At 42.9% G+C, this 198,473-nt stretch carries 182 protein-coding genes, 1 pseudogene and 1 riboswitch; of the genes and pseudogenes, 75 read left to right on the top strand and 108 right to left on the bottom strand.

What is annotated here, in order from left to right; translation table 11 throughout:
* Both D1155_RS02815 and D1155_RS02820 read left to right on the top strand, forming a co-directional pair.
* Positions 1-387: pseudogene (locus tag D1155_RS02815) on the top strand (winged-helix domain-containing protein); the annotation flags it as partial.
* A 60-nt stretch (positions 388-447) separates the two neighbouring features.
* Positions 448-1,476: a serine hydrolase gene (locus tag D1155_RS02820; protein ID WP_160200906.1), complete on the top strand. Its 1,029-nt coding sequence runs from the start codon at positions 448-450 to the stop codon at positions 1,474-1,476.
* A gap of 4 nt (positions 1,477-1,480) precedes the next feature.
* Here the strand turns inward: D1155_RS02820 and D1155_RS02825 are convergent, their stop codons facing one another.
* Positions 1,481-1,894: an Rrf2 family transcriptional regulator gene (locus D1155_RS02825; protein WP_160200907.1), complete on the bottom strand. Its 414-nt coding sequence runs from the start codon at positions 1,892-1,894 to the stop codon at positions 1,481-1,483.
* Between the two features lie 514 nt (positions 1,895-2,408).
* Between D1155_RS02825 and cysK (D1155_RS02830) the strand changes: the two genes are divergently transcribed.
* The gene (cysK, locus tag D1155_RS02830) at positions 2,409-3,341 is read left to right on the top strand and encodes a cysteine synthase A (protein WP_160200908.1); all 933 of its coding nucleotides are present in this window, start codon (positions 2,409-2,411) and stop codon (positions 3,339-3,341) included.
* A 100-nt stretch (positions 3,342-3,441) separates the two neighbouring features.
* Here the strand turns inward: cysK (D1155_RS02830) and D1155_RS02835 are convergent, their stop codons facing one another.
* The 4 genes from D1155_RS02835 to D1155_RS02850 all read right to left on the bottom strand — a co-directional run bounded on the left by D1155_RS02835 (position 3,442) and on the right by D1155_RS02850 (position 7,389).
* Positions 3,442-4,713: a HAMP domain-containing sensor histidine kinase gene (locus D1155_RS02835; RefSeq protein ID WP_243151002.1), complete on the bottom strand. Its 1,272-nt coding sequence runs from the start codon at positions 4,711-4,713 to the stop codon at positions 3,442-3,444.
* Positions 4,685-5,392 (bottom strand): response regulator transcription factor, encoded by a 708-nt coding sequence (locus tag D1155_RS02840; RefSeq protein ID WP_160200909.1) that lies wholly within the window; start codon positions 5,390-5,392, stop codon positions 4,685-4,687. Before D1155_RS02840 ends, D1155_RS02835 begins: the two co-directional genes overlap by 29 nt.
* Positions 5,393-5,474: 82 nt before the next feature.
* The gene (locus D1155_RS02845) at positions 5,475-6,848 is read right to left on the bottom strand and encodes an MATE family efflux transporter (RefSeq protein WP_160200910.1); all 1,374 of its coding nucleotides are present in this window, start codon (positions 6,846-6,848) and stop codon (positions 5,475-5,477) included.
* A complete protein-coding gene (locus D1155_RS02850; RefSeq protein WP_160200911.1) occupies positions 6,838-7,389 on the bottom strand; it encodes a DUF2284 domain-containing protein in 552 nt (183 codons plus the stop codon). The genes D1155_RS02845 and D1155_RS02850 overlap by 11 nt, the downstream gene beginning before the upstream one ends.
* Before the next feature lie 67 nt (positions 7,390-7,456).
* Between D1155_RS02850 and D1155_RS02855 the strand changes: the two genes are divergently transcribed.
* Positions 7,457-8,866 (top strand): amidohydrolase family protein, encoded by a 1,410-nt coding sequence (locus D1155_RS02855; RefSeq protein ID WP_160200912.1) that lies wholly within the window; start codon positions 7,457-7,459, stop codon positions 8,864-8,866.
* Positions 8,867-8,935: 69 nt separating this feature from the next.
* Complete coding sequence (locus D1155_RS02860) at positions 8,936-9,361, top strand: DUF4430 domain-containing protein (RefSeq protein WP_160200913.1); 426 nt, start codon at positions 8,936-8,938, stop codon at positions 9,359-9,361.
* A 392-nt stretch (positions 9,362-9,753) separates the two neighbouring features.
* Here the strand turns inward: D1155_RS02860 and D1155_RS02865 are convergent, their stop codons facing one another.
* The 8 genes from D1155_RS02865 to D1155_RS02900 form a co-directional block, all read right to left on the bottom strand.
* The gene (locus D1155_RS02865; RefSeq protein WP_160200914.1) at positions 9,754-9,951 is read right to left on the bottom strand and encodes a hypothetical protein; all 198 of its coding nucleotides are present in this window, start codon (positions 9,949-9,951) and stop codon (positions 9,754-9,756) included.
* A gap of 25 nt (positions 9,952-9,976) precedes the next feature.
* Positions 9,977-10,405 (bottom strand): Lrp/AsnC family transcriptional regulator, encoded by a 429-nt coding sequence (locus D1155_RS02870; RefSeq protein WP_160200915.1) that lies wholly within the window; start codon positions 10,403-10,405, stop codon positions 9,977-9,979.
* 114 nt (positions 10,406-10,519) lie between these two features.
* Entirely contained in the window at positions 10,520-11,758 is a 1,239-nt protein-coding gene (locus D1155_RS02875; protein WP_160200916.1) for an aminotransferase class I/II-fold pyridoxal phosphate-dependent enzyme, read from the bottom strand.
* 49 nt (positions 11,759-11,807) lie between these two features.
* Positions 11,808-13,211, bottom strand: a complete 1,404-nt coding sequence (locus D1155_RS02880; RefSeq protein WP_160200917.1) for an oxaloacetate decarboxylase subunit alpha — start codon at positions 13,209-13,211, stop codon at positions 11,808-11,810.
* Between the two features lie 12 nt (positions 13,212-13,223).
* Positions 13,224-14,348 carry a sodium ion-translocating decarboxylase subunit beta gene (locus D1155_RS02885; protein WP_160200918.1) on the bottom strand — a complete coding sequence of 375 codons (1,125 nt, stop codon included), beginning with the start codon at positions 14,346-14,348 and terminating at the stop codon, positions 13,224-13,226.
* A 15-nt stretch (positions 14,349-14,363) separates the two neighbouring features.
* Entirely contained in the window at positions 14,364-14,726 is a 363-nt protein-coding gene (locus D1155_RS02890; protein ID WP_160200919.1) for a biotin/lipoyl-containing protein, read from the bottom strand.
* 12 nt (positions 14,727-14,738) lie between these two features.
* Positions 14,739-15,074, bottom strand: a complete 336-nt coding sequence (locus D1155_RS02895) for an OadG family protein (protein ID WP_160200920.1) — start codon at positions 15,072-15,074, stop codon at positions 14,739-14,741.
* 11 nt (positions 15,075-15,085) lie between these two features.
* Complete coding sequence (locus D1155_RS02900) at positions 15,086-16,444, bottom strand: carboxyl transferase domain-containing protein (protein WP_160200921.1); 1,359 nt, start codon at positions 16,442-16,444, stop codon at positions 15,086-15,088.
* 332 nt (positions 16,445-16,776) lie between these two features.
* Between D1155_RS02900 and D1155_RS02905 the strand changes: the two genes are divergently transcribed.
* Complete coding sequence (locus D1155_RS02905; RefSeq protein WP_160200922.1) at positions 16,777-18,480, top strand: sigma 54-interacting transcriptional regulator; 1,704 nt, start codon at positions 16,777-16,779, stop codon at positions 18,478-18,480.
* A gap of 740 nt (positions 18,481-19,220) precedes the next feature.
* On the opposite strand, the gene D1155_RS02910 is transcribed toward D1155_RS02905, so the two are convergent.
* From D1155_RS02910 to D1155_RS03005, 20 genes are all read right to left on the bottom strand, one after another.
* On the bottom strand, positions 19,221-20,582 hold the full coding sequence (locus tag D1155_RS02910) for an amidohydrolase family protein (protein WP_160200923.1): 1,362 nt from the start codon (positions 20,580-20,582) through the stop codon (positions 19,221-19,223).
* Between the two features lie 115 nt (positions 20,583-20,697).
* A complete protein-coding gene (locus tag D1155_RS02915; protein WP_160200924.1) occupies positions 20,698-20,943 on the bottom strand; it encodes a hypothetical protein in 246 nt (81 codons plus the stop codon).
* Between the two features lie 2 nt (positions 20,944-20,945).
* Complete coding sequence (locus D1155_RS02920; protein WP_160200925.1) at positions 20,946-22,118, bottom strand: M20 family metallopeptidase; 1,173 nt, start codon at positions 22,116-22,118, stop codon at positions 20,946-20,948.
* Positions 22,119-22,180: 62 nt separating this feature from the next.
* Positions 22,181-23,578, bottom strand: coding sequence for an AbgT family transporter (locus D1155_RS02925; RefSeq protein ID WP_160200926.1), 1,398 nt, complete (start codon positions 23,576-23,578; stop codon positions 22,181-22,183).
* A 158-nt stretch (positions 23,579-23,736) separates the two neighbouring features.
* On the bottom strand, positions 23,737-25,149 hold the full coding sequence (locus tag D1155_RS02930) for a transglutaminase-like domain-containing protein (protein WP_160200927.1): 1,413 nt from the start codon (positions 25,147-25,149) through the stop codon (positions 23,737-23,739).
* A gap of 239 nt (positions 25,150-25,388) precedes the next feature.
* Positions 25,389-27,179, bottom strand: coding sequence for a phosphoenolpyruvate carboxykinase (GTP) (locus D1155_RS02935; RefSeq protein WP_275557657.1), 1,791 nt, complete (start codon positions 27,177-27,179; stop codon positions 25,389-25,391).
* 150 nt (positions 27,180-27,329) lie between these two features.
* The gene (locus D1155_RS02940; protein ID WP_160200929.1) at positions 27,330-27,881 is read right to left on the bottom strand and encodes a thiamine phosphate synthase; all 552 of its coding nucleotides are present in this window, start codon (positions 27,879-27,881) and stop codon (positions 27,330-27,332) included.
* Complete coding sequence (thiH, locus tag D1155_RS02945; RefSeq protein ID WP_160200930.1) at positions 27,874-29,127, bottom strand: 2-iminoacetate synthase ThiH; 1,254 nt, start codon at positions 29,125-29,127, stop codon at positions 27,874-27,876. The genes D1155_RS02940 and thiH overlap by 8 nt, the downstream gene beginning before the upstream one ends.
* A 12-nt stretch (positions 29,128-29,139) precedes the next feature.
* Complete coding sequence (locus D1155_RS02950; protein ID WP_160200931.1) at positions 29,140-29,913, bottom strand: thiazole synthase; 774 nt, start codon at positions 29,911-29,913, stop codon at positions 29,140-29,142.
* Positions 29,914-29,928: 15 nt separating this feature from the next.
* Positions 29,929-30,579, bottom strand: a complete 651-nt coding sequence (gene thiF, locus D1155_RS02955) for a thiamine biosynthesis protein ThiF (protein ID WP_160200932.1) — start codon at positions 30,577-30,579, stop codon at positions 29,929-29,931.
* Positions 30,579-30,773 (bottom strand): sulfur carrier protein ThiS, encoded by a 195-nt coding sequence (thiS, locus tag D1155_RS02960; RefSeq protein WP_160200933.1) that lies wholly within the window; start codon positions 30,771-30,773, stop codon positions 30,579-30,581. The genes thiF and thiS overlap by 1 nt, the downstream gene beginning before the upstream one ends.
* Positions 30,774-31,414: 641 nt before the next feature.
* Complete coding sequence (locus D1155_RS02965) at positions 31,415-31,795, bottom strand: hypothetical protein (protein ID WP_160200934.1); 381 nt, start codon at positions 31,793-31,795, stop codon at positions 31,415-31,417.
* Between the two features lie 69 nt (positions 31,796-31,864).
* Positions 31,865-32,482, bottom strand: coding sequence for a hypothetical protein (locus D1155_RS02970; protein ID WP_160200935.1), 618 nt, complete (start codon positions 32,480-32,482; stop codon positions 31,865-31,867).
* 86 nt (positions 32,483-32,568) lie between these two features.
* A complete protein-coding gene (locus D1155_RS02975; protein WP_160200936.1) occupies positions 32,569-32,913 on the bottom strand; it encodes a hypothetical protein in 345 nt (114 codons plus the stop codon).
* 194 nt (positions 32,914-33,107) lie between these two features.
* The gene (locus tag D1155_RS02980) at positions 33,108-33,302 is read right to left on the bottom strand and encodes a hypothetical protein (RefSeq protein WP_160200937.1); all 195 of its coding nucleotides are present in this window, start codon (positions 33,300-33,302) and stop codon (positions 33,108-33,110) included.
* Complete coding sequence (locus D1155_RS02985; RefSeq protein WP_160200938.1) at positions 33,295-33,624, bottom strand: hypothetical protein; 330 nt, start codon at positions 33,622-33,624, stop codon at positions 33,295-33,297. The genes D1155_RS02980 and D1155_RS02985 overlap by 8 nt, the downstream gene beginning before the upstream one ends.
* Before the next feature lie 131 nt (positions 33,625-33,755).
* Positions 33,756-34,619 (bottom strand): hypothetical protein, encoded by an 864-nt coding sequence (locus D1155_RS02990; protein WP_207709509.1) that lies wholly within the window; start codon positions 34,617-34,619, stop codon positions 33,756-33,758.
* A 261-nt stretch (positions 34,620-34,880) separates the two neighbouring features.
* Complete coding sequence (locus tag D1155_RS02995; protein WP_160200940.1) at positions 34,881-35,570, bottom strand: hypothetical protein; 690 nt, start codon at positions 35,568-35,570, stop codon at positions 34,881-34,883.
* A 234-nt stretch (positions 35,571-35,804) separates the two neighbouring features.
* Entirely contained in the window at positions 35,805-37,106 is a 1,302-nt protein-coding gene (locus D1155_RS03000) for a GHKL domain-containing protein (RefSeq protein ID WP_160200941.1), read from the bottom strand.
* A gap of 18 nt (positions 37,107-37,124) precedes the next feature.
* The gene (locus tag D1155_RS03005; protein ID WP_160200942.1) at positions 37,125-37,820 is read right to left on the bottom strand and encodes a LytTR family DNA-binding domain-containing protein; all 696 of its coding nucleotides are present in this window, start codon (positions 37,818-37,820) and stop codon (positions 37,125-37,127) included.
* Between the two features lie 261 nt (positions 37,821-38,081).
* On the opposite strand from D1155_RS03005, the gene D1155_RS03010 reads away from it, so the two are divergent.
* Positions 38,082-38,309 carry a helix-turn-helix transcriptional regulator gene (locus D1155_RS03010; RefSeq protein ID WP_160200943.1) on the top strand — a complete coding sequence of 76 codons (228 nt, stop codon included), beginning with the start codon at positions 38,082-38,084 and terminating at the stop codon, positions 38,307-38,309.
* A 69-nt stretch (positions 38,310-38,378) separates the two neighbouring features.
* Here D1155_RS03010 and D1155_RS03015 read toward each other — a convergent pair whose 3' ends face one another.
* The 7 genes from D1155_RS03015 to D1155_RS03045 all read right to left on the bottom strand — a co-directional run bounded on the left by D1155_RS03015 (position 38,379) and on the right by D1155_RS03045 (position 46,579).
* Positions 38,379-39,731 (bottom strand): AAA family ATPase, encoded by a 1,353-nt coding sequence (locus tag D1155_RS03015; protein WP_160200944.1) that lies wholly within the window; start codon positions 39,729-39,731, stop codon positions 38,379-38,381.
* 238 nt (positions 39,732-39,969) lie between these two features.
* Positions 39,970-41,121, bottom strand: a complete 1,152-nt coding sequence (locus D1155_RS03020; RefSeq protein ID WP_160200945.1) for an amidohydrolase — start codon at positions 41,119-41,121, stop codon at positions 39,970-39,972.
* On the bottom strand, positions 41,122-42,078 hold the full coding sequence (locus tag D1155_RS03025) for an ABC transporter ATP-binding protein (protein ID WP_160200946.1): 957 nt from the start codon (positions 42,076-42,078) through the stop codon (positions 41,122-41,124).
* 2 nt (positions 42,079-42,080) lie between these two features.
* A complete protein-coding gene (locus tag D1155_RS03030) occupies positions 42,081-43,091 on the bottom strand; it encodes an ABC transporter ATP-binding protein (RefSeq protein ID WP_347560956.1) in 1,011 nt (336 codons plus the stop codon).
* Between the two features lie 12 nt (positions 43,092-43,103).
* On the bottom strand, positions 43,104-44,003 hold the full coding sequence (locus D1155_RS03035; protein ID WP_160200947.1) for an ABC transporter permease: 900 nt from the start codon (positions 44,001-44,003) through the stop codon (positions 43,104-43,106).
* The gene (locus D1155_RS03040; RefSeq protein ID WP_160200948.1) at positions 43,984-44,973 is read right to left on the bottom strand and encodes an ABC transporter permease; all 990 of its coding nucleotides are present in this window, start codon (positions 44,971-44,973) and stop codon (positions 43,984-43,986) included. Before D1155_RS03040 ends, D1155_RS03035 begins: the two co-directional genes overlap by 20 nt.
* Positions 44,974-45,061: 88 nt before the next feature.
* Positions 45,062-46,579, bottom strand: a complete 1,518-nt coding sequence (locus D1155_RS03045; protein WP_160200949.1) for an ABC transporter substrate-binding protein — start codon at positions 46,577-46,579, stop codon at positions 45,062-45,064.
* Between the two features lie 309 nt (positions 46,580-46,888).
* Between D1155_RS03045 and D1155_RS03050 the strand changes: the two genes are divergently transcribed.
* Together D1155_RS03050 and D1155_RS03055 are read left to right on the top strand one after the other, a co-directional pair.
* On the top strand, positions 46,889-47,242 hold the full coding sequence (locus D1155_RS03050; protein ID WP_160200950.1) for a cyclic-di-AMP receptor: 354 nt from the start codon (positions 46,889-46,891) through the stop codon (positions 47,240-47,242).
* A 108-nt stretch (positions 47,243-47,350) separates the two neighbouring features.
* Positions 47,351-48,031 (top strand): vitamin B12 dependent-methionine synthase activation domain-containing protein, encoded by a 681-nt coding sequence (locus D1155_RS03055; RefSeq protein ID WP_160200951.1) that lies wholly within the window; start codon positions 47,351-47,353, stop codon positions 48,029-48,031.
* Positions 48,032-48,072: 41 nt separating this feature from the next.
* Here the strand turns inward: D1155_RS03055 and orr are convergent, their stop codons facing one another.
* The 14 genes from orr to D1155_RS03125 all read right to left on the bottom strand — a co-directional run bounded on the left by orr (position 48,073) and on the right by D1155_RS03125 (position 67,297).
* Positions 48,073-49,161, bottom strand: coding sequence for an ornithine racemase Orr (orr, locus tag D1155_RS03060; protein ID WP_160200952.1), 1,089 nt, complete (start codon positions 49,159-49,161; stop codon positions 48,073-48,075).
* Positions 49,162-49,171: 10 nt separating this feature from the next.
* Positions 49,172-50,917 carry a GlmL-related ornithine degradation protein gene (locus tag D1155_RS03065; protein WP_347560959.1) on the bottom strand — a complete coding sequence of 582 codons (1,746 nt, stop codon included), beginning with the start codon at positions 50,915-50,917 and terminating at the stop codon, positions 49,172-49,174.
* Positions 50,918-50,936: 19 nt separating this feature from the next.
* Complete coding sequence (locus D1155_RS03070) at positions 50,937-51,731, bottom strand: hypothetical protein (RefSeq protein ID WP_160200953.1); 795 nt, start codon at positions 51,729-51,731, stop codon at positions 50,937-50,939.
* 370 nt (positions 51,732-52,101) lie between these two features.
* A complete protein-coding gene (gene oraE / locus D1155_RS03075; protein ID WP_160200954.1) occupies positions 52,102-54,318 on the bottom strand; it encodes a D-ornithine 4,5-aminomutase subunit OraE in 2,217 nt (738 codons plus the stop codon).
* A gap of 2 nt (positions 54,319-54,320) precedes the next feature.
* A complete protein-coding gene (locus D1155_RS03080) occupies positions 54,321-54,683 on the bottom strand; it encodes an ornithine aminomutase subunit alpha (RefSeq protein ID WP_160200955.1) in 363 nt (120 codons plus the stop codon).
* A 27-nt stretch (positions 54,684-54,710) separates the two neighbouring features.
* Positions 54,711-56,126, bottom strand: a complete 1,416-nt coding sequence (ortB, locus tag D1155_RS03085; RefSeq protein WP_160200956.1) for a 2-amino-4-oxopentanoate thiolase subunit OrtB — start codon at positions 56,124-56,126, stop codon at positions 54,711-54,713.
* On the bottom strand, positions 56,126-56,425 hold the full coding sequence (ortA, locus tag D1155_RS03090; RefSeq protein ID WP_160200957.1) for a 2-amino-4-oxopentanoate thiolase subunit OrtA: 300 nt from the start codon (positions 56,423-56,425) through the stop codon (positions 56,126-56,128). Before ortA ends, ortB begins: the two co-directional genes overlap by 1 nt.
* A 199-nt stretch (positions 56,426-56,624) precedes the next feature.
* Positions 56,625-57,686, bottom strand: coding sequence for a 2,4-diaminopentanoate dehydrogenase (ord, locus tag D1155_RS03095; RefSeq protein WP_160200958.1), 1,062 nt, complete (start codon positions 57,684-57,686; stop codon positions 56,625-56,627).
* Between the two features lie 310 nt (positions 57,687-57,996).
* On the bottom strand, positions 57,997-59,388 hold the full coding sequence (locus D1155_RS03100) for a sigma 54-interacting transcriptional regulator (RefSeq protein WP_160200959.1): 1,392 nt from the start codon (positions 59,386-59,388) through the stop codon (positions 57,997-57,999).
* Positions 59,389-59,476: 88 nt separating this feature from the next.
* Positions 59,477-60,826, bottom strand: a complete 1,350-nt coding sequence (locus tag D1155_RS03105; RefSeq protein ID WP_160200960.1) for a sigma-54 dependent transcriptional regulator — start codon at positions 60,824-60,826, stop codon at positions 59,477-59,479.
* Between the two features lie 4 nt (positions 60,827-60,830).
* Positions 60,831-63,101 carry an ATP-binding protein gene (locus tag D1155_RS03110; protein ID WP_160200961.1) on the bottom strand — a complete coding sequence of 757 codons (2,271 nt, stop codon included), beginning with the start codon at positions 63,099-63,101 and terminating at the stop codon, positions 60,831-60,833.
* Positions 63,102-63,247: 146 nt separating this feature from the next.
* Entirely contained in the window at positions 63,248-64,621 is a 1,374-nt protein-coding gene (locus D1155_RS03115; protein WP_160200962.1) for an APC family permease, read from the bottom strand.
* 23 nt (positions 64,622-64,644) lie between these two features.
* Complete coding sequence (locus D1155_RS03120; RefSeq protein WP_160200963.1) at positions 64,645-65,343, bottom strand: isochorismatase family cysteine hydrolase; 699 nt, start codon at positions 65,341-65,343, stop codon at positions 64,645-64,647.
* 265 nt (positions 65,344-65,608) lie between these two features.
* Complete coding sequence (locus tag D1155_RS03125) at positions 65,609-67,297, bottom strand: AAA family ATPase (protein WP_160200964.1); 1,689 nt, start codon at positions 67,295-67,297, stop codon at positions 65,609-65,611.
* 187 nt (positions 67,298-67,484) lie between these two features.
* Between D1155_RS03125 and D1155_RS03130 the strand changes: the two genes are divergently transcribed.
* The 3 genes from D1155_RS03130 to D1155_RS03140 all read left to right on the top strand — a co-directional run bounded on the left by D1155_RS03130 (position 67,485) and on the right by D1155_RS03140 (position 69,914).
* Entirely contained in the window at positions 67,485-67,805 is a 321-nt protein-coding gene (locus tag D1155_RS03130) for a metalloregulator ArsR/SmtB family transcription factor (RefSeq protein WP_160200965.1), read from the top strand.
* Between the two features lie 79 nt (positions 67,806-67,884).
* Positions 67,885-69,216: a potassium transporter TrkG gene (locus D1155_RS03135; protein WP_160200966.1), complete on the top strand. Its 1,332-nt coding sequence runs from the start codon at positions 67,885-67,887 to the stop codon at positions 69,214-69,216.
* Between the two features lie 35 nt (positions 69,217-69,251).
* Positions 69,252-69,914, top strand: a complete 663-nt coding sequence (locus D1155_RS03140; RefSeq protein ID WP_160200967.1) for a TrkA family potassium uptake protein — start codon at positions 69,252-69,254, stop codon at positions 69,912-69,914.
* Here the strand turns inward: D1155_RS03140 and D1155_RS03145 are convergent.
* The 4 genes from D1155_RS03145 to D1155_RS03160 all read right to left on the bottom strand — a co-directional run bounded on the left by D1155_RS03145 (position 69,906) and on the right by D1155_RS03160 (position 75,172).
* Positions 69,906-71,573, bottom strand: a complete 1,668-nt coding sequence (locus D1155_RS03145; protein ID WP_243151003.1) for a M20/M25/M40 family metallo-hydrolase — start codon at positions 71,571-71,573, stop codon at positions 69,906-69,908. The genes D1155_RS03140 and D1155_RS03145 overlap by 9 nt on opposite strands.
* Positions 71,574-71,592: 19 nt before the next feature.
* Entirely contained in the window at positions 71,593-72,468 is an 876-nt protein-coding gene (locus D1155_RS03150; RefSeq protein WP_160200968.1) for an arginine deiminase family protein, read from the bottom strand.
* Between the two features lie 101 nt (positions 72,469-72,569).
* Entirely contained in the window at positions 72,570-73,745 is a 1,176-nt protein-coding gene (locus tag D1155_RS03155) for an amidohydrolase (protein WP_160200969.1), read from the bottom strand.
* Between the two features lie 29 nt (positions 73,746-73,774).
* Positions 73,775-75,172 carry an AbgT family transporter gene (locus tag D1155_RS03160; RefSeq protein WP_160200970.1) on the bottom strand — a complete coding sequence of 466 codons (1,398 nt, stop codon included), beginning with the start codon at positions 75,170-75,172 and terminating at the stop codon, positions 73,775-73,777.
* Positions 75,173-75,419: 247 nt separating this feature from the next.
* Between D1155_RS03160 and D1155_RS03165 the strand changes: the two genes are divergently transcribed.
* Positions 75,420-76,070, top strand: coding sequence for a GntR family transcriptional regulator (locus tag D1155_RS03165; RefSeq protein ID WP_160200971.1), 651 nt, complete (start codon positions 75,420-75,422; stop codon positions 76,068-76,070).
* A 265-nt stretch (positions 76,071-76,335) separates the two neighbouring features.
* Here D1155_RS03165 and rlmH read toward each other — a convergent pair whose 3' ends face one another.
* On the bottom strand, positions 76,336-76,815 hold the full coding sequence (gene rlmH, locus D1155_RS03170; protein WP_160200972.1) for a 23S rRNA (pseudouridine(1915)-N(3))-methyltransferase RlmH: 480 nt from the start codon (positions 76,813-76,815) through the stop codon (positions 76,336-76,338).
* A 3-nt stretch (positions 76,816-76,818) separates the two neighbouring features.
* Complete coding sequence (locus D1155_RS03175) at positions 76,819-77,628, bottom strand: MBL fold metallo-hydrolase (RefSeq protein ID WP_160200973.1); 810 nt, start codon at positions 77,626-77,628, stop codon at positions 76,819-76,821.
* Between the two features lie 485 nt (positions 77,629-78,113).
* On the opposite strand from D1155_RS03175, the gene D1155_RS03180 reads away from it, so the two are divergent.
* Positions 78,114-78,665 (top strand): ribonuclease HI, encoded by a 552-nt coding sequence (locus D1155_RS03180; protein WP_160200974.1) that lies wholly within the window; start codon positions 78,114-78,116, stop codon positions 78,663-78,665.
* Between the two features lies 1 nt (position 78,666).
* Positions 78,667-79,857 (top strand): coenzyme F420-0:L-glutamate ligase, encoded by a 1,191-nt coding sequence (locus D1155_RS03185; RefSeq protein ID WP_160200975.1) that lies wholly within the window; start codon positions 78,667-78,669, stop codon positions 79,855-79,857.
* Between the two features lie 535 nt (positions 79,858-80,392).
* Here D1155_RS03185 and D1155_RS03190 read toward each other — a convergent pair.
* The 5 genes from D1155_RS03190 to D1155_RS03210 form a co-directional block, all read right to left on the bottom strand.
* Positions 80,393-81,832 (bottom strand): monomeric [FeFe] hydrogenase, encoded by a 1,440-nt coding sequence (locus tag D1155_RS03190; protein WP_160200976.1) that lies wholly within the window; start codon positions 81,830-81,832, stop codon positions 80,393-80,395.
* A 14-nt stretch (positions 81,833-81,846) separates the two neighbouring features.
* Positions 81,847-85,299 carry an efflux RND transporter permease subunit gene (locus D1155_RS03195; protein ID WP_160200977.1) on the bottom strand — a complete coding sequence of 1,151 codons (3,453 nt, stop codon included), beginning with the start codon at positions 85,297-85,299 and terminating at the stop codon, positions 81,847-81,849.
* Positions 85,300-85,449: 150 nt separating this feature from the next.
* Complete coding sequence (locus D1155_RS03200; RefSeq protein WP_160200978.1) at positions 85,450-86,589, bottom strand: aminotransferase class V-fold PLP-dependent enzyme; 1,140 nt, start codon at positions 86,587-86,589, stop codon at positions 85,450-85,452.
* Positions 86,590-86,640: 51 nt separating this feature from the next.
* Positions 86,641-87,177, bottom strand: a complete 537-nt coding sequence (locus D1155_RS03205; protein ID WP_160200979.1) for a hypothetical protein — start codon at positions 87,175-87,177, stop codon at positions 86,641-86,643.
* A gap of 4 nt (positions 87,178-87,181) precedes the next feature.
* A complete protein-coding gene (locus D1155_RS03210; RefSeq protein WP_160200980.1) occupies positions 87,182-87,901 on the bottom strand; it encodes an ElyC/SanA/YdcF family protein in 720 nt (239 codons plus the stop codon).
* A gap of 112 nt (positions 87,902-88,013) precedes the next feature.
* Here D1155_RS03210 and aroB point away from each other — a divergent pair, with 112 nt between their 5' ends.
* A complete protein-coding gene (aroB, locus tag D1155_RS03215; RefSeq protein WP_160200981.1) occupies positions 88,014-89,060 on the top strand; it encodes a 3-dehydroquinate synthase in 1,047 nt (348 codons plus the stop codon).
* An 82-nt stretch (positions 89,061-89,142) separates the two neighbouring features.
* Here aroB and D1155_RS03220 read toward each other — a convergent pair whose 3' ends face one another.
* From D1155_RS03220 to rpmH, 25 genes are all read right to left on the bottom strand, one after another.
* On the bottom strand, positions 89,143-89,688 hold the full coding sequence (locus tag D1155_RS03220) for a GNAT family protein (protein WP_160200982.1): 546 nt from the start codon (positions 89,686-89,688) through the stop codon (positions 89,143-89,145).
* 19 nt (positions 89,689-89,707) lie between these two features.
* A complete protein-coding gene (locus tag D1155_RS03225; protein ID WP_160200983.1) occupies positions 89,708-91,690 on the bottom strand; it encodes an LTA synthase family protein in 1,983 nt (660 codons plus the stop codon).
* Positions 91,691-91,706: 16 nt separating this feature from the next.
* Positions 91,707-92,561: a 16S rRNA (adenine(1518)-N(6)/adenine(1519)-N(6))-dimethyltransferase RsmA gene (gene rsmA, locus D1155_RS03230; RefSeq protein WP_160200984.1), complete on the bottom strand. Its 855-nt coding sequence runs from the start codon at positions 92,559-92,561 to the stop codon at positions 91,707-91,709.
* Entirely contained in the window at positions 92,558-93,118 is a 561-nt protein-coding gene (rnmV, locus tag D1155_RS03235) for a ribonuclease M5 (protein ID WP_243153689.1), read from the bottom strand. The genes rsmA and rnmV overlap by 4 nt, the downstream gene beginning before the upstream one ends.
* Positions 93,084-93,509 (bottom strand): septum formation initiator family protein, encoded by a 426-nt coding sequence (locus D1155_RS03240; protein ID WP_160200986.1) that lies wholly within the window; start codon positions 93,507-93,509, stop codon positions 93,084-93,086. Before D1155_RS03240 ends, rnmV begins: the two co-directional genes overlap by 35 nt.
* A 17-nt stretch (positions 93,510-93,526) precedes the next feature.
* The gene (gene yabQ / locus D1155_RS03245; RefSeq protein WP_160200987.1) at positions 93,527-93,817 is read right to left on the bottom strand and encodes a spore cortex biosynthesis protein YabQ; all 291 of its coding nucleotides are present in this window, start codon (positions 93,815-93,817) and stop codon (positions 93,527-93,529) included.
* Positions 93,814-94,068, bottom strand: a complete 255-nt coding sequence (locus D1155_RS03250) for a YabP/YqfC family sporulation protein (protein ID WP_160200988.1) — start codon at positions 94,066-94,068, stop codon at positions 93,814-93,816. The genes yabQ and D1155_RS03250 overlap by 4 nt, the downstream gene beginning before the upstream one ends.
* A gap of 112 nt (positions 94,069-94,180) precedes the next feature.
* A complete protein-coding gene (locus tag D1155_RS03255) occupies positions 94,181-95,755 on the bottom strand; it encodes a M23 family metallopeptidase (RefSeq protein ID WP_160200989.1) in 1,575 nt (524 codons plus the stop codon).
* Positions 95,725-97,002 carry a DnaD domain protein gene (locus D1155_RS03260; RefSeq protein WP_160200990.1) on the bottom strand — a complete coding sequence of 426 codons (1,278 nt, stop codon included), beginning with the start codon at positions 97,000-97,002 and terminating at the stop codon, positions 95,725-95,727. The genes D1155_RS03255 and D1155_RS03260 overlap by 31 nt, the downstream gene beginning before the upstream one ends.
* Before the next feature lie 12 nt (positions 97,003-97,014).
* A complete protein-coding gene (locus D1155_RS03265; RefSeq protein ID WP_160200991.1) occupies positions 97,015-97,206 on the bottom strand; it encodes a DUF1858 domain-containing protein in 192 nt (63 codons plus the stop codon).
* A 34-nt stretch (positions 97,207-97,240) separates the two neighbouring features.
* Positions 97,241-98,557, bottom strand: coding sequence for a replicative DNA helicase (gene dnaB, locus D1155_RS03270; protein ID WP_160200992.1), 1,317 nt, complete (start codon positions 98,555-98,557; stop codon positions 97,241-97,243).
* 34 nt (positions 98,558-98,591) lie between these two features.
* On the bottom strand, positions 98,592-99,035 hold the full coding sequence (gene rplI, locus D1155_RS03275) for a 50S ribosomal protein L9 (protein ID WP_160200993.1): 444 nt from the start codon (positions 99,033-99,035) through the stop codon (positions 98,592-98,594).
* A 14-nt stretch (positions 99,036-99,049) separates the two neighbouring features.
* Positions 99,050-100,798 (bottom strand): DHH family phosphoesterase, encoded by a 1,749-nt coding sequence (locus D1155_RS03280; protein ID WP_160200994.1) that lies wholly within the window; start codon positions 100,796-100,798, stop codon positions 99,050-99,052.
* Between the two features lie 138 nt (positions 100,799-100,936).
* Positions 100,937-101,461: a SprT-like domain-containing protein gene (locus D1155_RS03285; protein ID WP_160200995.1), complete on the bottom strand. Its 525-nt coding sequence runs from the start codon at positions 101,459-101,461 to the stop codon at positions 100,937-100,939.
* Positions 101,462-101,535: 74 nt separating this feature from the next.
* Positions 101,536-102,438 carry a ParB/RepB/Spo0J family partition protein gene (locus tag D1155_RS03290; protein WP_160200996.1) on the bottom strand — a complete coding sequence of 301 codons (903 nt, stop codon included), beginning with the start codon at positions 102,436-102,438 and terminating at the stop codon, positions 101,536-101,538.
* Positions 102,438-103,211, bottom strand: a complete 774-nt coding sequence (locus D1155_RS03295; RefSeq protein WP_160200997.1) for an AAA family ATPase — start codon at positions 103,209-103,211, stop codon at positions 102,438-102,440. Before D1155_RS03295 ends, D1155_RS03290 begins: the two co-directional genes overlap by 1 nt.
* A 103-nt stretch (positions 103,212-103,314) precedes the next feature.
* On the bottom strand, positions 103,315-104,097 hold the full coding sequence (locus tag D1155_RS03300) for a ParB/RepB/Spo0J family partition protein (RefSeq protein WP_160200998.1): 783 nt from the start codon (positions 104,095-104,097) through the stop codon (positions 103,315-103,317).
* 88 nt (positions 104,098-104,185) lie between these two features.
* Positions 104,186-104,890: a 16S rRNA (guanine(527)-N(7))-methyltransferase RsmG gene (rsmG, locus tag D1155_RS03305; RefSeq protein ID WP_160200999.1), complete on the bottom strand. Its 705-nt coding sequence runs from the start codon at positions 104,888-104,890 to the stop codon at positions 104,186-104,188.
* A gap of 1 nt (position 104,891) precedes the next feature.
* The gene (mnmG, locus tag D1155_RS03310) at positions 104,892-106,772 is read right to left on the bottom strand and encodes a tRNA uridine-5-carboxymethylaminomethyl(34) synthesis enzyme MnmG (protein WP_160201000.1); all 1,881 of its coding nucleotides are present in this window, start codon (positions 106,770-106,772) and stop codon (positions 104,892-104,894) included.
* Positions 106,773-106,784: 12 nt separating this feature from the next.
* Positions 106,785-108,155, bottom strand: a complete 1,371-nt coding sequence (mnmE, locus tag D1155_RS03315) for a tRNA uridine-5-carboxymethylaminomethyl(34) synthesis GTPase MnmE (RefSeq protein ID WP_160201001.1) — start codon at positions 108,153-108,155, stop codon at positions 106,785-106,787.
* A gap of 47 nt (positions 108,156-108,202) precedes the next feature.
* Entirely contained in the window at positions 108,203-109,024 is an 822-nt protein-coding gene (gene jag / locus D1155_RS03320) for an RNA-binding cell elongation regulator Jag/EloR (protein WP_160201002.1), read from the bottom strand.
* Between the two features lie 8 nt (positions 109,025-109,032).
* On the bottom strand, positions 109,033-109,737 hold the full coding sequence (locus D1155_RS03325; protein WP_160201003.1) for a YidC/Oxa1 family membrane protein insertase: 705 nt from the start codon (positions 109,735-109,737) through the stop codon (positions 109,033-109,035).
* 13 nt (positions 109,738-109,750) lie between these two features.
* Complete coding sequence (gene yidD / locus D1155_RS03330; RefSeq protein WP_160201004.1) at positions 109,751-109,981, bottom strand: membrane protein insertion efficiency factor YidD; 231 nt, start codon at positions 109,979-109,981, stop codon at positions 109,751-109,753.
* Positions 109,978-110,319, bottom strand: coding sequence for a ribonuclease P protein component (gene rnpA, locus D1155_RS03335; RefSeq protein WP_160201005.1), 342 nt, complete (start codon positions 110,317-110,319; stop codon positions 109,978-109,980). Before rnpA ends, yidD begins: the two co-directional genes overlap by 4 nt.
* Before the next feature lie 7 nt (positions 110,320-110,326).
* A complete protein-coding gene (gene rpmH, locus D1155_RS03340; RefSeq protein ID WP_160201006.1) occupies positions 110,327-110,461 on the bottom strand; it encodes a 50S ribosomal protein L34 in 135 nt (44 codons plus the stop codon).
* A 285-nt stretch (positions 110,462-110,746) separates the two neighbouring features.
* Here rpmH and dnaA point away from each other — a divergent pair, with 285 nt between their 5' ends.
* The 7 genes from dnaA (at position 110,747) to D1155_RS03375 (ending at position 120,620) form a co-directional block, all read left to right on the top strand.
* A complete protein-coding gene (gene dnaA, locus D1155_RS03345; protein ID WP_160201007.1) occupies positions 110,747-112,084 on the top strand; it encodes a chromosomal replication initiator protein DnaA in 1,338 nt (445 codons plus the stop codon).
* A gap of 145 nt (positions 112,085-112,229) precedes the next feature.
* Positions 112,230-113,345 (top strand): DNA polymerase III subunit beta, encoded by a 1,116-nt coding sequence (gene dnaN, locus D1155_RS03350; protein WP_160201008.1) that lies wholly within the window; start codon positions 112,230-112,232, stop codon positions 113,343-113,345.
* 2 nt (positions 113,346-113,347) lie between these two features.
* Positions 113,348-114,445, top strand: coding sequence for a DNA replication/repair protein RecF (gene recF / locus D1155_RS03355; RefSeq protein ID WP_160201009.1), 1,098 nt, complete (start codon positions 113,348-113,350; stop codon positions 114,443-114,445).
* A gap of 205 nt (positions 114,446-114,650) precedes the next feature.
* Complete coding sequence (gene gyrB / locus D1155_RS03360) at positions 114,651-116,582, top strand: DNA topoisomerase (ATP-hydrolyzing) subunit B (protein WP_160201010.1); 1,932 nt, start codon at positions 114,651-114,653, stop codon at positions 116,580-116,582.
* Positions 116,583-116,599: 17 nt separating this feature from the next.
* Positions 116,600-119,107 carry a DNA gyrase subunit A gene (gyrA, locus tag D1155_RS03365; RefSeq protein WP_160201011.1) on the top strand — a complete coding sequence of 836 codons (2,508 nt, stop codon included), beginning with the start codon at positions 116,600-116,602 and terminating at the stop codon, positions 119,105-119,107.
* Positions 119,108-119,490: 383 nt separating this feature from the next.
* The gene (locus D1155_RS03370) at positions 119,491-119,889 is read left to right on the top strand and encodes an ATP-binding protein (RefSeq protein ID WP_160201012.1); all 399 of its coding nucleotides are present in this window, start codon (positions 119,491-119,493) and stop codon (positions 119,887-119,889) included.
* On the top strand, positions 119,886-120,620 hold the full coding sequence (locus tag D1155_RS03375; protein WP_160201013.1) for a sigma-70 family RNA polymerase sigma factor: 735 nt from the start codon (positions 119,886-119,888) through the stop codon (positions 120,618-120,620). Before D1155_RS03370 ends, D1155_RS03375 begins: the two co-directional genes overlap by 4 nt.
* A 41-nt stretch (positions 120,621-120,661) precedes the next feature.
* On the opposite strand, the gene D1155_RS03380 is transcribed toward D1155_RS03375, so the two are convergent.
* Both D1155_RS03380 and D1155_RS03385 read right to left on the bottom strand, forming a co-directional pair.
* On the bottom strand, positions 120,662-121,390 hold the full coding sequence (locus D1155_RS03380; protein ID WP_160201014.1) for an aspartate/glutamate racemase family protein: 729 nt from the start codon (positions 121,388-121,390) through the stop codon (positions 120,662-120,664).
* Between the two features lie 11 nt (positions 121,391-121,401).
* The gene (locus D1155_RS03385; protein ID WP_160201015.1) at positions 121,402-122,490 is read right to left on the bottom strand and encodes a DUF917 family protein; all 1,089 of its coding nucleotides are present in this window, start codon (positions 122,488-122,490) and stop codon (positions 121,402-121,404) included.
* 215 nt (positions 122,491-122,705) lie between these two features.
* On the opposite strand from D1155_RS03385, the gene D1155_RS03390 reads away from it, so the two are divergent.
* Complete coding sequence (locus tag D1155_RS03390) at positions 122,706-124,412, top strand: OPT/YSL family transporter (protein WP_243151005.1); 1,707 nt, start codon at positions 122,706-122,708, stop codon at positions 124,410-124,412.
* Positions 124,413-124,426: 14 nt separating this feature from the next.
* On the opposite strand, the gene D1155_RS03395 is transcribed toward D1155_RS03390, so the two are convergent.
* Entirely contained in the window at positions 124,427-125,590 is a 1,164-nt protein-coding gene (locus D1155_RS03395; RefSeq protein ID WP_160201016.1) for a PucR family transcriptional regulator, read from the bottom strand.
* 264 nt (positions 125,591-125,854) lie between these two features.
* On the opposite strand from D1155_RS03395, the gene D1155_RS03400 reads away from it, so the two are divergent.
* The 3 genes from D1155_RS03400 to D1155_RS03410 are packed head-to-tail and all read left to right on the top strand — an operon-like array spanning position 125,855 to position 128,420.
* A complete protein-coding gene (locus tag D1155_RS03400) occupies positions 125,855-126,793 on the top strand; it encodes a DUF1177 domain-containing protein (RefSeq protein WP_160201017.1) in 939 nt (312 codons plus the stop codon).
* 1 nt (position 126,794) lies between these two features.
* Positions 126,795-127,466, top strand: a complete 672-nt coding sequence (locus tag D1155_RS03405; protein ID WP_160201018.1) for an AroM family protein — start codon at positions 126,795-126,797, stop codon at positions 127,464-127,466.
* 9 nt (positions 127,467-127,475) lie between these two features.
* A complete protein-coding gene (locus D1155_RS03410; RefSeq protein WP_160201019.1) occupies positions 127,476-128,420 on the top strand; it encodes an aminopeptidase in 945 nt (314 codons plus the stop codon).
* A gap of 98 nt (positions 128,421-128,518) precedes the next feature.
* On the opposite strand, the gene D1155_RS03415 is transcribed toward D1155_RS03410, so the two are convergent.
* Genes D1155_RS03415 through D1155_RS03425 form a run of 3 tightly spaced genes read right to left on the bottom strand, consistent with a single transcriptional unit; the run spans position 128,519 to position 129,743 of the window.
* Positions 128,519-128,992: a DUF2083 domain-containing protein gene (locus tag D1155_RS03415; protein WP_160201020.1), complete on the bottom strand. Its 474-nt coding sequence runs from the start codon at positions 128,990-128,992 to the stop codon at positions 128,519-128,521.
* Between the two features lie 15 nt (positions 128,993-129,007).
* The gene (locus D1155_RS03420) at positions 129,008-129,394 is read right to left on the bottom strand and encodes a DUF6120 family protein (protein ID WP_160201021.1); all 387 of its coding nucleotides are present in this window, start codon (positions 129,392-129,394) and stop codon (positions 129,008-129,010) included.
* On the bottom strand, positions 129,381-129,743 hold the full coding sequence (locus D1155_RS03425) for a PadR family transcriptional regulator (RefSeq protein WP_160201022.1): 363 nt from the start codon (positions 129,741-129,743) through the stop codon (positions 129,381-129,383). The genes D1155_RS03420 and D1155_RS03425 overlap by 14 nt, the downstream gene beginning before the upstream one ends.
* A gap of 497 nt (positions 129,744-130,240) precedes the next feature.
* Between D1155_RS03425 and D1155_RS03430 the strand changes: the two genes are divergently transcribed.
* The 12 genes from D1155_RS03430 to D1155_RS03485 all read left to right on the top strand — a co-directional run bounded on the left by D1155_RS03430 (position 130,241) and on the right by D1155_RS03485 (position 139,907).
* Positions 130,241-130,711, top strand: a complete 471-nt coding sequence (locus tag D1155_RS03430; RefSeq protein ID WP_160201023.1) for a hypothetical protein — start codon at positions 130,241-130,243, stop codon at positions 130,709-130,711.
* Between the two features lie 261 nt (positions 130,712-130,972).
* Positions 130,973-132,376 (top strand): hypothetical protein, encoded by a 1,404-nt coding sequence (locus D1155_RS03435; RefSeq protein WP_160201024.1) that lies wholly within the window; start codon positions 130,973-130,975, stop codon positions 132,374-132,376.
* A gap of 9 nt (positions 132,377-132,385) precedes the next feature.
* A complete protein-coding gene (locus tag D1155_RS03440; protein ID WP_160201025.1) occupies positions 132,386-133,252 on the top strand; it encodes an ABC transporter ATP-binding protein in 867 nt (288 codons plus the stop codon).
* A 2-nt stretch (positions 133,253-133,254) separates the two neighbouring features.
* On the top strand, positions 133,255-135,255 hold the full coding sequence (locus D1155_RS03445) for a hypothetical protein (protein ID WP_160201026.1): 2,001 nt from the start codon (positions 133,255-133,257) through the stop codon (positions 135,253-135,255).
* A 349-nt stretch (positions 135,256-135,604) separates the two neighbouring features.
* Positions 135,605-135,817 (top strand): PF20097 family protein, encoded by a 213-nt coding sequence (locus tag D1155_RS03450; protein ID WP_160201027.1) that lies wholly within the window; start codon positions 135,605-135,607, stop codon positions 135,815-135,817.
* A 310-nt stretch (positions 135,818-136,127) separates the two neighbouring features.
* Positions 136,128-136,580 (top strand): hypothetical protein, encoded by a 453-nt coding sequence (locus D1155_RS03455; protein ID WP_160201028.1) that lies wholly within the window; start codon positions 136,128-136,130, stop codon positions 136,578-136,580.
* A 139-nt stretch (positions 136,581-136,719) separates the two neighbouring features.
* Positions 136,720-136,887: a hypothetical protein gene (locus D1155_RS03460; RefSeq protein ID WP_160201029.1), complete on the top strand. Its 168-nt coding sequence runs from the start codon at positions 136,720-136,722 to the stop codon at positions 136,885-136,887.
* A 143-nt stretch (positions 136,888-137,030) separates the two neighbouring features.
* Entirely contained in the window at positions 137,031-137,876 is an 846-nt protein-coding gene (locus D1155_RS03465) for a hypothetical protein (RefSeq protein ID WP_160201030.1), read from the top strand.
* A gap of 92 nt (positions 137,877-137,968) precedes the next feature.
* Complete coding sequence (locus D1155_RS03470) at positions 137,969-138,136, top strand: hypothetical protein (RefSeq protein WP_160201031.1); 168 nt, start codon at positions 137,969-137,971, stop codon at positions 138,134-138,136.
* Between the two features lie 377 nt (positions 138,137-138,513).
* Positions 138,514-139,188: a hypothetical protein gene (locus tag D1155_RS03475; RefSeq protein ID WP_160201032.1), complete on the top strand. Its 675-nt coding sequence runs from the start codon at positions 138,514-138,516 to the stop codon at positions 139,186-139,188.
* Positions 139,189-139,279: 91 nt separating this feature from the next.
* Positions 139,280-139,582: a nucleotidyltransferase domain-containing protein gene (locus D1155_RS03480; protein WP_160201033.1), complete on the top strand. Its 303-nt coding sequence runs from the start codon at positions 139,280-139,282 to the stop codon at positions 139,580-139,582.
* The gene (locus D1155_RS03485; RefSeq protein ID WP_160201034.1) at positions 139,560-139,907 is read left to right on the top strand and encodes a HepT-like ribonuclease domain-containing protein; all 348 of its coding nucleotides are present in this window, start codon (positions 139,560-139,562) and stop codon (positions 139,905-139,907) included. The genes D1155_RS03480 and D1155_RS03485 overlap by 23 nt, the downstream gene beginning before the upstream one ends.
* Before the next feature lie 100 nt (positions 139,908-140,007).
* On the opposite strand, the gene D1155_RS03490 is transcribed toward D1155_RS03485, so the two are convergent.
* Positions 140,008-141,399: a HAMP domain-containing sensor histidine kinase gene (locus D1155_RS03490; RefSeq protein WP_160201035.1), complete on the bottom strand. Its 1,392-nt coding sequence runs from the start codon at positions 141,397-141,399 to the stop codon at positions 140,008-140,010.
* Positions 141,400-142,077, bottom strand: a complete 678-nt coding sequence (locus D1155_RS03495) for a response regulator transcription factor (RefSeq protein WP_160201036.1) — start codon at positions 142,075-142,077, stop codon at positions 141,400-141,402.
* 169 nt (positions 142,078-142,246) lie between these two features.
* Between D1155_RS03495 and D1155_RS03500 the strand changes: the two genes are divergently transcribed.
* The 8 genes from D1155_RS03500 to D1155_RS03535 all read left to right on the top strand — a co-directional run bounded on the left by D1155_RS03500 (position 142,247) and on the right by D1155_RS03535 (position 158,781).
* Entirely contained in the window at positions 142,247-143,509 is a 1,263-nt protein-coding gene (locus D1155_RS03500) for an AAA family ATPase (RefSeq protein ID WP_243151006.1), read from the top strand.
* Between the two features lie 199 nt (positions 143,510-143,708).
* Complete coding sequence (locus D1155_RS03505) at positions 143,709-144,860, top strand: PepSY domain-containing protein (protein ID WP_160201037.1); 1,152 nt, start codon at positions 143,709-143,711, stop codon at positions 144,858-144,860.
* Positions 144,861-145,161: 301 nt separating this feature from the next.
* Positions 145,162-145,244, top strand: a riboswitch (cyclic di-GMP riboswitch).
* 262 nt (positions 145,245-145,506) lie between these two features.
* Positions 145,507-152,073, top strand: coding sequence for an InlB B-repeat-containing protein (locus D1155_RS15930; protein WP_160201038.1), 6,567 nt, complete (start codon positions 145,507-145,509; stop codon positions 152,071-152,073).
* A 210-nt stretch (positions 152,074-152,283) separates the two neighbouring features.
* Complete coding sequence (locus tag D1155_RS03515) at positions 152,284-152,958, top strand: response regulator transcription factor (RefSeq protein WP_160201082.1); 675 nt, start codon at positions 152,284-152,286, stop codon at positions 152,956-152,958.
* On the top strand, positions 152,955-154,235 hold the full coding sequence (locus D1155_RS03520; protein ID WP_160201039.1) for a HAMP domain-containing sensor histidine kinase: 1,281 nt from the start codon (positions 152,955-152,957) through the stop codon (positions 154,233-154,235). Before D1155_RS03515 ends, D1155_RS03520 begins: the two co-directional genes overlap by 4 nt.
* An 81-nt stretch (positions 154,236-154,316) precedes the next feature.
* Positions 154,317-155,696, top strand: a complete 1,380-nt coding sequence (locus tag D1155_RS03525) for a hypothetical protein (protein WP_160201040.1) — start codon at positions 154,317-154,319, stop codon at positions 155,694-155,696.
* A gap of 12 nt (positions 155,697-155,708) precedes the next feature.
* Entirely contained in the window at positions 155,709-156,452 is a 744-nt protein-coding gene (locus tag D1155_RS03530) for an ATP-binding cassette domain-containing protein (RefSeq protein WP_160201041.1), read from the top strand.
* Positions 156,430-158,781 (top strand): hypothetical protein, encoded by a 2,352-nt coding sequence (locus D1155_RS03535; RefSeq protein ID WP_160201042.1) that lies wholly within the window; start codon positions 156,430-156,432, stop codon positions 158,779-158,781. Before D1155_RS03530 ends, D1155_RS03535 begins: the two co-directional genes overlap by 23 nt.
* 178 nt (positions 158,782-158,959) lie before the next feature.
* Here the strand turns inward: D1155_RS03535 and trxA are convergent, their stop codons facing one another.
* Positions 158,960-159,268, bottom strand: coding sequence for a thioredoxin (trxA, locus tag D1155_RS03540; RefSeq protein ID WP_306770889.1), 309 nt, complete (start codon positions 159,266-159,268; stop codon positions 158,960-158,962).
* A gap of 2 nt (positions 159,269-159,270) precedes the next feature.
* Complete coding sequence (locus tag D1155_RS03545) at positions 159,271-160,038, bottom strand: lysophospholipid acyltransferase family protein (protein WP_160201044.1); 768 nt, start codon at positions 160,036-160,038, stop codon at positions 159,271-159,273.
* Between the two features lie 432 nt (positions 160,039-160,470).
* Between D1155_RS03545 and D1155_RS03550 the strand changes: the two genes are divergently transcribed.
* The 10 genes from D1155_RS03550 to D1155_RS03590 all read left to right on the top strand — a co-directional run bounded on the left by D1155_RS03550 (position 160,471) and on the right by D1155_RS03590 (position 167,359).
* Positions 160,471-161,328: a YitT family protein gene (locus D1155_RS03550; RefSeq protein WP_160201045.1), complete on the top strand. Its 858-nt coding sequence runs from the start codon at positions 160,471-160,473 to the stop codon at positions 161,326-161,328.
* A 96-nt stretch (positions 161,329-161,424) separates the two neighbouring features.
* Positions 161,425-161,736, top strand: a complete 312-nt coding sequence (locus D1155_RS03555) for a YbjQ family protein (protein ID WP_160201046.1) — start codon at positions 161,425-161,427, stop codon at positions 161,734-161,736.
* 13 nt (positions 161,737-161,749) lie between these two features.
* Positions 161,750-162,388 (top strand): phosphatase PAP2 family protein, encoded by a 639-nt coding sequence (locus D1155_RS03560; RefSeq protein WP_160201047.1) that lies wholly within the window; start codon positions 161,750-161,752, stop codon positions 162,386-162,388.
* Positions 162,378-163,304 carry a cysteine synthase A gene (gene cysK, locus D1155_RS03565; RefSeq protein ID WP_160201048.1) on the top strand — a complete coding sequence of 309 codons (927 nt, stop codon included), beginning with the start codon at positions 162,378-162,380 and terminating at the stop codon, positions 163,302-163,304. The genes D1155_RS03560 and cysK (D1155_RS03565) overlap by 11 nt, the downstream gene beginning before the upstream one ends.
* Before the next feature lie 27 nt (positions 163,305-163,331).
* Positions 163,332-164,498, top strand: coding sequence for a PucR family transcriptional regulator (locus tag D1155_RS03570; RefSeq protein WP_160201049.1), 1,167 nt, complete (start codon positions 163,332-163,334; stop codon positions 164,496-164,498).
* A 14-nt stretch (positions 164,499-164,512) separates the two neighbouring features.
* On the top strand, positions 164,513-164,677 hold the full coding sequence (rd, locus tag D1155_RS03575) for a rubredoxin (RefSeq protein ID WP_160201050.1): 165 nt from the start codon (positions 164,513-164,515) through the stop codon (positions 164,675-164,677).
* A gap of 17 nt (positions 164,678-164,694) precedes the next feature.
* A complete protein-coding gene (locus D1155_RS03580) occupies positions 164,695-165,297 on the top strand; it encodes a flavin reductase (protein ID WP_347560962.1) in 603 nt (200 codons plus the stop codon).
* A 576-nt stretch (positions 165,298-165,873) separates the two neighbouring features.
* Complete coding sequence (locus D1155_RS15935; RefSeq protein WP_279261423.1) at positions 165,874-166,686, top strand: membrane dipeptidase; 813 nt, start codon at positions 165,874-165,876, stop codon at positions 166,684-166,686.
* Positions 166,673-167,092 carry a membrane dipeptidase gene (locus D1155_RS15940; RefSeq protein ID WP_279261425.1) on the top strand — a complete coding sequence of 140 codons (420 nt, stop codon included), beginning with the start codon at positions 166,673-166,675 and terminating at the stop codon, positions 167,090-167,092. The genes D1155_RS15935 and D1155_RS15940 overlap by 14 nt, the downstream gene beginning before the upstream one ends.
* Before the next feature lie 36 nt (positions 167,093-167,128).
* A complete protein-coding gene (locus D1155_RS03590; protein ID WP_275557416.1) occupies positions 167,129-167,359 on the top strand; it encodes a hypothetical protein in 231 nt (76 codons plus the stop codon).
* Between the two features lie 26 nt (positions 167,360-167,385).
* Here the strand turns inward: D1155_RS03590 and D1155_RS03595 are convergent, their stop codons facing one another.
* The 3 genes from D1155_RS03595 to D1155_RS03605 form a co-directional block, all read right to left on the bottom strand.
* The gene (locus D1155_RS03595) at positions 167,386-167,934 is read right to left on the bottom strand and encodes a DUF2148 domain-containing protein (RefSeq protein ID WP_160201052.1); all 549 of its coding nucleotides are present in this window, start codon (positions 167,932-167,934) and stop codon (positions 167,386-167,388) included.
* 573 nt (positions 167,935-168,507) lie between these two features.
* Positions 168,508-169,743 (bottom strand): hypothetical protein, encoded by a 1,236-nt coding sequence (locus tag D1155_RS03600; RefSeq protein ID WP_160201053.1) that lies wholly within the window; start codon positions 169,741-169,743, stop codon positions 168,508-168,510.
* Between the two features lie 28 nt (positions 169,744-169,771).
* The gene (locus D1155_RS03605; RefSeq protein WP_160201054.1) at positions 169,772-170,944 is read right to left on the bottom strand and encodes a M20 family metallopeptidase; all 1,173 of its coding nucleotides are present in this window, start codon (positions 170,942-170,944) and stop codon (positions 169,772-169,774) included.
* 163 nt (positions 170,945-171,107) lie between these two features.
* Here D1155_RS03605 and D1155_RS03610 point away from each other — a divergent pair, with 163 nt between their 5' ends.
* From D1155_RS03610 to hisD, 6 genes are all read left to right on the top strand, one after another.
* Positions 171,108-172,046, top strand: coding sequence for a LysR family transcriptional regulator (locus D1155_RS03610; RefSeq protein WP_160201055.1), 939 nt, complete (start codon positions 171,108-171,110; stop codon positions 172,044-172,046).
* A gap of 461 nt (positions 172,047-172,507) precedes the next feature.
* The gene (locus D1155_RS03615; RefSeq protein ID WP_160201056.1) at positions 172,508-173,428 is read left to right on the top strand and encodes a sugar phosphate nucleotidyltransferase; all 921 of its coding nucleotides are present in this window, start codon (positions 172,508-172,510) and stop codon (positions 173,426-173,428) included.
* A 118-nt stretch (positions 173,429-173,546) separates the two neighbouring features.
* On the top strand, positions 173,547-173,834 hold the full coding sequence (gene rpsF, locus D1155_RS03620) for a 30S ribosomal protein S6 (RefSeq protein ID WP_160201057.1): 288 nt from the start codon (positions 173,547-173,549) through the stop codon (positions 173,832-173,834).
* Positions 173,835-173,851: 17 nt separating this feature from the next.
* Positions 173,852-174,304 carry a single-stranded DNA-binding protein gene (locus D1155_RS03625; RefSeq protein WP_160201058.1) on the top strand — a complete coding sequence of 151 codons (453 nt, stop codon included), beginning with the start codon at positions 173,852-173,854 and terminating at the stop codon, positions 174,302-174,304.
* Positions 174,305-174,325: 21 nt separating this feature from the next.
* Positions 174,326-174,556 (top strand): 30S ribosomal protein S18, encoded by a 231-nt coding sequence (gene rpsR / locus D1155_RS03630; protein WP_243151009.1) that lies wholly within the window; start codon positions 174,326-174,328, stop codon positions 174,554-174,556.
* 270 nt (positions 174,557-174,826) lie between these two features.
* The gene (hisD, locus tag D1155_RS03635; RefSeq protein WP_160201060.1) at positions 174,827-176,086 is read left to right on the top strand and encodes a histidinol dehydrogenase; all 1,260 of its coding nucleotides are present in this window, start codon (positions 174,827-174,829) and stop codon (positions 176,084-176,086) included.
* A gap of 46 nt (positions 176,087-176,132) precedes the next feature.
* On the opposite strand, the gene D1155_RS03640 is transcribed toward hisD, so the two are convergent.
* Positions 176,133-177,161: a hypothetical protein gene (locus tag D1155_RS03640; protein ID WP_160201061.1), complete on the bottom strand. Its 1,029-nt coding sequence runs from the start codon at positions 177,159-177,161 to the stop codon at positions 176,133-176,135.
* Positions 177,162-177,436: 275 nt separating this feature from the next.
* Between D1155_RS03640 and ppdK the strand changes: the two genes are divergently transcribed.
* Positions 177,437-180,064: a pyruvate, phosphate dikinase gene (gene ppdK / locus D1155_RS03645; protein WP_160201062.1), complete on the top strand. Its 2,628-nt coding sequence runs from the start codon at positions 177,437-177,439 to the stop codon at positions 180,062-180,064.
* A gap of 332 nt (positions 180,065-180,396) precedes the next feature.
* Here the strand turns inward: ppdK and D1155_RS03650 are convergent, their stop codons facing one another.
* Positions 180,397-180,804 carry a VanZ family protein gene (locus D1155_RS03650; protein WP_160201063.1) on the bottom strand — a complete coding sequence of 136 codons (408 nt, stop codon included), beginning with the start codon at positions 180,802-180,804 and terminating at the stop codon, positions 180,397-180,399.
* 274 nt (positions 180,805-181,078) lie between these two features.
* On the bottom strand, positions 181,079-182,602 hold the full coding sequence (locus D1155_RS03655; protein WP_160201064.1) for a L,D-transpeptidase: 1,524 nt from the start codon (positions 182,600-182,602) through the stop codon (positions 181,079-181,081).
* Between the two features lie 423 nt (positions 182,603-183,025).
* Here D1155_RS03655 and hutH point away from each other — a divergent pair, with 423 nt between their 5' ends.
* From hutH to D1155_RS03695, 8 genes are all read left to right on the top strand, one after another.
* Positions 183,026-184,567 (top strand): histidine ammonia-lyase, encoded by a 1,542-nt coding sequence (gene hutH / locus D1155_RS03660; protein ID WP_160201065.1) that lies wholly within the window; start codon positions 183,026-183,028, stop codon positions 184,565-184,567.
* 15 nt (positions 184,568-184,582) lie between these two features.
* The gene (locus tag D1155_RS03665) at positions 184,583-186,607 is read left to right on the top strand and encodes a urocanate hydratase (protein ID WP_160201066.1); all 2,025 of its coding nucleotides are present in this window, start codon (positions 184,583-184,585) and stop codon (positions 186,605-186,607) included.
* 285 nt (positions 186,608-186,892) lie between these two features.
* Positions 186,893-188,140: an imidazolonepropionase gene (hutI, locus tag D1155_RS03670; RefSeq protein ID WP_160201067.1), complete on the top strand. Its 1,248-nt coding sequence runs from the start codon at positions 186,893-186,895 to the stop codon at positions 188,138-188,140.
* Complete coding sequence (locus tag D1155_RS03675; RefSeq protein ID WP_160201068.1) at positions 188,137-188,763, top strand: cyclodeaminase/cyclohydrolase family protein; 627 nt, start codon at positions 188,137-188,139, stop codon at positions 188,761-188,763. The genes hutI and D1155_RS03675 overlap by 4 nt, the downstream gene beginning before the upstream one ends.
* 31 nt (positions 188,764-188,794) lie before the next feature.
* Entirely contained in the window at positions 188,795-189,703 is a 909-nt protein-coding gene (gene ftcD / locus D1155_RS03680; protein WP_160201069.1) for a glutamate formimidoyltransferase, read from the top strand.
* Between the two features lie 47 nt (positions 189,704-189,750).
* Positions 189,751-190,416 carry a GntR family transcriptional regulator gene (locus D1155_RS03685; RefSeq protein ID WP_160201070.1) on the top strand — a complete coding sequence of 222 codons (666 nt, stop codon included), beginning with the start codon at positions 189,751-189,753 and terminating at the stop codon, positions 190,414-190,416.
* A gap of 332 nt (positions 190,417-190,748) precedes the next feature.
* Positions 190,749-191,099, top strand: coding sequence for a type II toxin-antitoxin system RelE/ParE family toxin (locus D1155_RS03690; protein ID WP_160201071.1), 351 nt, complete (start codon positions 190,749-190,751; stop codon positions 191,097-191,099).
* Positions 191,096-191,380, top strand: coding sequence for a helix-turn-helix transcriptional regulator (locus D1155_RS03695; protein ID WP_160201072.1), 285 nt, complete (start codon positions 191,096-191,098; stop codon positions 191,378-191,380). Before D1155_RS03690 ends, D1155_RS03695 begins: the two co-directional genes overlap by 4 nt.
* 77 nt (positions 191,381-191,457) lie before the next feature.
* Here D1155_RS03695 and D1155_RS03700 read toward each other — a convergent pair whose 3' ends face one another.
* Together D1155_RS03700 and D1155_RS03705 are read right to left on the bottom strand one after the other, a co-directional pair.
* Complete coding sequence (locus D1155_RS03700) at positions 191,458-192,600, bottom strand: PucR family transcriptional regulator (protein ID WP_160201073.1); 1,143 nt, start codon at positions 192,598-192,600, stop codon at positions 191,458-191,460.
* Positions 192,601-192,700: 100 nt separating this feature from the next.
* Complete coding sequence (locus tag D1155_RS03705; protein WP_160201074.1) at positions 192,701-193,729, bottom strand: aminopeptidase; 1,029 nt, start codon at positions 193,727-193,729, stop codon at positions 192,701-192,703.
* Between the two features lie 300 nt (positions 193,730-194,029).
* Between D1155_RS03705 and D1155_RS03710 the strand changes: the two genes are divergently transcribed.
* From D1155_RS03710 to D1155_RS03720, 3 genes are all read left to right on the top strand, one after another.
* Positions 194,030-195,307 (top strand): cytosine permease, encoded by a 1,278-nt coding sequence (locus D1155_RS03710; protein ID WP_160201075.1) that lies wholly within the window; start codon positions 194,030-194,032, stop codon positions 195,305-195,307.
* On the top strand, positions 195,291-196,742 hold the full coding sequence (gene pepV, locus D1155_RS03715; RefSeq protein ID WP_160201076.1) for a dipeptidase PepV: 1,452 nt from the start codon (positions 195,291-195,293) through the stop codon (positions 196,740-196,742). The genes D1155_RS03710 and pepV overlap by 17 nt, the downstream gene beginning before the upstream one ends.
* Before the next feature lie 173 nt (positions 196,743-196,915).
* Positions 196,916-198,280 carry a YjiH family protein gene (locus D1155_RS03720; RefSeq protein ID WP_160201077.1) on the top strand — a complete coding sequence of 455 codons (1,365 nt, stop codon included), beginning with the start codon at positions 196,916-196,918 and terminating at the stop codon, positions 198,278-198,280.
* Positions 198,281-198,473 lie beyond the last annotated feature (193 nt).

Raw genomic sequence — 198,473 nt, forward strand, 5'->3', positions numbered from 1 at the left:
CAGCTGCGTCAATTGACTGACTACAACTGGCCCGGTAATATCAGAGAACTTGAAAATATAGCGACCTATTATCAGACTCTTTCTACTTTACCTCCTCAGATTACAGAACAAAACAGCACGACCACTGTCCGACTTTCAAATGCCAGCCTCAATCTCGCTATTTTAAAGGAAATCCGAGACCACACGCAGCTCTCTCACGGCATTGGCAGAGTTGCACTGATTCAAAGTCTGAGCCAGCGAAACATAAAAATCAGCGATTTTAGATTGCGCAGCGAATTGGCTGCACTTCAGGAGAAGGGGTATATCGAAGTCGGAAAAGGTCGTCTTGGTACAAAAATTACCGAAACCGGTCTTGACTTTCTTGCTCATTCCAATGACGCCATGTAGCTTTGTCCACGTATAAATATTTAAATAGAAACCATTAAATTTACGAAAGGGAACTCAACTATGACCAACGTAGAAAAAAAACTTTACGCAGTCCTTTTGATTGCACTCTTTACTGCTTTTGCGCTCCTCTCAGGCAGCCAACACGCCTTTGCTAGCGAAATTACCAACGAAGACGTCATCAAAAATTCCAAAGCGGGCATTTTGTACGAAGCAACGACAGGAACTGTTGTCTGTGAGAAAAATGCAGATATGCAGCTCCCACCCGCCAGCATGACTAAAGTTATGACCGCCATTTTGGTTCTGGAACAAAACCCTAATCTCGAAGGCGAGCTTACAGTAAACAAAAACGCCGTCAGACACTACTACTGCAGTTACATGGAACCGCAGAGGCACCTCCTCGCCGGCGAAGTCATCTCTTACGAGGAGTGCATGAAATACCTGCTGATTCCATCAGGAAACGAAGCCGCTACCGCCTTCGCCTTCGAACTGTGCGATACTTTCTCCGAATTCGTCGACATGATGAACGCAAAAGCAAAAGAAATCGGCTGCAAAAATACCAATTTCAAAGATCCTGTCGGGCTATCTTCCAGCGATCATTACACCACGCCGCGCGACATGGTAAAAATCTGCGAATACGCAATGCAGTTTGATAAATTCCGCGAAATCGTCGCTATGGAAGACGGTGCAGTTCCTGCTTCCAACGTGAGAGAAAAAGGCTTTGACTACTACACTACCAACTACGTAAAGTATCCCGACGACCGTTACGAAAGCCCTTATTCTCAGTACGTAACAGGTATCAAAACTGGCTATACCCCTGCTGCCGGCTGGTGTCTGTCCAGCTGTATGGAAAAAGACGGTCTGGTGTGGTATACCGTTGTCATGGGTGGAGATGAACTGGATAACGGCGATGGACGAATCCTGCAGGGTGACTTCATTGACACAATTGCTCTTTACGAACAGACCGAAGGACTAACTGCCGATGATTTAAAAAAGCCCATCAGTCCGCTTCTCATCGGAGGTATCGCTGTTGCCGCAATCGCCATCATCATTTTAGTATTCTTCGCTATGAAGAAGAAAAAGACCAGCTAAACAGCTAGTCCTTAAAAAAACCTTCGACTAAATCTTGCAAAGTAATATGGAAGAAAAAATCATATACCATATCGTCAAAGCGCTGCCACATCGGCAGCGTTTTGCATTTGCTCCTTTGCGGGCAGCTTTCCGCTCCTTTCTGCAAACACGCTACAGTTGCCAGCGTTCCTTCCGCCAGTTCTAAAATCTCTCCAACGGTGTATTCCTGCGGTCTGCGGGTCAGCTTATAGCCGCCGCCCTTGCCGCGAGCACCGACAAGGAGTTTTTCCTTGACCAACACCTTTAAAATAATTTCAAGGTACTTTTTGGAAATTCCCTGCCGCATGGCAATTTCGTCCAGTGGTATAAATTTATCCGTATTCTGCTCTGCAAGGTCAATCATTACTCGCAGTGCATATCTGCCTTTCGTAGAAATCATAGTGCGCCTCCTTTTGGGTTAAACCTATTATACTACAAGTTTTTAGGTTTTTTCAAGGGAGCCAGTCTGTTTTCTACGGCAAATCCATAAAAAATTTCTAACAAATAGGTGACATAGAGAAACATTGACAAATCCTCGAATTTTTTGTATTTTTGTCAACAAGCACGAAGAAAACAGAGGGTTTTCCGGTCATTTTAAGGCACTAAATTGACAAAATTGACCGATATCTGTTATTTTGTCAATTTAGTCAACATTTCAGTCCCAAAACATTGCCAACATTGACAGAATTCTTGACTTTAGTCAATATTGTCAATGTTATACCAAAATATCGACCTTTCCAATCCAGGATAGCCTGCATTTATTGACAAAAACACGAAGATGAGCATAATTTGTCAATATCGACAGCTGTAAAAGATAACTCGAGCAGACGCCGGATTTTTCCTATTTACCTATTGACAAAATAGGTTTATGGTTGTATGATATTCCCATAAAACAAACAGAAAGGGGTTTTAACATGACAAAGATATACACTTCCGCCGACCAACTCATCGGCGGCACACCGCTTTTAGAGCTTAAGAATATTGAAAGTGCACTGAATTTAAAAGCGAAAGTCCTGGTAAAACTGGAGTATTTCAACCCTGCCGGTTCAGTCAAGGACCGCATTGCCAAAGCCATGATTGATGACGCTGAACGGTCCGGAAAACTGCATCCAAATTCAGTCATTATTGAACCTACCTCTGGCAATACCGGTATCGGGCTTGCAGCTGTTGCTGCCGCAAGAGGTTACCGCATTATCATTGTAATGCCAGAAACTATGTCCATTGAACGCAGGCAGCTCATGCAGGCTTATGGCGCAGAGCTGGTGCTGACAGAAGGCGCAAAAGGCATGAAAGGCGCTATTGCAAAAGCGAAAGAACTTGCAGAAACTATTCCAAATAGTTTCATTGCCGGTCAGTTCGTGAATCCTGCTAATCCAAAGATTCATCATGAAACTACCGGACCCGAAATTTTTGAAGACACCGATGGACAGGTTGATATCTTCGTAGCAGGAGTCGGCACCGGCGGCACCATTACCGGAGCCGGTCAATATTTGAAAGAGCAGAATCCCGCCATCAATGTGGTCGCTGTTGAACCTGCTTCTTCTGCAGTTTTATCCACCGGCGCTGCCGGCTCCCATAAAATTCAAGGAATCGGCGCCGGCTTTGTTCCGGAGGTACTGGACACCCAAGTCTATGATGAAATCATTACCGTATCAGACGATAACGCCTTTCACGCAGGTCGCCTTATCGCAAGCAGAGAAGGAATCCTGGTTGGCATTTCCTCCGGTGCTGCCCTTCATGCTGCTGTAACCCTTGCAAAACGTCCGGAAAACGAGGGAAAGACTATCGTCGCCATTCTTCCAGATACGGGCGACAGGTATCTGTCCACGCCTCTCTTTGCAAAATAATCATGTTAAAGTGCGCAATGTGCATCATTGATTCAAAAAATTCAAATGCACCATTAGCTCATTTTCGCTTAAAATGGTGCATTTTTATCTCGTTTTTTCACTATTCCTCTTCAACAGGAAAGCTCAAAGTCGCTTTGAACTGGTCACAGTCGATGTTAATGTCAAAAGCCCCTCCAAGCGCACCTGCATAGGTGCTGACAATAGCAAGTCCCAGTCCGTTCCCCTCGCTGGAACGAGCTTTATCACCGCGGGCAAACCGCTCCACAATATCCTCCGCATTGAAGTCCATAAAGTAGCCCGCAGTATTGGTAATTTCCAGACAAAGTCTTCTCTCTGTAGCCCTGTCTGCAAAATAGGTTCGTACAAAAACTCTCGTTCCTTTTGCGGAATATTTCAGTGCATTCTCAATCAAATTTTGGCAGATACGGTACATGTGCAAATTGTCCGTCGTCAGGTGTGTGTCTTCCTCAGTCATGGAAGTAACAAAGTACAGCCCGCTCTCCTGAATTTGACTGTCCATATCAGCAAAAATCTGCTTAATTAGCATGTTGATTTCCACCGGCTCTAGGTTAATCTGGATATTGCCACTGCTGGCTTTCGCCAAAGAGAAGAGACTTTCTATCATTTCCTTCAGCTTTTGCGCTTTGTCAGAAATTACGTCCACGTAATCCCTCGCCACATCATCCAGTTCTTCTTTTTTCAAAAGTTCCAAATATCCCACCATAGAAGTCAGCGGCGTTTTTAAATCGTGAGATACATTGGAGATCAGATCTACCTTCAGCTGCTCGCTCTTCGCCTCTTTTTCCAGACTCTTACGCTCCAGTTCGATGGCCTCCAAAAGCCTTGCCTTGTTGATATCAGTTACCTTTTCCATCATCATATCAAGGCGCCCTCGCATAAATTTTTCCACGTGAACCTTACACAGCATATAGAGCAAAATGACCGTCCCAATCAGATAGTAGCTAGTCGCCAGATTCGCGTAATAATAATAGTAATACGATGTCATCTGCTGAAAGCGATAAAACAGCAGCGCAACTATAAGGAGTACAACAAATATGGTCAGAAGAATTTTTTGCTGCTGCCTTTGCTTCTGTTTCCATTCCTGATAAAAGTCACCGTTTTGCGGAATCCAGCTCCGATAAATGCGCGAAAGCGCCTCAGGAATTAACAGCGCCATCGCACCTGCCATGGGAAAATACCCCACAATTCCAATTGTCCAAACCTCCTTAGTTGTCAGACGCCCCAGATAGTGCAGTATGAGCACTGCCGTGAAGATACCGATAATTGCCAGGACGATTCCAAAAAAAAGCTTACGATTTTCTTTCAATACCCCCTTTACTTTTTTAATTGAACTTTTCCATTTTGTATCCAATTCCCCACACCACCTTTATGTATCTTGGATTTTTCGTATCAATTTCAATTTTTTCCCGGATATGTCTGATGTGTACCATGACGGTGTTTTCCACAGCAAAGGTCGCCTCTTCACCCCAAACGTTTTCATAGATTTGTTCGGCAGGAAAAACTCTTCCGGCGTTTTCCATCAGCAGTTTGAGGATTTTGTACTCCGTCGCCGTCAGCTTAACCTCCTCGCCCTCCACGATGACGTTCTTCTGGCGTCTGTCCAAAACCAGCCCGCCGTTGACAACTTTATCCTCGTCAGATTTAGGACTGCCGCCGCCCCACATGTGGTAACGGCGTAGCTGTGCCTTTACACGGGCAATGAGTTCTGCCGCATTATACGGCTTGCTGATATAATCATCTGCTCCCAGAATCAAGCCGGACACCTTATCGCTTTCTTCCGTCTTCGCTGACAAAATGATACAGGGAATCTTATGATTCTCCCTGATTTTCATCAGCGCAGAAAGTCCGTTCAGCCGCGGCATCATGACATCCAGCAGAATCAGATCCACCGGATTTTTTTCAAGGACCTCTAGCGCTTCCATTCCATCATAGGCTGTAAGAATGAAATATCCCTCCAATTTCAAAAGCTTCCCCAGAGAGTCAACAATTTCCCTGTTATCATCTACAATTAAAATGGTCTCTGCATCCATGTCAGTTTAACCTCCTCCATATCCTGTCATTACTTTACAAAATTCCCTTTATAAAAAACATAATGAAATTCTTAAAAAAACCTTAATTCTCCGGATCATCTCGCAGCATACGGCGCATTTCCCGCAAAAATAATGTAACTGTCGCCGCTACGGCGATTGCATCCGCCACCGGTTCTGCCAAAAATACGGCAAAAACTTTGTCCATAAAGAATACCGGCAGCAGGAAAATCAGCGGAATCAATACGATAATCTTTCTAAAAATCGCCAAAAATGCACTAATTTTCGCATTGCCAAAAGCAATAAACGACTGCTGGCAGGAAATCTGCAATCCCATTAAAAGAGAGGTCGCCATATAAATGCGCAGCGCCCATGTTGTAAATTCTACCAGCTGCGGATCATCGGTGAATATTCCCGCAAAGACAGAAGGCACCAGTTCCGCCAAAAGCCAAATTATTGCCGCATATACAAAGCAGCTGACCGTCTGCAGTTTAACCGCCTGCTTCAGTCTGGTCATATTTTTTGCGCCAAAGCTGTAACTGATAATCGGCTGGCCGCCCTGCGTCAACCCCTGCATAGGCAGCATAGAAAACTGCATAACGCTGGATAGAATCGTCATAGAGCCAACGGCTATATCGCCTCCATATTTCAGCAGCGACGTATTGAAACACAAGGTCAGAAGGCTTTCTGTAGACATCATCACAAAAGGCGCAATGCCAAGTGCGACACACGGCAGCAAAATTGATTTTTCCGGCTTCAAATATTCTCTCTTTAGACGCAGCACCGTCTTTCTCCCCCGCAAAAATCGATATGCCCACAGGGCGCTGATAGCCTGGGATATTACCGTTGCAGTTGCTGCGCCCCGCACGCCCATATGCAGTCCGAAGATGAAAATCGGATCCAATACAATATTCGTTACAGCGCCGATGACAACGGTCATCATGCTAATCTTCGCAAAGCCCTGTGCCGAAATAAAGGCATTAAGGCCTAACGTCGCCTGTACAAAGATTGTGCCCATGGCATAAATAGTCATGTACTGCTGGGCGTAGTCTATGGTGTTCTCACTAGCACCAAAAAGAAACAAAAGCGGCTCTTTAAACACCAGCACCACTGCGGTCAGCCCCGCCGCAGTCATCAAAAGGGCAGAAAAGCAGTTTCCCAAAATTTTCTCCGCTGTGGTATTATCCTGTTTTCCCATAAAAATGCTGGCGCGGGGCGCACCGCCCATGCCCATCAAATAGGCAAAAGCCGATATAATCATGATAATCGGAAAACAAATCCCCACACCTGTCAGCGCTGCAGCGCCCTCACCCGGAATATGCCCGATATACATTCTGTCCACCATGTTATAAAGTGCATTAACTACCTGAGATGTAATGGCAGGAACAGCCAGCACAAACAGCAGACGCCCTACAGACGTCTGCCCTAAATCCACTTCATTAGCCTGTTTAAGCCTCATTACCGTTATACTCCCCTTTGCAAAGCAGACCTCCGACCAGCACGAAGTAGTCTGGCACTTTCCCCTCTTCAATCCACTGCAGATTGATTCCCAGCAGCTTGCTTGCAGTCAGTCCTACATTGCCGCCAAGGGATTCCACTGAATAGCGCATTTTTTCCGGAAAGCGACATGGCTGTCCAAGGGGTTTGCTGCAGTTATCCTCACCGCAAATATGACAGCTTCCTGCACTTAGGGATCTGCTGCCCGGCTGCCTTTCTTCTGCTGCGAAAAGTTCTGCTGTTAACGCCTTCTTCACCCCAGTCATCAGATTCTCCCAGTCATCTTTTTCCTCCTCTGCAAGAATCATTTTCTTTCCAACGACATGCAAGGTGTCAAATTGTTTCCAGTAGTCTTCTACCGGGTCAAAGTCATAGGATGGGCAGGACCATTTTCTGTCATAATTTCCGCAGACTTTACAGCATTCTAAAAATTCCTCCACATTGACGTATTCTTCGATATAAGTCGGTACGTCAATTGTCTTTTCAAATGTTTCAATTTTCATAGTTCCAGTTTACCATAAAATGTTTTTGTGGTAAACTGGTTATATACCATTCTTCTGGAGGTTGCACATGGCATTTGGATTATTTAAGAAAAAACATACCGCAGATATTATCTATATGAACGGACACGTCTATACCCAAGACCCCGCGTTTCCGTGGGCTACTGCAGTGGCCTGCAAAGATGGCAAGGTTATCGCCATTGGCGATTTTGAGGGAATGGACGAAATCGTATCTTCTGATACGCAGGTCATCGACCTGAAGGAGCAGTACATGTTCCCAGGGTTTATAGAGGTTCATAATACAGATATTCTCAAGGCTTTTGAGGATATGTATCTGGAAATTGATCCGGTTTGGGATCTGGATACCGTTTTAGAGGAAGTCGCCGCTTATGCTGAAAATACGGATCGCGATATCATCTTTGCATACGGCTACAATGAAAATATTCTGGCAGACTACGAGGAAGCGGAGGACGTGCAGGGACTTTTGGACGAGATTACGCAGGACAAGCCGGTGCTGCTTCTTGGAACCAGTGGTGTGCACTGCTGGTTCAACTCTCTGGCAATGGATATGGTCAGCGAATCTGCGGAGGAAGACGGCATGCAGTACATTTCTGCAGACTATGTGCTAAGCGTGCTGAGTCCTCTCGATTTTGAAGAGGTGGAGGCTGCGGTGATTGCGTCCTCTGGCGCACTCTGCGACAGAGGCATTACTTCAATCTTTCCGCTCAATACCCCAGACTATTTCCAGCACCTTTATCGGGACTGTCTGGTTGCCCTCATCGGTGAGAGTATACCTGTCAAACAGCGGCTGTTTTCCAGTCTCTACATCAACCGCCCTATTGCACCGGAACTGATTTTACACAAGCTGACCGCCGGAAAAACCGCATGCATTGAGCTGGACAACCTGATTACCTATGACTTCCTGAAGCTGGAAGTCTGCGACGACGAAAATCTCGCCTTTTTCTCAGAGGATGCACTGAAGACCATCTGTCAGGCAGCTTGCGACAAAGGCTACAATATTCATCTGGACGCGCTGGATCAGACTTCTATAGAAAAAGCCCGTGCCGCCTTTGTTTTCCTGCGCTCAAAGGGCTGCAAGCATAACACCCTGGTGCTGGCGGCGGACAATGCGGTTTCTAATTCTGAAGTAAATTCTGCAGAGGAAGGATTCCTGACTACCTGGTCTACGGACTGCCTGAATCAGTCTGTTTATTCCCATGTAGGAAGTGTTTCTGAAGCAGTCGACATGCTGACTGTCGGCGCTGCCGAGCTTTTGGGCTGCGGCAAAGAGTACGGCAGTATTGAGCAAGGAAAACGTGCTGACTTCACTGTCTTTTCAGAAAATCCATTTGAAAAAAGTGTGCAGTACTTTTCTTCCATGCATGCTTCTATGACAATTGTCGACAGCCAAGTGGTCTACGATCTGGAAACTGCCTGCGATAACGAAATGTATGACCTTCTAGTCACAATGCGCTTATAAATTTAGGAGTTTTGTGGTAGAATATAGATAATAACACTAAATCCATAGGGCAATCCCAAAGGAGACTTCATGAACAAGAGTAAATTTATCTGTTTGACCCTGTGTCTGACTTTGTTTGCTGCTGTCTTATGCACAACCAGCTGCGAAAATAAAGGCGACACTGCAGAAATTATCCATCCGATTACAATCACCATCAGCATTGACTATCCAAAAAAATCGGAACTCCCTGACATCGAAACCACTGCTTTTAAAATCGAAGAAAATTCCTCTGTGTTGGAGGCAATTCAGATTTACTGCAACGTCAACGACATGTCAGTTAATGTAGAAACTACCGATGGAACAATCGTAGGCATTAATGACCTAAACAATGGGGATTTTCATCCGAACAGAATCTGGCAGTACAAAGTCAACGGACAGCTGTGCGCCGATTCTGCCGGCGACTATGTCCTGCAGGACGGCGATGTGCTGGAATGGGTTTATAAGAAAATAGATTGATGTAGATTAATGCAAATTAATAGCCGGAGCTAAATGCTCCGGCCGTTTCTTTCCTTTCACTCAGTCTCCACGTCTCTCCTACACTGCAAGACTGTAGAATCTGTCTCTATGCATATTTTGAAGAATTATGTCGATAATATGCACAACCGTATGCATATTTTTAAAGAAAATGCCTTTAATATGCATATTTGTCTTATAAAAACCGAAAAAGCTGCCGAAAGAACAGTAAAATTTTCATCCAGCAGCTTATTTGTACATATTTTGAGGATTTTTTCAAAAAATATGTAGAGTATCGTGCATATTTCGGAGATTTTTCTCGAAAATATGCAATTTGTAATTCTTTACTTTATATTGCACAAAGGCTGTTTTATCAGCGCTATTGTAACCTGCTCTCAGTCTCTCAAACACCCAACAGGTACCACATATACACCGTCTTTTCTCTGATATGCAAACTCCCCCCTCGTAAGAACCATCAAAAAAGTTGGTTCTTCAAGTTTACTTCCTTTTCCACTCTGGTTATATCTCTGAACCAGCGCCTTTAACTCCAAGAGATGTGCCGCTAAAATTCTTGTAAGATATTGATTTTTCATGCTTTCGCCTCAATTCAAGTCTGCTCTAATGTCTCTCCAAGGCGGTGGAAAATACCACCTGGGTTTCGGTCTTCCCGAAAACCTGCAGTTTGCCAAGGAACTCGTCCAAAAGGCTGGTGGAGGAAAACACTACCTTCAAAATCATAGAATAGGGACCTGTGATGTGGTTGCATTCCAACACGCTCTTTTCTGACTTGACAAAATCATAGAATTTCGGGCAGTCCTCCGGCTCCACAGTAATCATGATAAACGCCTTGATTCCGTAGCCCAGTTTCTCCAAATCCAAATTGGCGTGATATCCTTTAATATATCCGTCCTTTTCCAATTTATCAATTCGGGCAGAAACCGCCGGCGTTGTCAGATATACCAGAGCTGACAGTTCCTTCATCGGCGTGCGTGCATTTTTTCTAAGCTGATTTAAAATCTTGATATCGATATCGTCTAAGTTTCTCATAAAACCCTGCCTTCGTCAAATTTCAATACTAACTATACCACAACTCCACAAAAAACAGAACCCAAAAGTTAAAAAACTTTTTAGGTTCTGCTTTTTGATTATTAGGAACTATTATTATGCTTTGGTGATTGCTTCTTTAATTTTTGCAGGCATTACTCTGCATTCGTCTTCTGTGTTGGAAGCCACGGAAACACGAATTCCTCTGCCCATTGGAATACAGAAAATATCCATTTCCTGCAGCAGTTCTCCTGCTGCCTCCGGTTTCTCACAAGGAATTGTGATGAAAAATCCACTGTCATACGGGCAGGCAGTCAGACCTGCTTTTTCTGCCTCTTCCATAAAAATGGCGCCGCGTCTTCTGAGAATCTGCAGATAATGTTCTCTTTCTTCAGTCACCTTCGCCATCAACGCTGGGTCTTCCACGATATTTGCCAGCACCTTCATAGCAGCTCTGTTGCCGTTAGACCAGGATGCTCTGCATTCCACGCTCATCACATCCACAAATTCCTTTGCAACTTCAGCAGTCTGCGCCATGCAAAGGAGCGCGCCGCAGCGCATGCCGTACATTGTATAGCCTTTGGAAGCACTGAATGCAATCAGCGGCAGAATGTGCGCAGGAAGACCTGCCAGTTTCTTTAAGAAAAATCTATATTCTACTGCGTCACCGGAGAAATCCAGATATGCGATATCAACAAGGAGTGCAATCTTCTTACCTTTACCTTCATACGTATCAAGCACAGCCAGCACCTGATTCCAGTCTTCCTCCGTGAAAGTATAGCCAGTTGGGTTGTGCGCTGGTGTATTGATGATAATCAGCGTTTCATCCTGCTCTGCTAAAATAGCGGCAAGTTCTGTCTCAAAAGACTTGCTGTCAAATTTCAGTTTTTCATTGAAAAGACGATAAGTAGAAACGCTGCGGCCGATTTCTGATGCTATCAGATTATATGGATTCCAGTGCCAATCACTGACCAAAATTTTATCTCCGAAAGCTGTATATGCGGAAATGGCATTTCTGATGGAACCGGTACCGCCCGGCGTATAACAGCTTTCTACGAATACCCCCTCCGGCATATCGTCTAGGAAAACAGCCTTTTTTACTGCTTCTCTATATTCAGGCAATCCCAGAATCGGTGCGTAAGCTGCATAGTCTTCCGGCTGCAGACTGCGGATACATTCCATAACCGACTCCAGCACAACCAACTTTCCTTCATCGTTAAGCAGTACACCGATGGTGGAATCGATTACGTTCTCTTTTCCTTTTTCTGCAATTCTTGCTTTTGCTTTGGAAGAAACTCCGAAAAGCTTATCTGGCGCTCCGATGGTTTTTCTTCCGTTTTGCTGTGCCATAATCATTTCGCACATACCTCCTAAAAATTTCTATCTTTATTATTTGCTTTCTATGTTATACCGGATAGGCTCTGTTTGTCAAATCATATTTATCCGGATCGATTTTATGCGCCTTTGCGTCTCTGTATTTGAAGTACTCCGTTGCCACCTTCGGAAACAGTGCGTAAGACAGTACATCTTCGTCCTGCGTTTTAAACACGGAAATTTCTTTTTCCAAAGTTTCCAGCTCTGGTTCCAGCAGATCCGCCGGACGGCAGGTAATCGGCTCAGCATCACCAATAGCCTTTTTCTGCACTTCCGGATTAAACGGCTTTACAGTCTTACCATATTCACCACGTAGGATTGCCTTCGTTTCCTGAGACATGATTTTATAGCGCTCGCCGGTCAGCACGTTGAGCACCGCCTGGGTACCCACAATCTGTGAGGACGGCGTTACCAGCGGCGGTTCGCCGAGATCGGCACGCACCCTTGGAATTTCTTCCAGCACTTCATAAAATCTATCTTCTGCCCCCTGTTCCTTCAGCTGAGAAACCAGATTGGACAGCATGCCGCCCGGCACCTGATAAAGCAGCGTCTTTACATCAACTGTCAGCATTTTCGGATCAAGCAGTCCGCTGGCAATGGAACTGTCACGAAGAGGTCTGAAATAGTCTGCAATCTCTGCCAAAAGATTTTGATCAAGTCCTGTGTCGTAAGGTGTTCCTGCAAAAGTTGCCACCATAACCTCGGTTGCCGGCTGACTGGTTCCCATAGAGAATGGGGAAATTGCTGTATCAATCACATCGCAGCCAGCTTCTACACCTTTTACATAAGTAATCGGTGCAACGCCGCTAGTGCAGTGACTGTGCAGAGAGATGGGAACTTTCACCTGGGTTTTCAGTTCTCTTACCAGGCGGTCAGCCATATCCGGGGTTAAAATGCCTGCCATATCCTTGATGCAGATAGAATCTGCACCCAGGCTTTCCATATCTGAGGCGAGTTTTTTCCAATAATCTAGTGTGTACGCACTGCCAGTAGTGTAAGACATTGCAAGCTGCACATTGCCGCCTTCTTTTTTTGCGGCACGCACAGCTGTCTCCACATTGCGCAAGTCGTTAAATGCGTCAAAAATTCGCAAAATATCAATGCCGTTTGCAATGGATTTCTGTACAAAGTATTCCACTACATCATCAGCATAATGTCTATATCCGAGGATATTCTGTCCGCGAAACAGCATCTGCAGTTTACTGTTTTTAAGTCTGCGACGCAGCGTTCTAAGGCGCTGCCACGGATCTTCGTTTAAGAACCGAAGAGAAGCATCGTAAGTCGCACCACCCCAGCATTCAATAGAGTGATATCCAACCTGATCCATCTTTTCCAGAATTGGAATCATATCCTCTGTTTTCATTCTTGTTGCTATGAGAGACTGATGTGCGTCTCTCAAAACGGTCTCGGTTATTTTTAACTTTTTATTATTCATGTTATTACTCCTTTATACGCCGAAGATTGCCATAAATACGCCTGCAGCAACAGCAGTGCCGATTACGCCTGCCACGTTAGGCCCCATAGCGTGCATCAGCAGGAAGTTGGTCGGATCTTCCTCTGCGCCGACTTTCTGGGATACGCGGGCTGCCATCGGCACAGCGGAAACTCCTGCGGAGCCGATGAGCGGGTTGATTTTACCGCCGGAAATCTTACACATCAGTTTTCCAAAGAGTACGCCAGCTGCTGTACCAAAGCAGAAGGCTGCAAGCCCTATGCCCACGATTTTCAGCGTGCTCCAGTTGAGGAAAGCCTCTGCGCTGGTGGTTGCTCCCACGGAAGTTCCAAGCAATATAACGACGATATACATCAGTGCATTGGACGCTGTGTCAGTCAGCTGTCTTACAACGCCGCTTTCTCTAAAGAGATTTCCCAGCATCAGCATACCTACGAGCGGCGTAGTGGACGGCAGAAGGCCGCACACTACGATGGTAACCACAATAGGAAAAAGAATTTTCTCTCTTTTGGAGACCGGACGAAGCTGTTCCATTTTAATGGAACGCTCTTCCTTTGTGGTCAAAGCTCGCATAATAGGAGGCTGGATGATTGGAACCAGTGACATATAGGAATATGCTGCTACGGCAATAGGCCCCATGATGTCAGTCTGGTGCAGTTTCATCGCTAAAAATATAGAAGTCGGGCCGTCGGCTCCGCCAATAATAGCGATTGCCGCTGCCGCCATATCGTTGAATCCGATAAGCATGGCGAGCATGTATGCGCCAAAGATTCCAAATTGTGCCGCCGCACCAAGCAGAAAACTCTTTGGGTTTGCAATCAGCGGCCCGAAGTCTGTCATTGCGCCAACGCCCAGGAAAATGAGTGATGGCAAAATCGTCCACTCATCTAGCAGATAAAAGTAGTGGAGCAGTCCTCCCTCTTCCATGATGGGAGGATAAATATTGACAAGCAGCATGCCGAAGGAAATCGGCAGCAGCAGAAGCGGTTCGTACTGCTTGGCAATCGCTAAGTATAAGAATCCACATGCAACCGCAAGCATTAGCAGATTGCCTATGGTCAAATCGAAAAAGGCAGTCTGATGGATTAAATTTCCTAAAGTTGTGATAATATATTCCATGTTTTTCCCCTAAGTTTATGCAATGGTTGCTACACTCTGTCCGGATTCTACGCTGTCTCCCTCTGCAGCGGTAATGGAGGTGAGCTGACCGTCTTTTGGCGCTACTACTGGAATTTCCATCTTCATCGCTTCCAGAATCAGAATAGTATCACCTTTTTTCAGGTTATCGCCCACTTTTGCAGAGATTTTCCATACCTTTCCTGCAGTTCCTGTAGTAACAGCTTCACCCTCACCTTCGGCAGCGGCTGTCTGCACAGGCGCAGCAGGTGCAGGCGCAGCAGCAGACGCTGCTGGCTGCGCGGCAGGTGCTCCCGCCCCCTTTTTCTCTACTTCTACCTCGTATGTCACTCCATTGACTTTAATGATATATGTTTCCATAGTTTTCCTCTCTTACTTTCCTCTTCTCTTTATAGATCGAACAATATATGCGCCATCGGCTTCATTCTCAAAAGATGCTCCGCCATTTTCTGCGGCTTTTGCTGCTGCAATAGCCGCCGTAATGACTGCAATTAAAGCGCCGTCATCTTTGCCGTCTGCAGCAGTTGCAGGACTGCTTGCTGCATCCGTCTTTGCCGCCTCTTCTTTCTGTTTCTTAGAGGCACCCGGCTGCGGTATGAACTTGAACAGGGAAATAATGCAGCTGATTAAAACCAGCATGACGAATACGGTGCCCATACCAAGCAGCGTATTCATTCCCGCTTTCGATAATATTTCTGTAATTGTCATTGACTGCCTCCCTAATACAAATTAGCAAAGGTCTCAAAAGCGCCAACCAGATATTTTCTGCTGTCCGCCGGGTCAATTACTTTATCGACATAATCATGTCTTGCCAGTGCTCTTGCCCCGCTATGGCTCTTCTCATAGTCAGCAATGCGCTGCTCTATCATCGTGGAATCTGCCTGTGGGTAAAGAATTTCAACGGCCTGTTTTGCATTAATCAGGTTTACTTTTGCGCCGTCCCACATAAATACATAGTCAGCACCCAGTCCTTTACTGTTCATGATACTGTAAGCGCTTCCGTAAATTTCTCCTGTAATCAGATTTACTTTCGGCGCCTTCGCCTTCGTCAGAGCCCTAATCATTCGACCGGCTGCCTTCGGCAGATAGATTTCCTGTTCCTCCGATGTGTCGAAGCCTTCTGTATCGGTTAGGGTCAAAATCGGGAAGGAGAATTTATCGCACAGTTCTATAAAAGTTGCCGCCTTATCAAAGCCTTCAGCACTGATTCTTCTCATACCTGACTTGGATTTCTGGTTTGCAATCGCACCGATTACTATACCGTCCAGCATGATAAATCCGGTTACCATATCCTCGCCGCAGTCTCTTCTGGTTTCAAAGAAAAAGCCGTTATCGGATATCTCCTTCAAAATCGCTCTGCCGTCACCACTCAGCCCAGCCAGATTCGGACAAAGTCTGTTCAAATCGTCGTTGCAAGGCTTCTGCCGCGGCTTTCTTTCTGTATTCGCCGGAATCAGCGTGTGTACCAGCGTCCGAATGGAGTCCTTTATTTCATCAAAGCTCATACTTGCGTCAGTGAAGTCCGCCTGGTCTACAATTTCGTCAAAACTACGGTCGATGGAACTTGCCGAATTTACGAAAAGCTGTCCGTGTTCTTTTTCAACAAAGACGAAGTCCGCCATGTTTGCTGCGATGGACATGCCGCCGCCACACATACCGACTACCGCCATAATCTGAGGAATCAAATCTGAAGCCTGCGCCTGCAAAGCATAAAGTCTCGCAAATTTGTCCAGACTGTCAAGACCTTCTTCAATACGGAACCCATGACAGTCCAAAAGCCCGATAATCGGTGCTTTTGCTTTCATAGCAAGCTGATAGAGCCTGTTGATTTTCTGTCCGTGCATTTCACCATAAGTGCCGCCCAGCACTTCCACATCCTGACTGAATATATAAACCAGCTGTCCGTCGATGGTGCCGTATCCTGTGATAACACCATCAGATGGTTTGTCCTGCGTATCCGGCGTATAAAAATCGGTCAGTCTTGCAGTAACCGCCTCTCCGATTTCCATAAAGCTGCCCGGATCCAAAATCTGACAAATCATTTTCTGTGCACCGGTAAATTCTTTTTTATTGCTCACGATTTTATTTCCCCATCTTTCTTTTGGAATTTTTTCTTTATTCTATATAGCAGGCACCCCAATTGCAATACTTCAAAAAAAGTACTTGATTTTTTAAGAATGCCGCTACTTTCAGTTAATTTTTTTAATTTTTCCAGAAGAATAATTTAAAATCCATATTCACCTCTCCATAGCTATGGTATAATGAACGCATGTAATTGAATCGGCGTTGCCGCAATGTCGCGTTCATTGAATCACGCCTTCCGATTCTACTTTCAGCGGTATCGGCATGGTATAATGAACGCATGTAATTGAATCGGCGTCGCCGCAATCAAAATGCAAAAGGAGTTACTATGGCTTTCAAAACGAATCCCCGTCTGCTATTAGTTGCAGACCACTTCTTCACATTACGCACTTTAGAGGAACAACTTCGGTCTTTTCTTCCAAAAGAAGTTTCTATCACCTTATACAATGTCTCCGCAGGAGATTCTACTGTCCTTAGCGGACAGTACTTTGGTGTTTTTTCCGGCGAAAAAGTTTACCAGCAATTTCTTGACAGTGGGCTTTCGGATTATCTGGAAGAAACTTTAGTCGGCAGCCGTACCATTACCAGCCACAAGCTGGACAAGATTCTTTTCCTGCCTCGCGATCGGGAAATCCTCGTCGTCATGGAATCCCGCACTTCCGCCGAGGAAGTCATCAGCGATTTGCAGAGAAGCGGCTTTAACTTTTATCAGTTCGTACCATACTCACCAGACTGCGATTTTTCCGCAAAAGCAAGGCCTATCGCGATTACTGCCGATGCCATGATTCACGTGCCTGCCGGCGTTGAAAACGTCTACAATATCGGCGCAAAAATTTTCGATTTTTCCACCATCATACAAATTATGGATTCCTATCATTTGCTGGAATCCAACCTGCAATCCTACGCAAAGCAGTATCTGGACGACCTCTTAATCTTTGCAAGACGAATCTCCGATGCTGCCAACGAAGCGGGCAAAACTTCCAAGGCAGTGCGCACCGCTCTTTGCGGACCTAATTGCTATGCAAAATATAAATTCCGAGACATTATTGGGCAAAGTCCTTGCATTTCCAAGGTGAAATCTACCGCCGAAAAAATTGCTGCCACAGATATGTCTGTTCTCATTGAGGGCGACAGCGGGACCGGAAAGTCTATCTTTGCAAGCGCAATTCACCACGCTTCCGCAAGACAAGGTGCACCTTTTGTTTCCATCAACTTTGCTGCGCTGTCTGACGCCCAAATCGAGACAGAACTTTTTGGCTGCGAAGAAGACGGCACAATCGGGCTTTTTCAGCTGGCAGAAGGCGGCAGCATTTTCCTCGATGAAATAGACGAAGCCTCCCTGAAAGTGCAAGCCCAGATTCTTCAAATCATGCAGACTGGCGAAATCATAAAAACCGGCGGCAAGCGTCACTTCCCCGTCGACGTCCGTATCATTGCCGCCACCAATTGCAACTTAGAAGAAATGACTGCAGAAAAAACTTTTCGTAAAGATTTGTTCTACCGCTTAAAAGAAGGCTATCTTTATCTACCGCCCCTTTCTCAGCATAAGGAAGATATTCCCCTTCTCGTTACCCACTGGATGAACACCCTGTTCTGCATCAACAAGGAAATCACGCCTCTTGCCATGGAGGCTCTGATGCAAAGGGAGTGGCAGGGCAATATTCGCGAGCTTTTTGCCACCATTAAATTTACTCTTGCGGTCTGCGAAAGCGATACCATCACGCCCGAGGATTTTCCCTATGATAGTGCCTCCACTGCTGAAAGCGGATTCCACTTTGCTTCTGCTGAAAAAACTGATGATATCTCTAAGCTTATTTTGTCTGCCATTCGGGAAATTAACCAAAGAAGCGAAATTGCCGGCAGAAGCCGAATTTACTGGTTTCTCCATGATGCCGGCTACGGCATATCCGAATACAAAATCCGCAAATATATTTCCATGCTAGCTGAGCAGGGGCTAATTTCTGCAACCCATGGAAAGTACGGCATGTCCCTGACCGACAAGGGGCTGATGATTTTAGAAAGCCGAAAATAGATTTAGTGTTGTCTTGGTGCCCGCTATGCATATTTCTTGAAAAAGCATCAAAAATATGCACACATTCCTGCATATTTTTCTAAAAAACTCAAAATTTACGCACAAAAAACGCTATCAGACAGGTTTCCAACCCGGACTGGCAGCATTGCCTGCCTGCCGTTTAAAATACCTTTCGGATTGCCACAACCAGTCCTGCACGACCATTTCCATCATCGTTTTGATAAATGCTTATTCGTTACGTTGATAATTATCAAGCATGCTGCTGTGAAATACGTTGTAACGATGGCGGGAAACTTCCATTTTTAATTTACCAATACGGGTGGTAATGTATTTTGGGGCGGATTCCGTTTCCATAATCAGTGCGTTCAGTACTTCTCATAGGTGCCGGCTTGTAATTTTTCAGCAGATTCTGCTTGAAGAAACTGGTTAAGTAAACATTCCATAAGTTCTCCAAAAGCTTCTTCTCTACTAAAAAAAAGACCTACAAAAACTCCTGATTTAGTGCAAAATTAAGTTGAGCCATATTGAACCTCCATTTAGTTATTCGTGTTTTGTTTTTTATATTTTAACCGAATGGTGAACACTTGTGGCTCTTTTTTATTTTTCTAATTTACACCAGTTTACAGACTTAATCCCTTTATTCTATCCCTTCTTTCCAAATTTACACAAATAAAAATCCGCCCCTTTCATCGCATATAACGCTAAAAAGGGGCAGATTACATGAATACCCTATATTTTTATCAATGCTTTTGATAGCTGATAAATGTACCTAGTCTGTCGTTTACAACCATTTTATGATCCACTGCTTTCTCTCCATTGATAAATACGTATTCGATGCCTTCCGGCAAAATATTCAAATCAGAAAAAGTAGCGCCGTCTTTGACGGTATCCGGATTAAATATTGTCAAATCTGCATCACAGCCGATTTCGATTCTCCCTTTATTATCCAGATTCAATCGCTTTGCCGGCTCTAAGGTCATCTTTCGAATAGCATCAATCATCGGCAGAACTTTGTCTTCTCTGACATACTTTCCGAGCACTCTCGGAAATGTGCCAGCAGCTCTTGGATGACCATTGCCGTTATTGATAATGCCGTCACTGCCCACCATTCCATTTTTATTGGCGATGGCGCCGGCAATTTCCTCTTCGTTCATGACAAATGCAACCGCAAGCATGTCAGGGTATTCTTCCCGGACTTTTTCAAAGGTCTCTTTATCACAGCGAACATCCTTGTAAGGATCGTCCGTTAGAAGTATGTCACTGTAATCCTTATGCCAGCCTTCAATGCAGCCGTCCTCAAAAACAGCAGATCCCATATGGGTAGAAAAGGCATTATACGGATAAGTATCATAATCCAGCCTCGGGTTCCTCTCCATTGCCTGGTTAATAGCATCCAATGATTCCTGCATCAACCCCATGGCGGAACAACTGGACAAATGAGAGATCTGGAATTTCATCGGAATCGCATCTGCAATTTTAATCATCTCGTAAATCGGTTCGATATCCCGCAGACAATCCTCCCTGTAGTGGGCAGATACCAGCAGGTTCGGATCATCGGTACAACCGATAGCATACAGAACTTCCTCGGTTGTAATGCCGGGATCGTATTCAATACCAAAAGAAATACCGTATGCGCCATGGCTTAGTTCTCTTCTAAGTAAGGTTCTGATCTGCTCTCTCTGCTCCTTTGTCGCAGCCTCATATCTTCCGACATTCAGCTGATAGCGGAAGGTATTATACCCTGCCAGCATAATATAATTAATCGGACACCCGCCCAGTCTATCGATAACTTCTTTAAAGTAGGCCAAGTCCTGCTTCTGCATACCGCAGTTACCGCCTACCGCCGTGGTGACTCCCATATTCAGCATCATCTGTGCAATGACATAGGTTTCCCCTTCTTGCTTAAAATCCTCCTCGTGCATATGAATATCTATAAAACCAGGAGAAACTACACTTCCAGAAGCATCGATAACATTGGCAGCTTCCGGACACGCAGATCCGATATAGGTAATCTTACCGTCAGCAACACCAATATTGCTTTTTCTCATCTCTCCGGTCGCAAAATCCGGATACTGTCCATTCTTTATCAGTAAGTCCAACATGCGCAAGCACCTCCTATGAATTTTTTTAGATTTAAAGTGTACGCCTTTATAACCTTTATACAACTTTTCTATCGTCATGCAATTGGTTTTATTTTCATCCAGTATTTTTTCAAGTTTACTGACCGCTGCGATGCTCCTGAATAGACAACACCAGGCAGATGACGATGTATATGCCTGCGAAGGGTATAGTCAATGTACAAAGAAGACCATACCAAGTCAAACTGTGTATCGCAAACATGTTGATGATCATAGTAATACCGGCAGATACAAAAAATGCCGCCTTGTTAAATCCTCTCTTAATTGCTGCAATAAAAGCGATTAGAGCCAGTGCCGGCGGCAAAAAGAACAATACATAGCCCATATTTACTTCTCCGCAAAATCCGCTTTCATAGCGTTCAGCTTTTCTTCATCACTGAAAATCTTTGCGATCTGCAGTGTGATAATTTTAGCTCCAACTACAAGACCCTGATGGGCTCGCTCACTTTTCATTGCCTCTGCAAATTCTCTGGTATGAATCGGAATATTTTCATCAACAATCTGCAGACAAGGATGGAAACCCGGGCAGGCAAAGCTGACATTTCCAGCATCGGAGGATCCGAAGATTTTATCGTGGTCTCCGTTTACTTCAATTCCCAGCTCATCATAGATTTCAGCCAGAGCCGCTGCGCCGGTAGGATTTGGTTTCATATTATCATAGATGGCTGCCGTAGGATATTTTTCCCAGGTTGTCTGGGTCGCAATAGCCGCCCCTGCAGCACAATCGTCTACCTTATCGATCAGCTTTTTCAGATAATGCTTATCCAGGGCACGAATATAAAATTCTGCTGTAACCTCTTCCGGAACAATATTCGGCGCTTCTCCTCCGTTTCTAATGATGCCGTGAAACTGCGCATCCGGTGTACTATGCTGACGCAGCATATCTACTGCGTGGAACATCAGCTGCGCTGCATTAAACGCATTTTGTCCCTCCCACGGTGCTGCTGAAGCGTGAGCTGCTTTGCCATGGAAACAGTACATGTAAGCTGCCAAGCCCTGTAATTTTGGTGTCAGCAGGCTGGTATTGTACAGATGTACCATAATTGCCATATCGTACCCATCAAAAACACCATCTTCTGCCATCTGACACTTAGCCCCGTCTGTTTCCTCCACAGGTGTGCCAATAATATGAATATCCGTGTCCAGCTCATCTTGCATCTCTTTCGTTGCCAGACCTGCAAGAATGCTAATCGAACCTGACAGGCAGTGTCCGCAGGCGTGTCCTATCTCAGGCAGAGCATCGTATTCAGTCAGAATTGCTACCTTATGCTTATGCTGGTTCTCCCCATAAATTCCCTTAAAAGCGGTATCACGCCCGGCGAAGGGATATTCCACCTGATAACCGTGAGATTGCAATAGTTTGACGATTTTCTTAGAAGTTTCATATTCCTCTCCGGAAATTTCAGGATTGTCAGCGATATTGTCATTCAGTGCGGTCAATTCTTCTCTATATTTTTCAATTTCAGAAAAAATTCTCTCTTTTAATTCACTGTAATTCATTTTATCTCCTCTTAGGAAAAAGGGCATATCATCCAATATGCCCTTTCTTCTGTAAACATTTTTTAAAATGGTCCTAACTGCATTGCCTGTGCAATGACGATAAAAATTGCACCTAACAGATATTCTAATCCAATTAAAGGCAGAATCCACTTAGCCCATTTGCTCCAAGGCACTTTTGCAATAGCCAGTCCAGCCATAAAATAGCCGGAGGTTGGTGTGAAGATATTAGAGATACCATCACCCATCTGGAATGCGAGGCAAGCAGTCTGTCTTGTTACGCCTACCAGATCACCCAAAGGAGCCATAATCGGCATAGAAACAGCAGCCTGTCCGGAACCTGAAGGAACAATGAAGTTGAGTAGGCACTGGAAAATGTACATTCCGACAGCAGATACCATCGAAGGTAGTTTGCTCAGTCCAGAAGCAGCAGCCTGCAGAATCGTATGTAAAATCTGTCCATCATTCATCACGACCAAAATACCTCTTGCAAAGCCTACAACCAGTGCGCCGGAAGCGATGTCAGCCATGCCTTTTCCCAGTACATTTGCATAGTTGTTGAATCCCATTCTTGCAATTGTCGCAACAATGAAAGACATGCACAGGAACAGCGCTGCAATCTCGTCCATATACCAACCATACTGAATGACACAGTAGACTAATATGATAATAGAAGCGACAAAAACAATCAAAATTGCTTTTTCCTTTCCGCCAAATTCCGGTAAGGAATCGAGATCTACAGATTCCTCTCTGGTTTTGTCAAATTCATGCATGTTGGAGAGCTGCGGATTCTTCTTAATCTTCAATGCATATCTCATAACGAATGTGACTGCCAGCAATACGAAGCAGATGTATAGAACTACTCTGAAACCCATAGCTGAAAGCGGCGGCAGGCCTGCGATACCCTGTGCAACCTGAATCGTAAACGGATTCATGAAGGCACCTGCAAATCCTGCACCGGCACCACACAGCACGATAGCCGCACCTGTGATAGAGTCAAATCCCATGGCAATACACAGTGATACGAAGATCGGAATAAACGGGATGGTCTCTTCTGCCATACCGAATACGGATCCGCAGATGGAGAACAGAACCATAATAATCGGGATGATTATAATAGACTTGTCCTTCAGCGCCTTGATCAATCTTCCCATGCCGGCTTCAATCGCTCTGGTTTCTTGTACTACAGCCATAGTTCCACCAACAATAAAGATGAAGAAGATGATCTGTGCAGACTCCTGCATACCGCGGGGTACTGCGGTCAAGAACTGCAAAAAGCTCACTGGTGTCGAATCGACATTGTGAAAAGTCTCTGCATTGACAACTTCTCTTCCGTCTTCCAGTGTCATCATGTCATATGATCCTGCTGGTATAATATACGTAAGGATACTGCATAACAAAATAAGTGCTAGCAGCAGGATGTATACATGAGGCACCGCAAATTTCTTTTTCTTTTGTTCCATTAGTTTACCTCCTTATAAAATTTATATATATTATACCCCCTCCCGACATATTTTTTCAAGTGGTTTTTAAGATATTAGGCATCTTTAATCAAAAGCTAAAACTGCATGAGCGGTAATTTACCGTCCATGCAGTTTTCAAATAATCTATAACAACGTATTTATTTTATCCTATGAATATCAATTTCCTCGTAATCACAGCCCCAGTCGCTTCCGTACAAACCGCGATCTTCGTATTCCAGCTCTCCGCACTGATTGTCGCAAGGATCTTCTCTAGGGAATTTCTTCACTGGCACCATTTCCGCCTGGAAAGAATCATTAATCGGCACTCTGAACGGATCAACATTTCCAAAGAAATAATCCCAGCGCTTCGTCTTGCCTTTTTTGTAGGCACTCCCGCCGTAGGACAGGTCTGCACCCAGCCAGCCTTTGGACGGCAGATAGAACAGCGCCCAGTCATGCTGGCCTAAACTACCCGGTTTCGTGTCAAGCCCGGACTGCCATCTTGCCGGTATGCCGCAAATTCTGCAAAGTGTAATAAACAAAAGCGCCTGAATACCACAGTCACCGCGAAGATTCACTGCGCAGTATTCGCTAAGATTGTCGATTGCCGCATAATCTCTGACAAAGCGGTAGGTCACTTTGGTTGTCACATAATCATAAATGCGTCTTGCCGTTTTCAGCAGATCGCCCGAAGGATCTTTTAAACTCTCTGCCAGGCCTCTCAGATACGGTGTGAACTGAATGTGCGCCAGCTGCTCGCAGAGATACTGGGCTTCCTCTGCTGGAATGTCGCCTTTCTCCTCACCCAGTTTCTCAATGGCTTCCCAGGAAAGGTCTACAAAATGCGTCACATGATCCAAGCTATACTCCACAGAAAATACCTGACCGGCTTTCGCTTTTTCCTCAAAGTATGCAACGGGGTGACCGTCTTCCAGAGAAGGCATTGCCTTCGGCTGCGGTGTTACGCTTATCACTTTCACATTTTTCATCTGCTGTCGTTCCACAGGAAGCGGCACGTGAATGCGCACAGGCTTTCCTTCTTCCAAGGCATCTTCATTAATCCAGACCTTCTGGCGAATATGAATATGCGCTGAAGTTTCCTGTCCATCCACTAAATTCTCAACGAGCTGGTCAACAGCCTCCACTTCCTCGGCTCTCGCCGCCTGCTTTTCATAAGCGTCGCCCTTTTCCCGAGCCTCACGCTCTTCCATTTCAGGATATACCTTAAAAAGCGTACTGCAGAAGCTTCTCAAGTAGCGCACTTCTCCATTCAAATAAATAAAATCCACTTTATTCTCAAGGCGCAGCTCATCAAGTTCCTCCGCAGTAAAAGATGGAATCCTCTCCTGCACCATTGCTAGCGCTTCCGCTTCCGTTCTGTTGTAACACTTTTCCAGATGTTCTAGATTGGTCAGTTCCAACTCCAGCCGGCAGCGCATATCATAAGTCAGTTCTCCCGCCAAACGTCTTGCAATAATTTCTCTCACGCGATCAAAATGACCGCTCCACTTCTCTTTTAAAATATCCTCCGGCAAAGCTACTGCCAGATACTTCAGATCCTCGTGTTTCATTTCGTACTCAAAATGCCTCCTACTTCTTTCATGGGGTAACAAATTAAATACAGTATACCATACTTCTAAAAAATTCCTAGCAAAAGTTTTAAAAACATTCCTTCCCATGAATGCCGGGAAGCTACTGCAAAATGAATTTCGTTGCTTCCGCACCATTTATAGTAAATTAGCCTTAAATGGTGCACATACAAACGAGGCTGCCTCATTTTTCCTTGAGACAGCCTCGTAAATTTTTCTTTTTATGAGATCTGCGCCTTCAGCCTGTCGAGGTTTTCGGTAATTTCCTCAGGCAGCCATTCAAACTGACTGTAAAATTCTTCAATTCCTGCGATTTCCTCTTTCCAGATCTCCTTGTCTACGCGAAGGAGTTTCCCCAGTACTTCTGGCTCAATATCCAGTTCATTGGTATCGATATCTTCTGCCTTTGGTTCATAACCAAGCGGAGTTTCCACCGCGTCAACACTTCCCTCGCAGCGGTTCAGCATCCACAGGATAACCCTCAGGTTATCACCGAACCCAGGCCACATAAACTCATCGTTTTCGTCAGTTCTGAACCAGTTTACATGGAAAATCTGCGGTGGATTGGTCATCTTTTTACCCATGTCAATCCAGTGCTGGAAGTACTCTGCCATGTTGTATCCGCAGAACGGCAGCATTGCCATCGGATCATGACGCACTACGCCAACTTTTCCATTGGCAGCAGCGGTTGTTTCTGATGCCATAGCAGAACCGATAAATACGCCGTGGTTCCAGTCTCTTGCCTGGTAAACAAGCGGCTCAGCCTTTGCTCTTCTTCCACCGAAGATAATTGCGGAAATAGGCACGCCTTCTCCTGTTGCAAATTCATCAGCGATGGTCGGGCAGTTTGCTGCCGGCGCTGTAAATCTGGAATTTGGATGTGCGCCCTTTTCTTCGGAAGTCTTTCCGTTCCAAGGATTGCCCAGCCAATCTTCACCGTTTTCTGGAGGATTCTTGTCGAGTTTTTCCCACCATACGGTATTATCATCTAAGTTTCTCGCCACGTTAGTAAAGATGGTATTTTTATGTGTGGTTCTAAGTGCATTCGGGTTGGACTTTTCGTTAGTCCCCGGCGCAACACCAAAGAAACCGTTTTCTGGATTAACTGCATACAGTCTTCCATCATCACCGATACGCAGCCATGAAATATCATCGCCAACGGTAGAAATCTTGTATCCTTTTTTCTTAAAATAGTCAGGCGGCGTCAACATTGCCAGGTTGGTCTTTCCGCAAGCGCTTGGGAATGCGCCGCAAACATATTTCGCTTCGCCCTCTTTGTTCTCAATCTTCAGAATCAGCATATGTTCTGCCATCCAGCCTTCCTGTTTTCCAAGGTAAGAACCGATGCGCAGCGCCAGGCATTTTTTGCCAAGCAGCACGTTTCCGCCATAAGCTGAGTTGATAGACCAAATTGTATTGTCTTCAGGGAAATGTGCAATGTACTTTTCCTGTTCATTAATCTGTGCTTTGGAGTGCAGACATTTTGTGAAGTCTGCGCCTTCGTTGAGCAAATCAATTACCTTCTGATTTACATGGGTCATAATCGCCATGCTCAGTACTACATAAATAGAATCGGTCAGTTCGATACCGATCTTAGCAAATTCTGTTCCCGGTACGCCCATGGAAAACGGAATGGCATACATAGTTCTGCCTTTCATGCAGCCGTCAAAGAGTTTGCTCATCTTCGCATACATCTCTTCCGGTGCAACCCAGTTGTTAGTAGGGCCAGCATCTTCTTTTCTGCTGGTGCAGATTACCGTTCTCTTTTCATCTCTTGCAACGTCTTTGGGATTAGTGCGGTAGTAGAGGCAGCCAGGCAATTTTTCCTGATTCAGCTCAATCATCTCACCGGTTGCAAGGGATAATTTTCTAATTTCATCAAGCTGTTCCTTGCTCCCGTCAATCCAGACAACCTCATCCGGTTTGGTTAATTCCGCCATTTCTTTTACCCAATCGTTTACCAATTGGTTGGTTACCATAGTCATAAAGTTTTTCTCCTTTTCTCTTTTTATAACTTAGGCCGCTTCGGCGGAAGCAGTCTATTCAATTTAGCGATACACGCTTGAATTTGTGTATACAAATTCATTCTATACCAATTATACTGGTTTGTCACGCACATATTTCTTTTTTCGGCAAAATATTTGCGGTGAATTTTTTCCACTTTACTCCATCTCCATAAATCCGCTCATCATGCAGACACCCGCCGCACCGGCTTCCACGCACAAAGGGGAATTTTCCCCATTCACGCCGCCAATGGCATAAACAGGAATCGATACGCTGGCGCAGATTTCTTTCAGGGCAGCCAGACCCCGCGGCGGCAGACCCGGCTTACAGTCCGTTTCAAAAATATGACCAAAAATGACAAAGCTTGCGCCCAGTGCTTCTGCAGTCTTTGCTTCCTGCAGACTGTGTACTGACACCCCGAATATGCCGGCAGTGCCCACCTCCTTCTCACAGAATGCAGCAAAAGACAGCTGCTGCCCATCCGGGTGCAGCTTTTCTGCAAGAGCTACTCGATTGTTGAAAAAACACGGTACGCCATGTTCTCTGCAAAGAGGCAGCACCTTCTGCGCCAGCTGCATGTATTCTGCGTCTGGCAGGTCCTTTTCTCTAAGAATCAGCGCCGCAGGCTTTGTTTCAAGTACTTTACTGATTTGGGTCAAAAAATCGCCATGTACCAAATGGCGATTTGTGATTACTATTTTTTTACACATAAATATATTCGTTGACTACCGGCTGCAGACCTTCTTTTTCAATGTCCCGATACATCTGCTCAAAACTTCTCTCATCTGCGATTTCAAACTGTTCGTCGCCGGTGTCACCTGCGTCCTTTCCGTCATATTTGCTCTCATGGTCTCCGATCCCGGTGGAAACGCCAGCGGAGACCTTTGTGGCGGCAATCTTTACAATGCCGTTGCGAAAATGTTCTTCCTCTCTCGTGGACACGGTAATTCCCACATAAGGCAGGAAGATCCGATACGCGCACAGTACCTGACAAAGCTGCCGCTCGCCCACGTCAAGCGGGTTGATTTTGTCGTTGTTTACGATAGGGCGGAGCCGCGGACAGGACAGCGAAAATTCCCCATGGGGATACTTTCTCTGCAAATAGTAAACATGTAGCGCCGATGCCAAAGCGTCTTTTCTGAAGTCAGAAAGTCCGAGAAGTGCTGACATGGCAACGCCTCGCACGCCTCCCATCAGCGCTCGCTCCTGCGCTTCAAAACGGTACGGGAACACCCGCTTATGCCCCATCAAATGCAGTGTTTCGTACTTGTCAGCGTTATAGGTCTCTTGAAAAACCGTCACATAGTCTACACCGCACTCATGAAGATAGCGGTACTCAGCCACATTGACAGGATAAATTTCAATTCCGATATTGCGGAAATATTTTCGGGCAATTTTAACCGCCTCGCCGATGTATTCCACACTGCTGACCTTGCGGCTCTCCCCGGTCAAAATCAGGATTTCCTCCATGCCGGAATCTGCGATTATCCGCATCTCCTTTTCAATCTCTTCCGGAGAAAGTTTTTTCCGCCGAATATCGTTATAACAGTTAAAACCGCAGTAAATACAGTAGTTCTCGCAATAGTTGGCGATATAAATCGGCGTAAAAAAGTACACGGTATTGCCGAAGTGTTTACCGGTTTCAATTTTGGCTTTTTCTGCCATCTGTTCCAGATACGGCTGTGCTGCTGGAGAAAGGAGTGCCTTAAAATCCTCCACCGAGCAGGTATTGGCCGCCAGCGCCCGTTTTACGTCAACCTCTGTGTAGCGTTCGTAGTCGTAGGTGTGCATCTGGCTAAGCACCTTCTCCATCACGTCAGAGTCAATCTGCTCCATGCCTTCCATATATTCCATGTGGTTGGTTCTCGCCGACGGATCTTCCTCAATCTGGTGTTTCCGCGCCAGCGCCTTTGGACTCAACTTCTCCGAGTCCACAAAAAACTGATTTTCTTTCATGGGATTTTCCTCCTAATCTCTCAAAAATCCAGTCAATGGGTCGGATGCACTGGCGCCGCGTTCCAACACTCTGCCAAGACCTGACAAATGTGCGCTTCTTCCCGCTTCGATGGCTTTTCGAAAGGCCGACGCCATGGCTGGAATATCGCCTGCCGTCGCAATGGCGGTGTTTGCCATCACTGCCGCCGCTCCCATTTCCATCACTTCGCATGCCTGGGAAGGTTTACCGATTCCCGCGTCCACAATAATCGGCAGGTCAATCTCATCAATGAGAATCTGCAGAAACTCTCTAGTTGCTAAGCCCTTGTTGGAACCGATTGGCGCCGCAAGCGGCATCACGGCAGCCGCACCGGCGCTGACTAAATCTCTTGCCGTATAGAGGTCGGGATACATGTACGGCATTACGATAAACCCTTCTTTTGCCAGAATCTCTGTCGCTTTCACCGTCTCCACATTGTCCGGCAGCAGATATTTGCTGTCCTTCATGATTTCGATTTTTACAAAATCACCGCAGCCCAATTCTCTTCCCATGCGGGCAATTCGCACCGCTTCTTCCGCAGTTCTTGCACCGCTGGTGTTTGGCAGCAGGGTCACATGTTCCGGAATAAAGTCCAGTATATTTTCGCTCTGCTTTGTGTTAGTTCTGCGCACCGCAAGGGTGATAATTTCAGCACCTGCCTGCTCCACTGCCGCATTAATCAACTCCATAGAGTACTTGCCGGAGCCCAAAATAAATCTGGAAGAAAACTCTCTTCCGCCTAAGCTCCACGTGTCTTTCTTTTCCATATTGTTCCTCCTATTCTATACCTCTTCGTCCAGAATCAATCTGATTATCATATTCGCCTGGTGCGCCGCACAGATCATGACTCGCGGCGCCATCAGTCCCCAGCCCTCTCTGATTTCCGAAACGCCGTCACCGCAGAGATAGTAGTGCTCTGTGATTTTTCTCGTTCGAATTGCATTACTGTCGCTGTATCCCGCCATGCCGGAGCCGCCTACCAGATATTTCCCCGGTAATTCTGTCAGTACGCAGTTGGTCAGCATAGCTTTTTGTTCCGCGCTGTCAAAGGCTTCGCAGATATATGTATCTTCTGCCAGCAGCTGTGGAATGTTCTCCTCTGTCAGCTTTATAAAATCGGTAATAAACTTTGCATAAGGAGAAAATCTCCTGATTTCCTCTGCCAGTGCCTCCGGCTTAGGCTGTCCCAGCTGGCTGACCGCATACTGCTGTCTGTTTAAATTTGACAAATCCACCCTATCAAAATCAATGAGATGAAGCTGCCCGATACCGCTTCGCGCCAGCGCAATGGCAATCGCAGAGCCAAGTCCTCCAAGCCCGCAAACAGCAACCTTTGCAGCCGCCAACTTATCCTGCACAGCCTTCGTATGACGAAGTTCCAGACACTTTCTGATTTCTTCTTCTGCCGGTAAAATTCCGCTCCTTTCTGCCATCAGCCACCTCCTACAAAACTTACAATTTCTATCTTATCGCCATCCGTCAGAATGGTTTCTTCATACCTCGCCTTTGGCACAATTTTTCCGTTGCGCTCCACCGCAATGCGCATGCGGGGATAATCATTTTCATCAATGTACGCCGCCAGACTTTTTCCTGCGGCGTTGACATCAATACCGTTGATTCTTACCATATCGGTCTCCTTTCTGATTTTCTTCACTTTGTACTAAGCCGTCTTAACCTAAATTCCAAAAAATCCTTTTTTATGTATAAAAGAAACGTCAAAACTTAACCAAAATTAATAAAATCGCTAAAAAATGTATAACGCACTCCTGCTTTTCATATGATGAAGCTTAAAAATCCTGCAATTTTCATTGAATTACACCGACTACAGCTTTGGTTTCCCTCTTATAGCGACAATTTTGCTAAAATTTTTATACACTTTTTTCAAAAAAGCGCTTTTTAAGTTAAGTTCGCATCTTGCTTCTAAGATAAGCCCCTCCACCTTTTCCAGACGCAACGCTTCGGGTGGGTGCCCGGGTCCTCTGACAATAAAAAACCGCACGAAAGTTCACACCCGCGGTGGTGTGCCCCTTCGTGCGGCTATAGCCAACACTCTAGTTATATTTTACTGTGATTTTTATAGAAAGTCAAGATAGAGATTTGGTGAGCGATTAAATCATTGCTGCTAAATTCATTTACACATATCACAAAATAATCCGCCATGTTTTTTTGAAATTCAGATATTCTTGCACCCCCTCTTAAAAATCTGTATTTATTTTTCTAAACAATCCCTTTTGCGTCAACTATGGCATTGATTCCATTTTCAATCGCCTACCATAAAAGGAAATGCTGTACTTCGATTACATTAGCCTCGGTAATCCGTTTCTCCGCATAGTCAATCACATCATGCCAAAACGCTTCTTCCTCCGGTGCAAACTTTTCCGTTGGATAATCCTTTATTTGCCATTCAAAAGTCCGGTTTCGATTTTTATTATATCTGATAGAAAGAATAATGCTGTGATCCTCTTCATTTGCTATACCGCCGACCAGCTTCTTGTTCGTCCGCAAACTAAAAACTTCGCCTTTTTCGAGTTTTCCCAGTTCTTTTTCTTTTACCGTTTCTTTCCAGAATATGTCATATGCCGCAAAAGCTGACGCGAACAGGGAAACGATGATTAATACAGCAAACATAGATGTGGTGCTTTTGTTCATAGGATTCGTCCTCCTTTACCGAATCTCCGATCTTTTCATATACTTCCTGTCACATGCCTAAAAAACACACTACGAAGTATGAATTTTGTGGGAAAATTTCACCCGGTTGGGCCACTCTTTCAAATGCTCCGGCATGAATACGATATCGCTGTAGCATGCATCTATCCTATTCATTGCCTCTTTATAATTGCTTACACCGGTGACAATCATGTATCCGGTACGCTCCTCTATCCCATCATAGATACCATATCCATTTTCCACATAATCCGGCACCTCTATGCAGATTTTGCGAAGGAATCGTTTGGACAAAAGCCGTCCCGACTCATATGCGCCTAACTCATTGCAGACTTGTGCGAATTCCCACGGATTTTCCTTTTCGTAAAATCGATAGCTCAGGTCTTCTTCATAATCCGCACCAATTGACAGATTGAAAGCGACCTGCTCGTTCTGTGTCATTTTATCATTGGAAAGGCGAAAATATCCCCAGTATTCATCTTCCTTTAGGAAATTAACGTAGTAGCTTCCGTCAAGTTCAATGGAAACCTCTTCACAAAATTCCGAGTCATCCATTTTTATCATAATACCGGTCAGTTCCTTGTGTACCGGCCATGGAACATTTAAAACCAGTAGGATTACCACAATGACAATCCAGGTTACCAGCGTTCCCCTGTTCGTTTTCTTCTTCATCTCTTTGCTTTCCCTATCACACTTTTACAATTTTCTTAAGGATATCGAAAACTCTTAGCGCCTAGCCCGTTCTTCAAGACAACCGGTCAAGCCTCACTCATTTCGTCAAAAGGCTCACATCTCAGCGCATAAGTAACGTGCTCTTCGTCATACCACAATTCAAACAAATATGTATAACCCGGGCTGATGGAAAAATGCTTTGAATCCTTTGTAATACTTTTTTCCTCCGCATTTTCCGGAAAGTCACCGTTTGAAAACCTTTTTACGATGATTCGCTCAGGCTGCTTCGGATAAATTACATTCAACGCAAGGCCAGTCGTTTCTTCTAAAACTATCGTCACCTTGCGATTGCTCGTATCAACTTCTACCGACTTTTCATACCCGTCGAAATCCCAGTCACAACCGCAAAACCGATTGTCCGGAACGTTCATTTCACCATCTACTGTAGTATATATGTATTCTACAGTAGGCCATTTTTATATTCCGGCTGTCTCGGGCTGATGAAAACGAAAAAGATAAATGTGCAAAAGTAGCAGAGACCCGATACAGCGGCAAAGAAATAGACGTTTTTCTTCTTAATCCAGTTTCTCCTTCTATGATTTTCTTATATAAATCTATTTATCTCTCAGCAAAAAAACTCAAGAATTCGCTCCTGCAAGCGCTCCAAATAGCCTCCCAACATGCTGTCATCATAATTTTTCCCCTGAGCACCGTAGCATTCCCACCATTTCAGCAAATCTTCATAAAAGAGCACTTGCTTGATTAAAATGATTACAAGAACCACAAGAATTATTTTTTTCAATGTGCTTCTTTTAATCATCACTGTCTCCCTCCTCAATTAACTCATTCATAAAATAGTTCAAATTCTCAGCCTGTACCATCGCTTTTCTCTCAAAGGCATCAATGGCATCTCTTGTTTTTACAATCTGTCCCTCTATCTTTCCCTGCATTACAAAAATTGCCACAATTGTAATTATAATCAGTGCGCTCCAGATATCGAATTCCAATTCTTTTATCCCTTTACGCAAATTTTCCCTAAAGGAATTTTTTCCGTCAGCAATTTTCTTGGCGGCAAATTCGTCTTTAATACGCTCCCCCTCAACATGGAAAAATTTTTTGTTTTCTGAGTGTTCCAATTTCATGACCGCATCTCCTTGATTTTCGTTTTAAGCAATTCTTTTTAAATATATAGGGGGTTTCATTAAAACCCCCCTGTATGTTTTATTATATGTTATTTAACATCAATCTTTGCTTTTCTTATTTTTGCAATGCTCTAAGAAATAACTTTTGGTGTACTATTTCCTTTTTTAGGACTCAACTTTTCAACTCCCGAGCTGAATTCAATTCCGACATTTATACCTGAACCAGATAATGCAAACGATGGAGATACTGATAGTACCGTATGCCCATAAGCTGCATAATAATAGAAAACTTTCCTTGAAAATACATCTGAAATCAAATTAAGAGAAACTTTTCCATTTTTAGCAAATAAATTTTCTTTCGAAATTCTTAACGGAAATGTATACCCTGCACCTGCTATCCCTCCTGAAGAGGTTGGATCTTTTCTTGTACCAGTAGTGGATTTTTCATAACTACCAGTCGTCATATCATAGTACTTAATTGTACTACTACGGGAAACGATTTCCCAGTCATTCCAACTTGCTGCAACTATATCCGTTGAGGTCGACATCGGAATCCCACTCCATGTCCATTCGTATGAAAAAGTCCCTCTTGAACGTTCTGTTTCCTTGTATCGAAAGTCAGTCTTTACGACATTTAAAGACAGTGTTGCTGAGAGTCCATACAATTCCGCTTCACTTCCTTTAAATGTTCTAATCATTTTTATTTGTTCTTCATCATACCCGAGATTAGTTAGCCCTTGATCCTCCAGTTTATCCAACTTTTCAAGATGCTTGGTATAATTTTCTTTGTAATCCTTGATTTCTACAATCTCAGATTTTGTGTAGCCTAGTTTAACAAGACTAAATTCACTTTCTTTAGCCAGCTCTTTCAGCATTGCATATTCATTACAAGTAGATGTTTCCACTGTATGACCTAATTTGCCCGTTGTGTCATTCGATGTCTCCGCAAACGCTGCCGTTCCCATTCCCAAAACCAAAGACAATGCTAATATCATTCATAAAAATTTTCTGATGCCGTTCTCCTTTCGATTCCTAATCAAAGTCTCTCAAGTCTTGCTTTTTCATCAAATTTATCGTATAATTTTTCCATAGAGTTTTCCTAAATAACTTAAATTGGGCTCCTAATCCATCTTGCTATTTTAGAAAACTCTTTTTCTTTGCAGGTTTTCATCTGCCTATCCGCTTCCCTGAAGATTTCTCAATTTTCCCGCCTACTTTCGCTAGATTTCTCTATTTCCCAATACCCTCATTCTTCCTTATGAGGTCTTCGTCAAATTCCAGGAATGTCCCACCTTGACCTGTTTATCGGTCTTGTTCTGCGCCAGGTATTTAACACTGGTATTCATCTTGTATTTGGCGGTTGTCATACCTGCTTTGCAAGTGAAATTGCAGTACATGCTGACTGAGGAACCTACGCTTCTCGCTGTGCTGGTGGTGACAACCGGCGTTCCTGCATTAACAATATAACCCACTGGTGCATCTTTCACATCCTTGCCAAAGTTCTCATCAATCCCATTTGCAGACAATATATAATGATTTTCTAATCCCAAAGTAACACTAGCTCCTCCAACTGTCACCGTCGCCTTTCCTGTAAAGTAGCGATTTCCATAGTCTTTCCACATCTCATTGCTGCCTGATGTCGCAAGAGGCATGACAGACGGGATTCCCACTGCGAGTTCACTTTGGTCTCTCAATTCTACAGTCAACGTGCAGTCATCGCCCATATCATACGCTTTCACCGCATATAAACTTCCATCGCTCATCGGGCACATCGCCATGTCCAGGTTTTCATCACCAAGCACATTCGCTGCTTCATCCAGCTTTTCAGACAAAAGTTCCTCCGCTTCCTGCTTTGAAATGGAAACACTTCCTGCAGCGTCCTGTTCTCCACTCGTATTACCTACGGGGACGGATACTGCAAATGCCGGCATAATTGCTATTGTCATAATTAATGATAATCCTAATATTGTGCATAATAATTTCTTTTTCATCTTTTGCCTTTCTTTCAATTTTGTTTTTTATTCTGTGTTTCTTTATGTCTCAAGTATAAAATCATGTCAACAAAATTGCAAGAACTTTCGGATAACTGGTCATTTTTTCGGTCAACTGGTCAAATTTTCCAGTTTATGTCAAAATTTTAAGGCAATCAGGTGGTTTTCCCAATTGCCTTTCGTCCTTTTCTATTCTTTCTTTTTTCCTCGAATCAGAATATTTGCCGTAACATATCCCTCTTCCTCTAAATTCCATTCAACCATTCCACCACTTTTCCGCGCGGCGTCTGCCATATTTCTGGTTCCAATCCCATGATTCCTTTTATCGTCCTTAGTCGTTGCAAGTCCGTCTCCCTGCCGCTGCGGTTTCTGCAGCGTGCTGTTGCGAATGGAAATCGTAACAAAGTTTTCTCTATTCTCAACCTTTACAGAGATTTCTCCCTCCTTGCAAAGGCTTGCCGCTTCAAAAGCATTCTGCAGCCCATTGGTAAGAATGACACACAAATCCACCTCAGGGATATGCAGATGCTCCGGGAACTTTCCTTCCACGCTGATTTTCATCTTCTGTTTCCTGCAGGCATCCCCATATCTGTTCAGAATCGCATCACAGACCAAATGATTGGTTAAAAAGAAAGATTCACTCTTTATCTTTTCTCCGGCAATCTGCTCCAGATAAACCCGAACTCTGTCCATATCCGTTCCCTCAGCAATTTGCTGCAGCGTTGTAATCTGTTTGATGTAATCATGCCTGAACTTACGCAGCTCCTCATCCATCAGGCTCTGCCTGCTATACTGCTCCGTCTGCTCGGCGAGGCATTTCTGATTCAGTAAAAGCAGACGCTTCATCTCTCTCCGCTGAGACTGCATGCAGCAGGTGAGAATAAAAATAAAAAGGACTAAGACTCCTAAAAATCCGTCTCTAATTAAATTTTTTCCTTGAACAATTTCAGCAATATTTCCGGTAGTACTTGTGCTAAAAGACCAGCCAGTATTATTTATTCCCCAAATACAAACAAAAAAAGGAACAAACATCCACACATTCAAAAGCTCCATATGCGTGAAAATTCCTTCCTTCTTTCTCCTTAATATCAAGCTCAGCACACAGAGAGCCACCAGACACTCTGCAAGACCCAGATAATAACAAAGAGGTAGCTCAACTTTAATGACATCACCTTTGACTGCTACAATCCAGATTCCCATATTCAGCCTATACATGACCCAAACCATCTGCATCATACAGATTCCCGCTGCCAGATTGATTTTCCACTTGCCATGAAAGAAAAACGGCATCGCCGCTGCCGGAAACAGTATACTGCGCCAGATTAAATAAGTATAATCTTCCGGCAAGATAAACAGCATAGCACAGCGAACAAACAGAATCACCAAACCTACACAAAGAAACCGATTCTCTTCTCTAAACTCATAGCCAAGAACGCCTTTAAACAAAAGTAGTAAAACTAATACTTCCAGTAGCTGTGCAAGTGGTGTCATACCGTTTCCTCCTATTCTTTATGCAAATTTAGAAAACCGCAAGTTATACTGCCGCAATTTCTCAAAGCAGTCCTTTTTTCGCCTTCTGCTGACTTTCAGCTTTTGCCCGTCACGCAGTACAAAGATATCGTCATATGCATCCACAATATGCTTGCAGTTTACCAGATGAGATGTATCCACTCGAACAAAATACAAATCTTCCAGTTCTTTTTCCCATGCAGAAAGACTTTTTGCAGATAAAGGCGTTTTTTCGCCGTCTGCCAGAAGCGCTTTCGTATATCTCTGCTCCGTATAAAACATAATAATCTTCTCGCTATGCTCATACAGCACAGGAGAAAGTTCCAGCATCCTGCCAGCTAAAAGCAGCCGTACAGCCAAATCCATCTTTAGCTCAAAACTTTCCCATACCAAAGGCTTTGCTAAAAATCCAATCACATTAGTTCCAAAAGCATCCACGATGTTTTCCTGATAGCTGGTTGCAAAAATAATCAACGGCCGCTCCCTTCCCATCAACTGATCCTTTACAGCAGTACCTTTCTTCTTTGGCATTTCCACATCTAAAATCAAAAGATCATATTCATGCTTGATGGGGTGTTCTGGATCCTGCGTACATACAATCTCCGCCTGTACATTTCTCTCTGCAAAAAATGTCTGGCAAGCTGCTTTCAGCAACTCAAGTTCTTCTGCTAAATCATCACAAATACATACTTTCATTGTAATTCCCCTTAATCATAATGATTCTTAATGAAATTATACCATAAAAATATGTATATGAATATGTTAATTCACCCTAATTCTAGCATAACGTCAAGCGCCTTACAAACATTTTCGGATAACTGGTCGTTTTTTCGGATAACTGGTCAAAAATGGGATATTATTCCAGCCTCCTGCGTCTTTTCCAAAAATAGGTCAAATTGACCTATTTTTTGTATGGTAATTTGTCATAATATTTCTTAGAAAGGAGGTTAACTTGCAATGAGTCGACTTAAACAGTTAAGAAAAAACAAAGATTTGACACAGTTCCAAGTGCAACTCAAGACCGGTATCGATCAGTCCAATTATTCTAAGATGGAATCAGGTAAACGCAAGCCAACTTCCGACCAGGCAGAGCTCTTATCCCATCTTTTTGAGACCAGTGTCGACTATATTTACGGATTCACCGATGACCCGACCCCATATCCGAAACCAAAGAAAAAGGACTAATGGTTGCGTTGTCACAATCAGAATTAAAAAGTTTAGGCGGTCATATATGACCGCCTCTGTTTTTTGCCCTTATATTAATCCCGCCATATAAATCGGAAGATATGTGATTCCATCCTCATACAGCAAATCCTTTGTGTACAGGATATATTTATCCTGCACTTTTAAGTCATACTTTTTCAGCAAATAATCAAAAGATTTATGTTGCTTATATCCTGATGATTTTACTTCTATGGGAACAATTTTTCTCTTTCTCACTGTCAGGAAATCAATCTCATACTTACTTTCCTTTGCTGCATCTGCCCCTTGATACTTAAACTCATGAAAATACAGCGCACTACCACTTACACGCAACATCTGCGCTACCATATTTTCCATAATCATACCCTGGTTGATTCCCAGCTTATCGAATATCAGCGATTTATACAGGTTCTCATCAGAGGTATCACCTGTCCTCATAATTTGAGTCACCAGCAGCCCAGTATCCCCCATGTAGAGTTTGAAGTTTCCCCTATCTGCATACAGTTCCAACGCAACCTCCGGTGCCGTTACATTAATACATACATTACCCATCATAGACTCCGCAACAAAATCAATTGCGTCCACATAACGCTCATATCTTGCTTTCTTATCTAAAATAGATAACTTGAAATGAGAATTATGATTCGAAAGCTGCTCCGGTATCGTTTTAAAAACAACGGAGGCCCTTTCCTTGTGATTGGTATCATGCTTTTTTAAATCATCTTCATATAAATCCAAGATATTTCTTTTTACAAAATCAATTTCTTCATAAGTTCTGCCATTTACAAACGCGCTTACTGCCTGTGGCATGCCTCCTACCGCCATATAAGTCCTGAATTTCTGCATAACTTGCCTGTGAATATCCCCACCCAAAGCTTTTTTTCTTTCAAAAGCTTCTTTCACAACAGAGAATGTAATTTCATCGCCCGTCGACCATAAAAATTCTTCAAAATCCATCGGATACATTTTCAGTTTATACTCCTCCGATGGAATCAAAATATCTTTTACATTCTCCTTAATCGAAATCAATGACCCCGTTTCAATGTAATCATACCTTCCATCTGCAACCAGGTACTTGATTGCCTGTCTTGCTAATGGAAAAAGCTGCACTTCATCGAAAATGATTACGGATTGCTTCGGTTTCAAAGATTTCCCTTTTAAGAGAAATAGATTTCTAAAAAAAGTATCCAAATCGCCTATATTTTCTTCAAAGTTCCTTAAAATCTCTTTCTTCTCTTTTGCGAAATCGAGTAGAATATAGTCTTCGTATTCACTGCGTGCAAAAGTTTCAGTAATGGTACTCTTTCCAATTCGACGCGCTCCCTCTATTAGAAGTGCACTCTCGCTACCGGACAGTTCTTTCCATTCCATCATTTTCTCGTAAATTTTCCGTTTAAAGACCATCTCATTCCTCCTCTTTTCCTACATAATATCACTTTTGTACGAAAATCGCAAATCTTTTTATCATAAAATGTACGAAAATCAAAAATCTTTTTAAATTCCACCCTGATTTCTCCCTCTCATACCTCTTTCGAAAGCTTAACTACTCCTTCATAATTCACATCATATAGCCCAAACGGAGCTGTCCGCACAGACAACTCCGTTTTATATTCTTACCTTCTATGCACTTTTCAATCAAAATTTACGCCCGGTACATTTCCTTTCCCCTGACGTAAACTCGTTTTGGCTTCGCCTGCAGATCAAGCGGGTGTTTATCCCAAATGACAACATCGCCGTCAAGACCTGCGAGCAAGCGGCCCTTTCTGCCCGCAATCCCAAGAATATCTGCCGGATTGCAGGTGATACAGCGAAGGGCATCTGCCTCAGACAGTCCATTTCTCATATACATGGCGGCAAGCCAGTTGAGAGATTCCTGCGGCGTCACATTGTGATCCGTAGTCACTGCAACCTTAACCCCTGCATTGACTAAAACCGCTGCAGTATCAAAGGACTTGTTTCTAAGCTCATATTTAGATTTGGAACCAAAGGTCGGTCCTACGATGGCAGGATAGCCTGATTTTGCAATATGCTCTGCAATCAGGTGCCCGTCAGTGCAGTGATCTAAAGTCGCACGAACTCCAAACTCCTTGCAGATTCGAATTGCCGTACAGATATCATCAGAGCGGTGGCAGTGAGCTTTGATTGGAATTTCACCATCGATGACCCGAACCATTGCTTCCATGCCCAGGTCAATCTTAAAGTGATCACCCTTTTTCAATGCCTCTTCTTTTTCCGCCTTATAGTCAACAGCGTCCTGCAGACATTCCCGCAGCATAAATGCCACTGAAGCCCTGGTGTTAGGCTGCTTTCCTCTGCGTCCAAAATCTCTCGGATTTTCCCCAAAGGCACACTTCATACCCGCATCGGAAACCAAAACCATGTCATCAACAATCAAAGAACCGTTATTTTCTACGATAACCGCAGTCCCTGCTACAACACCGCCGCTGCCAAAGCCTGTGCACATGGTTGTAACGCCGCCGGTCAAGGCTTCTGCAAAAGCCACATCGCCCGGAAAAAGTGCATCAATAGAACGCATTTCCGGCGTTACCGGTTCGTTTTCGCAGATATCATCGCCTTCCCACTGGATACCTTCTTCATACATACCGATATGGGAGTGGGCTTCGATGAGTCCCGGCGTCACAAAACAGCCGGCGGCGTCGATGATTTCCTCATCGACGCCACCTGTGATATTTGCACCGATTTCAGCGATTTTCTCACCTTCTAATCGAATATCCAGCTGTTCAAAAATGCCAGGTTCATCTAAAAACAATTTAGCATTTTTAATAATCATCATTTACTCCTCATATAGCACGCAGGCAACCTGATGCTCAGATCCTACATTTGTCAGTTCCAGATTTCTGCCCGTACACTTTTCCGTCGCATAAGGACAGCGAGTCGCAAACCGGCAGCCCGGCTTCGGATCAATCGGGCTTGTGATTTCACCCTTAATCAGCTCTCTCGGCTTTCCTCTGTAAGCCAGATCCGGAATCGGAATGGCAGACAGAAGCGCCTTGGTGTACGGATGCTTCGGATCATCAAAGAGTTCCTGCGACGGTGCGTATTCAACAACCTGCCCCAGATACATCACTGCAATATGGGTGGAAATGTGGCGTACGACCGAAAGGTCATGGGTGATGAACATGTAAGTCAGTCCCATGGAATCCTGCAAATCCATCATCAGATTGAGAACCTGTGCCTGAATGGATACATCCAGTGCAGATACCGGCTCATCACAGACGATAAAGCTCGGGTTCAGCGCCAGGGCTCTTGCTACACCAATGCGCTGACGACGGCCGCCGTCCAGCTCATGAGGATAGCTGTTTGCAAGTCTTCTTGCAAGTCCTACTGTATCCATCAGCTCCAGAATTCTCTGATCCTTTGCCGCCTTATCCTTGTAAATATGATTTACCTTCAGCGGTTCCTCGATAATCTGGCTGACTGACATTCTCGGATTCAGGCTGGCATAAGGGTCCTGGAAGATAATCTGCATTTCAGAACGCATTTTCTTCATGTCAGAAGCGCCCAGCTTCTGAATATCTTTTCCTTCGTAAAGGACGCTGCCCGATGTTGCCGGAAGCAGTCTCAATATGGTTCTTCCCAAGGTACTCTTTCCGCAGCCGGATTCTCCTACTACGCCCAGAGTATGCCCCCGCTCAATGCTGATATTGACATCATCTACTGCATGAAGCATGCCGGAACCGGTCTTAAAATATTTCTTTAAATGTTTCGTTTCAATCAGTGGTGTTCCCATGTTTAAATCTCACCTGCCTTTAATTTTTCGTAAAGGTGGCATCTGATAGAATGACTTCCTTCAGTGAACACCTCCGGCGCCTTGCTCTTACAGATTTCCTCGCAATGTTTGCATCTTGGATGGAACTTGCAGCCGCCAGGCAGATCCATCGGGTCTGGCATCAGACCGTCTACCGGTTTTAAGCGGTTTGAGCTTCCCTGCAGACTCGGCAGAGATCCGAAGAGTCCCTTGGTATAAGGGTGGTGCGGTTTTTCAAAATCAAAGATATCATATACGCTGCCGATTTCGATGATTTCTCCTGCATACATGATGGCTACATTGTCGCACATCTGACATACGATGCCCAGATCGTGGGTAATCATAATCATGGAAGTGTTCAACTCTTCCTTCAGGTTACTCATCATATCCAGCACCTGATTCTGTACGGTTACGTCAAGGGCTGTGGTCGGTTCATCTGCAAGGAGCAGCATCGGATCGCACACCAGCGCCATGGCGATGACAACGCGCTGTTTCATACCGCCGGAAAACTGGTGCGGATATTCATATTTTCTGTCTTCTGTGATGCCAACTAGCTTCAATACTTCGTCTACACGGACTTCTACCTGTTCATCGGAAAGCTCCGGGTGATGGGTTTCGATGGCTTCGGCGATCTGGTCACCTACGGTCAGTACCGGATTCAGCGAGGTCATCGGGTCCTGGAAAATCATACTGATATGGCTTCCTCTGATATCACGCATTTCATCTTCTGAATACTGTACCAGGTCTTTTCCTTCAAACTCGATTTTTCCTCTGCTGATGTTGCCTACTTTCTGCGGCAGCAGCTTCAGGATGGAAAGGGCTGTCGTTGTTTTTCCCGCGCCGGTTTCCCCTACCAGTCCAAAGGTTTCCCCTCTCTTAATCTGGAATGAAATTCCATTGACGGCATAGGCGGTTCCATCGCTGGTATCATACTGTACGTGTAAATCCTCAACGTTCAGGAGGATGTCGTTGTTCTTGTTTTCCATGTTTTCCATACTGTCTCCTCCTTAGTCTTTCAGGGTCGGGTCAATCGCATCGCGCAGTGCATCGCCCAAAAGGTTCAATGCCAGTACGGTTACTACAATTGCGATACCCGGGAATATTACCTGATGAGGGAAATAACGAATCTGTGCCTGCGCTTCACTGAGCATTGCGCCCCATTCCGGTGCAGGTGGCATAACACCAAGTCCCAGATAGCTCAGTCCGGAGGCCGCGATGATTACATATCCTACGCCCAGGGTCGCCTGTACAATCAGTGCTGCCAGGGTATTTGGGAAGATGTGCTGTGCCATAATGTGTATGCTGCTTCCACCGACTGCCACAGAGGCTTCTACGAATTCGTTGTCTCTGATGGAAAGTACGGAAGAGCGGATGATTCTCGCATAGCCCGGTATATCTCCAAGGGCGATGGCGATGATCAGGTTTGCGAAGTTCGGTCCCAGTGCGGACACTACTGCGATTGCCATCAGCGTGGACGGAATGGCAATGAATACGTCGGTTAAACGCATGATGATGTTGTCGGTTTTTCCGCCGAAGTATCCTGCGATACAGCCCAGAATACTGCCTACTGAAAGGCTGATAATGGTGGCTGAAAATCCGATAAACAGGGAATATCTGGCTCCGTATACGATACGGTTAAAGATATCTCGTCCCAGGTCATCTGTTCCAAACAGATGCGCCAGGGAAGGTGTCTGCAGTTTGTTTGGGATATCCTGGTTGATGACCTGTGTCTCGTAATCCAGGAAAATCATTCCATAAAGACACATCAGTACGATGATGGCAAGCATCACAAGGCCTATGATGGTCTTGTTGTTTCTGATAAATCTTCTGCCTACGTCCTGCCAGAAGCTGCGGCTTTCCTGCACTTCCAGCGCCAGTTCCAGGTTTTTAGCTTTGCGGTTGAACATTACTAGTCTCCTTTCTTCTGGTCTTCTTTCTCGTCTTATTCTTAAATCCGTACTGCGCTTTGATTCTAGGGTCAATGAACGCATAGGATATGTCTACGATCAAGGTGATGACGCTGAACAGAAGGGACATAAACAGGACGCATCCCATGACCAGCGGCACGTCTTTGGAACGAACGGAAAGCAGGGTCAGTGTTCCGACGCCGCTCATGCCGAATACGGTTTCTGTGATGACTGAGCCGCCCAGTGCCCATCCAAAGTTTACGCCCATTGTCGTTACAACTGGAAGCAGTGCGTTTCTGATTGCGTGTTTCCAGATGATTTTGTTTTCTTTTACGCCTTTTGCTCTTGCGGTTCTCATGTAGTCTGAACGCAGGGTTTCCAGCATGCTGGATCGTGTCATTCTCATGATTTGTGCTACCGATAAAAGCGCTACGGTAAATGCCGGCAGGATAAAGCAGGCGAAGGAATCTGAACCTGTTGCCGGAAGCAAGTTTAGCCCTACCGCAAAGGCAAGCATCAAAAGCATGCCCAGCCAGAAGGACGGCATGGCTGTAAAGATCAGCGCGACTATGGTAAACACGTTATCTGCTATGGAATTTTTCTTGATTGCTATGTATACCCCCAGGGGTATGGATATGACTGATGTCAGAAAAATATCCAGCACTGCAAGCAGCAGTGTGGTTGGGAATCGCTCTGCAATTTCGCTGACTACGCTGCCTCCTGTTCTGTAGGAAGTTCCCATATCGCCCTGTACCAGGTCAATCATATAGTTGACGTATTTTACTGGAAGTGGGTCGTTGTATCCCAGTTCGTCATTGAGCTTGTCTATGGCTTCCTGCGTGGCTCGCTCTCCCAGTATCAGTCTCGCCGGGTTTCCCGGTGTCAGCGAGATGATGGTAAAGATGATGATCGAGATACCTATCAGTACCGGTATCATCATTACCAGTCTCTTTAAGATATATTTATACATAAGTTCACTCCGTAAAATACAAGATGCCGGACCACATCCTGCCGAAGGGTCCGGCGTTTCTTCTTCTAGTTTGATTTACTTGTCTTTTTTATTTCCATGCGTAGTCGTATACGTAGTAGAATCCGCATGGAGGAATATCAACGCCTGTCAGGTTGGAGTTGTGTGCTGCAGCGTCTACTCTCCAGTAAAGCGGAACGTAAGGTGCTGCGGTCTGATAAATTTCTTCCAGTTCTGCGTAGATAGCGGCCCTCTTATCAGGATCGCTTTCTACACGACCGTCTGCCAGAAGCTTATCAGTCTCTGCATCACCGAATCCAGTATAGTTACCAGACATATCGTCTTTCTTATACAGAGAATAGTAACCAACATCTGGGTCCATAACAACGTAGGACCAGCCCATAATCATCATTTCGTAATCCAGATTTTCAAGATCGTCCCAGAACTTACCGGTTTCGATGATATTGATTGTTAAGTCGATACCAATCTGAGCCAGGTCGGATTTGATAATCTGTGCGTGGGTGCTGCGGTTTTCAGGAATACTCATGGAAATCTTGAATCCATTTTCGTATCCTGCTTCCTTCATCAGCCTCTTCGCTTCTTCAACATCGTAAGGCAGCGGATTGAAATCCGGATCATAGCCTAAAACGCCTTCAGCGATGAAAGTGTTGGTCGGAGTTCCGTAACCGTTCAGTGCGCCATCAATCATATTCTGCTTGTTGATACATTTTGCGATAGCCTGACGAACTCTTACGTCGCTCAGTTCTTTTACGTTAGTGTTCATACCGATAAAGTAGAACGCAGTGGACGGTTTCTGCAGTAATGTGATACCGTCTTTTTCTTCCAGTGCCTTAATGTCAGCCTCTGAAACATTGAGAGACAGGTCGATTTCGCCGCTTTCCAGTGCCATTGTTGCAGTGCTGGAGTTCGGGATAATCTTATAAGTTAAATTCTTAATGCTAGGTTCGCCCTTATAGTATCCGTCATATGCTTCGAATTCAATCTTGTCACCCTGTGCCCAGTTCTTGAACTTATAAGGACCGGAACCAATCGGGCTCTTGGACATATCTACTTCGCCGCCTTCTTTATAGAAGTCCTCTTTTACAACCTGAGAATAAGTTGTACAAAGTGCCAGGAACGGTGCATATGCGTACTGCAGTGTAACTTCTACTGTCTTTTCATCCACGACTTTAACGGAATCGATAAAGTTCATGTACGGTCCGGTGTAGGAGGATTCTGCAGCAGCTTCCAGTGAATATTTTACATCTTCTGCTGTAATTGGATCTCCATTGTGGAAAGTTGCGTCCGTTCTGATTGTGAACGTATACACCAATCCATCATCGGAAACTTTCCATTCTTCTGCCAGCGCAGGAACGATTTCACCATCGTTAGTCATACGAACCAGTGGTTCATATACGTTAGACAGAATGGACATTGTCAATGTATCATTGATACGAAGCGGGTCAAGTGCTACAGCGTCCGCATCAATACCGATGGTCAGAGAATCTTTTGCTTCTCCGCCGCCACCATTATCGCCGCCACCGCAGCTTGCTGTCGTGAAGAGAAGTGCTGCAACCATCAGTACAGCAATTAATTTCTTCATTTTCATAATACTGTCTTCCTTTCATTTTTCTTTAGCCATTTAAAGTAATGTGAGACTATTTTAACATTTTTGTGTATTAAAATCAATTCACTACTTCTGCTGACCTCACAAAAGTACTACTTTTCCTATGTATTTTCCCATTTTCCCAAAATATTTTATTCAGTTTTGGTCATATTTTGTGGTATAATAACCTCACGGCGCAAATAAAATCAAAGATTTTGACGCCTGAGAGAACATCGAATCATGGCTTGCGATTCTATGTTTAGAGGCTTCGCCATGGTATAATAAATCAAGATTCAATTGGGAGGTAGACTAATGAAAGAAAAAGAACAGCAAAAGCTAATTATGGCTGTATTAAACGGAGAAGACTATGAGGACACCATTCATGATTTAACACAGAACGGATTTTTCGTCACTGTACTTAACTCTTCCGGTGGTTTTTTTCGCAAAAAGAATGTAACAATTATGATTGGTACTGACGAGTCTAAGTGTGCAGAAGTTTTAGAAATACTCAAGGTTAACGCCGGTGTGCGTGAAAAGACCACCTATCAAAACGTGACTGCGCCAGGCTGTGAACAGATGAGTCTGGTTCCGCCAATTCCTATTAAAAAGCCTGCAGGCGGCATAACCGTATTCATCATGGATTTATGCAGTATTGAGAAATTCTAAATTTCAACATGTATCTTCGATTGATAAGCACACACTTTTAAGAAGTCCGACTTCCCCAACGTGTCCTTTTCAATCGAAAATACCAGTAAATTAAGAGAGGTGATTTCCATGGCACTTTTGCAAAGGCAGACCTTTGATATTCCCATTACCGAGATCGAAGGTCTTGACGACATGTTTTTCAAACTCATCGAGATGAAGAAAGAAAAAGCGCTGAAGCGTTTTTCTGCCCAGTACGAAGAAACCCGGCAGCGGATCTTCGACTCGGTTACTGTAAGGGGCATATGTGAGTCCTTTGCCGTTGATGCGATTTCCGGCGATGAGATTCGCCTCGTTGATGGTACGACTATCCGCAGCGAAATGCTGTCTCATCTTTTTTCCGGTGCAGAGGAAATCGTATTTGCAGCCATCACCGTTCTTAGCTACGATGAACTGGCTGAAAGCGAAAGTGATAATCTGAAACAGCTTTTCTATGACGGCTGGGGTTCTGCCATAGCAGACTGCGGTCACACTTGGCTCCGAAACAAAATAAAGAATCAGCTTTCCGACACCGGCGCAAGCGTTTCGTTTCCGTGGAGTCCAGGGCAGCACGAAGTGGATATCAAACTTCAGCGGGAGCTTTTCGCCCTGCTCAGACCTGAAGATATCGGCATCACCCTGTCACCAAGCCTTATGATGCACCCGCAAAAGTCGGTCAGCAGCTTCATCGGTATTGGACGCGATGTAGAGGAATCACTCCGTGCCTGCGATTTCTGTAGACTACGAGAAACTTGTCCGGCGGCATATGCATAAAATGAAAGAGAAGCCCGTTTCTTTGGCTTCTCTCTTCTATTTTATCTTAGATATTCCTTTTCTACATACGGGCTTGTTGCTGTTTTCAGCATGCCGCCGTACCCCAGTTCAAATTCCACAATGTCTCCGACCTGATAGTCTTTATCGCAGTGGGTCACGTCCAAAATGATGTGGTCGGAACTGCCACCCATGATTTCAATCTGGGTATCAAGGGGCGTCATACTGCCAAGGTCGGTGTCCTGCTTACCGATACCAATGATGGCACGCTTCATAATGCCTCTATCCTCATAGTAAGGTTTTTCTCCAAAAGCATCGACGCCTACTTCCCCGATAGGAAGGGAAGGTTTCTCTTTCAGTTCAATAATCTGTGCCTGCAGAATCAGCCCGTCGCTGACAGTACCCGGCAGTTTGGTCTCATATGCAGTATCATTGCCCAATAGGAAAGATTCGCCAAGTCTCAAGTTGTTAATTCCCTCTGGCAGCTGCCCTTTGTCCACCAGATAGATGGAGCTGGAATTGCCGCCGGAAATCATTTCTAACTTGATACCATACTTTTCTTCCAGTCGCTGACCGATTGCAACCAGTTGGGAAAGGTTTTCGTTCTTCGGAATAATTGCGCCGTAGCAGGTCAAATTTACACCAATGCCATACAGATTGATGTTTTCCATCTTCAAAATCTCTTCGACTGCTTCGTCAATCAGGTCCTCATCCTGGAAGAAAATCCCCTCTCTCAGATCGCCCAAGTCTATCATCAGCAGAATGTCATGAACCTTGCCTGCTTTTTTCGCCTCTTCACTCAGCAGCCTAATGGTTGAAAGCTCTGAATTAAAGGACAAGTCCACATATTTGACGACCTCGGAAACCTCGCAGTGCATCGGAATACGCAGTAGCACAGTCTTTTTTCCGTTTGTACGTGCCATCTGCGAAAAACTGGCAATGTTTTTCACTCTGGAATCAGCGATAAAATCCACATGAGGATTTTCTGCCACCATCTTTACCATCTCTTTGTCTGCGCAAAGTCCTTTGGTAACAATCATCAGTGAGCAGCCACCCCGTTCTTTGGTTATAGCTGCGCAGGCGTTCAGATTGTCTTCCAGTTTCTTTAAATTTATCTGTAATTTTGGATACATCGTTACTCTCCTACTCTACCCGGTTCGGGCAATTTTTTCTTGTACAATGCTTACAATCGTGGGTACAGTCTCCCATGTACTGCCCACCTCCTTCAGTTGTTGCAGCCCATTTGCCTTTGACACCCTGACCGCTTCGCATTTCTGCTTTTTCCTTTTCTTCGCTCTTCGCCAAAGCAGCATCACGGGCAGCTTTCAGTTCCTCTTCGCTGGCTCCGCCGATTTTTTCTTCCTCTTTGAAGGCTGTCATATCATAACCCAGGCTTTCCATTTCTTCAATGTGTTTGCGATATTCTTCGTCCCTCTGCTTTGCTTCTTCTGCTTCTCGGTTCACATCTGCCATAGCTTTGCTTACTGCAGTAAAATCCTGCTCCTTTTTCTCAGGGAACTTGAAGCCAAGGCTCTTTTCCAGCAGACGAATTGCACCTTCTCTATGGTGTTTAGATAAGACGCCCAGAGACGCCATGATATAGTCATTGTCTACCAGAATCTGTGCATGCTCAGTCGGGAACAGCATCATGCCGGTCTCATTATGTTTTGCAATTTCCTGCATAATTTCAACGCGGTGCGGCAGACGGGTCAGAGCGCCACCGGTTCCTATGATATATTTTACCGGAGTTAAGTCCTTGCCTTCAGCTACGGTACTTCTGCCGGACGGTCCGTAGATATAGCGGATAATACCTGCATGGCGTTCTACTGCTTTCAAAACCGCTTCCTTTGTTAAGCGTTCTACTAGCTTAAATTCATCTTCTGTCTTAGGAATGGCAACATAGGTTTCCAGGGTTTTGTCGAGGTCGATTCCCATTTTTTCACATTCCTTACGCAGCTTTTCTTCGCCGATGGACTCGATGACTTTCATTCGGTTTACGTAAACACCTAAATCTCCCTCTACGGTACGTTTCGCCTTTGGCTCCGGAGAAACCATAATGCGAGCGATTTTATCGGATTCTGTTGCTACGGAATGCAGATCTGTGGTTGCGCCACCAACATCCAGCACAATCAGGTCTCCCAAACAGTCGTAGAGCAACTTAGTACATTCCATCACTGCACCCGGGGTCGGAATAATCGGACCGTTTACCATATCCCGCACGTGTTCCATACCAGGCGCATTGGTAATATGCTCTTCAAAAGCATCCTGAATTACCTTTCTGCAAGGTTCTACATTGAGGTCGTCAATTTTAGGATAAACGTTCTCTACGTTATATAACTTTTGCCCGCTTTCCTCGTCAAAAATCAGCTTCATTTCTTCTTGATTTTCGATATTTCCGGCATAAATAATCGGAGTATTCAGTCCTAATGCACGAATTTTCTCCGCATTGTCGATAGCAGTTTCCCGTTCACCGTAATCTACACCGCCTGCAATCAAAATCAGGTTCGGGTTGACTTCTTTAATTTTTGCAAGGTCAGTTCTCCTCAGCTTTCCGGCAGTTACATAATGAATGATGCCGCCTGCGCCGAGCGCTGCTTCCTTTGCCGCTTTTGCAGTCATATCATAGACAAGTCCATGCACTGTCATTTTCAGACCGCCTGCTGCCGAAGAGGTCGCCAGCATTTCATCATACTCCAAACTGTCTATCTTCATTTTTCTGCAAAGATCATCAATAGCTCCCTGCAGTCCGATACGTACATCGCCATCCATGACCGAAGTCGGTGCCTGCCCCTGCGCCCAGAATAATGGATTTTCTGTATCCAAATCTTTAAACGCATTTACTACTGTGGTGGTCGAACCAATTTCGGCTACTAAAACATCTACCTTCACTCGTATACCTCCCCATCTGTTATATTATCAATTTATTTTTAATTTCACTTTCTATAATCGGAATATCAATGGTGCCCTGCTCATTATCATAGGTAACAATGAGGTTTTTCCAAGGGACAATACCTGCTGATTCATATACATCCATTTTCCATTTGTGTTTCTTCATATACGCCGGATTTCCGGTCAGACCACAATGTTCCCAGTAATAAATTTTGCCGCTGGCGGCAAGGAGGGTGAAATCTGGCGCTAACGTATACTTTCCGATTCTCAGAATCTGCTCATAACGAAACGGTACCTTGAATTCATAGTACTTTTCTGCAAGAATCAGTTCTGATTTTGAACGGACCGCAAGACCTTTAGATGTCAAATGAATTTTCTTTTCCGGCATATAATCACTCTGCTCATAGAGTTCATTTTGCCAACGTTCTGCTTCCGTTTGCTCTGTAGTTTGAAAAAATAATGAGTTAGGCAATTCTTTGTATTTTTTCGGAAGCTGTTTCAGAATATGTTCGGGAGTCGTATCAGAAAATCCATCTATGGCTTTTCGCAATGCACTCAAGTTATTTTCCAGTATTTTTGCTTCCATTTCCAAATACTTTTTTCTTGCCAAAAGCGCCACCATCTCCGGATGTTTGTTTAAGCTGAATCTTTGCCTTTTTCCATCTATCCAGACATTATGATAATACACAGTTCTACCCCGTTCTTTAACCTGCAGCAATGTACCCGGTGGACAAGTTCTCAATTCTTTGCTGACAGAATCCTGCTTTTTTTGTATTTCTGTCAGTATTTCTTCTAATTTGATCCCCAAAATCACAGTTTTTTAGCCCCCTTCCTGACAAAACTGACGTATTTCTTTTATTTTGTCATTTTAGTCAGGATTTTGGGTGGAAAAGCTGACAAAACTGACAAAAATCATCTATTTTGTCTGCTTTGTCAGTATTTCAACGCAACTCCTAAAATTTTTTGTGGATCGTTAAGCGTAACTGCAAAAATATAATAATGACAAAGCGGTTCTACTTTCATTGTACAATGTTTGCAGATCGCTTTCAACCATTATTTTCCTTTTTTTAAATTTTTTCCCTGTATCAGTCAGTTCAAGTAGCGCCATGTCCTGCGCTATGACTGCCTAAGCAGCGGCATTTGCAAAACAGGGGCGGGCATTTGCCCGCCCCTTAGGTCTTTCATTACATTTCGCCTCTGCGTCTCTTTGCTTCTTCACATAAGAAAGTTGCAACGTCGATACCGTGAGAGTCTCTGCCGAATCCAGCGTCAATGCCAGTCTTTACAGCGTCATCAGGAATTACCTGTGTACCGCCTGCAGCGATAATCACCTTATCTCTGATTCCTTTTTCAACAGCCAGGTCATTGATTCTCTTCATATTCTTGTAGTGAATATTATCGTGGGAAATGATGGTGGATGCCAGAATTGCATTTGCATTCAATTCTACAGCAGCGTCAACCAGCTTTTCTACCGGAACGGAAGTGCCCAGGTAGTTTACTTTGATTCCCCATTTTTCGATACCGCCGTGCTTGATGTTGATGATTTCACGAAGACCTACAGAGTGTTCGTCTTCACCAACAGTACCGCATACGACAACCATCGGATGATTTTCAAATTCGTTGTACAGAGTTGCATCATCCAGATGATGTGGTTCAGGCGGAATTTCCAGAGCGCTAGGATCAACATCGAAGTTAACCTTACCCTTCATTTCGATTCTAGTGCCTTCTGCCTCCTGCATTACTTCCTTACTGATTACTTCAGGATTTTCAAGGCCAAGCTTCTTGCCGATTTCCAGTGCTGCAGCTTCTGCAGTTCTGGTATTTGCAGGAATCATCATGGTCATCATGACTACGCCGTCTCCGCACCATTCCATTTCAGGCTTGATAGCTTCGCCGTCCAAATACTTAGCAACTTTTTCAAGTCTGCGATCTACGCAGTCTTCTTCATCCAGCTCATCGATGAAGACGATTTTGCTTCTATCTTCAAAAGTACATCCGCCGATGAGTGCTGCTGGATCTGCAGGATCTCCGCCGTACTGTTCCACATTATTGTAACCGAAGTGTGCAGTTACAGGAGCCATGTAATCTTCTTCTCTTTCGAAGATATAACCGTAACCTACGCCGCCTTCTGGATTTCTTGCGATACCATCGCCGTTTCTTTCAGGATATTTTGCAGAGTCAACGAAGAAGCCTTCCTTAACTGCCTGGAAATATCCGCCGACTTCGATGATTTCTTCCATGAACAGGCAAGCTCTTTCTTTCAGGTCACGAGCCATTTCACGGAGCGGACCATCTTTCTTCAGTTCAACCATTTCCATCAGACCGTCCATTGCCAGAAGTGCCTGTTTTGCGTTGTCTACAGCCTCCATGTTGTAAATGTGCCAAGGCACGTTTCTTCCTTCGTCCGGTGTGATAGTGGACTGAATGTCTGCACTGGTCAGCTTGGAAATAACCATGTTCATAACATGGGTTACAGTTGCTTCTCTTGCGGAGGAGCAGATATATTTAGTGTTCTGCTGTGCTCTCATTTTGTATCTGCCGCAGAAGTCACGAAGAGCTACTGCATACGGCAGGTCGTAGTACATACAAGGTGCTGGTGTTGCTGTCGGAGGTACAGTTGACAGCGCAATATTTTCCGGTTTGATGCCTACTTTTTCTGAGAACAGAGAATTGATTGCGTGCTGCACGATCAGCTCAGGCATTACTTTCCACGCTTCTCTTGCGGTTGCGTTTGCATTGTGTGCGCCGTCAATCTGCAGAATGCCAGCCCAAGCTAAAACTTTCTTGGATTCACAAGCGTCTACAAAAGAACGAACGCAGTTGATATCTCTGTAAAGTACGTTGTACTGCGGATCCTGGTGCGCACCGTTGATACCTTCTTCTGCGAACATAACAGCTACATCAGGTCCAGCTACGCCGGAAACGTAGGAATGGTAGTTGATTGGACGACCAACTTCATCTTCGATGATATCCAGTGCTTTTCTCTGTGCTCTCACCTGTTTACGAGTTACAGGAATACCACCAATACCCTGCGGAGTACCTTCCATCAGACCGTCGATATGGGACTGACCCATATGACGAATAACCATGATATGGTCAGCGCCATGCCATGCAGCCATTCTCATTCTTCTGATATCGTCTTCAAATCTTCCGGAAGCGATTTCAGTTGTAATAACCGGCATCGGCTGCGGATCGATATCTTCAAAGTACTTTGCAGGAGGAAGACCTACGCCGTTCTTCAAAGGTTCGGAGCAATCATGATACTCAAAAGGTCCCATTTTAAGACCAGGAGCAGGTTTTCTCCAAGTCCAGCCTTTTCTTCTCGGTTCATACTTATCGAGGTCTTTTAAGATGTTTCTAACATCTAATTTTTCATTGTGTTTTAAAACCATATCTGCCATCTTTATTTACCCTCCTTGAACAGTGCTACTGCATCGTCCCAGTATTCGCCAGCAGCCAGTTTTTCACTAGCCTCTCTGATGGAGATGCCTTTGTCTTTAGAAATTTTGTAAACTACATGACCTGTTCCGTGTCCCATCAGACCTCTGTCCATGCAGCCTTCTACGATTTTCTGCGTATCCAGGGAGGAAACGCCCATTCTCAGTAAAACGGCTCTTTCAACGGAAGGGGTTGTGTTTTTTCTTCCCAGTTCAAGAAGCGGGTCAACAACCTGGGCGGTCAGTTCCCAGAATCTGTTGTAAAGTTCTTCGTCAGAAAGATTTGCGATATGCTTTCTTCTCTGTTCGAAATCGTCTGCTCTTTTCATTCTATTTTCTCCTTTATGCTAAAGATATTAATATCCCAGTTCGGCAAGTGTTGCCATAACAAAATCGGTATCAGTGTTGGTTTCTGCTACTAAGAACTGAATATCCTCGTCAGTCAGTTTCTCTACGCCTGCCTTCTTTACTGCCTTCTTGATTAAAGACTTTCTGAAGTGAGTGATGTCAGCTTCTTTGTGTTTTACAAAGCTTGGATCCTTCGGCAGAATGATGTTCACGCCCGGCTTGTCTTCTTCCTGCGGGTTTCCGAACTTGATTTCGATGCCGTTTTCTCTTGCAAAGTCAAGCTGCGGCTGAATATGTTTACCAGCGCCGGTGTATTCAGTTTCACTGATGACAAGCACTGCATCTTCAGGCAATTCCTGCGCCAGAGAAAATGCTGCCGCAAGGGCTGTATTTCCTGCCGGTCCTCTTTCGATACCCTCAAGATTAGCCAGTGCTTCTGTCATGTACATAACCTCACCCTGTGTTACAGTTACATAACGATCCATGTAACGCAGAGGTCTTGCAGCAGAACGCGGAACATCAGAGTGGTCCGGATCAGTTGCATAAGGTACACCAAATCCAGTATGACCTGTGGTGCAGGATTTCTTATTAAACTGCTCGTCGGAAGCCATGTGCAGTCCGGTCAGGTCGATGGAAGCGGAAACCATTTCTGTATCAACAGCGCCAGCCTTTAATAGACCTCTTGCTGTACCTGTCATCATACCGCCGCCTGCATTGGTGCAGACTACCATATCCGGGTCTTTGCCAACCAGTTCACGACACTGCATTGCAATTTCGTAACCCAGTGTTTCTACGCCGGCAATGCCGAACGGAGAATACAGTGAAGCGTTGAAATATCCGGTGTCTTCCAGAACAGAAAGGAATGTGTAGAACAGTTCAGGTCCTACAGTCAGCTGAATAACTTCAGCGCCGTAAGCTTCGCATTTTCTTGCTTTTTCTACAATTTCAGGCTGTCCAACACCTTTGGAATCGTAACATTCCTGTACGATGATACATTCCATTCCCTGCATTGCTGCCTGGGAAGCAACTGCTGCACCGTAGTTTCCGGAAGTTGCTGCGATAACGCCTTTATAACCTAATTTCTTAGCGTGTGCTACTGCACATGCCGCTCTTCTTGCTTTAAAGGAACCGGAAGCGTTGGCTGCCTCGTCCTTTGCAAAAATTCTTGCGCCATAGCCCGGCTTTGCATATTTTCTTGCCAGCGCGGTCAGGTTGCGCAATTCAATCAGCGGTGTGTTTCCTACTGCAGTTTTTGCCTGAATCTTTGCAACTTCTTCCAGGGTGTAACCGGTGGATTTCATCAGTGCCTCATAGTCAAAAGCTACTGAACCGGATTCAAATTCTGCGTAGTCAAGACCCAGTGCTTTTCTCTGAATCTCATTGGATCTGCCCATAACGGAATCATAATCTTTTGCCAGTGTCATTATTTGTCACCTCCAAACATGATTTCTCTCAGCTGTTTGTCAATCTCGATGATTTCAGGGACAAATTTGCCGTAGCTGTGTGTATAGTACGGGTTTACTTCAATTAAAGTGCCCTTTTCCATACGACCGCATGCAGTTTTTACGGTAACAACATCGCCGATTTCTGCATCTTCCTGCAATGTGCCCTTTGTCCACATCTGCAGGTCACATTTCTGTGTATCTTCAGGAATTTTAGCAGTTCTTTCTTCTGCCTTGAGTACTACAGAGTGAATGCGTACCCATTCTCCTTTTTTTACCATTTTAATCATCTCCTACATTATTTATATAGTATGACGCCGCTTGCGCCAGCTATCTTACGTCTCTCATAGTAACCTAGAAGACGCTGGATTTTTTGTTCACAGCGAGGCAGCAAGTCATCGAAACACGGAGGTACTTGTGTGAATTTAAGTACTGAACGATGAGACTGACAACGCTGTGGACAAATAAGACAAGTCTTAATTATTTAACCAGTTTGCAGTCTTCCTCGATCATATTTCTCATGTCGCCCATGATTGCGTGAGGAACTGGAATGTCGATCATAGTCTTAAGACCAGGTCTTGCGTTGATTACGTGCGGAATGCAGTTCATGATCATAGCCATAGTTCCGATACCGCCTTCGATTTCCGGAGTATTAGCCATGTTTACAGGAGGATTACCCTTAATTTCTACGTAGTCACCTGTGAATACGCCAACCTGCTCAGGTTCGATCTGCTGCGGATGATCCATTTCAATCTTAACTTCGCCGTCAACAGTTCCCCAGCCCTTCATTGCAACGCCTGCAACCTGACCAGCTGCTGCGAAGCCGTAAGGAGATTTTCTGTCTACATCAGTCACGATCGGTTCCATATCCTGTTCAAACTTCTCAAGGTTCCAGCCCAGCGCATCGCAGATCATGCCAACGGATTCTGCGAATCCTACGTGACCTGCCATAGTGCCGTCTGCTTTTCTCTTGTTAAAATCTTCTACTTCTACGCCAATTCCCTGTTCTTCCATTACAGCAGGACCAAACGGAGATAAGCTGTTTACTCTTCTGGAAACGATGTGATCAACGGATTCACAAGCACCAGTCCACAGGATTACGAGAAGGTCCATAATCAGACCAGGGTTGATACCAGTACCCAGTACAGTTACGCCGTTCTTCTTACCGATTTCATCCAGCTTCTTAGCAAGTTCAGGTTCCTGTGCCTGCGGATAAGCCATTTCTTCAGCAGAAGTAATTACGTTCATGCCGTTTTCCATAACCATAACCAGTTTGTCATACACTTTTGCAGTGAAAGAGTCTGTGCAAACTACTACGATGTCTGCTGCACCTGGTTTGATAACTTCTTCTGCTGTGCCAACGATAACATCTTCTCTGTCGCCTCTTTCGATGCCCGGTACTACTTCGTACAGGCTCTTACCTAATTTGTTGCCGATGTCAATTGCGCCGACAATGTCAACACCCTGCTTCTTTACCAGCATTTTACCGATTCCGCCGCCCATAGCGCCGAGTCCCCAAAGGATTACTTTTACATTTTTCATTTGCTTTTCTCTCCTTTTAATAAATCATTACTATAATATGAATTGACTTTGAAACGCGTTTTCGCGTGATATCTATATATAAAGCAACAACCATGCCAAATATTCCCGTGTATACATGATACAATTTCGCCGCAATAATTTCATAAAAATAGTGGTTTTCAGCACTTATTCTGTGCAAAAACCACTAAATAACTCTCGCAGATTGCGGAAATTTTTAAATTTTGAAGTGACCGCATTTCTAATTCAGCGGGCACAATGCAAATTTTTTGGCATTATATATGCAAATATTTTTGCATTCCGGCGCCTTTTCTCAACCTTTAATCCCATATTTTTTCAATTTATGCTGCAAGGTCTGCCGCTTAATATGCAGGGCTTCTGCGGTCTTCGAAATATTTCCACCTTCGGAAATCATTACCTCTCTGATAATTTCCTTCTCCAAATTATCAAGATACTGATCAAGCGGACCTTTCCGATCCCACTTTTCGACATCAGCGCCAATTGCATCTACCTGCATCGGCATCTGCAACAGTTTTTCTGTCAGCACGTGTTCCCTGTCTGCCATAGCGACCGACTGCATAATAATATTTTCCAGTTCACGAACATTGCCCGGATAATTATAATCACAAAGACGCTGCAGCGCATGTTCCGATACCATCCAGACCTCTTTTCCAAAGCGTTCATTGTGCTTTTCCAGCAGTTTTTCTGTCAATACTGGAATATCTTCAAGGCGGCTGCGCAGCGGCGGAATGGAGATATTTACTACATTAAGCCGGTAATAAAGATCCTTTCGAAGTTTGCCTTCTTCTATGAGTTTTTCTGGGGGTTCGTTGACCGTAGCAATAATTCTCACATCAATGGGAATATCTCTGCTTCCACCAACTCTTCTGATATAATCCTCCTGCAGCACGCGCAGCAGCTTGCTCTGTAAATCATACGGCATGGAGTTGATTTCATCCAGCAGCAGAGTGCCGCCATTAGCTTGTTCAAAGAGCCCGGCTCTATCCATCGCCCCGGTAAACCCGCCTTTTGTGGTTCCGAATAAGATGCCCTCAAGCAAGGATTCCGGCAGCGCTGCGCAGTTCTGCGCCAAAAACGGATTTTGCCTGCGAGCACTGGCATAATGGATACTCTGCGCAAGAAGCTCTTTTCCTGTCCCTGTTTCCCCATAGATAAATACCGATGCGTCGTTGCCTGCCGCCCGCTTTGCCCGTTCCAAAACCGCAGTAAACAGCGAACTGTTTCCGATGAGGTCATCAAAAGTATACTTTTTCAGCTTCGGCCTTGCCTCTTTAGGCTTTATCTCTTTTTCCCGCAGCTGCAAAATGGTATCGCTCATGGAACGAATATTGGTTACATCTCTTGCAACTTCAATAGCTGCAATGGTTTTTCCTTCATGGATTACAGGTACAGTGCTGTTAATTGTTGCGATTTCCTTTCCATATAAGCTGGTATATGACTGTTGTTTATTACGGATTTCAACGTTTTTCTTTAAAGCCTGATACATGGTGCTTTCTTCCAGCTTTACACCGGGAAACGCTTTTGCAAAAGGCTTTCCGATGACATCGTCAATGCGAATCTGCTCCATGTCCGCCATAATTTGATTATAGAACATGCCCACGCCGTCTGTGTCTACCACGTAAATCCCCATGTCTACGAGATTGATCAGCGCTTCCAGTATTTTTTTATATTCCTCTGCGGTCAAGTCTCCGTACCTCCTGCTTTATTCTCTTCTATTTTACACGATTTCCTGCACAAGTGCAAATTTTTTTGCAGAAAAGTTCAACTATAATTTATTTATACTTTATCCCGTATTCGTTCAGCTTTTTATACAGATTCTTCTTGGCAATCTGCATTTCACCTGCTGCCTTTGCAACATTGCCCTGATGCTTGTTTATGATTTTTATAATGTATTCTTTTTCAAAGGATTTCGTCTGCCCCCGCAGTGAATCATCCGGCTCGCTTTGCTGAAAAATATCCTTTATCTCTTCCGGAAGTACATTCACATCTAAACTTCCTTCGCCAGAGAGTACAACCATTCTTTCTATCAGATTGCGAAGTTCTCTCACATTGCCGGGCCAGTCATATTTCTGAAGGACTTCCAACACCTCTTCATCTATGACAGGCAGCGGCTTATTCATTTCTCTTGCATAAAGGGACAGGAAGCTGCTACATAAGACCGGAATATCCTCCAATCTTTGCCGCAGAGGTGGAATCTCAATAGGAATAATATTAATTCTGTAGTATAAATCCTTGCGAAAGCTATTCTCTTCAATCTCCTTCTTCAAATCTCTGTTCGTCGCGGCAATTAGCCTGAAGTCACTCCTGATTGTCTCATAGCCGCCTACTCTTTCAAAGGTCTTTTCCTGCAGCACTCTGAGCAGCCGCGTTTGCATATTCGGACTCATCTCTCCGATTTCATCAAAGAAAATTGTTCCGCCGTTAGCAATTTCAAAACGACCCTTTTTCTGTCGCTCTGCTCCTGTGTAAGCGCCTTTTTCACTGCCAAACAATTCGCTTTCTATCAGATTCTCATTCAGCGCCCCGCAATTTACGCATACGAAAGGTTTGTCCGCACGACTGCTGTATCTATGTATCATATTTGCCAGAATTTCTTTTCCCGTGCCGGTCTCTCCGGTAATCAATACCGCAGAATCCGTTTTACCTACAATTTTAGCTTTCTCTCTGAGTGCTTCTGCTGCCGGGGATATACCGATAAATTCACTTCCCATCGAAAAGGAAGCTAACCGGTTTTTTAAGGTCTTATTCTCAGCCTTAATATTGGAAAGCTCTGCTGCCTTTTTTATATTGGAAATCAATTCCTCAATATCTGCCGGTTTTACCAGATAAGAAAAAGCTCCTTCCTTAACAGCCTCCACTGCTCCAGAAATTGATCCTTCAGCAGTAAGCATAATGACCTCTGTGTCCGGCGATTTTAGTTTTATTTGCTTCAAAAGCTCCATACCATTCATCTTCGGCATGATGATATCAGAAACCACCACAGCGATATCCTCTTTACCGATAACCTCTAGCGCAGAATGCCCATTCTCACAAGGCATAACTTCAAATCCATTGAGTTCAAAGATTTTCTCATAAAGTTCCAACAATTTCCTGTCATCATCAACCAGCATAACCCGTGCCATGATATTACGCCTCCTTTCTTTCTACCGGAATTAATACAATAAACTCAGTGCCGCCGTCTTTAGGCTCACGTAGTATAATCTCCCCTTCCAATGTATCGACAAGACGTTTGGTAATCCAAAGTCCGATGCCTGTTCCTTTTTCTTTCGTTGTCAAAAATGGTTCAAAAACCTTTTCCTTTGGTATAACTTTAATACCATCTCCATTATCTTTAATTCTGATAAATGCGTTATCATCCTTCCTACAGCACTCAATCACAATCTCGCCTTCACAATGTACCGCCTGAATCGCATTTATGATGATATTCTGTAGAATAACTTTTATTGCCTCCCTGCCATTTGAGTTTACATAAAACTCCTTATCAATTTCTTTTTTTATAACAATTCCTTTGCCGATAATCTCTTTTTTAGACAACAGCAAAATTTGATTTACCAGAGTTCCAAGATGTATCATCTCGCTGCCGTCTTTGTCCCTCTTTGAAAAATCCAGCAGAGTTGAGATCACATCTTCCGCCTCATCGACCCCTTTTTGAATTGCAAATATTTCCTCCGATTCCTTCGCCTCAGTCAGTTTTAAAATATACGCAGCGCCTTTGATCCTCGCAAGAATATTCTTTAGTTCATGTACAATTGCAGCAGCCAACTGTCCTACTCCTGCCATTTTTTCAATCTGCTGAAGTTCCTTTTCCTGAAGAACTGTTTTCGTAACACACTCTCTGGACACTACGATTTTGATGACCTCTCTATCCTTTAAAATCGGATAATACTGATTCCTATATGCTTCTCCGTCCACTACCTGCTGTTCAGAAAAAGGCTTTCCGGTCGCTACCACTTCTGCAATTCCATTTTTTAAATTATCCCGCGGTATCGTGACAAAATCCTTAGACTGCATGTTGACAGTTCCATCTATGTCTGCAATCATGAGCGTCTCTTCAATGGCGTCCAGAATTACTGTAATTTCACGGTTCTTGTCGATGAGACTTTCTGTATAAGAGACAATATTCTCGTTCATCATCCGCAGCGCCTCATTGAGTTTGCAAATCTCATAATTACCGCAGGCCTCTTCTTTTTGAAACTGAACAGTTGAATAATTTCCTTCGGAAATTTTTTGCGCCTGATTTACAAGTCTTTTCATAGGTCTTGAAAAACTAAAATATAAAATCAACGCAAAAATTACTGCAAGAATCAGATTGATCAGCACTACAACCATAATGCCTTTCAGATTCACAGTATAAAATGAACTAAAATCATCTATGCCGATTTCTGTAAAAATAACGCTGTCTGCACCTTCCACCTGCGAATAGATGAACATGCGCTGCTCGCCGTTTTCCTCAAAGTATTTAATTCCCGAACCACCGCCGAGAACGCCTTCTTTCAGCGCCGCTCGCCGTTCTTCTGACAATACATCTTCAAAAATGTTTTTCTCCAGCGTTTCACCCTGCTCTGCAGTCAAACTGTCATAATCAGTATGGTAATACACCTCTCCGTTATTTGACATCCAACACAATTTTCCGCTCTGTCCTAAAGAAAACTCTGTAAAATACTTCTCTTTCATTTTTTCAATGGAAAGATCCAGACAAATCACGCCAAACAGTTCGCCATTTCGATCATATACCGGCTGGGAACAGGTTATCGTCCATCCTGTTCCCAGATAATCATAATAAGGTCCTGCCCAGATTGCCTGATGATCTGGATTATACTGATTTGTCGCCTGTGTATAAAAGATATCGCTGACCTGACTGTGGTCACTGGTAAAAAAAGCGTTGAGGTCACCATACGGACTACACCGCAAAAGATTCCCCTTTGTTACAATATAGCACCACGAAACCTCTTCATTTTCTATAATCTGCGCAAAATAACGGTCCAACCTTTCCGTCACGTTGATTTCATAAATCAGTTCATCTGACAAGGGCGCAATGTTAGGCACAATAATATTGCTCTGCTGACTGCTGCTCTTTGTGCTGTCCTTTTTTCTAGTCATCGTGCCGGTTTCTGTCATCATATACTGGCTGCTCAGCGCTGCCGAAGTATCCTGCGAAAGCGCCTCCTCCATATATACGCCCATAACTTCTGCTCTATTTTGAATCCGATCGAAAGTAATGGCAAGAAGGTTCCCTTTCTCCTTTGTCATTTCCAGCAGGCTGCTCTGTGCGTATTTCATAGCGCCGTTCTGACTGCTTTTCTGCATATATACAGTAAAAATCATAACAGAAAGGATATTAAAGATTAAAAAAATCAAGATGATGTTCACAGTAAGTGATCGCTTCCTCTTTCTCATGGGGTTCTCCTTACCTCAAGCTGGCAGCAATTTGATGATTTGATTTATTATAACATAAGCCCGAGATATTCCCCGGGCTATGTTATCATTTTGCTTTTCCTATTTTTGGAATATCAACGGTTCAGTCTTAGCCTCCATGCCGCAGCTCAGCGCGTGATTTCATTTGCTTCTTCTTTGGTGACTGTATCTGGACTCAATACAACCGGCGCCCAATCCAGCGGATTTTTCTTTTGCATTGCCTTTGCATAACCCCAAAGCACAACACCGACCGCCGCATACACTGCCAGTACAATCCACTCTGCCGCACCCATTGCAGTGCCATTAGTCCAAAGAATCCATATGCAAAATACGATTCCTATAACGCCAAGCAGCATGCCGGCAGGCGCTTTATATGGTCTTTCCCACTCAGGATGCGTTTTTCTGATTCTCATGAAGGAAAGCGTCACCATCAGATATACTGCACCTGCTGCAACGCCATAAATTACGTATATGTAATTTACCCATGCCTCCGGCGCAAAAATCGTAAAGTAGATGGACAAAATGCCTACAACTAGATTTGCAAACTGCGGCTGTCCATGCTTGTTTAACTTAGCAAATCTTGCAGTAAACTGATGCTGCTTTGCTGCACCATAGAGGATTCTGGAAGCAGAGAGCCAGAAGGAGGATAGCGTAGTAATACAGGTCAAAACGCCCATAACGACGAGAAGAATCCCCAGCCAGTGAAGTCCCAGATGATCTGCCACCATAGGGTCTACAATGCTTACTTCGCTAATCCAGTCAAGGGATACGATACCTCCGATTGCAACGACCGCCAGACCATAAACCAGCACTGTACAACCTAAAGATCCTACAAAAGCTTTCCAAATATCCTTTTTCGGAAAGTTTGCCTCCTCTGAAAGCTGCGGAATCAGGTCAAATCCTACAAACTTCATGATTAAAAGACCGATTCCTGCAGTATACCCAGCGGCTCCGTTTGGAAACCAGTCAAGATTTGCAAAGCTCCACTTTCCACTTGCAATAAAAATAACATCCGCAGCAACGGCAATTACCAGCGTACTCCAAAAGAACACATTCTGCAGTTTGGTAAGCAGCTTCAATTCAAAGTTGGTTAAGAAATACCAGAGCACCAGCAGCACCGCTGCAATGATTTTTATTTGTGTGGTTGTAATTGGGAATAAGTATGCCAGCATAGAGGCAATTCCCATCGACACCGTAGGCATTGCCATGATATAAAGAAGCATAATCATCCAGCAGGATACAAAGCCGGTGTTAAATCCGAAAGCGTTTGTAATCCAGATATTCTGTCCGCCTGCATAGGGCATCATAGAAGTCATTTCAGTATACATAAATGCCAGCGGTAAAATCAGGATTGCGCATGTCAGTAAAGAAAGCGCTGCTCCTGCACCACCGATTTCAAACCAGTACTTGATTTCAACCATCCACGCTGCAATCATGCCGCCGGCAGCCATAGCAATCATGCCGGACAGTCTTATTTCTTTTCTCAGTCCTTGTGTTTCCATTTTTCTCTCCTGTTACCTATGAGCTATAAGTTCTTCTCAATGAGTGCAATTGTTTCGTCCGTGGAAAGTACATCGCAGTAAATAACGCTCATAATTTTCAGTTCTGCATCATGCAGCTCCATGCTGCCTGCTGCACATGCATCTTCTACACAGATTACTTTGTAACCAGCATCTGCAAGTCCTCTTACTGTAGACGCAACACACTGATCCGTTACAATTCCGGTTACAATCACGGTTTCCACGCCCATAAACTGCAGCAGCTGCAGATAGTTGGTCCCCGTAGTCACGCTGTCTGTCGTCTTATTTACGACAATTTCGTTCTCAAGCGGCGCCAGCTCATCAATCATCTGCGCTTCATAGCTATTCACAGGAAGCAGCATACCATTCCAGCCTTCAGACTTCTGTACCGGTGATCTGTCTTCGCCGTCTTCCCGCAGGCAGGCGATTCTTCCATAGGTCACCGTCAAGTTATTCTTTCTGAAAAATTCCAGCAGCTTTTGGTTGTTAGGAATTACAACTTCATCCAGTCTGTCATGGAAAGGAATCCATCGTTCCCATTCCCCTGCCGCCTGAAACTGCAGCGCTTCGCCGCAATCCCGCCGAACAAATTCGTTTTGCAGGTCCACCAGAAGCAGCGCCGTTTTCTTTGGATTGATTTCAGGTTCACATACTTCCCCAATTGTTTCGTAGTAGAAGTTTAGATATTTTTCTTTGACTTTCATTGACTATTCCTCCTTGTCAGAATCTTTTTTCACTTCATCATTGCGATTTTCGTGCCAATGCCTCCTAGAAGAAAAATATTATTGAAATTTCAACGTTATCTTCGATTATTCCTTCTTTTTCCACTCTACTGTCCCAACCGACTTGTCACCTTAACGTAAAAAACTCGCCTCAGGTTTTACCTTTTGGTAATCCAGTTCCGGCGAAATTCACGCAAAAGAAAAAGCGCATATATACAACGTATATACACGCTCAGTAAACTTTTCTCTATTTCTCTGTTTTCACAATGCAGCCCTTCTTGTACAAAGCAATCCCATACTTCAATATAGGTCTATAGCCATCGGCAATCAGCGGTGCTGCATAGCCCTGCGTCTCTATCTGTGCAAGCGCTTCATCGCACTTTGTTTCCATCTCCGCAAAGGTCTTTGCAGCCTTCAATTCTATAATAATTGCTCTGCCCATAAACTTTTTTTCTTTAAGGATCAGGTCAGGTCTGCCATTTCCACTTTCCCGGTTGGATAGAATCGAATAGCGTCCGGTGTTCTTCAGAAGTCCGCTCAAAAATCCATGATAATAGCTCTCCGCATAGTCAAAGTAACTGATAGTGTCCATCAGCTGGCAAGAGATAAAGTCCGCAGCAGCCTCGCAGTCGCCATCTTCTAAGGCTTTAATCAGAGGGCTTCTGTCTATGCGCTCAATCTTTCGGTCGAACCACCCGACAATAGATTGCCTGTAGATAGATCGAATTTCCTTATTTGGAATGGTCATTTCCAAATAAATGGTTTCGCCTTCAATTCTCTGACTTTTCATCTTCAAATATCCTGTAAAGAACAGGAAGTTCCACAGATTGTCTCTGGAACTGTGAATATCTCCATAAGTGATTTCTTCATGAACTGGCTTTTCAATGGTTCCGCCGTCCATGAGAATTTCCAGTTCTTCTCGGGTAATATCGTCAGCGTCTTCAACCAGTTCTTTCACAATGCCATTGCCCGATGTGTTTGACCAGTACGGTCTTGTTGCGATTTGCGCACCCGCCTTTGCATTGCTGGCATAGCTGAGAATACTCCACGGATTATAGATTTCCGTATTTCCAAACAGATAGCCATCGTACCATGCTTTTGCTTCTTCAAACCTGTCTTCCAGATTATAATATGCCAGCATATTCTGCACTTCCGCACCGGTAAAGCCAAAACAGCTGCTGTATTTCGGACTGATAATGGAGTGAATTTCCAGATTATTAAGCCCCGTAAAGATACTTTCTTTACTGATTCTAAGGCAGCCGGTTACCACACCCAGTTTCAGATACGGATTGGTTTTCAGGGCTGACTCAAACAGCGAACGGATAAATCCAATCATCTCATCGTAGAAACCTTGAAAATATGCATTTTCTAACGGCACGTCATATTCATCAATGAGTATGACAGCTTCCCTGCCGTGATAGTGATACAGACACTCTGACAAAAAACGCAGTGCGTCAATATATAGGGCAGGTTCCTTGCTTTCTCCAAGAATTGCCTGATATTTATCTCGTTGGGTGGTATCCATTGTCCCATCAAGGACATACCGGTGCCTCGAAAACTCCGCAACGATTTGCCGTTTCAGCATTGTATATGACAAATCATAATTATCCTGCTTCCCTGACTTGAGTGATAAAGTAATCACCGGATACTGCCCCATGTGTGCAAGGTAGGTTTCTCCTGCTCCCATTATGGCAAGCCCTTCAAAGAGACCGCGATTATCTATCTTCTCACCTTCCGTCGTTCTCTCATCTTCAAAGAAACGGCGTACCATGGAAAGATTCAAAGTTTTTCCAAACCGGCGCGGTCTTGTAAGCAAGGTCACTTTGCTGCCATCCAATAGTTCCTGTATCATCATTGTTTTATCCACAAAATACAGGTTCTCTTCTCTAATCTCTTTAAAATCCTCAAATCCAATAGGGATTCTCTTCTTATCCATTCGCCATCTCCTCCTCGTATCTATAGTATACGTGAAAAATTGTAAATTCACAAGCAGACAATAAAACAAATTCTTTTATCTGCCTTTCATCTGTTTCTACCACCTTTTTTCGACACATTCCTTGCTATTTTGACCGTTTTATTGTATATTGGTATTTGACAATCTAAAACTTTGGAGGACATTCATTATGAGAATTAGAAAAGAACAGGACTTTGACGAAAAAGACATCGAAATGATTGCAGACGTGTCCGATGCACTGGCACATCCCGTTCGCCTGCGTCTGTTCCGCTACATCATGCAGTGCAACAAAACCATGGAAAACGTATGCAACAAAGATCTTGTCGCAAATTTCGACTATGCACAAGCCACCATTTCTCAGCATATGAAGAAACTGGTACAATCCGGTCTAATTGAAGTGAAAAAACAAGATAAATTCTCATATTATTACGCAAATCTGGGCATACTGATGCAATATATCAATGTGACGAAACGGTATTCTGTCATATAGGGGGGTATTCCCTCCCGCCCAGTGCAGATATCCGCCTTACATCCATTGATGAAACATAAGGCAGGAGGATGATGCACCTATGCGAAAACTTTCATCTATACAGCTTTTGTCGGCAGGGTTTGCCGTGATTATTCTGACAGGTGCACTGGTTCTTTGTCTGCCGGTCTGCACAACAAGCGGTGAATCCACGTCCTTTATCGACTGCCTTTTTACTTCAGCCTCGGCGACCTGCGTCACCGGTCTTTCTCCGATGGACATTTATACTCATTGGAATTTTCTGGGTCAACTTATCATTCTGCTTCTGATTCAGATTGGCGGTCTTGGATTTATGGGGCTCTCCATGGCGCTTCTTTATTTTTCAGGACATAAAATCAGCATTTTTCAGCGTACCACATTGATGGAGTCTATGGGCAGTCTAACCATCGGCACTGTTACCAAGGTGCTGCGCACGATGACACTGGGCACCCTCATCTTCGAAGGTGCCGGCGCCATTGCTCTGGCATTTCGTTTTATCCCGCTCTTTGGAGCTGCGCAAGGGCTGTGGTTCAGCATCTTCCACGCAGTCTCCGCGTTCTGCAACGCAGGCTTCGATTTAATGGGTATCTTTACCCCCGGTACATCTTTACAGCATTTTTCAAAAGACCCACTGGTGCTTCTAACCACTACTATACTGATCATCACAGGCGGCATCGGTTTTATCGTCTGGCGTGACTTCATCGACCATCGTTTCCGGTTCCGCACCTACACCCTGCACAGCAAAATTATGCTGACCTGTACCGCAGCTTTGGTTATATCCGGCTGTCTTTTATTTTTGTTCTTAGAAAGCAATACCACACTGCGCTCCCTTTCCCTCGCAGAAAAATGGATGAACGCTCTATTTTTGTCGGTTACCCCGAGAACAGCAGGCTTTGCGATTTCTGACTACAGTGATTTTTCGCCGGCGGGCAGAGTCCTGACCATGTGTCTTATGGTTATCGGCGCCGGTCCTGGCTCCACTGGCGGCGGTATCAAAGTTACCACATTCACTGTTGTTCTGCTCTCTATCGTTTCCCAAATTTTTCGCAGCAGAGATCTATCTTTGTTCCAGAGGCGACTGCCCGAAGAAGTGCAGCAGTGCGCCTTCTCCAGTATTTCATTTTACCTGATTGCAAGTATTTTCTGTACATTTCTGCTGCTTCTTGCGAATCCCCTTCTGGAATCTGAATACGTGCTTTTTGAGGTACTATCTGCCCTTGGTACAGTAGGTCTTTCCATGGGAATTACGGCAGAACTGGGTGTATTTTCGAAGGCGATACTCATTGCGCTGATGTATCTTGGCAGGCTGGGGAGTATTGCTGTCATCATGGTAATCAGCAGTCATAGACCTGCCCACAGGCTGCGGTATCCTAAAGAGCCAATTCTCATCGGATAAGCGGTACAAAAAATTCAAACAAAAGGAGACAACTCATGCGTTCTATTTTAATTATTGGACTGGGCAGATTCGGTCGTCATCTGTCCATGCGTCTTTCTGAACTGGGAAATGAACTTCTGGTAATCGATCAAGACGAGCGGTGTGTCAACGAAATTGCACCCTTTGTCACTGCTGCCCAAATCGGTGACTGCACAGATGAATCAGTGATCAAAAGCCTCGGTGCAAGCGAATTTGATCTTTCCTTCGTCTGCATCAGCAACAATCTGGAAACTTCTTTGATTATCACCATGATGCTGAAAGAACAGGGCGCAAAAAAGGTGATTGCCAAAGTCAATCAGGATCTTCATGCTAAATTTCTTCTTTCCAACGGCGCCGATGCCGTCATCTATCCCGAACGTGACATGGCGCTGCGCACTGCGATGAAATACAGCGCCGCCAGTGCCTTTGACTATCTGGAACTTTCTTCTGATTACGGTATTTTTGAAATTGCGCCGCCAAAGTCCTGGATTGGACACAGTCTTAAAGAACTGGAGATACGAAAAAAATACCGACTCAATGTCATCGCTTATAAAGAAAACGATGTCATCAAGGCGGTAGATTCCCAAGATTTTATTTTTAGGGAAACCATGCACCTGCTCATTGCCGGAGAACGGCAAAACTTTCAGCAGTTTGTGAAAAAACATGCCAGCTTATTTTAGCAGCAGCTTCACTGCATAATCCAAAATGCGCGGCGTGCGCTCATACAAATCCTCTTTGTATACTCTCTCCGTCAGTTTATGAAAATCCTTTCCCCACGGACCGATGTTAATCCCTGCCATGGAAACAGCTTTAATCTGCTCGAAAGGAATATCATAGTACGCACCAAAGAGCGGCATAGCACCTGCCACCGATTCCCGCTGGGCTGTCGGATCGTCAATATTGATGTAGCTCAGATCGCAGATTCCGGTGTAGAAATACTCTTTATCGTAAATTTGTCCATACTCTTCTTGTGTATATGTGGATAACTTTTCGCTCAGCCCCGACGCTTCCTCTGCAATCCCATCAAAATATACATTGGACACGTTTGGATAATACGGCGGAAGTAAACCGTACACAACTCTGGGGGAAATATCCTCAATATAATCGTAGATTTTCTCAATGAGCTGGAAGTTCCCTTCAATCATATTGATACGCCCTTCCGCAAGATCCCGCAAGATCCGCTCTCTTTCCATTTCGTAAGCCTCTTCAAAGACTGTCCCGTGCTGGGCTTTTGCCTCTTCATAAAGTTCTCCAAAACCTACAGTCTTCACCTTCCAAGGCAGCTTCTTTACCGGCTGCCCCGTAGCAGCTAAAAACTTCTCATAATTCTCGTTAAGCCGCTCAATTACTGTCAGAAATCCATCTTCACAGACCCTCTTTACCTTTCCTAAAAGCTCTGCAGGCGTTTGCTTTAAAGTTAGAACGCTAAAACAACCTTGTGCAGACAGCGGCATAGAGACATCATAACGATCTTTACTATCCTTTTGATATAACCAGGTTGGCGGCGGCGCCGCTTCTCCGTCTACTACATCGGCAAAGTCCATGTTAACTTCCGTTTTCGCCACAATTTCCGACAAAACGGATACCGGATTGAGTCCCTCAAAGACTTTCCCTGCATGAGATAAAAATCCTCTCACATAGACAAATGGCATCATTTTTCCCACTGTTCCCTCAGAAAAAACACCTTTGGAAAAATCTTTTCTCTGATGGGGCTCGCTGTTGATCATCATCAGATATTCAAGTCCCTGCTTTTCCTTTAGTTCTGCCAAAAGCCGCACCGCAGCCCGCATGCCGGCAGAAAGGTTTTCCTCATCGGGGACGCCAAGAACGATGACATTTCCCTCAAAATTCGCAAGTTTGCTGTATTCCTCTAAAAGTGCGTACTGGATAGCGCCTCCCGCCTTCATATCACAGCCGCCTCTGCAGAATACAAAGCTGCCAGCTTCCAGATCCACCAGCGCATCTTCCGGCAGCATATCTTTATGATCTGCAAGGGCTGCCGCAAGTTCATCAGGTGAAAAAGCCAGCGGCTTGAGCAATTTATAATCTTCGATATCCACAATGTCGTAATGATGTACCATGGCAACAGTTTTATTCCCTTTTCCCCGTACTATAGCCCAGCAGACATTCCTTTGCAGCGGATCATCTTCTAAGGGGTACAGACCCCAATTCTCGGGGTGCTCTTTGAAATATGGAATCTTTTCAAAATGCCCAGTGAAAAACTCCTCTACTAATCGCTCACCAGAGGTATTAGTAAAACTTTCAATTTTTACATATTCATATAGAATTTCTTTGATCTTATCGCCCAGCAGCGCAAAATCCAAATTGTGATTTTTCATGAATATTACCTCGAAGCTCCTATTTTCTGCATACCGGGCAGGTCAGACAGGTCGGTCCGCCGGTACCACGGTAGGACATTTCTTTTCCTTCGTAAGTGTAAACCGTTACACCTGCGTCTTCGATTTTTTTCTGAATCTCCGGACAGCCTGCGATTAAAACACATTTTCCAGGTTCCAGCGCCAGCAGGTTGGTTCCCAGATAATCGTATTCTTCATCATTGCATTCGATCAGCTGTATGCCCCTTTCGATGAGATATTCTCTAAAGAATACCGGCATGTATTTGGAATAAACAACGGCTTTATCTGTGTCCACAAAACTGATAATGCTCATCAGGTGAAGACACGCCTCTTCGCCGTCACCGTGGGGCATTGGAATCACAATATATTCATCGATAAAATCCTTTGTCAGCTCTTTGAACTGGCGAATGCCTTCATCATTAGTTCTATACCCCCTGCCGATCGCTACAGTCTTTTCATCAATCCAAAGGACATCGCCGCCTTCCATTTTTCCCGGCGCCTTAATGTATCCTAAAGTCGGCACCCCATGCTCTGTTAAAAAAGCTTCTGTCGCAAGGCGCTCCTTATTTCTAAGTTCTTTTCCCATCGGAAAGTAAATTGCACCTTTTTTCGTGACTTTGAGGGAGTCATGGGTGTAGATAGAGTCAAGTCCGGTTCTCTCGTCATAAGGAAGATAATAAACATTTTCGACATTGTCTTTGATGATCTTTTCAAAGACCTCGTACTCCTTAAGCACCTTCTCATAGTCTGGACACCCGAAATACTTGAATTTTTCCCAATTCTCGTTGAGGTTTTCCTGACTCACAAAAGCCGCTTCCGGCCGTTTAATTAAAATTGTGTCAATTTTTTTGACCATACTCTGACATCCGTAATTCATAATTTCCTCCATTAACATAAATTATTTTAAAAAAAGGGAATGCATTTTCACACATTCCCTAATTATCACATAAAACTATGATCTTTTCAAATTTTTAAGAGTTAATATCCTCTGTACGCCTTGTGATCTGCTTTGAGCTTCGCGAGCAACTCCTTATCGGTATAAAGCTTTGCCGCTAAAGTCAGCAGATAATTCGCTGAATTTTTGATCGCCTGATGGGTTCCCGGGCAAGTCATTTCATCTGCAAATTCCTTGGTATGGGGATCGTAATTCTTACCAATTCCCATAACCGGATGAAATGCCGGACAGCGATAATCGACATTGCCGATATCTGAGGAACCTGTCATGGCAGAGGATCCTTTTACAAAGTCTATATCCAGATCGGTAAAGCAGTCTTCCATAATCTTCTTACCAATTTCACTGATATGCAGTTCATGGAACGGCGCACCGACCAGAAACATCTCAGCTTCCGTCCGAGTCGCAAGAGCCGCCGCTTTTGCGCAGTCTCTGACCCACGCTGTAATATCATTAAGGTCTTCCCTTCTTGGCGCTCTGGTTATAAATTCAATTTCCACCTCATCGGGAACGATATTAGAAGCAACACCGCCTTGCTTAATGAAGCCATGCAATCTAGCTTCCTCTATGACATGTTGTCTCATCATATCGACTGCGTCCATAAACAGTCGTGCCGCATTGAGGGCATTTCTTCCCTTTTCCGGTGCTGCTGCCGCATGAGCTGGCGCGCCGTGCCACTTGAAGCCCAGACCATCTAAGGCAATAAATTTAACCTCTGCCGTATTAAAGCTGCCCATGTGAACCATGGCTGCAAAATCATATCCATCGAAAACACCCTCATCCGCCATATAGCATTTATCACCGTTGACTTCTTCATCAGGTGTTCCGATAATATCTACGCCGAAATCCAGCTGATCCTTTACCTGATTCAGCGCCAAAGCCGCAAGAAGGCTCGCACTGCCGCTGGCGCAGTGACCGCAGGCATGACCTAAACCCCGCAGAGCGTCATATTCTGCTAAAAGCACCATTCTGCTTTCCTTTTCAGGATTGATAATCCCTTTAAAGGCTGTATCTAATCCAGCAAAAGGATACTCCACCTGAATTCCGTATTTTCTCAGCAATTCTACCATTTTGCGAGAACTATTATACTCTTCCGACCCAGTTTCCGGATTTTCTGCCATATAGTCATTGACTGCAATAACTTCTTTCTCAAAGATGCGCACCTGCGCAAGCAGCAAATCTCTAAACTCTTTTTCCTGCATTTTAGAAAATCCTTTCTTTTCCCGTTATTTTAACTATAGTTCATCAGAACTGCGATTACAATAAAGATAATCTGTAATACGAAGAACACTGCAAAAATCGGCAGGAAGAATCTATACCATTTGCCCATAGGAATTTTTGCAATACCACACATAATTGTACAGGACGCTGTCGGCCATAACAGATTGGAGAATCCATCACCAAACTGATAAGCAAGCACTGCAATCTGTCTGTTTAGATCAGACAGGTCTGCCAGCGGAATCATAATCGGCATAATTGCTGCCGCCTGACCGCTGCCCGATGGGATAAAGAAATTCAGGACATTCTGCACAATCAGCATTGCAATACCTGTTCCCCACGCTGGAAGTCCATCCATCATGCTGTTCATACCGTGAATTACAGTATCAATAATCACTCCGTTCTGCATGATAACCAGAATTGCTCTGGACATACCTACTACGACCATTGCAACTGTCATTTCTGACAACGATGTAATCAAATCTGCGCAGATACCCTCTGCTCTTTTGCCTCCGATGATAGAAGAAATGATACCGGAAATGATAAATACAGCGCTCATTTCATTGATATACCAGCCCAGTTCTAAAGAGCCATATACAATGGTTGCGACTGTAACAACCATACCAAGCATAATAATTTTGTGTTTGCCTGTAAACTTCATGGTTTCATCACGTTCAACCTGGAAAGCAGAGTAATCCATGCCGTAAAGCAGACTCTTCGTTGGGTCCTTCTTAATTTTTAGAGCATATCTCATCACCAGCGCCACAGCAACCAGATAGAATACCACAAAGATGAGCCATCTGTATCCTAAGCCGGAGAACATCTTCAGCTGCCCAAACGTCTGTGCAATACCGATGGTAAACGGATTTGTCGTTGCAGAGGCAAAGCCGACTGCCACTGCCATACCTGACATGCACATTCCCACGATTGCATCATAACCCAGCGCAATGGCAAGCGCCACGAAAATCGGAATCAGCCCATATACAGTCTCAAATTCGCCATAAGTAGATCCCGCTAATGCAAAAACCAACATAACGATAGGAACAAATAATTTGCTGTCCTTTGCCCTGCCGTTAAGAAGCGTGTTAATCATCGCTGTAAAAGCACCAGTCTGCATGACAGAATATACCCAGAAATATCCGAATAAAATCAGGAAGATAATCTGTGCACCGTTGATAAAGCCTTCCTGAATTGCTACGAACAGTTTGAACGGATTGACTGGGCTCTGATCAACATAAGCAAAACTTCCCCCATCTACAACGTTATAGCCCGTTGCCTCATCCAGCACATACTCATACTGACCTGCTGGTACAATGTAGGTTAAGATAGTTACCACTACAATGATGGAAAACAGCATTAATGTACTGCTCGGAAATTGAAATTTCTTCTTCTTGTCATTTAATGTCGGCATTTCATAAACCTCTCTTTCTTTCTATAAATAAAATAATTGCGCTCGGCAGATTATATTCGATATAAATTATAAAATATATTATATTTTCTACCGAGATGAGTATATTATATATAAAACTTTTTCTTCTGTCAATAGGTCATATCTGATTTTTCAGATAAATTCGCGTTTCTTGTCGAATTCTATTGACGAAAGATTCCAGCCGTTATATATTATATATAAGCGTTAGAATTTTGAGAGGAAACCATACATGGAAAGATTTAAAACATTAAAAGACCACGTCTATGACTATATCGCCGAGCAAATACGTGATGGCGCCCTTCTCCCCGATAAACGTGTCAACGAGAATGTGATCTGTGAAGAACTGAATATCAGCCGTACACCTGTCCGCGAAGCCTTAATTCAGCTAGCCGCTGAAGGCGTGCTGGAAAACCGCGCCCGCAAAGGTTTTGTCATCAAAGCGATGAGTCACACCGACATCAAGGAAATTTATGCAGTCATCGGAGTCCTCGATGGCTACGCAGCAAAATTATCCTGTGACAATTTAACAGAACAGGATTATGCCGATATGGCTTTTTATATAGACGCAATGGAGCTTGCTATCAACTCTGGCAATTACGAGATGTATTACAAACAGCAAACCACCTTCCACCAGCTATATATCAATAAATGCGGCAACAATACCCTAATCGATACAATTGCTAAAACAAAGAACAAACTATTGAAAAAAACCTATATCGATGACAACGATCAGACCCTGAAAGAAGTGTTTGCAAAGACTAATAATGAACATCGTAAAATTCTGGAATTGTTCAAAGCAAAAGACACGGAAACTTTGTTCCACTATATTGCCGACACTCACTGGATGCCGGACTACGCAACCTATGATATGATTGTATAAGCATTATAACTAAAAAAGATGTCACGTTGGCGTAAAATTGCCTGCCTGACATCTTTTAGTTTGTAGAAAACCGCCAAAAAAAAAATGTCAATTCAATCCTTGACATTTCTTCTCTTATCCAAGAATAAACAGGGAAAAAACCTCGCAATGTAAACTATAAACCACCATACAGAAAAAACTTCTCCGTATTAAATTTTTCCCTGTTCATTTTGAACTATTTTTATTATAATCCTTTTTCCGCAAAAGTAAATACCTATGAGTGAAATTATTTATGATAAGTTTCATTCCTCATAATTTTAAAACTTCTATACACCTGTTCCAGCAGAATCACCCGCATCATCTGGTGCGGAAAAGTCATCTCAGAAAAGGAAAGTTTAAAATCAGCTCTCCTGCTTACTTCATCGGAAAGTCCCAAACTGCCGCCAATAATAAAGGCGATATTACTGTCGCCGGAAAGGCCCAGTTTTTCTATCTTTTCCGCTAATTTTTCAGAGGAAAGCATTTTCCCTTTGACTTCCAATGTAATCACATACATGTTTTCCTTAATCCGCCTCAGGATTTCCTTCCCTTCGGCGTCCTTTACAGCCAGCTCCTCGGCAGCACCAGCTTTATCAGGAAGTCTGGACTCCTTTAACTCCAGGATTTCCAGACTGCAATAGCTGCGAAGCCTTTTGCTGTACTCCTCTACAGCCTGACTCCAGTATTTTTCTTTTAATTTACCAATACAGATAACCGTAATGTTCATATACTATATTTCCATCTCTTTTCCAATCTCGTCTCTTTTGGCAATATCTAACATCAAATCTTTGTCTATGTAAAAATCCTCTTCAAATAAAATGTTGCGAATGGTTAGATATGCCTGTCCCGGCGTATTATTTTCCTTGCTTAAATGCGCCAGCACCACCTGCGGTATTTTTGCGCAGCCCTTTTCTTTCCGTGCCCGCAGCATTTCGCAAAGGCATTGCCCTGCCGCCTCGTTGGAAAGATGTCCTTCATCACCCAAAATTCTTCGTTTCAAATAATATGGATATGCCCCCATCTTCAGAATATTCACCTCATGATTGGCTTCCAAAACCAGCAGGTCTGCTTTCTCAATATGTAAGAAAATTTCCTCGGAAATGTATCCAGTATCAGTCACAATGGTCAGCTGTCTTCCCTGGTGAATCAACGAATAACCAAAAGGCTCTGCCGCATCATGGGAAAGCCGAAAAGGAACTACGGTAATATCTCCAATCTGGAAACGCTCTGCAGCTCCAACTGCCCTTGCTCTGTCACCATCAATCTTATCCATAACCTCCGCCAACGTGCCCGCGGAGCCGCAGACTCTGGCATTGACCGCTTTCTTGCTTAGCATTTTCAGACTCCTGACATGGTCCATATGCTCATGGGTTACCAAAATTGCGTCTACTTCCTCCGCCTTTAAATTGAGCAAAGAAAGCCCCTCAAAAATTCGCTTGCCGGTAATGCCCACATCTATTAAAATTGTCGTATTTTCACTTCTTGCCAGATAGCAGTTGCCGGAACTGCCGCTGGCAAAGGAATAAAACTGAAACGCCATCTCTTACCTCTTCCATATAAAAATCACAAAACTTATTTTATCATGTTTTTGCGGATAGCGCCATATCTAATTCCTGCACTAGCACCATTGCCAGTACAGTGGCTTAACCTAAAATAGGTCTTTTTGAAAAAAATGTATAAGCGAATTCGCAAATCTTAACCCAGAAATCGAAATAATAGAAAATATGTATAAAAAGATAGGAGCAGTAAGCTTGAGCACGCATGATTCCTTGATTTTTGTCCTCAAATCCTGCATTTTTCGCAAGATTTCCCTAAACAAATTTCAAATCTTGCATATTACGCAAGTCCTGCAGTCCCCTGCCATAGCACGTTTATACATATTTTTTTGAAAACCGCAATTTAGGTTAAATCTGCTTCTTCTCCCTCATTATAGCACACTTTTTCACCGCCACAAAAATTTTCCGTTGTACTTTTTAACAAAATAAGGCATAATAGTATGTGTAAAAAATTACAAAGGGGATACCAATGATGATTTTGAGAATTTACACAGACGGCGGCTGTTCAGGAAATCAGAGCAGTGAGAACGCCGGCGGCTGGGGTGCCATTTTAGAATTTGGCGAACACAAGAAAGAAATGTTCGGTGGTGAAGCAAATACCACCAACAACCGCATGGAACTGACCGCAGTCATAGAGGCGTTTAAAGCGCTCAACAAGGATGGGCAGACTGTAGAAGTTTTCTCCGACAGCGCTTACGTTTCCAACTGTTTTCGCGAAAAATGGTACGAAAGTTGGGAGAAGAATAAATGGCGCAATGCCGCCAAGAAATCTGTAGAAAACCAGGATCTGTGGAAAGAGCTTCTGGCACTGGTGCGAAAGCACGATGTGAAATTTTTCCGCGTGAAGGGGCATGTTAACCTAAACAGCAAAGCTACAGACTTTGATAAACTTTACACGAAATTCGTCGGCTGGAACGGAAGCCGTTTTTCTTTCGACGATTTCAAATATATCACTGCGATGAACAACCGTGCCGATGAGCTGGCAAACATGGGAATCAGTCGCATCAAAGGAGAATCTTAAAATGGAAAGAAAAGTAGGAACAGTATCCAGAGGGCTTAGAGCTCCCATCATAAAAGAGGGCGAGGACCTCGCCCAGATTGTCATCGACACTGTCATGGATGCGGCAGCAGCTGGTGAATTTACTATACAGGACAGAGACATCCTTGCCGTAACAGAATCCATTCTGGCAAGAGCACAGGCAAACTACGCTACCACTAATCAGATTGCTGCAGACGTAAAGGCAAAGCTCGGCGGAGAAACCATCGGCGTTATCTTCCCGATTCTCTCAAGAAACAGATTTGCAATCTGTCTACGCGGTATCGCAAAAGGTGCAAAGAAAGTTGTACTGATGCTCAGCTATCCTTCTGACGAAGTAGGCAACCATCTGGTTGACATCGACCTTCTGGATAAAAAAGGAATCAACCCGTACTCCGACGTGCTGACACAGGCACAGTTTGAGGAGCTGTTCGGAAAATCCAGACATACCTTCACCGGTATGGACTATGTGAATTACTATAAAGATCTTATCAAGGAAGAAGGTGCAGAAGCAGAAGTCATCTTCTCCAACAACCCAAAATCAATTCTGGATTATACCAAGAAAGTGCTAACTTGCGACATTCATACCAGAGCAAGATCTAAGAGACTTCTCAAAGAAGCCGGCGCAGAAGTGGTGCTAGGTATGGACGATATATTGACTGCAAGCGTAGATGGAAGCGGTTACAATGATAAATACGGTCTGCTCGGTTCTAACAAAGCAACCGAAAACAGCGTTAAACTCTTCCCGATTCACTGTCAGGAATTTGTTGACGGCATTCAGAAAAAAATCAATGTCCTGACCGGTAAAACTGTAGAAGTCATGGTCTACGGCGATGGCGCATTCAAAGACCCTGTAGGAAAAATCTGGGAACTGGCTGACCCTATCGTATCTCCAGGATACACAAAAGGTCTTGACGGTACACCAAACGAAGTAAAACTGAAATATCTTGCCGACAATGAATTTGCTGATTTAAAAGGCGATGAACTGAAAGATGCAATCAGCGAATACATAAAGAACAAGGATGCAGAACTGGGCGATTCCATGGTAGCAGAAGGCACCACGCCTAGAAGACTGACCGACCTGATTGGTTCTTTATGTGACCTGACCAGCGGCAGCGGCGACAAAGGCACACCGTTTATCTACATTCAGGGTTATTTTGACAACTATACGAACTAAAAAAGTGGCGGCTTTACCGGATGAAATCCGGTCAAAGCCGCTTTTGTTATACCTTCTACTTTATAAATTTTGATACTATCTCACAAGGCAACCAGAAGAAAGCCTAATACTAAATTTGGCCAGCATTAGGTTTTGCAGGATGCGGTATTTTCATAATAGCGTTTGCCAAACTCTTTCAGAATCCAGGTTTTTTCCTGCCTGACTCACACCCTTTAATACCAGGAATCATAAAATCCGCTCCAACTTGTTTAGTGCATAATTTCAGCAAAAACATCCAAAATATGCACATCAGAGTGCATATAATTAAGAAAAACTCCTAAAATATGCATTTTTAGACCTATTTTCTCCAATTCTCATGCTTTCTATCACAGAAATCTGCATATATCAGTCATTTTCAAAAAAAATATGCACAGAATACGGAACGAATGTGCATATTTCAGAGAAAAACTTCAATTTTATGCACAAACAGCGCGCGGGCTGGCACAAGAAGTCACGTTGTACGTTGTACTTCGCCAGTTCGCGCGCCACCCAAAGCCTACAGAATATTAATGGTCTTTCTCAAGTTTGGCTTAATCTTTACAGCGGTTGCCTCTTCAGTGTGATCTTCAAATTCCTCTGGTGCGTCTTCGTAGCGAATCATGTTTCCGCTTCCGCCAACGCAGCCGCCGACACAAGCCATACCTTCGATAAAGTTATTCGGCAGAAGTCCCTTGCTTGCGCGCATTAACGCCTTTCTGCACTCCTCGATGCCAGAGCAGGAAATCGGATTAAATTCAAAGTCCTGCACATCCAGTTCTTTCAGTGCCTGAGTTACAGCCTCAGCAAGACCGCCGCTTCTCGCAAAGATTCTGCCGTAGTAAGTCGCCTGATTCCATTCGGTCTCTTCCTGCTCCTTCAGGATAATATCCTTACTGTCGAAGAGCGCCTGCAGTTCCTCAAAGGTAATAGCATAATCTACATATTTGCTGATTTCCGGTTTTCTGACCTCAGATTTCTTTGCGATACAAGGACCGATAAATACGATGGTATATTCCGGATGCCCTTCCTTTAAGAACTTTGCAAGCTCTGCCATCGGCGAATAGTTATGAGAAATCTTGTCCACCATATCCGGGAACTTAGTTTCTATGTATTTTACAAAAGCAGGGCAGCAGGAAGATGTCAGAAATCCTTTTTCTACAAGTTCCTGTCCCTCTTTAATGGATACCATGTCCGCACCCAGCGCAACTTCCAGCACTTCCGCGAAACCCAGCTTATGAATGCCGGTAATCACTTGTCCCAATTTTGCATATAAAAACTGGCTGCCGATGGACGGTGCTACGATTGCAACCGTTGGATTATTGGAATCCTTTCTGGTGCTTTCCTTCAGACAGTTGATAACATCCACAATGCTGGACACATCAACCGTTGCGCCAAACGGGCAGTGGTAAACGCAGGAACCGCAGCTGATGCATTTTTCGTAATCGATAGAAGCTTCTCCTCCCGGACCCATAGAAATTGCACCTACTTTGCAGGCAATCTCACACGGTCTCTGGAAATTATGAATCGCGCTGTATTTACAAGCTGTAGCGCAGCGCCCGCAGTCAACGCACTTGGTCTTATCAATTTTGGCATGATGATTTTCATCGATAGTGATTGCCTTTAACTTACAAGCTTCAATACACCCGTGAGCAAGACAGCCTCTGCACAGGTCAGTTACAACGTATCCTGCTTCCGGACATTCATCGCAGGCAATATCAATTACCTGCACCACATTAGAATTCTTTCTGCTGCCGCCGATGGCAAGACGCATACGCTCCGCAACGACTGCCCTATCCTTGTAAATGCAGCAACGCTGCGGCGGCTCATCCTTTGGAATAATTTTGCTGGCAACTTCGTTAAACTCTGCAAACACGTCATTTCCTTTCCATGTCTGTACTGCTACCTCACGAAGTACCTTGTACTTTGTTTCCTGTACTTTGTTGTCAAATAACTTCACGTATGACCTCCTACTTAATTAATATTGCTGATATCCAGATCTTCATCTGAAATGTATTTATAATTTTCTCTGTTCATTATATCATAAATCGCTGGCACAATATACAGCGTTGTTAAAGTTGCATAAACAAGTCCGCCGATACAAACAAGGGCCACCGGCTGCATCATATCAGTTCCTGTTGAGTTTCCAAATGCCATGACAATCAAGCCCAAAATCGTAGTCAGCGATGTCATGAGAATCGGACGCATACGAGTCATACCCGCTTCGACGATGGCATCTCTCTTGGATGCACCACCTGCACGCAGTTGATTGATGTAGTCCACCAGCACAATGCCGTTATTTACGATAATACCCGTCAGCATAACCATACCAATCATGGCGATGACACTGATTTCCTTGCCGAAAATCAGCAGTGCCAGTAAACCTCCCGTAAATGCCAGCGGAATGGTGAACATAATGATAAACGGTGATTTCAGTGACTGGAACTGCGCCACCATAATCAGGTATACGAAGACAATTCCCAGAAGCAACATAAGCACTAAATCACTCATAGCATCCATGATTTCTTCGTTTTCACCGTCAAACTCGATGGTTACTCCTTCCGGCAGCTTGTAATCTGCTACAGCCTGCTTCGCCGCGTCCGTCACCTTCGTGATATTGTAGCCGTCCTGCAAGCTTGCCGATACCGTTAAGAATCTGCTCTGATTGTCTCGATTGATAGCTTTTAAGGTTTCCTTTTCCGTCAAATCCGCAATGTCGGAAAGCTTCACTTCCTTTTCAATGCCTGCGCTGTCGGTCACCGTTAGAGTCAGATTTCTGATATCCTTTGTTGTCAGCTGGCTTTTCTGCTCAGAAGAAACAATCACGTCATAATTGTCGTCCTGCCATGTCACAGTAGTTGCCGTATCCTCATAGGTCATAGCATCCACGATAGCCGCGTAAACCTGCGCAACTGTAAGACCTTCCTTCATTGCAGCAGTTTTCTTTACTGTAAAGTGGTACTCTTTGTCAGATTCCTGCACACCACTTTCAACTTCGTCGATTCCTTCAACAGTTTCCAAAACGTCAGTGATTCCGTGAGCCGCTTCCTGCAGATTATCAAGATCACCGCTGTAGACTTTGATGGAAACCCCTGCGCCACCCATGGCAGTGGTAAAGTCGCCCATGGAAGAGCCAGAGGCAGTAACCTCTGCTTCCATATCTTCGCAAAGGCTGTTAATTTCTGCTGCAATGGCACTGCTGCCGGTCTCACTTTCCGCCTCCAGCATAATATACAAGGATACGGACTGCTCTGAGGAGGAATCTCCCATCATGCTGCCGCCGCCCATCATTGCGCCAACCGTTTCTACGCCATTCACGTTCTGAATCCGCTTGATAGCCTCGTCTGCCTGTTCTTTGGTTTCCTCTAAGGTGCTGCCCTTCGGCATTGTTACCGTTGCCTGAATCTGCGGCGAACTCATCTCCGGCATGAATATAAATCCTTTTGACAGGCTCATATATACACTACCTGCCAAAAGTACTACTGCAAGAAGAAGTACCGGTAACTTATGACGCAGCACAAAGGTAACGGACTGCTTATATTTTTCCAGAACTGCAAGGAAAAAATTCCCTTCCGTTTCTCTGGTCTTTACCAGTAATTTAGAGGCCATAGCCGGTACTAAAGTCAGTGCAATAATCAAACTAGCTGCCAAGGTATATGTCACTGTCAGCGCCATATCGGTAAATAGCTGTTTAGTAAGTCCATCCGTAAAGATAATCGGCACAAATACACAGACCGTTGTCAACGTTGACGCCGTAATAGCAGCACCCACCTGTTTTGCACCTGCCACTGCTGCCTTTGGAGCAGGAACCCCCTGCCGCCGCAGACGAACGATATTTTCAATCACAACAACGGAGTTGTCGACCAGCATTCCTACAGACACTGCAAGCCCTGACATAGAAATCAGGTTGATGGAAATGCCGGAGAAATACATTAAAAGTATAGCAAATATGATACTGATTGGAATGCTGCAGAGCGTAATCAATGTCGGCTTGATTCCTCGGAGGAACAGGAACAACACGATAATCGCAAAGAGCGCACCCCAAAGCAAACTACTCAAAATAGAAGTTACAACCAGCTTTATGTAATCACCCTGATCCATCAGCGTTGTAAAATGCAGACCTTCGTATTCCTCGGCAAGCTGATCAAACTTTTCCTGCAGATTTTCACAGGTCTCCGCCGTCGCAAAATTCGACTGTTTTGAGAAAGTCAGCACAATGCCATCTTCCCCATTAATCTTTGCATAAAGGTCCTCGCTGTTATCGCTGATGAATACATCAGCAACATCCTTGACGTAAACCTTTCCTACGCTGTCCACACCGGAATCAAAGAGGAACAGATTCTTTGCCTGCTTCTCTGTGGTTATTTGATCGCCTACGCTGAGCAGCACATTATTCCCATTTTCCACGATATAGCCAGCCGGCATGGAAAAGTTCTGCGCTTGCAAAATGCCGGAAATCATATCAGTCGTAATTTTATCTCCGATATTGGCGCTTTCTCGCGCTTTGCTGGACTGAGAATCCAGCTGCACCTGTGCAGATTTTAACTGCTTATCCGCTTTGGAAAGCTGCGAACTTGTCTTTTCAAGCTGTTTTTCATTCTTTGCAAGCTCCGCTTCCGCCGTTTTAAGGGCAGCCGCCTGCTTTTCATACTCGCCCTCCGGCAGAAAATCCTTGCCTGCTTCCAGCTGTTCTTTTGCCTTTTTAAGTTCTTCCTTACCTTCGGCAATCTGGTTCTTTCCCTCTTCCAGTTTTTTCTTGCCGTCGGTCACCTTAGCCTTCTGGCTGTCCAGCTGGTTCTGGGCATCGGCAAGCTGACTGTTGACTGACGCTAAAATCTTGTTGTTCAGTTTGTCAATCTTGTCCTGACTGATGACAACGTTTACTTTTTCTTCCAGAATCCCGGAGGAATTTATGCTTGCAACACCAGCAGCTCCCTCCAGTCTATTCAAAAGCGTATCACTGACAAACGCGGAAAGTTCCGCTCTTTCTTTTCCTTCATAATCGACTGCAGCAACACTGACTGGAATCATGTTAGGATTAATTTTCATAATCGTGGTAGAACCTACCCCATCATCAAAACTCCCCTCTACCAGATTGATTTTCTGTAAAATATCTGAAGAAACGGTATCCATATTCACACTATTTTCAAATTCCAGAACTACCATAGCATAGTTAGCATTGGAAACAGATTGTACACTTTTTATATCCGTCAAAGTTGCCAGACTCTGCTCCATAGGTCTGGTTACTCCGGTTTCCACCTTTTCCGGTGTCGCACCCGGATACGGCGTTACAACCACTACATACGGCATATCGATATCCGGAAACAAATCTGGCGTCATCTTCGTATACGATACGATTCCCGTCATTAAAATAAGGATGACTGCAACAAAAACCGTAAATGGCTTTTTAACGCTAAATCTCGACATGTTTTTCCCTTTCTTATACCCAAATTTTAAGGCTTTGTCTCAAAAAACGACACTCAGCCACAACTTAAAATTATATATGGCAGAGTGTCTATTGTCAATGAAATCAACCGTTCTTTCAGTAAAATTCGCACAAAGTTCACATAAAAAAACTTATTTTTTCTGTGATATTTTCCAAACTGCATCAACGGCCCTTTTGATGTCCTTTCCCGTGTTGAATGGTCCAACACTAAGTCGAACGGCACCGGTATCCCAAGTTCCAATCGTTCTGTGCGCAAGGCCTGCACAGTGATAGCCGCTTCTGACTGCAATTCCAAACTCTCTGTTCAGTCTGTCTGCAACTTCCTCACACTCAATGCCGCGAATATTGAACAAGCTGATTCCTGTCTTCTGCTCCGACACCGGCCCATATAAATCTACACAATTCATATTGCGAATCGCATTGTCAAATTGACAAATCAGCTGTCTTTCATGGTACGCAATCGCGTGAATTCCCACTTTTTCCACTACTGATGCCGCATAGCCCAGCCCTATGATTCCCGGTGCATTGACAGTGCCTGCTTCAAAGCCTTCCGGAAAATCCGCAGGCTGCAGTCTGCTTCTTGATTCTGTTCCGGTTCCTCCGTAAAGCAGCGGCTGCAGTTCTATTTCCTCGGAAACATAAAGACATCCGGTGCCAAGAGGTCCAAGCAATCCTTTGTGTCCCGGAAAAGCCATCATGGAAATTCCCAGTTCCTCCACGTTCAAAGGCATACAGCCCGCAGCCTGGGCAGCGTCCAAAAGCAGCGGAATTCCTTTTTCTTTGGCAATCCCGGCAACCTCTTTGATTGGCATGATACTTCCTGTCACGTTGGATGCCGCCGTCATCACAATAAGTCTCGTCTTTTCTGTGATGGCATTTCCTATCGCCTGCCCGCTCACACACCCCTCTATATTTCCACATACAATGGAGTGCTGCACCCCTCTATCTTCCAGCGCCTTCAAAGGTCTCAGCACTGAGTTATGTTCCATGGAGGTGGTGACAACGTGATCCCCATTGCGCAAGAATCCGTACATTGCCAGATTCAAACTCTCCGTGGTATTTTTTGTAAATAACAGTCTGCCTGGATTTTTAATACTAAAAAGCTTTGCCACCTGTTTTCTTGCCTCATAAATCTTTTCCCCTGTCTTCATGGACATAGCATGACCTGACCTGCCTGGATTTCCGCAATAATGCAGCATGCAGTCTTCCATTATATAGGTCATACCCTTTGGTTTGGGAAATGACGTTGCTCCATTGTCAAGATATATCATCCGTTTCACCCCGCAAAAAAAATAATGGAGGATTTTATCTCCTCCATTATCTTATTCCGCGTGTCTATGCAATGTGTGTGTTTTTTTAAATTTTTTCATTTCCATGATACCATCTACCAATTCCGGAAAATATCTCACCCAATAAACTAGCAAAAATACCATATGAATCCAAGACGGCAGCCGTTTTATGAACACCACCAGCAGCGGATTCAATTGCAAAATCAATATCCATGCACCGAAACCTGCCAAAATTGGATAGTACCATTTTAAGTGAATCACCTTTGCACCGCAAAATCCATTAATCACAAGGGCGCTCAAAAGCCACATTACAAGCCCCACAGCAATTCCCAAAACGAAAATGCTGATAAAAGAGACCGTCGGATTCAGCGTAAAATTCTCTTCAAGAAAAGCATTTCCATATAGAATTCCCAGGGCACCAAAGCCAAAAGCGCTCAAATAAGGTCCGTAGCAAACTCCCCTATTCTGAAAGCCTTTGTTTTGCAGCGCAAACAGAAACACTTCAAAAATCCATCCCGCAATGCTGTAAATTGAAAACAAAAGTAAAATTTCGTATAGCTGATAGTCCATTTCTCTACTCTCCGTGTGATATGATACCGCTGCCGCTGATTGGAATCACTTCTCCCCCCAGCACCGATTCCGGTTTCCCCATAACCTTAAAGTAATCCTTCACTCGTGCCATAACTTCCCTAATCTCTCTCATAGGCTGCCCCGCATAAGTAAACTGATCTGAAGCAGCGCCAAATACATCCAGCCCCAGTTCATCACCGATATACAGTGCTCTGTATTCATGATAGGTCTGGGTCACTACAATGATAGTTTGTGCCGAAAAAATGTCCTTTGCCCGGTACATGGAGTCATAAGTGGAAAATCCCGCATGGTCACAGAAAATGTCTTCTTCCGGCACACCGGCTTTCTTTACATAATTCAGCATGACATGAATCTCATTATGACTTTCCGTTCCGTTGTCGCCGGAAAGAAGAATCTTCGGCGCAACGCCCTCCTGGTAAAGCATAATGCCCAAGTCCAGTCTGTCCTTTAACATCGGCGTCGGCGTTTCGTCATCTTTAATTCCCGCGCCCAGCACTAAAATGCAGTCTGCGCCTTTATCCTTAAGTCTCTCGATATCCGAAGAAGCAAGCACAGGCTCCTCCTCAGTAACGGCGCACAGGATATTATCCTTCTGCGATTTTACGATATGGTTATTTATAGTCATACTGGCAATTCCGATGATGCAGCCAAGGGCGATGACTGCAAAAATACATCTGCCTATGAATTTCTTAATTTTACTCACCTCTTGTATATGGTTTTTGCAAAAAACTGAAAAATATGTTACAATCGTTTATAGTATAACATATGGGACTATATATTATCAATAACAGCCGTTGCGGCAGGAGCTCTACAAAATGAAAAAATTTCTTATTTCAACTGAAAATCCTTACGAAGTCTTAATCGGCGAAGCTTTACTCAAGGACGCAGGTGCTTATATCAGCACTTGTATTCCTCCTTGCCATCTTTGCATTATTACAGACAGCACGGTCAACAGTATTTATTCCCAGGTCATCATGACATCATTAATGGAGCACGGATACCGCACCTCCAAAGTAGTTTTTCCTGCAGGCGAACATTCCAAGAATTTGAACACTTACTCCAATATCCTGGAAGCTATGGCGGACGAAAGTCTCAACCGCTCCGACGGCATTATCGCCCTCGGCGGCGGCGTTGTCGGCGATATGGCAGGCTTTGTTGCTGCCACCTATATGCGCGGCATTCCGTACATTCAAATCCCGACCACTTATATGTCTGCGATAGATGCTGCTGTCGGCGGCAAAACGGGCATCAATCTGCTCTCCGGAAAAAATCTGGTCGGTGCTATCTGGCAGCCTTCCCTGGTACTGTGCGACTACAAAACCTTTGACAGTCTGCCGCCTTCCAAACTACAGGATGGTGTTGCGGAAGCCATTAAATGCGCTGTCGTCGCAGAGTCATCTCTGATTGAACATATTAAAGCACAAGATTACGAATACGTCATTGAACGCTGCGTTTCCATCAAAAAATCCGTTGTCGAAGCTGATGAACGGGACATGGGTCTGCGCCAGATTCTAAACTTCGGTCATACTATCGGGCACGGTCTTGAGAAACTCAGTGCTTTTTCCATACCTCACGGAAAAGCCATCGCAAAAGGCATGGTCGTAGAAGCGAAAGCTGCTTTCAGGCAAGGCCTCACCAATGTAGATATCAGCGGCGATCTGACCGAAATTCTCACCAATCTCGGCTTCGATTTGTCTGTCGATTATCCCCTCGAGGATTTATACCGTTTCGCCTTGATGGACAAAAAAATCAGCGGTGATAAAATTACCATGATTATTCCCGAATCCATTGGAAAATGCAGACTTCAGAAGATTTCCCTTTCAGAGCTTCACAAGTTCATAGAGCTGGGTCTGCAGCCATAAATACGATTTAAAGTATATAAAGAGCGTGAGTCACTGACAATACACGCTCTTTTCTTTTAACTTCTTATTAGGTGATACAGACTTATTTGCTGTCTTTTCCCGCAAAAAATTCTTCTCTCAGCATGGAAAACACCATTGAATCACGCAGACTTCCATCATAGATTTTATAGTATCTGCGAATGGTACCCTCATAGGTAAAGCCACACTTTTCAATAATACGCTGAGAACGCCTGTTGACTCTGCTGGTACAGATTCCAACCTGATCCAGTCCCAGTTCCTCAAAGGCAAAACGAAGCACTTCCTTTGCCGCCTCTGTCATATATCCTTTGCCCCAGTGTTCCTCCGCCAGATTATATCCCAGTTCCCTGCTGTTAGCCTCAGGTCTGATATTATCTGGCTCCAGCGCAATAACGCCGACCACTCTGTCATCGCCTTTAATACAAATCGCCCAAGCTTCAGGCGGCATAAAAATTTCCTCTATAATTTTTCTGGAATCTTCCACGCTTTTATGAGGCGCCCAGCCTGCAGGCGGTCCTACGTTAGGATTGCTCGCATAAGCATACACATCTTCTGCGTCTTCAGGGGTAAACATTCTAAGGTTCAGTCGTTCTGTTTCCAAAGATTTCATGGTTTTCCTCCGTTCGCGTTTACTCTGTAGTACTGATAATTTCTTTATTAGACTTATCTATCTGGCTGACCTTCATATTTTCTGCGTCAGCAGGGTCAACTTCCTCCTGCAGTCCCAGAAGACTCGGTCCAAGATAAATGGTTCTCAAGGTTTCTCCGTTAAGGGTTACCTTGCTGTATTCCGTAAAGTTCTGTCCTTTAATGTAATACTTTCCACCGATATTGACTACCTTATCAATTTTGATTTTCTTTACACCCAGAGTCATTTTGGCCCTTTCAAACGGATTTTCTCCGCCGTAAATATAGCCTTTTCCATAGTACATATCATACCCCAGCGCTTTCAGATTATCCAGATAATCTGCTGCATCATGGTCTTTTGTCTGATGATACTTTACAGTAGTTCCGGTATGAATATCTACCCGGTTCAAAACTTCTGCTGCAAGCTGATATGCCGCTAAATTTTTATCCCTTTTTTCCATCGGGAAATTGCTCCACATGATATATTCCGTTTGGTACAGATTGTCCTCGGCATAAATATCTTCCGTTATATCCAGTGCCGGAATATGGTCACCGTACATAACCAGAATTACGTCCTCATCATAAGCTTCAAGGGCTTCCGTCAGTTCCTTAATGAACAAATCCATCTCATAAATCTGATTGACATAGTACTCATACTGCCATTTGATATCTTCATTCGGCGCATCCGTGACCTGGATTTTTGGATTCTTGATGATCTGCTCAGTCGGATATTTTCCATGTCCCTGTACGGAAATGGTATAGATATAATCTCTTTCCTCAGTCAGCTCCATGGTTTCCAGAATTTGTTCCGTCAATATGCTATCCTTCGCCCAGTTTTTCGGCGTTTTCGGCACGTCACTCATGTATTCCAGTGAAGTAAAGCTGTCGTAACCGATATTGGCAAACACATCATTTCTGTTATAGAAAAGGGCTCTGTGGTTATGCACCGCATGGGTCTTATAGCCCAAGGATTTTAGGTCAAAGGCAAGGCTCTCCCCGGTCCTCTCTTTCAGAATGGACTTAAACGGATATTCGCCCGGTCCAAAGAACTTAACGCTGATTCCGGTCATCACTTCAAATTCCGTGTTGGCAGTTCCCGCGCCGCAGGCAGGAACGGTGAGTTTGCCAGTGGTATATTTCTGCTTCATTCTGCGGAAGTTCGGCACCGCGTCCGCTGAAAGCTCAATATGCTTAAACATGGATGGATCCACAAAAGATTCCAATTGAAGGAATAGAATATTCGGGTGATTTTCATCCTCGTCACTTTCAACCAGCTTCATGGTACCATCTTCATTGTACTGATCCTTATCAAAGAGGCCCTTAATCATTTTTTCATCGTATCCTGCAGGCTTTGCAATTCCGGTATTGAGCCAGGTGTTCACAAAGCAGTACGGCACACCGTAGTCCTCATAGGCATACGCCAGATTTCCAAAAAAAGTACTCAGTACTCCGATACGAATCAGCCCAAAAGTCATCACAAAGGTCAATGCAATGACTACAACTGCAGCGGTCAGATTCCTCTTCCATTGTATTGGCTCTTTCTTCTTCGGTCCCTTAATCCAAAGAAGCAGCAGCGCTGTTGCCGCCAGCAAAATGCCGCCAGCAATAAGAATAATTTCGGTTTTGCTGAAATAATTGGTTAAAATCGTTGCCCCGTCGGCGAGATTGCTCAAATCCTTTACTGTAAACGGTGTCATTCTCTGCATGAGAATAATACCGTTGGTAATGCCGATTCCCATCCATACGATGGTGACCACCGTTACCACAAATACCCTTCGTTTAAAAAGGGTTGCAATAATCAAAGTTGCAAAGATCAGCAGCGTATTATAAAAGAATACAACCGGACTGTGCAGTAAAAACTCAAAACCTCCAAGACCTTTTCTTGCCAGTGTTTCTATGGCAAAGTTAAGTACAAAAGCCCATACTGCGCAGAAGGCAAAACTGTTTTTTAATCTTTTCTGATAAAATTGCTGCAATTTCTCCATGTTACTATCCCTCACTTTATTTCCCTTTTGCCAGGTGGTTTGCAATCGCTGCAAATTCACTCAATGACAGAGTCTCAGCCCGTCTCTTTTCATCAATCCCAGTGCCTGCCAGACACGTTTTTATCTCTTCCTTTGTAAAATCGCCTAATTGCGATAATGAGTTAGAAAGGGTCTTTCTTCGCTGTCCAAAGCCCGCCTTAATGCAGCGGAAAAACAACTGCTCGTCCACAAGTTCTACCGGCTTTTCCAATCTAAGGTCAAGACGTAGCACCGCTGAATCCACCTTCGGTGCAGGAAAGAACACTTCCTTTGGTACTGTTGCCACTGTCACCACCGTGCAGTAATACTGCACCGCTGCAGATAAAGCGCCGTAAGCCTTGGTGCCTGGCCCAGCCTTGATTCTGTCTGCCACTTCCTTTTGCATCATGATGGTAATGCTGTCCGCCGCTACATGGCTTTCCAAAAGCCCCATGATAATCGGCGTGGTAATATAGTAAGGCAGATTGCCTATAATTTTCGTTTTCTTACAGCCTGAAGCTGCAATAACTGCGTTTAAATCCGCTTTCAGCACATCTTTATTGATAATCTCAATGTTGTCAAACTCCTTCAGCGTATCCCGCAAAATCGGAATTAGATTCCTGTCGATTTCAACAGCGACAACCTTCTTCGCAAGCTGCGCCGCCTCTGCAGTCAAAACACCAATTCCCGGCCCGATTTCGATGACTAAATCCTCATCAGTAATTTCCGTGGCTTCAATAATCTTGTCGATGATGTTCTTGTCAGTCAAGAAATTCTGACCAAGACTTTTTGACAGCTTAAAACCGTATTTATCCTTAATTTCTCGAATGGTCGAGGGTGCATATAATTTCATGTAAGTTCCTTTACTCTCTGATAAAATTCCTCTTTTGTAATGTGAAACTGGTTCAGTTTCCGCAGGAATGTCTTCGTATTTCCATAGCCAATGGAAAGAAGATTCCCAAGCTGTTCTCTCCGCTCCTTAGCCTCCGGCGTTCCCGCCAATCTGCAAGCAGTCAAATCCTCCATGGTAAAAAGCTGCTGAGAATCGGACGCTGTACAGCGCGCGTGTTCCAGCGCTTCTATGATATCTTCAGGTTTTGCATTTTCTACGCCCACATTGCCTTTCTTCAGTGCCTTTCCCTTAGGCAGAAAGGCCTGCTTGCAGCCTGGAAAACGCTCCGCCACTTTTCTTCTAATTTTTTCGCCGGCATAATCTGGATCTGTAAATATAATTATGCCCTGTTCATTATACGCCTTTTCGATGAGAGGCCACATAGAATCCGGCATACCGAAACCGTGCGTTTCAATGGTCATTGCTGACACTGCCCGCCTGATTGCCGCCGTATCGTCTCTGCCCTCTACAATGATAGCCTCTTTAATTGTCTTTTTCGTCGTTTCCATTGCTGTCATCTTTGTCCTGTTCTTTATCTAAAACAAATAAAATTTCTCCCGGTTTAATCATGCGCAGCTGAATTCTCGCCTGTTCTTCAATATATTCCAAATCGTTTACATTTTCAAGTTCAGCTTCCAATGCTTCTTGCTGCTGCAAAAGATTTTGATTTTCTTCCTGCAGGCTTTTTTGCTCTGCCCTCAAATCAAAGACATTTTTTATGGACATTCCAACGACCGCTATTAGTATCACTACTATAACGGTCAGGATTAATCTGCCTTGATTCAGTTTTACTCTTTTTTTCTTTCGGACAGTGCCGGCAGTGCTGACAGTTTCGGCTTTGCCTGTTTCACTTTTTCGCATTTCTGCTTCCGTAAACTGCTTAACTCTCCCTTTTTTCCTCTTCTTCATACCTGTGTACCCAACTTTTAGTTCTCTTTCAGTATACCACAAATGCCTTTTTTCCACAAGAATATGCCACTTAGCATAGCCACAAGCCCATACAAAGTCACAACACCATGAGACGCCCTATACAAAAACCTGTAGAACAGAAACGCTGCAAATATCCAAAAAGCAAAGTAGATAACTGTTTGAACCCGCCGTCTGTTTCCGCAGCATTTCATCAAATAATTTCTCGCTTCAAAGGTAATCATGATGCCAATTCCACAGCCGAACATAATCAGCAGCTGAAACAGTTCTCTCTGAATCAGCGCTGTCATTTTCGAAACCTGTCAAAAAGTTTTGTCTTTGCTTTTTTCTTTGTATAGGTCAGCGCTTCAATCTCGCCTGTGGCGACTAACTTCCCCTCTTCCAAATCCAGCACTTCAATATGCAAATTTTTTCCGGAAATTACTAGTCCCTCATCTGCTAAATCAGCCAGAATTGTTTCTTCATCAAATGCATCTACCGCTGTCACTGCGCTCACCATAAGCCGGCTCTTGTTTTCCAGCTCAATCACATGATTTTCCATCGCACAGACCTCCTTTTATTGGTAAGTATATGCCGGAAAATCCGAAATTTTCCCGAAAAGACTTTGCCGCCTGCATTTAGGTACATGCTGGTGTTCTTAAAAAACAGCGTATTTATAAATAGTTAAATGGATCTACAGCAGTACCATTCTTTACAATCTCAAAGTGACAATGAGATCCGTAGCTGTTTCCTGTATTTCCTACTTCTCCGATTTTCTGACCCTGATATACTTTGTCACCCACGCTGACATTAATTGCACTGCAGTGTCCGTATCTGGTCCTCATTCCGCTGCCATGGTCAATTTCTATAAATAGCCCGTAGCCGCTGTACCAGCCTGCGTAAACCACTGTACCTCCGTCTGAAGCATGAATCGGTGTACCTGTCGGACATGCCAAATCCAGTCCGTCATGATTACGTCCCCATCTCCATCCGAATTCCGACGTCAGTGTATACCCAGATACCGGCATAATAAAGGTACCTGTCGGTGCCGTCTTCGGCAGTTTCTTGGTTCCTTTTATTACGATTTTCTTTACGGATTTTTTGATGGTTTCCGTCTTTAAAACTTCTTTTCCGACTTCTTCCCCGTTTTCTCTGATGATTCTAGCCGTCACCACTCGTTTTCCGTTGACGCCTTTCTGAATCACTTTAGTCACATTTTCGTACAGGGAATCATCTTCCCTATATTCTGTCTTATATTTTACCTTTTCCGCATAGGTTGCTTCTTCTTCCGTCACTACAGTTAATGCTGGAACTGCCTGAGAAATCAGGATTTCATCACCTGGGAAAAGAGAATCCTCTTTCAATTTTGGATTGTTTTCCTTTAGTTCTTCAAAGGTCGTATCAAACTTGCTGGTAATTCCCGAATAAGTGTCGCCTGCCTTTACTACATAAACCTTCTCCTTGGAACCGCCGTCCATAATCTTTGATACGGCTTCCTTCTTGCCGCTGATATAAGCAAGCTTCGTGTCCATCTGCCTGATTTCTACGTTTTCTTTAAAACCAACACGCAGATATTTTATCTCACCTTCACCGTCCATGAAAGATTTCTGCACATTGCGCAGTGCAGCATTAGCAGCATCCTTGCTTTCGCAGATGACAAAACACTGTCCGTCTATATAAATGCCGTAAGCCTGTGCTTCCATGTCGGTCATGTAAGTAAGTCTCTTCAGTACCGTGTCAATGTCATCAATATCCTTATCCAAAACTACCACATTTTTGAAGCTGATGTTTTCATCAGCTTCAATATGAATCTGTGACCCGTACTCTTTACTCAGCTCGGCACTGACCAAATCCAGAATCTTAATGACATCCTCCTGATTCTTTACATAGCCCAGTACTTTGCCGTTATAAGAATACTGAAAACCTGTAGCATAGTTGAACATAGCTACCATGGCAACCGCTACCAGCACAAATCCTGCAAAGTGGCTTAAAATACTCTTTTTATGGTCGATAAAGCTCTTCCGGTTCCTGTGAATGGCGCTGGCTGTATGATATCTCATGATAAGCCACAGCCTGTCCACTCGTTCCTGTGTATGATCATGGAACGTCACGACACCAGCTGCACCGCTAATGATGAGCTGCCAAAAGGAAACAAGCCATTTGTCGAAGCGAATCTGCGCCTCGTCATGCCAGGTAATAATCCCTGCCGCAACGTCCACTATTTTTCTAAACTTTTTTTCTTTATCCATATTTCCGCCTCTTCCGTACGCTGCTTAATACAGGAACAACGCTCTCCCAGATCTGTCATTCCAGTATCGCTGCACTTCTCACAAGCGTACTTTATGTCGGTGTAATCCATCTCAAAATTGTTTTCCGTCAGCACCACTGCACGTTCTGCTGCCAGCTCGTCCATAATGCTGTTTATCTTCTTACTCTCGTTCTCTGAAGAGCCTAAAATCAGCGCCTTAGAAAGCTGGGATCCCATCCTGCGGATTTCTTCATCAATGTCTTTAATTCTAGGCAGCTTCTGATAAACTTCCTGTTTTCTCTCTTCCGCCTCTTTCTCTGCCTTATCCCGCAAGTAATCGTAATACTGGTTGAGCACTGCCTGAGTCACCACAATCTTGGTGTTGACATCCACGCCTTTGCTCTGCGCTTCGTCTCTCCAGTTTTCTAAAACCTTGTTGACATAGTTAAAATTCGGACTGGATATACCGGCTGTCTTTGTACAGGCTTCCAACACTCTGTCCATAGAGTAGCCCATACGCTCAAACCAGTTATCCATCATTTCTTTTTCTGCTTCTGTAGCATTTCTGGTAAAACCAAGAGCTTTAAGCACTCTTCTGTAGCGGTAATATTTTTCGTCCATCTCCTGCAGTTTTTCGCTAATCTGATCTGTGGACTGAAGCCCTTCTTCGGTCCATCCTTTTACCACACTTTCGATATACCGCATGCTGGTCTTGTTCTTGTCGATAGAATATTTTACTGCTGTAAAAACCACCTCAGGGCTAGCGCCGTAATCGGTAAGCCATTTCATAATCTGACCCAGCTCAGAAGAGTCCAGAGTCCGTCCCAAAGCTTTTTCGATATCTTTAAACATAACTTTGACTTCCGGATTTCCGAAGACATTGTCACCTTTCGGTCTGCTTGCTTCCCCCCGTACAGGTGCAGTGTTTTTCCCATACAGCTGCTCCTTCAGACTGAGAAATTCCACAATAAAGCTAACGTTGCCCTGTGTATCAAAGTAACGCTTTCTTATAACGCCTCGCTCTTCCCAATATTCCCAGGCTTCCCGCACTTTCTCCTCAGAAAGTCCCAGCTGTTTTGCTATCGCTTTTTCCGTAATTTCAAGACCGTGTTCTGCATACATACTCGCATACAGATATACCTTCACAAAATCTCCGGGCGCGGATGGCATATATTCGTTGATAAAAATATTTTCTACTTTTGTATCCAGCAGAAAAAAGTCTTTGATTTTTTCTTTTATAAAGTTCATAAATACTCGCCCTTATGCTTCTTTATTCAGCGCGCAAAGCAATTCTTCTATGTCAAGACCATGTCCCTCTGCCGCTTCATGCAAAGTTTCCTGCACTGCTCCGGGACAACCGGTGCAAAGCAGTCCATACTCTTCAAAAATCAATTCCATCTCTTCGTTAAGATTCAAAACATCACAAACCTTCATATCCCCTGTAATTTTCATAAGCAACTCTCTTTCAGATACAAATCACTATAAACTACGCTTTATCACTGAACTTGGTGTATCTTGCCACCCAAGTCAAATCAAAGGTTTCGGTCGGCCCACTTCTGTGTTTTGCAAGATTCACCTCACAGACACCCGGTTTTTCTGAGTTTTCCTTATTATAATAGTCGTCACGATACAGGAACATAACCATATCGGCGTCCTGTTCGATAGATCCGGATTCACGCAGGTCAGACAGAATCGGTCTATGATCCTGTCTTTGTTCCGGTGCACGGGAAAGCTGAGAAAGTACCATTACAGGACAATCCATCTCTCTTGCCAGCAATTTTAAATATCTGGACAGATTACTGATTTCCTGCTGTCTGCTGTCTGCTCTCCCCTCTGCCTTCATCAGCTGCAGATAGTCGATAATGACAAGATCCAGACCCTTTTCAGATTTCAGTCTTCGGCACTTATTTTTCATTTCAAGTACACTGATACCTGGTGTATCGTCAATATGTAAATTGGTTTTGGACAAAGAGTCCAGCGCCATATTAATTCTGTCCCAGTCGTTTCGCTCCAGACTTCCCGTTTTCAACTTCTGCATTTCTACGCGGGACTCCATAGCCAGAAGTCTCTGTCCAAGCTGTTCTTTGGACATTTCCAAACTGAAAATCAGCACGCTGGCACCGGATTTTACTGCTGCGTTCTGGGCGATATTCAAAACAAAGGCAGTCTTTCCCATAGCAGGTCTTGCCGCAATAATAACAAGGTCAGATCGCTGCAACCCGCTTGTCAGCTCATCCAGCCGTTTAAATCCCGTGGAAAGTCCGATGACCTGTCCCTGCGTCTGTATTGCTCTGTCTATCATCGCTACATTTTCTATGAGAACTTCTTTAATAGGCGCAAAATCGCTGCGCTGACCTTTCTGGGCGATTTCAAAAATGCCCTTTTCAGCGTAGTCCAAAATATCAGAAGCCGCCATGGATTCTTCATAGCCTTTCTCTCTGATATCCTCAGCGGTCTGAATCAGTCTGCGCATAGAGGCTTTTTCAGAAACAATCTTGGCATACTCCGCAGCACTGCTGGGTGCAGGAGCAACCGATGACAAGCTGGCGATATAGACTCTGCCGCCGACCATTTCAAGCGACTTTCTCTTGCGCAGTTCCTCACAGACCGTTACAATGTCCACCGGTACATTATTTCTGAATAGCTCAATCATCACAGTGAAAATCTCTTTATGCGCTGCGTCATAAAAATCCTCTGGTGTAATATGGTCAATAACATCGGAAAGCGCGTCCTTGCTCAGCATGGCTGAGCCTAAAACAGACTTCTCCGCTTCCGTATTATGGGGTGGAATTTTCTCAACCATGTAGATTCCTCTCTATACTATCAGTCAATCAGTTTTAGTCGGTTACTTCAACGGTCAGCTTACCGGATACTTCCGGATACAATTTCACATCAATTTCAAATCTGCCAATACTCTTAATTGGGTTTTTCATCTGAATTTTTTTCTTATCGATGGTAAGACCGGTCTGCTTTTTCGTTTCGTCAGCAATATCCTTGGAAGTAATGGAGCCGAAAAGTCTGCCGCCTTCACCGGACTTAGTCTTGATAATAACAGTTACATCTTCCAGCTTCTTTGCAAGTTCTTCTGCCGCCGCTTTTTCTTCTGCCTTTTTCTGTGCCAGCAGTTCTTTCTGCTTCTCAAGACTTCTGATATTGCCATCGGTCGCCTCGGTTGCATACCCTTTCGGCAGCAGCATGTTTCTTGCGTATCCATCGCTGACTTTTACTACATCACCAGCTTTACCAGTACCTTTTACATCTCTATTTAAAATTACAATCATCTTTATCTCTCCTTTTATTTTAGTAATTCCAACACTTTCTCTATAACTTCCTCAGGGCTGCAGTCCACCTGCGCACCCGCCGTGGTTAGATGTCCGCCCCCGCCCAGTTTTTCCATAATTACTTGTACGTTGATTTCCCCCAAAGATCTGGCGCTTATTACTGTTTTTCTCTGTGAAGTTCTTCCTGCCACAAAGGAAGCTTTAATGTCCTTGATAGTCAAAAGCTCATCTGCAACCTGAGAATTTACTACCTGCGCATCTTCATTGCAGCCTTCACAGATGGAGGTTGCAACGCCTTTTTCGTGAAAGTCCGCAGCTGCAATACACTTTGCACGAATCTTAAATGCCTCCAGATCAGTCTGGAAAAATCGCTTTACTTCTGCAGTGTCTGCGCCGGATCGTCTGAGCCATGCCGCAGCCTCAAAAGTTCTGACGCCGGTCTTTACAGCAAAGCGGTTAGTATCGATTGTCATTCCTGCAAGGAGCGCTTCTGCCTCCAGCTTAATAAGTGTTTTCTTTGGCGCTGCATACTGCAGAATCTCGCTGACCAGCTCTGCTGTTGAAGAAGCGTAGGATTCAATATAGGACAAAATCGGATTTTCCACATAATCCTCTGCTTTTCTGTGATGATCGATAACCACAATTCGCTCTGTCATTGTAAGCAAATTTCTGTTTTCAACATAACTAGGTCTATGGGTATCTACTATAATCAACAGCGTGTCTTCATCAGCCAGGCTTTCAGCTTTTTTGTTGTTAACAAAAATATAATTATCGCTTTCTTTAGCCTGCTCATAAATTTCCTGCAAAGATCCTATCACTTCGTCAAGAAGAATATATGCAGTTCTGCCGCACATAGCGCACAGTCTGTGAATGCCCAGCGCCGAGCCAAAGCAGTCCATATCCGGGTGAACATGACCCATGATGATCACTTTCTTTGACTGCTCAATCAGCTGTTTCAATGCATGGGCGATAACTCTGGATTTTCCTTTGTTTCCCTTCTCTACAGTCTGCATTTTCCCGCCATAATACTCGATTTTGCTGACACGTTTAATGACAGCCTGATCGCCTCCGCGTCCTCGTGCAAGATCCATAGCGGCTCTGGAGTATTCCTCTGTGGTAATCAGGTTCTTTCCTCCAACGCCTACCCCGATACTCAGACTCATCGGAAAATCCGCTTCCGTCTCAATCTGTCTAATCTCGTCCAAAATACCAAACTTATTTTCGATAATATTCTCTAAATGAGAATACTGGCAGTACATGACATACTGTGAATTGTTCAGTTTGTTGATAGAGCCTTCGTTTTTGGCAGCCCACTGACGAATCACACTATCGGCAGCAGCGGTAATGCGCATCCGCATTTCTGGCAGAGTGCTGGCCTCAAACTCATCGTAATTATCTATAACGATTCTAAGCACGCATACGCGTTCATCGTTATACCGATCTTTCAAATTCTCAAAGTTGGTTATATCATAGAAAAATACCAAAAGGTTCGCGTCCTCTTCCCCACTTTCTCTACTGATAATCAGCTTAAATTGCTTCCCGTTTCTTTCCAGAAAGAAGTGTGTTCCCTCGTCCACCTTACTATATAAATCAGAGGTCTTTATTCCGGTTAAGGCAAAAAAGTCCGCATCTTCAATTCCGTCATAAATAAACACATCTCCGATGTGCTCATTGGCGCTTACCACTTTCCCTTTACTGTTAATAATGCAGACAGGTAAAGGTATTTTAGATGAAATTTCTTTTTCAAACAAAATTTTTGCCATTTCTCGTCCCTCTTTTTAGCGCATAAAACCAGTGCAATATACATTAATATATCACATTAGCTGGTTTTCTTCGTGTTGTTTCTGTGATAATTCCCTAGGGATTACTCATAGGGTTTACAGTATAGTATACCACATTTTCTAAATTTGGTCTACCTCTAATGCACCACCGCACTTTGCACACCGGTATTTTTGCGGTTCATCCACGACCCTGCTTTTTCTCATACGATAGCTGGTACTACCGCATCTTTTGCAGCGAATACAATATTTATAATGAACCCTTTGCTCCGCTGCCGGAGTTGTTATTCCCAGCTCTTCTGAGGTGCTCATTCTTTGTATGTGGTATCCGTATGTCTGATTCACCATTTTAGCCAGTTTTTTCCATTTTGTTCCATGGTTGAAGCAGCCTGGACAGGTGTGGAGCAACTCATGAAGGATGACCTGCTTCAAAGCTTTATCTCTGGCATCTGCTAGCGCAGTGGAAATCTCAATTCGGAAAACCTGTCCAAGACCTTTTTTCTCTACCTTGCAGCAGCCAAGTCTCTTTTTGGCCCTGTGGTTCGCTTTAATTTCCAGTATTTTACTTGAAGGTTTAATACCTATGCTGCGCAGTTCTTCCTCTGCCTCTTTCATCAACACTCTGATTCTATGTTCAAATTCTATCATACTCTTCATCCTGATATAGCAAAATGCCTCTTGCTTCAAGAGGCATTTCCTTGATGTTTCATGTGAAACAAATATTATAATTCCACAGATTTCAATAATTCTATTAAACGATTTAATTCTTCCGCACTATAATACTCTAATTCAATCTTTCCTTTTTTCCCTTTTTGCTCGATGGAAACTCTAGTGCCGAAAATGTTTTTTAGTTCATTCTCTACGTGAACCGTATCTGCACTCTTCACTTTTTTTACAGGTCGCTTCTTTGGTTTTCCCGCAGCCTGTACCAACTGCTCTATCTTACGAACAGACAGTCCTTCTTCTATTATTTTTCTGCAAAGCTCCGCCTGCAGTTTTTTATCGCTTATTGAGATGAGCGCTCTTGCATGTCCGGTTGAAATTTTTCCTTCCGTTACTAAATCTTGAATTTGAGGCGGCAGTTTTAAAAGACGCAGCGCATTGGTAATGTACGGTCTGCTTTTGCTGACACTTTTGGAAACTTCCTCCTGCGTCAAGCCGTAGGTTTTAATCATCTGATTCAGTCCTTCCGCTTCCTCAATCGGATTCAGATCTTCACGCTGCATATTCTCTATAATTGCAATGAGCATATTCTCTTCATCGTTAAACTTACGAATCAGACATGGGACTTCTTTCAGTGCTGCTTTTCTGGCAGCTCGCCATCTTCTTTCACCGGCAACAATCTCATACCCAGTATTGCTCTTTCTAACTACCAGTGGCTGAATGATTCCATGTTCTAAAATTGAATCAGACAGCTCGCTGATTTTTTCCTCATTGAATACCTTTCGTGGTTGATTTTCGTTGGGTTTGATATCATTAATATTAATATATACTACTGCGTTTTCTTCATCTGCCATAGTAGGTGCTTTCACAGTCTCTTCTGGCTGCACCACTGGCGCCTGATCAGCAAACAGCGCATCAAGTCCTCTTCCCAGTCCCCTGTTCTTTGTCTTTCCTGATGCCATTATTTATTTTCCTCCCACTCCAGAAATTCTTCCGCAAAGTCACGATATGCTTCTGCTCCCTTAGATTTTGGGTCATACTCTGTAATTGCCATACCGAAACTAGGTGCTTCTGCCAGTCTGATGTTTCTAGGAATTACTGTTGAATAAACTTTAGAGCCGAAATACTTCTTTACTTCCTGTACAACCTGAATAGATAAATTTGTTCTGCCGTCGAACATACTTAAAATAACTCCTTCAATTTCCAGGGAAGTATTGAGGCTCTTTTTTACAAGTTCAATTGTATTCACCAGCTGACTTACACCTTCCAGCGCATAAAACTCACACTGAATTGGAATCAGCACACTTTCTACAGCTGTCAACGAGTTTATCGTCAAAAGTCCCAGCGATGGGGGGCAGTCGATAAAGATATAGTCATAGAAGTCCTTAACCTTCTCTATCGCTTTTCGCAGACGTCTTTCTCTGCCTTCCAGGGCTACCATTTCAATTTCTGCACCAACTAAATCAATGCTGGCCGGAATAATATCCAGATTTTCTATATTCGTATGAATAATCGCTTTGCGGGTGTCAAAGTTATCTTCAATGAGCAGGTCATATACCGTATAAGGTAAATCCTTTTTAGAAATACCGATTCCGCTGGTAGTATTTCCCTGCGGGTCTATATCCAGCATTAGGATTTTCTTATCTTTCAGCGCCAAACTTGCACCTAAATTGATATTGGTTGTAGTCTTACCTACGCCACCCTTCTGATTAAATATTGCAATTGCTTTTCCCAATGTTTTTCCTCCTGCAAAGAATGTACTATAGACATTATATATGATTCGCTGCAATTTTGCTACTGTTTTACGAAAAAAAATCAATGATGTTTCACGTGAAACATCATTGATTTTTTGGTATCACGATTTTTAGTTCTATATATGCACCCTTATCCTCTTCTGTCATCTTAGAATTCTCCTCCATATCGTGAATTTGTGCAAAAGCTTTTCGAATTGTGTTAGTATAAATTTTATAGCTGATATAATTAATTTTTCTTCTGTTCCTATATTCTGCTTCATCTTTTGTCAGATAATCATCAATCAGTTTTTCTGTCTGCTTTACATTGAGATTGTGACTGATTACCCTTTGAAGAATTTTTTCTCGAATTACTGAATCCTCTATTTTAAGCAGCGCTCTGGCGTGTCGTTCCGTCAGCTTTGCTTCAATCAGCTTTTGCTGTATATCAGGTGGAAGCGTAAGGATTCTCAATTTGTTAGAAATTGTAGACTGGCGCTTTCCAATCTTCTCAGAAAGTTCTCCTTGTGTCAGACCAAAATCCTCGATCAGTTTTCTATAAGCATAAGCCTCTTCTATGTAGCTGAGATTCTCTCTTTGAACATTTTCTACTACCGCAATCAATGCTGTATCCTTATCGTCGAAGTCTTTAATTAGAGCTGGTATCTTCGTGAGCCCTGCAAGCTTTGCAGCACGAAGTCTTCTCTCCCCTGCAATAAGAAAAAAAGACCCACTTTTATCTTTTTTGACAATTATCGGCTGCAATACCCCATATTCAGCAATAGAATTTTTAAGATCGTTCAATTCCTCTTCCGCAAAATGCTTTCTCGGTTGCTCCGGATTGGCTCTGATAGAACCTATGGGCAGTTCTACACTTTTCCTTTGTAACATATAATCCCCCTTTCTTTTCCTAATAACAGCATACCATGTTTTCCAGGGAAATGTAGAAAAAATGCCCAACAAAAAAACCCATATTCTATCACAATATGGGCTCTTTCACCGGAGTTCCCGCTTTTCTAGGATATTTCGCAGGAGTATCTTTAACCTTTTCAATTACGACTATATTATGTTCGTATCCTTCCAGCGGCGTTGATTCTATTCGTATAATTTTTCCGCCAAGTATTTTAATAGCTTTTTCCGCATTCTTCAGTTCCTCTTCTGCATCAGGTCCTTTATATGCAAGGAGATATCCACCCTTTCTGATAAAAGGAAGACAATATTCTGCAAGTACTGCCATATTAGCAACAGCTCTGGAAACACAAAGATCAAATCGCGCCCTGTAATTCTTATTTCTTGCTAGCTCTTCTGCTCTTCCATGAATCGTTTCAACATTATATATTCCCAGCTTGCCAGTCAAATCGTCGATTACTTTCAATCTTTTGTTCAGAGAATCTGCCAAAAGGAACTCCTTATCGGGACTAACAATAGAAAGAGGTACGCCCGGAAACCCTGCTCCTGTCCCTACATCTATAACGCTCTCACTGTTTTGATATTCTGGAAAACCAACACAAAGTATGGAATCGACCAAATGCTTTACTATAAATTCATCTCTGTCTTTAATCGCAGTCAGATTAATCTTTTCGTTCCATTCCAAAATGCCTTCCATATAGCCGACAAATTTCTCTTCCATATCCTGTTCCCATGGAATCTGCAATTGTTCAAATGCTTCAGTTAATGCTTTCATATTATGCTTTCTTTCTTCTAATCTTTTCTAAATAAACTAAAATTACATTAATATCTGCCGGGGATACACCGGAAATGCGAGATGCCTGCCCTACTGATCTAGGTTTCAGCTGGTTCAGCTTCTGCACTGCTTCCAGACGAAGTCCTTCAATGTCAGTATAGTCTAGTTTCTCATCAAGGGCCTTATTCTCAAGTTTTTTAAACTTTTCAATCTGCGCCATTTGCTTGGCAATATATCCTTCATATTTGATCTGCACTTCCAGCTGAGTCTTTGCATGAGAAGTCAGCACTCTTCGAGAAAAATCTATCACTGCCATATTTTCATAGGTTACTTCTGGCCGTTTCAGAAGTTCTGCCAAAGTTGCCTTATTCTGCAGCGGTGCGCTGCCTACACTTTCTAAAAAGGCATTCGCATCTTTCGGATAAATATAAGTCGTTTCCATTCTCTGACGTTCTTCTTCCACGATTCTCTTCTTTTCGAGAAATTTGTCATATCTTTCTTTATCTGCCAATCCTAACCTGTAAGATTTTTCCGTTAAACGCAAATCTGCATTGTCTTGCCTCAAAACCAGCCTATATTCCGCTCTGCTGGTCATAATTCTGTAAGGTTCATTTGTACCTTTAGTCACGAGATCGTCGATGAGAACGCCAATATAAGCCTCACTTCTGTCCAGAACAAGCGGTTCTTTTCCATTTATTTCCAAGGAAGCGTTGATTCCCGCCAACAATCCCTGTGCAGCTGCTTCCTCATAACCGGAACTTCCATTAAACTGGCCAGCGCAAAATAAATTCTTAATCATTCTATTTTCTAAATTAGGCTTTAAATCAAGTGGATCAATGCAATCATATTCAATTGCATAAGCAGGTCTTGTTATAATAATATTTTCAAGTCCTGGTATAGTATGATAAAATTTCTCTTGTACATCTTCAGGTAAACTGGAAGACATACCTTGGATATACATTTCTTCAGTATCCAGTCCCTCTGGCTCAATAAATGTCTGATGTCTCTCTTTATCTGCAAACCTGTTAATTTTATCTTCGATAGATGGACAATATCTAGGTCCTACACCTTCTATTTGTCCTCCAAATAAAGCAGATCGATGAAAGTTATTTCGAATTACAGTATGGGTTTCTTCATTGGTGTAAGTGAGCCAGCAAGAAACCTGTTCTTTTTCCAGTTCATCGTTCATAAAAGAAAAAGGTACAATTCTTTCATCGCCTTTCTGTTCTGTCATCTTTGTATAATCAAAGGTAGAAGCAAGCGCTCTTGCCGGTGTTCCGGTCTTGAATCTGCGCAGCTTCATGCCATGTTTTTTCAGATTGTCTGCCAGCTCTATAGAAGGTGCGAGTCCATTTGGACCGCTTGCATAAGCGCTGTCGCCAATAAAAATTTTACCGCGCAAGAACGTGCCAGTAGCCAGTACCACTGCCTTCGCCTTATAATATGTATGCGTCATTGTAACTACACCGCATACTTTTCCCTCTTCTATGATCAAATCCACAATTTCAGCCTGCTTTACATGCAGATTTTCCTGCTGTTCTATGGTTTTCTTCATTTCGGTATGATATCTATGTTTATCAGCCTGCGCACGCAGCGAGTGCACCGCCGGTCCTTTTGCTGTATTTAACATTCTGCTTTGTATAAAGGTTTTATCAATATTTTTTCCCATTTCGCCGCCAAGAGCATCAATTTCTCGAACCAAGTGACCTTTACCAGTTCCTCCAATAGATGGATTGCAAGGCATCATGGCGATTGCTTCCAGATTAATGGTAAACAGCATTGTGCGATTACCCATACGTGCAGAAGCCAGTGCAGCTTCACATCCTGCGTGACCTGCACCAACAACAATAATATCGTATTCACCCATAAATACTTGTTCCATATTTCTCCTAACTTACTTTCCTAAACAAAATCTTGAAAAAACTTCATTGATAATATCATCCTGAACTGTCTCGCCTATAATCTCACCAAGAGATGCGTAGGCGCTGTTAATGTCAATTTCAATAAACTCTAAAGCCTCTCCCATCTGTGTCATATTAATAGCATCACCCAAAGATTTTTCAGCTTTAACCAAAATATCTTTATGTCTTACATTAGTTACGATGAGACTATTATTTTGACTCACCTTTCCATCATACACCATAGAAACAATTTTTTCTTCGATGTCACCGATTCCCTCTTGCGTTTCCATAGAAGTTTTCATCACATAAGCATTTGGTAAAATGTCTCTAACTGCACTTTCATCAATTTTCGCAGGGAGATCAATTTTATTTAAAACTACAATTGTTTTCTTTTCATCAATTTGCTCCATAATTTCTCTGTCTTCCGCAGAAAAATCTTTACTGCAGTCTAAAATGAAAATAACTAAATCGGCTTGATTGAAAGACTCCTTTGATTTTTCAATACCAATTTGCTCTATAATATCACTGGTTTCTCTGATGCCGGCGGTATCGGTCAGTCTTACAGGGATTCCCTTTACACTGAGATACTCTTCAATGGTATCTCTGGTAGTTCCAGGAATTTCAGTTACAATAGCTCTGGACTCACGAAGAAGACTATTCATCAGTGAAGATTTTCCAACGTTAGGTTTTCCTATAATTGCTACTGCAAGTCCATCCTTTATCATTCTTCCTGTTTCTGCGCTTGCCAGCAAACGATTCACTTCAAATTTTACTTCTATTAAATCCTTTTCTAACTTTTCATAAGTAATTTCTTCGATATCCTCATCAGGATAATCTATATTGACTGTGACATTTACTAAAATATCTACCAGTTTTTTTCTAATCTCTTTAATGGTACCAGAAAATACGCCTTCCAGCTGATTCATTGCAACATCAAAGGTCTTATCGGTCTTTGCGCGAATCACATCGATAACAGCCTCTGCCTGAGACAAATCCAGACGACCATTTAAAAATGCACGCTTGGTAAACTCTCCCGGCTCTGCCATTCTTGCACCACTTTGCAGTACCAGTTCCAAAGTCTTGCGCAGCGGCACCATGCCGCCATGGCAGTTGATTTCTACTACATCCTCTGTAGTGTAGGTCTTTGGACCTTTCATATAGACACAAAGTACTTCATCTATGATACTATTTGTCTGTGGATTTAGTATATGTCCATAGGACATTTTTCTATTTTCTAAGGATTCAGGATGTGCAGGACGAAATACACGTCTTAATATATTATAAGCATGTTCTCCACTGATTCTGATAATTCCAATACCGCCCTCTCCTGGTGCGGTTGCAATTGCAGCAATTGTATCTTCCATTTATTTCTCCTTGAAAAAAGAAGCCCGCATCTGCTGCGGGCTATAAATTATTTGAGCTCAATGATAACCCTTCTGTACGGATCTTGTCCCTCGCTTCTTGTTGTAACGCGGGAATTATGCTGAAGAGTTGCATGAATAACCTTACGTTCATAAGGATTCATCGGTTCAAGTCTTACACTTTTCTTAGTTTTTACTACTTTGTCGGCAAGTCTATTTGCTAATTTTTCGAGAGTCTTTTCTCTTTTAGCTCTGTAATTCTCTGCATCGACAACGACTCTAATGTAGTTTTCTGTATCTTTATTTACAACCAGACTTGTTAAATACTGAATTGCATCAAGGGTTTGTCCTCTTTTACCGATGATGGTACCAGAGTCTTTACCCTGAATATCAATAAATACATTTTCTTCATTTGCTCTTGCAGATATTTCAATTTCTAAACCCATCTGCTCTGTTACTTCATAAAGAAATTCTAGGGCGATATGATTTTCTACAGGAAAAAGTTCTCCTGCTTCTTTTTCTACAGAAGATTTTCTTTCAGTTCTTGCCTTTTTTTCAGTCTTCTCAGTTTTTGGCGCTTTTCTCGCCTCAGCCTTTGGTTTTCTGATTTCTTCAGAAGCCGGTTTCTTTACTTCAGAAACTACTTCTTTTACAGCAGGCTTTTTTTTTGGTTCTTCTACCGGTTTCTTCTTCTCAACTCTGACTAATGCCAGTTTGGAACCAATTCCAAAAAAACCTCTGGAAGGTTCTTCTAAAACCTTTACATCAACTTCGTCTATGGTCAATTTGAGTTCATCCAATGCCAGCTTTACAGCTGTTTCCACATCGGTTCCCCATTTTTCCGAAAACTCCATATTAATTTTTTCCTCCATAGCTCTTACTACTTCTTTTTCTTTTTGTTATTTTTTTTATTTTCTTTCAGAGCCTTTCTAAGCATGTTAAAACGCAAATTAAAGAAAATCTGAATAAACTGACTCATAAACCAGTAAATTGCAAGCCCAGAAGGATAAGATCTTGCTAACCATACAATCATAATCGGGAAGAAGTATTTCATCATATTAGTCATGAAGTTACCTCCAGCCATCTGATTAGGATTGGTCTGCTGATTCATCCAGAAAGAGAAGAAAGTAGCAATACCAGCCGCTATTGGCAAAATCCACAAATCAGGCTGGCTTAGATCTTTAATCCACAAAAATGGTTCATGTATTGCAAAATACATACTTTCATCCGAAATGAAAATCATAGGGTTTCTGAGCAGTGCAAAGAGTCCCATAATGATAATCATCTGCACAATCATAGGCAGACAACCGCTCATAGGATTAAAACCTTCCTCTTTGTAAAGCTCTGCCATCTTTTCATTCAGAACTTCTTTTTGGTTTGCATATCTCCTCTGAAGCTCCTGAATCTTTGGCTGCATTTCAGCCATACCCGCAGTCGAAAAAATCTGTTTCTTATACACTGGATAAAGGGCAATTTTCACGATTAAGGTAACAATAATCAAACAAATGCCGTAATTTCCAATGATATTATACAGCTGCGTCAGAAGCCATCCCAAAGGAGTAGCTAATATGTTAAAGATAAACATTAAATTTCCTCCGTTATTTTAAAGGGTCATAGCCGCCGGGATTTCCCGGATGACACTTTAAAATTCGTTTTATTCCTAAGTAACTACCTTTGATTGCCCCGTATTTTTGCAGAGCCTGTATAAAATAGGTGGAGCAAGTAGGATAAAACCTACAGGTAGGCGGAAACAAGGGCGAAATACATTTCTGATATACCCGAATCAGGAAAATCATGATTCCTTTAAAAAATCTGCTGATATATTTCATGCTTTTTTCGTTACCCCGGTTCTTTTCAGTGCTGATTCTAAAGACTTCTTCACATCTTGGCACTTAGCGTTGACAATAGTATTTCTAGCAATAAAAATCAAATCATAGCCTTCCGGAATTTTAAAATCTGTCAGTCTAAAACTTTCTTTCATTAAACGTCTGGCTCTATTTCTTTTGACACTATTGCCAACTTTCTTGCTAGCTAAAAAAGCTTTTCTGGTGTAGGGAAGGTTATTTTTTCTGTAAAAAACGACCACATATCTGTCCCCTACAGATTTACCTCTATTATAAATAGACGTAAAGTCACTTTTTCTTCTTAAAACATTTTTTTTAAGCATTTCAAAATTAAGCAGTTAATTTTTTTCTGCCTTTTGCTCTTCTTCTCTTAAGAACGTTTCTGCCATTCTTGGTGCTCATTCTTTTTCTGAAGCCGTGCTCTTTCATTCTCTGTCTTTTTTTAGGCTGATAAGTCTGTTTCATTGGTTTTACCTCCTTATAAATTGTAAACTCATACGCAATCTAAATTCCAATATGCGCACATATGCCCTACTATTATACTTACAAAGGCTTGGCTTGTCAATGATTTTGTCTTTTTTTGTTCTTAAATAGCCATGCTGCTATATAAAAACAGGTATGTGCGTAAAATTATCCACAAGATATGGATAACTATATGGAAATTTTATTTTTCAACCTTTTAAATTTGTACTTGTATATGGATAACTTATTAGGTACAATAAAACTACACCATGAAATTGAGGGCAGAAAATGAAAAGTATATGGAATCAAGTTTTAAATATCATTGAAGAAAATACAACATCAATCAGCTATAATACCTGGTTTAAACCACTTAAAATCAACAACATTGACAAAAATGTAAAAATCGTCTATTTAGAAACCGATGAAGATTTTATTATCAAAGTTTTAAAAGACCGTTATTTACAGCTGATTGAGTCCAGTTTCAAAACTGTAACCGGAGAAGAATACCGCGTTGTAATCAAAAATAGCAGCGACTACGAATCCAGTAAGGAGGAGGCTCCGCAGCAGCCAGTTTTAATGGATCCAAAGCTGCGCAAGCAGAAAATTTTTAATCCAAGATACACCTTTGATAATTTTGTTGTAGGCGGCAGCAATAAGTATGCCCATGCAGCAGCCCTTGCCGTTGCCGAATCTCCATCGGAAGCATATAACCCGCTGTTCATCTATGGCGGTTCCGGACTTGGAAAAACTCATCTGATGAATGCTATTGGTATTTATCTTCTGGAAAACAACGAGAATCTCAACGTTCTCTACGTATCTTCCGAGATGTTTACCAATGAGTTTATCAAGGCGCTGGGAGAAAACAAAACCAGAGAATTTAAAAACAAATACAGAAAAGTCGATGTTCTTCTCATCGATGATATCCAGTTCCTGGAGGGAAAAGATACCATGCAGGAAGAATTCTTCCATACCTTTAATTCTCTGTATGATCTAAATAAGCAGATTGTCATTTCCAGTGACCGGGCGCCGAATAAACTGGACAAACTGGAAGAACGACTGAGATCCAGATTTATGTGGAACCTGATTGCTGATTTACAGCCGGCTGACTATGAAACAAGAGTTGCAATTTTAATGAAAAAAGCAGAAAATGCCAACATTGAAATGGACGACGAATTATACGAAGTCATTTGTCTCATCGCTGAAAAAATCAAAGATAACATCAGAGAACTGGAAGGTGCCTTTAATAGAATCGTTAGTTTTTCCACCCTTATGGAAGAAAAAATCGATAAAACCTTTGCAAAAAGAATTCTCAAGGACATCATTCAAAACAACGGAACCAGTCCGACCCCTGAGAAAATCAAAACCATTGTCAGCAGATACTTTAAAATCAAGGTTTCCGATATGGAGAGTTCTAAGAGAACCAGCAATATTGCATTTCCAAGACAGATTGCCATGTATCTCTGCAGAGAATTAACCGATTATTCCCTTCCTAAAATCGGAAATCTATTTGGCGGCAGACACTACACTACAGTTATGCATGCTTGTGACAAAATTCAGGATGAAATAAAAAGCAATGAATCAGTCAAAGAAATTATAGAAAACCTAAAAAAGGATATTTCTGAATAACTTTTACAGCTTATCCACAAATTTTTAACTTTAAATTTTTAAGATATTGCAAGGGGCAGAAAAGTTATCCACAGAATCCACAGCCCCTACTACTATTACTACTAAATTAATATAAGAAAAAGATGGCATTTCGGAGGTTTTAAGTATGAAATTCACATGCAACCAATCAGTTCTCACCAAAGCATTAAATATCGTGTCCAAAGCGGTAACATCGAGAACCACTATTCCAATTTTAAAAGGTATCCTTTTAGAAGTATCTAATAACGGCACATTAAAAATGTCAGCTTCAGATTTAGATATTACGATAGAAGAAACAATTGAAGTTGAAAACGCCGAAAGCGGTTCCATTGTAGTACAATCAAAACTTTTTGGCGATATTATCAGAAAGCTTCCTAATGCCGATGTCAGTGTGGAACAGGAAGAAGGAAATGTAATCATCAAATGCATGAATTCTCAGTTCAGTATCATAGGTCTTTCTCCTGATGAATTTCCAAATATAAAAGATATAGAAGAAAATCAAGGCAATATCGTATTCAATAAAACAATTTTAAAAGAGATGATTAGAAAAACATCTTTTGCTGCCAGCATTGATGAATCAAAAGGTGTTATTACAGGTATTCTTATTGAGCTTTTAGCAGATGGTATAAACATGGTTGCAATCGATGGCTACAGAATGGCAATCACCAGAGAAGCTATGATTAATAAAGAAGAAAAGAACGTCATTATTTCTGCAAAAATTATGAACGAAATCAGTAAGATTTTAAGTGATGCATCAGAAGAAGATGAAAATGTAAAACTTTTCATGAGTGATAAAAAAGCTATCTTTATGATTGGCAGCGTAAAGGTTGTCCTCAGACTTCTTGACGGTGAATTTATCAAATACAAGGATGTGCTTCCAAAAGACAATAAAATAAAAGTGAAGGTCAACAAAGGAGATTTGATGGAAAGTATAGAAAGAGCTTCCTTGCTTTCTAAAGAAGGAAAGAACAATCTCATTAAAATGTCCATCAAAGATACCATCGTTACCATCACTTCCAAGTCTGAAGAGGGAAATGTAAAAGAAGAAGTTATCATTTCTAAAGAAGGAGAAGATTTGGATATCGGATTCAATGCAAAATATGTCCTTGACGTGATGAAATCTATCGATGATGAAGAAGTATATATGTACTTCAACACACCAATTACCCCTTGCCTTGTAGAACCAATTGAAGGGGAAGCATTTGAATACTTGATTCTTCCTGTTAGAATCACCAACAATTAATTATGTACATTAAAAATATAGAGCTAACTAATTTTAGAAATTACAACCATTTAAAAGTGGATTTTAATAAAAATGTAAATCTTTTCCTGGGTAATAACGCCCAGGGAAAGACTAATTTGCTGGAAAGTATATACATTACTTCTATTGGCAGATCTTTTAGAACCAACAAGGACAGCGATCTTGTAAAATTTGATCAATCCATAGCAAAAGTTAAGGTAGAAGCTGAAAAAGAAGTCTTTGACACTTCTGTAGAAATTACCATTAAAAAAGACGCCAAGAAATCCATAAAAAAAGACGGCATCAATATCAAACGAACGTCCGAACTTCTTGAAAACATCCTAATTGTAATTTTTTCGCCGGAGGATTTGAAAATCGTCAAAGATGAGCCGGAAAAGAGAAGAAAGTTCATAGATAGAGAACTTTGTCAGATACAACCTCTCTATTATGACAGCTTGACTAACTATAAGAAAACATTGGTTCAGCGAAACACTTATCTGAAAGAAGAAAATATAGATAACAGCATTTTGGATTTGTGGGATACTCAGCTTGCCCATTATGGTGCAAGAATCATTCATATCAGAGAAAAGTTTATCAAAAAAATCAGCAATTTCAGCGGAAAAATCCACAGCAGCATTACCAATGGAAAAGAGAGCCTTTTTCTGGAGTATAATCCTAACGTGGCATATATGGAATCGTTGGAAGATCTGGAAGGTTTTTTTTATGATGAAATCAAAAAAGCCTTTAAAAATGATTTTCGCCAGCGCACTACTACAAAAGGACCTCATAAAGATGATATTTCATTTTATGTCAATGGGATTGATATGAGAAGTTTTGGTTCTCAGGGTCAGCAGCGTACCTGTGCTCTTTCACTGAAGCTGGCTGAGCTGAATCTGATTAAAGAAGAAACCGAAGAAGATGCGATTCTGCTCCTTGACGATGTGATGAGTGAACTGGATATTGAAAGACAGGAATATCTGATAAAAACCTTGAAAAATAATCAGCTTTTTATTACTACGACTGATATTTCCGGTGAAATTTTAAAATCCTTTCCCGAAGCAAAAGTGATTTACATCGAGAAAGGGGAAATGAGAGAAAATTAAACCTATTAAGAATTACGATATATATCGACAGTTTTTAATAGGTTTTTTCGTACTAAATTAACGTTTCTGCGGCTTTTTTAATAGAGTTAAGGTAAAAATGATAAAATACACTTATTTTCTTGTAAAATCGCTTGTTTTAGTGTATAATGGAAAAAGCGCTTAAAATTAACAGAGAAAATAAAAATTGATATAAGGTGGGTGTAAGATGAGCAAAGAAGAGAAAAATCAAAATCAGTATGACGCCGCCCAAATTCAGGTACTGGAGGGTCTTGAAGCAGTTCGTAAAAGACCTGGTATGTACATAGGCAGTACCGGACCTAGAGGGCTCCATCATCTGGTATACGAAATTGTTGACAACAGTGTGGATGAAGCACTTGCTGGTTACTGTAAATCTATCAATGTAACCATTCAGAAAGATAATTCTATTATGGTAGAAGATGACGGTCGAGGTATGCCGGTTGATAATCACCCGAAACTTGGCATTCCAGCTGTTGAAGTTATTCATACAGTCCTTCATGCCGGCGGTAAATTCGGCGGAGGAGGATATAAGGTTTCCGGCGGTCTGCACGGTGTAGGTGCTTCCGTTGTTAATGCCCTTTCTACTAGAATGGAAGTAGAAGTTAAGAGAAACGGAAACATTTACAGACAGGAATATGAAAGAGGTAAAACTGTTGCACCTCTCGCAATCGTAGGGGAATCCAAGAAGACAGGTTCTAAGACAATTTTCTGGCCGGATCCTGAAATTTTTCAGGAAACTACAGAGTACGATTATGATACTCTGCAGCACAGACTTAGAGAAATGGCGTTCCTTAACAAGGGAATTAAGATTGTTCTTTCTGATGAAAGAGAAGGAAAGAAAAAGAAAGAAGTTTTCCATTATGAAGGCGGTCTGAAGGAATTTGTAAAGCATCTGAATAATAATAAAGATGCCCTCCATGAGGAAATCATCTATTTTGAAGTAAGCAAAAAGGATATGGAACTTGAAGTTGCCATGCAGTATACTGATCGGTATAACGAAATGGTTCTTTCTTATGCCAATAATATTAGTACTACAGAAGGCGGTACCCATATGGCAGGCTTCCGTACAGCGCTTACAAGAGTATTCAACGACTATGCAAGAAAAAATAAGATTTTGAAAGACAATGACGATTCCCTTGCCGGCGAAGACGTAAGAGAAGGTATTACAGCCATCGTATCTGTAAAACTGACAGAACCTCAGTTTGAAGGACAGACTAAGACAAAGCTGGGAAATACTGAGATGAGAGGTTTCGTAGAAACTTCTACCAGTGAAAATTTAACAGCTTTCCTTGAAGAAAATCCAACTCAGGCGAAAGTTATATTAGAAAAATGTCTCCGTGCATCAAGAGCCAGAGAAGCTGCAAGAAAAGCAAGAGAATTGACAAGACGAAAAAGTGCTCTTGACAGTATTGCTTTGCCAGGAAAACTAGCCGATTGTTCTGAAAAGGATCCGGCAAAGTCTGAGATTTTCTTAGTCGAGGGTGACTCCGCAGGTGGCAGCGCAAAGCAAGGTCGTGACAGATTGAGACAGGCTGTTCTTCCGCTTCGTGGTAAAATCTTAAATGTAGAAAAAGCAAGACTGGATAAGATTTTAAATTCTGATGAAATCAAGAATATGATTACTGCGTTTGGCTGTGGTATCGGCAACGAATTTGATGAAAACAAGCTGAGATATCACAAAATTATCATCATGACCGATGCCGACGTCGACGGCGCCCATATCAGAACATTACTGCTTACTTTCTTCTTCAGATATATGACGCCATTGATCGAAGGTGGTTATGTTTATGCTGCAAAACCGCCGCTTTTCCTGACAAAAAGAGGCAAAGAGGTTTACTATACGTACAGTGAACCTGAGCAGGACAGACTGATGGCGAAGCTGAAGGAAGACGGAAAAGCAGGTAAAATAGACATTCAGAGATACAAGGGTCTTGGTGAAATGGACTTCCATCAGCTTTGGGAAACCACGATGGACTACAATAACAGAACCTTAATTCAGATTACCATCGACGATGCTGCAGCTGCAGACGAAGTATTTACAGTGTTGATGGGAGATAAGGTTCCGCCTAGAAAGAAATTTATCGAAGATAATGCACACTTAGCAGAACTTGACATTTAAGAAAGGAGGGCAAAAGTATGAATACATTATTAGAAGATACAAAATTAGAACAGCATGAGATATCTAAAGAAATGAAAAAATCCTACATCGACTACTCCATGAGTGTTATTGTAGGACGTGCCCTTCCTGATGTCAGAGACGGACTGAAGCCGGTTCACAGAAGAATTCTTTACGGTATGAGCCAGCTGGGCGTTACACCGGATAAACCGCATAAAAAATCCGCCCGTATTGTCGGTGAAGTAATGGGTAAATATCACCCACACGGCGATAGATCTATTTACGATGCTATGGTAAGACTGGCACAAGATTTTTCTACCAGATATATGTTGGTAGATGGTCACGGAAACTTCGGTTCCGTCGATGGTGACGGCGCCGCTGCAATGCGTTATACAGAAGCAAGAATGACGCCGTTTTCTCTGCAGATGATCAGGGATATTGAAAAAGAAACGGTAAACTTTGTAGATAATTTTGACGGTGAAGAAAAAGAACCAGTAGTGCTGCCAAGTAGATTTCCTAACCTTTTAGTAAATGGTTCCAACGGTATCGCCGTAGGTATGGCAACTTCCATTCCGCCGCATAATCTCAGTGAAGTCATCGATGCTACAGTAGAGTTGATTGATAACGAAGAAGCAACTGTAGAAGATTTGATGAAATATGTCAAAGGACCAGATTTTCCAACGGGTGCGACTATCCTTGGAAAGAACGGCGTAAGAGAAGCCTACAAAACCGGTATCGGTAAGGTAAAGGTTCGTTCCTGTTGCGAAATTGAAGAAACTGATAGAGGGCGTTCACAAATTATTGTAACGGAAATTCCTTATCAGGTAAACAAAGCTAGACTCATCGAAAAGATGGCAGAACTTGTAAAGGATAAGAGAATCGAAGGCATTTCTGCAATCCGAGATGAATCCAATCGTAACGGTATGCGTATCGTCATCGAACTGAAGAGAGATGCAAATCCTCAGATTACGCTGAACAGATTATATAAGCATACACAGCTGCAGGAAAGCTACAGCATGATTATGATTGCTTTGGTAGACGGTCGTCCAAAGGTTCTTAATCTCTATGACATTCTTTCAGAGTACTTGAAATTCCAGAAGGAAGTTGTAACCAGAAGAACTCAATTTGACCTGAAAAAAGCCGAAGCCAGAGCCCACATCTTAGAAGGTCTGCGTATCGCTCTTGATAATATTGATGAAATTATTAAAATCATCAGAAGCGCATATAATGACGCAAGAGAAAAGTTGATGGAACGTTTCGGACTTTCAGAAATTCAGGCGCAGGCAATTTTGGATATGAGACTTGCCAGACTGCAAGGACTGGAAAGAGAAAAAATCGACAAAGAGTATGCTGAGCTGATGGAAAGAATCGCTTACTTTAATTCGCTGCTTGCTGATGAAAAACTGCTCATGGGTGTTGTAAAAGATGAACTTCTGGAAATCAAAGAAAAATACGGTGATGACAGAAGAACCAAGATGGTTGCAGATGTAGATGAATTTGACGATGAAGACTTAGTTGCAGAAGAAAAAGTAGCGATTACTTTGACGCATCTTGGATATATCAAGAGAGTTCCGGCTGACACCTATAAAGCACAGAGACGTGGCGGTAAGGGCATTACAGGCATTACGACCAGAGAAAACGACTTTGTAAAAGACCTGATTATGACCTCTACTCACGACTATCTCATGTTCTTTACCAATACAGGAAAAGCGCATAAGATTAAAGCATTTGAAATTCCAGAAGCGACAAGAACAGCTAAGGGTACGCCGGCTGTCAACTTCCTGAATCTGATGCAGAGAGAAAGAATTACAGCAATTATTCCGGTACAGGAATTTGCAGATGATAAATTCCTCATTGCTGTAACTAAGAACGGTACGATTAAGAAGACACCGCTTTCTCAGTTTGATACGCAGAGAAAGACTGGTCTTATTGCTATCAACTTAAAGGATGACGACCAGTTAATCGGTATCAAAGAAACTACTGGAAGCAACAATGTAATCATAGTAACCAAAAATGGTAAATGTATCTGCTTCTCTGAAGAAGATGTAAGAAGCATGGGTAGAATTGCCGGTGGTGTTCGTGCAATTAAGCTTGAAAAAGATGATGAAGTTGTAGCAATGGAACTTGTTGAACCGGGTCAGGAGCTGCTGGTAGTAACAGAAAATGGTTACGGTAAAAGAACTCCTGTAGAAGACTATAAGATTCAGGTGCGCGGCGGTAAAGGTCTTTTGACTTATGATAAATCCAAGTTCAAAAAGACCGGTGCTCTTATCGGTGCAATGGTTGTCGATGAAGATGACGAAGCTCTGATGATTAATTCAGATGGAATCATCATCAGAATCAGAGCTGGAGAAGTATCCAAACTGGGCAGAGCAACCCAGGGTGTAAAGATTATGAAGGTCGAAGACGAAGTAAAAATTGTCGCTATGGCAAAAGTAATCAAAGAAGATGAGGAAGAGGAAGTAAAAGAAAAACCTGCAAAGGAAGAAGCACCGAAAGAAGACGGTGACGAACAGCTTACTCTGTAATTAAAAATAAAAGGCTGTCGCACAGTTTAAAGATTCGTTTAGATGGAGCGACAGCTTTCTTCTTTTTGGCGCTGCACATCGTTTCTTTTCACTTATATTTTTCTGTACATATTTTGGAGGATTTTGTCGATAATATGCACTCCTGTGTGCATATTTTAAGAAAAAATGCCTTTAATATGCACATTTGCGCAGCTAAGAACTAAAAAAGCTGCCGAATGAACAATGAAATTGCCTTTCAACAGCTTTGACTGTACATATTTTTGAAAGTTTTTAAAAAAATATGCAGAGCGTTATGCATATTTTTAGGATTTTTTGCGAATATATGTACATTCACAGCCAGTTATTGGATTTATAAAAATTATGCTGATAGAGGAGTTATTTAAATGGATCAGTTAAAATTTACAATACCGGGAAAACCGGAATATCTGACAATGCTGCGTCTTGCAATCAGCTCGGTAGCAGTAACCGCAGGCTTTGATCTTGATGGAGCTGAAGATATAAAAACAGCTGTATCGGAGGCTTGCAAACTGGTATCCTGCCATGGTTTTGACGGATTTTCCGACAAGTACGAACTGCAATGCAGCGTAGAGGAAGGGAGGATTGAAATCATCATAGAAGACAGATGTGAAAATCATACCCTTGAAAAGCTGCATAAACCTTGCAAAAACTGCCCAACTGAAGGAAATATCGGTGTTTATGTTATTCAAACACTGATGAATGAAGTAGAAATTAATGTTTTAGAGAACGGACAAAAGTCAATAAAAATGGTGAAATATTTATGATGGAACAAGAATTGTTTATCAAATACAAAGACAATCCCACCAGAGAACTTCGTAACGAAATTGTAGAAAAACATCTTTACATGGTAGACATTCTGATTCGGAAATATCTAGGAAAAGGCGTAGAATATGACGATCTTTATCAGGTTGGTGCTCTTGCTCTTGTTTCTGCTGTGGAGCGCTTTGATCCGGAAAAAGGATATGAGTTCAGCTCTTTTGCAACACCAACTATTTTGGGAGAAATCAAAAAATATTTCCGGGACAAGCAATGGAGTTTAAAGGTTCCCCGCCGCCTGAAAGAGATTGCCGCGAAGGTGCAGGAAACTAAGGAAACACTTTACACGGAGTATCATCGTAAACCGACGGTGGAAGAAATCAGCAAGGCTACAGGCTTTTCAAAGGAGCAGATTATTGAGGCACAGGAAAGTTCCCAGGCTTACGGAACCTATTCTCTTGATAAAACCTTTGATGACATGGGAGAAGATGGGGAAAGTCCACTTCTCGAAAAGTATGCCGGTTTTGTGGAAAAAGGCTATGAACGGATTGAAATCTCTGAGATTATCAAAAAGGTCATGGCTACTTTCAGTGAGCAGCAGCTTTACATATGCAAGCAGCGGTTTATCCATAACCGCTCTCAAGCAGAAATTGCAAAGGCTCTCGGCGTTTCCCAGATGACCGTGTCGCGGGCTGAGAAAAATATTATCAGCCGGTTTCAGGAGGAACTGAAACACTAGAAAAGAGCCGCATAAATTTGCGGCTCTTTAAGGTTTTGTATTTACAGCCTTAAAATTTTAGCTGAAGCAATCTGTGGACTGATAGAAACGGAATTGTCATATCCCAGCATAACCATAGTTTCCAGGAATTTTATAGCATTTGCCATGGGTTCGATAACGGTTATATTTATGTGCTCCTCTTTCAGCCTTGCATTGAGGGTATTTGCAATATAAAACATTCCAGTACATCCCAGGCAAACTGCCTTGATGCCGTAATCATCAGACATTTTTTTGCAGATAGAAAGCAGTCTGTCTATCAGGAAATCCGCCTGTTCACGAATATCGTTTACTTCTAAATCAACAGGGATAATAGAGGCGATATGGTCCAGCATACCTATTTGCTTTGCCTTTCTTTCTTCGTGAATAATTCCCGCTGTGTCGGTGGTAATAATACCAATTTTATCTGCGAGAATCAGCGCAGAATGTATTGCCGCCTGATATGGACCGATAACGGGAGTAATGGCAAGTTCTCTGCAAGCAGATACGCCCGGATCATCAAAGCAATTCACATATATGCCATCGTAGTATTTACTCAGCGTTTTTACCAGATTTACAGTTTGCCAGCCGTTGTAAATATCCTGTAAATCCGATTCAATAGAAGTGTATCCTTGCGGAATTTGTGCAAATTCGATGACCGTATCTGGATGAAGATAGGGCTGAAGATATGAAAGAATATCAGTTTTTTTGTTCTCATATTCCGCAGTCACAGGGATTAAAAATAAAAGTTTCATCAGCGCTCCTCTCAATCAATATAAATTTCATCAATATATTTTTGCATTTCGATATTTAGAATGTTTTCGATTCTCTGATATACGTCTCGGTATAAAAGACCTTTTCCAAGCAGCATATGCTCTTTTGATGCGGCAACTACTGTAATATTGCAGCCATTTTCAATTTGTGCAGTAGTCAGAATTTCTCCCGTTTGTGTATCTATCGTTGTAATCAAATCAGGGAACGTATGTAGCCTTTCCCCATTTTTATCAACGGCCATATATTCATTAAAAAAGTATAGCTGATATTTGTCGTTTTCGCTGCAAACTGTAAAAGAACCATGATCCAACGCGTTTTCAGTGCAGAGAGTGTGATTCTCTACCCTGCCCTGGCAAATTATATTTCCTTCTACTACGGAACATGCTGCTGCAATCTTTTCTTCCACTGTTTTTCCAGTTAAATATACTTCGCCCAGTCTGTATGCTAAATCATATGCTCCCGTTGCACCGGAAGTTTCAAGCCATGACGGAGCGACAGGGTTTCTTGCGACAGCTATAGCGCCGCCTGCCTTTGCTGCGGCGTTTCTGATCAGGTCAGAGGTAGTTTCTATGGAGCCGGTTAAAAGTACTTCAACATATGTATTGGTAGATTCTCTGCCACCAGCCCCAGCTTGCACCGTGATATTTTTATCACCTTTCTCAAGACCCAGAGATCCCATAATCCCAAAGGGATGTGCTCTGCCGTCACAGGCAGAATTAATGACGGGAATATTTAAGCGAGCAGCTGGAATAAAGGGCTCAAAAGAAGATGAAGCACCCATTTCGCAGGGAATAAAACCTATAATTTTTTTCTTTTCCTGAGATTGAATTAGATAAAGAATTTTTTCGTAAACGTCCTCTGAATAGTAAGCGGTATCCGATGCGGGAGAGCCAACGCCGGATATGGTAAGAATGACGCCTTCCTTTTCGCTGACTTCGGAAAGGGGAATAATCTGCACTTCTCCCAATTCCAAAGCGCGCCTTGCGGTTGAAAGACCTTCACGAATATCTCCGCCTCCGCCTCCGCCGAGAAAGAGACTTCCGATTGCAATTTTCTTAACATCTTCAAGATTTACTAACATATTAGTGGTACCTCCATGTAATAATGCAAGTACCGGAATTACACACTGCCAGTATACTGGGTTCAGAGGCGAAAGTCAACCTATATTTTTTGAAATTTCAAAAAGTCCTTGACACTAAATCGAAGCCATGATACATTAAATTTAGTTAAAATGTCAATATTCATAATGTTCTCGTTAGCAGTTTGATTTGTGAATCAAAACAAAAGGAGAAAGTTATGAATAACACAGAAAGTAAGCAGAACAATATTCTGCTTGAGGAACAAAAAGAAATTGACAGACATAAGATTACTGCAGATCAGATGCCAAAAGTAAAAGAGCCTGCAGTTTTTGTTGTTGCTATTATTGTTGCGATTCTCGGGTGTATTGTAGGACTTCAGGTACAGATTCATACAGGTACTACACCAGATACATCTATTGTCGGCGCTATTTTTGCTATTCTTATTGCGCAAATTCCTCTCAGATGGCTAAAACCTTTTAAAAACATTCACCGGCAGAATCTGGTACAGACGACGATTTCCGGTGCGACGTTTGCTTCTGCAAATTGTATGTTCTTAACTATGGGTATCCCTGTTATCATGGGATGGCCGCAGTTGATGGTTCCTATGTTAATTGGTGCAACTCTTGCCACTATTGTGGATGCAACGATTTTATACAAGTCCTTTGGATCTCCAATGTTTCCGGCTGAAGGTGCGTGGCCTCCGGGAATTGCTGTAGCCGAATCTATTTATGCTATGGCTGACAAAGGAAAACGAGCGCTTTTGCTGCTTGTAGGTTCTGCTGCCGGATGGATTGGTGCAATGATTGGAATTCCAATGGATTTAGTTGGAGTAGTATGGGTTGGAAGTTTAGTAGCGATGGGTGCTTTTGGTGTAGGTGCTTTGTTGAAAGGTATTTTATCTACGAACGAATTTTCTCTCACCTTTGCAGGTCACACCGGAACTTTTGCAACAGATATTTTCGGATCGGATTTCTCATTTGCCGACAGCGTTTCTCTTTCCTATCTTGGTCATGGCGCGATGATTGGTGCCGGAATTATTTCTTTATTGCAGTGTGCACGAATTTTATTTAAAAAAGAAGAAAATGGAACTTCTGCCGCATCCAGATTCGGAACAAGTCTCAGTGATATGAAAAACGCTTTGAGCAAAGGCTTTATTGCATATATTGTTATTGCAATCGGTCTTGCAATTGCGACAGGTCTGTACTATGAAATGGGTATAGTGAAGCTAATCGCATGGGTCATCTTTGCTGCAGTCGCAGCGTTGGTATCTGAGCTTATCGTAGGTGTTTCCGCGATGCATTCAGGCTGGTTTCCGGGATTTGCTACTGCACTGCTATTTTTGATTATTGGTATGATGATTGGCTTCCCTACACTGCCGCTGGCAATTCTTGCAGGATTTACAGCTGCTACAGGTCCGGCTTTCTCTGATATGGGAAACGATTTAAAGGCAGGATGGATATTGCGTGGTAAAGGCGCAGATATGGAGCTAGAAAAAGTAGGAAGAAAACAGCAGTACTATGCAGAATTGCTCGGGTTTGGCGTTGCCTTTGTCATGGTAGCAATTTTTGCGAAGGGTTATTTCAATCAGGGTATGTTTGCGCCGATTAACTTTGTTTATCAGTCGACTATTGAAGCGGGATCTACCGTTGAAGTAATGAAGTGGCTTGCGATTTGGGCAATTCCAGGTGCACTGATTCAGCTTTTGGGCGGAAATCATCAGGCAGGAATTCTGTTTGCAACTGGTTTTTTGGTTGGATGGACTGAGGCTGGTGTTGTCATTCTGATTGCAATTTCAATCAGAGCGATTGTTATCCATAAAAATCCTGAAAGAGACAGCATTTTTGCAATCCTTGGCGCAGGTGCTCTTGTGGGATCCGCGCTTCGGGATTTCTCCACTTCCATGCTTGGATTATTTAAGAAATAGGTTGCCGCAAGGCGCTATGTCAACGCTTTCATTTTCATAATTTTGTACAGAAAATACAGCGTTTGCGTAAAGTCAAGAGAGCTCCTTCCATACGGAATCAGCTCTCTAATTTTATTTAGGCGGTAGCGTACCGTATTAACATGAATATGCAGCAGTTTTCCCGTTTTTACATGATCAAGGTCACATTCAATAAAGGCTGTCATTGTTTCAATCAAGTTGGAATGGTATTTCTTGTCATGTTCAGCAATGGGCGAATATAACTCATTAAAGTAGTCCTCAAGAAGTGGATTTGAAAGGAGTTTGACGAGCAGTTTTGATAATCCGATATCTCTGAAATACACTGTGCCGTTGATATCGTGTGCGCCAGATAAACTTGCCATAGATGCTTGTACAATCACTTCATCTACTTTCTTCAGCGGAAGCATTTCGCTGATTCCTATGACTGCATTAGGCAGCATTCTGCGAATAAACTGGATTTCATCCTCGCAGGATGAAAGATTGGTCGCCGTGCGGTAGGACCAGATAATCAACATCCCTTTTTTATAGTGGCATCCTAAGGCAAACTTGTTTTCTCTAATTTTATTCAGCAAATATACCTCGTTGCTGATTGCTGTGATTTTGTTGGAGGAGAGGTCGGTATTGACGCAGTAAAAGGCTCTAATATAGGAATGAAAATTCTTATTGAGCAGAGGAATAATCTCTAGTTTTCTCTCTTCTTTACATGGGGAGGAAACTAGTTCATGGATTAGATTTTCATGAAGTTCAGATTCATGATAGGATAGTTTAAGCTCCATGATGGAAGAAATAATCAGTGCATATGGGGTACTTGAGTCGATAAAAATAATGGGAAGCTTGTGTGTGTTTGCTAATTCATATGCACTTTCTGGAAGCTCGTCCAAGTATTCGTCAATGATACAAAGGGCGGAAACCTTCATGTCAATAAAATGCCGAATCAGCATGTTGATGTATTCCTCATTGTCCACTCCGTAAGCCATTGACGTCAAATATAGATTCTGCCCGTAATTTACTGGTGTAGACTCTGAATCTGTTTCATCATAATAGTTATCCAGCACATTAACGTACGATACGATATTAGATAGCCCGTTCTGGCCAGCTTTCAGCGCTGCATTTGCCATGATTGGCAGGTGCAGAACATCTAATACGGTAATATCCTTCATATATGCAACCTTCCTTTTTGTCTTGATTCTGCCATAATTATACCAGGATTTAATAAATCCGTAAACAGAATTATATTATCATACAATAATCTATAAAATTTTTTATATGTACATACAATTCTTTTTATTTTTTTTCCCTGCTAAAATGAGCAGTAATACCGGAATTACACAAACAGGAAGAACGCAGATCGTGTGCTGCAAATTAGGACAATACCGAGTATTGACATTTTAACGACTAAAAAAATTAATTTCAGGAGGTACATAATGGTATTCAAGCAAATGATCGAAGTATATGATATTCTCGATGATATCCATGCAAATGGTGAGAGAATGGCTAATTATTTTAGATCCATTAAATCGGATGCAGATGTTGAAGTGAAGACAATTTACGGAGATAAAGGAAAGACCGACTTGGTAAAGGTTACGATTCCGGGAACTAATGGACGGATAAAAGGGGGCGACGCCCCTACCCTCGGCTTAATAGGCCGTCTGGGGGGACTAGGTGCTAGACCTGAGAGAATCGGTTTTGTATCTGATGGAGATGGTGCGCTTACGGTGTTGACTGCAGCGGCAAAACTTCTCGATATGCAGAAAAAAGGAGATACACTGGAAGGAGATGTCATTGCGGTTACCCACATCTGCAGCGATGCGCCTACCGAACCCCATGAACCTGTAGACTTTATGGATTCTCCTATCAGCATGAAGCAGTGCAATGATGAAGAGGTTTGTGAAGAAATGGAAGCAATTTTGACTGTCGATACCACAAAGGGAAACAGAGTCATCAATACAATGGGTTTTGCGATTTCTCCAACGGTAAAGGAGGGATATATTCTGCGAACCAGTGAAGATCTGTTGGATTTAATGGAAATGACGACGGGTCGTCTGCCAAAGGTTTTCCCTGTTACGACACAGGATATCACCCCTTATGGAAATGACCTGTATCATTTGAACAGTGTACTGCAGCCTGCTGTTTCCACAAACGCTCCTGTTGTTGGAGTTGCAATTACAACGGAAGTTCCTGTTCCGGGATGCGGAACCGGCGCAACTCACGCAGCAGACGTAGAGATGACTATAAGATTTGTCTTAGAAGCCGCCAAGGCCTATGGAAGAAAACAGTGCAGTTTTTATGACGAAGCCGAATTTAATCATTTAGTAGAACTCTACGGCTCCATGACGCAGCTGCAGACAATGGGAATGAAGTAAGATGAAGAAAATTGGTTTTATCACGATCGGTCAGTCCCCTAGAGATGATATCATGAAAGACATTCTTCCAATAATCGGAGATGATATAGAAATTTTACAGAAAGGGGCTTTGGACAACCTTTCAGAGGAAGAATTGGAGGAAATCGCACCGCAGTCTGGCGACACAGTTCTTGTTTCATCCCTTAGAGATGGGCGGTCTGTTTCCATGGCGGAAGAAAAAATTATCGTGCATCTTCAGCGGTGTATCGATGAATTGGAAGTTTGCGGTGTGAGTGGGATTATGTTCCTATGTACGGGAGATTTCAAAGATCTTCTCACTGCACATGTTCCTCTGATATATCCAAACCGTCTTTTGAGGGCGATTATCCCCGCCATATGTGATAGAAAAAGGCTTGTAGTTCTCGTTCCCGAAGAGGAACAGAAATCTGAGGCTATGGCGCAATGGGGAGGTATCGGCATGGAGACCAGCGTTTTTCCTATCTCGCCGTATACAACCAGCGGAGAGAATTTCGCGGCGCTGGCTCTTACGTTAAAAGACATTGACTGCGACTGCATTCTGATGGACTGCATGGGATACTCCGCAGAGATGAAGTATATCCTTTGTAGCCGCAGCGGTAAAAATGTATTGCTTCCACGTACTTTTTCTGCCGCTGTGCTGAAAGAACTGATTTAAGGAGCAAATATGAAATCACTTATAGAAATATCAAAGGACATTTTAACAGGTTGCATGGATTTAAAAAAGGAAGAGACGCTGCTTGTTATCACCGATACGTTAAAATTCGAAATCGGAAAAGCCCTATATCAGGCGGGTCTTGAACTCGGGTGCGAATCTCTTCTCATGTCCATGGAAGCTCGCTCTGTTTCCGGAGAGGAACCTCCTGAGGCTGTAGCAAATGCAATGCTGGGTGCAGATGTTATCATCTGTCCCACAGAAGAGTCTCTAACCCATACGAGTGCAAAAGTAGAGGCCGTCAAAAAAGGCGCCCGTGTAGGTACTATGCCGGGTATTACAGAGGAAATGTTTACACAGGGTGCAATTACCGCTGATTTTAAAGAAGTTGAAAAACGTACGTTGGAATTGACGCAAATGCTCACCGAGGCGAACGAAGCTGTAATTGAAAAGGATGGGTTGGTGATGAGGCTAAATTTGCAGAATAGAGAGGGCGTCCCAAGTACTGGCGTATATAGACATCGTGGAAGTAGCGGAAACCTGCCTTCAGGAGAAGCGTATATTGCACCGAAGGAAGACGGGTGTGATGGTGAAACTCTGATTGACGGTTCAATGGTAGGCGTTGGAACGCTTGTCGAGCCCCTTCACGTCACAGTGAAGGACGGTCAGCTTCAGAAAATCACAGGCACAGGTTCTGAAAAACTGGAAATCTTATTTACTAAACCGGAGAACGGCATTGTGGCTGAGCTTGGCATCGGCACAAATGAAAAAGCGCTGCTCTGTGGAAATACACTGGAAGATGAAAAAGTCTATGGAACGGTACATATCGCCTTTGGAACCAATACCTCTTTTGGCGGAAAAAATAAGGCAGACTGCCATATGGATGGCATCATCTTGAAGCCTACGCTGTATTTGGATGGCAAAAAAATCATTGCAGACGGAGAGTTTGTCTATTAAACTTTCAGCTGAGAAATCTGTTCAAAGGAAAACCTCCCGTAGGAAAGGTGTTTAAACGGGAGGTTTTTTAGTATGACATTTTGTAATTCGCTAAATAATTAGTAGAACATACCGGTCGGACCACAGGTTAAAGTGACGGTTTTTGTTACAGTCTCTACAACAATATTACCATTATAGCGTTTTCCGGTTGCTGTGGCTGTCGCTTTATTTCCGGACTTGCCACCTGTAATATCGGAAACTTTCCAGTTTGAGTCTAGAGAAGCGGCAGATGGAGTTGCAGAAGTACATCTGGCAGTACCATCTCCATAGGTAAATGTACCGGTAACTCTGACGTACCATACGGATTTGCCTGCTGAATTTTCGTAATATACGGTTTTAGATTTTGTTTCAGTGGTTCTGTCAAAAGGCTGAATGCCCGGTGTAGGTACATCTTCTATCACAGTTATGAAGCGGCTGCCGTCAGGCAGTTCTTCGATATCTACAGAAATTACGTTGCTCTGTGCAAACGCAGGCTGCAATGTGAACACTAAAATCATGCTGATAATAGTGAAAAAAGTGGTGAATTTTTTCATATCTAAGTCCCCTTTCTATTCGATGACAACTCTTTCATGAGTAATGATAGAGTTTACACTTTTTAAGTATGAATCATAAAGAAAAATAACTCTGATGGTACATGTAACGATTACTACAGTAACAGCAATAATAATCGCTCTTTTAATCGTTTTTCTCAGAGAAATCTTTTTGCAAAGCTCATGCTGGTCTAAACAGGAAATATAGTTAAAAACAACATCAGCAGGTTCCTCGAATCGCTCCAAAATTTCTTCATAGGTGCAGTTTGGATTGGATTCGATATACTCGTCGACTGATTTTCTAAGGTCGTTAATAAATATTTTCTCCTCTTTAGAATAAATAGGAAGCAGTAATTTTATTTCTTTGAAATACTGTTTGAGTGCTTTAGCCCTAATCTGCTGCATAATACTCCTCCGGCAGTTCTTTACAAGCGAGAATTCGGTCAGTGCCTATCCTGTTGTTCTCGTAATCCTCTAACAGGTCGGCAAGACGAGCTTTCCCGGAATCTTCTAAGTGATAGTATACTCGAATACGTCTCTTGCCGATAGGTTTTTCAATATCGGAAATGCACCCATTATTCTTTAGTTTATAAAGGGTTGGATACAGAGAACTTTCGGTGACGATAACCTTCCCTTCGGAAAGAGTCTCAATCAGCGTAGTTAACTGATAACCGTATAAATCACTTTTGTCTAACAGGAAGAGGACAATAAGCTCCACCGTTCCCATCTTAAAATTGCTTCTACCTCTGGCCATATAGTAGTCTCCTTATAACTGAAATTGTACAACAGAAGTTTTGTAGTGTCAACGTTATTAAAAAAATATATTATGAAAAACAAAATAATGGTTGACATAGTTTTAGGAATCTGCTATGATATAGAAAAGTCAGAAAAATAAATCATTTGATTCGTTTGCTTCTGTCGGTATTGGGATTAGATTTAAAAAGGGGTGATGCGTATGAGGGAAGAGACTGAAAATGTGAACTAAAGCAAACAAACGATTTCAGAGGCATATACTTGTTCGACAGTTTCAATATTAATATTTGGAGAGCCATTCCGACAAGAAAATATGAAAAGTTTTTTTTGATGAATATGATTCAAAAAAGTGATGTGATCCAGTTAATAATAAATCATATATAGATGATTAGTATGATATTGTTTCAATCATATTTTATAATATATGGGATAATCTTATAATTTATATATTGGACATCGAATTATCAAGAACTAGAGGAAAAACGAAAGGATAAAATCATGAGAAGGAAATTAAAAAAATTTTTTGCATGTGTATGCGCATTTACTCTTTTAGCTACAAGTTTTTCATTTGCGGCTGAAGATCAAACAATTGAAAATGCGGTAAGTGCGTCATTACCTCAGGCAACATCTAAAACTGTCACTGATTCACATGGAAACAAATATACAGTTTCAGGATTATCTTCTATAGTTGGAAAAAAAGCAGAAACTCATACCGAATTCAAAGTATCCTATTACTTTGGAGGGAAAAAAGCTCCTGTAGATGCATATACGAAGAAATTAACCGGAGTTGGCCGGGTGTGGTTTTATGGTTCAGCATCAGATAATCAATTCACTAAGTCTGCGAATAAAACAGGAGCAAGTGGTTCCCTTATCGCAACAGATACTTATGATTTTTTGGTGAAAAGTTTAAATAGTACACATAAATTCTCATGCGAAGGAGGATCTGTAAGTTTTTATACCGAAATGTAAAGAGTAGTGGAAGATAAGCCAAAAATATTTCTAGGAGCCTCATAAATTTGAAGTGCCAGTATGGATGGTGAAGTAATCAAGATTTGGCGACTACTGCTATATGGTAGGAAAGGTTATAGGTTTGTACTAAAGTGACCTAGAAGTCCTTAGAAATGAGGACTTCTAGGTTATTCAGATTGTTATTTCAATTCAATTATCGTATGCTGAATAGCACGTATGTGAGAAGGGCGGCTTATAAGGATTACTAGATGGGAGGTATTTATGAGAAAGCAAAAGATAATCATTATATTTTTATATACAATAACTTTCTTCCTTTATTCCTGCAGTGAACCCGACAATTTGTCCGTAAAAATTTCCGAAACGCCGTCAGATATAGTTGTACAGGGTGCAAATGATTTTGGAACGTTTTCTGCAGGCGAATCAGGAATATTACACATCGAAGATAACCATTTTCTATTTTTTGATTACGAATCAAAGAAGGATTATGTGGTTTGTAGCAGGGCAAACTGCAGGCACAATGATAGTAGTTGCAGTGGTTGGTATGATGGGTATCATGGGGCTTTAGGACTTGCTGAATATGGAGGCAAACTGTATTGTTTTGTCAAGCGGCAGGAAAAAAATTTATATGAATTTATTCAGATGGATTTGGATGGAAATAATCGAAAGGTAATTGCAAAAATTGATTGTGGAGACAGTTTGCCTGGAAACTGGGAGGCAAATCTAGACTTATCATATACATATTATACAAACTATAAGGTGATTACAGTTTTGAACTGGTTATATAATCCAAAAGAAAACTCTGAAGAAATCATTCAGACCCAGCAATGCATTTCCGTGGATTTGCTGTCAGGTGAAATTATTGAAATTATGGAAAGAACAGAAGAACCTGTGCAATGCACTATTGAGGCGGTTTCAAAGGATTACAGTATAATCAAGGTGACAGGGTATGCTGAGCAGCGTTTTACAGAAGATGAATTCTTCACTCGGTATGAGCAGGGAGAATTTGCAGATTATGTTCAAATTATGAAGGCAGAGAATCCTTATGAGGCATATTGTGATTGGTATTTTGATGAAGTAACATGTTGGTATAAGTATCTGATTTTTGATATAGATAAAAAAGAAACAGATATATTGCAGATGGGAGATTTAAAAAAAGTCAAGGATGAAAATGGAAAAACAACAGCCATAAAGCCACCGTTTTATATCATAGGTGTATATAAGAATGATTTGGTGATTGAAAAGCTTGAAGAAGGGGTTATTGAGGATGAAGAGTATCCCGGTATTATTAAAGAACAAGTCTATAGGTGGGATTTGCAGAAGAATACAAAAGAAAAAATTCTTCATATAGATGATGGCTATGTTTTTGATGCCGGAGGATTAGATTGTAGCAGTATTGTTGACCATAATAAAATTCTATTTCTAAGAAGAAAGCCAAACGGAAAGGCCGTCTATTACTATTATTGTTTTGAAACAGAACAGGAAGTACAGATGTATGAGACGGTTCGGAATGTACCATATCGAATTGTAGGGGAAATGAAAAATTGTTTCATCTATTACACGGCAGATGAAACAAAGAAGTCTATGTATATGCTTGATAAAGATTATTATTATAAAGGGAATTTTGAAAAATCTATCCGCATTGAAACAATGGATGAGTATTTCTAGGGAGGATTTATGCAACTTGAGATAAAGGATTTATATAAGTGCTATGGGAAGAAAGAGGCGTTGAAAAATGTTTCTTTTTCCATGACTCCAGGAATTTACGGTCTTTTAGGACCCAATGGAGCAGGTAAATCAACATTGATTGGTATATTGACAGGAAATTTAAAAGCCGATAGGGGAACCATATATTTCAATGGAGAAAATGTGAATGAAATAGATCAAGATTATAGAAGAAAGCTTGGTTATATGCCACAACAGCAAGCATTATATCCGGCATTTCGTGTGGGAGAGTTTTTGAGTTATATGGCAGCTTTAAAGGGTATGGAAAAAAAAGAAGCCAAACGACAGATACCGGAAATTTTGAAATTAGTTGATCTCTCGGAACATATGGGAAGTAGAATAAAAACTCTTTCTGGAGGTATGAAGCAGCGACTTTTAATTGCACAGGCAATTTTAAGCAATCCGGATATCCTCATCCTAGATGAGCCGACTGCAGGACTGGATCCGAAACAAAGAATTGGGGTACGTAATCTGATTTCTCGCATTGCTGTTAATAAAATCGTTCTTATCGCTACCCATGTAGTTTCAGATGTAGAATTTATCGCAAAAGAGTTGATTCTTATGGGGGAAGGTGAAATTCTTAAGAAAGATTGTAAGGAAAAAATTTTAAGCCAATTGTATGGTCTGGTGTATGAAACTGAGCTGACGGAAACACAGTATAAGGATTTACCGGCTACATGGTGTATTGCGGGTGTTTCACAGATGGATCAAAAGATTATTGCTAGAGTGGTTACAAAAAAGCCTGATTCGGTATGGAACTGTAGAGAAGTAAGACCATCGCTGGAAGATGTGTATCTCTATTATTTTGGAGGATTTTGAGAGTGGGGAATCTGATAAAATTTGAATGGAAAAAACTCTTCCAATGGAGATTTCTTTTTATTTTTCTACCACTGATTTTTATTTTAAATGGAATATTAGTTTTAGAACAGATTACAGGTGACTTTGAAAAAAAAGAAACTTTCCAGGAAGATAGTTGGACAGAAAATAGAAGTGAAAATAAAAATGAGTCTTATGAAGCATTTCTCTTAAGCATTGAATTGCAAGCAGAAGATATGCAGAATACTGCTATTTTTAATACAAGTTACTTCAATAGAAAAAACTTGGAAAAAACTAAAAACGCATATAGTCGGCTTCACGGAATTGAGTTGGAACCTGATTATCCGACAGGATTACGTTATGTGACGGATTATCGTATGACAGATTGTCTTCTTCTCTTTTCTGTTTTAGCACTGTTGATTCAGCTTATGCTACAGGAAAGAGCAGAAGGGCTATTGCATTTGCTTAAGCCTACTCTAAATGGAAAGGGCAGACTGATTTTTGCTAAGTATGTGACATTTGTTTTAGGAGCACTGATTCTTACTATTTTGTTTTACGGTACAAATTATTTTCTAGCTGCGGTAATAAATTCACTAGGGAATGGAGATGCGGCAATTCAATCTTTAGAGGGATATTTTGCAAGTCCTTTTGCAATCAATATCCGAACATATTTTTGGTTGTTCCTTTTGTGTAAATGGCTTGCTGTTACTGCAATTAACAGTATATTTTTCCTTTTTTGTATTTATTGCCGTAATCATGTTTATGCTATATTGTGCAGTATTTTAACCCTTAGTGTAGAACTGTTGCTTTGGCTAACCGTAGAAGACTATGCATGGCTCAGTCCTGTTAAGCATTTTAATTTAGCGGCCATTTTAGATACTTCACATTTTTTTAATGATTATACGAATTTTAACTTTTTAGGAATACCGGTTTCTGCTGTAATGGCGGGACTGGTTACAAGTATTTTGTCAATTATAATTTCTTTGACTTGGTCAATAAAACTGTTTATATCAGAAGCTTCTTCAGAAGCAAAAAAGAGTAGATGGTTGAAAAAATTTCAAATGAAAGCATGTGGAACTAGAGTTTCTGTAAATTTGTTTAGCATGGAATGTAAAAAAATGTTATTTATGCAGAAGGGGTTGTTTCTTCTCTTAGCGCTACTCGTTATACAGGCATTATTTTATTATGAAAATCATTTTTTCTCTGACCAAGAAGAAGCCTACTACCAAAGATATTCGCAGGTTCTAGCAGGAGAATTATCAAAGGAGAAAGCTGATTGGATAGAACGGGAGGAAGAATATTTCAGGAGTTTAGATGAAGAACTTGAAAAGCAATATCAGCGATATCAGCAAGGTCTAATTAGTGCTACTGTATTGGACTATTACATTAAGAAGTTGACACCCAGACAGGCGGAACAAATTGGGTTTGATAGAGCGAAAACTCAGTACCAATATGTGGAAGAACAGAGGAAAAATGGATTAAATGTGGCCTATCTGTATGATACCGGATGGAATAAATTGTTAGGTTCGGAAGGAAGGCGAGAAGAACTCCTCGACTTTGCAAAGCTTTTTTTGATAATGATTTTGGCATTGTCATCTCTTGGAACTATAGAAAAAACGTCTTCTGTAGAACTCTTGATTTTACCGTCTGCAAAGGGAATTAAAGGCAGCAATCGCATAAAAACCATTTTGTGTACAATGTATTCTCTTGTTGCTGCAGCAATTACTTTTGTATGGAGACCGATGCAGATTTTAAATTACTATGAAATGTCTGGAAGCCAGTACAGTGTGCAAAGTTTGCTTCTTTTCTCTCAAATAAAATGGCAGATGTCGTTGGGAGTTTATGTAACTTTCATCTATTTGTTAAAAGGTGTGATAGCTATTTTGGTCGGGCAGTTCCTGTTTTACTTATCTAGGAAATGCACACATGACAGTACCGTATTGTTTTTAAGCAGTCTGCTTCTTGTAGTGCCTGTTGTAGCAGTGTGGTTTTATTTAGGATTATGACGTTGACTTATTTAAAGAGAGAGATAATTGGAAGATTAAATCAGTAGAATCTGCATAGATTGAAAACACAGATGATAAAAACCAAGTTATATTGAGTTCTATGAACTTTTGAATTCGGGGCGCAAGAAAGCTGGAGTATGTGGTGCATGGCGACCTATATGATAAAGCTGATATAGAAGTTGAATTCAAAAAAGTAAGCGGAGGAGAAGCTAAAACAATTCATATTACACCGGGAGAGGAGCTTTTGCTAGAAAGCTTAGGATTCTTGGAATTGCAACAAGTGTTGGAGCTATAGAGAGAAAACTTCGTTTGAATGATGTAATATATTCCAGATAAGGAGGAATTTAAAATGCAATGTCCATTTTGTAAAAATACAATGACATCAGGAAAGCTTATGGGACTCCGCAGGCTTGCATGGAGTGAGCAGGGGAAAAGACGATGGGCATTGTACGAAAAAGAAGGGGAAGTAACCCTTGCCACGGGAATAGATGTTGCCAAAATAGAAGCATTTAGATGTAAACAGTGCAGAAAAGTCATCATTGATGTAGATTCTGAAAGATGACAAAGTTATTCTTAATAAAACAAGATAAAAAGGTAATAGAGGGCGGGCTAAGTTTGATCTACGCTCTCTATATTTATATAACATAGAAGCAAATGAACCTCTTGGTTATTTCAAGAGATTGGTTTTATTCTAAAGTTATATAAAATGACGGGTAAATATATAAAATATAACTTGACATTTCTATGATGTGTACGTATACTTATAGTGACAATTATCTGAATAATCTATATTTATTAGTTGGAAGTAATAAACTCAAAATAATTCCAGATTATTTTGTTTCGTCCACTTAAGGCAGGAAAGGAGAACCAAAATGAAGAAACTTATTAGTATATTCTTCGTATTGACAGTAATTTGGGGAATGAACATAGCTGCGTTCGGAGAGACGGATATGGAGAAAGTATCAGAAGAAAAGATAATTGCAGAGGTTGATCTTACATACTGTCAAACACTGCCGGAAAGTTTTAAGGTGCAAAGAGAAAATGGGGAAACTGTCCATATAAATATAAATCCTGACGTATTAAACGATGTCGATGGAAAAATGGTAAAAGAAATTATCGAAGGAAATCATCTTGAAGATGGTAGTGCAATCAATATTGATAATATCGGTTATGGGGGACAGCAAGAAGAAATGGAGCAGCTTTCTACAGACTCTGAAGCATGTTCTAATGCAGATAAAGTACAGCAGTCTCGCATCAGCCGCATTTTTTTCTTATGCTTGCGCAATTGCTTTCTGATGATATGGGGTAATAGTTTGTGGATATAATCCTGTGATGATATCTAACAGGTCAGGGATAATGGAAAATATTTATCGAAACTGAAATTGGTGGATTGAATAGGTCTTTAAATAACCGCTCAAAGATGAAATCTTGTTTATGGTTTTGATATGTGAAATCACGACTTTGATGGGACTGATAATCATATGGTTCAATTGTGGGGGTAAAATTGCCGATGAGGATAAGAGCAAAGTTTATGTCAGACAGTTCATCATAACCGTATTGCTGGTATTTTTGATTTATTATTTAAATGAATGGGGCATAATCGGGGATTTAGCCATGAGACTGGAAGGATAAACATGTTTGTGTCAGGTTATATAATTGAGGAAATAACTTGTAAAAGAGAAAAGAAACTGAATTGCCATGGGAAGTAAAGCAATTTAAAAAATGACAGATTCGCGGAGATAAAATCAATAAAAAGTATCAGAAAGGCAGATAGGATGAAGAAGAAAGTTAAATTGGCGTTATGCACACTATTGACAGTCAGTTTGTTTTTTACCTTTGGCTGTAAAAGCTCTTCCACAACCGATGAACAGGCTGCCAGTGAGGAACTGAACGTGGGCCATCGCCTGATAGAAGAAAAGTTTAAAACATCTCCGGATAATTTTGCGATAATGGCATATGAGATTAATCCGGCGGAGGAATTCCGTCTTATTGAGATGAAGGATGACATGTATATGATTCGCGGAGGCTTTCAATGCAGCTATGGCTGGTCGAAGGAAAAGTCAGTTTTAGAGATGGAAGTGGAGGCTGATTATACGCTGAAACAAAGCGCAGAAGGAGATTGGAGTATCGAAAGTATTACGCCGGTCAAAATTGAAAGCGATGCGGAAGAGAAAGGTAAAGGCTGGATTACTTCCATTGATGCAAGCAGCCTAGTTACTTTTATTTCCATAAAAGAAGCGGAAGACGAGAAGATGCAGATTCCAGATATTGCGCAGAACTTATTAGGGAAGTTGATGGTAGAATTCTCAAATTACGAAAGGGAAAAAGCAACGTTTCTTTTAGCAGCGGCATCCAGTTCAGCGTCAAATCTGGAACAAATTAAAGTGCCGGAAGGGCGAAGCGATGTCAAGGTTTGCTGGAAAATCGAAGAGGGTATTAGCGGGTCGTATTTAGGTTATATCGAAGGCTTGGGTTACATGTCTCCCATGCTGCAGACAGACTTTGGGAGCCAGGATATGACATTAAACCAGAAACCTCTTTATTTGGTAAAGAAGCAGGATGGATATTATTTGGAGACTTCCTTTGTATTTGAGAGGGGTATAAAAGGGGAAATTTATTAAGACATAAAACAATATATTACAAAGAAATATAGAGATATAGAGTTGACGAGGTATTACGGATAAAGGAGAAATAAAAATATGGAGGTGTTAGTATGAAATATGTAATTATTCCGGTTTCATTTTTATTAGGCTTTTTCGGAATGTGGATAGATGTGGCATTATTCAGAGGAGAAGCAAATTTCTTTGGAATTGTTTGCTTTTTATTACCTTCGGTTTTTTGTTTGGGAATGCTTTATGATGAAACTTTTAACAAAGATTAAGATGTTATATATCAATTAAGCATACAGATTATGTAAATTTAAAGTCAGGAGACTTATACGAAATATGTGATTATTCCTAGTTCTATTTTCCTAAGTTTTTTTGCGTTGTGGATAAGTGGAAGCATTACATTTGCTTTTATGTGTTTTTTGTTTCCATCAATTTTCTGCTTGGGAATGCTTTATGATAACGGGTTTAATTAAGGGTAAAAATATTTTGTATAAATTTTATGTAGTTCAATGTTGTTATCCATTACACATAAAAACTGTAAATAATTCCCAAATTTTGACCACTTATTTCTTTTCTGTTGCAATGGAATATGATTTCTCTTAAAATAAGTAATTAACTCATTATAGTATTTTAGCGAAAGGAGAGAGCCATGTTTTTTAGAGATTTGAGGAACACTTGCAGGGATTTTCTACTTGTTCTTTTGGGGATTACGCTGCTTATAACCTTGTTGGACGTATTTAACGTAGGGGCAGCAGCAGGTTCTCTTCTAGCGCTTATTTTTTCAGTGCGGTATTTGAATACGATGCTGAATAAATCTGTTTTTTGTGAAGACGGCAGCGTGCTGGAGCTGCATGTATCGCTGACGCAGCTGATTTGCAGTAAGACGGCGCTGTTGCTTTGCTATAACACGGTGTTCATATTGGTATTTTTCGTATGCCAGTATCTGAAAAAGGACTACCTGACCCTTAGCTTCAATTTACCGCTTTATGTGGATTTTGACGGCAATCTGCAGGTCGGGGGTTCTCTGTTTTGGGCAGTTCTTTCTAAAATAATTGGCGGGACTGTTATGTGTTTGAGCTTTTTTCCGTTGATGGCGATTTGCTGTAAGAAAATGAAGAACGCAGAAACTGCTTGCAGGGTAGCGTGGTCTATTTTCTGGCTGCTGAATATTTTTATTGAGCCGTTTCTCCTCACCCCGCTGCTGGAAATGGGCATTTGGTCTGTTTTTAAGTTCGTCGGTGCGGAAAGATTGACTAGTCTCCTGCTGGGTGCAGCGTATATTGCAATCGTTGCAGTTGTGCTAAAGAAGCAGAAAAAGTTATAATAACTGTGGCTTTGGAGTCCTCTGAAAAAAGTTTTCGGTAGTTGCATTAAGTGCTGAAAATATGCTATAGTAAATAAAAAGGAGTGATTTTATGTATACGGTAGAATTCATAAAAGAAAAAACTATACCTGTTGCCGAGTCTTACGGCATTAAGAGCATGAGTTTATTTGGCTCCTACGCAAGAGGGGAAGCGGACGATGATAGCGATGTAGATTTGCTTATAGATAAAGGGGATTTACAAGGATTAATCCAATATTTTTCATTTGTGCATGAGTTGGAAGACACCTTGAATTGTCATGTTGATGTAGTTACGACAGGTATTAAGGATAAGGATTTTTTAAATAGAATTATGGGAGAGGAGATTTTGCTATATGAAAAGAGATCCAATAGATGATGTCATAACTATTCGTAAAATGCTTAGTTATTGTAAGGATATTGAAGCATTAATGGATAAATATGAGAGAAATTTTGAGTTATATCAAACTGACATCTCATATCAATATTCTTGTAATATGTGCATTATCCAAATTGGAGAACTTGTTTCGCGTTTAAGTGAAGAGTTTTTGGAAAAGCATTCAGAAATCCCTTGGTATGCAATCAAGGCAATGCGTAATCTTCACGCACATGACTATGACAATATTAACTTTGAAATTGTTTGGGAAACATTAATAAAAGATATCCCTGAACTTGGAGACGCTTTACAAAAAATCATTATTTAAAAAGATTTGCACAAGAGCGATAGCGTTTGGAGTTTGTTAAAATCAGCAATTTGTTTGTAAAATAGCAAACATTTTGGCGAATCAACAAACTTTGCCGATCTTAGAGGACCCTCTCAGCAACAGAACTTCCGAGGGGCAGCACAACTGTAAACTTGCTGCCATAGCCGAACTTACTCTCCGCACTGACACTACCGCCGTGGGTTTCAGCAATCCATTTTACCATAGAAAGACCCAGTCCAAAACTGCCGTCGTCTGCAGTTCTGGCTTTATCGACTTTATAAAACCTGTTGAAAATATTCGGCAGGTCTTCTTTTTTGATTCCGATTCCATTGTCTTCCACTGTAATTACGATGTTGTCGCTGCGGCGCAAGGTCAGCTTTACATAGGAATCCACTTGTTCTCTGCGATATTTGATGCTGTTGGTAATCAGGTTCATAATCATGCGCATGAGTAGCGTCTCATCGGCATAAATAGAAATTTCCGGAGCAATGTCACACTGCAGGGTAGTTTCTTTTTCTTCTGCCATCAGAGAAAGCTCGCTGACAATGCTTTCGCAAAGAATAGACAGGTCAAAGGTTTCCTGTTCGATAGCGTCTGCGCGATTAATCGTGCGGGAAATCTGCAAAAGCTGCTGAATCAGCGACATGGTGCGCTTACACTGCTTCTGAATCGTTTCGAGGGATTCTTGGTATTCCGCTGCACTGCGATTTTGCTGCAAGGTGTATTCACACTCCGTCAAAATAACGGAAATCGGTGTTTTCAGTTCATGAGAAACGTCGGAAGAAAATTCTTTCTCAGCCAGAAAGGCGTTTTCCAGCCGCTCCATCATGTCGTTTAAAGTCTGTGATAAATCGTAAAGCTCGTCTTTTACCTCGCCCTGCGGAAGCCGTTTGGACAGATCCTGTCCAGTGCCGATGGTGTTTGCGGCGGCGGTAATTTTCGCAACAGGAACAAAGGCGCGATTGGTAATTCTGCGCCCTGCTAAAATAGCTGCAAGAAGCAGCAGCGGAAGTGCAACCAAAGTGACATAAATAATTGTACGCAAAGTTTGCAGGGTGCCGTCCATGGCATAAATGCCTCTGACCCAAATGCCCTGTCCATTTTCGAAAGTATTATATAAATCATAAATCAGCCAGATATCCTCGCCGGAATCAAATTCCTGATAATCACCGTTTTGCAGTGGCATATAGGAAGGAAAATCCCGCGGCGTGGAACCCTTTATTAGAGTGCCGCCTTCACTGTAAATGAGCAGAGTAACGCCTTTGGTGTAAGCGTCAAAATCGTTGTCGACCTGAATAATATTGTCTTTGCATTCGATGTCATCAAAGGAGTTTTGTACAGCGCCCATAAGGGTGTCCTTGGAAACCAGTGTCACCTGCCTGCTGGCGGTGAGAAGAAATACACCTGTCAGGAGCAACGTAATGAGAATCAGGACGAGAGAGTAGTACAGCGTAACCCGTTTTTTGATGGAACTGTTTTTCATCCTTATCATTTATGTTTCGTCCTTTATTACATAGCCAAGACCGCGAACGGTCTGAATCAACTTCACCTCAAAGTCAGCGTCAATCTTGTTTCGCAAAGTGCGAATGTACACATCGATGATGTTGCTGCTGCCCTCGTAGTCGTAGTTCCAGATGTGGTTCATCATTTTGTCTCTGGAAAGGACAATGCCTTTGTTGTGCATGAGATATTCTAAAATGGCGTATTCTTTTGCAGTGAGGGGAATTTCTTTTCCTTCACGCAGCGCAACCTTTCTGTCTGTATCCAGGGTCAGAGGACCTGCGGAAATCTGACTGTCTACCCTTTCGATTCCGCTTCTGCGTATCATGACACGAATTCTTGCGGAAAGCTCTTCCAGCGAAAAAGGTTTAGTCAGGTAATCGTCTGCGCCACTGTCAAGACCTTTTACTTTATCTTCAATGGTATTTTTTGCAGTGAGCAAAAGCACTGGCGTTTTTACCTTTTGGCTTCGCATGGTTTTTAGTACTGAAATGCCATCAAGTCCGGGCAGCATGATGTCCAAAATGACTGCGTCGTATTCGGTTCCTGCCATATAGTCGAAAGCATCTTTTCCGTCATGGCAAAAATCCACCGCATAACCCTCTGCCTTCAGGTGTTTGGCGACCGTCTGGCAAAGTCTTTTCTCATCTTCTACAATAAGTAATTTCATAATAGTTTTCTCCAAATCAGTTACACTAGAATTACACTTTTATTATATTTTATCTGTGAAAAAATACAAGTTTTTTTCAAGAATCCAAAAAAGAACCAAAAAATCTTGAATTCGTGATAAAATTGCAGGTGTAAAAATCTTGAATTCGTGAAATAAAGGAGATGAGGACATGAAAAGGAAGCTATATAACAAGATTTTAGAGTGGAAAGAAACTGATAAAGGACAGACTGCTTTGCTAATTGATGGCGCACGCCGCGTTGGCAAAAGTTATATTGCAGAGGCATTTGCTAAGGCAGAATACAAAAGCTATATTTTGATTGACTTTAACCACGTCAGCAAAGAGATTAAAGATTTATTTGATAATTATCTGGAAGATTTGGACTCCTTTTTCATGTATCTTTCTGCTTATTATAATGTAAAATTGTACGAAAGGGAAACACTGATTATTTTTGATGAAGTGCAGCTTTTTCCGAAGGCACGTGCTGCAATTAAATATCTTGTCGCAGGCAGTCGTTATGATTATATTGAAACAGGCTCCTTGATGACAATTAAGAAAAATGTGCAGGATATTTTAATACCTTCTGAAGAACGCCATATGAAAATGTTTCCTTTTGATTTTGAAGAATTTTTATGGGCGTTGGGGAATGAAACGATAATGGATTATATAAGAAATCGTTTTAATGAGAAGAAACCTGTGGGTCAGGCATTTCATCGGAAGGCAATGGATTACTTCAGGCAGTATCTTATTGTTGGTGGAATGCCTCAGGCGGTAGCAGCTTATGTGGAAGGACGCGATTTCGACAGAGTTGATCGAATAAAGCGCGATATATTGGAGCTATATCGTGCCGACATTATGAGGCATGCGACGGGCTATGAAATGAAAGTTGCACAAATTTTTGACGATATTCCTGCACAGCTGCAAAAACATGATAAGAAATTTAAATTACCCTCCTTAAAAAAAGAAGCTCGCTATCGGGAGTATGAGGATGCTTTGTTCTGGCTAAATGACGCAATGATTGTAAACATATGCTATAATTCCACGGAACCCAATATTGGTCTGCGTCTGAATATGGATCGCCTGCGTCTGAAATGTTATATGGCAGATACAGGGCTTCTAATCAGCCATGCTTTTGATGAAAACGGCATAGTAAGTGAGGAAATTTATAAGAAACTTTTATTTGATAAACTGGAAGTAAACAAAGGCATGATTGTAGAAAACATCGTAGCGCAGATGCTTGCGGCAAGCGGGCATAAGCTTTATTTTTACACAAATTCTTCCAGAGAAGATGCGGCATCTCGTATGAAAATTGATTTTCTGATTGCAAAAAGCAAAATTAGCACAAGACATAATATTTCACCAATAGAGGTGAAATCAGGTAAAAATTATACTTTGGTTTCTTTACAGAAATTCAAGAATAAATATAAAGAATAGCTGCATGTGGCTTATGTATTACATGGAGGAGATTTAAAGGAAGAAAATGGGATTTTATTCTTACCGCTGTATATGACACCGCTTTTATAAATTTTTCCCAAACTCGAAAAAATTTCATTTTCCTTTCATTTTTCGGGTGTATTCTATCCACATAATCGGGAGAATAAACCTAAGGGAAAAATTCTTATGGAGGTATAGTATGGATAAATTTGTGAACAAAAAAACCGGCATTGCAGCAGCAATTGTTGCTGTAGTCGTGATTGTCGCTATCGTTGTATCGACATCTTTTACACAGGCGCTGACCTTAGATGAAGCGAAGGAAATTGCCAAAGGCTACGTGCCGGAAACAGCAACTTTTGTGACCAGCGAGGAGGAACAGAACAAATACGAGGTTATGTTCCGCGATGACAGCAACAGCGAAAGCTTTGAGGTAGAAGTCAGCAAGAACACGAAAAAAGTGAAAAAGGTGGAAAGTCAGCTGGATGACGACATGGGCAGCGAGAAGGTAGAGCTGAAGGAAGCCGATGTGGAAAAGATTATTAAAGAAAAATTTGCCGGCGTTACCAGCGTCAGTGTAACCTTAAAGAAAGACAATGGACTGTATGAATATCAGGCGGATTTTAAGTCTAATGACTTTTATGGTGATGCTGAAGTGCATCCGGTGACGGGCGTTATTTTGGAAAGTACTGTAAAATACGGCACAGCAGTGACCATTCCTACTGATGACAAAGACGATAGTCAGAGCGGAGAGTTCCTTTCCTACGGCGAAGTTGAAAAGGCTGTGTTGCAAGCTGCTGGCGGTGGTTTTATCAAGGATATTGACCTAGACAAAAAGAACGGAACCTATTATTACGAGGTTGAGCTGGTAAAGGACGGTATCGAATACGACTATATCGTGGACGCTAAGACCGGAAAAGTTACCTTAGAGAATGAGCATGACGCTTACCTTAACTACGATGACAAAGATGATTGGAGTGATGATACGAATAACGGAAGCACCAATAACGGAAATGGTGGAAACAATAATCAAAACTCCAGCAATGGAAATTCTCAGGGAAGCAGTACTTCCGGCGGAAATGAAAGTGGAAAAATTTCTTTCGAAAAAGCGAAAGCTATCGTTCTTGCAAAGATTCCGGGTGCAACCATCACAGAACTGAAGCTGGAAAGGGACGATGGAATCTATATCTATGAAGGCGAAGCAGTTTTGGGCAATTATGAGTATGAATTTGAAATTAACGCTTCCTCAGGGGTGATTATTGACTGGGATAAGGAACGCATTGATGATGATGACGATTGGGATGATGATTGGGATGACGATGATGACTGGGACGATGACGACTGGGATGACTAAAACAGAATAATATTATGAATAATGCAGTTTGTCAAGATTTTGTTAAAGAAATGGGTACTCCTTAGCAGCCTTAGCAGCGATAATGAGATTCAAGAAAGCTGTAGTAAAATGAATATTAGGAAAACACCGTGTTTCATGATGTTGTCGTGAGACACGGTACTATTTTTTATATAGAAACCCTGTATCGTTTCGCATGGGGGTAGATGTTGTACTAATTTAAAGAAAATCGGAGGGTCATGTTAACAATTTTTTGAAAGTTTAGGTATTGACGAATACGTATGGCAGGAGTATAATAATAACGAAAATTAAAAGGCAAACCCACTGTGAGGTGGTGGCGCAAAGCTATAGGGTCTTGCATCAACTGCAAGACAGCCAGTTGCACTTGAATTCAGTTTAAGCTGTTTTAAATTTGGATCAGCGATCAACTAGGGCTTTGTATATTTACAAAGTCTTTTTGCATGGGATGGTTTTACGAAACTGAAACAGTGCTGGCATTGGAAAGTTGTATGCCCTATTATTAAATATATATGCGGACATAGAAGTTTTATAGCATCTAGGCAGGGAGGGATGCGATTTGCTTGTATTTTTGCTAAAACAAATAAAAATTTCTACACTTATTAAAGATATTTAGGGAAAGGAGAACTAAATGAAAACAAATAATGTAGTAAAGAAAAGTATAAGTTTACTGCTCTGCGCTGCAGTTGTGTTGGCGTATTCGATTGGCTTTATTAATCCTCTGATTGCAGATGCGGCAGTAAATGTAGGATCCAATCCGACACCAAAGATTGATATTGCAGTCAATGTACCTGCAGATTATCCGGGAACCTTCCTGGATTATAAGCAGGAACTGACACAGAAGCTTAAGGATCAGGGTCTGGATCCATCTCTGTTTCGTATCACAAGTACTGCTGTATCCATTGATACATCAAGTATGAACGGCTGGCAGGTATACGACCATTATCATAGCCAGGCGGGGTATAATAGCCTTGTTCCTGCTGACCAGAGAGCAATGCAACCATATCGCAATGCGAATCCTTCATCCATGGGCGGACCTGCAGATGCCAATATTCTGAGCTACATAAATAAGACTACCAATAAGTTTACAAATAGTGCTTGTATACAGTTTAACAGACATATTGGTATTTACCAGAGCGAAAGCGGAGCGTCCAACATGGCTTTTGCGGGATATGGAAACCCTGCATATTCAGACTATATGATTTATCCTGCACCAAGCTCAAACACTCGTACCTTCAGCTTTAATATCGATGCAAGTGTTATTAATCCACATACACTAACTGGATTTGGTTTCTGGATGAACGCTGGAATTAAAGATGGAAAGGTGAGCGGATATCTTCTTTATTTTAATGCAGGTTCGGCAGCAGGCGGAACAGGAAACATTACAATCAAGAAAGTAAGTGGTGTTCCTGCTGACTCTTTAACAACTGCATTTACTGGATGTGCAGATGTTGCAGGCAGTGCAAAAACATTCAGTTTAGGCAGCCAGAAAAAAGTGCGTTTGACTGTTGAATTAAAGAGAGATACCGTTACAATCCAGCAGCAGGCTTACGATGCTTCAGGTAAGCTTTCGGAGGTACAGGATGTACTTCGTAATTTCTCAATTTCACAGTTTTCTTCTGAAACATTAAACGGTCTGGGACCTTGGGTTGGATATTCATCCCATGGTTGCAGCGGCTTTTCAGCAATTGTTTATACAGACCTGGAAATGAGTTATGAAGCATCTGCCTTTGATGCGCTGAAGTATGTGCAGTACTATCAGGGCGCGGATTACAAGTACTTCGTAAACCTTGCGGGAGCAAGCAACAATCCGGGAATCCCTGCGGATGGTTCAAAGGATTACCTCGATGGTATTAACAGAATGAACAACAGTGAGATTTTCTATGTATCCAATGCACAGGATGGAAGAGTAGTTACAGATTCAACCTATGAGAAGAATGCGGACGGAAGTTTGAAACTGGATGAGATTGGCAATCCAATTCTGGCAACGGATAAAGATGGAAACATCATACACCAGGGTCTTGGTTCATCAAATGGATGCATTGCAACCTCTGATGATTATGTAAGTCAGATGGCTGAGTTCATTGCAAAGAATTACTTCGAGGAGAATCACTTTAAACAGGCGGAGATCTCAAGTGAGATTCCTCTGGCAAGCTTCTATGTAAAGAATGTCGAAGACGGTCAGCAGCTGATGACGATTCACCTGAGACACCTTCAGTTGACGAATGGAACCGTAGATGTAAATATCTTTGACAAGTCCAAGATAGGAACAGCATCAGGCGCTGATGGAAAGCTCACAGGATACAAATATGCGGTATATGACCCTAATGGGGCCAAGGTTGTCGATAGTGGATGGGTAGATGGAGCTGACAAGATTCCAAATTATACATTCACAAAGAACAGCACGTCTGGAACCTATGTATTTGAACTTACTGTACGTGACCAGAACGGAAACGAATCAAAGACCTTCCAGACTTATCTGACAGCATATCTGGATGATAAAGAACCATTTATCGAAGGGAAAAACGAAAAGAAAAACAAGGCGACAATTTCCCTCACAGATACCGGCGAAGGTATTGACGATGATGGTATCACCTTTATTCAGGATGGAAGAGGTTCAGGGGTAGCAGCATATTGGGTTACAAACGATATCAATGATATCCCGACAGAAGATGACTGGAATGTCCTTGATACAGCTGTACATTCATATGAATTTGATTTAGATATCAAATCAACGGATCCTCTTGTAATATGGGTAAAAGATGAATGCGGAAATATTGGTAACAAAGCAGTATTCCAGCCTACCCATGTTCGTGTTGAGGATAAAGACGGTAATCCAATTGATGACTACTATGTAATAGATGATAAGCCAATCATCGTATTGCCTGAAGAAAATGTCGTTCCACCAAGCGATGATGAAGATGAGTATCACAGCGGATGGACGACTCCGGAAGGCAAACCGATTACTCCGGGAACAACGCCGGAGCCTGATGATAACCATGAGATTGTTATTCGTCCTGGTTATTCAAAGGATCAGGCAGCCATGGTATATCTTGCAAACGGTGGAACCATTGATGGCAAAGATCGTTCGCAATATCTTGTTACTGGCGGATCATCAATCCTGAAGAAGATTGGAGATCATGACGTTACGCCTGAAAGAGAGGGATATACCTTCACAGGATGGAAGCTTTTGAAGACTCATAATGAAGCTGACGCCGCGAATCCAAATAATTTAGAAACGATAGCCGAACAGATAGCAGTAGCTTCCAATAATGGCGGCAGCGACTTGATTGAGAGTGATTACTACTATCTGGTAGCGCAGTGGGAAGTATCCAAGTACACATTGAAGCTGGATGCTAACGGCGGATCACCTGGAAATGTTCGTTCCATCGAAAATGTTCCTTACGGCAAGAATATTACTGCAGCGGACATAAGCGATGACAGTGGTATGCAGGCAATTCCTGTAACAGGTCGTGGACTTCCAACAAAGGCTGGATATATATTCCAGGGGTGGTCCGAGAGCAGTGATAATAATGTATCGAAGATATTCAAATATGCTACAGGCATAAGCGGAACGGCAGCTGCGGCGCCTACAATGCCTGCATCGAACAAAACCATCTATGCTGTGTGGAAGGAAGATACTAGTAAGTTCATTGTAGAGTTCAACAGCAATGGCGGAAGCAAGATTTCAGATCAGGCATATCTGACTGCAAGTGCTAGTAAATATGATACATTCTCGGAGCCTAGCAGACCAGGCTATACATTTGATGGATGGTATTACAGCGAGGACCTGGATGATAAGGTTGTTGTAAACGATGACGGTATAAAAGTTTTCAAGGATGACGTAACAAAGCCAACTGCGTATGCCGGTGGAGAAACCATCAAGATAAAAGAAAAGCATTCATTTGTCGCTATGTGGACCCCAAGGAATGATACCAAGTATACGGTAGACTACTATGTCAACTCCGGCAAAAAGAATGCCGATGGTGAATTCATTTATACAAAGGGGCAGACAAAGACTTATACCGGAACGACTGAAACAACGGTAACTGTATCAGAGGAAGATAAGCTTTCTGAGATTACAGTAAACGGAAGAAGATACTGGTATGACGCTGAAAATGAACAGAATAAGTTCACAGGCAAGATTTCCGGTTCACCGACTCTTTCATTGAAACTTTGCTATAATGCTTATTACAGTATGAGAGTGACCAGCAATGATAACACCATGGGTACGGTTACTTCCGCAATTGATCAGAAAGAAGGCACAACGCCGACTGTTTCCTGGCAGGCAAAATCAGGTTACCACGTGGCAAGAGTTGTCGTAGACGGAAAAATCCGTGATGATTTACTCTTTGCAGGAAAATATACGCTGGAAGAGGGTATTTATGCCGATCATGATATTCAGGTAGTATTTGAAAAGGGTGCCGGTGGATCCCAGAAGGGAATTTATCAGATTTCCACAGGCATTAAAGGCTGCCCGGACGGCACCTGTGAAATCAGCCCGACCATGAACGTACAGCAGGGTGGAGAAGTGCAGCTCGACTGGAAGATTGGTAAGAACTATAAGCTGGACAAAGTTGAGTTGGACGGCACAGTGCTTACAGATCTGACTTCAACCTCTCTGGTATTGAAGGGCGTACAGGCAGACCATGAACTGATTGTTTACGTTTCCAAGAAGGACGGAATACCTGAACTGCCGACCATCGGTGGCATGCAGACAGAAGGGCAGTGTACTGTAACCGTAAATAAATACGGCGGAACCACTTCCTGGGTCAGCGCAAGTTCGACCCAGTGCAAGAAGGGCGAAAGCTATGAACTGCAGTGGTATGTTGGTACAGAAGATGAACTTCACGAAATCCACGTTGACGGAAAGACCATTTCCACAGCAGGAAAGACCGGATCCGGCACAAAGGAGGATCCATATAAACTGAATGTAAGGGTAAGCGGCAATGTTGTTATTGACGTATACTTTAAGGATAAGGGCGCAGAAAAACCGCCTGCATTCAGAGAGAAGCCGGACGAATACATCAAGGTTACAACCCAGATTGTAGGAGGACCTGGAACGATTACCGGCGGCGCTATCCTGAAAAAAGACAGCGACTATCAGGTTGAATGGAGCGCAGGCAACGGTGAAACCAATCCAGATTCTGACAATTATTCTTACTACGAAGTAGTGGGCGTAGAAGTCAATGGCAAGGAAGTGTCAAAAGACACTGCAGGTCAAGAATTCAAAAATCTGTCAGAAGACGCGAAGATTGTAGTAAAGGTAGCACCAGTTCTGCACGATATCGGCCTTTACAAATATGGCGGAGGAACCATTTCCTTCTCCAGAACAGTATTCCATAAGCAGAACTACAAAGGAATTAACGCGGTGCCTGATGCAGGTTACAGCATTACGAAGATTGTAGTAGATGGCGTAACCATTTTGGATACACAGCTGAAGAAAGAGGAACCGGAGGCACAGAACCTGCAGCCTGTTGAATCTCAAACTGATGAAAGTAAAGAAACAGCGGAAAATGAAGAAAACGACGACGTACAGATGATGTCCCTAGCAGAGACGGAAGATGGTGGAGTCCAGGCAGATGAACCTGCGCCGCAGGAAGAGCCTGAACAGACTGAACCAGTTGAAAAGTACGAAGTCAAAGTAGATTCTAAGGCAATCAGTGATGTAAATGCGAAAACAGATTTGAATCTCAGCGAAAGTCAGGTAACGAGAAACAGCTTTGACATGAGTGTAGAGGGCGCGATAAGTGACCACGTGATACAGGTATACTTTACAAAGGATCCTGAAAACGGAGAAGAAGGTGATGTAACACCTGCACCGAAAGATAACGAAGTTTATCTGATTTCGGCAAAGACTGTCGGGTACGCAGGTGATACGAGGTTCTTTAAGGGAACAGGTATCTTTGAAAAGGGTACAAACAGCATACTGACCTGGACAAATCCGTCAGGCTATACTCTGACAGATGTTGAGGTAAATAATACAGCTGCGCCGCTTGATACCACGATGCGTTTTGATAACATCAACAGCGATCAGGACGTTTTAGTAACCTTCAAGAAGGGTGATACCAATAAACCACCTATGCAGGGTGATTACAAAACAGGAGAATTTTACATTACAACGAAACTGGTCGGCGGACCGGGAACCATTACACCTTCTACGACAGCAATGGAAAATGATACCAAGAAGATTGAGTGGAGTGTAACCTCAGTTGAGGATCAGGAATATGTTGTAAAATCTGTAACTGTAAACGGTGAACAGCGAAAAGATCTTGTGAACCTGAGCGAACTGACTTTACTTGTAGATCAGGACTATGAAATTATCGTTACGATTAAGAAAAAAGGCTCTAACTTCATTCCGCCGATTGTAGATATTGATACCGATGGAGACGGAAAGCCGGATATCAATATCGATACTGATGGCGACGGCGAACCGGATATCAATATTGATACCGATGGCGACGAAAAGCCAGATGTAGATATCGATACCGATGGCGACGGCAAACCGGATATTAATAAGGATACTGATGGCGATGGAAAACCAGATGTAGATATTGATACCGATGGCGACGGCAAACCGGATATCAATAAGGATACTGATGGCGATGGAAAACCAGATGTAGATATAGATACAGACGGCGACGGAAAGCCAGATATCAATAAGGATACTGATGGAGACGGCAAACCGGATGTAGACATTGATACAGACGGCGATGGAAAACCAGATATCAATAAGGATACTGATGGGGACGGTAAACCGGATGTAGACATTGATACAGACGGCGATGATAAACCGGATGTCAATATCGACACCGATGGAGACGGCAAACCGGATGTCAATGTCGACACCGATGGAGACGGCGTACCAGACATCAATATCGATACAGACGGCGATGGCATTCCAGATGTTAATATTGATACCGATGGGGACGGTAAACCGGACAAAAATGTCGATAAAGACTACAACAAAAAGCCAAATGGAAACAAAAAGCCAAGCGGCAATACGGATAAGAATGATAAGAAGTCAAATGCAGACAAAAAGCCAAATAGCAATGACGAACAGCCTTGGTGGATTCCTAAGACTGGCGACCAGAACAGCTTAGTTCTTTGGATTTCCTTAATGGGTGCAGCGTTGCTTGCAGTTTGTGGACTGGTATGGACGCGAATCAGAAGAAAATCTTTAAAAGAAGATAAATAACTATTTTCAGAAATTAAGAGGGGCATCGCTTTAACGAAAATAATCGTTAGGGCGAGCCCCTACTTTCATGTAAAAAATGCTGCTTTTTCTATTAATTGTATTATGGAAATTTATAGAAGACCGTATTTTTTTCTTTTTCTTGACAAAATCTTGACTTTTCTTTGGTAAAATTAAAGAAAAGAGTAGGAAAGGAAGAGAGCAATGACAGCCATGACACGAAAGCTTTTAGTGGTAGATGATGAAAGAAGCCTGACAGAGCTTCTTGCGAATCATTTTCGGGAAAAGGGATATCTGGTTTACACGGCGCTAAACGGGGACGAGGCGCTTGCACAGCTTTCTGTAAAACCGGATTTAATTCTACTTGATATTAACATGCCAGGCATCGACGGACTGGAGTTCTGTAAACAGGTCAGAGGTCTGGTATGTTGTCCGATTTTGTTTCTGACCGCACGAATTACAGAGCAGGACAAGGTCAATGGGCTTTCTATTGGTGGGGATGATTATATTACAAAGCCATTTAGTTTGGCAGAACTAACGGCACGGGTGGAGGCACATTTGCGCAGGGATGCCAGAGGAACAAAGAAAATTTCTCTTTTGACGTCACAAAACCTGATGGTAGACTTGACAGGGCAGAAAGCAACCTATATGGGGAAAGAAATTCCTCTTTCTAAAAGGGAATTCTTAATTATAGGATTTTTGCTTGAAAATGCTGGACAAATTTTTGACAGGGAAAGAATTTATGAGGAAGTATGGGGATTTGCAGCAGAGGGTGACAGCGCAGTGGTAAAGGAACACATTCGCAAAATCAGGGCTAAGCTTGTGAAAGCGACAGGGAAAGAGTATATAGAAACCATTTGGGGAATGGGTTACAGGTGGAATAAATGAGGAAAGAAAAATCTTTGAAGCATACCTTTATCAGTACCATGCTGATAGCAGTTGCAGTTATTGCCAGTCTGTCCGTTGTAACAATATGGGGTTGTGGTAGGCTGCAGAAGGCCATTTTGCCGGACGCTAACGCAGCCTATCTTCATATATTGACTGTCGATGAAAGCGGGAATCAGAAAGAACAGAAACTACGGTTGGAATTTGGTGAAAAAGTGAAAGCGCCAACCTTAGAGGAACAGCTTGACGCGATTTTGGTTCAAATCGGAAGAGAAGTGACTACTTATTCCATCGAGAAAATTGAACGAAGTTATGACTCTTTGTCACCGAAAAGGAAAGTAGCGTATTCTGGGCTCTCCACCTGCAAGGTATTGTTGCCCGCGCTGTATTCTATTGCCGGAACGCTGATTTCCGCCCTTTGGTTTTATCGGAAGAAGCTAGATCCGCCTATTAAGATTTTGACAGAAGCGACAGAAAATATCGCAGAGGAGAATTTGGATTTTGAGGTGTACTATGAAAGCCGAGATGAGATGGGCAGGCTCTGTGATTCCTTTGAAGCCATGCGGAAAGCTATGTATGAAAACAACAGGGTTTTGTGGCACATGCTGGAGGAACGGAGAGTGCTGCAGGCGTCTCTTGCCCACGATTTGCGAAACCCGATTGCAATTATCGAAGGGTATACGGAATATTTGCAGGAGAAAGCCCAGACCGGCAGTCTATCTTCTGAGAAGCTTGGACATACGCTTGCGAATCTTTCCGCCGCCGCAAAGAGGCTCAGCCGCTATACCGAATCAATCTGTGATATTCAGCGTCTTGAGGATTTGGAAATACAAAAAAGACCCTGTAGACTTCCGGATTTACTTTCTGACATGACGGAGGATTTTGCCAATATGGTGGAGCAAAAATGGCTTTCTGTAGAAACTGAGATTTCCATAGAACCATGCTCTATCATGGTGGATAGCCAGATTCTTTACCGTATTTTAGAAAACATTGTTACCAACGCATTGCGATTCGCGAAAGAAAAAATCTGGATTCATGCGGCGTTTTACGATGAAATGCTGCGGATTTCTGTCTCTGACGATGGGCCTGGGTTCTCACCGGAGGTGTTGAAAGTGAAAAATCGATATAATCTGGCGGTAAATCAGGAGGGCGCTCACATGGGAATGGGACTGATTATTTGCCGAATTCTCTGCGAAAAGCACGGCGGCGCGCTGAAGATTTCTAATCGTCCGGAAGGCGGGGGACAGGTTGAAATAACAATTCTCGCGAAAAAAGAATAAAAAGAAGGAAAACCTTGACGGAATTTTGACTTTTTCTTATTAAAATCTCCTCAGAAGATGAAAATATGAGGAGGTTTTTTTATGAGGAAAAAACTGTTTTTGACATTGCTTTGCGCAGTACTTGCAGCAGGTGCGGTGGGAACGCTGACAGGCTGTAAAAGCGGCGGAGGAACTGGAGGCGTAGGAGAAAAGGGAAATGCCGACAGCGAAATCAGGGGAGAATTATCTCTTTTAACGTCAGAATCTATTTACAATGACTGCGAGGCAGACCACGGCTATTACTACATCAATGGAGAAGGCACCAACCTGATGTACATCGACTATGAGAGCAAGCAGGAGGTATACCTTTGCAACAGTCCCGGCTGCAAGCACGATACGCAGGAATGTACTTCCTATATCGGCGGAGACAATGTGGGAATGGAAAACTCGCTGTTTTATTATAAGGATTATTTGTATTTATTTACCCATCCTTATGATAATGATGGAGTGACGTCGACTACAATCAGCTATGATGACAGCGCTATTGCTGACGGATCTCCAATTGACAATTCACTGGCGTGCGAACCGGCAGTCCTTTACAGAATGAAACCTGATGGCACGCAGCGGGAAAAAGTTTATACCTTTGAGGAGGGGTTGACGATAGAGAAGACGATTCTCAATGATGACAACGGACTGTATTTTATCGCAAAGGAATTAAAAAGCGAGAAGAAGGACGCAAACACTACTTCCGTATCCTCAGAGGGTAGACGACTGCTCAGAGTGGATATAGATAGCTGGAAAGAAGAGAAGATTTGCGATATGGAGCAAGATAGAGGAATCGTTGGCTGTTACGAAAATCAGCTGCTACTCAGTTACATGCAGTATGATCACGAATTGACGGAAGAAGAAAAGGATGATGACGATAAGATGCGAGAGGCCCTTTTGGCATCAGAATCGGTGTATATGCTCTTTGATGTTGAGAGCGGTGAGAAAAAAGAGATTTATAGGCACAAGAACGATAAACTGGGAAATTTGTTCAGCAAAGGGCAGTACCTCTATATAGCCAATGAAGGGGAGGATATCATCTGGAAAATGGATATCGAAACTGGGAAGAAAGAGGAGTTTTGCAAGACGCCTTACAACAATCTCAACGATATTTATGATGACGTGCTGATTTGCTGGCCGTGGGGAAGCGATGACAATGGAGTCCTGACCGATCCAATTAACTATTTTATCCATTTGGACGACGGGTCTTTAGAAAAGTCCGGGCTAAAAAATCACTATGGAAATTACGGATTGGAAATCAGGGCTGAAACGCCGACTCAATTCCTGGTCGTCTATGATTACGACGCGGAAATCGATCCAATCTATCCGGATCAGGATAACATTCACGCCAATAAATTCGCTTTAATTGATAAGGAAGACCTTTACAGCGGTAAAGAAAAATATGAGAAAATCAAGATGACCAGTAATGGCATGTAATAGGAGGGGAATATGTTAGAGATATGCGAGGTAACTAAAAAATATGGGAAAAAATATGCGCTGCAGGGTGTAAGCCTGCAGCTTTCCGAAGGAGTTTACGGACTGCTTGGCCCCAACGGAGCGGGAAAATCCACGCTGATGAATATCATTACAGGAAACCTGACACCTGATACGGGGCAGGTGCTGTGGAACGGAAAAACGCTGAAAGCTTTGGGCGTGGATTACCGGCGGATTTTGGGGTACGCACCCCAGCAGCAGGGGCTTTATGAGGGCTTCACAGGCCGCAGATTTCTCAGCTATCTGGGCGTGCTGAAAGAGATTCCGAAGAAGGGGCTTTCCGCGGAAATTGAAAGCGCGGCGGCTTCTGTAAATTTGACAAATAAGCTGGATTATCCTATCGGGACCTATTCCGGCGGTATGAAACAGCGACTGCTGATTGCTCAGGCGATGATGGGAAATCCTGCGATGCTGATTCTTGATGAACCGACAGCGGGACTTGATCCCAAAGAGAGGGTGCGGATCAGGGAAAAAATTCAGGAACTTTCCAAGGGGAAAATTATCCTCATTGCGACCCATGTAGTGTCCGACGTGCAGTCTATTGCCAGGGAAATTGTTTTCCTAAAGTCCGGCGAAATTGCCGACGCGGACAGTGTGGACGCTCTAAAAGCCCGCTATGGCGCAGAGAACTTGGAGGATATATATATGGAGATTTTCGGAGAGGAGGCAGCAGATCATGGTGAAGCTGATACCCTTTGAGATCCGCAAATTCTGGGGAAAGAAAAATTTCTGCTTGGTCATGCTGTTGATTTTCTTTGTCAATCTATTTTTTCTGTGGTTTTTAAGTCAACCAGGGGATTTTTCGCCGGGGCTTTCCGACTATAAAAAGCTGAATCAGGATTTGTCGGGGGTCAATGCTGGGCAGCGGTGCGAGTGGCTGGCTCAGCGCCATGAAGAAATTGAGAACTATAGCGTGGTGGCAGAAATGCTCAACTTGCGTTCCCGCAGCGATGACTTCGCGAAACGGATGGAAAAAGCGCTGACAGAGGAGCATCCGGGAGTTTTTGAAAAGTACCACGAGAAGTATCTTTCCGGAACGTATCTGCGTTATACGAATTCTTTGGAAAAAGAATCGGCAATGCTTAAAGGTGTATATGGGGATTTTCAGAAAGTAGAGAACTATGGGGATTTCCTGAAAGAAATCGCGAAGAAGAAGGAAAATTTGTCTGGAATTTCAATTTTTGCGGCGGATACGGCCTCTTTTGCGGCGAGAAATATGGAAAAGGAGTCGGAAGACTATGAGACGATGAAAAAAATTACGCCTGTAGCGCAGCTGGCGACGCCGGTTTCCTTTGCCTTGGAATTTCCCGTATCGGATTTGCTGTTATATCTGGCGGTCCTTTTCTTTGGCGGCGCGCTGATTTACGAGGAGCGGGAGAAAAAGCTGTTTCTTGTTACTTTTTCCTCGGCACGAGGAAGGTTTTCCACAATTGGAGCAAAGACGGGCGCGCTGGCGCTACACTGTTTAATGGTTACTTTTTGCTTATACGGAAGTGATTTTGCCTGGAGTTTTGCCTCAGCAGGTTTTGTTGACCTGTCCGCACCCCTCCAGTCACTGGCGCCGTATATGGAAAGTACCTTAAAGTTATCCATAGGGGGATTTTTAGTTTTTAATTTATTGCTGAAGGCATTGGTGCTTTTTACCTTTGGCACATTGCTTTTGGCTGCGGCGATTGCGTTCAGACAGAATTTTATGTCGCTGCTTTCCGGAGGACTGTGTCTTGGAATCAGTGGATTTTTGTACAGTGTAATTCCCGCAAACAGTTGGAACAACTGGCTTAAATTCCTAAATTTCTATGGAACGATGAAAACAGACAGACTCCTCGGCGGATATCTGAATCTGAATTTCTTTGGGACTCCCGTATCGCGGCTTGCGGCAACGCTTTTATTTCTGTGCGTGGTATGCGCGGGCGGCGTCTTTAGCAGTATAGTCTTGTTTCTAAGGGGAAAAAATCTTTCCGCGGCACAGAGGAAAAGTCGGGCAGCAAAATTGTATGGGGAAATCAAACGGCAGTTTGGGAAAAAGATGCGCAGCTTGCAGGAAGAAAAAGGATTGGATGCGTATGGCGGATTGTTTCGCCATGAGAGCTGGAAAATTTTTATCATGCATCGAAGCATCGTGATTTTGCTGCTGTTTACCGTGTTTATCGGCTATCAGCATATTTCCAGGCCTTATGAAATCAGCGGCGCGGAAAGCTACTATCAGGATATGATGATGGAGCTTTCTGGGGATTTGACAGATGAAAAAGAGGCGATGATTGAAAGGGAACAGGCGCGTTATGAGAAAGCTTTCGCGGAAATTGAGCGGATTGAGGGCTTGATTGCGGAAGGGGAAATTGATCAGCAGGCGGGCAGTGCTATGCTGGAACCCTATCACAGGGAAACGGCGTTTTATCCGGCGTTTCAGAAAATCCTGGCGCAGTGTGAGTGGATTCGCCAGACAGGAGACGGACAGTTCGTCTATGATACGGGCTATTTGCTTTTACTTGGATTTTCGGAAGGAGGAGCGGCGGACGCGCTGACTGATTACATTCTTTTGGCACTGTGTATGATTTTGGCGTTCAGCTGCACTTTCGCCATGGAGGATCAGGTCGGTGCCTGGAATGTGTTGTCTGCTACAGCTTGCGGGAAAAGGCGAATCCAGGGCGAAAAAATAAAAGTGACGATGCTGACAGGACTTCTGATAACAGTAGTGATTTTTGGATGCAATATTCTGCAGGTGGCAATGCATTGTCCGATGGAGCATCTTGGTGCTTCAACGATGAATTTAATGCCTTATCGCAGTGCGGAACTTGATATGCCGCTGATTATGTGGATTGGTATCGTTCTGCTGATGCGGATTTTGGTGGTGATGGCACTTATTATGTTGGTTTTACTGATTTCAGCGAAATTGAAAAATCAGCTGATAACCATGTGCCTTGCAGGACTGCTTCTGGTTATTCCACCGCTGCTATACGCGATGGGATTGGATTTTGCCAAATCATGGAGTCTGCTGCCTGTATATCAATTCGGAACGCTGGTAGCGTAAAGCAAAGGATAACTATGTGGAATATGTGGATAAGTTTGTCAAAATGGGACAATTATAAGGGGAAAATTGTGATAAAAGTTATGCACATGTATGGACAAGCATGTGGATAAATCAAAGAAAAAAAGAGGCTCTGTCTTAATGGTTATTCCCATCAGGACAGAGCTTTGCCTTTTATTCATTACAGTCCCAGCTGTGAAAGCAATGCCGCCTTCGGCAACGCGCCGACGGTTTTGGCTGTAACCTCGCCATTTTCGAATTTTGCGCAGGTTGGGATGGTCATGACGCCGTACTGGATTGCCAGAGGCTGCTCTTCATCGATGTTAAGTTTGCAGACCTTGTATTTGCCTGCTGCTTCCTCGTCCATTTCTTCAATAATAGGCATCAAGTTAATGCAATGACCGCACCAAGGTGCCCAAAAATCTACGACAACAGGAATATCGGATTCTAAAACTTCCCTTTGAAAATTATCTTTTGTTAAGTTAATCATATTCATCTCTCCTCTTCTTTTCTGTTATTTTCCCTTTCGATCAGTTCGGCAAGGGCTTCTCTAATAGTATCTTCTACTTGGTGGCTAATATTCGCAAGGGCGTGTCTGTCCATGGAGGCAGTATCAATTGCCGGCATGATTTTTATGTCGATGACAGCACCATTTGTGATTATGCCGCGGTCTTCAAAGAGGTGGCGGGTGCCATTTAAGGCAACTGGTACGACAGGGACTTTAGCCTTAGTTGCCAGCTTAAAGCTGCCCGGTTTAAAGGAATTCATTTCCGCTGTGTGACTTCTGGTTCCTTCGGGAAAAATCACCAGCGAAAAGCCTTCTTTCAAGGTCTGCACACCAGCCTGTATGGATTTCAAGGCTTCTCTTGCATCACCACGTTTGATAAACACGCCGCGGATTGCTTTGATCCATTTGCCGAAGTATGGAACTTTTTCCAGGCTGTCCTTGGCGATGAAGCCGACCTGTTTTCCGTCCATCATCTTTAAAATCGCTATAATATCTGCATACCCCTGATGATTGGAAATAAACACGCAGGCACCAGTTTTTGGAATATTTTCTTGCCCTTCTATGTGAAATGTAATGTCGAAGAGTTCCTCAAGGCGCTGAATCCACTGTGCGACGCCTTCACCGATTATCGCCTTTTCTTTCTCGATATCTCCTTCATTTTTAGCTGCTTCGATTTTCCCTAAATAATTGTTGAACACGCTGACAGAACGGAATAACTTGTATCCTTTCGGTATATTTCTAAGTAATTTCAATTCCTGACCCTCCTCCGATGCAAATTTTTTGTTACTTTCATCATACCACATAAAGGGGTAGAATATCTATAGAAAAGGTAAGTTTTTCTTTGAGAAAGGAAGCAAAGAAAAACTGCAATCCCCATACAGGAATTTCTGATGTCATTTGGTCATATTAGACCATTGCAAATAGTGACAATATGTGATAATATATAGTTAACAAATATTGAAAAGCGGACTGCAATAGGCAGTGCGTTTTTTCTTTCATCTTCGCATGAGCAAAAGAAAGGGGGATGCCTGTGAATCGCAAGGAAATTTATACTTACAGTAAAAATTTGATAGAAATACCGTATGGAGCGAGAGAAGGCAGCCCTGAGTCCGAAGGCTGCAACTAGGTGCAAGCACTGTATAGGGGAGTATGCTGAAACTTTTATGTAATAGGAGGACTTAAAAATGAAAAAGATAAATATAAAAGAACTTTGTATTGATATTGCTGTAGATATTGTAGGCGGAATTTTAATTGCACTTAGTGCATACAACTTTGCTTCGGCGGCGTCATTTCCTATGGTGGGACTGAATGGAATTGGTCTGATTTTTTACCACCTCTTTGGGTTGCCTATTGGAGCCGTATCCTTAGTGCTGAATATACCTATCACACTGCTATGTTATAAGCTTCTCGGAAAGGCTTTTCTGCTGCGTTCTTTAAGGACGATTATTATTACTTCGTTTATCATGGACGTAGTAGCGCCGATGTTTCCTGTTTACCATGGGGAACCGATTCTTGCCGTTATTTGCACAGCAGTACTTGCTGGTTTTGGCTATGCAATGATTTATCTGCGTGAGTCATCTACGGGAGGAACGGATTTTATTTTAATGGCAGCTAAGGTATTAAAGCCGCATCTTTCCTTTGGAAGTATTTCTTTCATGATGGAGGCTGTTATCATAATTCTGGGCGCCGTAACCGTATCAGGCAGCGTAGACGGGCTGATTTACGGTATGCTGATCAGTTATATTATGGCTGCAGTAATAGACAGGGTAATGTATGGTATTTCTGCCGGAAAAATGACGCTCATCGTTACCGACTGTGCGAGAGAAATAGCGCAACGCATTGATGAAGTTGCCGGCAGAGGTGCAACGCTGATAAAGGCAGAAGGGAGTTTTTCTGAGGAGGAAAAAAATGTGGTGATGTGTGCATGTAGCACGAAACAAATGGTCGGAATTAGGAAGATGGCAAAGGAGATAGACCCTGAAGCGTTTATTATCATTATGGAATCTAATGAAGTGGTTGGCGCAGGGTTTAAGGAAAGCTGATAAAGAGCGGAAGAAACAATAAAACCAGTGGAAATATCTACGAAAAAGGAGTATAATATAAACAAATCGCAAAAGATATGGTAGGAGGTATTTTATATGAAACTGATAAATATTGACTATATTCCGGGACAGGAGTTTGATGTGCTGGGCTTGGTAAAAGGTAATGTAGTACAGTCCAAGAATCTGGGAAAGGATATCGGGGCAGGTTTTAAGACACTGGTTGGCGGTGAGCTGAAGGGCTACACAGAAATGCTGCAGGAAGCCAGACAGATTGCTACCAAGAGAATGGTAGACGAAGCCGAAAGCCTGGGTGCAGACGCAGTAATCGGTATGAGATTTGCGTCTTCTGCAATTATGCAGGGCGCTGCTGAGGTCATCGCTTATGGAACAGCAGTAAAGTTCAAATAAAGAGGATTGTTAGATGAATTCGGAATCTAAGAAACAGATTCGAGCAGTTATCATAGGCGGAGCATTGTTATGCTTCGCCTATGTTGCATATCAAATTTCTGCTGCCGAGGTGCTATCCTTTGATACGGCTATCAGAGAATGGGTGTATGCTCGCAGAAATCCAGGGCTAAACCGAGTTCTTATTACTATAACCTATCTGGGAAACTGGCAGATGGTCAGTCTTATGGGAATTTTCTTGCTTATGGTAAAATCTACACGAATGAATATGGGAATTCCCTTTGCGGTAATTTCTCTTTCTTCTATTGTCGTCTATAAAGCGGCAAAGGAGATTTTCCAAAGACCGAGACCGGATTTTGCGGTGCGTCTCATTGAAGAGGGAGGCTATTCCTTCCCCAGCGGGCATTCCATGAATGGATTGGTATGCTATGGGATTTTAATTTATCTCATTCGAAGGTACTGCAAAAATAGAAAGCTGGCAAACGTTTTGACGGGGCTGCTCGGTTTTCTGATTATTGCAATCGGCTGCAGCAGAGTTTATGTAGGCGTGCACTATCCCACAGATATTATCGGAGGATGGTCTCTGGGCGCAGCTTATTTATGTATCGCTATTATTATTTTAGAAAAAGTGCGGGGACAAAAGGATGATTTATAACACGATTACCGAAACCATCGGAAAAACACCGCTTATGCGGCTTCACAAGATAGAAAACAGCCAGCAGACAAATGCGGCAATCTATGGAAAATTAGAAGCCTTTAATCCAGCAGGCAGTATCAAAGATCGGGCAGCGATGAGTATGATTGCCGATGCTGAGGAGAAGGGACTGCTGGCACCGGGCGGCACTATCATTGAGCCGACCAGTGGAAATACAGGAATTGGTCTTGCTGCTATTGCGGCGGCGAAGGGCTACCGAGCAATTTTCGTTCTGCCTGAGACGATGAGTCTGGAGCGGAGAAAACTCCTTGCCGCCTACGGTGCAGAGGTTGTGCTGACAGAAGGCGCAAAGGGCATGCAGGGCGCTGTCGATAAAGCGGAGAAACTGCATCAGGAAATTCAGGGAAGTATCATAGCAGGGCAGTTTGTCAATCCGGCAAATGCTAAAGCCCATGTTGATACCACAGGTCCGGAAATTTGGGAAGAGCTGGACGGTAAGGTGGATATTTTCGTAGCTGGCGTGGGCACGGGCGGCACCATTACCGGCTGCGGAACATTTTTGAAGGAAAAAAATCCGGAGGTAAAGATAGTCGCGGTGGAGCCGAAGCATTCGCCGCTGCTTTCGGAAGGCAAAACCGGCAGTCATAATCTGCAGGGGATTGGCGCAAATTTTGTGCCTGATGTGCTGGATAGGAGCATCATTGATGAAATTATTCCTGTTCTGGAAGATGACGCTTATGACCTTGCAAGACGCCTTGCAAAAGAAGAGGGATATCTGGCAGGAATCACTTCCGGCGCAGCGCTTTGGGCGGCGGTGCAGCTTTCTAAAAGAGCGGAAAATTGTGGGAAGAACATTGTCGTGATTCTGCCGGATTCCGGAGAAAGATATTTATCAACTGTTCTTTTTGATGCGTAAAGTCCGACAGAGGATAAAGGAGTTCCTATGGCTGTTACAATCAAAGACTTGCTGAATTTAGAAATCATGCAGAATTTTAAAATCGTGGCAGGCGAAAAGGGTTTAAATAGAGCCGTTACGGCGACGGAAATTTTGGATTTTGAATTTATGCAGGAGGGAGAAGAGTACAGAGCCAACAGTTTTGAAGGCAACAGTTTGGTGCTTTCCAGTCTGCTTTTTGCCAAAGATGATCCGGCGCTGGTGCTTGTGACTATAAAAAAACTGATTTCGCAGAATGTGCAGGTACTTGCCTATAAACCGGTATTTTTCAAAGAGCTTCCTGCAGAAGCACTGGCCTATGCTGATGAGCGTAATTTTCCCATTTTAGAATTTTCGCATGACGAATATTTTGAAGATATTATTTTTAGCGTAAAAAATCTGGTGGAACGAGATGATATCGTTTTGCAGGCGGAAGCCCTTTTTTCTGATATGCTGCTGCGGGAATTTTCTGCGGAAGAAGCAGAGTGTGCCCAGGAGAAAATGAGCTCACAGCTGAGACCTGTCAGGCTGGTTCTTTGCGTGAAGATAAAGGAAATCGCAGGGACGCAGATTTCAGATATGATCAAACGAGCAAAGCCTGATCAGAAATTGCGCAGCAAGACCTTTATTGGGAAATTGGGGAATCGATTCTTTGTAATACTTTCTCAGGATGAGGAGAATCCGTCCAGATTTAAAGCCCAGTTTGATGATGTGCTAATCGCATATGGTCTGATTGGCAGGGAAATGACTGTGGGAGTCAGTGCGGTTGTGCCAACAGGCGAAAATATTGATAAAGCAGTGCGACAGGCTTTCTGGACAGAAAAAATTGCAGAAATTGAAAAAGTTCCTGTTAAGTATTATGAAAAAACGGGTATATACAGATTAATTATTCCTGGCATGCATACCAAATCAATGGCAGCATATATGGAAGATTATCTGGCGCCGCTTTTTGAAGAAGAAGATAAGGATGGAGAATTGTTTCGTACGGCAGTCGAATATATTCTAGCAAAAGGTGACACAATAGAGACAGCAGAAAGGCTGTATTGTCACAAGAATACCATCCGGTACAGAATCGGAAAACTTCAGGAAAAACTGGATTCTGAAAGTAATGAAAAGGAGTTCTATCAGAATCTGGCAGCAGCCATCAAAATTTATTTATTAATCAATCAAGATTAAAGGAGGACGATGTTATGAAAAAGTATGTATGTGGAGCATGTGGATATGAGTATGATCCTGCAGTAGGTGATCCGGACAATGGAATCGAGCCGGGTACTGCATTTGAAGATATTCCAGAAGATTGGGTGTGTCCTTTGTGCGGACTTGGCAAAGATGTGTTTGAGGAAAAAGCGGAATAAGGGAAAAGGTGAACGCAGTGAGTGCAATATTTAAACTCAGTTATGGACTCTTCGTCCTAACTGCAAAAGAAGGAGACAAAGACAATGGCTGTATCATCAATACGGCAATGCAGGTGACTGATTCACCGAAACAGCTGTCTATCTGCGTCAATAAAGCAAATTATACCTGTGGTATGATTGAAAGAACTGGCGTATTTAATATATCTATTCTCAGCGAGGCGGCGAAATTTGAAGTGTTTAAGCATTTTGGATTTAGCAGCGGAAAGGATACGGATAAGTGCAGCGGTTATGCTGACGCAGAAAGAAGCGAAAACGGTCTTTTGTATATTACCGGAGGGACGAATGCTGTGATTTCCGTTAAAGTAAACAAGACTGTAGATTTGGGCACTCATCTGATGTTTATCGGTGAAGTGACCGAAGAGAAAGTACTTTCCGATGTACCTTCAGCAACCTATCAGTATTATTTCGATCACATCAAACCAGCGCCGGACAGCAAGCCGAAAGTAAAAGGCTATGTCTGCAAGATATGCGGGTATGTATATGAGGGGGAAGAATTACCTCCAGATTATATTTGTCCGCTGTGCAAGCACGGCGCAGAGGATTTTGAACCCATCGGCTGATTAGGAAAATATTTTGATTAAAATGGGAGATTCTTACAAAAAAGTATTTGATAAGAGTCTCTTTTTTATCTATAAGACAAATAGATTTATAAAAAATTATAAAATATTACAAAGACAAGGGGACTATTTTCTGCTAGAATAGTAACATAGAGGAAAAGAACTGTTTGGGAAAAGTTTCTACCCATAAAAAGTCCTAAAAATAAAATCCTATACTTAATTAATCCTATAAAATCAAAATTTCAGAGACGATTCCCAAACGTCTTTTTTGTAGCGAGATATGAGTTTTATAAAATAGAATAGATATGGTGAGCGCAGCTATCTTTTGTACATATAAAGATAGCTGCGTTTTTTCTATGATGATGATTGCCTGCAATTTGAAACAGAGTTCCTATCTTATCAACGGAATCAGGCGCATAGAGGATTACATAGACCGTAAAGAAATACAGTGGGGTATTGCTAAAGACGCAATACCCCCTATTATTTTTTGAACTACCAGCATACAAAAAAGCAATGGTAAAATGTAGTAAAGTATTAAAATCATGCAGTATGAAGAAAAAATTCTGAGGAGGTGCATCAATGGAATTAAAAATGAAAAGAGGCTACAAAGGATACCGTGCCTTTTCTTTTTTAGAGGAAGGTGTTGATTATCCGAAACTGGCTTGGCCGAAATGGGACTGGGCAGGAAGGCATGTTGTAGAATTGGACGACGAGCAGGAGGCAATGTATCGCGAAATTTTAGATCGGCATGTTATGATTTCTCTGCATGAGCATCCGTGTTATCATCCGGAGGATATGTCACATCCGAGTAAATTTATGGATGCATATCGCTGTGGACGGCAAATGATTGCGTATGAGGCGCTTGCGTATTCTAATCTGGACTGCGTCTTTGACAATCTGGCAGATGGAACTTGTCTGATGTCTTCTATGGCAGGTTGGAAGTGGAACGATGTAATTCATGATTTGGCGATGCATCTTGCAGACATTGCGCATCAGGACTTTCTGGTACAGTGCAAAAGAGTGCAGGATATTTACGATGCCAAGAAGGAAGGCAAGATTGCCTGGGTGCCTGTGGTAGAGGGCGCGGCACCGATTGAAAATGAAATCGACAGAATTGACGTACTTTACGGTTTGGGTGTCCGTCAGCTGGGGGTTACCTATTCTGAGGCTAATGCACTGGGATGCGGTTTAAAAGAGGAAGTAGACGGCGGTCTTACTGTCTTTGGAAAAGCCTGTGTGGAACGGATGAACAAAATCGGTATGCTCATCGACGTTTCTCACTGCGGACCGAAAACCGCCTACGACGTGGCGGCATACTCAAAAAAAACCATTGATTGCAAGCCATCTTGGTGCGCAGAAAGTTTGGAACATCAAGCGAATGTTTCCAGATGAAACCATCATCGAGATTGCAAAGCACGGCGGTGTAATCGGGGTGGAGGCATCTCCGCACACGACCATGTCCTATCAGAGCATGACCCATTCTCTGGAAACGGTGATGGAGCATTTTGAGTATATTAAAGATTTAGTAGGTATTGATCATGTCAGCTTCGGACCGGATACACTTTACGGGAACCATGTTGGTATGCATCATGCCTTTGACGAGCTGTTTTCTACTAAGTATGACTCAGATCCAGGTGTACCGTATGATGAGGTGCCGTATGTGGCATATCTTGAAAATCCGACAGAGGCTTCCTGGAATATTTTACGTGAGTTAATCCGCAGAGGTTACAGTGAAGAAGAGATTGCCAAAGTAATTGGCGGAAATACGCTGAGAGTTTTAGAAGAGGTATGGGTGTAAGCAGGGAACCTCAGAAAGCAGAAAGGAAATATAGGTATGTATAAGTATGTGATAAAACGCCTGCTGCTTGCAATTCCAGTATTGATTGGGGCGACTTTCCTTGTCTTTGCTATTATGGACTTTGCACCGGGGGATCCGGCAAGGATCATTCTTGGAAGCGGTGCAACAGAACAGGCGCTGGCGCTGAAACGAGCGGATTATATCATGACAGAAAGCGCCCAGAATTATTGTGATATTATGCTGAAATTATTTGAGCAGACAGATTAATACTTCTGGCGCTTCTGCATGTGAGATTACAGCAGCACAGCGCCAGCTCCCCGGTCGAAGAAAATACTTTTAGCGCCGGTGTACAGCGGAATGCCATAGCAGACCCGCACGTCTTTTGGGAAAATTCCCATTCTAAGAGCGCCAACGCCTGCTGAGTACATGACTCTATTGTCGATTCTGTGGTCCGCCGCCACGGAGACTGCAGAACCTACGGCAATGCCCAGGTCAGTGATGTTGAATGCGCAGTTGGCGCCTGCCTTTTTCATCTCTGCACAGTTTTCAAAACCGCACATCTTGCAGTCACTTAGTCCAAAGGGATTAGACACAGCGCCGATTAGAACTACACAGTGGCTATCTTCCACGTTATAGGAGTCTCTTTCGATAAATTCTTCGCCTCGCTGGGCGGCGACTTTGCGCATTTCTTCAGCAAGGGTTTGCTTTTCATCACCTGTAAGAATGAATGTGATGATTTTATCTTTTCCACTGGCTTTAGGTGCGGTCCTTGCAGCTGCAGCCATCAAATCGGCAACTTTTAGCGCAGCATCTCTTTCCGCTGCTTCCATGGCTTTTATCATAGTGAGTTCCTCCCTTGTTTTCCCATTTATGATAATATTATAGCTGACCGGACATCTTTTAACAAGGGCAACAAGGAAATTGGTACGGAAAACGCATGAAAGGCGCATGAAGCATGTCATTAGTACCTTTAAGTGTTTTTTGTAAAAAAGGTATCAAACTCTTTAAATCATGATATCTATTATATGGAAGTTGAGGAAATTACTTTAATAATATGGCAAGTTATTATGAAAATATCCGCTTAGAAAACGAAAAAGAACGAAGAATTCCATTTCTATTTCGTTTAATTTGCTCAAAACCTTTTAGTTAGTATAAAGTAACTTCTAAGTTTTGATACCTTTTTTGCAAAAAAACGGAATAGGTACTAAAATCTAATACTCGCAACTTTTTCTTCTTGCCGGCTTGTTTGCGAATCGACAAACATTTTCTTGATTTCAGCAAACAGGCTCGGTCACGTCCGCACTGACCATGGCGCGGGCAGGGTGCTGCGCCTTCTGCAGTCTGCGGTGTGTGCGTGGCAATGCTGCATGTATAACAAAGGAGCTGCATGCATCAGCAGGCAGCTCCCCTTTTACCTATGAAATTGTAATTCCACCGCCGCCCAGCAAGGTTGCAAAGTAGCCTGCAAAGATAACAGATGTGATTGTAACTGTTACAAATCCGCCGACGACCATGGATGGGAACATTTTACTCATCAGATATCCGCGTTCGTCCGGGTCATCAGTCAGTGAGTTGCAAGTGTTTTCTGTGATAATTGCATCGCAAGGGAAGCCGTATAAAGCGGTAAGACCATTTGCAAAGGCAAGCTGGAAGTCCATGTGGAACAGCTTTGCAATGATGAAAGCAGCCAGCGCCATACCGGCAACACCGATTACAATCATAATCAGCATTGGAACAATCAGGGCCTTCAGCATGCTTGGCGTGCAGTCAGCAAGACCGGAGAATACGCTTAACATAGCTGCAAACATGAAGATTGTGTATGTATTTGCTCTTGTCATTGAACTGGTATCAAGGAAGCCAATTCTTGTCAAAATGACTGAAATAATCAGACACCACACAATTGTAGGAATCTGTGGAATCAGCTGTCCGACAATACTGGAAAGCCACACGCTGAGAGCCAGTTTTACGATGATGAAAACTGGAGTGTTAAATTTGTCTGGAAGTGGTGGGATTAATTTCTTAGTCCCGCTGTCATCTGCGATGGTAGTAAGACCGACAGTTTTCATTTTGTCAATTTCTTTCTGTGAAAGGTTCAAATCGCCGGAACGCCACTCTTTCAGAAGCTTTCTGCCTTCTGAGTGCAGGCATAAAGCGGTGATAGGATATCCTGCGAGTCCCTGCACACTGTACATTGCGATTGCAAATACTGCGGCTTCTTTTAATCCTGCAGCTTCGGCAGCGCCCTGCATGGTCAGTGCAGCAACGATACCTCCGGTTAGAGGCGGAAGTCCTGCAATAACAAGGTTTTTGTCCATGATGATTGGACAGATGAACCAGCATAGTGCGACCATACCGACAAGACCGACCAGACAGACGACTACGGTTTTCCACTGTTCGACCAGCTGTTTTAGACTGATGACCGTACCGATGTGGGTGATGAACATGAGTACGCCAATTGTGCCGGCGAAGGAAGAAAGTCCCGAATCTTCGGATACTGTCTTAGGAATTACAGTCCAAAAACCGATTAAAAAGATGATTGCGGTTACCAGTACGGAAGGGACCCATGCCTTTGTGATTGTGGATACCCATTCACCGATAACATAGGCGATACCAACGATTACTACCGCCAAGAAAGCATTATAAAGTACCATAATAACTCCTTTCCTTTACAATTTAAATTTATTCTTTCAGAAATGCAAGTGCACTGTTAACGATTGCCGCCATTCCATATTTCATTGCATCTTCATCAAAAGTGCAGTCTGAGCGATGGAGTACGGAGACTTTCATTCCCGGTGCATGCCCTGCATTTAGAAACATAAGTACAGATGGCTTTCCGGTCTTTGTTCCGAAAAAGCTGTAGTCTTCGCTAAAGGACATAGGCTCTTTGAGGATGTAGTAATTTTCCTCACCTAGAGTGCCTGTGATTAGGTCGACGAGGTCTTCATCGTTGTAGCAGGCGTCATAGCCCAAGCTGATGTTGGCGTCTATTTTGCAGCCGGAAAGGGTTTCTATACCTTTGCAGATTTCGCGAATTTTTTCTGTTGCGATGGTGCGGGCTTCTTGGGTATAAGCGCGAAGTGCACCTTCCATGTAACAATAGTCGGCAATGATATTGATTGCTGCGCCCCCTTGAATCAGGTTCATGGACAATATGCAGGTGTCCAATGGGCTGATATTTCTCGCTTGAATCTGCTGCAACAAAAGGTTAATCTGCGTTGCGGCTAAAATTGCGTCGTTTGCATTTTGCGGTTGTGAACCGTGACTGCTTTTTCCGTGAATTTTGATTTTTACTTCGTCGGCGGAGGTTGTCACGGCGCCTTTTCTAATTCCTATCAGTCCAACGTTGTCATCGCTTGGAATGACATGGGTTGCGAAAAAAGCGTCAACATCGTCTACTGCACCTGACTCGATGATTCCAATAGCGCCGCCGGGCTGCGTTTCTTCACCTGCTTCAAAGATAACCTTTACCGTGCCAGAAAACTTATCTCTCATATCGCACAGGGTTCTTGCAATTCCTAGCATCATTGCAGTATGTAAATCATGGCCGCAGGCATGCATAGCGCCGGGGGTCAGGCTGCAAAATGAAAGACCTGTTTCTTCTAAAACCGGAAGTGCGTCCATATCACATCGCAGACCGATACATTTTCCGGGTCCTTTTTTACCTCTTATCGTGCCTACGACGGAAGACTTGCCGGCGCAGATAATTTCATCGACACCGTAGGCTGAAAGTTCCTTTTTTACCAGAGCTGAGGTTTTGGGCAGTTCAAATCCAATCTCTGGATTTCTATGAATTTCCCGTCTTATTGTGATAACATCTTCCAGAATTTCACTGATTTTTTCTGGTATAATCAAGGCGATATCCCTCCTTCTTCAGTTTTGAATTTTAATTTAGAGATTTTTCATAATAAATTGTAATATTTTTATTGATGAAAAGGAAATTAAAGGTTATAATGGACATCATTAGTGAAAGTAATGACAGCTATATTTGTGACTTGAACTAAGGGGAGATACGACTATGGAAATTAGACAGATTTATTACGTGTTAGAGGTTGCAAAGCAGAAAAACTTCACAAAAGCCGCGCAGGCTCTGTATGTCACACAGTCCAATATTTCACAGCAAATCAGTGCACTTGAGTCTGAACTGAACACGGCCCTTTTTGTAAGGGATCATCACAATATTTATTTAACTGTAGATGGAGAGCGATTTTGCAAATATGCAAGAGGGGTTGTGGATGCTATCGATGTGCTTATGAAGGAATTCAATGGCAATGAGGAGTCAGAAAAAGCGGTAATTAATGTCGCTGTTTTTCCGTTTTCATGGACCGTTGGGGTATCTACAATCGTAAAAGATTTTTATAAATCAAGCACCAATGTTGTCGGCACCATAAGAATTTCTGATAATTACTGTGCTTATACTGACCTCAAAAAAGGGGCTTTGGACTTTGCCCTTGTCAAGCTGAGACCGGAGGATAAGGTTGACTACTTGACCTACATTCCGCTAATTGAAGAGGATTTACTGGTGATTATCAATCGGAATAATCCAATTGCGGCGCATCATGCCATTTCGGCGGAAGATCTGTCAAACTTACCGGTACTTGTAGGGGAGAAAACGACAAATCTTTACGATGATTTTCACAAGATATATGCGGATAGAAATGCTGAATTTCAGGTCGTCCTCGAAAACACATTTGATAGAGATTTGCTTATCAATATGCTTTCCAGCGGCGAGGGTATTACCTTTGCTACAGAATCCACAGCTGCACAGATTGTTAATGACAAAATCACAGCCATTCCTCTTGAAGTTCCAGTTAAATATAATACTTATCTGGTATATTTGCAGGACAAAGAACCGAGGGGAATTTACAGAGCTTTTGTAGATTACGTGGTAAATGAAACTCATAGTTTGAACGAAACGAAGAAAATTAAGATTAAAAATAACGATATTTTGTATTAGACGGGGAGAGCACTGAAAAAATACATATTTTCAAAGAAAACCCCGAAAATATGCACATCGGTCTGCATATTTTCGGGGTTTTTACGTTATATATGCACATTCTGAGCTGTAAGGCGATAGTCAAACTGCTGTTTGATAGTTTTTTATAGGAAAAAATGCATATCAGGAGAAAAACTATCAAAAATATGCACATTTGCTCGAGGATTTGTGCATATTTTTGGCTGTTTTGATGGAAATATGCACAGAGACGAACAGCAGTAAAGTTCGCTGTTCTTTGCACTTGTGAATCGCAGGATATTTGGTATAATATTTTTAGGTTAGTGAAGCAGAATGAATAACAGCAGAGGCTTCGGTTGCATTGAATCGTTTAATTAAGATAGATTTGATTAAAAAATTTTACAAGGAAGAAGTTTCTTCTATCAAGAAACTTGATGTATCACAAAAAACAAAGGAGGCACGGTATGAACAAACCAGTACTGGTTATTATGGCTGCAGGCATGGGCAGCAGGTACGGAGGACTTAAGCAGATAGATCCGATCAGCGACAAAGGAGAAATCATTTTAGATTTTTCACTTTACGATGCCATGATGGCGGGCTTTGAGAAGGTGATTTTTATCATTAAAAAAGAAAATGAAGAAGATTTCCGCAGACTGATCGATCAGCGCGCGGGAAAATATATGAAGGTGGAGTATGCTTTTCAGGAGCTTACAGATATTCCGCAGGGGTATCAGGTTCCTGCAGAGCGTGTGAAACCGTGGGGAACCTGTCATGCGGTGCTCAGTGCACGCAAACTCATTGACGGACCTTTTGCGGTTATCAACGCAGACGATTACTACGGACCAGGTGCATTTCAGATCATCTACGACTATCTGGACCAGGCGAAGGATGACGAAAAATATCGTTACTGCATGGTTGGCTATAATCTGGAGAAAACTTTGACCGAAAACGGTCATGTAGCGCGTGGTGTCTGCGAAGTGGGTGAAAACGGACAGCTTCTGGACATTGTAGAGCGCACGAAAATCATGTATCACGACGGCGGGATTGCATTTACAGAGGACGATGGGATAACCTGGCAGGCTTTGGAAGAAGGAACCACCGTTTCTATGAATTTCTGGGGTTTTACAGAGTCCTTTGTCCGTGAAATGGAGGAACGTTTTCCGGCATTTTTGGATAAAGCGCTGGTCGAGAATCCTCTTAAAGGAGAATATTTCCTGCCGGGGGTTGTGGATCAGCTAATTAAAGAGGATAAGGCGACCGTAAAGGTGCTTCACTCCCATGACAAGTGGTATGGCGTCACATACAAAGAAGATAAGCAGAGCGTAGTTGATGCGCTGCAGTCCATGAAGGATAAGGGGCTGTACCCGGAAAAGCTTTGGAAATAATGCAAAAAAGACTTGCAAGGCCGCTGCTTTGCGGGTATAATAATAAGGCACGATTTTGTGCAAAATCTCTGCGTAAGCATGAGGCTTACGCCATTTAGTCCATAGGGAGGTGAAACCAATGACAAATTATGAAGTTATGTTCATTATCGATCCTACTTTAGAAGATGCTAAGAAGGAAGCTACAGTTGAGAAGGTACAGGGTATCATTGCAGCTGACGGAGAAGTTCAGAAAGTAGACACTTGGGGAATGAGAAAACTTGCTTATCCAATTCAGAAGAAGAGCGAAGGCTACTACGTTGTAATTGAATTTGCAGCAAGCACAGAGTTACCTAAGGAACTGGACAGAAGACTGAGAATTTCCGACGATGTAATGAGACACATCATCATCAACAAAGACGCAAAATAAGAAAAGGGGTGTAGTTAATGAATAGTGTAGTTCTAATCGGAAGACTTACCCGTGACCCGGAAGTCAGATATACTGCAAGCACACAGATGGCAGTTGCAACCTTTACCGTTGCTATTGACAGACCTGTAAGAGCAGGCGGAGAGAAGCAGACAGATTTTCCTCGCGTGACCGTTTTCGGCAAACAGGCAGAGAACTGTGAGAAGTATCTGGCAAAGGGCAGATTAGTCGGCGTTCAGGGTAGAATCCAGACCGGAAGCTATCAGAACAAGGACGGCGTCACTGTTTACACAACCGATGTTGTGGCAGACAGAGTAGAATTTTTAGAGTGGGGCGACAGACCGCAGAGCAGCGGTAATTTCGCACCGAGACAGAACGCTTCTTCAGGCTATAACAATCAGCCGGCTGCCAGCAGCATGCCGGAAGAGATGCCGGATTCATTCCAGGCAATTGATGAAGACGTTCCATTCTAAGGAAAGGAGATAAGAACCATGATGGATAGAAGACGTGGTGGCATGAGAAGAAAGAAAGTATGCCAGTTCTGCGCTGATAAGACAGAAGTAATCGATTTCAAGGATACAGAAAAACTCAAGAAGTATATCACTGAGAGAGGCAAAATCCTGCCTAAGAGAATCACTGGAACTTGCGCTGTACATCAGAGAGAAGTTACCACTGCAATCAAAAGAGCAAGAATCGTTGCATTACTGCCTTACGTTGCAGACTAATTTAAAAAGAACCATACAGGAGCCGATTAGGCTCCTGTTTCTTTATATCAGAAAGCCTGTTAAAGACAAGTAAGATTGCATGACGCCAATTTGAAAGATTTTTTTTGAGAATTTTGCATAGGGGTAACGCAAAAATAAAGAAAAAAAGCGGCGAAGTTGGTGTTGGTAGAATCGAAGGAGCTACTACAGTTTTATTGTGAATCCTCTTGACAACAGACAGGTGGGTGCTTTAATATGTTAATGTAATAAATGACAAGAGGTGTATTTAAGATGAAAATTTTGAAGAAATCCAAAGAGAGAACCGCAGAAGATAACCGGGCTTTACGAGATGGTGTAACTGCGATTATAGATGATGTATGCCAGCGCGGTGATACGGCGCTTCATGAATATAACGAGAAATTTGATGACTGCCATAGACAGATGCTGCGAATCAGCAGAGAGGAAATTGAAGAGGCTTATGAACAGATAACAGAGCAGGAACTCTCAGATCTTCGCATGGCAAAGTCTAATATAGAAAAATTTGCAGCGGCACAGAGAGGAACTGTGACAGAATTAGAGAATTTCAGTCCACAGCCGGGGATTTATCTGGGGCACAGAATTATTCCCGTTACATCCTGCTGCTGTTATGTGCCAGGCGGTGGCTATCCTCTTTACTCCACTGCGCTGATGTTGATTACACCTGCAAAAGTGGCAGGCGTGAAGCGGGTTGCAGCATGTTCACCGACAGTAAAAGGTACTTCGAGGATTCACTACAAAACGCTGGTTGCTATGGATCTTGCAGGCGCAGATGAAATTTATGCAGTAGGCGGGGCGCAGGCTGTTGCTGCGTTCTCATACGGTACAGAAGAAATCAAACCGGTGGACATGATTGTAGGACCAGGCAATCGCTATGTAACAGAAGCAAAGCGCCAGTGTTACGGACAGATTGGAATTGACTTTGTAGCAGGACCTAGTGAAGTTCTTGTCATTGCAGATGCGAAAGCAGACAGCAAGACTATCGCTGCCGATCTTTTGGCACAGGCGGAGCATGATCCCAATGCTAAGGGTATTCTGGTAACCACCGACGAAGCCTTTGGCAAACAGGTCATCGAAGATGTAGAGGCAGAACTGAAAATCCTTTCTACTTCAGGCATTGCAAAAAAATCCTGGGATGACTACGGTGAAGTTGTAATTGTAGATACATTGGCGGAAGCTGTGGCGATATCCAATGATTATGCGCCGGAACACTTAGAGGTCAATATTGAAAATCCAGATGAGATTATAGAGGATTTGTATAATTATGGCTCCTTATTTATCGGTGGCAATACAGCGGAGGTCTTTGGTGACTATGCATCAGGTACCAATCATACGCTGCCGACAGTAAAAGCAGCACGTTATACTGGCGGCGTCTGGGTAGGTACTTTCCTAAAAACCTGTACGCACCAGAGTATGAGTCTCGAAGCGTCGAAGAAAATTGCACCGCTAGTTGCTAGAATGGCATATGGAGAAGGGTTGGAAGGTCATGCAAAGGCAGCAGAGGCTAGAGCATAGAAAATATAAAACGCTGAGAGAGTACGGCTCGTCTCAGCGTTTTGCTTTAGTTATTTATCGTGTTAATTAAATTACGATATTTTGGCTTCTCCGTTTGGGGGATATCCAAGCAGTCCATGACCCGTTCAAGGTCTAAGTGAAGATTTTTAATTAGAGATTGGATATTGGAGAGTGTGGTCTGTTCCAAGGTTTTTTTAGTGACCTCTTTAGTGACTTCTTTAGTGACCTCTTTAGTGACTTCTTTAGTGACTTCTTCGGTCACTTCCCTGGTCACCCTCTCCGTGGTTTCTTTTGTGGCTTTCTCTGCAGCAATCTCCGCAGCTTCTTCTGCTCTAATCTCTATGAATTCTTCCATGGTTATGCTCCGCCATGCCATCTTCTCCACCTCCGCGCTATGAGCTCTTAAAAAATTCACTAAGATGTTTTCCTTGAGGCAGCGTTCTACGGCAGCGCCTACTGCTTCTTTTCTGTCCTTTCCTGCAGAAAGCCCTTCTTTCACATACCTAACGAACATTCCATATTCTCTCAGCTTGGTACTTTTCTGCAATACAGGATTTTTCTCCGCTTCCTCTTCTTCTCCTTCATTGTACACCACTTTGATGACTTTTACTACTAATTCTACGGAATTTTCCTTTGGCTCCCCCATGAAGCTGGATGATAATCTCAGTTCGTCCACGTCCCATGGCTCGCTTCCCGTGTAGATAACGAAAAACTGTGGTGTCGGGATTTTTACCTGCCCCTGTCTGAAAAACGTTCTATTGTCTAGTAGTATTGCGATGTTATTCGCCAAATAGCGAAGCATACGGAGTGGAATATTAGCAGATATAGTACTCTGCTGTTCTCCAAATACCAGATATGCAACTGCAATCTCATAGCTAAGGTCATTTTTAATGCCATGATAGATGACGTCATCTAAGGTCAAAAATCTCACTTCAGTATCGGGTCCATAGTCAGTCCCTTCCAGTGCATTAAAAAGTTCGATGGCATTTTCTTTTTCTGAAAACAGCATGCGAAAGATACTGTCTTGATAAGTTCTCTTAGGTTCAGCTGCTGTCAGCAGCTTATTTTCTGTCATTTACTTCCTCCGTTCTATATTAATGGGATATTATTACTGTATTTCTATTATATTCCAAAAATCAATCAGTGACAAGAAGAAATTCCTTTATAAGGATAAACTGTTAATATATGGATAATAAATATTTCCTTTTTAAAGTTAAAATTAAAATTTCTTTCTTTTCTAAAAACTTTTAGGAAATCTATTGTCTTTGCTTTATACAAAGATTAGAATGTAGGTAAATATTTATAATGCGTCGAGGAGATTAAGAGATAGTACGCGGGAAAGGAAAACATATGGGAAAATTTGTTTATTCATTCAGTGAAGGGTCCAAGGACATGAGAAGTCTTTTGGGTGGTAAAGGCGCGAATCTGGCGGAAATGACCAGAATTGGACTGCCAGTTCCCTACGGGTTTACGGTAACGACTGAAGCCTGCACCCGGTACTACGAAGAAAATCAGATGATTGGCGAAGATATCATCGGGGAAATTTATGAGAAACTGGCGGAACTGGAAGCAGTCACTGAGAAAAAGTTTGGTGACAAAGAGAATCCGCTGCTGGTTTCTGTTCGCTCTGGCTCTGTTTTCTCCATGCCCGGCATGATGGATACGATCCTGAATCTGGGTCTCAACGACGAAACCGTGGAAAGTCTGGCAAAGCTGACAGAAAACGATCGTTTTGCTTATGATAGCTATCGCCGTTTTATTCAGATGTTTGGCGATGTTGTGCTGGAAATTCCAAAGAGTGAGTTCGATGTCATTTTTGATGGACAGAAAGAAAAAGTAGGCGCCGCCTTTGACGTAGATTTAACCACCGACGATTTGAAGGAAATTATCGTTGGCTATAAAGCGCTGGTTAAAAAAGCTGTAGGCAGAGATTTTCCACAGGAGCCAAAAGATCAGCTGATGGAAGCGATCAAGGCAGTATTCCGTTCCTGGAACAACGATAGAGCGATTCTTTACAGAAAGCTCAACAGAATTTCCGATAAGCTGGGCACTGCAGTCAACGTGCAGTCTATGGTATTTGGCAACATGGGAGACACCTCCGGCACAGGCGTAGCCTTTACCAGAGATCCGGCAACCGGAAACAATCAGCTTTACGGAGAATTTCTTGTGAACGCTCAGGGCGAAGATGTGGTTGCAGGAATCCGTACCCCGAAGCCGATTGCAGAAATGGCTGAGGCATTCCCTGAAGTATACAAAGATTTTGAACGTATCGCAGAGATACTGGAAAAACACTATAAAGACATGCAGGATATGGAGTTTACTGTAGAAAGAGGTAAGCTATTTATGCTGCAGACCAGAGCGGCAAAGAGAACGGCGGTTTCTGCGATCAAAGTGGCGGTTGATATGGTGGATGAAGGGCTGATTACCAAAGAGACAGCCGTAGAGCGCATTGATCCTGCGCAGATTGACCAATTGCTGCATCCGACCTTTGATACAAAGGCTGAAAAAACGGCAGAAGTACTGGCAAAGGGTCTTCCTGCTTCACCTGGCGCAGCGACGGGAAAAATTTATTTCACAGCCTCTGACGCAGAGGCAGCTGTAGAGTCCGGTGAAAAAGCCATTCTTGTTAGACAGGAAACTTCTCCGGAAGATCTTGCTGGTATGGTTGCAGCAGAAGGAATTTTGACTGCCAGAGGCGGTATGACCAGCCATGCGGCAGTTGTAGCCAGAGGCATGGGCAAATGCTGTGTTGCAGGCTGCTCTGAAATTATCGTAGATGAATCGGGTAAAACTTTGACAATCGGAGATGATCGTTTGGAGGAAGGCGACTATATTTCTCTAAACGGATCTACTGGTACTGTATATAGAGGGCAGATTGCAACTGTTCAGCCAGAACTTTCCGGAGATTTTGGAATGATTATGAGTTGGGCAGATGAAATCCGCAAGTTAAAGGTTCGCACCAATGCGGACAATCCGAAAGATGCAGCGCAAGCATTGGCGTTTGGCGCAGAGGGAATTGGTCTTTGCAGAACGGAGCATATGTTCTTTGAAGAAGAAAGAATTCCGGCAATTCGCCAGATGATTTTGGCGGAAACTGAGGAAGAAAGAAGAACTGCACTGGCAAAACTTCTGCCGTTCCAGAAGTCTGACTTCAAAGGAATGTATGAGGTTATGGAGGATAAGCCGGTGACCATTCGTCTTTTAGATCCGCCGCTTCACGAGTTCCTGCCGCAGACCGAGGAAGACACCAGAGAACTGGCAGCGCATACCGGTATTCCATATGAAAAGCTGGCGCAGGCAGCCAGTGAGCTTCACGAGTTCAACCCAATGCTGGGACATCGCGGCTGCAGACTTGCAGTGACTTATCCGGAAATCGCAGAAATGCAGACTCGTGCTATTATGGAAGCAGCTATCGAAGTTGCAGCAGAAAAAGGCGTGGATATCGTGCCTGAAATCATGATCCCACTGGTAGGCAGCAAGGCAGAAATTGCCGATGTAAAAGCGACTGTTGTAAAGACTGCTGACGCTTGCAGAGAAGAGGCAGGCAGCCAGATGAAGTATCACATCGGCACGATGATTGAGGTGCCTAGAGCTGCTTTGACAGCGGATGAGATTGCGGAAGAAGCAGAATTTTTCTCCTTTGGAACCAACGATCTGACCCAGATGACCTTCGGTTTCTCCCGTGACGATACAGGAAAGCTGATTAAAGAATACGTGGATAAAGGGATTCTGCTTGATGACCCGTTCCAGACCATTGATCAGGATGGTGTAGGTTTGCTGGTGCAGATGGCAGTGGAAAAAGGAAGGCAGACCCGCCCGAATATTAAACTGGGTATTTGCGGTGAACACGGCGGAGATCCGAGAAGTATTGAGTTTTGCCACAGAACAGGGCTTGACTACGTTTCCTGCTCCCCTTACCGCGTGCCGATTGCAAGAATTGCGGCAGCGCAGGCAGCAATTAAAGATGTTGAAAAATAAATATGAATTGGTAATATACAGAGCCCTGAAGAAGAGAATCTTCAGGGTTCTTGCTTTATCATCGTGCACTGGCTTGGTGTTTAACCTATAGACAATTTTTCCTTAAAATATGTATAAGAGCTTCCATGATTCTTAACCGAGATTATAGAAAACGCTATAAAAATGTATAAGAGTGTTGTCAGTGAAACGGATTATCTCGAAATTGCGGGCGAAAAACTTGCGTTATATGCAAAATTTCCCCAAATTTTTGGCGTATATGGCGCGGTTCATAGGAAATTTGAGTATGAGAGATGATGGACTTATACATTTTTAGAAAGAATTTGCTGTTTGGGTTAAGATTTCATTTTTGATTCAACCAACAACTCTAGCTTTAGCGGTTTTGTTACTCCATAGCCGGCAGTGATTCCTGCGACATACAGAATAATATCAAAGGTGTCAAAGAATCCTCGCGCAGTAAGTGCTTGTAAAAGCTCCAACGCAAAAGACAGGAAGATGGCGCTGCAAATCATGAGTGGGAATTTTATTTTCCTAAAGAAATAGCCCATAGGAACAAAGCAAAGAAAATTTAATAGACTTTGCAGTTTCATTTCCGGCTCGCCCAATGCCGCAAAAGAGTCTGCTGGATTCCAAATATATTCGGCATGGAGTGCGGAGCGACCGAAAAGGGTGATAAAAAGAAGTACAGCGTAAAGGGCTATTAACGAAAAATATAAATATCTCGGTATTTTGTGATAAAGCACGATGTAACCTAATGCTGAAAAACATGCGATACAGAAGAAAAGTGAAAATCACATGGCAGGAAAATACAGTGGATTGCCAGTTGATACAAATCGAGTAAGAAGTTCACAGAATAGGTAGTAGTGCATAAGATAACCGGGAACGATACTGACTATGGCAATGGTTGGAAGTTTTTTAAGGTTCATAAAAAAGCCTTTCTTTCCTAAAAAATATGATATCAATATTTTAATATATATTGGATGGAACGTACAGAAAAAAGTCAAAAAGGAGGCAGCTTCAAGAGCAGCCTCCAACTTTCACCAGCACAATCTTACTTACTGTTTGGTAAGGGGTATAAGCATTTTTCACCGAGTATTTAATTTGATATTCACCTTCGCAGTCGAAAATCCATGCTGCGGCTTCTTCGGCAGTCACTGGTTGGAAATCAGCATCAGAAGGACCTTTAATTGCAATTTTCAGCTTTGATGTCACATCTTTACCGTTATGAACAGCGCTGATTCCGGTGATAAGATCGGTCGATATGCGGGGCTGTACGGCTAAAGGTGTATTGCAACTGCCGTCTGTACCGACAAGAGCAGCGTTAAACGCCGGCGGCAGCGTCAACTGTGGGTCATTGTTGACTGCCCCTTTTTTAGAAGTAATCGTAATGACCTTTTTCGCCGCTTTATAAGGGGCGTATTTATTTTTGACGATGTATTTTACCGAGTATTTGCCGGTCTTTGCAAACCGGTAATTCTTTGCGTCCTGGTAGGAGTAAATCTTGTATTTCTTTGCGCCTGGCGCTTTGATGTAGACCTTCATGGCACTGGTGCGGATGGCGGAAGCCTGCTTTGCGGTGATACCTTTTACTGCGTTTTTATCGCCCCAAGTGACGGTCCTGCTCTTTGCGCCGGAAATGACGGGCGCTTTTAAGTTGTCTACGACCTTGAGTTTAATTGTGGTGCTGGCGCTTTTTCCGTAAGGAGCAGTGACGGTGTAGGTAATCTTATAAGTTCCCAATTTGTTTGTGGAAAAAGTGTCGCTGACATATTTTCCTTTCTTGGAAGAGTAGCGCGCCACCTTGGAAACCTTGATGAAATCCTTTAAGTTCATAAAGGTATTCGGGTCCTTCGCATAGACGTAGCTTTTTGGGTTATAATTTTTCTTGCCGTATTGCACCGTCAGAGGTTTTTTTGGAGAAACTCTGATGGTCGGCGCATCTATAACATAGTACGGATTGGCAGGGTCCGGGTCTGTAGGATCCCAGTATTTATAGCGACCGGTGTAAACCTTAATCGGTGCAGGCTTTCCCAGCGGACCCGGGTTGTCACTGCGATAAATGGTCACCTTGGTGCCGATTTTGCAGGTGTAATAAATCCACTTTGCGTCGACGACGGAAAGGCGTACGCAGCCGTGGGATGCGGACTGCCCCAGCATGTTGAACTGGCTGGTGACCTGCGAAGCCTTGTCAAAGCGTTCTGTATAGTAAACGGAGTGGAATAGAATGTCATCGGTGATGTGGGTGCAGTACTGTCCATACACATCGTTCATCAGTTCGCCCCAGTTCCATCTCCCCTGCGTGTAAAAAGTCCCTTTGGGCGTAGTGCCGCCAAGACCGGTGGAACAGAGCATGGCGCGAATCGGTTTCCATTTGCCGTCAATTTTTTTGTAAGCCGTTATAACGTTTTGCTGTTCGTTGACTTTGAGCCAGTATTTGCCTGTATAGGTGCTGGCATGAGCATCTGAGACTGTAAAGCATAGCGCTGCCATGGTAAAAAGCACGGCGAGCAAAATACCAATTCCCTTTTTTTCTCTAATCATATTTTGCCTCCCAATTTAATCAGTGACTATAGTATAGCACGTTTTTTTCTGTATAAATATGAAATTTTCTAAAGAATTTCCCAAGAATTCTTCTTTTTTTTCTGAACGGAAGGGAAAAGGACAGTAGTACTTTTTTTTATGCCTGATTTTTCAACGGAAATAAAGAATCAAGATTCTGAATTTAATAAATATACATAGTAAAGGGATACAACTTTAAAGGAATAACGCGAAAAAATATATACGTTTTATGGAAAATAATTACATAAAAAATGAAGAAAAAGCTGAAAAATCAATGCTTTTTGACAAAAAAGAGTAGCGCGCAGAGCAAAAAAACTGTATAATAGGGATACAAAAAATAGGAGTCAAGAAAAGCATATTAATGCTAAAATTAGAATAATTATAATGAAAGATAGGAGTGAGAAGATGGCAGTTTTGATTAACGGACGTGACCTTACGGTAGAAGAGGTTATTCGCGTATGCCGCGGAAATGAAAAAGTCGAAATCGCACCACAGGCGAAGGAGGCAGTCAACAAGGCACGGGCTTACATCGAGCGAAAGCTGGATGAGGGCGCAGTGATTTATGGTTTGACTACCGGGTTTGGTAAATTTTCCAACGTGCTGATTTCTAAAGAGGAGACGACAGACTTACAACGCAATCTGATTATCAGCCACACTTGCACTTTTGGAGAGCCCTATCCGAGGGAGTATGTAAGAGCAGCTATGCTGCTGCGCTGCAACGCATTATCGAGGGGAAATTCCGGCATCAGACTGTCCACCATTCAAACTATGCTGGATATGCTGAATGCAGGCATTCATCCGGTGATTCCAAGGAAAGGCTCTTTGGGCGCTTCGGGCGATCTTGCACCGCTTTCTCACATTGCGCTGGGTCTGATTGGACTTGGAAAAGTGGAATATAAGGGGGAAATCGTTGACGCAAAGGATGCCATGGTGGCAGAAGGCATTACGCCTGTGGAACTGGCAGCCAAAGAGGGGCTTGCCCTGAACAACGGAACCCAGATGATGACAGCAGTTGGTGTTAACGTGCTTTGGGACGCAATGAATCTTTTGAAAGTGGCAGATCTTGCCACTGCCATGACAGCAGAGGCGCTACACGGAATTACTAAGGCGTATGACCATAAAGTGCAGGATGTGCGGGGACATCAGGGGCAGAAAATTACAGCGGAGAATTTGCTTACCCTGCTCGATGGCAGCAAGAATGCTATGGAGGTACAGCCGACTAAGGTGCAGGATCCATATTCTCTTCGCTGCATTCCGCAGATTCACGGGGCTTCCAGAGACGCGCTGCAGTACGTGTATGATGCGGTTTCCAGAGAGATTAATGCAGTAACGGATAATCCAATCGTATTTCCTGATGAAGACGAGGTTATTTCTGGCGGAAACTTCCACGGTCAGCCAATGGCACTGGCATTTGACTTCATGAAGATGGCGATTTCCGAGCTTGCCGATGTTTCTGAAAGAAGAGCAGAAAGATTGATTAATCCGGCGCTTTCGGAGGGACTTCCGGGCTTCCTCACTAAGCATGGAGGCGTTTGCTCCGGCTTTATGATTGCCCAGTATGCAGCGGCTTCCATGGTTTCCGAGAACAAAGTTTACGACCATCCGGCCTGTGTGGATTCCATTCCGTCCTCCGGTAATCAGGAAGACCATGTGTCTATGGGAACGACTTCTGCAAGAACAGCAGCAATGGTGCTCGACAATGCACAGAAAGTGCTCAGTATTGAAATCGCAGCGGCGGCACAGGGCATCTGGCTGAGACAGGAAATCGGTGAAAGCAGCATTGATAATCTGGCGCCGGCAACCAGAGCCGCTTACGATTACATCAGAAGCATTTCTGAGCCGATTGAGGAAGACGTAATCATGCACGATGAGCTTGCAAAATTTGAGCGGATGGTGAAGGATAACAGCCTGCTTGAAGCAGTGGAAAAGGTAGTAACTTTGAAATAAATGGAGGGGAAAAGCATGTTAGATAACAAGACCATTGAAGGGGCTATGACTATTAGACTGGGAAATGACTATCCAGATCATCCGGCTTTTGCGGAAGGAATCAGAAGAGCGCCAGACAGAGGATTCAGACTGACCAAGGAGCAGACAAAGATTGCGCTGAAAAATGCACTGCGCTATGTACCAGAGGAGCTGCACGAAAAGCTGGCGCCGGAATTTATGGAAGAGCTGACAACCCGCGGTAGAATCTATGCGTATAGATACAGACCGGAGGGCAGACTTTACGGAAAGCCGATTCACGAATACAAGGGCAAGTGCCTGGCAGGAAAAGCGTTTCAGGTCATGATTGAAAACAATTTGGACTTTGAGGTTGCTCTTTACCCATATGAACTGGTTACTTACGGCGAAACTGGTCAGGTTTGCCAGAATTGGCTGCAGTACAGACTGATTAAGAAATACCTGGAAGAGTTGACCGAAGACCAGACCCTGGTTGTAGAATCGGGGCATCCACTGGGACTGTTCCCGTCCAAACCGGAAGCGCCGAGGGTTATTATCACCAACTCCATGATGATTGGCATGTATGACAATCTGGACGATTGGGAAATTGCCGAGGAAATGGGCGTTGCCAACTACGGACAGATGACTGCAGGCGGCTGGATGTATATCGGACCGCAAGGTATCGTTCACGGTACATTCAACACCATTTTAAATGCAGGCAGAAAATATCTGGGTGTGGCAGAGCAGGGTGACTTACAGGGGCATACCTTCGTGTCCTCAGGGCTTGGCGGCATGAGCGGGGCACAGCCGAAAGCTGCTAATATTGCAAATGCCGTAGGCATTTTTGCGGAAGTGGACTATTCTAGAATTGTCACTCGGCACGACCAGGGATGGGTTGACGTTATCATGGACGACATTGACGAGATTTTCAAGCTGGCCAACGAGAAAATTGCGGCAAAAGAAAGCATTTCCATCGCTTATCACGGTAATATCGTAGACCTCCTGGAAGCTGCTGCCGCAAAGGATTTTCACATTGATTTGCTGTCAGATCAGACCAGCTGTCACAACGTATATAACGGCGGCTACTGCCCGGTGGGCATGACCTTTGAAGAAAGAACAAAGCTGCTCCATGAGGATCGAGACAGGTTCTGCAAAGAAGTTGACAAGACACTCCACAGACATTACAAGGCAATCAAGGCGCTGACCGAAAAAGGAACCTATTTCTTTGACTACGGCAATTCCTTTATGAAAGCTATGTACGACGCAGGTATCAAGGAAATTTCCAAGAATGGTTACGATGACAAAGACGGCTTTATCTGGCCTTCCTATGTAGAGGATATCATGGGACCGGTACTCTTTGACTACGGCTATGGTCCGTTCAGATGGGTTTGCCTGTCTGGAAAGCCAGAGGATCTCGACGCAACCGACAAGGCGGCGATGGACTGCATCAATCCGGAAAGAAGAGCGCAGGACAGAGACAACTGGGTTTGGATTCGCGATGCAAAGAAGAACAAACTGGTCGTTGGAACCCAGGCGAGAATCCTTTATCAGGATGCAGAAGGCAGAAGGGATATTGCGCTAGCATTTAATAAGCTGGTGCGCGAAGGCAAGTGCGGTCCTATTATGATGGGAAGAGATCACCATGACGTATCCGGTACCGATTCCCCATTCAGAGAGACTTCCAATATCAAGGATGGCTCCAATGTCATGGCAGACATGGCAGTGCAATGCTTTGCAGGAAATGCAGCTAGAGGTATGTCTCTTTGTGCACTGCACAATGGCGGCGGTGTAGGCATCGGAAAAGCCATCAACGGCGGCTTCGGACTGCTTCTTGACGGCTCTGAAAGAGTGGACGAAATTATCAAATCTGCTATGATGTGGGACGTCATGGGCGGCGTTGCCAGAAGAAACTGGGCGAGAAACGAAAACGCACTGACTACTTCCATCGAATACAACAAGAACTACGCAGGAAAAGGACATATCACCATTCCGTTCCTTGCTGACGATGCACTGGTGGAAGCGACAGTCGATAAGTTTGTGAAATAAATCGGGATAATCGTGAGAATCAGAGCAGCCTTGGGTGGGCTAATCTGGTTTATCATGTGAAATGTTTTCGTATGCTGACAAACCTGACAAAAAGCAAAAATATTGTCAGTTTCGTCAGCATTTTGAAAGAAAACCCTGACAAACCTGACAAAATTATAGAAATTTGTCAGTACTGTCAGCAAAATCTATGAGTATGGGAGTGTTTGAGCTGAAAATGCTGACAAAACATTGATCCATTCATAGATTTTGTCAGTAAACACAAAGAGAGACGAGGAGAATCACCAAATGGCAACAGTACTTGTAAAAAATATCGGATTGCTGCAGACCCCTGTTGGCAGTTTCAGTCACGGCGGCAAAGTGCAAGGTGAGAACCTAAAGCTGAAGGACGCCGCTATTCTCATCGAGGACGGAATTATCAGTGAGATTACCGAGGGCGGCGTGCTGCCAAAAGGAGCAGAAACAGCTGATACAGTCATCGACGCAGAGGGCAGGCTGGTGACGCCAGGGCTGGTGGAAGGGCATACCCATATGGTATTCGGCGGCTACAGGCAGCATGAAATACCCATGAAGCTGAAAGGCGCGGGATATCTGGATATTCTGAGAGCAGGCGGCGGCATTCTGGATACCGTGAGAAAGACCAGGGCTGCAAGCTTTGAGGAACTTTACGACAAAACCGAAGGTTTTCTCGATGAAATGATGGGGCTGGGTGTTACCACCTGCGAAGCAAAGAGCGGCTATGGTCTGGACTTTAATACTGAAGTGAAAATGCTGGAAGTGCTGAAAAAGCTCAATGAGGATCACCCGATGGATATTGTGAGCACTTTCATGGGAGCCCATGCCATTCCTGAAGAATACAAGGACCGGGAGAATGGCGCAGATCAATTTATTGATATGCTCTGTACGGACCTGCTGCCTTATGTAAAAGAAAACCAGCTGGCTGACTATGCGGATATCTTCACCGAGGATTCGGTATTTAACTATGAGCAGAGCAAAACCTACCTGGAAAAGGCAAGGAAGCTGGGTTTTGGGCTGAAAATCCATGCTGATGAAATTGAGGCAATCGGCGGCAGCGTATTGGCAGGCGAAATGGGAGCAGCCAGCTGCGAGCATTTAATTGCCATCGATGAAGCGGGTCTTGCGTCTCTGGCAAAAGGCGGTGTGACCGCTATGTGTCTGCCGGCGACTTCCTTCTATTTAGGTGCAAATTTTGCGCCGGCGCGGAAAATGATTGAGATGGGCATACCTGTGGCGACAGCCTCTGATTTTAATCCGGGATCCTGCCCATCGCTGAATCTGCAGTTTGTCATGAATCTGGCATGTATCAAATACCGCATGCTGCCGGAAGAAGTGCTGACTGCAGTGACCATCAATCCGGCTTGCGCTATTGGAAAAGGTGAGCTAGTGGGGACGCTGGAGTGTGGCAAACAGGGCGATCTGGTAATCTGGGACGCCCCTGACATGGATATGCTTTGCTATAGATTTGGCTCTAATCTGGCATTGCAGGTAATCAAGAAAGGAATGGTAGTAGCATGAAATTAATCGATATGCAGGTAAAAGAATATTTGGACGTTTTGAAATCAGATGCACCGGCGCCGGGCGGCGGTTCTGTCAGTGCATTGGCAGGTGCGCAGGGCGCGGCTTTGTTCATGATGGTGGCGGATCTTACTATCGGTAAGGAAAAGTACGCAGACTGGCAGGAGGTGTGCAAAGCAGCAAAGGAAAAGGGCGCAGCCCTTTACGAAGAATTGACTGCGGCGGTAGATAAGGACACCGAGGCGTTCAATCTTGTTTCCGCAGCCTTTAAAATGCCGAAGGAAACTGATGAGGAAAAGGCGGCAAGAAAACAGGCAATTGCGGACGGAACTCTGGTGGCAACGGAGGTGCCTTTCCGCACCATGCAGTTGGGCTATGAGGGTTTGATGACAGCAAGGACCATGATTGGAAAGTCCAATCCTAACGCAGCAAGCGACCTGGGCGTAGCCATTTTGAACCTGACGGCTTGCATCAAGGGCGCATGGCTCAATGTAAAAATCAATCTGCCGGGCGTAAAGGACGGGGCAAAGGCAGCGTATTACGCACAGGAAGGACAGAAAATGTTCGATGAGGCGGATAAAATTGCTAGCGGTCTGTATAACGAAGTGGCTGCAGCACTGTAATTTTTAGATGATAGAAGGAGAAAGAGGAACAATGGCACAGATTATTGAAAGTATTCCAAATATCAGTGAAGGAAGAAGAACTGATGTAATAGAGGCATGTGTGGATCAGATCAGAACCACACCGGGCTGTACCCTGCTTAACTACAGCTCCGACGAGAGCCACAACAGAACCGTTATCACCTATATCGGTGATGCAAAAGGCGTAGAAGAAGCCAGTGTGAAGCTGGTTAAGAAAGCAGCTGAGCTCATCGACCTGACAAAACACGAAGGAGAGCACCCTAGAATGGGCGCAGTAGATGTCATGCCTTTCCTTGCCATCAAGGACTGCACCACAGAGGATTGCGTAGAACTTTCCAAGGCAGTCGGCGCAAGAATTGCTGATGAAGCAGGCGTGCCGGTTTTCCTCTATGAGTACTCCGCACAAAGACCTGAAAGACAGAATCTCGTAAAAATCAGAAAGGGTCAGTTTGAAGGCATGGCAGAAAAAGTGCAGGAGCCTGATTGGGAACCTGATTTTGGCGGCAGAAAAGTTCACCCAACAGCGGGGGTTATGGCAGTAGGAGCAAGACCGCCGCTGGTTGCATACAATTTGAATCTGAACACAGACGATGTGCAGGTTGCGAAGAACATTGCAAACGTTATCAGAGAAAAGGACGGCGGACTGAAATGCGTCAAAGCCATGGGCTTTGAAATCGAAGATGAGGTGACAGGCAAGAAATATGCCCAGGTTTCCATCAACATGACCAATTATGAGCAGACGCCGCTTTATAGAGTTACCGAAATGGTAAAATCCGAAGCAGCCAGATATGGCGTAGTCGTCACCGGCACAGAAATCATCGGACTTTGCCCGATGAAAGCATTGGTGGATTCTGCCGAATATTATCTGCAGATAAAAGATTTCGATTTCCACACACAAGTACTTGAAAATCATATTCTGTAGTGTTATAACTAAAGGGCAGAGTATTTTTCGAGAACAAGGAGAACCAAATGACCGGCGGCAATAACTATTCTAACGTATTTTCACTGACTGATGAAATCGCAGATATCATCCGGGATAGAATCCTCAAAGGGGAGTATAAAATCGGAGAAAAGATCAAGGAAACACAGATTGCGTCAGAGCTGAAGGTCAGCAGAACGCCAATCAGAGAAGCGTTCAAGCAGTTAGAAAATGAAGGGCTCATTGATTACATTCCAAATAGAGGATGTTTTGCGAAGGGTTTTACCAAGCAGGATATCGAGGATATTTACGCGGTGCGTAAGGCACTGGAAATTCTGTGCGTGGAATGGGCAGTAAGCAGAATCACAGAAGAACAGATTCAGAATCTGCAGGATCAATGCGACCTGATGGAGTTTTATACGGTGCGCCAGGATGAAAAGAAGGTGCTGGAAATCAACACTGGGTTTCACGACATCATCTACAATGCCACCGGCAGCCGTTTTATGGCGCAGGTGCTGCGCTCTTATAAAGAGTACATCGACCAGACGAGGAAGGCGCTTTACTATGAGCCTGACTATTTGGACGAGATTCTGGAAGAACATCGGTCGATTCTTACTGCAATCAAGAACAGAGACGTAGAAGAAGGCAAGGCGGCCATGTCAAGACACTTGGACGGCTCTAAGCGCCGGGCAGAGTTTATCTATAATGTGAAATAGATAAAGAACAGCAGGCAGGAACGAAAGTTAGACGTTTCTGCCTATTTTTTTTACTTTATAGTAAATTGCGTTTGTGAGAACAATGAGGTAAAACGAAGAGAAAATAAAAATCAGCTCGTTGAGCAAAGCAGTACAGAGGGCGTTGCGAAGTAAAGTATAATCGAAATGTTTCACATGACGCAAAACAGAGACGTTAACGACACCACCCTCAGAAGGGAGTGAGTTCTCTTTGCGACCGGTTTTAGTAGGGGGAACAGTAGTGATGCTTGAGATAGATGGAGTTGACAATATGGCATATATAACATATAATGGAATAAAAGGAGTAGAATCAAATGTTTCAAGTTCAATTTTTTGAAAAAGAAAATGGGGATTGCCCTGTTGAGAATTTCATTCTAAGCTTAGATACAAAAATGCAGGCAAAGATTGTAGGCTTATTGGAAATTCTTCAGGAAAATGGAAATTCGCTTAGAGAACCGTATAGCAAACATTTATCAGAAGGCATTTTTGAATTGCGATGCAAAGTTGGAAGTAATGCTGCCAGAGTTTTGTATTTTTTCTATTTTGAGGAGAGAATAATCTTGACGAATGGTTTTATTAAAAAGACACAAAAGACGCCAGACAAGGAAATCAAGTTGGCAAAGCAAAGAAGGCAAGCTTTTATAGAGAGGATGGATAGAAAATGAAAACATTAAATTCTTTTAAGGAGCAGAGAATGCAAGATGCTGATTTTGCAAAGGAATATGAAGCAATGCAGCCGGAGCTGGATGTAATTAGAGCAATTGTAAATGCTAGAACATCACAGAATCTGACACAAAAGGAACTCGCTGAACGCACAGGAATTAATCAGGCAGATATCAGTAAGCTAGAGAATGGCACGAGAAACCCATCAGTAAATCTTTTAAAAAGATTGGCAGATGGAATGGACATGGTTTTAAAAATTGAATTCGTTCCCAAGACAAAGTAGTGAAGGGGTCTTGATGATGTCGAAAAGGGAGATGTAAGAGTAGCATAGCACGGTGTGGGAGAAAGTGCAATGGAGATTTACCCCTTGCACATAATCTGTTCTATCATGACAAGAACGGACGCACAGGTGTGAAACTGTACGATATCGTCTTCTAAATTCAGAATTTGGCGAAGTCTGCCGATTCTGTAGCGGATAGTGGTCTCCTTTTGACCCATAGCCTCGGCAGCTGCTTGATAAGAGCCCTGACAGCGGACATACGTTCTTAGGGTATCAAAAAGTGTTGAGTTGTTTTCTGACTTATAAGTGTTGATTGCGGAAACCATGCTGTCATAATAGCGATAAAGCTCAGGGGCATCTTTTAATTTCATGAGGAGCTGCAGCAAAGAGGTTTCGTCATAGGTGACTTGGTTTTCATGTAAAAATATTGCAGTGTTCATTGCCTGCTCACATTCATTAAGGCAAAGATCAATTTCTGTATTTGGGTGGAGCATACTGACGCCTGTAGTATGGTCGGAAAAATAAGACTTCAGTGTATTTGAGAAAACTTCTATATTTTTCTTTAAACGGGACTTTTGGCTGTGGCTAAAAATAAAATAATGATAATCGTCGCACACGATATAGGCGCTCAAAGAATCTTTCATAAAAGATGCAGTCAGTTCGTTTTCGGTGACAGAGGAGCGAATGGTACCTTTTGTACTGATTACGCCTATGAACTGCTCAAATTTAGGATTGATACTTTCTAAAATACGGAGCTTTTCTATATCACTTAGCTTTGCCCGCTTCAGCATATTGATTTTGCTGCCGTTTAAGGCGTGGTAGTATCTTTGTACAATTAACTTGTTAATCGTATCCATGATTTTGGCATAGGAAATATCCCGGTCAACCATGATAATCGGCAGTCCGCCGCGATTGCAGTGAGACATGATTTTCTCTGTAATCAGCGAAGCGTTAATGTCGAGAACGATGAGGGCGCTGCACTTACAGTCAATCAGTGTACAGATAAATTCTAAAAGAATCTCAGGACTGTCTATAAATTGGTCCAGACTGGAAAGAAATAAATCCCCATGTTCGATGATATTTTTGTCGATGGCACTGCCTCTGACGGGACAGTCAAACACGGAAACCCTGTTAATGATGTTATCGAGATAGGCTTCTCCCGCCAGAATCTGAGCATCTTCAAAAAGGGGCTGATTTAGAAGCGTCTGTACTGTACATAACATAGTGCTACCTCCTGACAACATTATAGCAGAATCGTAATAAAAAAGATAGCTTCCATGGGGGAAAATAGAAGCTATCTTTTGTTTATAGTAATATCATAAATTAACGAGGATAGATAGCCTCTAATTCAGGATCTACCATTTTACCTTCATCCATCAGCTGTACGCCATCAAGCCATACGGAAGTATTCAGACAAATGCCATCGGTGTGAGAAACAGCAGCCTGACCTTCAGGACCTCCGACAGTCGGGCTGACATAGCCGATACCCCATTCTGTACAGCCCCATACGCGTTCATCCTCTACGACATTGCCGGAAAGTTTTGCACCCGGATTAAATCCATAAGCGACATGAGCCATTTTCAGCATACCAGGGTCATTAAAATCTTTTAGCCACTTCTCATAGGCTTTTGCGTCAGTGCCGCCTTCAATATTAACGATGACACTGTCTTTTACAGTCAGTTTGATTGGCTGGTCAGGGGTTCTGCCAAACGGCGGCGTTACGGTGCCGTCGAAAACGATAGTTCCGTTAACTGAGCCATATCTAGGCACTACATTGAGTTGTCCCATCATCATATATACGCCGCTCTTTGAGGCATCACCAGCATCTACACTGACCACATGGCGGTCGTCTGTTTCAAAAGTGACATCGGTTCCGCTTGGGGTCGTCATACGGATGACCTTTGCAGCACGGTTCAATTCAGCTACGCGGTTCATAAATTCAGTCAGCTTTGCGGTGTCGATATCGCTCATGGTTCTAATCATTACATCTTCTGTAAATTCCACAAGGCACATATATCTCAATTTTTTATTGGTTGAGATTGCTCTCTGATATGGAGTGGAATATAAGAGCCATTTCTGGTTAAACTCAATCCAGACGTCGCAGTTTGAAACAGCGCCCGTCAGCGGTTCAATTGGAAGCTTGGGATCTGCAGCCTGACCAACGCCGTCTGGTGCTGGAAACTTAATTACCATTGGGAGAGCTCCTGCTGCATGAGCACTTGAAGCAACTGCGTCAACGATTTTCATGCAGGAGAGAGAATCGCAGGTTAGTACGACAGTTTCTCCCGGCTGAACCTTAAAGATATCGCGGATTAAAGTGTCCGCAGCTTTTTGCATTTCATAATCAAACATTTTGAAACCTCCTAGAATTGAATGAGTTCTTCAAATTGGATTATACGAAAGTGATGCAAGAAGGTCACTAATATTTTTTCAATATTTTAGATTTTAGACTGTAAATTTTATAGTGCAGTAGAGTATACTTTAGAGTAAAATGTTAGAAAATTCAATTTCGTTTGTATTTTGTTTGCGAATTGGGATTGTACATTCTATCTTTTTTGTTAAAATGGGTTCTTCAAAGAAATCCCGGCAAAAAATAGATACGAAATTGAGCTGGAATAATTCACTTATTGTATTTAAGAAATGAGGACAGTAATGAAAGAAAAAAAGAGTAATGTGGAAACCACTACCTTGAATCAGGTTTCAGAAGAAGAAAAGAAGGGATGGGTAGAGGTTGCGTTTATTCATGCAGGTGTTATGATTTGTGTTCCCAGTCTGCTGATTGGAGGCCTGCTTGCTTTGGCAATGCCGCTTGGACAGGCGCTCCTTGCCGGATGTATCGGATATGGACTAGTTATGCTTTTCGCATGTTTCACTTCTATACAGGGTAGTGATTTAGGCTTGCCTTCCTGTGTTGTGTTGCAGTCCTGTTTTGGCAAAGCAGGATCAAAGTATCTGATTTCCCTTTTGTTTACAATCTCTCTGTTAGGTTGGTTCGGCGTTAATAATGCTGTGTGCGGCAGTGCATTTTCAAATCTTATGGCAAATTCTTTCGGCATTGAGGTACCTGTTTCTGTTTCCATTCTGATTTGGGGTGTAATCATGCTGACAACGGCAGTATATGGAATCAGTGCAATGGGAAAACTCAATACCTTGGCGGTGCCAGCGCTGCTGATTGTTTGTCTTGCGGGCTGTGTTATGGCACTGCGCACACACGGTACAGAAAATATCAATACTCATGTCGAGACGACCATGTCTCTGATTGAAGGAATTACCCTTACGACGGGATTTTTAACGATGCAGATTGTGACTGCTGCGGATATTACCCGTTATCAGAAGGGCAGAGGCAATACGATAAAGGCAACCCTTTGGGGCGTTCTTCCGGCAGGCATTCTGATGCTGGTTATCGGCATTGTGATGGCAAAGGTTGCCGGTGAGTACGATATCAGTCAGGTGCTTTGCAATGTAGGACTTCCTGTATTGGGGATGATTGTTCTGATTTTAGCGGCATGGACCACAAACACTACGAATGCTTATCTGGCAGGAATCAATATTGTAAATATTCTGGGTCTGAAAGATGATAAACGTGCAATGGTAACGCTGATTTCAGGGCTCATTGGAACAATTCTGGCGGTGGTAGGAGTGATGAGTCAGTTCGAGGCATTTATCACATGGCTGGGCGCAGCATTTTCACCGATGGGCGGCGTGATGCTGGTTGACTACTGGATTCTAAGAAAAGCAAATCCCGAAAAATGGTCTCCGAGAGAAAGTTTTGACTGGCTTGGCGTTACCGCATGGGCAGCAGGTTTTGTACTGAATATCTTTGTGACAAGCGGTCTTGTGCTGGTGCAGAGCATTTTGCTGTCAGGCATTGTTTACTATGCATTATGTAAGGGTTTGAGAAAAGAGGAATACCATGGCGCAGCTCTTTGATGAATATTATAAGGAAAAAGAAGCAGAACTTTTGCGGGATATCTGTGACAGTATTGCAATTCCCAGTATTGCGCAGGAAGATGATGGGCAGGGGAATCCCTTCGGAAGGTCTGTGACAAAATGTCTGGAACACATTTTGGAGCGTGGGGCGGCACTGGGCTTTCAGACAGACAACGTAGATAACTATGTGGGCGAAATTACCATGGGCAGCGGGGAACATTTGATTGGAATTTTATGTCACGCAGATGTGGTGGACGCTGGCACAGGCTGGAATACGGAGCCTTTTTCTGCGGTTGTGGCAGATGGTGAACTATATGGAAGAGGTTCCATAGATGATAAAGGCCCGATGATGTGCTGCTTATATGCTATGGATTACATACAACGAAATCAACTGCTGCCGGATAATACTAGAATTAGGATGATTATCGGAACAGATGAAGAAGAAAATTGGCTTAGTATTGATAAATATCTAAAAGAAAATCCGGAAATCCCAGAAATATCCATTGTTCCAGACGCAAATTTTCCTGTGATATCCTGTGAGAAAGGACTGATTAATGTAGCAATGACTGTGCCTGTCACCTGCAATAATAAGGAATCTGACAATCGGATTCTTCTGAAGTTGGAATCACTTAGCGGCGGCGAAAGAGCTAATGTAGTGGCAGCAAGTGCGAGCTGCAGTATTATCAGCACAGATGAAAAATATGATTGCTGCAAACTGGCTGAGGCAGTGAAGCAGTTGGGCAGAAAGTTACATGTACCGGTTACTGTTGCTATAGCGGGGAGTAAGCTGACCATTAAACTTGAGGGAAAAGCTGCACATGCGATGACTCCTGAAAAGGGAATTAATGCGATTTCTTATCTAATGGAACTCTTATTCCGGTTGACTTCGGATGAAGAGTATGTTTTTGCACAGCAGAATGTATTGGAATTTTACCATCGCTATCTTGGTCTTTCCTATAACGGAGAGGGAATGAATCTGGCGTGGTCTGATGAGGATTCCGGAAATTTAACAGTAAATGTGGGACTTCTGACATTAACAGCTTTGAATCTGGACGTTATAATCAATCTCCGTTATCCGGTGACAAAAAGGTTTGAAGAGGTAGAAGCGGCACTTGCTATGGTATGTGAGGAAAGCGGCGCTTTTATGAAATTCGGTGTTTGTATGAATCCGATTTATTTTGATAAAAACAGTTCGATTGTAAGACAGCTCATGTCAGTTTATCAGGAAAGCACAGGGGATATGGTATCGCAGCCAATATCTCTGGGCGGCGCTACTTTTGCAAGAGCAATTCCTAATGCGATTGCCTTTGGACCGGTTTTTCCTGATCAAGAGGAACTGGCGCACGAGGCGAATGAGCATTATAGAGTAGCGGATTATAAACGAATTACTGAGATTTATGTAAAAGCACTACTAAAACTGAGTGCCAACATATAGAAAAAGGTATGAACAGGGTGTGCTGATGTGCACCCTGTTTTTTAGTAATAGCTAAGATAAAAGTAAATTTTTATACACAAAAATGTGTATACATAATATATTGAATTATTTGAAATGGCATGTTATACTAACAATAGTTGCCTTAACAGGGAATAGGAATAGGAGACTTTATTATGGAAAAGAAAAACGGTAAGAACGTGGCTGGATTTGTCGTTCCATCGGTCATCGGCATTATTTTATTTATGGTGCCGGTAAAGTACGATGGAAACTGGACGGTCACAGTAAAGATTATCGCAGACTTAATCGGCGGAGCCCTTGGCTCAGTACTTCCGATACTCTGCGTTGCAATTGTTACGGTTTCTGCAGTTGGTTCTTTAATTGGACTTGCAAAACCTAAATTTATGACAGAAAACGCAATTTTAGCAGACACTTTCTGTACAAGCCCGATATGGACCATTGTCAGAGTCATCGGTGCAGTATTCATCTGGATGACGTATCTGGGCATGGGTACAGAAGGCGGATCCGATATTGTCAGCATGATTACTGATGGTGGCGCAGGCGGATTTGTACTAGGCGATTTGCTGACAGTATTAGTTATTATATTCTTGATTGCAGCTTTGCTTTTGCCACTTCTTTTGGATTTTGGACTTTTAGAATACGTAGGAGCCCTGTTGACAAAGATCATGCGCCCGCTGTTTAAGATTCCGGGCCGTGCTGCTGTTGACTGTATTACTTCCTGGATTGGTGACGGAACCCTGGGCGTTATGCTGACCTGCAACCAATACGAAGGCGGATATTACTCGGAAAGAGAAGCGTCTGTTATTGCAACGACTTTCTCTGCAGTATCCATTACTTTCAGCATCGTAGTACTTGAACAGGTCGGCTTGATGCAGTACTTTGGTCTTTACTATCTGATGATTTGTCTGGTTGGTATCGCTTGTGCGATTATCGTACCGAGAATCCCGCCTCTTTCTCTGAAGAAGGACAGATACGTTGTAGAAGGAAAGGCTATGCCGGATACACTTCCAGCACCGTACAAAACTTCTCACGAATATGGTATGGCTTTAGCTATGAAGAAGGTTGGTGAATTCAGGGGAATCGGACAGTTCTTTGAAAACGGCATGAAGAATGCCGTAGGTATGTGGTTCGGCGTACTGCCTACAGTTATGGCAATCGGCACGCTGGCGCTGGTTCTCGCAAACAATACCCCGATCTTTGAGATTTGCGGAAAACCGTTTATGCCGCTTCTCGAACTGTTACAGGTTCCGGAAGCTGCAGAGGCATCCAAGACAATGATTGTCGGATTTACAGATATGTTTACGCCTTCCATTATTGCTGCGGAAGGTATTGCAAGTGAGATGACCAGGTTTATCGTAGCGTCTGTATCTGTAACACAGCTGATTTACTTATCTGAAGTGGGTGGTCTGATTCTGGGCTCTAAGCTGCCTGTGAACATTGTTGAGCTGTTCATTCTGTTCTTAGAGAGAACAATTATCAGCTTACTGATTATCTGCCCGCTGGCACATTTGATTTTTTAGGAGATGTACTATCCCTGCAAATAGGCAAAACAAAATCCCGGCACGTGCGAAAGCGTCTTGCCGGGATTTTTAAGTGGGGAGAAGCCTGTAAAGTTTATAACTTTATACTGTGGCGATTGTAGGTTTACAATAGATGTGTTACAACTGAATAAAAAAATTGCAAGATCTCATTTTTGTGTTAAAGTTAAGTTAC

Source organism: Anaerotruncus sp. 80 (assembly GCF_009936115.1).
Lineage (GTDB): Bacteria > Bacillota > Clostridia > Peptostreptococcales > Anaerovoracaceae > Senimuribacter > Senimuribacter intestinalis.

Excerpts from the sequence above, each read along its gene's own strand:
- D1155_RS03015 (WP_160200944.1), bottom strand. The coding sequence starts at position 39,731 with ATGGTCTTTAAACGGAAAATTTACGAGAAAATGATGGAATGGAAAGAA.
- D1155_RS03420 (WP_160201021.1), bottom strand. The coding sequence starts at position 129,394 with ATGCAGCAGATTAGGGCTAAAGCACTCAAACAGTATTTCAAAGAAATA.
- D1155_RS03040 (WP_160200948.1), bottom strand. The coding sequence starts at position 44,973 with ATGTATAAATATATCTTAAAGAGACTGGTAATGATGATACCGGTACTG.
- D1155_RS03050 (WP_160200950.1), top strand. The coding sequence starts at position 46,889 with ATGAAAGAAAAAGAACAGCAAAAGCTAATTATGGCTGTATTAAACGGA.
- D1155_RS03705 (WP_160201074.1), bottom strand. The coding sequence starts at position 193,729 with ATGTTTGATTATGAAATGCAAAAAGCTGCGGACACTTTAATCCGCGAT.
- D1155_RS03440 (WP_160201025.1), top strand. The coding sequence starts at position 132,386 with ATGCAACTTGAGATAAAGGATTTATATAAGTGCTATGGGAAGAAAGAG.
- rnmV (WP_243153689.1), bottom strand. The coding sequence starts at position 93,118 with ATGACAGCAATGGAAACGACGAAAAAGACAATTAAAGAGGCTATCATT.
- rlmH (WP_160200972.1), bottom strand. The coding sequence starts at position 76,815 with ATGAACATTACGGTTATCTGTATTGGTAAATTAAAAGAAAAATACTGG.
- D1155_RS03000 (WP_160200941.1), bottom strand. The coding sequence starts at position 37,106 with ATGACACCACTTGCACAGCTACTGGAAGTATTAGTTTTACTACTTTTG.
- D1155_RS03180 (WP_160200974.1), top strand. The coding sequence starts at position 78,114 with ATGATGATTTTGAGAATTTACACAGACGGCGGCTGTTCAGGAAATCAG.
- D1155_RS03625 (WP_160201058.1), top strand. The coding sequence starts at position 173,852 with ATGAATAGTGTAGTTCTAATCGGAAGACTTACCCGTGACCCGGAAGTC.
- D1155_RS03685 (WP_160201070.1), top strand. The coding sequence starts at position 189,751 with ATGACCGGCGGCAATAACTATTCTAACGTATTTTCACTGACTGATGAA.
- D1155_RS03690 (WP_160201071.1), top strand. The coding sequence starts at position 190,749 with ATGTTTCAAGTTCAATTTTTTGAAAAAGAAAATGGGGATTGCCCTGTT.
- D1155_RS03150 (WP_160200968.1), bottom strand. The coding sequence starts at position 72,468 with ATGAATTACGGATGTCAGAGTATGGTCAAAAAAATTGACACAATTTTA.
- D1155_RS15940 (WP_279261425.1), top strand. The coding sequence starts at position 166,673 with ATGTTTCCAGATGAAACCATCATCGAGATTGCAAAGCACGGCGGTGTA.
- D1155_RS03125 (WP_160200964.1), bottom strand. The coding sequence starts at position 67,297 with ATGGATAAGAAGAGAATCCCTATTGGATTTGAGGATTTTAAAGAGATT.
- D1155_RS03415 (WP_160201020.1), bottom strand. The coding sequence starts at position 128,992 with ATGAAAAAATTCACCACTTTTTTCACTATTATCAGCATGATTTTAGTG.
- D1155_RS03025 (WP_160200946.1), bottom strand. The coding sequence starts at position 42,078 with ATGGGAACACCACTGATTGAAACGAAACATTTAAAGAAATATTTTAAG.
- rd (WP_160201050.1), top strand. The coding sequence starts at position 164,513 with ATGAAAAAGTATGTATGTGGAGCATGTGGATATGAGTATGATCCTGCA.
- D1155_RS03615 (WP_160201056.1), top strand. The coding sequence starts at position 172,508 with ATGAACAAACCAGTACTGGTTATTATGGCTGCAGGCATGGGCAGCAGG.
- D1155_RS03255 (WP_160200989.1), bottom strand. The coding sequence starts at position 95,755 with ATGGATAAAGAAAAAAAGTTTAGAAAAATAGTGGACGTTGCGGCAGGG.
- D1155_RS03225 (WP_160200983.1), bottom strand. The coding sequence starts at position 91,690 with ATGGAGAAATTGCAGCAATTTTATCAGAAAAGATTAAAAAACAGTTTT.
- D1155_RS03300 (WP_160200998.1), bottom strand. The coding sequence starts at position 104,097 with ATGTTACAAAGGAAAAGTGTAGAACTGCCCATAGGTTCTATCAGAGCC.
- D1155_RS02970 (WP_160200935.1), bottom strand. The coding sequence starts at position 32,482 with ATGAAGAAGAAAACGAACAGGGGAACGCTGGTAACCTGGATTGTCATT.
- D1155_RS03390 (WP_243151005.1), top strand. The coding sequence starts at position 122,706 with ATGAATAACACAGAAAGTAAGCAGAACAATATTCTGCTTGAGGAACAA.
- D1155_RS03250 (WP_160200988.1), bottom strand. The coding sequence starts at position 94,068 with ATGGAAAATCATGTGATTGAGCTGGAAAACAAGAGCCGGCTTATGGTG.
- D1155_RS03045 (WP_160200949.1), bottom strand. The coding sequence starts at position 46,579 with ATGAAAATGAAGAAATTAATTGCTGTACTGATGGTTGCAGCACTTCTC.
- D1155_RS02920 (WP_160200925.1), bottom strand. The coding sequence starts at position 22,118 with ATGAATTACAGTGAATTAAAAGAGAGAATTTTTTCTGAAATTGAAAAA.
- D1155_RS03430 (WP_160201023.1), top strand. The coding sequence starts at position 130,241 with ATGAGAAGGAAATTAAAAAAATTTTTTGCATGTGTATGCGCATTTACT.
- D1155_RS02865 (WP_160200914.1), bottom strand. The coding sequence starts at position 9,951 with ATGAAAAATCAATATCTTACAAGAATTTTAGCGGCACATCTCTTGGAG.
- trxA (WP_306770889.1), bottom strand. The coding sequence starts at position 159,268 with ATGATTAACTTAACAAAAGATAATTTTCAAAGGGAAGTTTTAGAATCC.
- D1155_RS03385 (WP_160201015.1), bottom strand. The coding sequence starts at position 122,490 with ATGTTAGTAAATCTTGAAGATGTTAAGAAAATTGCAATCGGAAGTCTC.
- D1155_RS03530 (WP_160201041.1), top strand. The coding sequence starts at position 155,709 with ATGTTAGAGATATGCGAGGTAACTAAAAAATATGGGAAAAAATATGCG.
- ortA (WP_160200957.1), bottom strand. The coding sequence starts at position 56,425 with ATGGTAAAAAAAGGAGAATGGGTACGCATTCACTCTGTAGTACTCAAG.
- hutI (WP_160201067.1), top strand. The coding sequence starts at position 186,893 with ATGGCAACAGTACTTGTAAAAAATATCGGATTGCTGCAGACCCCTGTT.
- D1155_RS02880 (WP_160200917.1), bottom strand. The coding sequence starts at position 13,211 with ATGAATAATAAAAAGTTAAAAATAACCGAGACCGTTTTGAGAGACGCA.
- D1155_RS02965 (WP_160200934.1), bottom strand. The coding sequence starts at position 31,795 with ATGAACAAAAGCACCACATCTATGTTTGCTGTATTAATCATCGTTTCC.
- D1155_RS03380 (WP_160201014.1), bottom strand. The coding sequence starts at position 121,390 with ATGAAACTTTTATTTTTAATCCCTGTGACTGCGGAATATGAGAACAAA.
- D1155_RS02845 (WP_160200910.1), bottom strand. The coding sequence starts at position 6,848 with ATGAGGCTTAAACAGGCTAATGAAGTGGATTTAGGGCAGACGTCTGTA.
- cysK (WP_160200908.1), top strand. The coding sequence starts at position 2,409 with ATGACAAAGATATACACTTCCGCCGACCAACTCATCGGCGGCACACCG.
- hutH (WP_160201065.1), top strand. The coding sequence starts at position 183,026 with ATGGCAGTTTTGATTAACGGACGTGACCTTACGGTAGAAGAGGTTATT.
- D1155_RS02995 (WP_160200940.1), bottom strand. The coding sequence starts at position 35,570 with ATGACAATAGCAATTATGCCGGCATTTGCAGTATCCGTCCCCGTAGGT.
- D1155_RS02860 (WP_160200913.1), top strand. The coding sequence starts at position 8,936 with ATGAACAAGAGTAAATTTATCTGTTTGACCCTGTGTCTGACTTTGTTT.
- D1155_RS03665 (WP_160201066.1), top strand. The coding sequence starts at position 184,583 with ATGTTAGATAACAAGACCATTGAAGGGGCTATGACTATTAGACTGGGA.
- orr (WP_160200952.1), bottom strand. The coding sequence starts at position 49,161 with ATGTATCCAAAATTACAGATAAATTTAAAGAAACTGGAAGACAATCTG.
- D1155_RS03490 (WP_160201035.1), bottom strand. The coding sequence starts at position 141,399 with ATGATAAGGATGAAAAACAGTTCCATCAAAAAACGGGTTACGCTGTAC.
- dnaN (WP_160201008.1), top strand. The coding sequence starts at position 112,230 with ATGAAATTCACATGCAACCAATCAGTTCTCACCAAAGCATTAAATATC.
- D1155_RS03535 (WP_160201042.1), top strand. The coding sequence starts at position 156,430 with ATGGTGAAGCTGATACCCTTTGAGATCCGCAAATTCTGGGGAAAGAAA.
- D1155_RS03130 (WP_160200965.1), top strand. The coding sequence starts at position 67,485 with ATGAGAATTAGAAAAGAACAGGACTTTGACGAAAAAGACATCGAAATG.
- D1155_RS03640 (WP_160201061.1), bottom strand. The coding sequence starts at position 177,161 with ATGACAGAAAATAAGCTGCTGACAGCAGCTGAACCTAAGAGAACTTAT.
- D1155_RS03600 (WP_160201053.1), bottom strand. The coding sequence starts at position 169,743 with ATGGTACTTTATAATGCTTTCTTGGCGGTAGTAATCGTTGGTATCGCC.
- D1155_RS03550 (WP_160201045.1), top strand. The coding sequence starts at position 160,471 with ATGAAAAAGATAAATATAAAAGAACTTTGTATTGATATTGCTGTAGAT.
- rsmA (WP_160200984.1), bottom strand. The coding sequence starts at position 92,561 with ATGAAATTATATGCACCCTCGACCATTCGAGAAATTAAGGATAAATAC.
- aroB (WP_160200981.1), top strand. The coding sequence starts at position 88,014 with ATGAAAAAATTTCTTATTTCAACTGAAAATCCTTACGAAGTCTTAATC.
- recF (WP_160201009.1), top strand. The coding sequence starts at position 113,348 with ATGTACATTAAAAATATAGAGCTAACTAATTTTAGAAATTACAACCAT.
- D1155_RS02905 (WP_160200922.1), top strand. The coding sequence starts at position 16,777 with ATGGCTTTCAAAACGAATCCCCGTCTGCTATTAGTTGCAGACCACTTC.
- D1155_RS03595 (WP_160201052.1), bottom strand. The coding sequence starts at position 167,934 with ATGATAAAAGCCATGGAAGCAGCGGAAAGAGATGCTGCGCTAAAAGTT.
- D1155_RS03220 (WP_160200982.1), bottom strand. The coding sequence starts at position 89,688 with ATGAAATCTTTGGAAACAGAACGACTGAACCTTAGAATGTTTACCCCT.
- D1155_RS03475 (WP_160201032.1), top strand. The coding sequence starts at position 138,514 with ATGTTTTTTAGAGATTTGAGGAACACTTGCAGGGATTTTCTACTTGTT.
- D1155_RS03165 (WP_160200971.1), top strand. The coding sequence starts at position 75,420 with ATGGAAAGATTTAAAACATTAAAAGACCACGTCTATGACTATATCGCC.
- D1155_RS03710 (WP_160201075.1), top strand. The coding sequence starts at position 194,030 with ATGAAAGAAAAAAAGAGTAATGTGGAAACCACTACCTTGAATCAGGTT.
- D1155_RS03570 (WP_160201049.1), top strand. The coding sequence starts at position 163,332 with ATGGCTGTTACAATCAAAGACTTGCTGAATTTAGAAATCATGCAGAAT.
- hisD (WP_160201060.1), top strand. The coding sequence starts at position 174,827 with ATGAAAATTTTGAAGAAATCCAAAGAGAGAACCGCAGAAGATAACCGG.
- jag (WP_160201002.1), bottom strand. The coding sequence starts at position 109,024 with ATGGAGGAAAAAATTAATATGGAGTTTTCGGAAAAATGGGGAACCGAT.
- D1155_RS02890 (WP_160200919.1), bottom strand. The coding sequence starts at position 14,726 with ATGGAAACATATATCATTAAAGTCAATGGAGTGACATACGAGGTAGAA.
- D1155_RS03700 (WP_160201073.1), bottom strand. The coding sequence starts at position 192,600 with ATGTTATGTACAGTACAGACGCTTCTAAATCAGCCCCTTTTTGAAGAT.
- D1155_RS03205 (WP_160200979.1), bottom strand. The coding sequence starts at position 87,177 with ATGGACTATCAGCTATACGAAATTTTACTTTTGTTTTCAATTTACAGC.
- D1155_RS15935 (WP_279261423.1), top strand. The coding sequence starts at position 165,874 with ATGGAATTAAAAATGAAAAGAGGCTACAAAGGATACCGTGCCTTTTCT.
- D1155_RS03290 (WP_160200996.1), bottom strand. The coding sequence starts at position 102,438 with ATGGCATCAGGAAAGACAAAGAACAGGGGACTGGGAAGAGGACTTGAT.
- D1155_RS03435 (WP_160201024.1), top strand. The coding sequence starts at position 130,973 with ATGAGAAAGCAAAAGATAATCATTATATTTTTATATACAATAACTTTC.
- D1155_RS03675 (WP_160201068.1), top strand. The coding sequence starts at position 188,137 with ATGAAATTAATCGATATGCAGGTAAAAGAATATTTGGACGTTTTGAAA.
- D1155_RS03485 (WP_160201034.1), top strand. The coding sequence starts at position 139,560 with ATGAAAAGAGATCCAATAGATGATGTCATAACTATTCGTAAAATGCTT.
- D1155_RS03465 (WP_160201030.1), top strand. The coding sequence starts at position 137,031 with ATGAAGAAGAAAGTTAAATTGGCGTTATGCACACTATTGACAGTCAGT.
- gyrA (WP_160201011.1), top strand. The coding sequence starts at position 116,600 with ATGAATACATTATTAGAAGATACAAAATTAGAACAGCATGAGATATCT.
- D1155_RS02915 (WP_160200924.1), bottom strand. The coding sequence starts at position 20,943 with ATGGGCTATGTATTGTTCTTTTTGCCGCCGGCACTGGCTCTAATCGCT.
- D1155_RS03105 (WP_160200960.1), bottom strand. The coding sequence starts at position 60,826 with ATGGCACGGGTTATGCTGGTTGATGATGACAGGAAATTGTTGGAACTT.
- D1155_RS03055 (WP_160200951.1), top strand. The coding sequence starts at position 47,351 with ATGGCACTTTTGCAAAGGCAGACCTTTGATATTCCCATTACCGAGATC.
- D1155_RS03120 (WP_160200963.1), bottom strand. The coding sequence starts at position 65,343 with ATGAAAGTCAAAGAAAAATATCTAAACTTCTACTACGAAACAATTGGG.
- D1155_RS03325 (WP_160201003.1), bottom strand. The coding sequence starts at position 109,737 with ATGTTTATCTTTAACATATTAGCTACTCCTTTGGGATGGCTTCTGACG.
- D1155_RS02895 (WP_160200920.1), bottom strand. The coding sequence starts at position 15,074 with ATGACAATTACAGAAATATTATCGAAAGCGGGAATGAATACGCTGCTT.
- D1155_RS03240 (WP_160200986.1), bottom strand. The coding sequence starts at position 93,509 with ATGAAGAAGAGGAAAAAAGGGAGAGTTAAGCAGTTTACGGAAGCAGAA.
- D1155_RS02975 (WP_160200936.1), bottom strand. The coding sequence starts at position 32,913 with ATGAACGTTCCGGACAATCGGTTTTGCGGTTGTGACTGGGATTTCGAC.
- D1155_RS03370 (WP_160201012.1), top strand. The coding sequence starts at position 119,491 with ATGGATCAGTTAAAATTTACAATACCGGGAAAACCGGAATATCTGACA.
- cysK (WP_160201048.1), top strand. The coding sequence starts at position 162,378 with ATGATTTATAACACGATTACCGAAACCATCGGAAAAACACCGCTTATG.
- D1155_RS02825 (WP_160200907.1), bottom strand. The coding sequence starts at position 1,894 with ATGATTTCTACGAAAGGCAGATATGCACTGCGAGTAATGATTGACCTT.
- D1155_RS03155 (WP_160200969.1), bottom strand. The coding sequence starts at position 73,745 with ATGCAGGAAAAAGAGTTTAGAGATTTGCTGCTTGCGCAGGTGCGCATC.
- D1155_RS03610 (WP_160201055.1), top strand. The coding sequence starts at position 171,108 with ATGGAAATTAGACAGATTTATTACGTGTTAGAGGTTGCAAAGCAGAAA.
- D1155_RS03450 (WP_160201027.1), top strand. The coding sequence starts at position 135,605 with ATGCAATGTCCATTTTGTAAAAATACAATGACATCAGGAAAGCTTATG.
- D1155_RS03405 (WP_160201018.1), top strand. The coding sequence starts at position 126,795 with ATGAAGAAAATTGGTTTTATCACGATCGGTCAGTCCCCTAGAGATGAT.
- thiF (WP_160200932.1), bottom strand. The coding sequence starts at position 30,579 with ATGGCAGAAAGGAGCGGAATTTTACCGGCAGAAGAAGAAATCAGAAAG.
- D1155_RS03410 (WP_160201019.1), top strand. The coding sequence starts at position 127,476 with ATGAAATCACTTATAGAAATATCAAAGGACATTTTAACAGGTTGCATG.
- D1155_RS03160 (WP_160200970.1), bottom strand. The coding sequence starts at position 75,172 with ATGCCGACATTAAATGACAAGAAGAAGAAATTTCAATTTCCGAGCAGT.
- D1155_RS03035 (WP_160200947.1), bottom strand. The coding sequence starts at position 44,003 with ATGTTCAACCGCAAAGCTAAAAACCTGGAACTGGCGCTGGAAGTGCAG.
- D1155_RS03400 (WP_160201017.1), top strand. The coding sequence starts at position 125,855 with ATGGTATTCAAGCAAATGATCGAAGTATATGATATTCTCGATGATATC.
- D1155_RS02820 (WP_160200906.1), top strand. The coding sequence starts at position 448 with ATGACCAACGTAGAAAAAAAACTTTACGCAGTCCTTTTGATTGCACTC.
- D1155_RS02840 (WP_160200909.1), bottom strand. The coding sequence starts at position 5,392 with ATGGATGCAGAGACCATTTTAATTGTAGATGATAACAGGGAAATTGTT.
- thiS (WP_160200933.1), bottom strand. The coding sequence starts at position 30,773 with ATGGTAAGAATCAACGGTATTGATGTCAACGCCGCAGGAAAAAGTCTG.
- D1155_RS02875 (WP_160200916.1), bottom strand. The coding sequence starts at position 11,758 with ATGATTATGGCACAGCAAAACGGAAGAAAAACCATCGGAGCGCCAGAT.
- D1155_RS03145 (WP_243151003.1), bottom strand. The coding sequence starts at position 71,573 with ATGAAAAATCACAATTTGGATTTTGCGCTGCTGGGCGATAAGATCAAA.
- D1155_RS02870 (WP_160200915.1), bottom strand. The coding sequence starts at position 10,405 with ATGAGAAACTTAGACGATATCGATATCAAGATTTTAAATCAGCTTAGA.
- rpsF (WP_160201057.1), top strand. The coding sequence starts at position 173,547 with ATGACAAATTATGAAGTTATGTTCATTATCGATCCTACTTTAGAAGAT.
- pepV (WP_160201076.1), top strand. The coding sequence starts at position 195,291 with ATGGCGCAGCTCTTTGATGAATATTATAAGGAAAAAGAAGCAGAACTT.
- D1155_RS02885 (WP_160200918.1), bottom strand. The coding sequence starts at position 14,348 with ATGGAATATATTATCACAACTTTAGGAAATTTAATCCATCAGACTGCC.
- mnmG (WP_160201000.1), bottom strand. The coding sequence starts at position 106,772 with ATGGAACAAGTATTTATGGGTGAATACGATATTATTGTTGTTGGTGCA.
- D1155_RS03590 (WP_275557416.1), top strand. The coding sequence starts at position 167,129 with ATGTATAAGTATGTGATAAAACGCCTGCTGCTTGCAATTCCAGTATTG.
- D1155_RS02980 (WP_160200937.1), bottom strand. The coding sequence starts at position 33,302 with ATGATTAAAAGAAGCACATTGAAAAAAATAATTCTTGTGGTTCTTGTA.
- D1155_RS03005 (WP_160200942.1), bottom strand. The coding sequence starts at position 37,820 with ATGAAAGTATGTATTTGTGATGATTTAGCAGAAGAACTTGAGTTGCTG.
- D1155_RS03655 (WP_160201064.1), bottom strand. The coding sequence starts at position 182,602 with ATGATTAGAGAAAAAAAGGGAATTGGTATTTTGCTCGCCGTGCTTTTT.
- D1155_RS03500 (WP_243151006.1), top strand. The coding sequence starts at position 142,247 with ATGAAAAGGAAGCTATATAACAAGATTTTAGAGTGGAAAGAAACTGAT.
- D1155_RS03480 (WP_160201033.1), top strand. The coding sequence starts at position 139,280 with ATGTATACGGTAGAATTCATAAAAGAAAAAACTATACCTGTTGCCGAG.
- rsmG (WP_160200999.1), bottom strand. The coding sequence starts at position 104,890 with ATGAAAGCATTAACTGAAGCATTTGAACAATTGCAGATTCCATGGGAA.
- ord (WP_160200958.1), bottom strand. The coding sequence starts at position 57,686 with ATGAAAAATGTAAAAGTAATCCTTTGGGGACTCGGCGCTATGGGCGGC.
- ftcD (WP_160201069.1), top strand. The coding sequence starts at position 188,795 with ATGGCACAGATTATTGAAAGTATTCCAAATATCAGTGAAGGAAGAAGA.
- D1155_RS03115 (WP_160200962.1), bottom strand. The coding sequence starts at position 64,621 with ATGGAAACACAAGGACTGAGAAAAGAAATAAGACTGTCCGGCATGATT.
- ortB (WP_160200956.1), bottom strand. The coding sequence starts at position 56,126 with ATGACACTGGCAAAAGATTATGATTCCGTTATGGGCAGATCCAATGAG.
- D1155_RS03185 (WP_160200975.1), top strand. The coding sequence starts at position 78,667 with ATGGAAAGAAAAGTAGGAACAGTATCCAGAGGGCTTAGAGCTCCCATC.
- D1155_RS03260 (WP_160200990.1), bottom strand. The coding sequence starts at position 97,002 with ATGAACTTTATAAAAGAAAAAATCAAAGACTTTTTTCTGCTGGATACA.
- D1155_RS03720 (WP_160201077.1), top strand. The coding sequence starts at position 196,916 with ATGGAAAAGAAAAACGGTAAGAACGTGGCTGGATTTGTCGTTCCATCG.
- rpsR (WP_243151009.1), top strand. The coding sequence starts at position 174,326 with ATGGATAGAAGACGTGGTGGCATGAGAAGAAAGAAAGTATGCCAGTTC.
- D1155_RS03280 (WP_160200994.1), bottom strand. The coding sequence starts at position 100,798 with ATGGCAAAAATTTTGTTTGAAAAAGAAATTTCATCTAAAATACCTTTA.
- D1155_RS03265 (WP_160200991.1), bottom strand. The coding sequence starts at position 97,206 with ATGAAAATTACAGGGGATATGAAGGTTTGTGATGTTTTGAATCTTAAC.
- D1155_RS03110 (WP_160200961.1), bottom strand. The coding sequence starts at position 63,101 with ATGAGAAAGAGGAAGCGATCACTTACTGTGAACATCATCTTGATTTTT.
- mnmE (WP_160201001.1), bottom strand. The coding sequence starts at position 108,155 with ATGGAAGATACAATTGCTGCAATTGCAACCGCACCAGGAGAGGGCGGT.
- D1155_RS02850 (WP_160200911.1), bottom strand. The coding sequence starts at position 7,389 with ATGAAAATTGAAACATTTGAAAAGACAATTGACGTACCGACTTATATC.
- D1155_RS03285 (WP_160200995.1), bottom strand. The coding sequence starts at position 101,461 with ATGATAGAATTTGAACATAGAATCAGAGTGTTGATGAAAGAGGCAGAG.
- D1155_RS03080 (WP_160200955.1), bottom strand. The coding sequence starts at position 54,683 with ATGAAAAGAGCAGACGATTTCGAACAGAGAAGAAAGCATATCGCAAAT.
- D1155_RS03555 (WP_160201046.1), top strand. The coding sequence starts at position 161,425 with ATGAAACTGATAAATATTGACTATATTCCGGGACAGGAGTTTGATGTG.
- D1155_RS02855 (WP_160200912.1), top strand. The coding sequence starts at position 7,457 with ATGGCATTTGGATTATTTAAGAAAAAACATACCGCAGATATTATCTAT.
- D1155_RS03425 (WP_160201022.1), bottom strand. The coding sequence starts at position 129,743 with ATGGCCAGAGGTAGAAGCAATTTTAAGATGGGAACGGTGGAGCTTATT.
- D1155_RS03695 (WP_160201072.1), top strand. The coding sequence starts at position 191,096 with ATGAAAACATTAAATTCTTTTAAGGAGCAGAGAATGCAAGATGCTGAT.
- D1155_RS03375 (WP_160201013.1), top strand. The coding sequence starts at position 119,886 with ATGATGGAACAAGAATTGTTTATCAAATACAAAGACAATCCCACCAGA.
- D1155_RS03520 (WP_160201039.1), top strand. The coding sequence starts at position 152,955 with ATGAGGAAAGAAAAATCTTTGAAGCATACCTTTATCAGTACCATGCTG.
- D1155_RS15930 (WP_160201038.1), top strand. The coding sequence starts at position 145,507 with ATGAAAACAAATAATGTAGTAAAGAAAAGTATAAGTTTACTGCTCTGC.
- D1155_RS03135 (WP_160200966.1), top strand. The coding sequence starts at position 67,885 with ATGCGAAAACTTTCATCTATACAGCTTTTGTCGGCAGGGTTTGCCGTG.
- ppdK (WP_160201062.1), top strand. The coding sequence starts at position 177,437 with ATGGGAAAATTTGTTTATTCATTCAGTGAAGGGTCCAAGGACATGAGA.
- D1155_RS03395 (WP_160201016.1), bottom strand. The coding sequence starts at position 125,590 with ATGAAGGATATTACCGTATTAGATGTTCTGCACCTGCCAATCATGGCA.
- D1155_RS03460 (WP_160201029.1), top strand. The coding sequence starts at position 136,720 with ATGGGACTGATAATCATATGGTTCAATTGTGGGGGTAAAATTGCCGAT.
- yabQ (WP_160200987.1), bottom strand. The coding sequence starts at position 93,817 with ATGACAGCGCTGATTCAGAGAGAACTGTTTCAGCTGCTGATTATGTTC.
- D1155_RS03140 (WP_160200967.1), top strand. The coding sequence starts at position 69,252 with ATGCGTTCTATTTTAATTATTGGACTGGGCAGATTCGGTCGTCATCTG.
- D1155_RS03525 (WP_160201040.1), top strand. The coding sequence starts at position 154,317 with ATGAGGAAAAAACTGTTTTTGACATTGCTTTGCGCAGTACTTGCAGCA.
- oraE (WP_160200954.1), bottom strand. The coding sequence starts at position 54,318 with ATGGCAGATATGGTTTTAAAACACAATGAAAAATTAGATGTTAGAAAC.
- D1155_RS03505 (WP_160201037.1), top strand. The coding sequence starts at position 143,709 with ATGGATAAATTTGTGAACAAAAAAACCGGCATTGCAGCAGCAATTGTT.
- D1155_RS03200 (WP_160200978.1), bottom strand. The coding sequence starts at position 86,589 with ATGATATATCTTGACAATGGAGCAACGTCATTTCCCAAACCAAAGGGT.
- D1155_RS03470 (WP_160201031.1), top strand. The coding sequence starts at position 137,969 with ATGAAATATGTAATTATTCCGGTTTCATTTTTATTAGGCTTTTTCGGA.
- D1155_RS02910 (WP_160200923.1), bottom strand. The coding sequence starts at position 20,582 with ATGTTGGACTTACTGATAAAGAATGGACAGTATCCGGATTTTGCGACC.
- yidD (WP_160201004.1), bottom strand. The coding sequence starts at position 109,981 with ATGAAATATATCAGCAGATTTTTTAAAGGAATCATGATTTTCCTGATT.
- rpmH (WP_160201006.1), bottom strand. The coding sequence starts at position 110,461 with ATGAAACAGACTTATCAGCCTAAAAAAAGACAGAGAATGAAAGAGCAC.
- rplI (WP_160200993.1), bottom strand. The coding sequence starts at position 99,035 with ATGATTGTAATTTTAAATAGAGATGTAAAAGGTACTGGTAAAGCTGGT.
- dnaA (WP_160201007.1), top strand. The coding sequence starts at position 110,747 with ATGAAAAGTATATGGAATCAAGTTTTAAATATCATTGAAGAAAATACA.
- D1155_RS03010 (WP_160200943.1), top strand. The coding sequence starts at position 38,082 with ATGAGTCGACTTAAACAGTTAAGAAAAAACAAAGATTTGACACAGTTC.
- D1155_RS03030 (WP_347560956.1), bottom strand. The coding sequence starts at position 43,091 with ATGGAAAACATGGAAAACAAGAACAACGACATCCTCCTGAACGTTGAG.
- D1155_RS02940 (WP_160200929.1), bottom strand. The coding sequence starts at position 27,881 with ATGTGTAAAAAAATAGTAATCACAAATCGCCATTTGGTACATGGCGAT.
- rnpA (WP_160201005.1), bottom strand. The coding sequence starts at position 110,319 with ATGCTTAAAAAAAATGTTTTAAGAAGAAAAAGTGACTTTACGTCTATT.
- D1155_RS03515 (WP_160201082.1), top strand. The coding sequence starts at position 152,284 with ATGACACGAAAGCTTTTAGTGGTAGATGATGAAAGAAGCCTGACAGAG.
- D1155_RS03175 (WP_160200973.1), bottom strand. The coding sequence starts at position 77,628 with ATGGCGTTTCAGTTTTATTCCTTTGCCAGCGGCAGTTCCGGCAACTGC.
- D1155_RS03455 (WP_160201028.1), top strand. The coding sequence starts at position 136,128 with ATGAAGAAACTTATTAGTATATTCTTCGTATTGACAGTAATTTGGGGA.
- thiH (WP_160200930.1), bottom strand. The coding sequence starts at position 29,127 with ATGAAAGAAAATCAGTTTTTTGTGGACTCGGAGAAGTTGAGTCCAAAG.
- D1155_RS03495 (WP_160201036.1), bottom strand. The coding sequence starts at position 142,077 with ATGAAATTACTTATTGTAGAAGATGAGAAAAGACTTTGCCAGACGGTC.
- D1155_RS03560 (WP_160201047.1), top strand. The coding sequence starts at position 161,750 with ATGAATTCGGAATCTAAGAAACAGATTCGAGCAGTTATCATAGGCGGA.
- D1155_RS03020 (WP_160200945.1), bottom strand. The coding sequence starts at position 41,121 with ATGATGATTATTAAAAATGCTAAATTGTTTTTAGATGAACCTGGCATT.
- D1155_RS02950 (WP_160200931.1), bottom strand. The coding sequence starts at position 29,913 with ATGGAAAAGAAAGACACGTGGAGCTTAGGCGGAAGAGAGTTTTCTTCC.
- D1155_RS02930 (WP_160200927.1), bottom strand. The coding sequence starts at position 25,149 with ATGAAACACGAGGATCTGAAGTATCTGGCAGTAGCTTTGCCGGAGGAT.
- D1155_RS02990 (WP_207709509.1), bottom strand. The coding sequence starts at position 34,619 with ATGATATTAGCATTGTCTTTGGTTTTGGGAATGGGAACGGCAGCGTTT.
- gyrB (WP_160201010.1), top strand. The coding sequence starts at position 114,651 with ATGAGCAAAGAAGAGAAAAATCAAAATCAGTATGACGCCGCCCAAATT.
- D1155_RS02985 (WP_160200938.1), bottom strand. The coding sequence starts at position 33,624 with ATGAAATTGGAACACTCAGAAAACAAAAAATTTTTCCATGTTGAGGGG.
- D1155_RS03195 (WP_160200977.1), bottom strand. The coding sequence starts at position 85,299 with ATGTCGAGATTTAGCGTTAAAAAGCCATTTACGGTTTTTGTTGCAGTC.
- dnaB (WP_160200992.1), bottom strand. The coding sequence starts at position 98,557 with ATGGTTGAGAAAATTCCACCCCATAATACGGAAGCGGAGAAGTCTGTT.
- D1155_RS02925 (WP_160200926.1), bottom strand. The coding sequence starts at position 23,578 with ATGGAACAAAAGAAAAAGAAATTTGCGGTGCCTCATGTATACATCCTG.